Below are 230,686 nucleotides of genomic sequence, written 5' to 3'. Positions count from 1 at the left end.
AATGAAGGTGACACGTCCATAGTGATGTCTTCCGGGTCTAGTACTGAGAACCCGATTGAGAACGTAACCTTCTTCCCGTCCAGAATCGTGGTGGACGGTGCGCCTCCGACTTTCTCTCCGTCGAAGATTCGCTCAGCTTCTTCGCCGCCGCTCGCCGCAGACGCTGTGAAGAGTATCGGGTCGAAGTCCTCGCCAGTATCGTTCGTTAACGTGATATCGAATTTGAGGTGTATTCCCTCGCCTGTGATCGCGTACTCCGACGGCGTGATTTCTTCCGGCTCTCCCACTTTGACAGATATGCCGGACGGGTAAGTGTAGGTGTCACCGAAAGCCGGACGCGTTTTCTCTTGCGGCTCTGATGACCCGGACTCCACGCAACCGTTGTACTTCCACTCCCCGCCTTCCTTGACCCAAGACTGATTCTCCTGACTCAACGCGCTCACGTTCAGTGAGTAGGTTGCCGAGGCTTTGTCGCCATCGATGGCGACTGTCATGGCCTCGATTTCTGCGCCGCTTGGGTACTGAACTTTTGCCTGGTCAATCATCGACTGGAAACCGGGGAGAGGCAGTTTCGCCTTGCACTCTTCAGATAGTAGATTCCATGCGGCTTCAGCGTCGGTGAAGAACGCTGCTGTATAGTCGGTGACTGCTTGTTTCAGGGCTGCTTCTTCGGGCTCTGTTTCAACGGTCTTGGCAGGCTCAGGCTGAGCGGTTTCGGTGACTGTGGCAGTCGGCGTGGGCTGTATCAGTCCTGCGCATCCTGTCAGCGTGAGCAAAACGCTCATTGCTGCGGCTAGGGGCAGGGTTTTCTTTGGTGCCATTGTTTTCCTTGAGTAGACAGTTTCCCTGTAGATCGTCTTTGATCTGTGGTTTCTTTAGGCTATCGCACGCGTTTCCGCCGAGTCAGGCCAGTGCCTGACAAGTTTGGCAGACACTCCGAGTTCTGCCGGAGTTGATTGCCTGTGCCCCTCGTGCGAGTGTTCTGTCCGCACATATTCGGTAGGTGATATGAGTAGGCGTTGGCACGCGCTTCATCGCACAGAATGACACATGCTGGGGTGCCATCGAGAACTGCATAGCACTACTTCAAAGATGATTTATGCAAGCAAGCGGCAACCCCTGCAGCCCTCATCTAGTTCCCTAGTGCAAGTCCTGCTTGGCGCACCAGTTGAGCAATGCCGTGTTCCAGATCTGCGACGGCAGGTTTTGCGCCACGACATCGTTATTTCTTGATACCCGGTCTATATCGCTATGCGACTTAACCTTCAATGCGTTCAGCCCATCTACAGCCTCACTGGTTCGGGAGCCCCCAGTTGCACGCAGCATAATGGGAGCATGAATCGCGCGCAGAATATCCTTGAGAAGCTTACGGAGGCCGCTGAGTCAGATGGATTCGCAGCCCATGGGGTCCATGTGCGAATCGGACATGACGTGGCCGAGCACCACTGGGGCGAGGATATTCGCCGAGATATCCACTCAGTGGCGAAGGGGGTTAGCGCGCTTGCTGCCGGGATCGCCTTCGATGAGGGCCTGCTCGACATCGACGCTCCTGTAGCGACCTATCTACCAGACTTTACGCTTGGCACGGGAGTCTCAACCGTTAGCATGAGGCATTTGCTGATGATGACCAGTGGGATCGATCTGCCATGGTCACCAACCCTGATGACGGATTGGCCTGACCTTGCCAGAGAGTTCCTCAGTCGCCCCTCGCGCGGAAGGGTCTTTCAATACTCCAACGCCAGCACATATACGGCTATGCGAGTACTCGATACCGTCGTTGGTGATGTGCCAACGTGGCTCACACCACGACTTTTCGAACCGCTGGGAATCGAGGCACCGCACTGGAAACGCTGCCCTAACGGATGGATCCTTGCAGGAGAAGGCCTACAGTTACGGCTGGGAGAGCTCGCACTGCTTGGGCAACTTATCCGTGATGGCGGCATATGGCAGGGCCAACCTCTTGTTTCGCAGCAGTGGGTACAGGCGTTGCACTCAGATTGGACGGAATTGCAAGGCGCTCCCGCCTACCGTCGCTACGCGATCGCAGGCTGGGGTGGCCCCGGTTCAGCGTGGAGATTACACGGCGCATATGGACAACTACTCATTTTTCTCGGCGATGCCGTCGTGACAGTCACCGCGGATGATCATGCTGGTGCTGATCGTATGGCAGAACGCATCGTTGACATTTTGGAAGCACAGGCATGGTGATCGCGTCCCGCGGGTCTTGGGCGCGCGAACCCCACACGGTCGTGCTTGATGACGTGGATTCCCCAACAAGCGTGTCCGATCCTTTTGCAATTGTGGTGGAGAGTGCCTTTGTTTCCGTGCCACTCGAGTTCGAGCCACACGCACACCCACTGCACGAGCTCGTGTGGATGCGCGGCGGCACCATGACAGTCCGACTTGCCAATCAGATGATCACCGTTCCAGAAGGTCACGGGCTATGGCTCCCCGCCAATGTCGTGCATTCTGGACGCACGACAGCTCGGTCCTCCCTTTTCAACGCGCTGTTCGATCCTGATCGCTCCCCGGTGGCCTTCGCTGAAGTAACCCCTGTGGAGGTGACACCCGTGATTGCGGCCCTCCTCACCCACTTGGAAAACACTGATCTTTCTCAGGCGGCACGTTTGCGCGCTGAGGCAGTTGTCTTTGACGTTCTTGAGCCATCCGATCTTCAACTTGCGCTCCCTGTGCCGCACGCCGAGCGCATCGGTCCGATTGTTGACGCTCTGGTGGCGGACCCCGCGGACGATCGCACATTGAGTGTGTGGGCCGCTGAGGTTGGCAGCAGCGAACGAACGGTCACGCGATTGTTCCGTGCCCATACCGGGCTGTCCTTCCTGCAGTGGCGCCAAGCACTCCGCGTTCATCACGCACTCACACTCATTGGGGAAGGGCTTCCCGTAAAGGAGATTTCCGAACAGCTTGGATACTCGCAGGCGAGCACGTTCATCGCATCGTTCAAACGAGTGATGGGGACAACCCCAGGAACTTACGCACCCAAATGACTGAAACTCTATATTCCATGTCTTAAAGCCTTGATTGCGGACGCCCAATTACCTCGTTAGCCTTATAAGGAAAGGCAAGCCTAACCTTCATCTGAAGCGTCCATCGTGCCGTGTGCCGATACGGAGGCCCTGCCCCATGCTAGTTCTTCCATTGCAGGAGCCATCGTGACGAATACCGCACTCACCTCGGTTGAGCCTGCCCAAAACTCAGGAACGTCAACGAATCCCGACGATTCCACCGCTTCACTTCGTGGTGCCGGAGTTGTCCTCGGCTTCGGCGACCATACAGTCGTCAACGGCGTTGATATCGCACTTCGTTCAGGCCAGGTCACAGCACTCGTCGGCCCTAACGGCTCAGGGAAATCAACGCTACTGCGCGGGCTTGCCAAGTTACACCCGGCAGCGGGAACCATTGTCCTCACGCAAGCTATGGACGCAGAACCCAGGCCAATACACTCCATGCGCCCACGAGAGTTCGCACAAGAGGTGACGCTGTTCGCCCAATCGCGTATCGCACCACAGGGTTTGAGCGTCAAAGAGGTTGTTGCCTTTGGCCGATACCCGTACCGCCGCCGTTTCTCGGGACTCACTCGCGAAGATCATGCCGCCATTGAGAGCGCATTAAGGGCGACGGGTTTAAATGCCATAGCAGACCGTGCTGCAGGCACCCTCTCTGGAGGTGAACTCCAGCGGGTCTGGCTTTCTGCCTGTTTGGCGCAGCAGACCGGCGTTGTGCTGTTGGATGAACCCACCAATCACCTCGATCTGCGCTATCAGATCGAAACGCTGGATGTAATCCGAGACCTCGCCGACGACCATGGGGTCGCAGTGGGGGTCGTACTGCACGATCTTGATCACGCCGCACAGGTCGCCGACGAACTACTGCTCATGCGAGCCGGCCAGATCGTCGCCAAGGGCACTCCCGTTGACGTGCTCACGGCTGAAAACATCGCTCACGCTTACGAGATCCGCGTGGACGTGAGGCTCGACCAACACACTGGCAGACTGCGCATAGACCCGATCGGACGTCATGCGCCCCGCCCACATACTCACGCCTCATCAGATTCCTGACCATCAACCGTTCCGGAAAGGACCGTACATGAAAACCCGCAACCGCCTTGTTTCCGTTGCCTGTGTGGGCATCACAGCACTCACGCTCTCGGCATGTGGAACCACCACAGTCAACTCTGCCGAAGAAGTATCAGACAGCGCGGCCATTTCAGATAGTTGTGCACAAGACTCCACAACGACCTCCACTGATCCCGTCTCGATGACAGACAGCCACGGCAGGTTGATCGAGTTGGACAAGCCAGCCGAACGCATTGTTGTCCTGGAATGGCAGCAGACCGAGGACCTGCTCACACTGTGTGTCGCACCAGTCGGGGCAGCATCTATTGACGGTTTCGCAACCTACGTAAGCGCTGAGACATTGCCGGAGTCGGTGGTCAATGTGGGCGAACGCGGTGAGCCAGACCTCGACGCGATCTACGCGACCGACCCTGACCTCATCATCATCGAGGCAAACAGCCCCGACGACGAGCTACTTGGGAAACTCGAGAAGGGTGATGTACCGGTTCTCGCCACAATCGGCACTGACACGAGCGGACAGATCGAGAACATGAAGAAGGTCTTCTCCCTCATCGCTGAGGCAACGGGACGCAGCGAGCGTGCGGCAGAGGTGATCGAGGAATTCGACAAGCATCTCTCCGCCGCCAAGGAGAAGGTTGCCTCCGCACAACTTCCAACCAACGACTTTGTCTTCTTCGATGGCTGGATCGAGTCCGGGAACGTCGTCATCCGTCCATACGGTAAGGGCGCGTTGTTCACCGAGTTGGGAGAACAACTGGGACTCAACGGCGCCTGGACCAACGATGTCAACTCTTCCTACGGCAGTGGCGGTGTTGATCCTTCCTATGGCCTCGCCCAGACTGACATTGAGGGACTTGTCGGGGTCGGAGAGGCAAACCTCATCTTTGCGAATGATGGCACTGCCGATAGTTACGTCAACGAGTTCACCAAGAGCCCTATCTGGCTGGCGCTTCCTGCGGTGCAGGAAGACCGCGCCTTTGAATTCCCTCCTGGTATCTGGGGTGCTGGCGGTCCACGCTCCAACCAGCAGGCGATCGACGCCTTTGTCGACGTCATCACCGGGCAGTGACCAGACGAGACACGCTTCACGCCGCCGACCACTCCTCACACGAGGAGCAGGTCGGCGGCGCATCCGCCTTAAGTTCCAACGTCCTACTTGGCGGGCTCTCCCTGCTCGTAGCGCTGGTCATGGGCGTCGTAGCTGTCGGACTATGGCATCTAACGCAAGGCACCTCTGGGGTTGGAACCACCGAACTACTTCGAGCACTCTTCGGTGAAGACGTCCGGGTGGGTGGGGTTTCGGTAAACGATGTTTTCCTCGGTTCTCGCCTACCTCGGTTGTGTGCGGGCATCGCCGTTGGTTTCGCACTTGGCGTTGCCGGCGCGCTCTTGCAGTCGATCACGCGCAATGCCTTGGCCTCCCCCGACACCCTTGCCGTAACCTCGGGGGCGCACTTCTCGCTTACCGTGGTTGCGGCATTCGGCATATCAGTGCCTCTATGGGCATCGAGCAGCGTTGCATTCACCGGCGGCCTGTTGGCTGCGGCACTTGTGCTGGGACTCACAGGTCGCGCCTCGGGAACGGCAAACACTCGGCTTATTCTCGCAGGTTCTGCAATCTCCATGGCGCTTAGTTCTGGGACGGCATTATTGCTTATCCTGTTCCGAGAAAACACCACTGGGTTGTTTGCATGGGGAAGCGGGTCCCTCGCACAACTCAACATTGATGCTTCAGTTCGCACGGCGCCGCTGATCGCAGTGATTCTGTTGTTCTCCCTGCTGCTTTCTCGGCGCCTAGATGTGCTTGGTCTTGGCGACGACACCGCAGCCTCGCTTGGGGTCCCACTGCGGTCGACACGTGCCATCGCAATATTTTGCGCGGTGCTCCTGACGAGTTCCTCTGTCACACTCGCTGGGCCAATCGGGTTTGTTGGGTTGGGCGGGCCTGTGCTGGCCAGACTCATCGCAAACTACGTGCCCGCGCTGCGTCGCCACGCATTCCTTGTACCCGCATCGGGGCTGCTCGGTGCCTTGCTCATCCTCCTCGCAGACGCGATCTTACGCGCGGTTCTCAGCCCCGAAGGCGCCACCTCAATTCCCACTGGCATTCCCACCGCATTCCTTGGCGGGGTCATTATCGTTATCCTCGCGATGCGGATGCGTGACACAGGTGCCGCCCGAATGGCCGCCAGCGCGCCATCCGCGCTCCGTACCCGGCGGCGCTTCCTTGCCGTATTGATTGTCTGCGTTACGCTACTGGTTTCTTCCGTGGTTATCGGGCTGTTAGCCGGAAACCTCTGGCTACAGCTCGGGGATGTTCAGTTATGGCTACAAGCAAGCGCGCCTAATCTCATTGATCGAGCGTTGAACGAACGAGCAGCACGTGTCGCCGCAGCGGTTCTCGCGGGAGCAGCACTGGCGCTGTCAGGTACAGTCGTACAGAGCACCGTACGCAATCCCCTCGCCGAACCCAGCCTTCTCGGAATCACAGCCGGAGCCGGGGTTGGAGCTGTTTTTGTTGTCACCACAGGGTTCGGTGGCGGTGGCCGCCCCGTACTCGTCGTCATGGCGGTGATCGCCGGGCTGGTCACCTTCGCAGTCGTGGCACTGCTGGCATGGCGTGGTGGGCTTTTCCCTGATCGCTTCGTGTTGGTCGGTATCGGTTGCGGCTATGCGCTCAACGCTGTGACCACGTTCCTGCTCCTACGCTCCGATCCGTGGGAAACGCCGCGGATCCTTACGTGGTTGTCTGGAACAACCTACGGTCGGTCCTTCGCAGATGCCCTGCCGGTCGCAGCGGGACTCATCCTAGTCATCCCCGTGCTTGTCGCTCTGCACCGAGAACTCGATTTGCTCGCAGTCGACGACGATACCCCTCGTATCCTCGGGGTTCGCCTCGAACGCACCCGTCTCGGTGTGCTCACGCTCGCCGCAGCGCTTGCCGCCGTAGCAGTCATCGCAGTGGGAACAGTGGGATTCGTCGGGCTCATCGCACCGCACCTCGCGCGTGCTCTCGTCGGCGCCAGACAAGCCCGGGTCATACCGGTTGCCATGCTCCTTGGCGCACTGCTTGTGCTCGTTGCAGACACTCTTGGACGTACGCTGATCTCTCCCTCCCAGTTGCCCGCTGGGATCATGGTCACCCTCGTGGGCGCTCCGTACTTCATTTGGCTCCTGCGGCGCGCACGCGGCTGAGAATACGGGTTCTGTCTGAAGGCGAGTCCTATTCGGGAATGTGGAACGCTGTCGCATACGACTGCGCCTTGGATTCATTGCCGACGAGCCAGTTACGTTCTGATTTCTGGCTTACGCTGGGCATCGGCTCGTCTTAGGTGGTGGTGTGACTGCTGGACCTTAGCGCGGTTGTGAATGTGGGTTTTGACTTCAGTGTCAGGACTGCTAGCACTCACACTCAAGCCCCGCACTCACGGCTACACCCCTGAACCCCACCAATCAAACCGATGGGGCGAAAAACGTCCGAGTGCACACACAAAAACTATGCACCCGGACCAAAAACACCCCACCGACCCCAACACCTACCCGCCCGGCTCCGGCACCATCCATACCCTGCCTTCGGTGGTTATCGAACTCAACCATTTGTGCTCCAACTCGACCGCGCCACGGTTGAGTTGGATGAGGGGTGGTTCTTGCCGGTATCCCCAAGGGCCAGTGAGAGTTACAGGGGAACAGAGCGACGAGTCGTCTGCGCATAACAAAAACGAGGACCCCCACCATTAGGGATCCTCGTTCTTTATATAAAGTTTAAGTGCGGCCACGTTCTACTCTCCCACACCCTCCCGAGTGCAGTACCATCGACGCTGGTGAGCTTAGCTACCGGGTTCGGAATGGGACCGGGCGTTTCCTCACCGCTGTGATGGCCGCAGAATTAAGTTAACTACACTTCCACCCCGCAACGCCAATTCTGGAACCGTAACCTCCGCCACACCGCAGCATCATGCACGCCAGATGCTAGAGGTACAGGCACGCGCAACACCCACACCAGCCCCGGACCAGGCGTGAGACAGGCACATCAATGCAACCGAATCGTCGCCAATCACAAGACCAGTGTTACGGACGCGTCGACACTGTTGCCACAAACCACAGCAGCACCACCAACTAGGCCGCAACACGGAAAACACGCAGAAGCCCGGGCGCGACTGGAACGTCAGTCCATTTGTTCTTGGCGCAGGATGCGGCGCTGTGCCTCGAGTTCGAGGAGTGCCCGATAGATAGCCTCATAGCCAACAGGGTCAGTGGTGGGATCCGAGCGGCGCAGGCGGCTCTTCACATCACCGATTTGTCGGGTGATACCCATGTCTAGGAACGCGCGAGTGATTCCCTGCGCATAGGCGTCAATCGCTTCGGAACGGTCTTCTGGCAGCGGCGATACCGCTAACTCGTTGATGAGCACCTGAACGGGTTCGATCGCTTGGTCGAGTACGAGGGTGATCCAGTCGCCGACCTCCATCTGGTGTGCCTGCGCGAGTCCACCCGCGGCGCGGATGGCCTCATACACTGCACGCCAGGCGGGCACAACGAACGCCTCAGACGGTAGTGAGTCAACAACCTGCGCGAACACCGCGTGCGGAAGTTGCAGGATGACTTCAAGGGTCTGCTTTTCAAGGCGTGCAACAGGGTCGCGCAAATCGGGACGGGAAATGCCAAAACTTGACTCGGCAACGTCCTGGGTCGCAGCACCAGAAACACCAGCACCACTACCGGAAGCAGCAGGCCGCCCAGCGGAAACCCCGGACGCACCCGAACGGCCGTCTTTGACCGCATAGGCAACGGCACGGGAAACGGAGTCGGAGTCGACGCCAAGCCAGCCAGTCAGCAGCCGGGTGTATTCGGGCCGCAGGGCGTTGTCGCGGATGGAGGCAACGATAGGGGCGCACGCGCGCAGTGCCCCCACACGCCCTTCGGCGGTGTCGAGGTTGTAGTCCTTGAGCGTTGTCTTGATCACGAACTCGAACAGCGGTTGGCGGCCGTCCACGAGGGCTTGGACTGCTTGCGGTCCTTTGTTCATGCGGAGGTCGCAGGGGTCCATGCCGGAGGGTTCGACGGCCACGAAGGTTTGGGCGTAGAACTTCTGATCCTCGCCAAACGCCCGCATGGCGGCTTTCTGGCCCGCTGCATCTCCGTCGAACGTAAAGATGATTTCGCCACCTTGGGAGCCACCTCCAGCGAGCCGGACGCCTCCCCCGGTATTCATGTCCCCGAGCAGACGCCGAACGAACCGTACGTGGTCGGAACCAAACGCGGTTCCACAGGTTGCAACGGCGGTGGTGACACCGGACAGGTGCGCGGCCATGACGTCGGTGTATCCCTCGACGACGACTACGCGCTTGTTCTTGGCGATCTCTCGTTTAGCGAGGTCGATCCCGTAGAGCACATGAGACTTCTTGTACAGCGGGGTCTCGGGGGTGTTGAGGTATTTTGGCCCCTGATCGTCGTCGTAGAGGCGCCGGGCACCGAACCCGATGGTGTCACCGGTGACCTCACGAATGGGCCACACGAGCCGTCCACGGAACCGGTCGTATACGCCGCGGTTTCCCTGCGACATGAGGCCGCCGATCAAGAGTTCCTGGTCGGTGAATCCCTTTTGCCGGAGTGCCCTGTACAGGTTGTCCCACCCTTTGGGCGCGTATCCGATCCCGAAGTGCGCGGCGTCGGCTGCAGTGAACGAGCGTTCGGTCAGGAACCGTCGCGCGGTTTCGGCTTCCGGGGAGTTGAGTTGTTCCTGATAGTAGGCGGCGGCGACGCGGTGCGCTTCGAGTAGCCGTTGGCGGCGTCCGGGTGCCTCATCGGGGCGTTGGGTGCCCTCCTCGTATCGGATCTGGATTCCGACGCGTCCGGCGAGGTATTCGACGGCTTCGGTGAAGCCGAGTCCGTCCATCTTCTGCACGAACGAGATGACGTCCCCGCCCTCGTTGCAGCCGAAGCAGTGCCAGCGTCCGACCTGCGGGCGCACGTGGAACGACGGCGTCTTCTCGTCATGGAATGGGCACAGGCCCTTCATCGAGCCGACACCAGCGGTTTTGAGTGTGACCTGCTCACCCACGATGTCTTCGATACGACACTTTTCGCGTACCGCCTCGACATCTTCACGTTTGATTAGCCCTGCCACGCCTGCCATTCTATGTCCTGTTCATCCGCCGCGAGGAACTGCTGTGGGCGAACAGAGGTTGCGGGTGCGTTGCACCCTTCCGATTGCCGACGACATCACAGTTTATTTGGAACGCCCAGCCGTGCGAGTGTTGGGCTTGCGAAGAACCAACATGTGATTTTCCGGAACTACTACCTAAGAAGAAACACCCTAATCCCGGAAAATCACCATGTTGGTCGTGGGAACACCGTTGTGGGGAACACTCTTACATCCAGTCAGAGCATCCAGCACAAACCTTTTGTCCTAGAACAGTAGGTTTTCTCCGGTCTGGCAGTAGCGTTCGTGCCAACGCAGCACGCTCACGTCAGTGAGTGAAGCGACCTGGTCGATCACCACGCGCAGTCTCGCTCCTTCATCTCGGGCAACATGCCAATCGCCACGGAACGCAGGCTCAAGGGCGTCTGCGCCACGGAACTCGAGAGCGCGCACGAGGTCCTCGATGATCTTGCGCTGATCTATGTAGTTGCGCTGGTGTTCCCGTGGTTCCATCACGTAGGCGACCGCGAGTCCTTTGAGCGCGAGGATCTCGGCGTCGGTTTCCTGCGGAACGATCAGTTCCGCAGAGTATCGAGTGAGCGGGCCGTCCCCATACACCTCACGGGTGGCTTTCTCTGCGGCCTGGGCGAAGCGACCGATCAGTTGGCTCGTGGAATCCTTGAGCACCGCCAGCGAGCGGCGAGAACCGTCAAAATCTGTGGTCAGCAACTTATCCCGCGTCAGCCGTTCCAGTGCGGCACGTAGATCGTCGGCGGAATGGTTGTGCCCGTACCACTGCTGTGCAAGTTCAACGACGCGTTCGCGTTCCTCATCGGCCCGCAGTTTGGCCAGATCCAACGTGCCGCCAGCAATTGCGTCCTCAACATCGTGCACGGAATAGGAGATATCGTCCGCCAAGTCCATGACCTGGGACTCCATACATTTCTTACCCTCGGGCGCGTCTTGCCGCAGCCATTCGAACACCTCGACGTCATCAGCGTAGACACCAAACTTGCGGGTCGGTTTGCCCTCCACGTCAGGACGGTTGTCATAGCCCCACGGGTACTTCACAGACGCATCAAGGGAGGCGCGCGTCAGGTTCAATCCGGCGGGCACGCCGACGGGTGAGAACACCTTGGCCTCAAGGCGAGTCAGAATACGTAGGGTCTGGGCATTACCTTCAAACCCGCCGATGTCCTTGGCGATCTCTGCCAGAGCGCGCTCGCCGTTATGCCCAAACGGCGGGTGTCCAAGGTCGTGTGCGAGGCATGCCCCGTCAACCACGTCGGGGTCGCACCCGAGGGATTTACCGAGTTCACGCCCCACCTGAGCAACCTCTAGGGTGTGTGTGAGTCGGTTGCGAATGAAATCGTTCGAGGAGGGACCAAGCACCTGGGTTTTATCGCTCAAACGCCGCAGAGCAGAAGAGTGCACAATGCGCGCACGGTCGCGTTCAAACGACGTGCGATTCTTGTTTTTAGGTGCCTCGGCTACCCACCGTTCGCGGTCAGCGTCTGAATATCCGCCTCCGCCCCCAGTACCTGCAAGTTCTTCCACGTATTCACCCTAAACCAATGGGAGGGCAAAATACGTTATCGCAAACGCCAAATGTGGACAGAAGGGCCGGTTTTGGGTAGTTCGTACACCGAACCATCGAACCCAAGAGCGCTCGAACCGTACAGGATAACCGGTGAGTCCAGCAGCGAAGCTGCGTCCACGCCGAACTCCAGGCCGATCGAGGCTGGCAACTGAGCACCGTCGAATGCGGAACGCGACACCACAACAAGCACGGACTCATCCGCAGCGGAGCGGACATACGCGACCGTCTCGTCGGTAATCAGCACCCATCGTAAACCGCCTGTACGCAACGCCTCGGAGCCAGAGCGTGCCGAGAGCAGGCCGCGGTACGTGGCGTGAATGCCATCATGCCACCGCGAGGGGTCATTCCACGGCATGGTCTTGCGGGCATGCTCGCCGTTGATTCCTTCGAGCCCGACCTCGTCGCCGGCGAAGATGACCGGGTTTCCGAGGTAGGTGACCAGCAGGCCGAGAGCAACCTCGATCATGTCGTCGCCCACGAGCGTGCGCAGACGCGGCGTGTCGTGCGAGCCGAGCATGTTCCAGTGATCGCGGTTGACCTTGAACGGCACCACGGAATTGAACTGACGCATCACGGCGACCATATCGGTTCCACCGGTGCGGTTGATCTTGGCGGGCAGCCCAAACGCGGGCGTCTCGTTCGCGGGGTCAGCCAGCCACGACCAAATCGGGCGTGTGAACGCCGAGTAGTTCATGTTGCCGTTCCAGCCTGCACCGTCGAGGTCGTGTGATGCGTCGTGGAAGTGCTCCGCGATCAGCAAAGAGTCGGGATTGACGTCGTTGATGGTCGTGCGGATGGTACGGGCCACGTCGTGCGTCATGTCGTCGGTGCCCCACCGCCCGGTCATGTTCGCCACGTCAACGCGCCAGCCATCGAGTGAGAACGGAGGTTGCAGCCAGCGGCCGATCACCGAGTCTGGGCCGTCAATCATGCGCTCACGCAGCAGCTGCGAGTGGTAGTTGAGTTTAGGAAGCGAGGGGTGTTCGAGCCAGCAGGCGTACCCCGGTTCCTCGTCAGTCCAGTAGAAGAACGAGTGTTCGTCGCTGGTTGGGTCCGCCTGCGCGGTGCGGAACCAGTCATGGCTGACCCCTGTGTGGTTTGAGGTGATGTCGCCCATCAGGCGCATGCCGCGTTCATGCACAGCCGCCGAAAGCCGTGCATACGCGGCATCCCCACCGAGCAGCGGGTCCACCTCGTCGAATGTTGCCGCATCGTAGCGGTGGTTCGAACGCCCTGGGAACACCGGCGTCAGATACACCGTGTTCACACCCAGATCCTTGAGGTAGTCGAGCTTCTCGGCGATGCCGTCCAGGTCACCGCCAAAGAAGTGCTCAGCCACACCTGGGCCGCTTGGGATCGGGTCGCTATTCCAATCATTTTCGACGATAACCCAGTCCGGCAGGTCGGCTTGGCTTAAGTCCACCGCATTTTCGGACCGCGCAAAGCGGTCCGGGAAGATCTGATATACAACACCCTCATGAAGCCAGTGCGGCGCAGGCGCGTGCACTGTCAACCGGAAGTCACTCGCATCGGGAACGTCACGGAAGAATGTTCCCTCCCCGTTCAGCCACGCGTAATCATCCTGCCGGGCGAAGAAGAATCGGTAGTTTGTGACCGGATTGTGCACCAGCACATCGGCCTCGTACCAGCGTTCAGCCTCAGTCTCCGCCACGAGACGGGCCTGCGAGAGGCGTGGTTCCCCATCCCTGACCACACGCACATGCACGGAGGTCTCCGCGAACGACAAGGGCACCCGCACCCTCACGCTCACCGTCTCCCCCAGTTGCGGGGTGATCTGCGAAACATAGTTCTCACTACCGTCGTGATGCGGCAGGTCGGTCAGTTCAAGATCGCGGTGGCGTGATGATGCGAGTGCCATTGTGTGTTTAACCCTTCACGGAACCTGCGGTCAGGCCCGAAACGATGTACTTCTGGAGGAACATGAACAGGACGATGATCGGAATCGCAGCGAGCACAGCACCCGCGGCAAACAGACCCCACGGAGCGTTACGTTCATCGGATGCCCACTGGTACAGACCCACGGCAAGAGTCATCTTGGACTGCTGCGACAAAATCGTACGGGCAATGATGAACTCACCGTAGGTACCAACGAACGACAGCAGACCCACAACCGCAAGGATTGGTGTCACGAGCCGCAGGATGATCGTCCAGAAGATCTGGGCGTGCGAGGCACCATCGATCTTCGCGGCCTCATCGATCTCGGTTGGCACGGTGTTGAAGAACCCATACAGCAGGAAGGTGTTCACACCGAGCGCACCACCGAGATAGATGCAGATCAGACCGATCTGGTTGTTTGCTCCCAGGAACGGGAACACCTCGCGCAGCGACAGCAACAGGAGGAAGATCGCGACGACGGCGAGCATCTGCGGGAACATCTGAATGATGAGCAGTGCGGTGAGTGCCGGGCGGCGGCCTGAGAAACGGAAGCGCGAGAACGCGTAGGCCGCAGCGCCACCCATGAGCACCGTACCCACCGCTGTGGCGGTGGAGATCACCAAGGAGTTGATCGCCCAGGTACCAAAGCCAGTGTCGAACAACGCCACAAAGTTATCCGGCTTGATAACAGAGAACAGGTTGTTCGAACCGGTCAGCGTGGCATTCGGCTTCAGCGAGGTCGACAGCACGTACAGCAATGGGAACACCGCGTATGCGATACCCGCGAACCCTACGATGTGGCGCCAGCCAACCTGCTTGAACCACTGCTTACCCTTTAGGGTCTCAGTGCGGATCTCCATGTAGTCCGCATCAGGAGTGTGCGTAGCCATGTCTAGAGCTCCTCAAGGGTACGGGTACGGCGGAAGCCGAGCCAGGAAACGAAACCAACGAAGATGAAGATCAGAATCGAGACCGCAGAGGCGAGGCCATACTGCTTGACACCCGACTCGAATGCGACCGAGTAAACCATCGAGATCAGAATGTCGGTGTTACCGATCAGCAGTGGACTACCTTGGAAGTTCGGCCCACCACCGGTCAACATGTAGATCAGCGAGAAGTTATTGAAGTTGAACGCGAAGCTCGAGATCAGTAGCGGTGCGGTTGAAACCATGAGCAGCGGCAGGATGATCGAGCGCAGCACACGCCACGGAGAGGCACCATCCATACGCGCGGATTCCAGAACGTCACCCGGAATCGACTGCAAGGCACCCGTGGTGATGAGGAACATGTACGGGAATCCGAGCCACAGGTTCACCATCAGAATCGAGATCTTGGCGAGCGTCGGGTCAGTCAACCACGGAATGTTCGCACCGCCTAGGACGACCTCGTTGATATACCCGAAGCGTTCGTTGAGCATTCCGCGCCACACCAGCGCGGACAAGAATCCAGGGAATGCGTACGGCAAGATCAGGAGAGAACGATAGATCTTGCGGCCACGTACCCGAGGATCGTTGAAGACCAGTGCGAGTGCCAGGCCGAGCGCGAATGTGGTGACGACCGACAAGAAGGCGAACGCGAACGTCCACAGTGCGATCTTCACGAACGGGCCGGACAGGCGTGAGTCGGTGAACATCTTGGTGAAGTTCTCGGTTCCGACGTAGACGCGCCATCCGGGAGTCAACTCTTCGCCGTCGGCCGAGACAAAGCTTCCTCGGTCGTTCGGGGTGTATACAGTACCTGTGACCAGGTTGGTCATGGTGTCGGCAGCGTCATCGTATTCAAGAATCGACTCGTAAACGTAGGCGTTTGTCGCATCCAACGTACGCAGGGAACCGTCTTCAGCGTTCTCGGTGAGCGGCACCCGCAGCGTTGTCACTTCGGTTTGGCGGGCAGCAAGATCAGCGAACGGCAGAACCGTGTACCCATCAATTGCAGTGACGCGACCGCCATCCACGGTTGCCTCAACCGGTTCAAGGGGCTGCTCCGCGGTTCCAAGCTTGGCCACGCCATCTTCGACAATCGCAAAGCCAAGGTTTCCGTCGTCATCTGCAACGACTGCGAGCGGGTAGCCGGCAGTACCCTCGACGCGGGTCTCGTTATAGGCGAGAATCGCTGAGATCGCGTCCGACTTAGTTGAGTTGTGCCCGTCACCGTAGTTGGTGAACGCCACGTAACCCGTGTACGCCATGGTGAACAACTGGTATGTGAACAGGAACAGCAGCCCCGGGTAGAGATACTTGCCTGGAATCGCCCGGCGCGAGAAATACACCCAGTTCGCCGCGACCAAGGCGATGATCAAACCGGTGAAGATGCCCCAGGCGTCAACCGCCCACGCAGAAAGCAAACCGTATAGGCCGAATGCGTTGATAAGCGCCATAAGCACTAACTTCACAAGGAAGCCCGGCTTAACGTTACGTGCCGGTGAGTTATCCATTCGGCCCAACCCTGTAGAGGGAGTATCTGAACCCGGCGGTACGACCGACTCCTGCTGGAGTGTCATTTCTCTCCTTAAAATGACCAGAACTAAAAGTGGCGGCGAGGAGCATTGTTGCACATGCCCTCAAGGTGACTCTCTAACATTCCCATAGACACCACAACCGGGGGCCAGATATTCACTGGCCCCCGGTTGCAGTTCAAAGGATTGCGCTTCGCCCACAACTCACTGAGTGAGGGTCGAACTGTGCGATCAGGGATCAGTTACCCGCGATTGCACCTTCGATGTTTTCGTTCATCGTGTTCCAAGCTGCTGCAGCGTCAGTAGCGGAACCGTTGATGATCGATACTTCAGTCGAACCCCAGTAGTTCCAGACCGAACCCATTTCTGGAATGGATGGCATTGGCGCACCCTGGGCAGCAACCTCTGCGAAGGACTTGGTGATTGCGTTGTCGATCTTGTCCGCCGATGCGGTCAGTGCAGGGATGCGGTTACCGGATGCGTAGATCGTGTCTGCTGCTTCCTCGGTGGAGAGGTAGTTGACAACGAAGTCGTTGGCGAGCAGTGGGTTTTCCGACTTAGCGGAGATGTATGCGCCCTGGACGCCTACGAATGGCTGAGCAGGCTCGCCACCAGCGGATGGGATTTCGGTGACAGCCAGGTCGATGCCTGCTGCTTCGAAGTCTGCGATGTTCCATGGACCAGTGATGATGAATGGAGACTTGCCGTCGATGAATGCCTGCTTAGCAATCTCGCCGTCGATCGCGGAGTCGAGAACGCCGTCCTTGCCGAGCTTCTGGAGGTACTGCGCGAATGCCTCGCCAGCCTCGCCCTTCATGCCCAATTCCTTGGTGTAGGAACCGTCAGCCTCGGACTCGAACACTGGAGCACCGAACGAGGTCTGGAGTGGGTACATGTGGTAAGCGTCGCCGTCAGCGCCCTGCTGGAGCAGAACTGGGTAGTCGGCACCCGATTCCTTACCGAGTTCCACCAGTTCGTCGAACGTGGCTGGGGTCTCGGTGGCCAGAGCGTTGTTACGCACGAGTGCGATTGACTCAACCGCATATGGGACACCGTAGTTTGTGCCCTCGTAAGCGAATGCCTTCACTGCCGCATCTGCGAAGCCTGCGGCCTTGTCGCCGAGTTCAACGGTTGAGACTACACCGTTGGTGACGAACTCGCCGAGCCAGTCGTGTGCACCGATGATGACGTCTGGGCCTTCGCCAGTCGGAACCTGCTGAATGAAGTCGGTGCGGATGTCGCCAGATGCCTTCTGGACGACCTCCACGTCAACGCCGCGTTCGGTTTCGAACTTCTTGACGACTGCGTCGAAGTCGTTGATGCGGGTTTCGTCAACCCAGATGGTGATCGAACCGGAAGCGGCAGGAGCATCCGTGGTTTCAGTGGTCTCAGCCGCAGTTGGTTCGGAAGTGGTGTTCTCTGGCGTGCTGTCGCCACCGCATGCGGCGAGCACAAGGGACAGGCCGAGCGCCGCAGCTACTGCTGGGATGCTTCTTTGCATCGTCTTTTCTCCAATGGGGTAGGGAATCAATCCTCAGGCCCTCAAGCTTGTTCGGGCCCCGATGAAAAAACTGTAACGAGTTGCCTGCAAGATTTGCAAGTTGTTTCAGTAACTTTCATGTAACGATCGGGAAGCTTTGCTGGAGTTCTTGCAGAAACACCAAGATCGGCGACGAATTTCCCTTGATATCGGTGAAATCCGTACGATTTGTACGCTAGACTGCCTCAGAGAAACTTGTCTGCAAGATTTTGCAAGAATCTCTGCAAGCAATGTAGCGCAGGCCACACTAAGCACTCCTGCGCTGCAGTGACTAAACAGCGGCACACTCCGGCACCAGGCATATCGCTGGCACGACCGCACCACTGACTTAAGGGCACAAACTTTGTGACGAGGAGGTCCAAGTGTCCCCCACCATCAACAGCCAGCTCAGCAGCAAAACACGGCTGACGGACATCGCCGACCAGGCAGGCGTGTCAACCGCAACCGTGTCACGCGTGCTCAACGGCAAAGCTGGCGTTGCGTCGGACACTCGCCAAGCGGTTCTCGCTGCTCTCGATGTGCTCGGATACGAACGACCTGAAAAACTCCGTGATCGTTCTGCGGGGCTTGTCGGACTGGTCGTTCCCGAATTGACCAACCCCGTGTTCCCTGCGTTTGCACAGACAATCGAAGGGCTACTGGCACAGCGCGGTTACACCCCGCTGCTATGCACCCAGTCCCCCGGTGGCACCACCGAGGACGAATACATTGAGATGCTGCAGGAACACTCGGTCGACGGCATCATGTTCGTTGCCGGACTCCACGCTGACATGCGCGCCAGCCACGCACGTTACGAGCAGTTGCGATCCCGCGGGACCGCCATGACATGCATTAACGGCTTCTCCCCATCTTTTGAGGCGCCATTCATCTCCTGCGATGATGTCGCCGCCATGGAACTGGCGGTACGCCATCTGGTGTCCCTCGGACATGTCCGCATCGGTCTTGCCATCGGCCCGCAGCGCTTCGTCACAGCGCACCGAAAGGTCCAGGGCTTCAAGGATGCGCTGGCACGTCACCTCGGACAGAATGATGGGGATGAACACGTCGCCACTTCCCTGTTCACGGTAGAGGGCGGGCAGGCGGCCGCCAACGACCTGATTGATTCCGGCCACACTGCGATCGTCTGCGGTTCTGACATGATGGCGCTCGGCGCGGTGCGTGCCGCATACCAGAGGCAGATGTCCGTGCCAAACGACCTCTCGGTCATTGGGTATGATGATTCACCGTTGATCGGGTTTACTGACCCGCCGTTGACAACCATCCGTCAGCCTGTCTCAGCCATGTCCCAGGCTGCTGTGTCCGCGCTCATCGCAAGTATCGAGGGCGCGCCAACCCCCAAATCCGAACTGCTGTTCCACCCCGAACTTATCGTTCGGAACTCAACCGGAACATCGCCAGCCGCTCGTCTTGCCGTGTACCAGGGCATGAACGACAATCACTGACCAAACACAGCCTTTGACAGGGCCGTGAAAACCCGCAATGTAGCCCGCCTCGGTGGGAGACTGCGCAAAAATCGAATCAATTCGAATGGAGTAACTGTGTCCTTGACACTCACCACCACCTCGCCGGACGTGAACGTGTTGCATCCGGCTACTAGCGGCGCTTCCGAGTGGTGGCGCAACGCCGTTATCTATCAGATCTACCCACGCTCTTTCGCTGACGGTAACGGTGATGGTGTCGGTGACATCCGCGGAATCATCAACCGCCTGGACCACCTTGTGGATCTTGGCGTTGACGCTCTGTGGCTCTCCCCGTTCTACAAGTCCCCTCAGGCTGACGCCGGGTACGATGTCGCGGACTACCGCCAGATCGACCCACTGTTTGGTGACCTGGACGACTTCCAGGAGATGGCTGACAAGGCTCACGCACGTGGTCTCAAGGTGATCGTTGACCTCGTGCCGAACCACACCTCGGACGACCACGCCTGGTTCCAGGAGGCAATCAAGGCGGGTCCCGGTTCTGCGGCGCGTGACCGCTACATGTTCCGTGACGGTAAGGGCGAGAACGGCGAACTTCCACCAAACAACTGGCAGTCCATCTTCGGAGGCCCGGCATGGACCCGCGTGGATCAGCGCTGGAATGCGAGCGAGGACGGCGTAGACGACAAGCAGTGGTATCTGCACATGTTCGACACCCGTCAGCCAGACCTCAACTGGGACAACGACGAGGTGAAGGAAGATTTCAAGTCGATCCTGCGCTTCTGGCTTGACCGCGGTGTCGACGGTTTCCGTATCGACGTGGCACACGGCATGGTCAAGGCCGCGGGCCTCCCGGACTGGGATGGCGTCACCGGAATGGTGGACGGCACAAAGAACGAGGGCGCAAGCCAGGTTCAGACCGACGGCACTCCAGACGAGGATGGCTCGAACGGTGGCGGAAACTCCGGTCCGATGTTTGACCAGGACGGCGTGCACGACATCTATCGTTCATGGCATGAGGTTCTAGAAACCTACGAGGGCGACCGCTGCCTTGTCGCGGAAGCCTGGGTTGAGCCACTGTCCCGCCTTGCCCTGTACGTCCGCCAGGACGAGATGCAGCAGGCGTTCAACTTCTCCTACCTCACCACCAAGTGGGATGCGGCTGCGCTGCGCACGGTCATCAGCGCCTCTATCCGTGAGAACGACGTTGTTGGCGCGCCTACGACCTGGGTACTCTCCAACCACGACGTGGTTCGCCACGTGACCCGCATGGGTCTGCCTGCGGTGATCGAGGGCAAGGAGATGAACCCGAACGGTGTTCGCGCAACTGAGCCTCAGCCGGACGTTGAGCTCGGGCTCAAGCGTGGCAAGGCCGCAACCCTTCAAATGCTGGGACTGCCGGGGTCGGCCTACCTGTACAACGGTGAGGAGTTCGGTACGCCAGACCACACCGAGATGCCAGACGAGTTCCGTCAAGACCCGGCATTCGAACGCAAGGGTCGTACCGAGGCTGGCCGCGATGGCTGCCGGGTGCCTCTTGCATGGGAGGCTGACAAGCCTGCCTACGGATTCTCCGAGAGCGGCCTGACCTGGCTGCCTCAGCCTGACACCTACAAGGCCGTTGCCGCGGATGTTCAGAAGGCCACCGAGGGTTCGACCTTCAGGCTGTACCAGCAGGCTCTGCGGCTTCGTAAGGAGCACAACCTTGGTTTGGGCTCGCACGCCTGGCTTGCCGACTTCGTGGATGCCCCCGAGGTCCTTGCCTACCAGAACAACGACGTCATCGTCCTCACCAACTTCGGTGATGCACCAGTCCAGCTACCCGCTGGCTCGGACATCCTGGCTTCGAGTGTTCCTGTTGCGGGCAATGTCGTTGAGCGGGACGTGTGCGTCTGGATTCAGGCCAAGTAGTTTGTAACTCGAGTAGGTCAAAGGGGTGGTGGTCCGGTTATGAACCGGACCACCACCCCTTTGTCTACTCTCACGTCCCACTCCTGCACTCGCACTTCGTGTCTTCGTTTGAGAGTGCCCATATCCGCACTCTCACGCATTGCGGGTGCACTTTTGGTAACTCTCAACGACGCACAGCACGTGCGCTCTCGTCGCAGTCGGTCAGCGTCATGTGGCAGATTGTCGACGAGCCGGACAGCACCGCACCTTCCTACTGACCCAGCCCGGCTGGATCAGGACGCGATCAGGCGACAGCTCGAATCGTCGCCAATCTGCATGGCTGAATGGATCAGTGCTGCTGACCTACGGTCAGCGCAAGCACACCATAAGACGGAATCTCACCGCTCACGGTGCCGTCCTCGGCAACGGTGTGGGTCGGGTTCTCACAGACATCATTCCAGGCCGTTCCCGCACCACCGTCGCAGTATTCGCCGGCAGGCAGTGTGGTCTGCCAGGTGCCCGAGATAGGGTCGATGCCACGGTTCACCGCAATAAAGGACTTGCCTTCCCGCGCAAAGGCGAGTCCGTCGTTCTCGCTCCATTCCTCGACAACCGGTGCGGCGCCAGCGTAAGCCCGCCACGCAACCATGTTGCGAATGGTGGGCCAGTCCTGTTGGCAGGTGTAGTCGCCGTTCGTGTACTGCTGGTCAACGCCCGTTCGTTCAGTGCACTGGGCAGGGAAGATCGTGCCCTCAAGCGGGTCCATCACCGCGCCCGTGTCGTGGTCCGTGAAAGCGTAACCGCTGTAGAGGACCGGGGTCCCATACGGGCTGGCCAGCATTAACGCCGTGAACACCTCGTACTGTGGATCCTTGTAGGTCAGCGTGGAGTTGTTACGCTCCGTGTCATGATTCTCCACGAACGTGTAGGCGGACTCACTTGGCGCATAGGTCGAGCGGGTGCCGGCCTTGAAGAATGACTTGAAGGTCGAACCCTTTTGGAGTGTCTTCATGTCCTTGCCCCAGGAGAACTCGAACACCCCGCCATTATCAAGGTAGTCCTCCGGTTGGATAGGCTCACCCGCACCACGGATCACTTCCTGAATGATCGTCGGTTCCCCATTGAGTTTCTCGATGACAGCGGCGATGTCCTTGGCTGGCATGTGCTTGGCCGCATCGATGCGGAAGCCTGCCACGCCAAGTTCGGTGAGGTGGTTGAGGTAGTCCGCGAGCGTGTTACGCACCTTCTCAGACTCGGTCTTGAGATCTGCGAGGTTCACGAGTTCACAGTTTTGGACCTCAAACCTGTCCGTGTACACAGTGATGTCGTTGTTGAGGCTGCCGCAGTCGTGGAAGTCCTCGCGTGTGTAGATGCCCGGGTATTCGTAGTGTTCGTAGGTGCTTCCAGCGGTTCCCTCCCCCGGGGTTTCCTGCCCCGTCATGTGATTGATGACAGCGTCGGCGATGATGTCGACTCCCGCATCTTTACAGGTCTGCACCATATTTGTGAACTGCTCCTCGTTTCCAAGGCGAGACTCAACCAGATAGGACACGGGCTGATAGCTGGTCCACCACTCTTGCCCCTAGATGTGTTCCTGAGGCGGTGAGGTGAGCACCCAGCCAATGCCGGCAGGACCAAGACTATCCGTGCACGCGGTTGCGATTGAGTCCCAGTTCCATTGGAACATCTGAATTCCAACGTCAGGATCGGCCTTTTCAATCTGTGGGGTGTTGTCCGCGCAGGCGGAGAGCGCAAGCAGCATCGCGGTGACGGCTGCTATTTGTTTGGAGAAGTGCATGAAATCAACCTTGAAAATCTTGCAATGGTTTTCTGCAAGCGTAGGTCGGTTGTTTCCGCTGTTTCCATTGCAGCCGGTCACAAAACGCTAACGATTGCAACGGCCTGCAGGTTGATGGGCGCTCAGCCACCTGAAATGGAGAGTTCCGCTTCCTCAAGTTTCTTACGGAACTCGTCGCTCAACTCGCGTGAATCCAACCAACCCTCAGGAAGATGTGGACGCTTCGGCGAACCAGCCCGCCCCCTCTGGCCTTCGGCGGCTTCACCCGGATACGGCGCCTCAAGGTCGAGGCGATCAAGCTTCTCCCGCAGATCCTTGAGTGAATCCACGAGAGCCAGACCATTGCGCGCCTCGCCCCCCACCGCATAACCCTTGAGGTACCACGCCATATGCTTGCGCAGATCACGCAGACCGCGGCCCTCGTCCCCAAAGAAGTCCACCATGTACTCGCCATGCCTGTAGATGGTGTCCGCAACGTAACGCAGTCCGGGGCGCACACGCTCGGACCGGCCCGCAAACGCAGCGGTCAGGTCTGCGAACAACCACGGGCGCCCCTGGCATCCGCGGCCCACCACAACGCCGTCGCAGCCGGTTTCCTCAACCATCCGCAACGCATCCTCGGCCGACCAGATGTCGCCGTTGCCAAGTACGGGAATGGTTGTGACCGCCTGTTTCAGTTCCCGAATGGCTGCCCAGTCCGCGATCCCTGAATAGTGCTCCGCCGCAGTACGCGCATGCAAAGCCACCGCTGCAACGCCGAGCTGCTCAGCGATCTGTCCTGCTTCGAGGTAGGTGATGTGATCCGAATCGATGCCCTTGCGCATCTTGATCGTGACCGGCACATCGTACGGCGCAGCGGCAGTCACAGCAGCATCGACAATGCGTTTGAATAACTCGGTCTTCCACGGAAGCGCCGAACCGCCGCCCTTACGGGTCACCTTAGGTACGGGGCATCCAAAGTTTAGGTCAATGTGGTCGGCACGGTCCTCACCGGCGATGATCTTGACCGCCGCACCAACCGTCGCTGGGTCTACGCCATACACCTGAGCCGAACGTGGAGTCTCAAAGTCCTCAAACGAGACAATGCGCAGTGACTCCTCATTACGTTCAACCAGCGCCCGGCTCGTAACCATCTCGGCAACGAAAAGACCCTCACCCTGCTCACGGCACAGGCGACGGAACGCCGTGTTGGTCACTCCCGCCATAGGCGCGAGAACCACAGGAGTCTCCACCACGTGCTTGCCGATCACGAGCGGCGGCAGAACGGGAGTTTCAGTCGTTTCGGGTGCGATAGTCACCCGTCAATTCTCCCATTCCAGCCGATCTGCTTGGAGGCTGCGGGCCGTAAGTTTGCCCACACTGCCCAAGGGATGTCAGTTGTAGTACGCCGATGGTTGTTCCACCACAACTTCAGTGTCCGGGGCGATCAGCGTGCCGTCAGTGGGCACGATACGCTGCTTCACCACCACGTAGGACTCCTCACAAGGCCCTTGACCCCAGTCTTTGCCAATCAGTGCAATTGTATTGTGTCGCCACGGTATTCTGCACTCTCAATGACCGGTGGGCAGCCACCAGCACCGCCAGCCGTGTACACCACACCGCCGTCCTCAATGGTTACCTCGTAATACTCACCCGACGCGAAGGAAGTTTCAATGCTGCTTTCCAGGTCGGTGATGACAAAGTCTCCAGTCTCCGCTGGCAAGGAGGCATCTGCGTCCGCGTTGTCGGACTGTCCTACCGCAGTCTCGTTGAGGACAAAATCGACATCGTTCGCAATTGTTTCCCCATCGGCCCGTGCGATCTCCTGCTTGTATGGACGATAGTCCATGGTGCACGCCTGACCTGAATAGTCAGTGCGGTTCAACGTGATGACCCCATTTTCAAGGGTTGCGGAGTTCACCACAGGGGCACAAGAACCAGATCCCGCTGACTCGTAGATGACAATGCCGTCGACTACTTGGGCCGACCAGCCTTCATCGTTGAATGCCGTGTCATCGATCTGAGCGTCATCCACATTCGTGACGACCAGCTCCACTGTGCCTCCAGTTCCGGTGTCCACGGATTTCGCGCCTGGTTCTGGTGTCGAGTTTGAGCAGGCGGCAAGGGTGAGCAGCAGCAAAGTTGAGGTAACCGCGGTGATAGTACGGTGTGCCATGTTTCCTCCTGAGACGACGTGCATAGCTGATTTCCAGCTTCTCCTGTCTGTGTTCCCCATGTTCTCGAACTTACATGCGCGACGCAGATCACATTCGGTTCGGCAGGGCCCTCGTCTACCACAAATCAAGATCGCCCAGCTTCTTCCCTCTTCAGGACCGTCTCCCCTATCGACATGGTGATTCTCCGGTAACAAGACACAAGAAAAACCACCCTAATCCCGGAAAATCACCATACGAGGTGGCTCGAACTACCGGGCGGGAACAGCGAAGCGGGGTGTACCCACTAAAAAGTGGGTACACCCCGCTTGAGATTACCATGTCCCAACGCTGCTAGGGCGCTGGAATCATGCACTTAGGCGTAACTTACGCTCCGATGAGACGAGTAGCCAGGAAGGAGACGACCTGGTCAAGCGCAACGCGCTCCTGCTCCATCGAGTCGCGGTGACGGATGGTCACGGCATTGTCTTCGAGAGTGTCAAAGTCGACGGTGATGCAGAACGGCGTACCGATCTCGTCCTGACGGCGGTAACGGCGACCGATGGCACCTGCGTCGTCAAACTCAACGTTCCAGTACTTGCGCAGTTCAGCCGCAAGCGCTTTGGCCTTTGGCGACAGGTCTGCGTTACGCGACAGAGGCAGGACGGCTGCCTTGACCGGTGCGAGACGTGGGTCGAGCTTGAGTACGGTGCGCTTGTCCACGCCACCCTTGGTGTTTGGGGCCTCGTCTTCGGTGTATGCCTCAACAAGGAACGCCATGAGGGAACGGGTCAGACCAGCGGCTGGCTCGATCACGTATGGGTAGTAGCGCTCACCTTCGGCCTGGTCGAAGTACGACAGGTCCTTACCTGATACCTCGGAGTGGGTCTTGAGGTCATAGTCGGTGCGGTTGGCGATACCCTCGAGCTCGCCCCATTCGCCACCGGTGAAGCCGAAGCGGTATTCGATGTCGACGGTGCGCTTGGAGTAGTGCGAGAGCTTCTCCTGTGGGTGCTCGTACAGGCGCAGGTTCTCTGGGTCGATTCCGAGGTCAACGTACCAGTCACGGCGGGCGTCGATCCAGTTCTGGTGCCATTCCTCGTCGGTTCCCGGTTTCACGAAGAACTCGAGTTCCATCTGTTCGAACTCGCGGGTGCGGAAGATGAAGTTACCCGGGGTGATCTCGTTGCGGAACGACTTACCGATCTGTCCGATACCGAATGGCGGCTTCATGCGCGATGCGGTCTGGACGTTGGAGAAGTTCACGAAGATGCCCTGCGCGGTTTCTGGGCGCAGGTAGTGCAGGCCTTCTTCGTTGTCCACTGGGCCGAGGTAGGTTTTGAGCAGGCCGGAGAAGTTCTGAGGTTCGGTCCACTCGCCCTTCTTGCCACAGTTGGTGCAGACGATGTCGCTCATGCCCTCGGGCTTGCGACCCTTCTTGAACTCGAATTCCTCGAGGAGGGTGTCTTCACGGTAGCGCTTGTGGCAGGCGGTGCACTCAACGAGTGGGTCGGTGAACACGGCAACGTGGCCGGAGGCTTCCCAGACCTTGCGTGGCAGGATGACCGAGGAGTCGATTCCGACGACGTCCTCACGTCCGCGGACCATCGACTGCCACCACTGGCGCTTGATGTTTTCCTTGAGTTCGGCTCCGAGTGGCCCGTAGTCCCAGGCGGAACGGGAACCACCGTAGATTTCACCGGATTGGAAGACGAATCCACGACGCTTTGCAAGCGAGATGACGTTGTCGAGACGTGAAGGCGCAGCGGCCAAGATGATCACTCCATCAATTAGATACAGCCCCGCGTGGCTCGCGGTGGCGAATGAAGCGCATGGGGTGCAATGCGTTCCATGCAAGTACACAAGCCTACCGTGTTACGCCATGTAATACCTAAGGTCTTGGCTTGTGGACGGTGTCGGGCTGACGGGTGCAGGGATGAGGGTGTGACGAACGACGTTTTGACGTAGAACCCCAGAATTATTGATAATGGATCTCATGAACATCAAGAAGCGTTCCCTGCACGTCCTAGCCCTGAGCGCCGCCGCTGCGCTTGCGCTGACCGCCTGCACCACCCCATCCTCCGAAGAGAACGGACAGGATGCCAGCACGTTGAATGTGCTCGCTTCGTTCTACCCGCTGCAGTTTGTCACCGAGCAGATCGGCGGCGACCTCGTCACGGTGGAATCCCTCACCCCGAAAGGAGCTGAGCCGCACGACCTCGAACTCTCCCCAGCGCACACTCGCTCCATCTCGAGCGCTGACCTGATCGTCTACCAGGCCGGTTTCCAAAAGGCCGTCGACGAGGCGATCGAGGCACGCAACCCCGAGCACGTCTATGACGCTTCAGTTCACGCGGAAGGCCCCGCATCCGACGCCCACGATGAGGACGCCGACGATCACTCAAGCGATGATGAGCACGTAGATCATGATGCAGAGGATCACGTGGATGAGGAGCACACCGACGACGACCACGCAGATGAGGAGCACGCCGACTCGCACGACGGTCATGACCACGGCGCAACCGATCCACACTTCTGGCTCGACCCAACGCTACTCGCGGCCACTGCGCAGGACATCGCCCACGAACTGAGCGAACTCGACCCCGACAACTCCGCAACCTATGAGGCGAACGCAACCACACTCGTCGCCAATCTGACTGCGCTTGATGCGCAGTACGCAGACGAGTTGAGCACAACCTGCCAAAACCGCACGATTGTTGTCACCCACGAGGCATTCGGGTATCTCGCAGCCAAGTATGATTTCAAGCAGATCGGCATCTCGGGAATCGATCCCGAAGCCGAGCCAAGCCCAGCCAAGATCCGCGAAATCCGTGCCACCATCGCGGACACCGGCATCACGACCATCTTCTTCGAGACCCTCACCAGCCCGAAGGTCGCGCAAACCCTAGCAAGCGACCTGGGTATTGAGACAGCCGTACTCGACCCCCTCGAAGGATTGGTCGACGACACGCAAGACTACTTCTCCGTCATGCAGTCAAACCTGATTGCCCTTAAGGCAGGTATGCTCTGCGAATGAGCCGCAATATCATCATGAGGGCCACCGATCTGCACGTGCAGATCGGGGCCAGCCACATCCTACGCGGGATTGACTTTGAGGTCGGTGAGGGCGAGGTTGTGGCACTGCTCGGAGCCAATGGCTCCGGCAAGTCCACGCTTGTACGCACGCTGACGGGAATCGTTCCAGCAACAAGGGGTTCGGTCACACTTTTCGACGAGCCATTGAGCGCCTCCGTACCCTGGCAGCGTCTAGGATACGTGCCGCAGCGTGTCGCTGCAGCGACGGGCATGGGTTCGACCGCGGGAGAGATTGTGTCCTCGGGACTGCTGTATGGCGGTCGTCTGCGACTGCCGCGCGGACACAGGCAACTTGCGCGCCAAGCGCTTGGCCAGGTGGGTCTTGAACAGCGGTTTGACACCACCATGGCGCACCTTTCAGGTGGCCAGCAACAACGCGTGCTGATCGCACGCGCGCTCGTGCGCAAGCCAGACCTGCTGGTTCTCGACGAACCGGTCGCCGGGGTGGACCGCCCCAGCCAGGTCGCCTTCGCGCAGACGTTGGAGCGTCTTGTCGCCGACGGTAAAACCATTGTTGTGGTGCTGCACGAACTCGGTGAGTTCGAACCGCTCATCACCCGCACCGTCGTGCTGCGGCATGGCAAAATCGTGCACGACGGCGCGGCGTTGCGTGCTGCGGACCATCACGCGCATGATGACCACGAGCATGTCCACCCGCATGAGGGATTCACCCCCGAGGGCTCGCCGCTGATCGCCGAGACAGGATTCGAATCATGACATTCTTTTCTGAGATCGCGGCTCTGTTCACCGACCCGCTCATGCAGCGCTCGCTGATCGCTGCGTTCATCGTGGGCCTCGCCGCCCCGGTCATGGGCGTGTACCTCGTGCAACGAAAGTTGTCCCTGCTCGGTGACGGCCTCGGTCACGTGGCGCTCACCGGTGTCGCCCTCGGCTGGATCATCGGTGCGGCAATGGGACTCGTGGAGCGCGATGCCCTCGCCATTCCCGGTGCCGTGGTTGCGGCGATTATCGGTTCGGTTGCGATCGAACTCGTGCGCGAACGCGGCAAGACCTCCGGCGATGTCGCTCTGGCGATCCTGTTCTACTCGGGTATCGCAGGTGGTGTCGTGCTCATCGGCCTTGCCGGTGGAACCAACGCGAACCTCATGGCCTACCTGTTCGGTTCCATCTCAACGGTCACACAACTCGACCTCGTGCTCATCGCGGGACTTGGAGCGGTCATCATCGCTGTTGGTGTTGGCCTGCGCTCCCTGTTCTTTGCGGTGTCACACGATGAAGAGTTCGCCCGCGCATCAGGCCTTCCGGTGCGCACCGCAAACCTGGCCATCGCCGTGATCGCAGCACTGACCGTCACCGTGTCGATGCGGGTTGTCGGCCTGTTGCTTGTGTCCGCGTTGATGATCCTCCCCGTGGCTGTGGCCCAACTCATGACCGCATCATTCAAGACCACGATGCGCATCGCGATGGTGATCGGTGTTCTCGTGACGGTCGGCGGACTGTCCATCACCTATTGGGTTCCGCTCTCCCCTGGCGCTACGATCGTAGTGTTGGCTGTTATCGTGTACGTCGTGGTTGCACTCGTGCGGGCAGTCCTGACCAAGTCCCAGCACATCGGCCACGACCCACACCCTGACGTGCCAGATGATGTAGCGTTGGCGGAAGCAGGAATCAAGGAGCCAGATACGTGCAACGAATGACCAAGCAGCGTGCAGCGATCGCTGAACTGCTTGCCGCAACCCACGACTTCAAGTCCGCGCAGCAACTTCACGACCTGCTGCGCGAAAACGGTCACTCCGCAGGTCTCGCAACCGTCTATCGAACCCTGCAGAACCTCGCCGACGCCGGAGAACTCGACGTGCTACGCACCTCCGACGGCGAAATGCTGTTCCGTGAGTGCGAACGCAGCGAACACCACCACCACTTGGTGTGCCGTTCCTGCGGCAAAACCGTCGAGATCGACGGCCCCACGGTTGAGGATTGGGCACAGCGTGTCGGCGCCTCATTCGGGTTCTCCAACATCGAACACACCATCGAACTGTTTGGCACCTGCCAAGCCTGCATGGAGTGATCCACCCCGATGCCCTCAGTTGACGACACCCCGGTCATCCAGCTTTTCCTGTTCTTCTTCACCGTGGTGTTCATCCGCACCCAGGTGTTCTACTGGATCGCCCGGTATGTCAGCTACATGTCGCTCAAGCGGACAGACATCAAAAATCCCCGCATGCGCCGTATCGCAGAGTCCATCCGGCGCACCGGCGAGGGACGTGGATCTCGCACGCTCGAACGCTGGGGGCTTCCCGCGGTGTTCTTCTCGTTTTTCATGACCGGCACAAAGACGATCGTCAATGTTGCCGCTGGCCTCGCCCAGATGCGCTTCTTCGTGTGGCTCTGGCCGATGTTGCTCGGCTGCATCGCACACGCAATCATCTACGCGACAATCGGTTGGGCTGCCTGGACGGCGGCTTTGACTGCTGCAGCAGGTTCGCCTATTGGCGCTACGGCGATTCTCGTGGTTGTCGTTGGGATCGTGTTCTACGTTGTGCGTGTGCGCGGTAGGCGGCGTGTCGCTGCGGCTGAGTCGGCCCCGGTATCAACTGATGGCTCGGCACTCACCGATTCAACGGCGGCTGGAGTTACGGGTGTTCCAACGCCAGCGCCCACGTCCGCGCCCGAACGCTCACGGAACTCCCGCTGAAAGCACCGTTTTCTCCGTATCGCGTAAGTTTTTGTTGGGCGAAACAAAGGAAACCGTACTATCTCCCACGGGCTGGAGGTTATCGGGATACCGGCTTGTCCACCGCGCCACCATAGCGGCGGTCTCGCTGCGCGTAGATCTCGACGGCACGCCATAACCTGCGGCGGTCGAACTCCGGCCATGGCTCATCCATGAACACCATCTCCGCATAGGCGGACTGCCACAGCATGAAGTTGGAGATCCGCTGCTCCCCCGACGAACGTAGGAACAGGTCGACATCCGGTAGGTCTGGCTCATCAAGATATCGGCCGATGGTCTTCTCGTTGATGCGGTTGGGATTGAGCCGTCCTGCCGCCACGTCTCGCGCTATCGCGCTTACGGCATCGGCGATCTCCGCTCGGCCCCCGTAGTTCACGCACATGTTGAGCGTGCACGTGGTGTTGTGTTTGGTCATCTCCTCGGCCGTTTCGAGCTCCTTGATAACCGATCGCCACAGCTTTGGCCTGCGTCCAGACCATCGCACGCGGATGCCCCACTCGTTCATGATGTCACGGCGACGGCGCAGCACGTCCTTGTTGAAGCCCATGAGGAAGCGCACTTCCTCGGGTGACCGTGACCAGTTCTCAGTTGAGAACGCATACACCGATACATGCTGAATACCTATGTCAATGGCTCCCGCCATCACATCGAGCAGCGATGCTTCCCCAGCCCGGTGTCCCTCCGTGCGCGGCAGCCCACGCTGGTTGGCCCAGCGTCCGTTTCCATCCATCACGATAGCAACGTGCTTGGGCACGAACTCACGCGGAATGTTCGGGGCAACTTCGCCGGACGGGTGCGGTGGCGGCGCAACCGGGGTGCGTTGATTCATGAGATCTACTGTCCTACTCGATCAACCATGCGCAGTGAGCGGATGGTGCGTTCTAGGTGAAATTGGCAGAATGCGGCCACAAGGCCGCTTGCTTCACGACGAGTCCTCACGTCAGTGCGCAACGCCGCGTCCCAGTCTCCGCTCAGTAGGGCGGAGAGCAACTGGAACGTCTGCGGCGCAGGCGAGGCCGAACCTGGGGCACGGCAGTCTTGGCAGACCGCACCGCCTTGAGGCAGCGAATACGCCCGGTGCGGCCCCGGTGCACCGCAGCGCGCGCAGTCCTCAAAAGATGGTGCATACCCCGCCACCGCGAATGACCGCAGGAGGTAGGAGTCTAGGATCAGTTCCGGTGGTTTGTTTCCCTCGGCGAGAGTACGTAGCGCGCCCGCAAGTAGCCAGTACTGTTGCGTGCTTGGCTCGTGTTCTGCGACTACCAGCCTGTCCGCGGTCTCAAGGATCGCTCCGCCGACCGTGTACTTGGTGTAGTCCTCACAGATCGCCTTGGCATAGGCGCCAATCGTGTCAACCTGCGTGATCATGTCGAGGTTGCGGCCCTCATTGAGTTGCACGTCGATGTGCATGAAGGGTTCGAGCCTGGCACCAAACTTCGAGGAGGTTCGGCGTACGCCCTTGGCTACGGCACGGACCTTTCCATATTCACGCGTGAGCAGCGTGATGATGCGGTCCGCCTCCCCGAGCTTTTGGGCGCGCATCACGATGGCATCGTCACGGTACAGCGGCATGCATCTATTCTCTCACCTGAGTACCTGCTGCCCACACTCGATCCACTCAAGCCTCACAAAACCTCACCACTCGTCACCCGCCAGTCAGGCCAAACGTCCAGATACAACACGTCTGATCTCATACCCATGGTGGATGCCTTCTCGTAGTTGCTCACCATAGAGTATTCACGCCCACAAGCCTTCACTGGAAAATACTCCATATTTCAAGCCGAGGGAAAAGTCACTGCCACCCACGTGAACCAGTAGTCAGGACATATCTGGCTAGCGAGATAGTGTGCGTTTGACTCAATGTGTAGAAAATTACTTCTCTGTGAGGGGCAACTACCCTCACAGAGAAGTAATTTCTACACGTTCAGAGCAGCCAGGGCATGATGAGTGCGCTCAAAGCACGTCTGGAGGTGCGCAGCAATGGGCGGGCATATCGTCTCGCTTCCTTCGCCCGCGACCACGTCAAAAACTGTCGTGGCGAGCCATCATGCCTAACTACGACAGTTTTAGGTGGGTCGCGAAACCTGACAGATGGGCGAAGGGTACAAGGCAGGTGCATAGCAAAAAGGGGCGTGGAACCACACATGTGTGGTTCCACGCCCCTTTCTCGTTCTGGCAGGCGCCCACCAGCGCTCAAGACGGTGGACCTAGAGCTCAGACGTCAGTTCTGAACCTCTGGCTGGTGGCTACGGCCCTCACGGTTGATCGCGGACACGATCGCCTTGAGCGAGGCGGTCGTGATGGATGGGTCGATACCCACACCGTAGAGAATCTCATCTCCGACCTTGCACTCAACATAGGCCGCCGCCTGGGCATCGCCGCCCTCAGACAGTGCGTGTTCGGTGTAGTCCAAGACCTTAACGTCCACGCCATGTCCTGCAAGAACTGCAATGAAAGCGGCGATAGGACCGTTTCCAGTGCCCCGAAGGGTAAACTCCTCGCCGTTATCGGTGAGGTCCACCTCGAGCGTGTCGGACTCACCATGATGTGAGCTGACGCGGGTGCCCTGCAGCACGAACCGACCCCAGTTGCTCAGTTCCTCGCTCGCGGGATCAGCAGGCAGGTATTCATCCACGAAGATGTTCCAGATGTCGTTTCCGCTGACTTCTCGACCCTCAGTGTCTGTCACGTTCTGGACCACGCGGGAGAACTCGATCTGCAGGCGGCGTGGCAGGTCCAGGGAATGCTCAGTCTTGAGCAGGTAGGCGATGCCGCCCTTACCAGACTGGGAGTTCACGCGGATAACCGCCTCATACGAGCGGCCAACGTCCTTCGGGTCAATCGGCAGGTACGGAACCGCCCAGACAAGGTCGTCCACGGTCTTGCCCGCAGCGTCGGCCTTGGTCTGCATCGATTCAAGGCCCTTCTTGATTGCGTCCTGGTGTGATCCGGAGAATGCGGTGAACACGAGGTCCCCGGCGTATGGGTGCCGCTCGTGGACCGGGATCTGGTTGCAGTACTCGGCTGTGCGACGAATGTTGTCGATGTCAGAGAAGTCGATCTCAGGATCGATTCCCTGCGAGAACAGGTTCATTCCCAAGGTCACGAGGTCTACGTTTCCGGTGCGCTCGCCGTTCCCGAACAGGCACCCCTCGATACGGTCAGCACCGGCCTGGTAGCCGAGTTCCGCAGCCGCAACCGCAGTACCCCGGTCGTTGTGCGGGTGCAGTGAGAGCACCACGTTCTCACGGAAGGCCAGGTGACGGTTCATCCACTCAATCGAGTCGGCATACACGTTTGGCGTTGCCATCTCGACCGTTGCGGGCAGGTTGATGATGACCTTGCGGTCAGGGGTTGGCTCCAGTACCTCGAGGACGGCGTTGCAGATTTCAACCGCGAACTCGAGTTCGGTTCCCGTGTAGGACTCCGGTGAGTACTCGTAGTACACATCGGTGTCTGGGATGGTGTGCTCGAACTTGCGGCACAGTTTCGCACCTTCAAGTGCGATGTCGATGATGCCCGCCTTGTCCTTGCGGAACACCACCTCGCGCTGAACAATCGAGGTGGAGTTGTACAGGTGCACGATGGCTTGCTTGGCACCCTGGAGCGACTCGAAGGTACGGGCGATGAGGTGCTCACGCGACTGGGTCAGAACCTGGATGACAACGTCGTCTGGAATGTGCCCATCCTCGATGAGGAGACGCACAAAGTCGAAGTCGGTCTGCGAGGCGGAGGGGAATCCAACCTCGATTTCTTTGTAGCCCATCTGCACCAGCAACTTGAACATACGCAGTTTGCGCTCAGGGTCCATTGGTTCGATGAGTGCCTGGTTTCCGTCGCGCAGGTCTACTGCGCACCAGCGAGGTGCTTTGGTAATGGCCTTGTCCGGCCAGGTGCGGTCTGGCAGATCAACCTTGATCTGCTGCTGAAACGGGACGTACTTGTGTACGGGCATTCCAGATGGTTTTTGTGCGGATGTCAAAGCGTTCATTGTTCGCTTTCCTTCGTGGGTGCTCTGGGCTTGTGGAGGGGATGAAACCCCTGTTAGCCGGCACAACGACCACCGCGACGAGTGACCGGCTTACTAAGCCTCGTCGCGGCACAGAAGGAGTAGGAAAGCCCGCTTAATGCCATGCACGTCTTCTACTGTACATCTTTCGGCACGCAAACGGGCGCCCATTCCAAAGAACGGGCGCCCGTAGGTAGGTGTCGTGCTGTCAGTGGCCGCGTTGCGCGAGTGCGGCGTCCACGGCCGGATCACCGAGTTGACCGAGCCACTCAATCAACGCAGGGTAGGTGGACGGGTTCTTGGCCAACGCAGGGCGTAACTCTGGTGCGAGTTCCGCGATCTTCGCCAAGACAATTGCCGGTGTTGCCGGGTCCAGAGCCTCAGCCTCGCTATAGCCGTGGGCTGAGACGGTGGATCCAGTCGTAGCTTCCTCGAGTCCCAATACCTCGCTTCGAGAGATGGTCTCCGTCGGAGCGCTTTCCGAGTTGCGACTGTTGGCCACACGCGAAGCAGTCACCGTTGCGTCGTCGGGGACCTCTCCAATAACCTGCGTTGCCTCGCTGTGCGGGCTCGCGGACTGAACCGAATCGATATTCTCGCCGCCCATCTGGTGGATGCTCGTGCGGGTCACGCCGACCGGCGCTGGTTCTGCGGCCCCAGGTGCGACTGGCTCGGAGAGAGCAGGGGCACCGCCTGTCGTTGGAGAGAACGCGGAGTCACCGGACACAGGGGACGAAACCGAGGCCTCGCGCTGCTCCGAGGAACGCGTCGCTGGTACGTCTGGCGAAGCGCCGCTCACTGGCGCGACAGCAGCTACAGCGCCTGTGGTTCCACCAGCGGGAGCAAAGGATTCACTGCGGCGTCCAGCCGGTGCTGACGAGACCCGTGTTGGTGTTGCCGGGGAACCGTTGGCAGGAGCCGCAAGCACCTCAGCTCGGGGCACCACGCTTGCCGCCGTCCACTCGTAGGCGTCGCGTCGTGGTTCCGGGCGGGTCTTGGAGGCTTCGGCAAAGAAATCACGCGATGACTTGTTGCCGATGAGAGCGTAGGCACCGATCGCTGGGATGGCGAGGAGCAGGAGTAGTTGACCGATACCCAAGCCTGTAAACGGTGACAACGCATTCAGAACCAGTGCGAGGATGGCCGAGAGCACCAGCGCAACGGTGATGGGAGCACGTGATGTGCCAGGGTTGCGGTTGAACGAACGCAACGCGATGAGCGCGACAACCACGATGACCACACCGGTGAGCGCCGCCGCGATGTTGTCGGCAAGGAATCCGTCACCATACGCGCGTAGTTCATCACTGGGCACGAGCACTGCATAACCTGCATGCACAAGTGCGAACAGGGCGCCGAGAAGCGCCATCGTGCGTAGCACGATTGCCGCGAGGTCGAGACGCTGTTCGAGGTCGCTGCTGCGGCGTGCCACCCGTGCAAAGGCCGGTGCGGAGACCACGGCTGCAAAAGCCGGGAACAGGAAGAGCCCAAGTCCCACGGTCAGTGCCACAGGATGCGTTGCCAGCGGCCCATAGAACTGTGCGGTTTCAAACTTCGGGACAACGCTGGCCGGGTCCTTCGCGGTGAGGTAGAGGAACGCCGTGATCGCTATCGCATATCCGGTGGCAAGCGAAATCCAGGCACGCGTGTGCTTGAAGACTGCCGCGAGTGCAGGTACCGCGACAGCAGCTCCACCTGCAAGAACGAGGATGAAGGTCAAAACGAGTGCGGTCGCTTTACCGTCCGTCTGCGTTGCGATGAATATGGCGGACCCGATGTACCCAATAGCGATGAGAGCAGCAAGGATCAGCGCGAAGAAGCGTGCGGTTGAGGCTGGGCTACGGTCACGATCAATCGGGCCGAGTTCACTCGCGCGCGCCTGCGCGCTCAGCGCCACGCCGGCCCCAGCGAGAGCGAAGGACGCACCAATCCCGAGAGGGGCGTCGTCGGTGAACAGGTGTGCGCCAACCGCGTACCACAGGTAAAGCAAGACAAACGGGACAGCGAGCAGGAGTCGTATAGCTCTGGTCCGCGCGACGGTCCAGGTGGCGGGAAGCAAGCCGAATCGGGCAGCATACGGGAATACGAGTGCGATCGCGGAGATCGCGATCGCGCCGATGAACAGCGCGTCCTTTTGCGGGGCGTCGGCTGCTAGATAGCTTGTGGGGAGCACCAGTGAGGTGGCAAAGAGCAGGAGTGCGAGTACGTCGCGAACGTAGTCGCCCTCTGGTACCGAAGCGAACCGCTCCTTCAGACTCGTGCGTGGGGTGTCGATCGCGCCTGTTGGCGCTGACAGGTTGGTCATAGGGCTTTCCTCCGTTTGTGCTTTGGCTCGTGCCCCACACGCGCTTCACGCGCTTGCACGACACATGCTTTGGCAAGTGTTCCGTCCTGCCATTGCGCATGCGTGGCAGGACGGATAGCCGCAAATCCAGGCAGACTAGAATCCGAGGCGTTGCAACTGCTTCGGGTCTCGCTGCCAGTCCTTGGCGACCTTTACTCGAAGATCAAGATACACGCGAGCACCGAGTAATGCCTCGATTCCCGCACGGGCTTGACTCCCCACATGCCGTAGACGTGAGCCGCCCTTGCCGATGACGATCGCCTTCTGAGAGTCGCGTTCCACGTATAAGGACACGTGTACGTCCACCATGGGCATACCGTCTTTTTTCTTGTCGCGCTCGTTAATTTCATCCACTACGACGGCGAGTGAGTGCGGCAGTTCGTCGCGCACGCCTTCGAGTGCGGCCTCGCGGATGAGTTCAGCGATCATCACGGATTCCGGTTCATCGGTGAGTTCGCCGTCGAGATAGAATTCACCGCCCTCAGGCAGGTGCGAGACGAGGACATCGGAGAGGGTGTCAACCTGGTAGCCGTCCTGCGCTGAGACCGGCACGATGTCCGCGAAGTCTCCGAGTTGGTTCACGTCCAGCAGGTGCTCGGTCATGCGTTCGCGATCCACGAGGTCCGCTTTTGTCACAACCGCGATGATTGGTGTGCGGTGTTTCTTCTCGTTGATTTTGGCGAGTTCGCCCGCTATGTAACGGTCTCCGGGCCCGATCTTCTGGTCTGCTGGGAGGCAGAACGCGATCACATCCACCTCGGAGAGGGTCGATTTCACGAGGTCGTTGAGTCGCTCACCGAGCAGCGTGCGTGGACGGTGCAGTCCCGGTGTGTCCACGAGGATCAATTGGGCGTCGGGGCGGTGCACGATACCGCGGATGGTGTGCCGGGTGGTCTGCGGCTTGTTGGAGGTAACGGCGACCTTCTGCCCTACAAGCGCGTTGGTCAGGGTCGATTTTCCTGCGTTGGGTCTGCCCACAAAGCACGCGAACCCCGAGCGGTGTTCGACATCCAGTGGCTGGTTTTTCTGCGCCATTACGCATCCTTTTCTGCGCGGCCCGAGCCGCGCTGGTCTGACGGGTACTGCCCCGCTGGTTGGGTGACGAGTTCTCCGGACTGACCCGGCTCGTCGGAAATGTGTGTTCTTTGCTTTTCGACGAGCACCGAGATGAGTTGTTTTCGGCGGCCCGCAAACTGGTCGGCCGAGATTCGTAGGTGCTCGACCTCCGCGGACGCCCCCGCCAGCGGAACCTTGCCGAGCGCCTTCGCGAGAAGACCCGCAACCGTGTCAACGTCCGGGTCATCGAGTTCGATGTCGAAGAGCTCACCAAGGCCATCGAGTGAGAGCCGAGCAGGGACGCGGTACACGCCATCGCCCAAGTCCTCAATGCTTGGTGCCTCTGTGTCGTGCTCGTCCACCATCTCCCCCACGATCTCCTCGAGGATGTCCTCGATCGTGATCAGACCCGCAACGCCACCGTATTCGTCTACAGCCATGGCGATGTGCTGATGGGTTGCCTGCATCTCGCGTAGAAGATCATCAGCAGGCTTGGTCTCAGGGTAGAACCGGATGGGTCGCATGACATCTGCAACGGTCTTGGAGTCCGGGTCCGAGGAGTTGAGCAGAACGCGCGCCGCATCCTTGAAGAACAGCACACCCACCACCTCATCGGTAGACTCGCCCACGACCGGGACACGGGAGAAGCCAGAACGTACAAACAGGTTCTGTGCTTTGGCGAGCGGCGTCGCGGCCTCAATCGTGATCATGTCAATGCGCGGGACCATGACCTCGGAAACCCGAGTGTCGTGCAGTTCGATCACAGAGCGGAGCATGTCGCGCTCCTCCTGCTCGATGATCGATGAGTCCTCAACCCGCTCGACGAACTGCCTCAGTTGATGCTCGGTCTCCACCTCGGTTGGAATACGGGCTGCACGGGTCAGCGGACCAATCCATCTGAGCGTTCGATACACGACCAACAACAGCAAGGACAGCGCGGACAACACGCCTGCGGGATTGTGGCGGCCAAGCGTGCGCGGAGATATCCGCACCAGCAAAAGAGCCACCACCACGCTTGAGAGCACCGAGAGGAGAACCACCAGCCACCACTCGTCGAAAAACGCGGCATAGGTGACCGTGATACACGCAGTCGCGAACATCTCCGCAACCATGCGGGCAAACGAGGAAATCGCGGCAACCTGTGCCCGATTCTCCGCGAGCAGAGCCAGTCGTCTAGATCGCTCCGGTTTCTTGGCGCTGGCTTCCGCGAGCGCTGCACGCGATACCCCGACCACGGCGACCTCACCCGCAGACAGCAGCGCTGCGAGCGCGATACCGAGTATCGCGCAGACGATGAGTGCGCCGACCGGGGCATCGCTGAAGAGGTTCATGAGTGTTTCGAGGCCAAGAAGGTGAGCAGCAGGTGGCGCTGGAGTGTGAACATTTCCTTTTCCTCCTCGGGTTCCTGGTGGTCATACCCAAGTAGGTGCAGGATGCCGTGGGTCGTGAGCAGCAGCAGTTCCTCAATGGTTGAGTGGCCTGCAGCCTGAGCCTGGGTCACGGCAACCGCTGGGCACAGCAGAATGTCGCCGAGCATACCCTGTTCGGTTGGGTCCTCGGGACTGCCGGGAACCAGTTCGTCCATCGGGAACGACATGACGTCGGTTGGTCCCTCGATATCCATGAACCGCACGTGATAGTCACTCATGGTGTCGGTGTCGACCAACTTGATGGACAGTTCGCACAGGGGGTGGATGTGCATTGCCTCGAAGACGAACTTGGCGAGGTCGGCAAACTCAGCCTCATTGACCTCGTAGTCCGACTCGTTGATGACCTCAATGCTCAATTTCCTGTGCCTTTCTCCTGTGCGCCGTGACGGGCCACGCTGCGTGTACTGGTGCGAGGCTGATGTCCCGCGAGTGAGGAAACATCCCAGCGCTCGTAGGCACTGACGATGTGGGATACGAGTGAGTGTCGGACAACGTCCCCTGCACCGAGGTGGCAGAACTCGATATCCTCAACCCCGGAAAGGATGTCCTCGATGATACGTAGCCCGGATACGGTTCCACCCGGAAGGTCGATCTGAGTGATGTCACCGGTCACAACCATCTTGGAGTTGTTGCCCAGACGGGTCAGGAACATCTTCATCTGTTCCTTTGTCGTGTTCTGGGCCTCGTCGAGGATCACGAACGCGTTGTTCAGGGTGCGACCGCGCATGTACGCCAATGGGGCGACCTCGATGGTGCCCGATTCCATGAGGCGGGCGATAGCCTCGGGATCGATCATGTCCCGCAGTGCATCGTAGAGCGGGCGGAGGTATGGGTCGATCTTGTCAGTCAAGGAGCCAGGCAGGAACCCGAGCCGTTCTCCTGCCTCAACCGCTGGCCGGGTCAGCACGATGCGGTTGACCTTCTTGGTCTGGAGCGCCTGAACCGCCATGGCCATGGCAAGGTAGGTTTTACCGGTACCTGCTGGACCGATGCCAAAGGTGATCGTGTTGGTCTCGATTGCGTCGACATAACGTTTTTGACCCACGGTCTTCGGGCGGATCGAGCGTCCCTTGTTCGTGAGGATGTTGAACGACAGGATGTCTGCGGGCCGGGTCGGCACGGCATCGGTAAGCATCGCAATCGATCGAGACACCACGTCAGGGGTCAGGGGCGTACCATCCGAGACAACCTCGATCAGTTCCTCAAGGAGTTGCACGGCCAGCGTCAGGTCAACCTGCGGACCGGAAATGGTGATGGCGCTGCCCCGGACGTGGAAGTCCAAGGATGGGAAGCCCTGTTCGATTGCGCGGAGTACTGAATCCGCGGGGCCCAGGAGCAGCGAGATGGAGATGTCCTGTGGAACCACGATCCGGTGCTCGGCAGATAGTTGAGCGGAATCGTGGTGTACGTCGTGTACAGCCATATGTTTGACGGGGCTCCTAGGCGTGAGGTGTATGGCACTGGCAGTTTCAAGTTTACGTCCGTGGCCACCGCTATGCGGACTCAATTATCAGATCCGTTAGAAGCATCACCAAACTCCCTCGGCTGCTGCACCTAGGCCCACAGCACGCATACCTCACTTCATAGCCTCGATGGGGCATTTTTCGTCCGGGTGCCCTAACTTTTCATACGCACCCGGACCGAAATAGTCCCATCGGTTTTCTCCAACCGCAGCTTCTGTGCAGCACGAGTTGGATCTAGCCCACTTGCAACAAGTTGTGTGGGATACCAGAGAATACCCGCTGCAGGGAGGCGATGCGGATCAGGCGGGGTTCCAGCCAAGCTTCGTGCCGCCCAGAACGTGACCGTGCACATGGAAGACACTCTGGCCAGCGTTTGGGCCGGAGTTGAAGATGAACCGGAACTGACCATCCGCGTGCTCCGACGCAACCTCATCCGCGAGAGAAACCATCTCCGCGAGGAGTTCAGGATCCGCGCCCGCAACTTGGGCAACGTCGCCGTAGTGTCGCTTGGGCACGATGAGAGCATGCAGTGGCGCCTGCGGGTTAATGTCGCGGAATGCGATCACACGGTCAGTTTCCGCGATAGTCTGCGACGTCAACTCACCGGCGATGATCTTGCAGAAGATACAGTCTGCTGTGGGGTTGTGAGAGTTAGCCATGTGCCCACGATAGACCGTCAAACGCCCGACCCGCTCGCCGAAACACCGTACCTACTCAACACGGATCACGGTCAACAGCACCCAGCGTGGGCTACCAGCGCCCCGTCGAATGCGACAGGACCGAGAGCGCCACCGGACCGGCAGTGGATGTACGCAACACGTGTGGGCCTAGTCGTCCGAGCACGGCACCTGCCTGCGTGAACGATTCGACCTCACGCTCCGTCATGCCGCCCTCAGGACCCACGATCAACAGAACACGCACCGGAGTACCGTTCCCGGCGGGTAGTTCAACTGCTCCAATCCCCGTCGATGCTTCTTCATGGAGCACAACCGCTGCTCCGCCATCCTGAACAGTCTGCTCGATGAGTCGGGTCAATGCCCTCGAATCCACCGGCTGCTCGACAAACGGCAGTCGAGCCCTGCGCGCCTGCTTGGTTGCCGCACGGATCGTTGCACGCCAGCGGGCGTGTGACTTTGCCGCACGTGGACCACGCCACACAACAATCGAACGATCAGCCTGCCACGGTACGACACCGTCGACGCCGACCTCGGTGCTTGCCTCAATCGCGAGTTCGTCACGGTCTCCCTTGGCAAGCGCCTGCACGAGCACAAACTCATGCTCGCTGGTGGGTTCAGCGTTCACCGCGTCTACTCGAAGTTCAAGGTGCCCCTGGCTCACCAGTTCGATCGTGGTGCACAGGCGCATGCCCTTACCATCCACGATGTCGATCTGCTCGCCAACCTGACGGCGCTGCACCACTCCAGCGTGACGGCCCTCCTCACCGTCGAGGGCGAAGACCGAGCCGGGCGTGTACGCGGAGAGGTCCTCCCCCTCAGCAAGAAATACCGGTGCGCTCATTTCAGTTAGCGTCCGCTCAACTTCTCTTTAAGGCGTGAGAACACACCGTTGCTATTCGCCGCAACGCGGCCTGCGGGACGCTCCTCACCACGCAGCGAGGCGAGTCTTTGCAGCAACTCAATCTGTTCGTCGTCAAGCCCACTCGGAATGGTCACGTCAATGGTGATGTCCAACGAACCGCGGCCACTGCCATGCAGGTGACCAATGCCCAGATCGCGCAGAGTGATAATCTGACCAGGCTGCGTGCCCGGTGCAAGGTCGACCTCGCGCACGCCATCGAGAGTTTCAATCTCCAAGACCGTGCCGAGCGCAGCAGCCGTCATCGGCACCTCAACCGTGCATGCAATGTCGTCACCGTGCCGGGTGAAGATGGGGTGCTTGCGCTCCCGAATCTCAAAGTACAGGTCCCCGGCCGGGCCACCCGCCGGACCAACCTCACCCTGACCGGACATCTTGATCCGAACACCGGTTTCGACACCAGCGGGAACATCGATCTTGATGGTACGGCGTGAACGCACGCGACCCGAACCGGAGCACTCCGAGCATGGGCTCGGGATGATCGTGCCGTAGCCCTCACAGACGCCACACGGAGCGGTTGTCATCACCTGTCCGAGGAACGAGCGAGCCACGCGCTGTACTGTTCCTGAACCATGGCACGCCCCACAGGTGGCCACGTTGGTCCCAGGCGCGCAGCATGACCCCTTACAGGTGCCGCACAGGACAGCCGTGTCAACCTCGATGTCCTTTGTGACGCCGAATGCCGCCTCAGACAGATCGATGTCGATCCGCATGAGCGAATCCTGGCCACGGCGAGCACGCGGGATCGGGCCACGTTGCTGCTGACCGCCGCCAAAGAACGTCTCGAAGATGTCCTGGAAGCCAAAGCCGCCACCCATGCCGCCACCACCTGGAGCGTTCGGGTCAGCACCCATATCAAACTGTTGACGCTTGTCAGGGTTGGACAACACATCGTAGGCGCGCTGAACGTCCTTGAACTCCTCCTCGGCATCCGGCCCAGCTACGTCTGGGTGGAGTTTGCGAGCGAGTTTACGGTAGGCCTTCTTGATCTCCTCAGGAGACGCGTTACGGTCAACACCGAGGGTGGCATAGTAGTCGTTCACGAAAATCTCTCTGTGTGTTCTTTGGTGACAGGTTCTGTCACGGATCAACGTCTGGGGCGCGCGATTAGTTACTCAAAATGCGTGTGAGATAACGAGCAACCGCACGCACCGACGCGATTGTTCCTGAATAATCCATTCCCGTTGGCCCCAATGACCCAATGGCGCCAAGCGGTTGATCCCCCGAACCATAGGCCGCGCGCACGACCGAGGTTTCGTAGAGACCAGAGTTCTGGGTTTCGTGCCCGATCCGCACCGAGACGCCAGCGGAGTCATCAGCCATTTCGGACAGTAGCTTCAGCAGAATGACCTGCTCCTCAAGCGCTTCAAGCACCGGGCGCAGGTTGGACACTCCGTGGCGGGCTAGGTTGGCGGTTCCTGCAAGTACGATACGGTCATCGTTTTCCTCTGCAAGAATCGCAGCGATAGCATCAGCAATCCGACGCAGTAGCATCCGGTCCGCTTCCTGCACGGAAAAGATAAGGGTTTCAAGCTGAGCAAGGAGTTCGCTGTAGGGACGTCCCGTCACCGCCTCGTTGAGCGACAGCTTGATCCGGGACAGGGCCTCCTCGTGTTCGCGGGCAACGTGGTCCTGCGGGAGACCATCGCTCTCACTCACGCGCAGAGCGCCGGCAGCCAGCTCGCTTGGCTTGATCTCCACGTTGCGTTGCTCCACGCGCCCCGTATCGGTGATCACCACGAGCAGCAGCCGGGTCGAGTGCAGCGGAACCAGTTCCAGATGGCGCACCGTGGACTTACGCAGTGACGGATACTGCACGATCGCCACCTGTCCGGTGATCTGTGCGAGCAGGCGACCAGCTCGATGCACAACGTCGTCGAGGTCCACGGCGGAGTCGAGGAACAACTTGATTGCGTTGCGCTCAGCACCTGAGAGCGGCTTGACCTCGGAGAGTTGGTCCACGAAAGCACGGTAGCCAAGGTCAGTTGGCACGCGTCCAGCAGACGTGTGCGGCTGAGCGATCAGCCCTGCCTCCTCGAGAAGAGCCATGTCGTTACGGATGGTCGCCGAGGACACGCCAAGCCCATGACGCTGTGCAATCGCCTTCGAACCGATTGGTTCTCGGGTTTGCACGAATTCCTCGACGATTGCGCGAAGAACCTCCAGTCGGCGCTGTTCCGCTAACATGTTGTCCCTCCCGTCTGCTCTAGCACTCCATCTTAGCGAGTGCCAATTTAGGTTTACCAGTAGCCAGGCGTGATTCGCGCTACCTCTCTCGCACAGCGAACGTCTCACGTATGAGGGGCCCCGCACGCATTCCTCACGAGGTTTCACGTCGGTGGGGCGAAATTGGCCCGGATGCGTGTACTTTGCGCGTGCACACGGGCCAATTTCGCCCCACCGACGCGGAGTTCATCGCCTGAGACGTGTCACGCGCACGCTCCTGCCCTGGCACACGTTATGGTTCCTAGGTGAGTTTTGATCGCTATTCCAACGACGTTCTGGGCAACGGTTCCCCGCGCGCCCACAAGCCCAAACCAGTTAGGGAGTTCCCGGCTGATCGCGGAGTTGTGGTTGAGGAAATCACGACAGGCTGGGTTGGCGCCGTTGTGCGGGTCGAGAAGTCCGGCGGAATGCACGTTGTGGTTCTTGAGGACCGCAATAGAAGAACCCGAACCTTCCGCCTCGGCCCAGGCTTTTGGGTAGACGGCGAGCCGGTCATCCTCACTCCCCCACGCAAGGCCGCACCCACGGCATCGGGTCCATCTCGTACGGCTTCCGGTTCCGTTTCGGCAGGACCCCACAAGGCGCGTGTGGCTCGTGGTTCACGGATCTGGGTCGAGGGGAAACACGACGCCGAACTCGTGGAGAAGGTATGGGGCGATGATCTACGCTACGAGGGAGTTGTAGTCGAACTACTCGAAGGTGTGGACAATCTCGAAGAAGTGCTCGAAGAGTTTGACCCCGAACCTGGCCGCAAGGTGGGTGTGCTCGTGGACCATCTTGTATCGGGTTCCAAGGAATCACGCATCGCCCAAGCGGTGATCAGCCGATTCGGTTCCGAGAACGTCAAGATCCTTGGACATCCCTACGTTGACGTATGGGAGGCCGTGAAACCTACCCGTGTTGGACTGGATGCTTGGCCAACGATTGACCGTAGCGTCGAGTGGAAGGTCGGCGTTCTCGCTCACCTCGACTGGCCGCACAGCACCCAAGCAGATGTGGCGCAGGGATGGCAACGAATCCTCGGTACCGTCCGCTCATACACGGACCTTGAACCCGCACTGCTTGGCCGGGTCGAGGAACTCATCGACTTCGTCACCGCACCCTAGCCGCTTACCACGCAGCACCGCCCACGGGATCGCTTGGCCGGGAGCCAGGGTACCAATGCGACCATGGACAGCGCCAACGTTCCCGCACCCTATGGTCAAAGCTGCCCACGGTCACACTTATTACCGATGATTACGCATCAAAGTGTGTGGGCTGCGCGTACTTGCGCAGCCCATACGTCAATCACTCTTGCTGATCAGGATTGTTTTGTTTCCATGCCGCTCGTGGGAGCTCGAATATAAGCAAGTACCCGGTGGGGACGAACCACGACAGCACTCCCAGCATCTCGATTTCAAGTTTGAAGTGCAGACTCAGCAGGCTCACCGCCACCACCGCAACAGCGATCCGCACGAGCATCAACTTTGAAATACGTGCTCTAGAAGTCATGTGCACCAAGCTGTCCTTGTGTGTATTCCGGGGCGGCATGTTGGGACTCGCAAAGCGAACGCGGTTCTTCATTCGATCGAATCTGCCTACAACGTGCCACAGGCTTCACACCATGCCCCCTGCTCAGGTGTATTGATCGAAGTTAACGCAGATCAGACCGATTTAGCAACATCTATGGATGTAAACACAAAGTAGAGAAATTCGATTAGGTGCTTGCAGGAAGAACCGGCGTTCCCCGAGTTCTTCCATTCGAAAACATGCTTCACACATCAAGCACCGCGCTCTATTGGCAGGAATTCGATGTTGCGGCACTGTCGGCGCCGTCACGTAAAAACAGCGAAACAGTGTCGGCAGGGCCGCAACATCGTTTGGAGGGTAGTACGCCTCATCGGAAGTCAGAAGCATCCACACACTCAGGTATGCAGCAATCAGGCGTTGGCAACCTTGAGCGCTTCCACGACCACCTTGGCGTAACGTTTGGCGCCCTTTGGGCCGGGGTGAATGCCGTCGCGGGCGAGTTCCTTCTCGTGTTTCTTGATCGCTTTGCTCCAGTCGGCGACCACGACATTGTCGTGCTCCTTCGCGACCTCCTTGAGCATCTTGTTGGTGTCCTTGATCCAACTACGTTCGGCGTGGCCCGTCACGAACACGACCTTGCGCTTGCCGGCGACCTTGAGGATGGACTCGATGTCCTTCTCGCGTGCGGTCGAGTTGGTTGCCAGCGCCACCACGACGAAATCACGCAGGTCATCCTTCTTCTTAAGCTTGCGCATGATCTTCGGAGCATCGCTCAAGAACCGGGACACTTCTGCATCGACGTACGCACCCTTGAGCGATTTAAGGAGCGGATCGGCCGAGGCCAACGTCACGGAATCACCGATGACGGTCACCTGCTTTCCCTTCGGCTTCTTGCCGACGAGTCCAGCAGATTCCCTATCCTGTTCAGTTTCCTTCGGAGTGGTTTCCGTATCCGTGTCTGGGTTAGGAACACCCGTCTCCTGTGCATCAGGTTCGGTAGCAGGGTTGTCCTCGCCATCTGGCTGGGAAGAGCCTAGATCATTGTGCCCCGCAGCACCAGATCCATCATCCACGGTGTCGCCGTCCTCTTCGAGGTCGGCGAAAAGCTCCTCATCGCTCACATCATCGTCGCCAGATTCATTGACACCGCGTTCGGCTTCCTCCTGAGCCTTACGGATGAGATCGGCGCCATCATTGATGCTTGCCTCAATAGAGTTCTCGTCCGGTACTCGGGTCAGCGCGGCGGTTGAGCCTCCGACAATGGCAGCGGCAGCCACCACAACCGTCAAAACACCAGCCACGGCGCGACTACGTGTTGCGGAGAAAGCCGCCGGATCGTCGGAAATCAGTTCCCGCGGTGCGGTCACCGCGGTGACCAGCCCGCTCAACCACCCGCCCAACTGAGCGAGCGAACCGCGCACGCCGTGGCGCAGAACCGGCTGCTCGACAAAGCGGTATGACAAGGCTGCTGCAGCGACCGTTAACGCGAATGCAACTAAGAAAGTGAGCGGAGACGAATCAGCACCCGCAGCTCGCTCGGAGGTGAGGAACGCGACGATGACCAGAACCGGCCAGTGCCACAGATACAGCGCATATGAACGCCTGCCCACCCACTTGAGTGGCGTGATCTCAAGTGGGTGGGCAGCACGCTGGTTACACACGATCACCGCGATGAGCACGACCGTCGCAACGTCGACCGCAAGCAGACCGCCACGGAACGTCAACGCATCGGAGAATTCAAGGGCAACCGAGGCATAGCCGATCACACCCAACGCGGCCAGCGCAATAACGGCGTGGATGATTCGGACAATAAGTTCAGGAATCTGCTGTGTGAGCCGTGCCGCCAACGGGATACGACGCGGCCAGCCAAACTCAGGATTCGGCACCATCACGAACGCCAGGACCGCACCAAGCATCAACCCGAACAGGTGCGTGTCGGTGCCGAAATACACGCGTGACGGGTCTTGCCCAGGCGTGAACAGTAAGAACATCAGACCCGCCGAAACCACTGCAAGCAGGGAGGTCACACCGACTATCACGGCGCGTGAGCGACGTTGCGACAACCGTTTGGTCCAGACAAACCCGGCAACCACAGCGAGCGGCCACAGCACATAGAACTGCTCCTCCACCGCGAGTGACCACAGGTTGTTGAGCAGCGCTGGTGTGAGAGCCGCCTCGTAGGTTGAGCCTGTCGCGATGTATACCCAGTTGCTTGAGAAGGTGAATGCACCAAGCAGTTGGGCGTGCAAGCCAGCCAGAATATCGCCGCCGATGACACCAGCTACAGGAACGATCACCGCCAGCATCAGGAAGAGGGCCGGAAGAATACGGCGGGCGCGGCGACGCCAGAAATCCTTGAGGGATATGACGTTACGCGCCTGCCATTCCTGCACCAGCAGCGAGGTGATCAGGAAGCCAGACAGCACAAAGAAAACGTCCACACCGATGAACCCACCGGGCAGCAGCGATGGCGAGAAGTGATACACGAGAACAAGCAACACGGCGATCGCACGCAGCGAGTCTAGGCCATAGAGCCGGGGTGCGCGATGCACCGTGGTTCTCGCGGGTTTGGACAAACCGGCAACCCCGGTCTTCCCAGCGGGAACACCGGTCGCAGGAGTTAGTACAGGTGGTTCAGTAGCAGTCACAGCAGGTTACTCAGAAAGGTTCATTAATCGGTCAGGTCACGGATAACGGTGTCTGCGAGGAGACGTCCGGTGCGTGTGAGTTTGAGCGTTCCCGCAAAAGCAGGTTTCGGCTCAACGAGTCCAGAAGCGATGTGCGCGGCAACCCGTTGCCTGGCTTCTGAGGAGAGCGCGGCAATCGAAAGGCCTTCACTCAACCGTATCTGGAGCATGATGCGTTCCAGGTGAGCCTCGGCCGGTGTCAGGCGTTCTCGTCCGGCTGCCGGCGACTCGCCGGACTCAAGGAGTGCCGCATAGCGGATGGGGTGTTTGACATTCCACCAGCGCATACCGGCATCTGGCTCAGTATCCCCTGTTCCGGGTCCACCGAGATATGAGTGCGCTCCAGGGCCGATTCCCCACCAGTCGTCGCCGCGCCAATACGCAAGGTTGTGTTCACAGGCCTTGAGTCTGCCGTCCACACGTTTGGCCCAGTTCGATACCTCGTACCATTCGAAGCCAGCAGCGGTCAGCAGGTCGTCCACAAGTTCGTACTTCTCGGCCTGGTCGTCTTCGCTGGGGAGCTCAAGTTCACCGCGCCGCACCTGGGCAGCCATCTTGGTGCCCTGCTCAACGACCAGAGCGTAGGCGGAGATATGCTCGACCCCGGTTTCAAGGGCAGTCTCAACCGAGGTGCGCCAGTCCACAAGCGACTCCCCCGGAGTACCGTAGATCAGGTCAAGGGAAACATCGAGTCCGGCGTCGCGCGCCCAACTCACGACATCGGGTATCCGTGCGGCGTCATGGGTGCGTTCGAGAGTTGCAAGCACATGTGGAACCGCCGACTGCATACCGAAACTCACGCGAGTGAACCCTGCCTGCGCGAGAGTACGCAGGTATTCGGGAGTCACGGAATCGGGGTTCGCCTCAGTTGTGACCTCCGCGCCCTCGGTCAGACCCCACGCATCCTTGATACCGCCAAGGATCTTCGCCAGATGAGTGGCTGGCAGCATCGTGGGAGTTCCCCCACCAAAGAACACCGTGTTGGCGGTACGACTGGGCAACCCGGCACGGTCCATCACGTGGCGTGCAAGGTCAATTTCTTTCAGCGAGGTGTCGGCATAGTTGACTTGGCTTGCGCCGCCACCCAACTCCGTTGCGGTGTACGTGTTGAAGTCGCAGTAACCACAACGCACCGAACAGAACGGAACGTGCACATACACGCCAAAACCGCGAGAATCCGCGCCACTGGCCACCCACGAGGGGAGCGAGCCGTCCTGTGGCACGGACTCTCCGTCAGGAAGTGCTGGTGACATGTCACCTTTCCTTGTAAAGAACTGCTGGCGGGCTACTTCTTCTTGGAGTCGCCCTGCTCACTGGTAAGAGCGGAGATGAAAGCTTCCTTTGGAACCTCAACGGTTCCGATCGTCTTCATGCGCTTCTTACCTTCCTTCTGCTTCTCAAGCAGCTTGCGCTTACGGGAGATGTCACCGCCGTAGCATTTGGCCAGGACATCCTTGCGCATTGCGCGAATCGTCTCGCGGGCGATCACCCGCGAACCGATAGCCGCCTGGATCGGGACCTCAAACTGCTGGCGCGGGATGAGTTCCTTGAGCTTGGCACACATCTTGACGCCGTAACTGTAGGCGGCATCCTTGTGCACGATGGCCGAGAAAGCGTCCACCCGCTCACCCTGAAGCAGGATGTCAACCTTCACGAGCGCAGCCGATTGGGCGCCGTTCACGTCATAGTCAAGCGACGCATACCCACGGGTGCGGGATTTGAGTGCGTCAAAGAAGTCGAACACGATCTCTGCGAGTGGCAACTGGTAGCGCATCTCCACGCGATCCTCGGACAGATAGTCCATGCCCTGAAGGTCGCCGCGGCGTTCCTGGCACAACTCCATGATCGCGCCGATGTACTCAGATGGCGCCAGAATCGTTGCCTTGGCCACCGGCTCTTGAACGTCCAGGATCTTTCCGCCAGGGAACTCAGACGGGTTTGTCACCTCAACCCACGTCTTGTCCTCGAGTTGCACGTCATAGATGACGTTCGGGGCGGTCGAGATCAGGTCGAGGTTGAACTCGCGTTCGAGGCGTTCCCGCACGATCTCAAGGTGCAGCAGACCGAGGTATCCGACGCGGAAACCGAAGCCAAGTGCCACCGACGTCTCAGGCTCATACACGAGCGCGGCGTCGTTCAGTTTCAACTTGTCGAGCGCGTCACGCAAAACCGGGTAGTCCGAACCATCAATCGGGTACAGACCCGAGAACACCATCGGCTTGGGGTCAGAGTAGCCGCCAAGAGCCTCCTCGGCTGGCTTAGCGTTGTTTGTGACCGTGTCACCAACCTTGGACTGACGCACGTCCTTCACGCCGGTGATGAGGTAACCCACCTCGCCCACACCAAGGCCCTTGGTCGGAATGCCCTCCGGCGAGGAGACACCGATCTCCAGCAACTCGTGCTGTGCCTTGGTGGACATCATCTGGATACGCTCACGCGGGTTCAACTTGCCGTCAACCACACGCACGTAGGTGACCACACCACGGTAGGTGTCGTACACGGAGTCGAAGATCATCGCGCGCGCTGGCGCATCGGCTTCACCAACCGGAGCTGGAATCAACTCAACGATCCGGTCCAGTAGGGCCTCGACACCTTCCCCTGTCTTGCCCGACACCTTGAGCACATCCTCAGGGTCCACGCCGATCAGACCGGCGAGTTCCTCTGCGTACTTTTCCGGCTGCGCGGCTGGCAGGTCGATCTTGTTCAGAACGGGGATGATCTGCAGATCGTTCTCCATTGCCAGATACAGGTTAGCAAGCGTCTGAGCTTCAATACCCTGCGCTGCGTCAACGAGAAGAATCGCGCCCTCACATGCGGCGAGCGAGCGAGACACCTCGTAGGTGAAGTCAACGTGTCCGGGGGTGTCAATCATGTTCAGCGCGAATGGCTGGCCATCAACTTCCCACGGCATACGCACAGCCTGGGATTTGATGGTGATTCCACGCTCACGCTCAATATCCATGCGGTCAAGGTACTGAGCACGCATGGCACGGGCGTCGACAACGCCAGTCAACTGGAGCATACGGTCTGCAAGGGTCGACTTACCGTGGTCAATGTGCGCGATGATGCAGAAGTTGCGCAACAGATCAGGCGAAGTCGCCGCGGGCTGAATGCGGGCCAGATTGGCCGCCGATGGGATGGGAGTCACGCCGTATATTCTCCCATGTTCGCGCCCTTTTTCTTAAGCAGAAACGTATGATACCGACCACCTATCACCCCACCTGCGGGTTTTGTCTGCCCGCTCTTCCCAGTTAGGTTTGATGCGTGGCTAAGAACAAATGGACAGATCTGCTCGGCACGCTCGGGCGCATCGCCCTCGACGTCTTCGTTGACTCAAAGAAGAGCAGCACCTCGCACAAGCCGAAGGGCACCACCTCCCCGCGCGGCACAGGCTCCCCCGCGCCGAGCAAACCCAAGGCGTCCGCATCGTCGTCAAGCAAGAAAAACGACGCCAAACCGAACTCCAGCGCGAAACCAGGTCCACGCAAACGTCTGGGAAGCACCGGCGCAACTCCCCCACTCAGTGACGCCTACCCCGGCGACTTCACCGGCACAGTCACCCCCGAATACTCTCCCGCAATGGACGGAGACGCCGATCCCGGTGAAATCGTGTGGACCTGGGTGCCCTATGAGGATGACTTCAACCAGGGCAAAGACCGCCCCACACTCATAGTTGGACGCGATGGCGACTGGCTACTTGGCCTCATGCTGACCTCGAAGGACAAGAGCAGAGCCCGGTATGGCGACTGGCTCGATATTGGCTCTGGTCCGTGGGATAGCCAGGGGCGAGATTCGGAGATTCGACTCGATCGCGTTATCCGCGTCCATCCGGACCACATGCGCCGCGAGGGTGCGGTCATGGATCGCGTCACCTTCACAGGCGTTGTGAAGGCCATGGCTGCAGTTCGCCGCTAGTTGTTCAGATAGGGCCTTCCCGCACTGCTTGACGACGATCTAGGCGGTTGGCACCGTAACATCACCTTGAGTTGGAAGTCGGTGGGCTGTTTTTGGTCCGGTGTCCCAGAGATTTTCTGGGACACCGGACCAAAAACAGCCCTTTGATGGTTGGGGGATGTGGGCGAGGCTGGCGAACCTGAGGTGATCGGCGCAGCGCGAGCTGGAATGTCGGCGAAATCACGGCACCGCGCGGTTTGCGCTCTTTCATCGCGCCTGGTGGGTTGGTAAGATTTTCCCTGTGTGTCCGTCAAGGTCGGCGGGCACCGTTCCAGAGCCTCACCACGGGTTCCCCACCCCAGTCCCGGCGCTGGAATCGCCTTCTACGACCTATCCGCTCGCCGAATGGCGAACAAAAAGAAAGTCCTAAAGTGGCAAACATCAAGTCCCAGATCAAGCGCATCCGCACCAACGAGATCGCACGTCAGCGTAACAACGCTTACAAGTCCGAACTCAAGACTCTCGTCCGCAAGGTACGCGAGGCTGTGGCGGCAGGCGACAAGGAAGCAGCTTCTGCTGCACTCGTTGTTGCCTCACGCAAGCTTGACAAGGCAGTGTCCAAGGGCGTCATCCACCGCAACCAGGCAGCGAACCGCAAGTCCGCTCTGGCAAAGGCAGTTGCCGCTCTGTGAGTTTCAATCGCTGACGCACGTTAGCGATTAGGCTTTGGGCCGAAGGCGCCCACAACAAAGGTGTCATCCCAGTGTCTCGGGATGGCACCTTTGTTCTGTCCAAAAACAAGGTCACTACCCGCCGGAGAAGCGTGATGGCGGGGCTGGGCTGGAAGGTAACCTGCTCGTCGGCAATGAGTATGTTGCCGCCACTAGGCAGCAAAGGTCTGGTGCGGATATCCGCACCAGACCTTCACCCCTCTGCTTCACGACGACCCTTGCCTCCCAGCGCGCAATCGCCTGGCAGTGACATGGCTCTGGCTAGCGAACCGAGGCGGAGCGCAGTCCAAGATACTGCCCGACAGCCGCAGCCACACCTATCGCCAGGAAGCCAGCCCCTACGCGGACAAACGTGAGCGACCTGAAGATCGCCCCAAGTTGTGGAGCAAGAATCACCAGCAAGACAGCCACCGCGAGAATGAGGGCAATCGCGAGGATCATCGGGCCTTTCGTTCCCGCCTTCACGAACAGGGCACCGAATACGCCACCGATGCTCAGCGAGAAGAATGCAACCGTGAATATCATCCATAGCAGGATCGGCACGTTACCCGACCCGAGCATGTTCACGTTGAAGACGTATGCGCTCACGAACCAGCCATCCGTAAGGCGCTCAAGGGCGAAGAGCACAAGCCCAAGCGCCGCGATGTAGGCAGCCTGCAACAGGAAAAACAGTGCTGTTCCGGCGGCATAGGCTTTTCTTGTAGTACCCAAAGCCATACCGAACGGGAATGTGGAGGCGATTGCCTGGACTCCCAGATACACAAAGAAACCAGGGAAACTCCAGAACGCACCCCCGTTGTTCTGGAAGCCCTCTTTCCACTCAGTTGAATCGGGATTCAATCCGACCCGCTGCATAACCAGCGCGACCAGGATCGAGACGATCACCACAAGTGCCATGATGATGATCGGGACCACGAAGGAAATCTCGCGCTTAATGTAATGGAGTCTTGTCACCTTCAGTGCGTCATTCATCATGCTTCCTCTTCCGGTGCGTAGACGTTGCCGATAGCGGCAACGAGGTCATGGATTGGTGCTGGACTCAGCGTGACACCGAGCGCTGTCGCACGGTCGCGCAGTTCAGGGGTCAACCGATCAAGCACGACAGTGCTTGCAAGGCTGCCAACGGTGCGGGTGCTCAGCGTGTTCAACCCCTCGCTGAGTTCCAGGACCGCCGCTGTGTGTCCGGAGAACTCGAACGCCTTGGCAGACAGGTCATCGGGGCTCGCGTCAAGGACGATCCTGCCCTTGTGGAGGACCACGACCTGATCAAACATCGCTTCCATCTCCTCAACCAGGTGGGTCGAGATGATGATGGTCCGCGGATGGGCGCTGTAGTCCTCAAGCAGGATCTCGTAGAACCGACGCCGTGCGGAGATGTCGAGACCGAGATAGGGCTCGTCAAAGATCGTGATCGGCGCCCTGGATGCCAAACCGATGATGATCGCGATGGCTGAGAGCTGTCCTCGGGAGAATTTCTTCACAGGGGTTTTGAGCGGCAGGTCAAACTGCTTGATCAGTCGTTCCTCTAGGTCGCTGCTCCAGTTGGGGTGGAAGATCCGCGCCGTGCCGATGGCGTGTTTGAGGACGTAGTCATCTGGGTAGCGCTGATTATCACGCACAAACGAGGTGTTGTTCGCGACCACGGCGGATTCAAAGGGGTGTTCGCCCTGAACCGTGATGGAGCCGGCAGATGGACGATCATGTCCCGCGATCAGCGACATCAGGGTGGTTTTACCGGCCCCATTTGATCCCAGCAAACCACAGATGGTGTTCTGCCCGATGGTCAGATTGACGCCGTCCAGTGCGCGAACCCGCCCGTAGGTTCGGGTCACGTTCTGCACTGCGATCGCCGTGGAGTCGCGGCTGGCACTAGCGCGTAGGTCAGTCATTGTTGTATTCCTTTGCGATCAGTGTGGTCACGGTGTCGAGCGAGAGTCCAAGGCTCTTGGCATGAATCACAAACGCTTTGAGTTGGTCCTGTGTGAAAGCCATCTCGCGGTCTTTGCGCACGATCTCATGCGCTCTAGGTGCAACGAACATTCCGATGCCTCGTTTCTTGTACAGAATTCCCCGGTCCACGAGCAGGTTGATTCCCTTTCCTGCGGTCGCAGGATTGATCCGCAGGAAGAGCGCGAGTTCGTTGGTGGAGGCAACCTGCGATTCCTCCGGTGAGGCGCCGCTGAGGATGTCATCGCAGATCTGATCGGCAACCTGTTGGAAGATCGGTTTCGATTCATCTAGCACGCGAACCTCCTTGGTTCATTACTCATGTAACCAACCTACGAACCTCAAGGGATCTTGTCAACCTATACCCCATCTCGATGGGCTGTTTTTGGCCCGGGTGCATATAAAAATTCAGTGCATCTGGAACATTTTCAGCCCACCGGGTAACCGGCGCCCCACACTTTGGCGAGCAGACCCACACCCTGCTCAATCGCATTCCCCAAAACACGACCCCATACGGGCATGACAAAGGCTGGACGGAATCGCATCAATTCCGCCCAGCCTTGTCATACCCAGCGCGCGTTAAGTACCGGTCTACTTAAGGGGTAGGGGTCACCTCATATGAGTCAAGCGCGCTTACGAGCCACTAGGAGCGCTCCGCCGCCCACCATGAGTAGCAACACTGCCGCCAACACCAGACCCGTAACTTCAGCTCCCGTGTCCGAGAGACGTCCACCCGAAGAACCGTTGGAGTTGCTCGTGGAGTCGGAGCCACCAGCCGATCCTGATGAGTTAGAACCGGAGTTCGTGTTGTTACCGGAAGTGCTGTCAGCGCCGCTGTCGGTGCACTTTTTGATGGTGAAGGTCCATTCGGCACGAGCACCGTCCTCAAAGACGTAGCCGTCCTCAGGCGTCGCAGTCACGATGATCTTGTCACCGCTACGCTCCTTGGTGTACTGCACGCCTTCAGTCTTTGGCAGAGTGGCATCGTACTCCGAGCCACATCGGTCATTGGCGACAGGCTTGACCAACTTAACAACCTTTTCTCCAACGTTGTCTGGGTTGTTGGGGTCAGGATTATTTGGGTTGCCTGAATCGTCACAGTCTTTGACGGTGAATTCCCACGAGGATGTCACACCAGCCGGGAACCTGTAACCCGACGCAGGGGTGGCGGTTACAGTGATCTTGTTGCCGCTACGGGATTTGCTGTACACAACGCCCGTGGTGGTTGGAAGGATTACATCAAAACTACTGCCACAACCGGTGGTCACGGTTGGTGCGACAGGGGTTACAGCAGGCAATACTGGTGGTTGAGTTGGGTTCCCGTCATCTTGGCACGAGAATGGGAGATACCCTTGGAACGGATAATTATGCAATTCCCGACCACTGCCAAGCATTGAAAGGTTGCCGTTGACATACACGCGCCCGTTAATGCTCTCGTTGGTTTCCACGTTCGAACCTGCAACCGGTGCAAATACTGTTCCAAGGAACTGGCCATCGTATCCACCCGACTCGCCGATGGTGATATCGGTCGCCTCAGTGAAGTGCCACAGGGTATGAGCAGCGAACGATCCAGATGCGGCAGTGTTCCACGGGACATCAACGCCGTTGAGCTCATAGGTGAGGGAATGATGAATAGTCACGGGAGCAGCACCTGCGACTCGGAATACAACCGAAGCACCCGCTGGGATATTGTCCAGGGATACTTGAACGTTAGAGGCTCCAAGAGAAGCGCCCGGAACATCGAACACCTGAAGCAGGCTTAGTCCGTCGCCTGAGAACTCAAGGACAGAACCGTTTTGAGTGAAAGATCCCGTGGTGGCAGCAGCCTTGAATGTTGCATCCGCCGCAGCCACCGTTGCATCAAAGTTTTCCGCGTACGTGCCTGTCACATCATAGGGAACCGAGGTACCGACATCGAACTTGCCGGGGTCGCTGATCGCGCCACCGACCATATACTGCCCGACTCGATCTGGAGATTTACCCACCTGCACAGCGGTCGTATTCGCTGAGCTCAGGTCTAGATCTCCGCCAACGATGAGCATCGGTTCATTGTCATTCGGCAAAATCTGGCTGCCAACGCCCACCCAACCAACGTTATAGAGTCCTCCGGGACTACGATCGATGGTCAGGTCTTTTTCAACAACCATAAGGCCTTCCACCTCGGCGTTGTTCAGAAGAACATCTCCAGCCGCCCACAACGTCACATTGTTGTCGGCAAACAATGGCACGTTGCCCATATTTGGCCAAGAACCAACTGGGCATTGATCTGCTGAGGGAGCCGCGGATGCCGGAGTAGCCACTACGACAGTTGTAGCGACAACCGAGGTTGCGACGACCGCGAGCGTGCTGAGCGCTGCCGCGAGTTTTCTTCCAAGGCGCTGACCAAGCGCCTTCTTCGGTGATGGTTTCAAGTCCATCGTCCTTTCGAGGAGTTGAGCCGGGATCGGACCAGGAGTTGCACCTGAACTTGCAACGCCCGACCTTCGCCAGACCTGATGGGGATTGGCGGATTACGCCTTCGCTATAGATAGAGTGCGGGCGCGCGAGAACTTTACGCAATAAGACATTCACGCAGCCTCAAGCGGTCTCACCACCGGAAATCTACGTACGTAGATCCAACTAGGCAGATCGATGAAGTGCACAAATGGGCAACAGTGCCCATCCTCAATCACTTCAGTTAGTTAGTAAGCATTACAAATTTTCACCCGAAGGAGTCCGCATAGTGGGACTCCTGAGAAACGCCCTACGTTTATCTGCCGTATGACTGGCAAATCACCAGAACCGCACGCTCGACGGCAAACACGGGGTCCCGCCCCTGGCCCTTGACCTCTGCATCGGCTTGAGCAACGGCTTGAATGGCTCTGGCGATCCCATCCGGAGTCCAGTTCGCCAGTTCCTTGCGGGCACGGTCCGCTTGCCACGGAGCCATACCCAGATCGGCAGCCGTACGGCCCGAACGCAACGCACCAGCCTTAGCGAGCGTCCGCACTTTCAAAGCAAGTGCCGCAACGATGGGCACCGGGTCAGCGCCTGTCGCCAGTGCGTGACGAAGCAGTGAGATCGCGTGGGCTGTCTGACCGGCAATCGCGGCATCTGCTACCTTGAAACCGGTGGCTTCCACCCGGCCACCATAATATTTCTCCACCATCGACTCGTCGATGGTCCCAGAAACATCGCCGATCAGTTGTTGGCAGGCAGAGGCCAGTTCGCGCACATCCGAGCCGAGTGCCTCAACGAGTGCGCGCACCGCTCCTGCAGTTGCGCGCCGCCCAGCGCGTTTGAATTCTTGAGCGGCGAACGAAACCTTGTCGCCATCCTTTTTTAGAGCTTCACAAGCAACGACCGGCGCACCAGATGCCTTGATCGCATCGAGCATTTTCTTGCCACGCACTCCCCCGCGGTGTGCGATCACAAGCCACACGTCGGGTGCGGGCGGATGCCCGACATAGGACACAACGTCGGTGATGAGAGCATCCGTTGCTGCCTCCGCATTGTCAATGACGATGAGTCGGGCCTCGCCGAAAAGGGAGGGGCTGGTATGCAGTAGGAGCGTTCCATTTTGATAACCGGCTCCGGCCAACACGGTTCGCTCAACCTGCGGGTCCGCTTCACGCGCCCCAGCTGTCACAACCTCAATCGCACGGTCGACAAGCAACCCTTCGGGTCCTTGAATCAGCACCACGGGCGCCAGCGGAGCCTGTTCCCACGTCACTGAGCGCGCAGCGGAGGAACGTGAACCTGATGAACGCGAAGCAGTTGCCATGCACTTAGGTTTTCATAGGCAGCCGCCAACAACAAACCACCGCTCCGCTTGGCTGTACACCCCAAACGTTCCACATTCAGCGGTGGTCAAAATATGGCTCCCAACCCGCGTATACAGGTCAGTTGCCGCACGGGCTGGATGCCCGTACGAGTTGTCCTCTCCCACGCCAACGATCGTCACCTTGGGGGCGAGTACGCGCGCCAAGGTATCCGACTGGGATGCGGAACCGTGATGAGCCATTTTCACGATGTCATAGCCCTGATTGGCGACGATTCCCTCCTGCCCCTTTTCCTCACCTTCGTGCGTGGGCGCGTTAGATTGCGCAACCTGTCGGTCGCGCTGGGCGCTGTCGGCTGATGTGTCCAGGGTAAGTTCACCGAGATGATGTGCGAACCGTTCTTGGCCCGGTTCCTCAAGATCGCCTAGGAACACCGCTCGCCCACCGTCCTGAAGATCAACTTCCACGACCAGGCTGGCATCATTCATGACATTGACTCCTGTACTCGCCAGCCGTTCGAGTAGAGCCACCTCCGCAGGTGTAGGCCACATGATCCGCCAGCTCTGACTACCCTCCGCACTTTCCATGATTGATCGCTCGGGCATAGCAGCGATAGGCACATCATGGCGTTGCGCAATATCGAAGACATACGCCACGCCTGCCGATTCAGCCACAACGGGGCCGGTGATAATCTGCCCAACCTCCGTCTCGTCGAGAAGCGTTCCGAGTGAGCCATAGTGGTCGGCGTGAAAGTGACTGATGAATACGACGTCTATGCGCGTGATCGCAAGATCACGCAGGCAAGCCCGCAGTAGACGGTCCTGTTCACCAACATCGAACATGTAGGTGCTGCCGTCCGCACCACGGGCGAGAAAGGCGTCACCCTGCCCAACATCGCATCCAGCAACCTGCCACTGACCCAGACCACCAGGGTTTAAAACATTGATAAGCCAATACGGACGCAACACGAAGAGCGTTGCCACCATGACCAATGCGACGTACACGACGCCAACTCGGGTAAGCCATCCGCGCTGATGGGCGATAGCACCGCCTACGCGGGGATGGTGCAGTCGGAGACTCAACGGAGTGCGCCATCCACGGGAAAGATCCTGCCGCATGGTATTGCGCGATTCTGCGCGCTCTGCGTGACGTTGGGCTCGACTCAATCGTCCAGTGTTGAATGCCCACATCCACCACACGAGTCCTGCGCTCAGCGCGGTCAACAACACCGCGCCAGTCGCGCCCTCGGGCCACGACAGTGCCGCACCCGGCAGCCCTGCAAAGAACGTAGCGCATGCAGCGATCCACCAGGTCGCACCGCTCGCAATGTGCGCACATACGAGCGCCGCCGTGGGTGCAAACGGTGCGAGAAAAGTTGCGGACAGTCCGAAGATGGTCGCCGGAGCAAGCGCTGGAGCCGCAGCCACGTTCGCCGGAACCGAATACAACGACACGTACGGCTGCAAGAACAACAAGATCGGGCCAACAGCAAGTTGCGCGGCAATCGGAACGGCGAGTGCGTGAGCAATCGGTCTTGGCACAAGCGGATCGATGCCGCGTGGTCGATGTAGGAAACGAGCAAGCGGTGAACTACCCAGAATCAGCCCTGCGGTCGCGGTGACAGAGAGCAGAAACCCATAGTCGCTCGCGTTATACGGGTCATAGAGAAGCAGGGCGAGAGCACCAAACGCCAATGCGGCAATGCCCTGCGAACGTCTCTTGAGCGCGAGTCCTGTCACCGCGACAAGTCCCATGGTCAGTGCGCGCAACACGGCACCGCTCGGATGGACAAGCGCAACAAACCCGAGGCAAACCATCGCGATGATTGCGACCCGTGCTACCCGTGGGAGAGATGATGCAGCCGCCTTTATGAGCAGAAAGATAACTGCGAAGTGCGATCCCGATACCGCCGTGATGTGTGTCAGGCCTGAGACCTTCATGGCCTGGTCAAGGCCATCCTCCATCTCCCGGGTATCCCCTATCGCAGCGCCAGGGACAAGCGCTCTCGCCTGTGGTGACAAGGGTTCAACAAGGCTGTTCAGGCTGGAACGTAGCTGATTCGTGGCTGCCGCCAGACCACTTGGCGCATGAAGTTCTCGTGCGGGTTCATTGACGCGGAGCAACGCTTGCGTACGTTCTCCCGGATTGGTGGCACTGAGTTTCCCGCTGAGTTCCACGATGCTCGCATACGTTGGCCCCTCCTTGGCCGAATGGCTCGCGAGCACTCGGATCTGTCCTGGGGTCTTCACCTCCGCACCGTTGGCGGTGAGCAGATAAACCTCGAGCGTATACGTCGATGATTCCTGCGTGAACCGTGCCGTAGAGCGTTTGGGATCAGAGGTCACCCTGCCCACGACTGTTGCGTGGAGTTCCGCGTCCATGGCTTGCCGAAGCTGACTGGTTTGGACCACATATGCTTCGTACCCCACACGTGCTGACACAAGGGCCGCTGCGAAAAAGAACAATACGGCAGTCAGATAGGCCGGATTCAGAGCACTAGGTCCAGTCGGCGAGCGTCGGTGTGCTGGCTGCGGTTCCTCACCGGGTTGACTGTCGCGCTGGCCACGCCATCCGACAATCCACATGACCCCTGACAACACACCCGCAGAGGCCGCGGCCAGGACAAGCACCGTCCATGGCAGACGCAATCCAACAAAAGCCACCAACCATGAGAACAATGCAATCGGAACCAGGCGAAAGTCACGTGACACGGCTACGGCCCATCAACAGTCACGAGGTCCTGAAGTTTACGCATCATCGCAGGTCCGATTCCGGACACTGACCGCAAGTCAGTAACCGTGGTAAAGCCGCCGTGCGTTTCCCTGAACTCAATGATTCGCTGGGCAATTGCGGGTCCCACCCCTGGAAGGGTATCGAGTTGCTCCGCAGTCGCGGTATTGATGTTGACCCTGCCTCCACCCGAAGCGGCTCCAGTACCAGTTGGGTTAACGGAGGTTGCGGTGCTGTCCTGTGAAAGCTGCCCATCGAGCGCTTGGCCGTTCGCAGTATCCATTGGCGGAGGCAGTTCACCAGGTTTCGGAACAAATAGTTGCTGCCCATCGATGAGTGGGCTCGCCAGATTGATCGCGTCCGTGTCCGCTGAGTCGGTGGGTCCACCAGCCGCTTCAATCGCGTCATATACCCGAGCATCCACAGGAAGCTCATACAGCCCAGGGCTGACTACCTGCCCTGCAACGTGAACAAACACGGTAAGTGCTGACGGTTCTCCAGCGTCCGCAGGTGTTGGGTCCTCCTCAACTTCGTTGCGGCCTCCTTCACCCGAATCCGCTTCGATGTGAAAGCCCTCCACCTCCGCAGCCACATTCTCACCGTGCGACCCGTCCGTCGCTGCCACTTCTCGCTGATCTTGCCCAAGTTCTCGGGAAACCTCAGCCCTGTTCCATGACTCGAGGCTGAGCACTATCGCCACCATGACGGTGATCAGCAGGATGAGCGATACCCCAGACCTGAGCGAGAGCTTCCAGCGTGACCTGCGCTGCGCCGCTGCCGTGCGGCCATCATGCTCAAGCGGATGCCCGTGCAACCCCGTATAGGCTTCCACGACGCGTCGCTGGACCGCTGTAGTCACGGGAACTTGTCCTGGTTCCGCGTCTGGCACCTGCCATGTCAGAGATTCCAATCCCTCACCCACAGGCCGATCATCACCGATGGCAGATCTGGGGGAACGAGGGAGGGTATCGTCGGCAATCGAACTCGCGGGAACACCGAGACCCGACAACTCACCTGAGGCGAGACTCGTTCTTGGATCTGCGGGAACCGGGGCGGTAAGGCGTTCAAGCCGGGTTTCGATGCTTTCGGACACACGGCAACACTGTCATGTGCTCCACCCCATCGGCTCCATCGCGGTGTCAAACAGTGGATAACGAGTCTGTCTAGCACGTCCCGACAGTTTGTGAAAACAGATCAAGCGTAGGTGACGGCGAGCATCCCTGGACCGACGTGAACGCCAAGAACCGCGGAGGCAGGGCTTACATATATGCGGGCGGACGTCTCCTGCCTGAGTTTCTCCGCGAGCTTATGGGCTCGGTTCGGATCGCCGAAGTAATGAACGCCCAGCTCTATGGCACCAGATTCCGTTGCCTCGACAGCTTTAGCGTGCAAGAACCTGATCGCATGAGAACGGCTACGTTCCTTAGACACAACCTCAATATGCCCATCCTTGCTCATTGCAAGAACCGGTTTGAGGCCAAGCACCGTGCCCACGGCAGCGGCAGTCGCGCCCAGCCTACCGCCACGTCGCAAATGATCGAGCGAGTCAACCATGAAGTAGGCTCCCGAACCTTGCGTAGCATCTTTGAGCAGGGAAACAATCTCGCGAGCAAGCATCCCCTCACGTGCAGCACGTGCACCTTGGAGAACGGTTAACCCCAACGCCATCCCCGTAGTTCGTGAACTAACGATATGGACCTTGCCCGGCCATTGAGTTGCCACTGTTCGCGCTGTGTCCTCGGTGCCAGAAAGAACCTGAGGGATGAACATACCAACGACATGGGCGTAGCCTTCGGCAAAAGCCCTGGAAAACACCTCTTCGAAAGCGGAGCGTGGCGGCTGCGACGTTGACAGTTCAACATGACGTTCCACAAGTTCGGCGCAGTGTTCCGGGAGTAGTTCCGCGTTCTCCTCAAAACTCTCACCGCCATGGATAACGTGGAGATTCACGATCTCTAGGTGCGGGGTGGACCACAGTTCCTGCGGAATAGAAGCGGTTGAGTCCGTAACAATCAACGTTCTCTGCTTGCCAAGGTGAACGCTTTCCCCCACTACCCCTCCATCATTCTGAGCCTTGACCACTTCCGGCTGTTTCTCCGCCAGCTAAGTCGCCGATAACCGCACGCAGCGCCTCACGTGCATCATCCAACGGTATGCGTTCCTGCTCGATTCGGCGATAGGGAGCAGGATTTGGCCCTGTCACGACATCGAAGGCTCTCTTCTCATTCGCCTCAAGGCTGAGATGCCCAGTTATCTTTCCACATAGAACAAGACAACTGACTGCTTTAATGTTCTGGCTGTCTCGACGAGGTACGTATGCTTACTCCTGTACACCCGCCGAAGCAGGTTCCCGTTCGGGGCTTGTACCAGTGTCACTCGCGCCCGTGTCGGAGTTGAAATGTACCGCAGAGTCAGCGGCGATCGCTCCCCGCAGGTGTGTGTGCCCCTCGGAGTTCTTCACGGTCTGAATCAACAGGGCCATGTGCGGTTCAAGTGCCGACACCTTATCAAGCGGCGCACCAACGATGAGTTGGAACCCAAGTCCCTGCCATGCGGTGACAGCACGTCCGGCAAACCGCGAGTCCGCCTTAATGAAGGCCTCGTCAAGGAACACTGGTGCATAGCGTGGCCGCTCCGCATCCGAGTCACCAAGTTGGTAGCGCAGCGCCGAACCCACGATGAAGGCGACAAGTTCTTGGCTTTCACCACCGGATTTACCGGCGATGTGGTCAAACACGGACACCTCGTTACCCTGCAGGTCAACCTTTAGCGCTTCAATCCGCACGTGCTCACGCACGTCAATGAGTCGACGACGTTCGGCAGATTCGGGGCGGATACGCGCCAGCAGATCGGCGATCTTGCGATACCGTGCTTCACGCTGCTTAAGGGTCTGTTCACCCTCAACATCGCTCGCGAGTTCACGCAGTTGCTTACGGAACGATTTGATATCCAACGAGTCAGTGGACTTCGCGGAGATTCGTAGACGATGCTGATCGTCTTGGAACGGAAGTTCCCACAGGATCTCGTTGACCGGTGCCATACGCACCCGAATCTGGTCGATTGCTTGGGTCATCTGTCCATTGAGGCGAGTGAACTCCTGACCAGACAAACGGGTAACGTTGCGGTTCCACTTTTCCTTGATTGCATAGAGTTTCTGGTGCTCCAGTTCCTCAAGGATACGGGCGTAGTCGTCAAAACTCTTGTCTGGGTCACCACCGAGATTCGGGTTAGGCCACGTTTCACGGAACCGATCAAAGATACGGACGAGTTCGTTCCCAGCGGTTGCCGCCGTACCGTCAGCGGTGCTCTGATCGTGCTTAATATCGATCAGTACGAGATCAATGGCCCGTTCAAAGTCCTTGAGCGTGCTCTGCCAGTTACCGTCCGACACCCGGTTGATGTGATCCAGTAGGTAGGTCTCTTGAGCCGCAGACACTTCGAAACCTGCTTCTTCAGCGGCTTCAATGGCGTCTTTTGCCGCATCTTCCATATCCACGAGATGCTCGTATTCAGCTTCGAGCGCTTCCATGCTGGCCTCGGCGCGGGCAAAGACCTTACGCTGGCGCTCAAGTTCGGCAAGGAGTTCTTTCTCTTCCTTTTTCAAGGCGGCCAACACATCGTTACCGTCAATCAGCGCTGACAGTTGCTTGTGTTTCGCTTCAACTGTGGATTGTGCGCCAGCAACGTCAATGCTTGGCCACGAGAAATCGACCAGTCGCCGGAATGCCTCGACCCGAGCCTGCTGAGCGTCGGAGGCAGAGGTAACCGACTCAACCATTGCCCGCGCATCAACGATCTTGCTGTCCAGTTCCTCCAACCGTGCGGCGAGTTCCTTGATCCGACCCTCGTTGGAGAAACCGATCACGGAACGTTGACCCTGACCGCCGTGTGCTCCGCGCGCACCCTGCGAAATCTGGCCGCTCTGAGTCAGTGCCTTCTTATGCGCGCCCAACTCGGATGCATCAGTAACGCACACAAACCCGAACTGCTGATCTAGGCGTTCAATGAGCCACCCGGTGAATCCTGTGTGCTTGTACTCCAAACGCCCCGGAAGCACATACCTGTCAGTGGGTTCGTCAATGCGAAGCCCTACTTCCACACCCTCGAACGAAACTCGACGCTGTGTGCGGATCGAGTTGATCGCGATCCGGAAGTCGGACAGCCGATCTTGGTCCACCAGGATCGTGGTGGCGAAACCACCAAGCGCCAAACCGATAGCATCGCGCCAGCCCTCATATTCTGGACGCAAGTCGATCAGTTCGCCAACGAATGGGAGTTCTTCGGGTGACACTCCCATTGCATCTGCAAAGAGTCCGCGAGCCTCCTGCAACTCAAACGGAATGTTTCCCTTGACCGTGCGCAGCAACCCGATCTCGTGCTTGGCCTGTTCCCGCTCTTGTTCAAGAGATTTCAGCACGTGCATCGCATCGTACTCAGCCGCACGGCGACGCTGTGCTGCGCCCTCGGCCTCATCGATCTCTTGACCGGCCATACGCATCATCGAATCGAACTCGGACTTCTTCGTGATATCGAGTCCAGTCACGGCAAGGTGTTTATCAAACTTCGCACGCTCCGACTGCGCGGAACTCAGAGCGTTCTCCGCCGTCGTGACCTCACGGTTCAGAGCCTCGATCTGGTCGCCACCGCTCTTACGCTGGTTATCGCGCACGATCTCTAGTTGCGCGTCATGCGAGGAAATAGCAGCACCGGCAGATACCTTCGCTGCTTTGGCTTCGGCGTAGGATGTGCGATTGTCGTTCTCTTCAACCGTGATCAGGTCGAGGGAATTTCGGTCCCGCCACAGACTAAAGGCCGATACTGCACCGTCACTGGTCGTCCCGCTGCCCTGCAATGCACCCAAATCATTGATAAGTGCAGCTTTTTCCAGCGCGGCTTGACGTTTCTCGCGCAGTTCGAGGATTGGGCGCAGCATCGTGACCTGCTCTTCGGCGCGAATCATCTCGGAACGCACCGCGGTCAGCTCGTCAAAGTGTGCAATCGCATCATCAGCGATGCGGAACGTCTCTGGTTCCTCAAGAACCATCTGCTTGTATAGGGCATCGACGGTTGAAATCTGTTGACCGGCCTGAATACGCGCAAGAAGTTGTAGAGCTTTATCGCCGTCACCGTGTGCACCAATACCGAGCACAGACTGGAGTTTCGCAATAAAAGCGGAGTCGGTGTCGAGTACCTGCATGCCCAGCGTGCCAGACAAGATACCGGGCGCAAACTTCCCTACCGCATACTGCTCGAGAACCCGCAGGTCGATGGAGCCGTTAATGACTGCGCGGCGGAATGTGCAGTCCTCGTTCTTGGTCGCACCCTTGGGCACATAGAAGATACGGACCGCAGTGAACAGTTGTTTCGACTGGTCCCGCCAGGTCATGGCGATCGCGGACCACGTGTCGCTCTTGTCGCCACGCAAAACGGTGTCTCGCAGCGTATCGGTGTCGAGATCGCGCTGGTCATCCACCTTTCCACGAACGTAGGACAGGATGTTGCGCTGGTCCTTGGATCGTGCGCGACCAGTCGTTGCCCCGTTTGATGCGCCATTGAACGGCGTGGTGTGCGGCATCATCAGCGCAATGTATGCGTCGAGCAGCGTGGACTTACCGGTACCGGAGCCACCGGAGATGAGCGTTCCGTCTGGGTGAAATGGGACCTGATGGTATCCGTGGTACCCACCCCAGTTCACCATCTGCATCGACAGCGCAACCCACTGTTGCCCGGTGGAGGCCTGCGGAATGAGCCCAAAGAGAGTGTTGTCAAAGGTCATTGGTTTCAGTCCCCTACTTCCTGCAGGTCTACGGCATCGGACGTGTCAACACCACTCAGCCCATCAAGCACGCTTGGCTCTTCATCAGCGTTGGGCACATCACCGGCAGCGTGCTTTCCGCCAGCACCTACAGTTTCGTTATCACCAGCAAGTTCAACCAATGGCTCATGCACGCCGGCCTCCTCAAGATCAAACCCGACCTCTTCAACCACGACTGAGTCCACCAAGTCGTTCTCAAGGTCATCGTCTTCGCTGTCGTCAGCCACGGACGTTACACCCGCCGCTAAACGCTGCTCGATCCACGCAGTCAACTCTTGAATCCGGTCGAGTGGCATGAGCACCTCGATGATCGGTGAGATCCGGTAGCGTTCCTGCGATGCTTCTTTCAGGATTCCTTCACGAGCCAACTGGTCAATTCCTGCACCTACCTCACGCTGGCGTGCCGCTAGGTTGGTTTCGTCTGAGGCGAAGAAACTCATCGCGTGGTTAACCAAGTCATCGCGGTCAACGAACGCTGCTCCCTCACCCATTCCAACCTGCTGCCGGAACGTGGAGCGCAGGTAGATCAGGATGACGGTCTCGGCCCGCTTGTAGGAGTCGTCACGCAAAAGAATCGGGATGTTTAACTCTTCTTGTCGTATCTGGGTCTTGTACGCGACCCCGTACTCCCGGTCCACCACGAGTCCGAGGAACATGTCATGGAACCGCGACTCAAGCAGGTTCTGATGCCTGAGGATGGTGTCCCACGCCCATTTATCTTCGGCTGCCTCGATGAATCGGCGTTGCAGCAGCAGCGCAAACACTCGCCGCGCGTCGTATTCGAGTTGCCCCTTGTCGCCAGGAAATAGGAACGACTGGTCTTCTTCGAGTGCCGGAGTCTCATTGAACGCGCCGAGAGATTCCCCGTCCGCACCCCGCACAGTCTCCGCTACCTGAGCAGCAGCCGCATTCTGCTCAGCGTCAGTCTGCTGCACCGCATCCACGGATTCCTCTGCGTCCGAGGAGCCCGTGCCACCATCCATATTCGCCCCGGTGTCTGTGAACTGCTCAGTCATTGGTGACCTCTATCGGTAGGGAGTCAGCCTGCACATCGTGCGCTGGAACGCGTGCGGGGTGGTGAATGGTTTGGCGTGGAACGATGAACTCGCGGGTCGTTCCGTCTGCTCTGATCGCGATGACTCGTTCGAGTGGCGCAGGCTGCTCTTCGACGCCGCCGGACTCGAGCCTGCCAAGTTCAAGGTCTGGCTCGCCACTCGTTTCACCGGATGCAGCAATTTCTTGGTACCCGAGAATCTCGACGGGTCGTTTCAGGTTGTCGGATCCCTGGGTAAACGCCTGCGCCACGGTCAGTTCACGGTCTGCCTCATCAAGCAGCGCACTCACATGTTCGAGCAGTTCCCGATGCCGCGGTCCACCCATCGCAATGATTTCTTCGAGTTCCAGCCCGGAGATTTCCACGTCCGAGTTCTGCGCAATCGCCTCTGGTGGAGCATCGTCGTGGAGGTCGTGCAGCCCGGTGCGCAACCGCCCAAAGTTGGCACGCTCAAACCGGGTCAGAGCCTCAACAGGTTCGCCTCGTCCGGTCCCTGGGAACCACTCGGTCAACGCCAGGACCGCTGATCGGAGGGCATCGTCCAGTTCGCGGTCTCGCAGCGGATTGTGGTTCCTGATCTGGGCGGTCAACGTGCGCGAAGCACGCTGTTGTTCAGCGAGTACAACGCCGAGTGCCTCAAGAACTGTGGACTTGATGGCTCGGAATGACTCGCGCTCACGCGAACTCAGTTCCCGGGCAAACGGGTGCGACAAGATCGCCTCAATCGACGCGTCCAACTGTCCCAAGAGCTCATCGCTTTTCAAGAGCTCCAGCGCACCCGTGAACGCCTTGCCCTCGTTGGTTTGCTCCAGCAGGTTTTCGGAGGCAGCCAAGTATTCAGCCAAAACCTCACCCGTGGGCCGCTCGTCCTGACGTAGTTGCGCCAGAATCGTACGCTGCAGATCCTTGATTGACTCGGCCACGCGAGTGAAGTCCGCAGGCAACTCACGGACCAGGTACTTCACGTTGTCGAACTGCTCCTCCATGCGTTCCGCCGAGGTCGGTTCGATCTCGCCGCCCGCTTCAAGGCGCTTCTTCTCCGCCGTGAGAGTCCTGATCTGCATGTTTAACGCCCGGATACGTTTTTGCCGGTCAGGTTGCGCATCAAGAGCAAAACGTTCGACGGTATCAAGCAGCGTACGGATCCGGGACTCGGACACGTAGGAACGCTCCCCCGCGGACCGCGACACGAAATCCAATGCTTCCTGAGCGTTCGACGTCAGCGCATACTGCTCCTGCCCGCTGTCATTCACGGACCGAACCAGCCACCTGTCGCGAACCCAGTTCGATGCCAACTTGCGCGCCGACATCTCAGGGAGGGAATCGTCGTCAAGCAGGCGCAGTTCATCTAAGTGATCCGACACTTCAATATGGAACTGATCAGCGGGAACACTCTTGCGGTTGGGGCCAAAAATAGCCGCAAACAACGCTATGACAACCGGTGCGTAGGTTTTATTGAGGAGCGCGAGCGTGGGCCGCGCGAAGGCGCGCCGCGCAACTGCGATCTCAGAACTTACAACACCCATAAGAGACCTCTCGGAGAAGTAAATCAGGCCGTGTCCGACTCTACCCGGACCCGCTGACAATGCACACGCCCGCTTTCACGCGAGACGCTCCGGGTGCAGAATCGCGATTCTGCACCCGGAGCGCGGTTGCTAAAAGATTTTCTTTAACGCACCCATTGCCGACGACACTCACTTCACGGTGCAGCCGCCAGTCCCAGCGTGTGGGTTATGCCAGCAAACCCTATTACTCGGGAACGATGTTCACGAGCTTTGGAGCACGCACGATGACCTTGCGGATACCCGCACCGGCGAGGGTGCGCTGCACTCCAATATCGGCCAATGCGAGGGCTTCCAGTTCGGCGTCGGTTGCGGATGGTGACACTTCGGCCTTACCGCGAACCTTGCCCTTGACCTGGAAGATGCAGGTGACGGTGTCCTCCACCAGATACTCGTCGATGGCGGTCGGGAACGGCTGGTATACAACCGAATCGGAGTGTCCGAGCTTGGCCCACAGTTCCTCAGCAATGTGTGGCGCGACGGGCGCAACCATGATCACGATACCCTCCGCAGCTTCACGCGGTACGACATCCAACCCGGTCAGATAGTTGTTGAGTTCGATGAGCTTGGCAATTGCAGTGTTGACGCGCATGCCCTCCATCTCCTCGGCAACATCCTTGAAGGCGCGGTGCAACTTGCGCTTGGTCTCAAGGTCGGCTTCATCCTCGGTGATGGCGAGTTCACCGGTCTCCTCGTTCAACACGTTGCGCCACAGACGCTGCAGGAAGCGCTGCGCGCCAACCACCGCACGGGTCTCCCACGGACGGGACAGGTCCAGTGGACCCATCGACATCTCGTACACGCGGAAGGTGTCGGCGCCGTATGCCTCGTACATGTCGTCTGGGGTGACGATGTTCTTCAGCGACTTGCCCATCTTGCCGTACTCGCGGTTGACGGGTTCGCCGTTCCAGGTGAAACCGGACTGCTCATCACCCTCCACCTCGGCTGCTGGTACATACTGCCCGCGCGCGTCGGTGTATGCGAATGCCTGAATGTATCCCTGGTTGAACAGTTTGTGGAACGGCTCAACTGAGGAAACGTGTCCAAGGTCGAACAGCACCTTGTGCCAGAACCGTGCATACAGCAGGTGCAGCACAGCGTGCTCAACACCGCCAACGTACAGGTCGACACCACCGGCTGCGCCAGCGGACTCGTTGTGGTCTGGGCCAAGCCAGTACCGGTCGAGGTCTGCTGCCACGGGCAGGGTTGCGTCCGCACCATTGTTTGTAGGGTCGAGGTAACGCAGGTAGTACCAGCATGAACCGGCCCAGTTGGGCATGGTACTGGTTTCGCGGCGGTACTTCTTTGGGCCATCGCCCAGGTCGAGTTCCACGTACACCCAGTCGTCGTTGCGTCCGAGTGGTGGCTCTGGCGAGGAGTCCGCGTCTTCTGGGTCGAAGGTGCGCGGCTGGAAGTCCGGGGTGTCCGGCAGTGCAACTGGCAGCGCGGAGTCTGGCAGCGCGATGGGCTGGTCGTTTTCGTCGAACACGATGGGGAACGGTTCGCCCCAGTAACGCTGGCGGCTGAACAGCCAGTCACGCAGGCGGTACGTTGTAGTGCCGGTTCCGAATCCCTTGGCTTCGAGCCATGCGATCATCTCGGACTTGGCAGCGTCAACGTTCTTGCCGTTCAAGTCCAACTCGTCGTTGGACGAGTTGATGACAGCGCCGTCTCCGGTCCAGGCCTCATCACCGGAGAAGCCCTCTGGTGGTTGCACGGTGTAGATCACGTCTAGGTCGAAGGCCTGCGCGAACGCGAAGTCACGCTCGTCTCCACCGGGAACAGCCATGATCGCGCCGGTTCCGTATCCCATGAGGACGTAGTCGGCGGTGAACACTGGCACCTGCGCACCGTTGACCGGGTTGGTGGCGAAGATTCCGGTGAATACACCGGTCTTGTCCTTGGCACCGGCTTGGCGCTCCACAGCGGTTTTGGCCGCAGCGGCCGCCTGATATGCGGATACTGCCTCGGCTGGCGTAGCGTACCCACCGGTCCATGCATCCCGCGTACCTTCGGGCCAAGCATCTGGAATGTGCTCGTCCAAGATTGCGTGCTCGGGTGCAACCACCATGAAGGTGGCCCCGAACAGAGTGTCTGGACGGGTCGTGAACACGGTCAAATCCTCGCCAGCGGCGGTGAACGTGACGTGCGCGCCCTCGGAGCGGCCAACCCAGTTGCGCTGCATCGACTTCACCTTGTCCGGCCAGTCGATGTGCTCCAGATCATCGGTCAACCGGTCAGCGTATGCTGTGATGCGCATGTTCCACTGGTTCATGGCGCGCTGGAAGACCGGGAAGTTACCGCGCTCGGAACGTCCCTCAGCGGTCACTTCCTCGTTAGCCAAAACGGTTCCAAGTCCCGGGCACCAGTTCACTGGCGACTGCGAAACGTAGGCGAGGCGGTATTCGTTCAACACCGCGCGCTTCTGGGCAACGCTCAACTCGGACCAGTCAGCGCCCTCGGTAACGTCCGCAACCTCAGGAACCGCACGGGCTCCAGCAGCGAACTCTGCTTCAAGTTCCGCAATGGGGCGGGCCTTGCCCTTGGTGCCAAACGGGTTGATTGCTTCGGCGTCATACCAGGAGTTGAAGATCTGCAGGAAGATCCACTGCGTCCAGCGCACATAGTCAATATCAGTCGTGGCAAACGAACGACGCGGATCGTGCGCCAATCCCATGCGGCGCAACTGGCGCTTCATGTTGGCGATGTTGTTCTCCGTTGCCACGCGTGGGTGCTGTCCGGTTGCAATAGCGAACTGCTCGGTTGGCAACCCGAACGCGTCAAAGCCCATCGCGTGCAGCACGTTGTCTCCACGCATGCGGCGGAAACGACCCACAACGTCGGTCGCGATATAGCCGAGTGGGTGTCCCACGTGCAGACCAGCACCGGATGGGAACGGGAACATGTCCATGACAAAGAACGACGGGCTCTTCGGGTCCGCGTGCTCGCCCTGACCGTTGGCTAGACCACCGGCAGGGTCAGCGGCGAAGTAGGTGCCGCGCTCGTCCCATAGGTCCTGCCACCGCAACTCGATCTCGGACGCGAGTTGAGCGTTGTAACGGAATGCAGGTTCACCATTGCTTGGCGCGCCGGAGGCGCCCGTCAAAGTCTGGTCTGGAGTATTCACGCGTTCCAGTTTACAGTCGCCAACACCTGCTCCGGGCCCATTTTCCGCGTGATGAAACGCATGTGTGAGCCGGGCCAGCGGTCAAACGTCTGTTTGTTACGAACTGCATTCGTTTCCTTGCGGTAGGGGTCTGCTCCGCGACACCCCTACCCTCCGCTTCACTACTTTGTCTGTAACAGTCGTGTGATTGATTTCGGTACCGAGTCAGAAAGTGTCGTAACTATGCATCCATGATGGCTAGTTACGACACTTTCTGACTCGGTAGCGTTCCGGGCTCTGAGCTACGCCCCGCCTAGTTCTCGTTTACGCCAAACGCCGTAAAAAACACATCGTCCGCCGACACTTCGGCGAATCCGATAACAAAGTCATCGGTAATGTCCACGCTCTTTTCCCACGCTCCAAACTCATCGGCGTCCGCGGTGAACTGGGTGACCGGCTCATCTTCCTGCGAGATGGTGACCTCGATGCCAGTTCTCGGGCTCACATCCTCGTAGGTAGTGCGACCCGTCAGCGAGTTGTGACTTCCAAAATCCCCGCATCCATCGAAATAGTTCTTTCCCTGGATCACGATCTGATCGCCCAAAGCGACGTGGCCCACAGAAGTATTGATCTGAGGGGCCGCACACGATCCCGCGCTCGATGCCCCACCGCACGCAGACACGGCTGCGATCAGGCAAAGCGTCGCGAGCGCAAGAAGTTTCCTCATGGGTTCATACTACGCGCCAGATCCGCACAAACCTAGGGTGTGACCTGCATAAATTATCGCTCAAGAGCCGCGTTGTATCAGTTGGGCGTTCAGTGCCCGTAAACCGATCGACGCTGAGAGGTGGGTGGCGCTGGTAAGCACCGTATCGTCGGCAATCTGTGTCCTTGTGAACGATCCCGCCCAGCCCGTGGGCTTAAAGCCCACGGGCAAGGCAACTCATTGCCGACGAGCCCTTAGATTTCTGCATTCCGCTTACGTACTGCGAAACGTGGTTCGAGGCAAACACACAACCGTCAGGAGTTGATGTACTCGAGGATCACGCCACCCATACCGAGCGCAATCCACACAAGCACCAGCACATAGAACACGGGAAGGATCAGGTGCTTGTCACGCATCAGACGCGTACGCAGGCCATCTGACACCTTGAGGTGACGTTCCTGAACTGCCCGAACGATCTGGTACCAGAACAGTGGGATCATCGCGGCCCACACAACCATGCAGTAGGGGCACAGGCGCTGCAGCGTGTGGATGGAGGTGAACATGAGGAACACGATCATCGCCATGCCAAGAGCAGTTCCGGTCAGCAGCGAGAGCCAATACCAACGAGGCAATCGGGCTCCGGCCACCAGAACGACACCGGAGGTAATCACCACGGTGAAGGCGAAGACACCGATGAGCGGGTTGGGGAAACCGAAGATCGCCCCTTGAGCCGAACCCATCGCATCGGCGCAGTCAAGGAACAGGTTGAACGTGCAACTGGCCTCATGGTCAGGGTTGGCCAGTTTGAGGTACTTCTCAATCGACAGCGCCATCGAGGCGGCAAACGCGATGCCACCCAAGACGATGAGCAGCCACCCGAAGGTCCGATCGCTGATACTCCTAGATGCCTCAAGTTCCTCAGAAAAATCGAATTCCTCATCAAGATCGTGCTGGCTCGCCTCTGACACGGCTTTCTCCTCAGTGATTCGCGGGATGCACAGATGTTTCTGCGGTGCTCTACGCTGTCGGTGCAAACCCCTCCGCCCCGCTGCTGAACACGCGCCACAACTCACAGTAGAGGCTATTTCTGGAAATCGCCTGATGGCAAGGCCTGCACTCCCCTAACTGGCGACGGGTCGGATGGAAGGTGTCACTCAGACTCGGCGAGCAACGCGTCCAAGTCGCGTGGTTTCTTTCTGGGCAGGAACAGGGCAACGAGTGCGAAACCGATGACAGTCAACCCAAGTCCGAGCCAAGCGAGTGAGGTGTAGCCAAGACCCCAGGTAATGAACAGACCGCCGAGGAAGGCACCGTTCGCATTCGCGGTGTTGAGTGCGGAGTGGCACAGCGCCGCGCCGAGCGATGGGGCTTTGGGGCTCAGATCCATGAGGAGACCCTGCAGTGGCAGTGCGAGCAACTGCGACGTGAATCCTACCGCGAAGAGTGCAATCAGCACGAGCACCACGTGTTCCTCCACGAAGCCGAGGAAGATCAGGGATGCCGACGTTGTGATGAACCCAGCCTGGACCGTGCGCACCACGTTGATGTCCATGAGCCGTCCGGCGAAGAACGTTCCAAACGTCATGCCCAGACCAAACAGCGCGAGAACGAACGGTACGTGTTCTTCAGCCATTCCGGCCTCGTACATCACGAGCGGTTTGACGTAGGAGTATACGGTGAACATGCCGCCAAAACCGATCGCCGCAGCCACGAACATGGCCCAGAGGCGCCCGTTCTTAAGCGCCTTGAGTTCAGAGGCTGGGTTCGCCCCTGGCGCTGGTGGCACCTTGGGCAGCAGCATGACCAGTGACACGACCGTGATGAAGCCAAGCACACCCACGATGACGAATGCCGCCTGCCAGCCGAGGTTCTGGCCAACCCACGAAGACAGCGGCACACCGATAACATTCGCGATGGTCAAGCCACCGAGCATCATCGACATCGCATGGCCGCGACGGGCCTGTCCGACCACAGCCGTGCCGACAACTGCTCCAACGCCGAAGAACACGCCGTGCGGTAAACCTGCGATGAAGCGCCCAAGGATGAGCAGACCCATGCTTGGGGCAAGAGCGGAGAGGATATTCGCAACCGCATAGGCTCCCATGAGCCATGCCACTAACGTCGAGCGGGACATCCGGGCGGACATGACCGCTATGACCGGTGCCCCGATGACCACGCCGAGCGCGTACGCGGTGATTGCGTGGCCAGCAGTCGGAATCGACACCTCAAGGCCGTCCGCGATGTTGGTGAGAATACCCATGGTTGCGAACTCGGTTGTCCCGATGGTGAAACCACCGAGCGCGAGTGCGAGGAGGGCGAGTTTTTGCTGCGTTGGGGTGCTCTGGGTTGAACCCGAGCCATGTTGCTGAGTCACTGGGGTGTTACTTCAATCCAGACGGCGTGCGCCGCCAAAAGTCCGAGGGTGAGTGGTTGAGGATCGCTGTCTGAGTGCTGACGCCATTCAATGTTCATGACACCGACGGCGTCGTTTCGCTGCGTGATCGTGACGATCGTGTCGAGTCCAAACCCGAGTTCGGCGAAGTAGCGCAAAACCTGAGGGTCTTCGTCGGAGATTCTGCTGACCGTGCCTGTCTGCCCCTGTTCGAGGTTGGCGAGGGGTAGCGCATTGGGACGGTCGTGAACGAGGTCCTTACTGGGGATCGGGTCTCCGTGCGGGTCCCGCGTGGGGTACCCAAGCCGGGCATCGATGCGGTCAATCATGAGATCCGACACCGCATGTTCGAGGACTTCCGCCTCGTCGTGGACTTCGTCCCACGTGTATCCGAGTTCGGAGACAAGGAAGGTCTCGATGAGTCGGTGCCGCCGGACCATGTCGAGCGCATGTTGGCGCCCAAGTTCAGTGAGTGAGATTGCACCGTACCGTTCATGGTCGAGCAATCCCTGAGTCCCGAGACGGCGCACGGTCTCAGACACGGTCGAGGCACCGACTCCCAGGCGTTCCGCCAGGTCCTTGGTGGTGACCGGCTGATCTGACCATTCTTGGAGGCTCCACACCACTTTGATGTAGTCCTGACCTACAGAGGTCAACTCTGTCTTGGACACGTGTCTCCTCAGTGTTCGGGCCCGGTGGGTGCACGGTTGTCGTTGGATAATTTTTGCCCATAGTGCCGGAGATATCCGGGCACTCGGACGAAAAACCATCCATCGAGCAAGCGCGTGCTACGTTCAGATTAACCGCCTGACGTTTCATTCCGGGTGTTTAACCGTCAGTTGGACTGGACTGTGAATCCGTTTCAGGTTGTTCCGCATCAGTGTCTTCGACGCCGGAGCTGTCCCCATCCTCCAAGTCTTCCGGATTGGCCTCCTCACCTGATTCCCCGCCAAGGTGCATGCCCTCGAGGTCATCCGGATTGATGGGTAACTCCGGGTAGCGCAGACGTGGCCCAGCGTTCGCGGAGCCATTCGTGTCCACGGTGATGACCTGGTAGTCCACGATCGTTCGGCTGTCCCGGTCGAACCGCAGCACGGTCATCTCGGCGACACCGTTGAGCGGCCCAATAGTCGCTTTACCCTCCACAGCGCCAGCGGTCGAGGCACTGACGTATTGGATTCCGTTACCCACCTGAGCCGGGCCAATCTGGCGGTGCATGTGTCCCGACAACTGGTAGGGAACGCATCCGTTCTCAAGGGTCACTGCGCCCACTGCTGGGGTGTGGATGAGTAGAATATCTGCGCCGTCATCCGACTCGCACGAGGTTTCAGCAAGCCGCGTCCCTGCATCATGGTAGGTTTCCTCGCCCACCAGTACTGAGCCCTGCCCGATTCGGGTCGCACGAGGGTCGGAGTCTCCAAGGAAGCGTATCCCGTCGACCTCGACGATAGACCCGTCCAGCACGATTACGCCTGCCGCGCGAGCCTGCGCTCCCGTGATCTCTGAGTCGTGGTTTCCGTCAGACTGAACCATGACGGCGCCCTGCGGTACGGCGCTGGCGAAGGTTTGCATGCAGAACCGTTCGACATCGGTTCCGTTCATTGTGGTGTCTCCACCGTTGAGGATGATCTGCGCACCCGATTTCTCTGCAACGGTGCGGATGAGCGGTGCCATTCCGACGTTGCAGTGCAGGTCCGAGATGAGCAGCATCGTGACGAGGTCTTCAGGAGCGTCTTCGCCGTATCGGCCAAGGCCGCGGTCGGTGGCATCCTCGATTGCGGCGCGCCGGTCGTAGGCGGAGGCGAGTTGGACATTGGCTTGGGCGTAGAACTCCTGATTGTCGTTGTATACGTCAAGGAGTTGCCCACCGTATTCATCGATGACGCCCGAGAGCCGTCCGGTGATTCGGGTGCCCTCAAGTCCGGTTCCCGCCAGTACGGCTGTCTCACGTCCGCCGATCGCCTGTGCCTCACGCTGGGCGGCTTGGGTGAACACGGCCGCACCCACCAGGCTCAGAACCACAAACCCCACGGTCAGACCCCAGGTTGCGCGCGCTGCACGGTAGGCGAGTTCACGACGGCGCGAGAACCCCGCGACGTATGCCATGACGGCAAGAGCCACACCAATCCCGACTGCGAGCGCGAATGCCCGTTTCACCGCGTTCTCCACGAGTAGCCCTGTGACGACCTCGATCGTCTCCTGCGGTGCTGCGAAGAACTGCAGGTAACTGTCGAGGTCTTGGTTGAGTGCCTGGAGCGTGCTGCCACCCTCGACGGTGGTGAGTGAATCGGGGATCTCTCCGATCCGCACGTGAACGCCCAGCGATAGTGGCAGTGGCGAGTCCAGCACGACTGAGCCGAGTGGTCCAGCATCGGCTGTGATGGCCGAGTCGATTGTGACCTCATAGGTCGCATCGTGCGGCCCGAAGTTAGCCGACGCACGCGCTGTGATGACACCGAATACGATCGACACGAGGAGGACGGCCGCCACGGCGAGCGCATACCGCAGGGCACGTGGTGGAGCGGTTCCGTCATGGTTGAACCGCGCCCAGTCGCGTAGTCCTCGCCAGGTACTGTTCAGGGCAGGCGCAAGGGCGGTGCGTAGCCAGTTGGTTATGGGGTCGGTGATGCCGTGCTCGTGGTCAGCCATACGGGTGACGGGATCCTTCGCGAAAGCGGGGTAAGTTGTCCAGTCACCTATTGTCGCAAATTACGCTGCCGTGTGCGTGACTGAATGAGTGAGAGGTGGGGCGCCCAGCACGCGGTGCCATTTGTTGGCGGGTAGGTGTGGTTCGAGCTCGGCGAGTCCTGCCGCGTACTTTGAGATGGACACGGGCCTGATTCCTGCACGCCACAACGCCTTGTCCGTGTTGGTTGCGTGCCCTTCTGACTTGGTTTCAATGAGTACCAGCCGCGGATGGGAGCTCGTGCGCTCGCCGCGCACGCAGGCCAGGTCAGTATCGATTGTGATCCGGGAGAAGTCTGGTCCGAGCAGGGTGGAGCGCCGGTAGCGGGTGGTCAGTGACGGGATGAGATTGGCGACGAGTTGGTCTGGCTCCTGCACTCCGCTGCGCTCCAGCGTGGTGGCGACGAAGCGACGTTCCTCTTGTTTGAGGTGGTTGCGTGCATGGTCTTGGACCGCGATTCGCTCCTTGATGGTGTGTCCGCGTCCACCCTTGGTCTTCACCTCCAGCAGTGTCGTACCGGAGTCGAGGTAGGTTCGGGTACGTACCTTGAACCTGTGCCTGCGCGAGTGTGCTGCATCGTGATAGGTACGCAGGTCCGGGGTGTCGAAGTAGACGGATTCGTAGGCGCTTGAGGTGCGCTCCTCGACCGTCACGCAGACGAGTTCCGGTTGACTGCCCAACGCCTTGGCGGCACTCAGCGGGTCGAGAACGTACTTGCGGTCGGTGCGGGTCATAAGGGCCGAGTCCTGAGGTAGATCGTCTAAATCGATGTAGGCTCGGTCAGCCAAGATGTGGTCAAGAGCTGTACGCACTTCCGGGGCGTGTAGGGCAAACATCAGAATGCACCTTCCAGCGTGTGGTTCGACTGAGCGGGGCGCACAGCATTGGACGAAGAGGAACGGGGGGGAACCGAGTACCGGACGTCCACCACCATCATGTCACGCACCAGATCGGTCGAGCGCACGGTGAGTTGCCGAACCCGGCCACCCAGCAAACCCTCGATGTGGGCTTGAAGCGCCGACTCGTCGAAAATCACGCGATCTACCGTGAGTACCTGCTGACGCAGGTTCCGCGTCGAGATGGCCGTGTCCGCGATCCACATGACCGCAACCACTGCAGCGGCGACAGTCGGGGCGAGCCATACCGGGTCTGGCTGCAATCCGCACACGAGACCAATCACGAGCGCCGCGAAGTAGTACGACACCTCGGACTGCGACAGTTCATTCGAGCGCAGCCGGATGATCGAGAGCACACCGAACAGCCCAAGCCCCAGGCCGGCTGCCATGGTGGAGTGAGTCATCACAACGGTCGTGCCGAACACGCCGATGTTCAAACCGATGTACGCGAGCACGAGATCTGCGCGTCCATGGTGGCGGAAGTACACGGCGAGCGAGAGAACGAGAATCGCCACAAGGTCTGCAGCGAGGATGATCGGGTTCATGGGAAGCCTCCTGGGTAGGGCCGGGATCTGAAGTGCTTCCAGCATGGGGAGGAAATCTATGAGGAACCTATGAGGAACCATAGCGAAGCATAGGAACAGCACTTACACAGCCCATACATAGGACCGTCCTACAACGAGCCCAGATACCACCTGTTGAGTTACTTCAAGCGACAAACCTAACTACACCCGACATTTAACCCGAAGGTGCAAGAGGCGCGCTCACGTCCCGTATCCGTCAGAAAGGCACAACAAAATGCCTAATCATTTGCCACGACTCAGCGAATCCTCAAAACACGTGCAAAAAGCTTCCGCTCTGATTATCTCCGTTTCGCTCCTCCTGGGCATGAGTGCTTGCACAGAAAGTAGTAGCGGAGCAACCAGCACCTCCTCGAGCAGTTCCTCCTCAAGCAGCGCTTGGAGCGACTCCTCCGTGCGAGACGACTCATCCCTCGACAACACCGTGTTCGATGCGTCTGAGATCCACACCTTCTCAATCACGTACGACGAGGCCGAGTACGCGGCGATGATCGAGACCTACTCCAATAACGCGGACAAAAAGTGGATAAGCGCCACAGCTGTCATCGATGGCACCACGTTCGAAAACGTGGGACTGCGACTCAAGGGAAACTCATCGCTGCGAGGCGTCTCAGCAGAAACCTCCGGTGAGGATATACCGTGGCTGATCCGACTCGACAAGTACGTTGACGGGCAAAACCTCGACGGATACACCGATTTCGTCGTTCGATCCAACTCATCAGAGACCTCACTCAACGAGGCGATCTCACAAACTCTCTTCGCTGAGGCAGGTCTAGCGTCCCAGGCTGCGATCGCTGTCCGATTCTCTGCGAACGGCTCCGCCGAAGTACTGCGCTTGGTCGTTGAAAACCCCAACGATGAGTGGGATGAATCCCAGTTCGATTCACCCGGCATCTTGTACAAAGCAGAAGCCGATGGCGACTACTCCTACCGTGGGGATGACCCAGCCTCGTACGAAGACGTATTCGACCAAGAGAGCGACAAAGACAACGAAAACTACACTCCCCTGATCGAGTTCTTACAGTTCATCAACGAATCAGAGGATGAAACGTTCGCGGCCGAACTTCCCGAGCATCTCGATGTCACGGCGTTTGCCTCCTACCTAGCAATGCAGGACTTGGTGGACAACTTCGATGACATCTCTGGCCCCGGCAACAACTCATACCTGCGTTGGAATTCAGAAACCGGCGTGTTCACCGTAGTGAACTGGGATCTCAACCTGGCTTTCGGCGCCAATGCAGTGCCTGGCGCTACAGAACAGGGTGATCGAGATGGCGAGATCCCCGGCAGTGAAGTTTCTGGCCCCGGCAACCCACCCGAAGGATTCGAGCCAGGGGACACACCTGACAGATCCGGCGGCGGCAACCCACCCGAAGGATTCGAGCCAGGGGACACACCTGACAGATCCGGCGGCGGCAAAAACATAGGCCTAGGAAACATTCTCAAAGAACGTTTCCTAGAGGTCGCTGAGTTCAACGAGCTATACCAGCAAGCCGCTGCAGACCTACGAGCCGAGCTTTACGATTCTGGACGCGCGCAAGAAGTCCTTGATCAGTGGACTGCTCTGCTTAGCGACCATGCGGCAGATCTCGTTGATGCCGATACGCTAGCCCAAGAAAGCCAAAGCATCGCGGCCTACTTCACTGCGACAAATACAACCGAACCGTCCGGTGGCGAATCTGATCAGTGAAGTCCTCGTACTGGGTGCCCTCACGATAACTCGTGAGGGCACCCCTAGCGTCCGTCCAAAAGGTGACTGAAACGGAGGCTATACACAGCCGTGAGCGCAAGCGTGGCCGTTTTCACATCGTGAGAACCCGGCTGCCTTTTACAGTGTTCGACGCGGAGCAGTCAGCCTTGTCACCACCACAACCGCAAGTTATCCCATCATTTGGGACGCGAAATAAGGTCATGCGCCAGCAGAAACACCCAAACAGTGGTTTGTGAGAAATACCACTCACCGCACGTCGTGGAAGTGACAGTCATAAAATCTTAAGCGTGGCAAAACGAAATTCTTCCCCAGATTCCACTTACGACGTCGTTCTGATCGGTGGCGGCATCATGAGCGTGACGCTCGGTGCGCTCATCCGCAAACTACAGCCGTCGTGGAAGATTCGCCTCTACGAAGGCCTCAGTGACGTGGCGCTCGAGAGTTCGAACCCCTGGAACAACGCCGGTACCGGACACGCAGCACTCTGCGAGTTGAACTACACGCCGGAAATGCCCAACGGCACCATCAACGTGGCCAAGGCAATCAACATCAATGAGCAGTTCCAACTCTCCCGTGAGCTCTGGGATCACCTCATCTCTGCGGGCGATATGCCGCAGGAAGGTGCGTTCCTCTCCCCCACTCCGCACATGACGTTTGTCTGGGGTGCGGACAACGTTGACTACCTCCGCCGCCGCTACGAGGCGTTGTCCGTGCACCCACACTTTGAAGGGCTCGAATTCAGCGAGGACCCCGAGCAGATCGCGCAGTGGGCACCGCTGCTCACGCTCGAACGCTACGGGGACCAACCACTCGCCGCAACACGGACCACTGCGGGAACCGACATCAACTTCGGCCGTTTGACCAGTAACCTCGCGGACTACCTGCGCGAGTCCGGCGTAGACATCAAACTCCAGCACCGGGTTACCAACCTCAAGCAGCAGCACGACGGTTCGTGGAAGGTATCCGTCCGCAACAACGAGTGGAACGCCGTCGAGCGCCGCCACACCGTTAACGCCCGCTTCGTATTCGTTGGCGCCGGTGGAGGGGCACTTCCGCTCCTCCAGAAGTCCGGGATCCCTGAGATCAAGGGCTACGGCGGTTTCCCGATCTCCGGCCTCTTCCTTCGGACCACCAACCCAGAGATCGTGGCTCAGCACAATGCAAAGGTCTACGGCAAGGCCTCGGTTGGTTCCCCGCCCATGTCGGTGCCGCACCTCGACACCCGCGTTGTTGACGGCGAGGCGTCGCTGCTGTTTGGCCCGTATGCAGGATTCTCCACCAAGTTCCTCAAGTCGGGTTCACTACTCGATCTGTTTACCTCGATCCGCCCAGGCAACATCCTCACGATGCTCTCCGTGGCGAAGGACAACTGGGATCTGACCGCCTACCTCATCAGGGAGGTCACAACCTCCAAGGAAGGCAAGTTCCGCTCACTACGTGAATTCATGCCCACCGCCAACCCGAAGGACTGGGAGTTCATCACCGCTGGGCAGCGCGTCCAAGTAATGAAGACCAAGCCTGGTGCCCGTGGCGGCGTCCTCGAGTTCGGAACCGAGCTCGTGTCATCCGCTGATGGGACGATTGCCGGTCTACTCGGTGCTTCCCCTGGCGCATCGACCGCCGTTGCGGCAATGGTGAAGTTGCTGGAGAAGTGCTTCCCAGAGCAGTACGAGCAGTGGGAGCCGCAGCTCGTTGACATGATGCCAAGCCTCCGCGGAGCCTACAGCCCGCCACAGCGCGAAGAGGACGACGACCTGCCGAAGGTCCTCGTGGAGTTCTAGTTCTTGCGCCTTGATGCCCCTGACACGCCTCAGGGGCATCTTGTGTATCAACTGGCTTTACCGGCATAGACTTCACTGTATGGAAACACGTACTACTTCACGTCTCCCATTCGATCTGTCAGTGGTTGGGCAGGGATGCTGGCAACTAGGCGCAGACTGGGGCAACGTCAGCGAAGACGCCGCACTTGAGGTCCTTGAAGCCGCATACGACGCAGGTGTCCGGTTCCTCGACACTGCTGACGTCTACGGAGATGGCCGTTCCGAACGTGTCATCGGCCAGTTCCTTGCCCAGAGGAATGATCCTGACGTCACAGTCTTCACCAAGATGGGACGCCGCGCACAGCCCTTCGACGCAGCACAGTTCACGCTCGACAACTTCCGTGCCTGGAGCGACCGTTCCCGTGAAAACCTCGGGGTGGACACACTCGATCTCGTGCAACTGCACTGCCCGCCCTCCGCCGTCTACTTTGATGGCTCAACCTACGATGCGCTCGACATCCTCGTGGACGAAAAACGGATCACCGCCTACGGAGTCTCCGTAGAAACCGTTGCCGAGGGACTCGAGGCAATCAAGCACCCCGGGGTCGCGTCCGTGCAAATCATCCTCAACGCATTCCGCCGCAAACCACTCGAAGAGTTCCTACCCGCTGCCGCCCAAGCGGGCGTTGCTGTGATTGCACGCGTTCCACTCGCCTCCGGGCTCCTGTCGGGCCGGTACACCACCGACACCGTGTTCGCTGCCGATGACCACCGCAACTACAACCGCAACGGCGATGCCTTCGACGTGGGTGAGACGTTCTCCGGCGTCCCCTACCAGGTCGGAGTCGAAACCGCGGCCAAGTTCGTTGACGTGGTGAAGATGCAGGGCATTGACGCCACCCCAGCGCAGAGAGCACTCCGCTGGATCATTGACCAACCAGGTGTCACCACCGTCATCCCCGGGGCACGTAATCAGGAGCAGGCCAGAGCGAACGCCGCCGCAGGTTCCCAACCGCCGCTCGATGAGGAAACCCTTGCCAGCGTCAAGGCGCTCTACGAGAACTACATTCGGGAGCACGTGCACACTCGTTGGTGAAACCACTTTCCTCAGCCGTATGCGAACCCACACGGTTACGGACAAAGTAGTGCAGCGGAGGGTAGGGGCTTCGCGGAGCAAGCCCCTACCTGAGTGCAACGGATGAGAGTTCGTCACTAAACAAGCCATTATGATCAAGTTATGACCGAGTCATCCAGTGCGGGTTCGCCCCATGAGACCTCTGAGCCGCGTTACGGCAAACGGCTTGATCCTCAGGGCACCAAAACGTCACCGAACACGGAGCGGCCAGACCTGAGCGACTTTCAACCACTGTCCTTTGAAGAGGTTGAACTACCACCTCCACTGTCTGAGCCAGCGGTCACCGAGAAACGCAAATGGGCTAAGATCGGCATCATCGCAACCGCCATCTATGCGGTGTACGGTCTCATCCTCATGCTCCTCATCGAGCCACTGAGTGCCTCTCCTGTCGGGCTCCGTGAAACCTACGCGCGCGCCAACGCAACAGAGCACAGCATCGGTGTCTTTGAAGCCATCATGTTTGCAATCGTGGGTGTGGCGCTCGCCGTCGGTATCCGCCAACTCGTTGTGGACCGCGACAAGATTCTTCCCCGGCACGTCCAGATGATCTACCTATCAGTGCTCGCGCTCGGAGCGCCCGCGCTCTTCATCTCCTCGCTCGGCACGACAATGGCACTCTCGGCAGCCTTCGGAACGTTCGGGGTTGCCTCGGGCCTCTGGTATGTCCTGCCATACGCGATCAGTGTCATTGCTGGCATTGCTGCGCTCGGGGTATTCATTGCGGCGCAGGCCCGCCAGGACGACGAAGACTAGGCTCTCAAAACCGCCCGCCTAAGTGAACGTGCAGCACATTACTTCACTGTGCAGGTCCACGGCCTTCACACTGAAGTAATCTCCCCACACGTTCAAAGTGCTCAGGTCGTCGGATAGACCCTTCATACTCCAGTAGGACGACGATCAGGGCATATGCACATAGGATCGACCCATGAGCCGCGCTGTCGTATCCCTCACCGTTGCCGTTTCCGCAGTCATTACGGGGTGTTCCTCCGTATCAGCAGGATGTGGCGCTGGAACGGAATCGCCTGAGGCTGGTTTCAGTGCTTTCCTGAGCGCAGTCGTGGAAGAGGACGTAGACCTCGCGTGCACCGTGCTTCCGTCGGGGACCACTCCCGAACAGGCCCAGCAAGAGATTGATCATTACCGATCCCTCGGGATCACCTCTGAAGATATCAACACCTTTACTGGTGAACAGATGGGGTCGGGTTACGCTGCCGCTCTCAAACTGCCAGACGTTGCTGAACCAGCGCCGATACAACTACTGTCAGAAACTCGGGGACGCTGGATCTGGGCCAAGGGACACTGGACCATCACCCCGGTCACCTACAGTATTCCCGACGACACCCCTCCGGACAGCACACCATCCCAAGAGTCTACGGTACCCAGTTCTTAATTCCTCAGGTGCACTCTCGTTCAGTGGGTCTTGTATGCCAGATTGGCGACGAGTTGGCTAGGGAAAATTCACACGTGCGCGCTCGCAACAGCCAGTTGTGTTTGAGAGTGCACTTTTGGTAACTCTCAAAGGAAGGTTCTCACTGCAAGTGTGCTGGATGGTCCGGTGTGCTGGAAGGTGACAGATCGTCGGAAGGTAAGCGCAACTCAGGCGAGATGGGGCTGGGAATTACCGGATCGTCGGCAATGAGACTAGCGGTTCAACCGCCCACCAGACATACGCAGATAGCACTTCGCGCACATCGACTCATACGTGACCTCGACGCCGTCAATCGCGACCTGCTCGCCGTCGAACACAAACTCGCCACCCACAAGGCGGCCATTGAACACGGCCTTACGCCCGCACCGGCAGATCGTTTTGAGTTCCTCAAGCGAATGCGCGATCTCAAGCAGACGGCGCGAACCGGGGAACGCGGCAGTCTGGAAGTCTGTGCGAATCCCGTAGCAGATCACCGGGATGTCATCGAGCACCGCAATCCGCAGCAGATCATTGACCTGCGATTCAGACAGAAATTGAGACTCATCGAGCAGGAGGCACGAGATATCACGCCCGGTGTGCTGCTGCACCTCGCTGCGGTGCGTTTGGAACACGTCGTATGCGCTCTCGCTGGGTCCGATCAGATAGTCCACGTCACGCGCCGAACCGATGCGGGACAAGATCGCACGGCCAGCCTTCGAGTCAATCGCAGGCTTTGCCAGAAGCACATAGTGACCGCGCTCCTCGTAGTTGTATGCGGCTTGTAGCAGCGACGTACTCTTACCACTGTTCATCGCGCCGTAGCGGAAGTACAACTTAGCCATGAGGTGTCTTGGCCCCTATTCAACGTGCTTGGGTTTGGGGGCGTGCAGGTCAAACTGGATACCCACCATGCGGATGACAAAGCAGATGAGCGCAGCAATCACAACCCACGGAATCTCGGGGAGGCCGCCACGCACAATCGCGACTGTCAGGATACCCGCTAGAGCCGCCGGAATCGCGTACAACTCGGTGTGCAACACGGCTGGGATACGTTGGATCAGAACGTCTCGAATCGTTCCGCCACCGGCTGCGGTGATGACGCCGAGGATGACGGCTTGCACAGGCCCCACGCCGAACGCGAGACCTTTGAGTGTGCCCGTCACAGCGAACAGGGACAAACCCACCGCATCGAGGGCGTTGATGCTCTTCGAGAGTTTCTCCAGACGCGAACCCACAAAGAACGCAATCAGCGAGCCCACGGCCGCAGTCAGCAGGTAACGCCAGTCCTGGAACGTCGTTGGCGGCAGATCGTCGATCAGGATGTCGCGAATGAACCCGCCACCGAGAGCGGTGATCATACCGAGCGACAGCACACCCACGATGTCCACCCGGGCGTACTTGATGGCGGTCATCGCGCCGTTGATAGCAAAAGCGAAAGTCCCCACAAGGTCGAGAGCCAACAACGCGATTTCGCCTGAGTTCATGCCCCTATATCTACCGGAATCCGCCCACGTAAAGCAAAGCGTTCCACGGAAACGGGTGGTAGTCACACGGTGCGCTGGCGAGAACAGGCAGCAGCAAGTAGCCACGTCCAGCCGATAGAGTTAAACCCATGACGCTCATCATCAACGATTCTGCAACCGTCTGGTCTCGCACTCCCGTCGGAGACAAACCTCTTGTACTCCTGCTTCACGGCATGGGCTCCCACGAAAACGACCTTGCAGGACTGGCTCAGTATCTCCCCGCCGAGTATGCAACCGCGTCACTGCGCGCGCCGCTCAGCATGATGGGTGGCTTCGCCTGGTTCACGCCAACCGCGACCCCTGCCAGCCCTGAACCGGAGGAGGTCGCTGCAGCAGCCACGGCAACATTGGAGTGGATCGACGCCCACGTCGCGCCGACCACACCCATTGTGCCGATGGGGTTCTCCCAGGGCGCGGCCCTCGTGTCACAGTTGCTCCGCACCCGACCTGAACGGTTCATTGGCGGGGTCATGATGTCCGGGTTCATCAGTGAGGTCTCGCTACCAAGCGATGCAGAGTTCGCGGCAGCAGAACTTCCCATTTTCATCGGACGGGGAGACGCCGACCCCATTGTGCCACTCGCCCGGTTCGAGTATGCCTCCAACTGGTTGCACGAGCGTTCGCTGCTCACCGAGGTCGTGTACAACGGCATGGCGCACAGTGTGTGCGAACCCGAGTTGGTCAACATCGTTCATTTCCTCGAATACGCGATCGGTGAGGAGAACGACGCTTACGCCGCATTCAATCGGCGGCACCAGCCCTAATCCTCGGAATACACGACTTCCCCTGTCTGCAGATACATCGTGAGCAACTCGGTATGCGGCATAACGTTGATCCCGTTGTCTATAGAGTCCAGACGGTAACACAACAAGTATCCTTCTTCGACCGAATCGTCATGCATGAAGCAGTTCCAGTCTTTTCCATCGGGTGCGGTAGCGATTCCTCGCGCAGATACACGGAAGTCAGTAACCTCGGAGTAAGCCTCCGCGATATCGGTTGCGACACGGTAGTCCCTCACTGCGTAAGCCGGCCAGAACAACAACGCCATCAAGAACGCTGCGGACGCAATCTTCGCGAAAAGCCGTACAGTCCCGGCATGGTTCGGGTGGTTGCTCTGGTCTGTCAGGCTGAGCGCTTGGCGTCTGAGGTGACGAGAATCGAGGTTGTTGGCCACAATGAAAAGCACCGGCACCAAAACACCGAAGATCACCGTAACTGCGACCATTAAATGAATCAATAAGTCATTGTCGCGGTACACCCAAAAGATCAAGTCAGTCACTGGTCCCAGCCTTCGCTACATAACAGTATTTACGAAGGTCAGACTACCATTTTGAGCCGATTTTCCTTCAGTCGTGGAAAACGTTCGTTCCGAGGGAGTCGAGGAAGACTGGCCCTACGCCACCTAGTTCAACGCCGTACTGGTCTGCCCAGCGTGCGAACGGGGCATGGGACAGGGACTCGTTTGAGAACCGCTTGTCTTCGGTGACCTCGGAGACGCAGAAGCTAGGGATCTCAAGATCGGTGACCGGTCCGCCACGTTCGACCTCTGCGACGAGAAGTGGGAAGTTCGAGCCGCCGAACACATCGATAACCCAACCATCACTGCCAAGCCACACGGAATAGCGGTTTTTGATGACGCGGTTTGTGCCGCGCTGGAGCATGTTCAATCCCTGAGTGATGTCGAGTTCGCGTTCCGCCTCGTATCGCGTGCCACCATTCATTGGGCCCTTGACCGTGATGGCACAGAAGTCGAAGGTTCCGGCGTGTTCCTCAAGGAGAGCATCGATATCTTCCGCCCCAGTCATGTGTAGGCGGACGCCCGGTGCTTGAAGGCGTACTCGGATGGCATAGCCGTCCTGTGCCAGGAAATAGTTCTGCACGATGAGCGTGGGGGTTGGGTCGTCCATGACCACCTCGGGCAGTTCCTCAACGTAGAACCGCCGCTCGAACTCGAAGTCTCCGTAGCCGGTCTCGCTCATTTCGGTCGCCGCCTTCCTCGAACTAGCCTCGTTAACGTCCAGTTTAGCCGTGCTCCCGGTAACTGTGCTCCTGGCACCGTCGCCAAGGGTTCACCCGCATGCATGCTCGATGTTGCGGTGCTGCCGACAATGTGACGGTTATTTTGGGTTACATCGCCGACGGAAGCGCAACATCGAGAAGGCCGCCGCTCGACAGGACCGCACCATCGGGCTGCGGTGCAATGCCGTAATGCAAAAACGGGGCGCGGTATCTTTCTCGGCTCGCTCATTACCGAGAAAGACACCGCGCCCCGAAACCTGAGGAACTGGCTGGTACCCGGTCCCCCACGCCCCTGTCAGCTAATCACCTAGACTGGATCCGGTTCTCAGGCACCATGGTTTGCGACATACTCATCAACGAGTGCCACGTACTGCGCCTTCTCTTCATCAGATATCCAGCAGACCTCGAACGAGTTCTTGGCTATCTGGACCATCTCTTCAAGTGAGACACCGGACTTGGCGTGGTAGTCGATGTAGTTGCGTCCGATGTATCCGCCGAAGTAGGCGGGATCGTCAGAGTTCAAAGTGACTTTAACACCTTCACGCAAAAGTTGTGTGATTTCGGTCGCTTTCATGTCTTCTGTGACGAATGAATTCGAGACCGGGCAACAGGTCAACCCGAGCTCTTTCTCCTTGACGACTGCAACGAGTTCAGGATTTTCAACGATGTTGGTTCCATGGTCGATGCGGTCCACTTGGATATCCTCGATGACCTGGCGGATGTGCTCGATCGAACCGACCTGGTCGATGTCGCAGTGCATGGTGAGTTTGAAGCCGAGTTCGCGCCCACGGGCGAATACGTCCGCAAACTTGGCGGGTGGGTTGTTCCGCTCGTCGGAATCGAGGCCCAGTCCGAGTATCTTGCCTTTGAACGGGATGGCGAGTTCAAGGTGTTCGGCTGCGGATTCGGCGGAGAAATCCCGCAGGAAACACATGATGAGTTCGCTTGCGATACCGAGCGAGGCCGCGTCCTGGGTGGCGCGGTGGTAGCCGTTGACCACGTCGGCGAAAGGTACTCCTCGGGAGGTGTGCGCCTGCGGGTCGAAGAACATCTCGGTGCGTTTCACGCCGTTTTGTGCCGCACGTCGGAAGTAGGCCATAGCGAGGTCGTAGAAGTCCTCTTCCTTTTGGAGCACGTTCATTGCCGGGTAGTACACGGCGAGGAAGGACGCGAGGTCGTTGAACTGGTAGCTGGCCTGGACTTCCTCGATGGTCTTCTGATCGAGTTCGATGTTGTTGCGCGCAGCGAGTTCGAGTTTGAGGTCCGGTTCGAGGGTGCCCTCGACGTGGAGGTGAAGTTCTGCTTTGGGGAGGTTGAGTAGAAACTCAGCTGCGTTTTCAACGGTTTCCAATGACACGGGTGGATCCAATCGCTTAGGTTCTTGCCGCACGGTGATGCGTGTTTCCTCCACGATATCCACCGGATTCCGTGGCGTGCGCCCCACAGCAGAAAGTTAATGCAGGTTAAACGCGTGATGTGGTGCATATCGCCCTGGTATACCGAGATTGACCTTTGGCTTGGCTCGCACCTAGAGAATCTCACCGTCCACGTACACCCACCGCCCTGACTCTCGCCGGAAGGTGGACCGTTCCTCAAGGAAGTCACGCTCTTCGCCATAGCGGTAGTGGGCCCGAAAATGAACCACACCCCGCTCCCCTTCCAGCGCAGGAGCGTCGAGGATCCGCAACCGCGTCCACCGCTGCGCGGGGTCAAGTTCCAGGTCCACAGGGCACGTCTCAGGCGCCCACGAATGCCTCAGATAGTCAATTAATCCGAGCGCGAAGGCACTGTATCGCGAGCGCATCAGCGCTTCGGGCGTGGCCGCCTCCAACTCGCCCCGATGAATGGGCTGGCAGCAGTGCGCATACTCACGTGCGGGGTCACACGGGCAGGTCAGATCAGGCATCTTAGGTGCATCTCCTCCCAGCGTGGGTTGCGCTGGTAGTTGGGGACTCGTCGGCAATGAGCGGGCGTGTGCCCGCCCTTGTTCATTTGCGACGAAGTGGCAGCCAGTCCAGCACCCTGCGGATTTCATCATCCCAGAACTGCCAGTCGTGGTCGCCATCGAGATCGAGGTGAGACACGAGGTCAATGCCCAGTTCCCGGGCGGTCTGCGCAAACGCGATGTTGTCGCCGTACAGGAAGTCCTGGCGCCCGCACACCTGATAGAGGGGTGGCAGCACGGAGCGGTCGCGGGTGCGCAGAAGATGAATAAGGTCGTCATCGGTGCCGGTTGGTCCTTTCTCGGACCAGACCTGCGGCAGTTCGTCGTTACTGCGAAGCCACTCAATCGATTCCGATTCAGCGATCTTGAGAGCGCCGGACAGCGACGCAGCCGCTGCGAAGCGATCAGGGTGGTTGAGGGCGAGCTTGAATGCTCCGTACCCGCCCATCGAGAGGCCCGCGACAAAGGTGTCCTCGCGTTTGCCAGATACGTTGAAGAGCTTGTTTACGGTGGCGGGCAGTTCCTCGGAGATGAAGGTCCAGTACCGCTGCCCCACGTGCTCGTCCGCGTAGAAGGACCGGCCCGCTTTGGGCATGATCACTGCGAGGCCAAGCGGTGCCACATATCGCTCGATTGAGGTACGCCGCAGCCAGATGGAGTCATCATCGCTCAGTCCATGCAGAAGGTAGAGGACCTGTGGTTTCCCATCCGATTCCACGGTCTCCATTCCAATCTGTCCCTGCGCGCTCTCTGGCAGGATGACGGTCATGGTGGTGGATTCGCGAAGCGCCTCGGAATAAAACCGAACGTCGAGCAGAGCCATGAATTCTCCTGATGTTGGAACGGTGCTGCGTCAATCCTAACTGCGTGCTGGACGGGAGTCAGGACCACAACACGACAGGTTTGTTTTTCGAAAAAACATTTCATCCCATCTTTTTTTACGTGTAAACCGCAGAATTTCACCGCTCATGCATTGGAACTGCAAACGCCTAGGATTTTTGCCCCAGACAAATCTGAACCGCAGGCATAGATTGGTAGGTGACCCGCATCACCGAACTTGAGAAGGGTGCCACTGTGGCAGTCGTCGACAAAACACTCAACACCATTGACCGCTGGTGGAGGACCGCTAACTATCTGTCGGTCGGACAGATCTACCTGCTGAACAATCCACTGCTGCGTGAGCAGCTCACGCGCGATCACGTGAAGCCTCGCCTGCTGGGACACTGGGGTACCACCCCGGGTTTGACGTTCCTGTACGCTCACCTGAACCGTGCAATCGCGGAGCGCAACCAGTCCACAATCTATCTGACGGGACCCGGCCACGGCGGCCCCGGACTCGTTGCGGCTTCCTACCTGGACGGCACCTACAGCGAGACGTACTCGGACATCACCGAGGATGAGCAGGGCATCCAGAAACTGTTCAAACAGTTCTCCTTCCCGGGTGGTATCCCCTCTCACGTGGCACCGGAGACGCCGGGATCGATCCACGAGGGCGGTGAACTCGGCTATGCCCTGTCGCACGCGTACGGTGCGGCATTCGACAACCCTGACCTTCTTGTTGCAGCAGTGGTCGGTGACGGCGAGGCGGAAACCGGCCCACTGGCAACATCGTGGCACTCCAACAAGTTTGTGAACCCCACCCAAGACGGAACCGTGCTGCCGATCTTGCACCTCAACGGCTACAAGATCGCCAACCCGACGGTTTTGGATCGCATCAGCCATGAGGAACTCGAAGCCCTCATGATCGGGTACGGACACAAGCCGTACTTCTTCGAGGGCGGCTACGACGAGTCCGAAGACATACTGTCCGTACACCGCAGGTTCGCCGAGCTATTGGACGAGGTGCTCGATGAGATCGATGCGATCAAGAAGCGCGCGGCGGAGGGCGACACGGACCGCCCGATGTGGCCCATGATCGTGTTCCGCACGCCCAAGGGTTGGACCGGTCCAGCAGAGATTGATGGCAAGAAAACCACCGGTTCCTGGCGGGCACACCAGGTCCCCCTGGCGAACGCCCGCGACACCGAGGAACACCTGAACGACCTGCGCGCATGGCTTGAGTCCTACAAGCCAGAGGAGCTTTTCGACGAGTCGGGCAGGATCGCCGAGGACATCCGTTCGCTGACCCCACCTCAGGATTTGCGTATGAGCGCAAACCCGCACGCAAACGGCGGTCTACTCCTCAAGGAATTGCGATTGCCTGCGATTGAGGACTTTGCGATTGATGTTCCGGTGCCTGCCTCGGGCATGACGGAGGCTCCGCGAGTACTCGGACAGTATCTGACCGAGGTCATTCGCCGTAACCCCGACAATTTCCGCATTTTCGGTCCGGATGAGACGGCATCGAACCGGCTCCAAGCGGTGTTCGATATAACCGACAAGCAGTGGAACGCCGAGTTCTTAGGTCCTGAGGTTGATGAGCACATGGCCCGCGCAGGCCGAGTCATGGAGATGCTGTCGGAGCACCAGTGCCAGGGCTGGCTCGAAGGCTACCTGTTGACCGGTCGGCACGGGTTGATGTCCTCGTACGAAGCATTCATCCACATCGTTGACTCGATGTTCAACCAACACGCCAAGTGGCTCAAGGTCACCAACCACATCCCATGGCGCAGGCCCATCGCATCGCTCAACTATCTGCTGTCCTCACACGTGTGGCGCCAGGACCACAACGGCTTCTCCCACCAGGATCCCGGATTCATCGACCACGTGGTCAACAAGAAGGCTGAGGTTGTCCGCGTCTACCTGCCGGCGGATGCCAACACCCTGCTGAGCACGTATGAGCACTGCCTCAAGTCCAAGCAGTACGTCAACGTGGTGGTCGCCGGTAAACAGCCTGCGCCCAACTTCCTGACCATGGACCAGGCCAAGGCCCACTGCGAGCGCGGCTTGGGCATTTGGGAATGGGCTGGCACCGAGGTTGCCGGCGAGGAGCCGGATGTCGTCTTGGCGGCAGCCGGTGACGTGCCCACCTTGGAGGTCTTGGCGGCGGCGGACATCTTGCGCCGCGAGTTGCCCGATCTGAAGGTCCGCGTGGTCAACGTGGTTGACCTGATGCGCCTGCAGGATGAGAAGGAGCACCCGCACGGGCTGCCGGATCGTGACTTCGACACGATCTTCACGCAGAACCGTCCGGTCATCTTCGCCTACCACGGCTACCCCTGGCTCATTCACCGGCTCACCTACCGTCGCAATGGTCACGACAACATTCACGTGCGCGGTTACAAGGAGGAGGGCACCACGACCACGCCGTTCGACATGGTCATGCTGAACGACCTGGACCGGTTCCACCTGGTGATCGACGTGATCGATCAGGTTCCGTCCCTTGGCGCAAAGTATGCCGGGCTGCGTCAGAAGATGCAGGATGCCAGGATTCGCGCCCGCGAGTACACCCGCATCAACGGCGAGGACATTCCGGAGGTTCGGGATTGGGTCTGGCCTGATGCGGCAAACCAGGCTGACAGCGGTTCGGTGGACGCGACCCTGTCCACGGGTGGCGACAACGAATAGGTTCCAGTTGATTACTGGGTGTGAGCATCGGTGATGCTCACACCCAGTAATCGATGGGCTGAAATTGGTCCGGTGGCGTGTATTTTATGTACGTCACCGGACCAATTTCAGCCCATCGGTTTTGGGAACTTTCCGTGAGTGGGATTTAGCCCCTCGCGTTGGGCTGGTTTTTGCTTGGCGACGAGTCGGTTATGTTCCGCTGCGATGTCCGGTTCGCGCGGAGTTGGGTCAGCAGGTGCTCGTGCAGTCTGGAGCGAAGAAACATCCTGCGCATGCGATGGGACGTGTCTCGCGCACTCTGTCCGTCTGGTGTGCTCCGGCTGTCTTACACGCGCTGACTGTCCCAAGCGCACCGCTGGCCATCTCGTACGATCCGCCCGCCTGACCCGTATCCCCTGGTGGGCACGAATCTGGCGATGCGGTGCTTGAGGCCGAACGTTGCCTCAGTCCGTGGAGTTCCCGGTGCATTAGCTCGATCAGGTCATTCGGGGTGCGGCTACCCGCTCGAGTGATAATCATGTCAGCAATGCTCCGACCTGGAAGATCACGACCGCTAGGACCCAGGCGAGCAGAATCGAACCGACCACCGACGCGGCGGTAACCTTGCCTCCGAACAGTCTGCGCTGTTCACCAACCGTGACCAGGCATGGGGTGTACACGAGGCAGAACACCATGAATCCAATTGCTGCCGCGGCGCCGTGTCCGCCCGAAGTCTCGTTGAAGGTGTCGCGCAACCGGGAGGTCAGGTCACTGGGCTGGGAGGGATCTTCGGGTTCATCGAGGCCGTAGGTTGTTGCGAGCGTACCCACCACGGATTCCTTGGCGACAAAGCCGGTGATGAGCGCGGCTCCGATATGCCAGTCATCGAAACCTGCGTGCGCAAACACCGGAGCAATCGCCGACGACGCGGAACCGAACAGCGTGGACTGAACGGGCATGTCTGGGTCTCCGAGCGAATACTGCGGGTTCACGGGAACCGCCATGAGTACCCAGACAGCAACGGATAGCCCAAGGATCACGACTCCCGCACGTTTCACAAAACCCGAGCAGCGCAATGCAACATCGCGTAGCAACGCGCCGAACCGTGGGAACTGATAGCCGGGCAGAACGATCAGGAGCGGTTCGCGCGTGGCACGACGAAACACCGTGCGCCGCAGCAGGAATGCAACGCCTAGGATGACGAGCACCGAGAACAGGTACATGCCAAACACGACCGTGCCCGCATGGTCGGGGAAGAACACCGTGGCCAGCAGCAGGTAGATCACGAGCCGCGCCGTGCACGATGAGTATGGAACGAGCAACCCGGTAAGCAAGCGTTGACGAGAATCGGGGATCGTCTTGGTGGCGCTCAGTGCCGGGATGTTGCAGCCAAACCCGATGACCAGCGGCAGGATCGCCCTGCCATCGAGTCCGACAGCCTGCATGGCTCGGTCCGCCATGACCGCGACTCTCGCCAGGTATCCAGAATCTTCAAGCACAAAGATCATGGTGAAGATGATGATCATCAGCGGCAGGAAACTTAGGACCGTGCCCACACCCGCATACAGCCCGTCAATGATGAGCGATTCAACCCACCCGGGCGCGCTCACCGCAGCCAAACCGGTCTGAGTCCAGTCGCTGAGGAGCCCTGAGATTAACCAGTCGAACCAGTCTTGGATAGGCCCAGCTACGGTAGTGGTGAGTTGGAAGGTCGCCCACAGCACTGCGAGGAACACCGGGATGCCCACGAATGGTTTAAGCAGGACCGTGTCGATCCGATCCGATACCGTCGGTTTCTGTTCGCTCTCATCCTGAACTTGAGCGAGTACCTGCTGAACCCATTCGAACAGTTCCTCCGCTCGCTGCAGGTCCTCGTCGGGTGTCGCAGCCAGACCTCGGTGATGGATGGACAAGGCGGGAAGCTCAATCACCTCGAACGATCGTTCGTGGGTGCCGCTCAAACTCGCCGTGACAGCCTCCGTCAGCTGTGTGGCTCCGTGACCGTTCCGGGGATTCACCTCGACTACCGGCACTCCAATCGCCCACGACAACTGTTCCGGGTCCACGCGCTGGTCCCCTGCACGGTCGTTCATGGTGAGCGCTGCGACAACCGGAACCGATGTTTGCAGCACTTGAGCGCATAGATACAGCGATGATGCGAGTGCGGTCGCATCAAGCACAACGATGACCCGGTCGTATTGACCCGCGCTCACGGCAAGATCACCCACCGCACGCGCGGTGACCTCCTCGTCAGGAGACTGTGGAATCAGTGAGTAGGTACCCGGTAGGTCCGTGACCCGAGCGCGAACAGTGGGCGTCAGCCGCCACGACCCCACCTCCACACTGACTGTTGTCCGCGGAACGTTCATGGTCTTCTGCCGCGCACCCGAGAGCAGGTTGAACAGGGTCGACTTACCTACGTTGGGCCTACCAACAAGCAGGATCTTCGGCTCGGTCTCATCAGGGATCGCGCTCAACGGTTCCGGTGCGACATCGTGACAGCTCATTCTGTTCCCTGCCCTTCGACGACGGCCTCAACGGTGACCATGCCCGCTATCTCCGGGGCCAGCGCGATACGTTGGCTACCGAATATGACAAGGCGGCGGCGACCGAACCCGCTGAGCAACACCTGGGCGTGATCGCCCGGTCTGATGCCCAGTTCCGTGAGCCGCAATCGTTGCGCAGCACCACCGCTCATACCCGTCACAACAACACGTGCCCCGATTGGGCAGTCAACTAGATTCACTCTTTCAACTTAGGTTCGTCATACCTTATTCAACGAGGGTTGAAGGTCCCATCTTTTTCGGACAAAACGTCACCTAATCAGCAAAGACGTTTAGCCCATACATCGCCGTGACCGCGCAAGGACATGCGGAAGGCGCGAGACCAACGCAACCGAGTCGTCGTCAATCAGAGGGAAACCCGCGCACAGCCAAAACCTATTCGCTACGACCCCACCGGCCATCCGGCCCCACTCCGCGCGCCCGCTCCCAGATGGGTCCAGGCGAGTTGTCGTCAAGCTGCCATACCTGACGAGACTCGACGTCCACCCGGATCTGCGTGAAGTGAAAGGTCCAGTCAGGGGTCCACCCGGTAATCGAACTCGCCCATTCTCCCTCTGCGCCGAGTCCGCGCACCGGGATCGCGGTTCCGGCCAGCGAAATGTAGGCGGCAGCGCTCAGATGTACACCGTCGAAGTCGCTGGCCATCTTGAGCCAGTCAGGCACGACCCACCTCCCCCGGCGTCGGGTGTTCTTCTCCCACATGTCGAGTTTGGTTGCGGTGACCTCCTGTGGATACCAAGCACAGAGCCGCACCCAATCCTCCGCGTCGGCAACCTCGAATATCCTCTGCCCCGCAGAAGAGACCTTCCACGCGACCTTCGTGTCTTCTCCATGGCTGTCCTCACAGCAATACAGGTCCACGGGACCAATGCCAGGAATCAGGCTCGTGGTCTTCTCCAGCAAGAACGCCGGAAAGGACCACCACACATCACCAAGGGGTTCCTGTGGCCCCAGTTGCCGGTGCTTGCGGGCCGAGGCCTCACGCTCGGCCTGGTCGAACGCATCCTCAATGAGCACGGTGATACTCTCGTGCTCGCGGAGGGTTTTGGGTTCCAGTTCGAATGGTTCTTCCCCGTTCATGGCGTTGACGGGGCGCACCAGCCATTGTTCACACGGTGCCCACGGCTCATACCACCACGAACTCGCTGCGGACTCGATGATGTGGTGCGCTACCCGCAGCATGGCGCTCGTCGGCTCGGGACCATTCATGAGGATCTCTTCGCCGGTTGGGCTCTGCCCCCAAAAGTGCACGGCGTTCGTGGCTTTCGACAGCGCCTGCATGAGTTGCAGATCACCGATCTCAGTCAACTCAATGCGCGCGATCTGCCGTGCCAAATTGGGCCCTGCGGCGGGACCGACAAGCCCTTTGCTCTTGGCTTCCTCCGTGAGGTGTTGTAGGAATGCCTCTTGATCGAGCAGCCGACCATATGGATCCCACCCAAACACGGTGGATGACCCCTGTGAGAGATCTATGACCATGGAGGCCGTGCGTAGGGAACGCTGAAACTCTCCGGCCGCAGAGGTGTCTTCCTCGATATCCTCGACGCACGCGAGTGACTCCAGGTAGGCGAGGCACAGGTGCCGCCCTACCGCGGAGTTCAGGAGATCTCGCGCATCGAGTGTCATGTTCTGACGCTAGGCACCACTCCCCAGCCACGCCACCTGAAACGACCTATTCGGTTCGAGTTTCAGGCAAAATCACCCACGCTCTCGATCCTCTTTCGATGCCTCTGGCGTCATGCATGCAGGGCATCGGCCAGAACCTGCAGCCCACGTTCGAGTTCTTCAAGCGGCACGTCACCGTATCCCAGCACAATTCCGTGGACGGGGGTTCGCCAGTATTCGGCGAGATCACCAACCTCCACGCCGTGGGCAAGGCATCGTTCCAGCACCCTCCGGGCTGCCACCTCCGAGTCAAGTTCAACGAGTGCCGTGGCACCCGCATACATCTGCGCGCCGTATGGTTCGAGTGCGCGTGCTGCGAGATTGCGCCGTCGCACGAGGTCGCGGCGGCGTTTGGTGATCTGTCGTCGTAGGCCACCCGATTCGAGATAGGCGGCAACCGCACGCTGCGCAATCGGCGAGGGGCTGATGCCCAGTTCGGAGCGCATTTGACGTAAAGGTTCATGCAGCGCACTGGGCACGATCAGGTAGCCGATACGCGCATCGGGCGTGAGTACCTGGCTGAACGTTCCGAGGTGAGCAACCGTATCCGGGGCCAGTTCCCACAGACTCGGCAGAACTGGGCCGATATGCCGGTATTCGGAGTCAAGGTCGTCCTCGATCACGATGGCCCCGCGCGCGGCGGCACGCGTCAGCAGTTCGAGTCGCCGGGGCGCCGGCATGGCTCCGCCACTCGGATACAGGTGGTTGGGCGTCACGAGCACGGCGTCGAGGTCGGGTAGGTTCTGGGCGAGGATTCCGTGTCGGTCCACGGACACCTGAACGGCGTGGGCGGGAGCGTATTCGATGACTTTCCGCAGGCCGGGATAGCCGGGGTGTTCAACTCCCACGCGTACGCTGTGCCCTGCGTCGAGCGAGTTGAGCAGTTGGAACAGGCCGTCGCGGGCCCCCGAGGTGATGAAGATGTCGTCTGGATCAACGAGCATGGATCGCATGAGTCGCAGGTGTTCGGCGATTGCTCGCCGCAGGCTCACGAGTCCCTGCACGGTGTCGGCGGGCGCGATTGGCTGGTTTTCGGCGGCGCTGCGCCAGGCTTCGCGCCAGGCGGAGTCGTTGACTCCTCTGTTTCTCCGAGTGGTTGGCCGCGGGTCGATGCTGGCTGTCTCTGATTGCCGACGATGTGGACGCGTTCTATTTTCTCCCCCACCCCTCGTGGTTGGCTGGGTTGAGTGGGGGATCTTTTCACTGGCCAGATCAGCGCGCACTGTCAGGTTCCGGGGTGTGGCCGCAACTGCATCGGCGTGAACGGTGGTTTTTCCGCCGGGCTTTGACACCAGGTAGCTTTCCGCAATGAGTTGATCGTAGGCGGCAACGACGGTTCCGCGGGCGATGCCGAGCCCTGCCGCGAGCGCCCTGGATGAGGGAACCGGTTCCCCCGCCTGGAGTGAGCCGTTCGCGATGAGCTCTCTGATGGCCGCAGCGATTTGAGCGGACACCGATGTTGGGGCGGTTCGGTCGAGCACGATGGGAAGCACCTGCTCATACTAACCAACTGGTCCAGTCAAAGTCGATCAAACCGGACCTTTTCATGGTCCAGTTTGATGGAGCATCCTTGAGACTGGTGTGCGCACCATCCGACCACCGGTCGGATGGTATCCACACTGCAAACAGATTATTCGTCATACCAGCGCCCGGAGCCCCAAAATGACTTCCACCCAAACCGAAGCAGCCAACACGAGCGACCAGATCGTCGCCAATCAGGACATCGTTCCAGCCAACCGCCTCAACACCGGGCTTGCGCGCATGCTCAAGGGCGGCGTCATCATGGATGTGGTCAACGCTGAACAGGCCAAGATCGCTGAGGACGCGGGAGCCGTTGCGGTCATGGCGCTTGAGCGCGTGCCCGCCGACATCCGCGCGCAGGGCGGCGTCGCGCGCATGAGCGACCCAGACCTAATCGACGGCATCATCGAGGCTGTCTCCATCCCAGTCATGGCGAAGGCTCGCATCGGGCACTTCGTGGAGGCTCAGGTGCTTGAGGCGCTCGGTGTCGACTACATCGACGAATCCGAAGTGCTCTCCCCCGCCGACTACATCCACCACATCAACAAGCGCGACTTCAACGTGCCATTCGTGTGTGGTGCCACCAACCTCGGTGAGGCCCTGCGCCGCATCACCGAGGGCGCCGCGATGATCCGCTCCAAGGGCGAGGCCGGAACCGGTGACGTCTCCGAGGCGATGAAGCACATCCGCACCATCACCGCAGAAATCGCACGCCTCACCTCCCTCGACGAAAACGAACTATTCGTTGCCGCCAAGGAACTCCAGGCACCATACGAGCTCGTGAAGAAGGTAGCCGCCGACGGCAAACTACCCGTCGTCCTGTTCGTTGCCGGTGGTGTGGCAACCCCCGCCGACGCCGCCATGATGATGCAGATGGGCGCCGACGGCGTGTTCGTCGGCTCCGGAATCTTCAAGTCCGGCAACCCGGAAGAGCGCGCCCGCGCAATCGTGCATGCAACCACCCACTTCAACGACCCAGCGGAGATCGCCAAGGTCTCCCGCGGCCTCGGCGAAGCGATGGTCGGCATCAACGTCGCCGACCTTCCAGCCCCACACCGTCTCGCTGAGCGCGGCTGGTGAGCATTGCGCCACAGGTTGGCGTGCTCGCACTGCAGGGCGCAGTGTCCGAGCACGCCGACCTCCTCACAACGCTCGGCGCATCGGTTGTCCCGGTGCGCCGCCCGTCTGATCTCTCCGGGCTATCGGGGCTGGTAATACCTGGTGGCGAGTCCACCGCCATCGCCCGGCTGGCCGCGCCCATGGGTTTGCTGCCGCTTGTGCGCGAGCGCATTGACGCCGGTTCGTTGGCGGTGCTTGGCACGTGCGCGGGTTTGATTCTGCTTGCCGACGAGGTGGTAGCACCCGGCCCGCTCTCCGGCTTTGACCGGGTGGGCGGGTTGGATGTGGTTGTCGCCCGCAATGCCTACGGCAACCAACTCGATTCCTTTGAGGCTTCGGTGCGGGTGTCGCTCTCCGATGCTTCTTCTGGAGTTCGGGATTCGGGCGTTAGTGCTTCGAGGACTGGTGATGCCGTGGGTACCGCTGACGCCTCCGGGCTTGATGGTAGTACTACCCGAACTGGCGAATCTACCGGTGACCAGAACGCGCACGTCGCATTCATTCGTGCACCACGCATCGAACAGGTCGGGCCACGCGCTCAGGCCATAGCCTGGCACGGTGACGAGGTTGTGGCGGTTGCCCAAGATCGCCTGATCGGAGCGACCTTCCATCCCGAGATCACGGGTGACCTCACCCTACACCGGGCCTTCCTGAAACTCGCCTCCCGCTGAGGTGACTGGCCCCTCACTGACCAGTCGATGGGTCGAAACTGGTCCGGGTGCACTTACTTTTTCAGTGCATGCGGACTAATTTCGGCCCATCGAGTTTAGGGGGATACGGAAAAGTGGGGACAGTCGCCCACCGTTAGTTGCGGATGCGGTGCAGCAGCGCGTCACGAACGAACACCGCGCCCGCTTCGCCGCCGTAGTTTGCCGCAAACCGAGGGTCAGCCGGATACATGTTCGCTAGCCCTTCAACATACTGGGCTACCTGCTCGGTGAACTCGCCACGCACAGCCGAAGCGCTGTAGGCCGGGGTTCCGGGGATACCGCAGAGCCATTCGATGTGGCGCTGCGCCAGTGCCTGCGCATTGCCCGATTCCGGTGATACGCCAGCCTCCCATGCCGCGATCCAGTCGCTGTTCAGCGATCGAACCTGGTTGTGGAATTCTTGCCGTTCACCTTCACTCAGTGATTTCCACCAGTTGTCGCCCTGCTTGTATGCATCGGCGCCCCAGCGGTCGGTGACCTCTTCCTTGTATTGCTCGTTGATGTTTTCGAGCGCTTCGTGAGCGTTCATTTTTGTTCCATTCTCTAGTGCCGTGATCGTCTGGTCGATTGTGACCAGCCGACGATCAAGCGCGTCGCGTTCTTTGCGCAGCGCAGCCGCGAGTGTCCGCAACGCTTGACCGTGTTCTTCTCCGTTTGTAAGCGCATGCTTGATGTCCTCAAGTGGCATCCCAAGCCGCCGCATCAGCAAGATGCGTTGCAGGACCAAAACCGACTGATCGTCGTAAAACCTGTAGCCATTCGCGCCAATGCGCGAGGGCTGCAGTAGCCCGCACTCGCCGTAATGCCGAAGCGTACGAGAGGTCGTGCCCGCGATCTGCGCGAGCTGTTTGATTGAGTACTCCATGCGTTTTCCCCTGTGGTGGGAACGAGCCCAGCCGATTGTTCCCACTCGCGAGAACAATCGGCCGGTCGAACAAAACGACTCTATAAGTTGACGTTACGTCAAGGTCAACTGTTTATGGAAACTATCTGGCGAGCAGTATGTCAACGGTTTGCGTGCCCCAAAAACCAGTCTGGGCTTGCAGGAGGTTGTCCTTGGCCTTCGCAACCTTCTCGGGAACATCGAACACAACGACGCCCTTCATGGTCAGGTCTGGGTTGAGATCTTCGCCAAGGAAGGAGTCATTGCCATCGGCGCTGTTCGCTACGAGGGATGCCACGGAGTCAGCTTCATACACCTTCTCGCCCTGCTTGAGTTTGAAGAAACTGCTGGTCACGAGCGACGAATCGTTGGAGTTGTTGGTGACTTCCAGTTCCACAACCAGGTAGGTCCCCTTGGCTTTTTCTGCCAAGAAACTTTCTCCCACGCTCTGCGCGGTCTTAGCGGAGAGAACCTTGTACGTCATGTCACCGGCCTCGGCGACGTCACCGATTTTGAAACCGGTTGGTTCCGGCTCTGGTTCGGGTTCAGGTTCCTGCGTTGCTGGCTCTTCGTCGGGGGTTTCTGTCTCGGTGGGCTCTTCCTGCGGTTCTTTGTTGTCGGCTTGCGTCTCGTTGTCTGTTGGGGACGGGCTTTGCGACGAGTTGGGTGCGGTTGGTGTGTTACCTTCACCCTCGCCGCCGCTCAGGTTAGCGATGACCACTATCGCAATCAGAGCGAAGATGACGGTGAGGATCTTGTGGCGGGCGAACCAGTTCTTCTCTTTTTGCGGTGGAACCGGTGATTGCTGAAACTGCTGTGGCGGATAGCCCACTGGCGGCTGCTGCGGGTAACCGGACGGTTGCTGGCCAGGTTGAGGACCTTGAGGGGAGTTGTTGGGGCTGTTGAAATTCTGTGGTGGGTCGAATGGATTGTTTCCCATGATCTGCCTTTGCTAGGTCGAAACTGTTGACGTTTCAATCCTGCGCTGACCGGCCTAGCGGTTTCTTCCTCCGTTCGGTCACACATGTTGCCTGATCGGTCAGTCTTTTACGACTAGGCGGAGGGTTTAGGAATGTCAGTGCCTAGCGGTATGGTCAGTGCATGTCCCAGTTTTACCCGCCCCCATCGTCGGACCCACACCCGATACCTCCGCTAGGTATGTCGCGCGGCTCGTATTCTGATGTGTTCCGGTCACCAATGCTTCCACCGCGTGAGGAGACTCTGTTTTCACGATGGACACCGGATTATCGCGTTGGGGTTTTTAACCTCCCCGTTGTTCGAGAGGAACTTAAACACGGGTTCACCTACGTACTGATCATCGCTGTCGGGTTCTGGGATTTGGGCCACGCTGCATTAGGGATCAGTTCAGATAATGTGCTGCTGATCTTGGTTGCGCTGACCGCTATACCTTTGGCCAGCTACATGCTGATTCTTCGGCGTAGTTTTCCCGTGTACGTGTTCACCATTGTCACCGCACTCGGACTGATCGCTTCGCTATCACCTCTAGCCTCACTAGTTGCGGCTACATGGGTGATCGCAAAAGGAACTTACCGCGAGGTCATCTATGCCATGTTCTTCTCGGCTGTTGCTGTAGCGGTCACAACGCTGTGGGATGCTTCTCGCCCACCCGGTGAGGCGATCTTTGATACGCGAAACTCTGAGACTGGCGAACTGACCGAAGCAACAGTGAGCTTCTACCTTGTTATTGCGATCCTGGGCTTAGCAATCACGTGGATTGTCGGGTTTGTGCGGCGTTCACAACAGCCCGCGCCCATTCCTGCGGAGCATGTCCGACAAGTCACCGAGCTTCAAGAGGATCTGAGCAGGCGTGACGAGCGGGAGGTTATTGCCCGGGAAATTCATGACACGGTCGCCCATCAGCTTTCCCATCTGTCATTGCAAACCGGAATGCTTGAGACCACAACGGAAGATCCAGAAGTGAGTGCAGCCGCGCAGGAGATGCGGCGCACGGTCCAAAGAACGCTCAACGAGATGCGCGGGCTAGTCGCATCGCTGCGTGATTCGTCCAGCGAAGGCTATACAGGTGTGCGCGAACGAAACCTCGGTGCCCTACACCAACTTATTGAACACGCCCGCGAATCTGGCGCGCTAATCAGCGCAAACATTGAGGTTGATATGGAATCGATGCCACCCGAAGTGGTCTCCCGTGCTGCCTTTCGCGTGACGCAGGAGTCCATCTCCAATGCGATGAAGTACTCGAACGGCACTCCGATTTTCGTCCGGGTATTCGCTGAACGCGGGAGCGGCATCTTCATTGAGGTCATCAATCAGGAAAGCCCTGACCGCGATGAGCGTGCCGCCATGTTGGGAACCGGGGCAGGGTTAGCCGGGATGAAGGAACGCGCAGAGAGCCTCGGGGGTAAGTTCAGTTACGGCTCCCTAGATGGTTTCTGGCGCACGACAACCCGACTTCCTTGGTCTCTCGACGAACCTGGAGTAACCCCGTGAATCACGAACCAGCCACGACACCACCTGCGCAGCCAGCCAACCTATTCGGCTCCGCCTCCAGCCAGTCCACGGAGTTTTCCGATACTTCATCCGCTTTAACCCGTACGATCCGCGTAGCCATCATCGATGACGATGATTTCGTGCGCAATGTGTTGTCCTCGTTCATCACGAAGGGCGGATGCGAGGTTGTTGGACAGGCTAAAGACGGCGATCAGGCGGTGGATTTGGTTCGCAGCACAGCGCCAGATGTTGTCATCATGGACGTTCGCATGGAGCGAATGGACGGCATCACTGCAACAGCATTCGTCAAGGAACTGCCTAATCCTCCGGGTGTTATCGCGCTGACGAGTTTCGACTCCGAGGCAACTATTTTGGATGCTGTCTCCGTTGGCGTTGATGGCTTCTTGGCCAAGGACTCAGACCCTGGGGAGTTTGTACGCGCTGTGCGCCGCGTAGCCGCTGGGGAAGGTTGGCTTTCACCGCGTGCTACCCGAGTGGTCATGGAATCCACTCGCCGTGGTGGTCGGGCAAACTCTGCAGCCGTTCAATCGAGAGTGAGTCTCTTGACCTCACGAGAGTTGGAAGCTGTCCGGTGGCTGGTCACTGAAGGTTGTTCGAATGCTGACATTGCCGCCAGTATGTTCATCTCTGAAACGTCAGTCAAAACCCATCTGGGTAACGCTGCCACAAAACTTGGAGCCAAGAATCGCACTCACCTCGCGGCGCTCGCCGTCCAAGCTGGACTAGCCAACTAACCTGTTGGGAAGAGGGCTTTCCTCTACGAAAGGATAGGCATGAAGAGGCTGAAGATTAGGGAGTCCCAAGGGATCGAAACCGTCGAGACTCTGGGAGCCGGTTGTCCATTTTTTGTCGTCGACAACTACTTCGCCTACTACGACCCACATCGTCAGGCACTGGTCAAACTAGCCCCAAAATCAGATCCGTCCATTGGCAACTGGCCACACTCACTCCTCGGTGAAGGAAAATACATACTCATCACCCGCTATCTACCCGGTGGGAAACCGAAGTATCTCGACCCTCCTGAAAACTTCCGGCTAGCCTTGAGAAACCTCCTCACCGGTGAAGTCACGGACTTACCCAAAACATTGCCTTACAACCCTCAATACAGGTACGCATTCACCACCGATATGCGGTACTGCTTCTACCGTAAAATCTGGGCCGACGACCCCAACCATCCGATCTTCAACCCACCAAGTGCGCTCGGCCACAACTTCGGCGAAATATATCGTAGCCTGCGCAATAACACCGATGTACACACTGGGTTATATCGCTGTGACCTCGCGACCGGAGAAACCGAAGAACTCTTCAAAGTTGATGGCACCGATATCGCCCACACACCAGCTCTCTCGATCAATCCACAAGGCACAACCGCGATAGTAAAAATACCCATCATCAAGCACGACCCTCCTACTGTCGCACACATCCAATATGACGTAACAAACCGCAAGATAGTACGAGTCCTCGATGACTACTACCTCAAAACTTCCACCGGATGGAACGCAGAGGGAACCAAATGCACCTTCGAAGAAACCAGACGATGGACAATGCGTATCCTTGATTTCGCTGAAAATATAGTCGAAGGTCGCGATCTCAACAAGGGTTTACACGAGCCTGGATCGGGTGCACAAGACGGAGCGATGTTCGTCCACGGGATCGCCAACGATGGGCGTGTCTACGCGAGCGGAGAAAAGGGAAAGACCCTCATCATCCAACTCATCGACATCAAAACAGGGGAACGCGAAGAACTCTTTCGCATCACCAGCGAAGAAATCAAATACGCCACGTTCGCGCAAAACACCAAGGACTTCTACCTCAAACCCGCCGACTAACGCCGGGACGAGTCCCCTTGCATCAACGCGAACGTAACCTCACCACGAACCAGGCCAGTCAGAGTTTCAGCAGCAACGCGTTGGCGGTGAGTCCGGCAGCGGTACCGCAAAGCATCACGGTTGAGCCGGGTCCAACCTTTCCGGCTTCGAGTGATTTGGCTAGCGCAAACGGGACTGAGCTCGACACCATGTTGCCGTAATCGTTCACGTAGTCTGCGTACTTGCCCTTCTCGATGCCAAGCTTCTGCATAATCAGTTCGAGCGCCCGGGATGCCTGATGCGGGATGACGTAGTCAATCTCCTCAAGGGTCACACCTGCCTTGGCGTAAAACCGGTCAAAGAACTTCGGCAAAATGCGGGCCATGCTCATTAAAGCTGCGCGGCCGTTCATGTCGAACAGATAGTCTGCGGCGTTCTCGTCGGAGAAATCGCGTCCCGGCAGCCCGGTACCACCACCGCGAATCTCAGTGTCGTGTGCGTGCTGAGGCCAGGTCTGTTGCAGTGAGGCGAGGATCCCCCTACCAGACTCTGCGGGAACAGGGCCAACCACAAACGCGACGGTCGCATCGGAGAACAACTCAAAGCTCTCACGCTGCTCGGAGTTGAGGAACTGACTTCCCACGTCACCCGCCACGATGAGAACGCGCGAGTACTCGCCATCTGCGATATATCGCGACGCAACATCGAGCGCGGTAATGAACGAGGTGCACGTTGAGTTCACGTCGAGCGCAGCAGCAGCCGCATGTGGCGCCAGTTTCTCCATGACCAGCGCGGCAGTGCACGGAATCGGTTGAATGTCCGCGGCAACCGCCCCGATTATGCAGTCGAGGTCTTCGGGTAGCAAACCTGCGTGAGCAAGGGCTTTCTCCCCTGCCGCCACGAGCATGTCACGGTGGACGTAGGTTGAGTCAAACCTGTATCTCGTTGCACCGTCAAACGTAACTGTCGTGCTCGGGAGCACGTATCCGTACCCAAGGATTTCGATGCTACGGGCAATTTTCATGATAAAAATGCCCTTTCTACGCGGCGCATTTTTGCGCTGGTATCGCGCGTGTAGGTGTGGTAGTTGATAGTGAGTTGTCCGAGGTTGAATCGGTTAAGTAGTACTGTGAGTTCAGTGTGGACGGAGTCTTCACACACTAACCGCGCAACACCAGATTGGGGCCTAAGGTAGACGTCAATCGCACCGGGTTCTCGCTGCACGATCCGATATTCCTCAACACCATCGGCATACAGCATGGCCCGCGAAACCATGTCCGCGTAGATGGTTGCGCTGTAATCGTCAGCATCGGTGAGTTCGAGGGTGTCCCCCGAGCGCCCTTCAATCCGATCAATAGCTGTGGCAGGGTTTCCACACAGGCATTTTCCTTGCTTTTCGACGAGTATGTCACCGAGTCTGTATCGCACGATGGGTTGGGTGGTGCGTCGGTAGTCGGTGACGATGGGGATAAACCGGTGAGAATCGACGTACTGTTTTTCAAAGATCGCGGCGTCTTCGTTGAGGTGCATCGTTCCGTACTGGCAGGTAACCCCAAGGAGTCCTTCGGTGCACTGGTAGATCTGGTGGATGATGTCGTGCTTGAACACCCGTTTGAAGTAGCGTTCGTCAATGGGTTCGAGGACTTCGGCTGCCGTGAAGATTTTTTGTGGCGCTACTGAGATGGTTCCCGCTTCTTGGGCTGCGGCAATGTCCCTGAGCACAGAGGGTGGTGCAACCAGAATCGTGGGTTGCAGGGCGTTCAGTGCCGCTAGGTTTTCGGTGAGTGGCTTATATATGTCGAAGTATTCGAAGTGCACTGCCCGCGAACCAATGGAGTCATACAGTTGGTTTCCCGCACGCAGGAACAGGGCGATCTTGTGTCCTAGGATTTTCCCTTTGGGCAGCGCGAGCGCGAGAATCGTTCCGGCCCATTCAGCGCGTTCAGCCTTACTGACCACAAACAGTCCGCGATGCCCTGACGTGCCGGAAGACAGCCCCACTGAGATTCCATCCATGTCGGCGGAGAAGTCTCGATCTTTCTCGCTGCGTATGGCGACCTCAAGTGCGGTATCTCGATCGAGTCCAGCGGTGTTGAGCTCGTTGAAGTGGTCCATCATCGTGGGCTTGTCCATGACCGGCAACGTTTCAACCAGTTCCCGCAGGGCAGCATCCTGTGCACTGTTCTCCACGATGAACGCCGGTACCGCGCTGCCTCTGGACCCAAGCTTAGCCCCAGACCCAGCCAGGGATTCGATATCTGATGCAGCCCCACAGCCAGACTGAGTCACGCGCAAGTGTTCAGCAATGTAAGGCGAGTTCTCCTCCCAGAACCGAACCTGCCTCCTTAACCCCGCGAGTTGGGCCTTCCTCAGCGCCGCAACGTCCCGGTATCTAGCTCCCCATCGAACCCGCGCAAAGTGCCGCACCACACCGAGTTTGAAGGCCAACTGCTCCGTAAACCCACTCATAGCCACCCCACGCTGCCGCCCGATGCGCTGCCGCCCGATGCACTGCCGTCAGACTGAGGCAGATATGAGTCGTGGCTATACAGAACAGTGATGTCACCTGAGCGTGAGAGCTCATCGAGTTCCTGGGCCGTGCGAATGTACGTCTTCGCATCATCCTGAATGAACTTAGGCACGGGCTTCATATCGGCGCATCGCCCCGCCAGATCAGCACCCCAAGCGGCGTCACCTGCAAGCAGTATCTTCCCCTCCACGAATCCGCCAACATGCCCCAGCGCGTGGCCGGGAAGTGGCGTGATCAGGTATGTTCCGTCCCCGAACAGATCGTAACCGCGCAGAGGGCCGACCGTGGTGGATGAAAGAGCCGTATCGTCGACAATCTGGAGCCGCGACTCGAACCAATCGGGCAGCAACTCACTAAATACGCCGTCCTTGACGCGTGAGGCGCGCACCTTGCGCGCGAGCCCGGCCGAGACAACGAACGTGGCGTGTGGGAAGAATTGGACACCGCCGATGTGGTCGGGGTGCCCGTGGGAGAGGACGACGTGGCTGATCGATTCGGGAGCGATTCCAGCGGCGCGTAACTGCTGGTCGATCACCTGTTCGCGGGCGACTACGGGCGGCAGGAGTTTCCCGTACGCCCACCCTTTGAAACCCGCCAAACTCAGCGTGTGCTCCCCACGAGCGCCACCGCTGCCAACAGCACGGGCACCGCGGCCCGGGTGTGGGGCGTATCCGGTGTCGAAGAGGACTCGATGCCCGCCCGGGTGTTCGTACAGGAATACCCCTGATGGGAAGGTGCGGCGTTCTTTTGCCCCGCCAGAGAACATCTGGGAGGGTGTGTGGTGGGTATGCCCGCAGGCGAAGTATTTGAGTCGGTGGTCATTGGGGATAGGCCCGCTCTGGGGAGCATCCACCGACTCCGGTTTCCGCAGCAGATCCTGAGCGAACGCCGCGATAGATTCCTCGATACTCACGCGGGGCTCATAACTCAGGTCGGCCCGAGCAGCGGAAATGTCTAGGGTTTGCGAATGGGCGATCGTGGACACCGTGTAGACGGTCACGGGCGGCTCGGGGTTGCCGGGAAGCCGAGAGAACACCGATTCCACTGCTCCGGCCACCGCATACAGCGCCTTGGCGTTGGCGTTCCAGTACCGCCCAGTTTTACCCAACTGGTCCATGAGGAGGTCGAGGAGTTCCTTGAGCGGACGCGGGTCACCATTGGTGATGTTGAAGACCCGGCCGTTGCTGTGCGGGGTCGACACCGCGAGCCGCAGTGCCAGTGCCACGTTCTCTACCGAGGTCAGGTCAACCACGTTTGAGCCGCCACGGAACAGTGGGATGCCGAGCCGGTCGTTGACGCGCAGCAGGCGCGGGATAACGCTGGTGTCCCCAACACCGATCAACCCACGCGGCCGGATGATCACGAGTTCGGGCAGATCTCCTTGTGCGTGCGCTTGTTGGAGCAGTTCTTCGGCGCGGATTTTGGAGGCAATGTAGTGGTTGAGGTGGTTGTTCGGGTCAAACTCGGATTCGCGGATGTTCAGCCGGTCGCGCCGTGCACTGTAAACGCTGGGCGAGGACACGAAAACGATCCGGGAGATGTTGTTGCGTTGCGCGAACTTGAGGACGTTGCGGGTTCCTGCGACGTTGGCTTCCTCGAACTCGGCCTCGTGGCCCCACGGCGAGGACAGTCCGGCGCAGTGGATGATCGCGTCCACCTTGGGGAGGCCAGCCCGCGGGGTGTCACCCCGCAAGGAGCCAGACCGCGCGTGGTCCCCGTCAAAGGGGCCGTTGTTTAGGACCGCATCGTGCGGAAGGCCACCGTGTGGGAGGTCAGCCGAACCCAGGTCAGCGAGCGTGGTGATGAGCGGCTCGACCTCGGGCGGGTTGGTTTCGCGCAACGCCGCAGCGCTTCGGGCCATAGCAATCACGTGATAGCCGTACGCCAACAGCTCACGGGTCACATGCCTGCCCAAAAATCCGTTCGCGCCAGTGACGACCACCTGAGGCCGGACGGATGTTTCGGATTCGCTTCCTACCATGAGCGCAATCATACGCACGCGCGCTCTCCTGCGGATGCGAGCCACAAAACTGTGGACAACCCCTTGCACCGGTTCCGCTGGCCACGCCCATCACATGCGCTGAGGGACGCTAACCCCATACCGCGCACGAATAGCAAACCGTATACTTGCCCCGTGCATATCGCTATGGTCACTGACTACTACCTGCCGTCGCTTGGCGGGGTCCAAACCGCCGTCAAGGCCGCGAAGGAATCGCTGGAATCCCTCGGGCACGAGGTGACAATATTTTGTCCCCGGTTTGAGCCCTCAACCGATGATTCGGTGGTGGCGCTCCCGGCCTCCCCTATTTTCAAGCCGGATGGGTACCCGTTTACATGGCCGTATGCGCACACGTACGAGCTGATGAAGGCTGAGTTTATGCGCCGTCAGATCGATGTGGTTCACGTTCATTCGGAGATGTTCGCGGCTTTGGCGGGTCTGCAGGCGGCGCGCGATCTGTCGATCCCGTCCGTCCAGACCATGCATGGCCGCGTTGACGTGTATTCGGCGTCGGTTCTGCCTCTCCCGTCTGTTTCCACAGCTCTGCTGGCGCGTATGCACGGCGCCCGCATCCCCCACACGCTCGCGCCGTCCACCGACACCCGCTACAACCGGGGTCGAGTGGCTCGCCGCATGTGGCGGCTCATGATCAACCAGGCAAACTTTGCCGATCACGTCGTTGTTCCGTCTGCGCATTTCGCGCAGAAACTGGTTGATCAGGGCGTTTCTCGCCCTGTGTCGATCATTTCGAATGGGTTGGAGGATTCTGCTTTACGACGAGTCGGCAATTCCCAGCCTCGTGTCCTGTCCCCGGATGAGCCGCTGCGCATTATGTGGTGCGGACGGGTGTCCCCAGAAAAGCGACCCGACATCTTCCTGACTGCACTTTCGCAGATGACGAGCAATTTCGTCGCCAATCTGTATGGCGAAGGCGTCGCCTTTGCCCCAACAAAACGACTCGTCCACAGGCTTGGGTTGGATGATCGAGTCACCATGCACGGCCCCGTGCCGCAGGAAGATGTGCTGGCAGCGATGCAAACTCACCACGTGTTCGTGTCCTCTTCGTACGACTTTGACAACCAGCCGATGGTATTGCTTGAGGCGATGGCGTCCCTCCTGCCCGCGGTGGTGAGCGATCCTGACTTGTTGGAGATGTTCCCCGACGGCACCGCGACCGCAGCTTTCGGACCCGATGCTGCGGGTCTGGCTGCTGCGCTCGACAGCCTGTGCGCGGACCCCATTCAAGTCGAACAGATGAGCAAAGCACTACTGAACGCGTCCGAGGCCGTCTCGCAAAACACCCACGTCCGCGCACTGCTCGATGTTTACGAGGGACTGCTTTAGCCTCGCCGCTTCGGACCCGGTTATAGGTTGTACCAGATCCAAAACACCCCGATCTCTAGCAACCACAGAGGAACACCCCAGCGATAGACATAGAACGAAAACCCCCGGTGAACGCTCTCTACCTCCACAACGGACCATGTTCTCGCCGGTTCAGCGAACCACGCATCAGGGTTAGCCAAGATCAACCAGAACACCGAGAATCCAACGGCCAGTATCGCGGGCGTGATACCTGGTACGTGATCAGGCGCGTCTACAAAAGCGAAGCAGAATAAAGTCCCAGTCCCGAGAACAAAACCCACAGCATCGACCGGCAGCTTGAGTTTCCTAATCGCGCCACGAGCAGATAAGACCGTGGGCATCAGAATCACAAGGCTGAGCAGGATACCGCTCAACAGATGAGAATCAACCGGGGACACTAGATTCCTCCTCGTATCAATCCGACGTTGGTGCAGGTTGTCGTGCCGTCCTCGTAAGCGCCAGAGCAAGGACGACCTGCACAGCAACGATTGCAAAGGTAAACACCGTTTCAGGCAGGGCAATCGACAGCACAAACGATGCTAGTCCCAGCATCAATCCGACAAAGACCAAACCCGTCCGCCGATATCCGCGGCATCGGGCGGCAGCAGCAAGTGAAACCACGAGGACAACGTTCAGGGCAGCCGTCAGTCAACTCCCAGAACCAATGTTGATGAAGAGGCACTCGAGAACAGACAAACGCCAGACGAGAAACACACCAAAGACCCAGGCAATGAAATCCGTCAGGCGGCCCACCAGAAAATCGGTCATTAACGACCTTCCTGTCTCGGCAACTTAAGAACTCGTTCGCGCAGTACCCGTACTCTACCGAGGACATGCCTGATCAGGACACTTAATTTCTAGGTACGCAACTAGAAGTTCTCGACGGTATTCGTCCCTACACGTTTGAAGTTCCGCATCGCTCGCTGAGGTCAATGCAAAGCGCCACAAACACAGCTCCCGTGGCGGCAGATGGCGGTGCTGCTGAGAGTCGGGGACTCGTCGGAAATCCAATGTTGCGGTGCTGTCGGCGATGTTACGCAAGAAAACCGAGACAGCGGCAACAGCGGCTCTATGCGCAATGTGTGCCACAGCGCTAGTTGCCGGTCGCGATATCCCAGATCAACCGTACAATCAACACGCTCACCACGCACAGGAAAGCGATGCGCACAAAGCGCGAGCCACGGGCGACCGCCATGCGGGCGCCAACGTACGCACCAAAGATATTCGTGATGCCGATGAGCAGCCCGACGCCCCACACCACGGCACCGGTGGGAACAAAAAGTATGAGTGCGCCAAGATTCGTTGCCAGGTTCACGACCTTCGCAATCGCCGTTGCAGGCAAGAATGCGTAGCCGAGTCCACCGACCAGCGCGATCACGAGAAAACTACCGGTGCCAGGACCGAGAATCCCGTCATAGAAACCAATGATCGTGCCCCATAGCAGAGCGATGCCAACATGCTTGCGTCCCTCCCAGCGTAGGGCGGACTGCTCCCCTAGTTTCGGGCGAACAGCCGTGTAGATACCCACGCCGATCAGCACGACCACCACGATGGGTTTCAGCGCCTCGGCAGGAAGCAGAATCGCGGCACGTGCCCCACCGATCGCGGCAAGAAGGGCCGCCAGTGCCATTGGCAGGGCTGTACGCATATCCGGGTGCACACGGCGGTAGTAGGTGAATGCAGACACCGAGGTACCCATGATCGAGCCAACCTTATTGGTGGCCAGTGCTTGAACCGGCGAGATACCGGGAATCAACAGCAGCGCGGGAAGTTGAATGAGCCCACCGCCTCCGACAACCGCATCAACCCATCCGGCAGCAAACCCAGCAAACGCCAATAGCACGATGACTTGAACACTCAAATCCAAGCCGGCAGAACCGCCAAGAAAATCAAGCATCGTCATGTTCCTTTCAGGCTGATCTACACACTGTTCATCGGCACCGACTCCCGGCTCAGAAGTCAGACCCGCACCGGACGCCACTCACAGCAAACCCCACGAGCCAAGCAAGCCCGTGGGGTTTACGGTGATACATCCGATCCTAGTTGGGATTGAGTGGATTCTGCCGCGGACGATTCGGTATGTCCTCCGGGGGGTCAACCTTCACGTGTGCTGCGGCAACCTCGACCTGCATGTCAGGTGCCGCAGGTAGGCGAGTCTTGGCGGTGGTGCGTGCCGAGACTCGACGGGCCGCGATCTCAGCGAACTTGGTCAACAGATAGTTGATCAGGATAAAGATGACCGCCGCCACGAGAAGCGCTTGCAGTACCGGCATCGGTGAACGCGAACCAAGGAGACGCGCCTGACGCAGCAGTTCCTGGTAGGTGATGATCTGTCCAAGCGCCGAGTCCTTCAAAACGACCACAAACTGGCTCACCAGGGAAGGGAGCATCGCCAGAAGAGCTTGAGGAAGTTCAATGTTGCGTAGGCTCTGACTGCGGGTCATGCCAATCGCAAGGCCGGCCTCCCGTTGCCCCTTGGGCAGGCCATGCACACCAGAACGCACGAGTTCAGCGATCACTGCGCCGTTATAGAGAGTCAGCGCGACAACCACCGCGATCAAAGGTGCATGCTCGCGGGGAATGAAGGCCATACGAGAGAAGAGGACCCAACCTGCAACCATCATGATCAGGACCGGGACCGCGCGGAAAAACTCAACGATCACACCACACACCCAACGCACGGGCGCATGTGAAGACAAACGCCCCACACCAAAGAGTGTGCCGATAGTGGTTGCAAGCACGATGGAGAGTGCCGCGGCAATCAAGGTGTTACGCAGACCGGGGAGCAGGAAGTTGACCCAGGCTGACTGCTCGATCAGAGGCTTCCACAGACGTGCTTCGAACTGTCCGGCATCGTTCAGTCTGCTGACAATCCAAGCGATACCGCCAACGATGAGCAACGTGCCCAAGATGTTTGCGATCAGGATATTGCGACGGGCCTTCGGGCCTGGAGCATCAAAGAGAACGGATTGACTACTCATCGGGACACCGCCAGTTTCTGCGACGCGATCGTGGTGAGCATGCCCACCGGAATCACAATGATCACAAAGCCGAGCGCGATGGTGAGGAAGATTGGCATGACGTAGTTACCGTTGTTTTCGATCATCTCGCGCATGAGGACCGAAACCTCAGGGACCGAGGCGGCTGCGGCGACGGTCGTGTTCTTGATCAACGCGATGAGGGTGTTACCGATAGGCGCGATTGCGCCTCTGAAAGCCTGGGGCATAATGACGTGCCATGCTGCGGGAAAGAAACTCAAGCCGATGGCACGCGCTGCCTCTGCTTGGCCCGCCGGAACGGTATTGACCCCTGAGCGAATCGCCTCGCAGAAGAACGATGCATGATAGACGGATAGCGACAAGACCGCGAGCCAGAAGAAATTTGCTTGGAAGTCTCGACTGAACGTCACGCCAAGGACCGGCCACAGCACGAGGATCGCAAAGACTGCGATCACGGTGAGCGGGGTATTGCGCATCAGGGTGACATAGGTGCTGCCAATCGACTGCAGGGAGCGCACTGGCGAAATACGCATGAGCGCCAGAATCAGGCCAAGCGTGAATGCGAAGACTCCGCTGAAGAACGCGAGTCGAATGTTGACCCAGTACGCTCCAGCGATGTTGTACTCCGACAGCACGCTAAGAAAATCAGACATGTGCGATGAGTTCCTTCCCTATGGGAATTCACGTTGTGGGTGTGGGCGGCACAGGTTGGCCGCCCACACCCTTGACGGTGCTATCGGGTTACTTGCACTCCACCAGGGTTGGTGGGTTCAGGCTTGCATTTGGCGTGTACCCGGTGCCGTCGGTAGCCTCGGCGATTGCCGTCTCCCAGGATCCGTCATCGATCATTGCCTGGACGGCTTCGTTGATCGCGTTGCACTGATCCGAACCTTCTGGGATACCGATTCCGTAACGTTCCTCGGAGAATGGGTTTCCAACCACCCTGAACGCACCTGATCCTTCTTCAGCTGCGAGTCCTGCAAGGATGATGTCATCGGTGGTGGCTGCGTCGACCTGGCCACCTTGGAGAAGTGAGAGGCACTCGGAGTAGCCTGGCTGCTCAACCAGGTTGATGCCATCTCCTGAGTCGAAGTCGTCCTTGACTCGCTGTGCGGAGGTCGAACCGGATACGGAGCAGAGGTTCTTCCCTGCCAGGCTCTCTGGACCTGTGATGGAGGTGTCGTCGGTACGGACGAGGAGGTCCTGTCCAGCCACGAAGTATGGGCCTGCGAAGTCCACAACCTCGTCACGGGATTCGGTGATTGAATAGGTCGCGAAGATCATGTCGACCTGACCGTTCTTGAGCATTTCCTCGCGGTTCGCCGAGATAGCTTCGACCCACTCAATCTGGTCCTCGGCGTAGCCGAGTTTGTCGGCGACATACCTGGCCACCTCAACGTCAAAGCCGGTGTAGCTGTCGCCTTCTTTGAATCCGAGTCCTGGCTGGTCGAACTTGATGCCAATGGTGATCTTGTCACCGTCACCGCTCGGATTTTCGGACCCTCCCCCACAGCTGGCGAGAAGCATGGTTGCGGCTGCGGCAGCCGCAATTGCCTTGTAGGTTGTGCGCATTGTGCTCTCCTTTTTCGAAATGGATAGTCGGTGAGAACTATTGGGTACGCCGGATGAACGGCCTTGGTGGGCTGGGTTCGCTACCCCCTGCTAGCGAACGTGTGGTCATCGCGTGGGGTGTACGCCTCCCAGTCTCCGATGACGTGGAAGGTGAAAGGGTTGTCTGCGTGAACTGCTCAGACGCGCCAGAAATCAGTAGGTCAGTCGATTAGTGGGACAGGATCTTCCCGAGGAAGTCCTTGGCTCGATCACTTTGCGGGTTGTCGAAGAATTCTTCTGGGCTGGCCTGCTCGACGATTTGACCATCCGCCATGAACACGACCCGGTCGGCTGCCTTGCGTGCGAACCCCATTTCGTGGGTGACAACGACCATGGTCATTCCCTCCTTTGCGAGCGAGACCATGACATCAAGCACTTCGTTGACCATTTCTGGGTCGAGTGCGGACGTTGGCTCATCGAAGAGGATGACCTTGGGTTGCATGGCCAGAGCGCGGGCGATTGCGACACGCTGTTGTTGTCCACCCGATAGTTGTGCGGGGATCTTTTCGGCTTGGTTTGCCACACCGACACGTTCAAGGAGCTCCATTGCTCGCTTACGCGCATCTGCCGATTTCATCTTGCGGACTTTGATGGGGCCGAGGGTCACATTGTCCAAGATGGTCTTGTGGGCGAAGAGGTTGAACGATTGAAAGACCATCCCCACGTCTGCGCGCAACCGCGCCAGTGGTCGTCCTTCTTCTGGGAGCGGCTGGGAGTCGAGCGTGATCGTGCCCGTGTCGATGGGTTCGAGACGGTTGATGGTTCGGCACAACGTGGATTTTCCCGATCCTGATGGACCGATGACCACAAGCACCTCTCCTTTGTGTACATCAAGGTTGATGTCTTTTAGGACGTGCAGGTCTCCAAAGTGTTTGTTCACATCTTTCAGTTGAACCAATACGTCGGTCCCACTGGCTCCCTGCGATGTGTTCGTTGACCCCTGCGCTGCATGCTGCGGTGTACTGCCCTCATGCGGAGTACTCATGTTGCTCCTCAGTCTGGTTGAGGCCGCGGTTCTTAGTGAGCCGAGGCCTCAATTTTCTTCCAAGCCATGTCCTGGGCACGGTGACCCAGCAAGCGGATTTGTGTGCTGTGACACACGTTTGGCCTGTGACCATCCTGTGGCATTTCGTGAGGTGCTGCCACCTTTGACAGCACTTGATACCGCATTGTGACCTTTTAGTTACTAACGCTTTACGTTGACTCACTCGGGTAACTCTGGGTTAAGTATTGTCGTTTTCCCCGAGTTTAAGCGCTTTAGGTGACATGCAAATGCGGGATTCCACCAAAAAATGTCGAAACCCTAGTGGGTTGAGGTACCCGTCCGAATCTTGGACACTACGGCGATAATTCCGACGATGGCAATACCCCATACACATCCGACAACTGCCGAGTAAAGGGTCGCAGCAAGCCATTGCACGACCCCTCCCGCTGCCTCAACGGCGTGAGTGATCGTGTGCTCGACATCGTAGAGCGCAGTCACAAGACCAATATCGTAGAGCGACTTCACCACAATGTGTCCGCCAACCCACAGCATCGCAATCGTTCCCACGACTGACAGCACAGTAAAGACGTGCGGCATTCCCTTGACCAAGCCTCGCCCAAGCGCTGGCAAGCTCTTACCGGGCCACTGCGCCAAGCGCACCCCCACATCATCCATCTTGACGAGCACCGCCACGACTCCGTACACGCCAATAGTCATGACAAACGCGATGATCACCAGGATGCCCAACCGCTCCCAGAAGTTAGACGACTCAACGTTCGCGAGTGAGATCAGCATGATCTCCGTGGACAGGATCAGATCGGTTCGCACCGCCCCGCCCACGAGTTTGTCCTCGAACTCCTTCTCGGAGCGAACCTTCTCGGTCTCGGCTTTCTTGTCATGCCCATGCAGGTGAACACCGAACCAGCCGAGGACCTTCTCGGCGCCCTCATAGGCCAGATACGATCCACCGATCAACAACAGCCACGGCAGCGTGGCGGGAGCCCACGTGGACAGGATCAACGCCAGCGGCAGGATGATCAGGAACTTGTTGCGCAGGCTGCCCAGCGTGATCCGCTTGATAACGGGAAGTTCTCGCTTCGGCGCGATACCTCGCACATACTGCGGTGTAACCGCCGCATCGTCGATCACGACACCCATCGATTTCGCCGATGCTTTGAGGGCGACGGTCGCGAGATCGTCTACGCTTGCAGCCGCTGCCTTGGCAAGCACTGCGATGTCATCGAGCAGGGCGAAGAGACCAGATGCCATGGTGAACCTTTCAAGGTGATCCCGCACGGATGGGATCGTCCGCACGCCGGTAAAGTTAGGCGTTCACACTAACTATAGGTGTCTGTGCGAGCCATTTTGACGCACGTCTCCACCACCGCACGCCCTGTATGTGATTGGCGACGAGCCCTCACCTTCCTGCACCTTCTCCACTTCCGCTCCCCTCAGGGCCATCCCTGTGCCCGACTCCTCCCTCAGCACCCCTAACACCGGTGGGGCTTTTCTGGTCCGGGTGCACAGCCTTTTGCTGTGCGCCCGGACCAGAAAAGCCCCACCGAGTTTGACTGAGTAACTGTGGTCAGGTCGCCGAGGCGGTGCTCGTCTCGGTTCCATTGACTCTCACCGTATAGGTTTGGCCACTTCTCAACGTGGCCGTGGAGAGGAATATCCGTTGCCCCGCCAAGCTGGCGGTGGCGGTGTAGACAGAGGTGCCGGACTCGTCGGAAATCTCAATGCTGTCCCCCGCGGAGATTCCAACGGAATCAACGGCTATCCAGGCCTGCGATCCCTCAGCAGGGTTGACGGGCATGTCCGATGTGCCAACGGTCAGCACCTCGCCACCAGTGATCGTGTAGGTGCCATCCACGTCAATAGATCCATTGCCGCCACCGGATGGGCCGTTGACCGTAACCGTGCCGCCCTCGATTGTGAGCGAACCGTTGGAGTCGATGCCGTCACCCTCAGCCGTGATCGTGATATCGCCTGCGGAAATGGTGATGCTGTAATCACCGGCCTGTCCCATACCGCCGCCACCTCCGCCAGGACCGCCCTGACCACGCTGCCCTTCTTCCGGACGGGTGCCCTGTTCTCCCTGCTCGTCAGAACCGGGACCACCGTTTGGCTGTTCGCTGGCATCTGGCGGTTCCGGCATCTCCACGCCTTCTGGAAGTTCGCCAAGATCAGGAACATTTGCAGGGTCGAAACTCTCTGGTGCTTCCGCGCCCTCTGGCAACTCCATACCCTCCGGCGGTTCCATGCCTTCAGGTAGTTCCCCGGAGAAGTCGCCTCCGCCGAATCCTGCGTTTTCGCTGTTGTCGCCACCTGCCGCGTTTAGTCCGTCATCGGAAGCAGTGACATCGATAGATGCTCCTGCCAACTCGATATGGTAAGCCTCTATCCCCTCGTATGAGGTGGTCACAGTGAGAGCGCCGGACGCTGCGAGGAATCGTCCGTCCGCATGAACGCCGTCATCTCCACTCGCCACCGTCGTGGTTGCACCGGCGAGCCTGATAGCGCCATCCGAGTGCAGGCCGTCGTCTTGGGCATCAACCGTGATGTCTCCACCCTCAAGTACCAAGATCACGCCAGACTTAATGCCCTTGGTTGAGGTTTCATCATCGGGCGCGCTGCCTGCTCCGGTGCCCGCCGTGATGTCCAGCGTCCCACCTGTCACCACCACGTCAGTCTCCGCGGCAATGCCATCGCCCTGCGCCGCAATGGTGAGGGCCCCACCGGAGATAGCGATATAACCGCGATCAGCCTCAGAATCATTATCCGAGGTCAAGCCGTCGCCACCCGCTGTCAGGTCAAAGGAGCCTCCAGTGACAACGATGTAGTCCTTACCGCGAATCGCGTCATCGACTGCCGTCACAGTGATGTTTCCGGATTCGATGAGCAGCCCATCCTTGGATGTGATGCCGTCGTTGTAGTTACCCACAACCGTTAGGGCACCGGTTCCCTGGATTGTGGTGTCACCGGCACTGTAAAGAGCCGCATTTGGGTCCGCGTCCTCGTCATAGGTGGCGGAGTCAGTGAGGGTATTCACCGTGCCATCAGCCAAAACAATCGTGAGTTCGTCAACGTCCACTGCAGAGACTGCAGGACCTTCCGGCGACGTAATCTCCACGCCATCCAAGATGAGTGCGACCTTACCGTCAGGCACGTTGATAACGACTTGGCCTTCAAGCTCTCCCGTCAACGAGTACGTGCCCGCCGCTGAAATCGTGACGGTCGTCCCGTCCACGCTCACGCCCTCCGGAACATCGCTGGAGCCAAGCACGACCTGGATAGTTCCCGATTCGTCAACGATCTCTGCCGAGTGAACCTCCTCGTTTGCTGCGAGCACTGCCTCTGCGCTCTGCGTTGCGTCCACTGCAAGCGCCGTTTGCGTCGCCTCGTCGGTGTCGGAGCTGCCTGAGTCCGATTCGGCTGCCACGGACGAAGCCTCATTGTCTGCCTCTGAACTGGTTGAGCACGCGGTCACGGTTACCGCGAGCGTTCCCGCGATGATTGCCGCTGCAAGTTTGCGCGAACTGTTTGTTCGTACTGGTTTCATGTCTAACTCATCTCGATTGTCTGAGCGGATCGCGTTCCGCCAAGTACTTCCACAATCAAGTAGGCCAGCATCGGATTTTTTTAGGCTTTGATGTCGCTGTGCATTGGCTTTGAACAGGCGAACTCTGAACAGGTGGCGCGTCGGCCCTACCTCTTCCTAGCACCGGTGGGCTGTTTTTGTCCCGGGCGTACAACAAAAAGTTGTGCACCCGGACCAAAAAACAGCCCACCGAGTGTGAGTACCTAGACCAGTTGCATCGTGGTCAGGCAGGTAGCATCCTCGTCGCCCTTGGTGGATACGTCAGCGCTGGCCGAGCGGTCACCTGCGCTCAACTCAACCGTGGCGTCGATTCCTTGTGGCAACCAGAAGCCAAAGAATCCGTTGTCCTCGGTTGTCCGTGTCTCGTCAACCAGCACCTCACCTGTTTCCTTGTTGGTGATCTTGACCTGGATGTCCGCGCTTGCAAGTTCGCCACGGCAGGTGGTCAGTGAGTGGAAATGGCATGGGTGCGTCTCATCGAAGTAGGGGGCGACAGACAGATAGAACTCATCCTGTGGCATGGGCAGTACCGCTTCAGTGGACTCGTCGCTCACCACGAGTCCGGTTGGGCGGATCGAGGCGATCAGGTCCGTTGGCCGCTGCGCTACAGGTAGTTGTTCAAGCGCGCTGATGACCGCTTTGGTGTCGAGTCCATCGAGGTTGTGCTTGGCAAGGAGAGTTTGTGCGTCATCCTGCGGCGTCTCGTCTGTGGCCGTACTGTCTTGCGTTGTCGAGGTCGAGGTTGTTGGCCTGGAGGTGGAGCATCCTGCGAGGATCAGGGCACCCGCGAGCGCCAGTCCTACAGTCCGGAGGGTTACGCGGGAATTGGAGCGGCGGCGTGGCGCGGCAATAGAGGTGAACATACTTCAGGTTTCTTTCCGTGAGAATCGTTGTGATGGCCGTCTGGTGCCCACGCATTGATGCGGCGATGCCGCCTTCTGTGGGCAGATCGGTGATTCTCAGGTTCGGCTGATGCCTAGCGCTATCAGGTCCACGGTGCGGTGGTGTGCGTATGCTCCGTGAGGCATGAGCACTGGTCTGCTGCATGGCGCGTTCGTCAGGAGGCGGAAGAAACGTGGTCCGGCAAACGCGGACATCACCAGGAGCAGCGCTATCACGCACGCCATGATGCTTGTCACGAGTTCGTTTGCGCAGGTGGCGCAGTCATCTGAGAGCAGAAATGCGAGATGTTGCGTTGGCGTGTGGTGCACTGCTGCGCTGGGCTTTGATTCAGTGCTGCGCTCTATTGGCGACGATCCCTCGTCCGCCCAGGCCACGTGCGTTGCATTCTTGGTTGCGTTGGATAGCTGAGCGCTCCCGCCATGAGTATCAGCGGAGGTGGTTGCGGAGGCCTGGAGGCTGGTGTTCGCGAAAGGGCCATGGTGCACGGGTTGACCGATAGTGAGCGCAATCAGCGCTGTGAGTGCAAGGATCGCGGAGAGCACGAGCTTGGCGCCCGCCGTGGTCCGTGAGTGCTTGCACTGATTCATACCACTAGGTTAGGACACCTCGCTGAGCGTTTCCCGTGCCCAAGGTCCCACGGCCACCCCTCCTTGAGCTTCTCCATCCAGTGGCCTTTCAGCAAGGCCGAGCGCTCCTGACCGTGCCTTCTTCACCTCCGCTCGCTCCTGATAATTACTCATGCTTGGATGCTCTTGCCCTTCGTCTCCCCTCTGCCTTACGCCACACCCTCCATCACCAGTTTCTTTCACCTCTGCCCCAATAGTTCTTCCACCCTGCCTTGAAGCCACGCCCAACTTTTCCGCGCTCAAGTCGATGGGGCCTTTTCGTTCCGCATGCACACACTTTTCCTACGCACTTGGACTAAAAAGACCCCATCGAGTTAAACCGGAAGGTAGGGAACCAGGAACTCATAACTTAAGGCCCGTGAGTTCTAGAGGGTTGCGACGGCCTCGCCGAGGTCCGGCCACCGGAACTCAAAACCTGATGCTTCGAGTGCCTCGGGCAGAACCCACCGTGATTTCAGGAGCATCTCCGGTTCCTGTCGGGCAAGGAACATCGCCGGTTCGAGCATCCACCGGTAAGAGGGGAGACCAAATGGGGCACCCACATGCTTACGCAGGATGGACATGAGTTCTCGGTTCGTCACCGGCCCTGGTGCTGCAAGGTTGACTGGACCGGTCAGTTCCTCGCGTTCAACGATGTGGTCGACCGCCCGCACCACATCGTCGATGTGAATCCACGAGAACCGCTGATTCCCCTTGGTCGGGTAGTGCGGGGCGTTGCCGTCTCCGCTCGGGTCCGGGCCGATGCCACGGTAGCGTTTATGGTTCAGCGACCAGCCATCAATCTGTGGGCCACCCAAACCAAACCGAGCCAACATCAGGAGTTTGTTGGCCGCTGGACCGTCACCCAAGACGATGGCCATCCGCAACGCCACGCGGCGGGTACCTGGTAGTTCACCGGTGAAGAATTCGCGCTCCCAGTTGCGGGCCACGTCAACGGAGAATCCCTGACCGAGTTCACCGGCTGACTCGGTTTGAGGTCCATCGGTGGCATGCCTATAGATCGTTGCGGTTGACGAGTTGAGCCAGAGCGCCGGCGGGTGTTCCGCCTGGGCTACGGCGGCGTGCAACGCCCGGGTGGTACGCAGCCGGGACGACAGGATCTCGTTGCGGGCCGCATCGTTGTAACGGCAGCCAACGTTCTTACCGGCCATGTTGATCAGTAGTTCCGCGCCGTCAACCGCCGCATTCACACTCGACTGATTGTCCCAAGTAGTGTTCCCGCTCCGGCCGATCGTGACTACGGTGTGTCCACGTTCCTCATACTCGCGTTGCAGCCGCTTACCAATGAATCCCGAAGCTCCTGCGATCACAATCTTGGACATGCACTCCCCTATATGAACCGTTCCATGCGATCCACTCTGTTTCGTTTGACCCTATCCCACTCTCAACCCGCGCACCTTCTGCTCGGTGGGGCTTTTTTGGTCCGGGTGCATGGCAAAAGGCTGTGCACCCGGACCAAAAAAGCCCCCTCGGCGCAGAGAAGACGTGAGATGAGGCTGGAAGACGAGAGATCGTCGCCAATAAGAAGGCTTATACCGCAAGGCACGCACCACAGAAGATAGACCGCGAAGCAGGCGCAGCGAGCACAGATCACACCCCTAAGCCCTTAAAACCGGCCAAAACTCCCCATAGACTGGTGTTCATGCGCTTTTTGAACGGTCATGAGACCAACCAAGACCTGACCTACGGCGATGTCTTCCTGACACCGTCGCGTTCCGACGTAGCCTCGCGATTCGACGTGGACCTGTCCTCCGTGGACGGAACCGGCACCACCGTGCCACTCGTTGTTGCGAACATGACCGCAGTGTCGGGACGCCGCATGTCCGAGACCGTCGCTCGTCGCGGCGCGATGGCCGTCATCCCACAGGACATCCCCGTCAGCGTGGTGCAGGACGTCATTGCCAGTGTGAAGAGCGCGCACCCAGTCATCGAGACCGCAATCGTACTATCCCCGGAAGACCCGGTGGACACTGCGTTGTCGCTGATCGGAAAGCGTGCACACGGCGCTGCACTCGTTGTTGAGGACGGCAAGCTCGTGGGCGTGCTGACCGCAGCCGACTGCCAGGGCATCGACCGCTACTCGCAGGTTCACACCGTCATGTCCACGAACCCACTCACCTTGAACGCGGCTGACTTCGCTGGCGCTCAGGGCGGAGTCAACGGTGCGGAACTGCGCGCCGCGTTCAACACCCTCAACGACGCTCGCCTGCGTTTTGCACCTGTGGTTGACGAGCAGGGCAACGCGATCGGTGTTGTCTCGCGCAAGGGTCTGGTCCGCTCTTCCATCTACACCCCAGCGCTCGACGCTCAGGGTCGCCTCCGCATTGCCGCCGCCGTAGGTATTAACGGTGACGTTGCAGGTAAGACAGCCGCACTGCTCGAAGCTGGCGTGGACACCCTCGTGGTTGACACCGCGCACGGCCACCAGCAGAAGATGATCGACGCTTTGCGCGCCGTTCGTTCCGTCTCCCCAACCGTTCCGGTTGTTGCCGGAAACGTTGTGACCGCTTCCGCAGTGGCTGACCTCGTTGAGGCTGGCGCTGACATCCTCAAGGTTGGTGTTGGTCCAGGTGCCATGTGCACGACCCGCATGCAGACCGGTGTTGGCCGCCCGCAGTTCTCCGCTGTGCTCGAGACCGCAACCGAGGCTCGTCGTCTCGGCAAGCACGTGTGGGCTGACGGCGGTGTCCGCCACCCACGCGATGTCGCCCTCGCAATCGCGGCCGGCGCTTCCCAGGTCATGATCGGTTCCTGGTTCGCTGGCACGCACGAATCGCCTGGTGACCTACACGATGACGGCAACGGCCGCCTCTACAAGGAATCCTTTGGCATGGCGTCCGCTCGCGCTGTCGCCGCACGTACCGCGCAGTCCGAGGCGTTCGACCGCGCCCGCAAGGGTCTGTACGAGGAGGGCATCTCGTCCTCGAAGATGTACCTCGACCCGAAGCGTCCGGGCGTGGAAGACCTGATTGACGACATCACCTCCGGTGTCCGCTCGTCCTGCACCTATGCTGGCGCTCGCTCTCTCGAGGAGTTCCACGAGCGTGCGGTTGTCGGCGTGCAGTCTGCGGCCGGTTACGCCGAGGGCCGCCCGCTGGCCACCAGTTGGTGACTGTTTGATCTGACTGGGTGCTGCTCGCTTTGGGTGGTTCCGGGTTGGGTCGCGATGGGCTGTGTAGCCCACTGTTTTGATACTGCTTTTCGACGAGTCGGCATCTTGAGTGATCCACTCGCCTTGGGAGGGCCATTCCGTTTGGACGGGATGGCCCTCTCGCGTTGCGTGGACTCGTTGGTGACAAAGTAACGCAGCAGAAGGTACCGCCGCGGACAAAGTAGCGCAGCGGAGTGTAGGGATCTCGCGCAGCAGGCACCTGCCGGAGCGAAGTGGATACAGTTCCCGACCATTGGGCGCTGTTGGCCGAAAAGTCCCGTATGGTGGTTTTCCGTAATTGGGGTGGTTTTTCTTGGGTGGTGTCAACGGAGAACCACCATGTCAGTTCATTCCTACCGACGGGTTAGATTAGATGGCATGGACGAGAGTAAAGCCCAAGAACTGATCAAGAGGATCGCACGCTCAGTGAGGCGCAGCGATGAAGAGCCCAATCCCCTGTGGGTCAAGATCCTGTTCTTTGTGATCGCCGCACTCGCCACCTATTCAGCGTTTACCGAAGCAATCCTGCCTCTAGTGCAGGCGGGAGGCGTGAACTTCTTCCTGTGCATGCTAGCGGTTGTATTCCTAGCCTTGGCCCTGGTCATCGTGGTTCAGGCACTGCCGCATGGCGACTTTTTCAAGGTGCTGTTCATCTTGGCGGTAGGGTTTTCCCTTATCAGCCTGACATATTTGATCGCGCCCGCATCGAATCCAACTGGGCCCGAATACGTCTTGGCGTTCGTGTACCCGGCAATCATTGGCGGCGTCGCGTTTGGACTTGCGGATCGTTCCGGTCCCAGGAAATAACTCAGGTTCTCTTTACGCTGCCCCTTCTTTACCCCCTATCCCCAGCCGGGAGGATGCCACGGGTGAGGTGCCGGCGATCTGTGGGAATCGTCGCCAACCAAAATCGGTGGGCCAAAATTGGTCCGCAGACGCCTATAAAAACCACGCACCCGGAACAAAAACGGCCCTTCGGCATTCTGATTCTGGCACACCCGACCCGTACATCAAGCCCGTATCAGGGGTACATTGGACGTATGGCCAACACAACCGAGTGGACTGATCCCCGCGAGGTGATCATGGTTGGCGTCCTCATGACCAACGGACGTCTTGCTCCGCGCAACTTCACTGACCGCGCGGAGGCGAAGGCGTGGGCTCAGGAGGGCGAGGAAGTCGTGGAGTGGAATCTCGTGTGTGAGTGTGATCGCTAAACCCTTCTACCTGAGTTGCCGCGAATAGAGGCCGTACCCACCTCGAATGATTGGCTGAACAGACATGACCGAGACCGTTCCCGCCCTGCTTGATGAACTCGCTGGGCTCGGAGACCCAAAGATGCTTGCGGTCAACCAGAGGCACGGCGACGATCACTCGGTAAACCTCACCAAGCTTCGCGCGGTCGCAAAGCGTGTGAAGACCAATCAGCCACTCGCACTCGAACTCTGGGAGACCGAGAACACGAACGCACGTCTGCTTGCCCTGCTGGTCTGCAAGCCCAAGGAGTTCACGCAGGAGCAACTAGACACCATGCTCCGCTATGCGCGGACACCGAAGGTTCAGGACTGGCTTGTGAATTACGTGGTGAAGAAGTCGAACCACAAGGAGAACCTGAGGGAGGTCTGGTTCGCCGATGCAGATCCCGTTGTGGCCAGCGCTGGATGGGCGCTCACAACGGAACGCGTGATTAAATCCCCTGATGGGATAGAACTTGTTGGGTTGCTGGACTTGATTGAGTCTGACATGAAGGATGCCCAGAGCAGGTTGCAGTGGGCGATGAACGAAACGCTTGCGAACATCGGCATCTATCACGAAGATCTCCGCGCCCGAGCCCTCGACATCGGCGAACGTCTCGAAGTTTTGAAGGATTACCCGACTCCCCCAAACTGCACCTCACCGTTCGCTCCGATCTGGATCAACGAGATGGTGCGTCGGTTGGGGACAAAGTAGCGTAGCGGAGAGTAGCGGTCTCGCGGAGCAGGCTGCCACCGGAGCGCAGCGAATGCAGTTCCCAACCAGTGAGTGCTACTGGGGCAATAGCCCGTATGGTGATTTTCAGGGATCAGGGTGGTTTTTCTTGGCTGGTGTCAACGGAAAATCACCATGTCGGTCCAAGGTTGGGACAGCCCAGGGGCGCTCTCTTCGATGAGGGTCGGTGCAGTAAGAGTCGGGCAGGCAAAACAGGAAAAAGGGAAGTTGAGACGCTTGGTTCCACACCTCCCATTCGGATAGTAAGGTTAGGCTTAGTTAACTTGAAGGCGCGTGCTGTCCGCGAGCGCCCAGGTCTCCGAAAGAGGTTCACCCCGCATGGCCCGCAGAGGATTCCAAGGAGCGGTGTTGCGCTCGCTTGGCGCGCAGGACCACGAACTCACGGTTGTGCGTAAGCAACATTTGGCACCGCACTTCGTGCAGATCTGGTTTACCTCCCCCACGCTGTTCAATGAGCTCGACATGAGCCCGACCGCGTGGATTCGCTTCTGGTTCCCCGACCCTGCGGGCTCCGAGACGCAGTTCCAGCGGGGATACACGATCGCTCATCATGACGAGATAACGGGCGAGTTTGCGGTCAACTTCGTGCTCCACGAGCCTGCCGGGCCAGCTTCAACATGGGCCAAGAGCGCGCAGCCCGGCGACGCGGTTGCGGCAGTCGTGCTGGGCACGCACGGCTTCGAGATTCCTGAGAATCCGCCCGCTGGCTACCTGTTGATCGGTGACTCGGCGTCGCTTCCGGCGATCAACTCGATTATCGAGGTGGTACCACCTGAGATCCCGATTGAGTTGTATCTGGAAAAGCATTCGATTGACGACGAGTCCCTCCCTCTTGTGGATCACCCCCGGCTGGTCACGCGCTGGGTTGAGCGCCAAGGCGCAGATTCGCTCGCCGACGCGATCGAATTGCGGGACTGGTCGAACTGGTTTGCGTGGGTGACACCGGAGTCGGCCTCGCTGAAGCGCTTGCGCAGCAAGCTTCGCGACGAATGCGGCTTTCCCAAAGCAGAGATGCACCCGCAGGCCTATTGGGTCGAGGGCAAGGCGATGGGTAAGAGCCGTGCGGCAGACACCCCTGAGAACGCTCAGGAGAACGTGGCGTTGGCGGACGTGCGGCCCACAGAGCAGGCCACGGATATGGTCGCGTCGGGAGCGGGTGCCACCGTTCCCGACGCGACCACTCACTCGAGTGCGGGAGAGGAAGATGGCGGCAGGGCCGTCGGCACGGAAGAAAACCCTGCCGCGAGCCCACCCAAAGGTGCGTGGCAGGCCGATGCGCAGGCACGTCTACTCGCGCCGATGAAGCGGGTGTTCTGGACCGCGGGTGTGCTGCAGGGGCTGGTCACGATCCTGCAACTCGTACCGTACGTGCTGCTGGTGGAGCTTGCCAGACGACTGCTCGCTGGCGCTCCAAGCGGTCAACTGGCCTCGGTGGGAATTCTTGCGGCGATTCTGCTCGGCGTAAGCGTGCTGCTCGAGTCAGCGCTGTTGCTGTGGCTCCACACGGTGGACGCTCGCTTCGAAAGCGACCTGCGAGCGCAACTGCTCAGGAAGCTCGCTCGGGTTCCGCTCGGCTGGTTCACCGCGCGCAGTTCAGGGCGGGTCAAGAAGCTCGTACAGGACGATCCATTGTCGCTGCACTATCTCCTCACGCACGCTGTCCCCGATGCGGTGGCAGCCGTGGTCGCGCCACTGGCGGTGCTGGCCTACCTGTTCGCCGTGGACTGGCGTCTCGCGCTCATCATGTTCGTGCCGGTGCTGGTCTACATCGTGTCGATGTACGCGATGATGGTCGCCTCCGGCGCCAAGATGAAGCAGGCTCAGCACTGGGCACAGAGGATGAACTCAGAGGCAGCGTCCTACCTTGACGCACAGCCCGTTGTGCGTGTGTTCGGCGGTGCTGCGGCCTCGACCTTCCAGCAGAGTCTCGCCCGGTACGTCCAGTTCCTCAACGACTGGCAGCGTCCGTTTACGCGCAAGAAAACGATCATGGACCTCGCCACGCGTCCAGCCACGTTCCTATGGCTACTGGCCCTGTTTGGCACGCTGTTCATTGTGCGCGACACGCTCGATCCAGTAAATCTCCTACCCTTCCTGCTGCTTGGAACCACCTTCGGTACACGGCTACTCGGAATCGGATACGGGCTATCCGGTATCCGCGACGGCATGAACGCTGCACGCGATCTGCAGACCACCCTTGAGGAAAAGGAACTTACGGTGGTGCCACCGAGTGCGGACGCTGCGCCAGGGGTGGGGAAAAATCCACCCGTGGAAGCACAGAACAGTGGGACGGTGGAGTTTGACCGGGTCACATTCTCCTACCGACACGGCGTGCCCGTCCTCGAAGACGTGACACTGACGTTGATGCCGGGCACGATGACCGCGCTTGTGGGCCCCTCCGGGTCGGGTAAGTCAACACTCGCAGGGCTCCTCGCTCGATTCCACGACATCGACTCCGGCACCATCACAATCTCTGGGCGCGACATTCGCACCCTGAGCGCCGATGAACTCTACGCCCAGGTTGGCTTCGTCTTCCAAGACAGCCAAATCGTACACGGCACAGTCGCTGAGAACATCGCATTGGCCCGCCCAGATGCGACACCCGAACAGATCGTTGCAGCAGCACGCCAAGCACAGATCCACGAGCGCATCACCAAACTCCCAGACGGCTACGACACCGTGCTGTCCGGCTCCTCGGGACTCGGAGATGGCGTTTCCCTGTCCGGCGGCGAACAACAGCGCCTCACAATCGCCCGCGCAATCCTCGCAGACACCCCCATCCTCATCCTCGACGAGGCCACAGCCTTCGCCGACCCCGAATCTGAAAGCCTCGTGCAACAGGCGCTGAGTTCCCTCACAGCGGACCGCACGGTTCTTGTCATCGCGCACCGCCTACGCACGATCACCCACGCAGACCAGATCGTGGTGCTGGAAGGCGGCAGAATCGTCGAAAAGGGAACGCACAACGCACTGCTCGAACAGGGCGGACGATACGGCGAGCTGTGGCAGGCAGGCACCTCACAGTCAGAGGGAGCACACAACCCGACACTCACCACAACGGGTCTCGAAGGAGCAACCAAGTGATCACCACGATTCTGCGTCTCCTGTCCAGTGACTCCCGCAGCCACGTGCGTGGATACGCCGCGCTCATGGTTCTGTCCGTCCTACTGCGCGCGGCCGGAACGGTCCTGCTCATACCGCTCGTCACCGCGCTCTTCAGCGACACCCCAAGCGATGCGTGGACCTGGGTCGCAGCGCTCACCGCCGCAACGCTCGCCGGCTGGTTCACCGACTGGCACGCAAGCCGCCTCGGGCAGGAACTCGGGTTCGGACTGCTCGACTCCGCCCAGCACCACGTCGCCGACCGGCTCACAGGCGTACCGCTCTCCTGGTTCACAAGCGAGAACACCTCGGCCGCACGCCAAGCGATTGCCGCAACCGGCCCCGAACTCGTCGGAATCTTCGCCTACCTCATCACCCCGCTCCTCCAGGCACTCGTACTCCCCATCGCAATCGGGCTCGCACTGCTCCCCGTATCCGTCCCACTCGGACTCGTGGCGCTCGCGGGCACTCCCCTGCTACTGGGCGCAATGTGGGGCACCATGCGCATCTCCCGAGAAGCCGACCACGTGGCCGAGCAGAGTAACGCTTCCCTGTCCGAACGCCTTCTCGAGTTCGCCCGCACGCAGCAGGCACTTCGCGCCGCCCGACGCGTTGAACCGGCAGCGAGCCACGCGGGCAAGGCACTCGCGGCACAACACGGCGCGAACATGCGCCTACTGCTCCTGCAGATTCCGGGTCAAGTACTGTTCAGTCTCGCCACCCAGATTGCACTCATCGCGCTCGCAGCCACCGCGATCATCCTGAACGCACGCGGCGAGTTGAGCATTCCGCAGACCGTTGCACTCATCGCTGTGGTGGCCCGCTACATCGAACCATTCGCGGCGCTCGGCGATCTCACCCCAGCACTTGAAAGCGCCAAGACCACCGTTGACCGTATCTCTCAGGTGCTCAACGCACCTCAGGCAGAAGGATCTGGCCGCGAACGTTCCACGGAGTCACAAGGTGTCGTCTTTGAGGACGTCACGTTCGGCTATGAATCCAACGAGCCGGTGCTCTCTGGCTTCAGTGTAACGTTTGAAGCCGGGACGACCACGACGATCGTTGGTCCCTCAGGGTCGGGCAAGAGCACGGTTTTGGGACTCGCGGCGGGACTCAACCAACCAGCGACTGGTCGGATACTCGTGGACGGTCACGACCTGTGGTCTTGTGATGCTGCGACTCGACGTGAACTCGTGTCCGTGGTGTTCCAGAACCCATACCTGTTCGAAGGAACGATTGAGCAGAACGTGCGGGTTGGACACCCCGAGGCAGACGATGCCACCGTGCAGCATGCTGTCGAGATCGCTCGCGTTCACGACATCGCGGCTCAGTGGGACACCGGTCTGAACACCCAGGTCGGCGAAGGCGGGCGTGCCCTCTCCGGTGGTGAACGCCAGCGCGTCTCCATCGCCCGAGCGCTGCTCAAGCCCTCCCAGGTGCTACTCATCGATGAGGCCACCAGTTCCCTCGACACCGAGAACGAAGCGGCCATCGTTGCAGCACTCCACGATGATTCGACGAGCGACCTTCAGGACACGCACGGCGAGGCCATACAGGGCAGCTCAGCACAGACCAAGATCGTTGTCACACACCGGCTCTCCACCATCGCCGGAGCCGACCGGGTCCTCTTCCTCGCGGACGGATGCATCGTTGAGGATGGAACCGTTGTAGAGCTCCTCGACCATGGCGGGCTGTTCGCTCAGTTCTGGCAGCAGCAAAACGAGGCGGCACACTGGCAACTGACCCGAACCCACGGGTGAGGGACCTGCGCGACGGGCCAGATCGTCGCCAATCAGCGCTCTCTGGTTCTTGGACCCATAACCCTCGTTGGGGAGTCCAGACAATAAAGCGGGCCGGTTCCGTAGGAGGTAACAGAACCGACCCGCTTGGGGGAGCCTAGGAAAACGCTCAGAACCTGAATACTTGGACACGAGCGCTCAAATCCTTAGCAGCACTCGACACCTTGGTAATCGCCTCGTCAAGGCTGTCAAAGGCAGGACCAGACTGGTTGACGTTTGCGGCCACTTCGTTGATGTTCCCCGCGATCTCAGTGGAACCAGTCGCGGCTTCAGCGACCGAACGGCTCATCTCATTCGTGGTCGCTGTCTGCTCCTCAACCGCAGACGCAATGGTCATCTGGTAGTTGTTGATCGACTCGACGATCTCCGCGATCTGAGCGATAGCCGAAACGGCACTGTTCGTGTCGTTCTGGATTGCCTCAACCCGACGAGCCACGTCCTCTGCGGCGCGGGCTGATTCGGCGGCCAGTTCCTTGACCTCACCGGCCACGACAGCGAAGCCCTTACCGGCCTCGCCAGCACGCGCAGCCTCAATGGTTGCATTGAGTGCAAGGAGGTTCGTCTGCTCGGCAATCGAGGTGATTGACTTGATGACATCGCCGATCTCACGCGAGGACTCACCGAGTCGAGACACCGTCACGTTTGTGGCTTCCGCAGTGCTTGCAGCGGTTCGAGCCACTGCGGTCGCTTCCTGAGCATTCTGCGCGATCTCACGAATCGACGCACTCATCTGCTCCGAACCCGATGCCGCGTTCTGGACATTTGTGGAAATCTGCTCCGCAGCAGAGGCAACTATCGCAGCCTGCTTCGAGGTCTGCTCAATTGTCATAGCCAACTGTTGAGATATGGCAGAAAGAACAATATTCTCGCTGACGGCTTGCTCGGAAGTCTCGACGACGCTTGAGAGGATCTCACGCAGATTTTCTTGAACTTCCTCCAGAGCCTGGGCCATCTCGCCAATCTCATCGCGTGATGCCACCTCGGTTTGACTCGTGAAGTCACCGCTTGAAAGCGCACGGAGGGCATCTCGGACTGATTGGATGTCACGGACCATGTGGTTGGCGATCATGAGTCCGAGCCCAAGTGCCAGCAACGAGCCAAGCACTGCAACCGCAATCACAACCATGTTCTGGAGTCGGGCAGACTGTGCTGCTTGTGCGGTGCTATCGACCCCAAACTGTTCAATCTCCTGATTGATCTTGTCAAACAACTCAAGCAAACCCTCACCCGCTGGATTGAGTTCATTGATCCGAATGCGCTCTGCGTTTGCAGAGGCCATACGTAATGTTTGGTCCTTGAAGTCACCGAGCACAAGCGTGCGATAACTCTCAAGACTCGTCATCACCTCGTCTTTGTACTGTGAGTCGAAGTGGCTCCAGAGCAACTCCGCCTGTGCGACGGCATCGGAGTAGTTCTGCTCAAACTCCGCAAACAACTCTTCGTTAATCGACGCGGACACTGTGGCCCGCGTGGAGTTCACCTGCAAACGCGAGTTCCAGATGTAACGTTCCATCGCTTGGGACTCTTGATTGGCTGTGCTGATTTCCTGTTCACTACGCTTGACAGCATCCTGCTGCGCAGACAGCGACACCAGCGCAACCACAGTGATAAGCACCGCTGTAACGGCTCCAATGACAGCGATCGCAAGAACTTTCGCGCGCACGGGTAGTCCGCCGAACCAGCCTGCGGGTGTTTTCGCGGCAGGGATGCTGCTTGAGTTGTCATCCATGACTGTCCTCGTCCTTCGCTGAAGCGATTGTGCAACACAAACCGTTTGACGTGTTGCAAACGCTGTATCGGCACACCGAGAAACAAATGAAGAAAATCACCCATTTTTCTTCAAAACTGGGCAGGGAATCTCCATGGAACAGGAAGAATTAAACTCAACGTCATGAGCGGTTTACTAGTTGTTCACGCAAGCGCAGGGTATTGCGAACTTGGCGGCGGTCTTCACCTGCACCCCTAGCGCTAGGGTGCAGGCCCATTTTCCTTGGCGACCGCAACAACGCGCGCGACTGCGCGGTGTCTAAAACCTGAACACGTTCACTGAGTCGTTCAGTTCGTTCGCGGACCCGTTAACGCGGACGATTATCTGTTCCATCGAACCGATGGCAGCAGTCGATTCCTGAACAACAGTCGCAACGGCTAGTCTTCTCGATCCCACCAGGCCAACACCCTCGTTCCGATCAAGGTAAGCCATTTGGACGGCTCGCCCTCGGGCACATCCAGGTCGAACCAGGTACGTCCTGGAAGCCTGAATTCCTGCAACCACGTCCCATCAACCTGCCGTTTATCCCGCACCAACTCAACCGCCTCGGACATCCTCTCGTCCCGCCCGAAACCCTCAGCACCATCGACTTGATCTGCCTCACGGAAGTAATCCAATGCTGCAAGCGCACTGTAGACGTGCCGGTTCGGGTAGGCAAAGTGCGTGACGAAATCCCCTACCAGCACCTTCTGACTGGGAACCGCGTCCAGTTCGCCCATCTCGTCCCCAACCGTTCCACCGGCTGTCAGCCGATACATCAGTTTCCGTTTCAGCAGATACTCTCCTGCGAGTCGCCGCGCGGATCGTAACGCTGGCACCGCAGCCTGTCTCTGAGACGTAGCGGACTCGTCGACGATCACGCCACGGTCAACGCTCCCGCACACAATCTGCTCGTACGCAAGCATCCCGCGCAGCGCATTGAGGGTCGAATGGAACGAGGAGCGAACAGAGTTTCCCTCCTCGGCCTCGCAGTTCCAGCCGCCGTCTGCGAGTTGGTGCGCAGGAAACCATGCCGCAAGCTGGGAGACGTCCGCACCAAGCCATGCACCCGTTGCGAGGGTGAACGAGTTGATACACACGTCCACCTCCCCACCCCAATAGGGAAGGTTGTCGTATTCCCAGCGGCTGTTCTGGTCAAGGCGCTGGGCGGTATTCGTAAGCACTGCGGCATCGAGCCCGAACTCACGCAGGTCTTTCAGCGACCAGGTCGTTGCATTCCACGGTTGACCCGGTTCGTTGGCCTCAGGGCTGCCAAAGAAGTTCTTGGGGAAGTATGCGCCACCCGCCCACTGACCGTCCAAGTCCTGGTGAGAAAGGAGTTGCGCTCCAAATCCCTCATGGGCGACGCGAGCCCGGGTTGCCTGCCACGTGGTCTCTGGCGCGTTCAACAGGTCGCGTTCGACCTGCCAGCGCAGGGCCGGGTCGGAGTCCAGCAGCCAATCGCGAAGTTCAGGTTTCATGCGTTAACAGTACGTCGTGCAGGGTCCAGTTGCGCGCGCAGCCAGACTCGCTTTCTACTTGCCGACGGGCCGGTTGCGTTTTCGCTCCAACGCACGTCGAGTAGGCTCCGTAGCATCGTGGTGGCGTTGCAACCCAACTGTCATCCATCGCTCATGGCACGCCGTATAGCGTGGAACGCTTCGGATCGATACCCCTGTGTATGATTCCGAGGCGTTCCACGCATCATGCCTTGCGCTAGACGCTACGCACGAGAAGCCGCTGGCGACCTATAGACGATGAGCGAGTTGGCCTCGTATTCGGAATGCCCCTACTCCCGCCACCAAGAGGATCACTGATGCAGCCAACGCCGTCATGAGCGATGTTCCCACACCGGTGTCGGAAAGTTCGTCATCGTCTTCTACGGTTTCCCGGTCCGTGCTCTCGTTGTCGGTGTCATCCAAACCGTCGGTGCCATCTGGGTCCCCGGTCTCGTCTGGTTTTGGCTCACCACTTGAGTCGGGATCAGGATCAGCAGTGTTATCTGGTGTCGGGTTGGTAGTGGAGTCCGGGTCAGGATCGTTCGTATTGTCGGGATCGGGATTATTGGTGTTGTCTGGGTCAGGTTGAGGTGCTGTGGCCGTGAACGTGACGCTCGTTTGCACCGTAAGGGAGGTGCCCAAAACCCCGAAAGTCAGAGTCGCCGTACCCGGAGCCGAGGAGGTAACCGTGACTGTGTAGGTTCCATCTCCATTGTCGGTTACTGGTCCTACCGTTCCCACCCCACTGAGGGTGACGCGGACGTCCGCCCCTACGAGCGGGAACCCTGCATCGTCCACGATACTCACCGTGACTTTGGATCCGACGGAGTCACCTACTGGAACTGTTTGGGAGGAAACCGTCACCGTCGCTTCGAGCGGATCAACGGGGCCAGACTCATATGTGTAGGTGCCGAAAGCACTGGTGAGTGCCGCGTCTGCCGGTACAAGATAGACATCGACGGTGCCTGGTGCGTGCTTCGGGGCCGTTGTGGTAACGGTTCCCGCGCCTACATCGGCAACGGTGTCTGTTCCCTCAGCGTCAAGGGCTCCGAAGTACACGGTTAGGTCTTCAACATCGATAACGGTCTGCGCCGAGATCGGGACGGCAGAACTCGAAGTAGCTCCGGCACCGAGTCGTCCGTCACTACCAAGTCCCCACGCAAGAATCTTGCCCTCATCGGTGAGCGCAAGCGAATGGTAGCCGCCTGCCGATACTTCAGTGATTATGGTTCCCGTTGGGAGAGAGACGGGCACAGGAACTTGAGAGTCAAGGAGGGAGTTTCGTCCGAGTTGGCCGAAATCGCCCTGTCCCCAGGCTTCAACGCCACCCGCGTTGGTGAGTGCGAGGGTGTGCTGGTCCCCTGCCGACATCGCCTCGATGTTGTAGTCAGTCGTCCACACTTCATCTGGGGTGTAGTCAGGCATGCCGTAAAAAGGGTTACCTAACTGCCCGTAGGTGTTGTCTCCCCAACTGTAGGCCGTGCCATCAGTAGAAACAGCGAAGGATGAATCCTGGCTGGCAGAGATACCGACTGCTTGTCTTCCGCTAGGCAACGATACCTCAACCGGTACTGGAGTCATCGGGAGGATACTTGGGTCTTGACCCAACTGACCGACGTGGTTGAAACTCCACGCGAACACGGCTCCAGTGGCAGAACGTGCAAGCGAATGTGTATGACCCGCACTTACCTCGACGATCTCAGGACTTCCCGGGATGGCAACGGGCACAGGCGAGTATTTCTCTACCGGAGTCGCGTCCCAGTTCCCCACCTGTCCGAAATCATCGGCTCCCCAGCCATACACATCGCCTGCAATTGTCACAGCGAGTGTGTGGTACGACCCAGCAGACACAGACTCAAACTGCACACCTGTTGGTGCATCGACCTGGAGTGGCACAAGGCTATCGGTGGTACTGCCAACACCGAGTTGGCCAGCATTGTTCTTTCCCCACGCGTATGCGGTTCCGTCCTCAAGGACCACGACGGAGTGGGATTCGCCCGCAGAGATGGATTTCGCGGGTGACGTGGATGGAAGCGAGATCTTTACCGGGACGAGAGAATCGGTCGTGTCGCCGGTTCCCAATTGCCCCTGAGAGTTATCTCCCCATGCGTAAACACTTCCATCTGTCGAAATAGCAAGAGAGTGATCAAATCCGGCATCAATTGCCTGGAATTCAACCTCGAACTGCGAGAAATCGACTCCCGAGAGCGTCACGGTGTTTCCACCTGCGGTTGGGCCTGACACAGGACTGATTTCGGGCGGCGGCGCCGAATGTGCGGCAGTTGTTGGACCAAGGGCAAGTAATGCAGCGCATGCGACTGCTGCAGCGCGCTTCAAAGGGGCGAAAGGCTTCAAGTGGGTACCTAATCGGTAACATCGCAGACTTGCGATAGGCGGGGCGGGGGATGTCAGACTCGTACACGCGGGCTGAGACGAGTAATGGCAGTCAACGGTGTTGCGGCACTGCAAGAAACGCTCGACTGCATGCGTTTGCTGGTCAAACAGTACAGACCCCAGAAGTCCTAGAGCAACAAAACATCCGGTATATGGACTGGCTGGTTGGCTGTCGGCCAGACATTCAGGAATGACGTCGGCTCCGGCACACCAGGTCTTCAGGAACCAGCGTCTATGACGCAGAACCTATTGCCCTCTGGGTCTTCCATGATGATGTAGTCCGCGTCTGCGGGCCTACCGTTCCAGTGGACTTCGCGGGCGCCAAGCCCTTTGAGCCGTTCGACCTCGGCAGCTTGACCATCGGCATAGAGATCAAGATGGATGCGCGGAGGAAGCATCCGCGGCGAGGGAACTTTATCGAGCGAAACGTTGGGGCCAACCCCATCCTTGGGTTTGAGCAGAACGAAATCGTCTGCGCTGGGTTCGCGTATCTCGTAGTTGAGTGCCTCAGCCCAAAAACCGGTCTGGGCTTCTAGATCGGTGACCCGAATGACGATTGATCCGACTGTCAACATGCGGCCAGTCTAGGCCCTGATCCTTCGGGCCTCTCGGGGGATTCACATGAACGGATTTGGCGCAGGCTTGTTGATGTTCTCGGAAACGTATTTGATCCGCGCATCGTTATATACGAGAGCAGCGCCGATGAGTGCGAGAGTCATCGCGAAGACCCAGAGGAAACCAATAGGAGCGAGTCCTTGCAAAAGCAGCCCCAAGCCAGTGCGCCTCTGCTGTGACGTGCTGGCGCCCCAGAACGCCACCGCGGCTCCCGCCGCAGCAAGAAACGCAAACGGAGCCATCCCCCAGGACACGCCGTTATAGATGAAGGCGACGTATATGCCATACCCCGAGGTAAGCACCGCAAGGCTCGCAAGAATGTATTGCGTGCGCTGCCGCGTAGGTAATACGACCGGAGGCTTGATCTCTTCATCGCCGTGGCCCTGGTATTCGCTCATCTGCGCAACTCCTCCTCCGCGCCCCGTGGCGCGGCCTACTCGCGCCCCGCACAACTCTACCCGCTCACGGACCTCGCCCATATCGTCGGCAATCTGGCGTACTCACTGCTCGCGACCGCGATCCGGGCGCACAAAAAATACGGTGACAGTAAGGGATAGGATCGTAACAACCAGGCTAAACCGTCCCACCCCAGACACCTCCGCACACGCGGGACTCACCGAGCTGTGTCACACGACCGCGACACGCAAAAAGGAGAATGATGGCTAGATTGCGTCACACGTTAGGTATGGTCGCCACCGTGGCGATTTCGAGCCTCCTTCTGGCAAGTTGCGCAGGACTGGAGGTGAACATCCCCGGTACAGACGACACGACAAACGCACCTGCTGCCGGCCCGAGCGACGACGACTGCACGCCACTCATCGTTGCCACCTCATCCGAGAAGGTCAACCTCATGGAGGAACTCGGAACGGCATTCAAGGAATCACCGGAAGCGGAAGCACTCGGAACCTGCGCCTCGGTATTCCCCATCAATATCTCCTCCGGTAATGGCGCCAAGGTACTCATCACCAACCCCTCGACGTGGCCCGAACTCGACCCAGAATGGTACCCAACCATCTGGTCGCCCGCTTCGAGCGTGTGGGTCGACCGTGTGGCTGCCGCAGGAAACAGCAACCTCGTTGCAGACCCCACCTACTTCACCCACACGCCAATCGTCTTCGGCATCCCCGAGTCCATGGCCCGCGCTCTGGACTACCCCTCCAAGGACATCTCCTATGCGGACCTCGAAAGCTACATCGCAGACGAGAAAGGCTGGGCAGCGCTCGGCAAGCCACTGTGGGGTTCCTTCAAGATCGCCAAAACCAACCCGAACACATCCACCACCGGCTTGTCCGTGATCCTCACGCAGGCATACAGTGCCAGCAAGAAGGACAAAGACCTCACGGTTGAGGATGTCAAGGCAGCGGAAGACTTCTCCCGCACATTTGAGTCTGGCGCGATCCACTACGGTGACACCACTGGTAACGTCCTCACCACGCTCTACAACGCAACCCAGGGTGGAACGGAAGGCTCCTCCTACGTGTCAGCGGTAGCGCTCGAGGAGACCTCGCTCTTCTGGTACAACAAAGGCAACCCCGACAGTCACACGGTCCAGCCCGGCGAACAGCTCACGCCGCCAAAGGAAAAGCTCGTGGCCGTCTACCCCACCGAGGGATCAATGTGGAGTGACAACCCAGCGGTCGTGCTGAACTCGCCGTGGGTAACCGCCGAGCAAAAGACCGCTGGTGCCGCCTTCATGCAGTTCCTGGGCACGAAGGCCGCTCAAGAGATCCTTCCCAACTACGGGTTCCGTCCCCTCGATGAAACCGTTGACGTGTCTGGTTCCCTCAACGCAAGTGTCGGCATCGACCCCGCGAAGCCAACCGTCACGCTACCCAAGCCTGAGGCCGACGTCGTATCAGCAGCGCTCGACCAGTGGACCCAGATCCGCAAGCCCTCCGCAGTGCTCGAAGTCATCGACATCTCCGGCTCAATGGACGACCCCATCGGCGATGGACGCACCAAACTTGAGGGAGCCATCGACGGCGCCGTCTCCACCCTGAACAACTTCCGTTCCACCGACCACATCGGTGTGTGGGCGTTTACAACGCGCATCGAATCGGAGGAACTCGGTGAAAACCTCGTACCGATCTACGACTTCGGTCCACTCAAAGGAAACAAGGAAGCCATCGGTTCCGCCATCAAGGACCTGATCTACAGCAACCGCAGAGGGACCCCGCTATATGACGCGGTGTCAGTCGCCTACGACTACATGTTGGAAGAAGCCGAAGAGGGACGAATCAACGCAATTGTGCTGCTCTCCGATGGAAGCGACACAGACAGTTCCATCTCGCTCGATTCACTTCTGGTGAAACTCAACCAGAAGACCGAAGGTTCCAACAGCAGTCCTGTTCGCATCTTCACCATCGCTTACGGCGACGGCGCTGACCGGGACGTGCTGAACAGGATCTCGCAATCAACCGGTGGCCAGATGTTTGACGCCTCGGACCCCAAGAGAATCCAAGATGTCATCCAGTCCGTGATGAACAACTTCTAGACGGAGTCGGTGAGTGGCCCAGCCATTGTGAAGCTGGGCCACTCACTTCCCACCAAGGGCCGGTTCGGGGCCGTGAAAAGGGCCTTTGACTACCGGCAAACTGCTAGAATTTCCTCAATCGCTGAGGGTGATTGACCTATTCGAAGGCATACTGTGAAGACAACAAGGATCCGCTCAGGACTCATCGCCGTATTGGCTACGTTATTGGCATTCGGCGTGCCGGGTACTGCACTGGCCAGCAGCGGCTCGCTCGTTGAAGTGGCGGTTGAGTCGCTCCAAGGCGGGTCCAGCTACGTCGATCCCCACGCGGGCACCACGCAACTCGACAGCAGTTTTGATGGTTCCAATGTCGGTGTCGTTGTAGCGGCGTTCGAGAGTTCGGGTGGAAACGCTGGCGGACTGAACGCAGCCCAAACTGCGGATAGCATCTACAGGCAGGTGTCAGGGCAATACGACGCCGTAATCGTCGTCAATAGTTCGCAGGGCACAACCCAGCCATACACAGTGAGGCCCGTCGCTGCATCCGAGGCCATTCTTCCGATACTCTCGGGCGGCACGGGCGTTGCGAACCTCAACGACTTCAAAGCCGAGGTGCTTGAGGCTGCAGCCTCTCTCACAACCACCTCGACCGGAACCGCACCGTCCCCACCGCCGTCCAACGATTTCCCCCTCGCACCGCTGGCAATCGGCGGTGCATTCCTCGGCGTCGCGCTCGTCGCCACGATCCTGTTCACCGTGTTCCGCGCATCGCGCCGTGGCTCCAAGAAGTACAAGACCATCCCGAATCACGTGATCAAGAACGACTCGATGAAGGATGAGATGGAAAAATTCGCCAAGCTCACACGGCGGCATATGGAGTCGCGGTACCCAACGGCGCGCCCGATGAACAGCATCCTGCTGCACCTCAACGAACTGTTCGCTCGGCTCGAACGCAAGGGTGTGGAGAATCAGAAGAGTCTCGCAGAACTCGAATACTCCAACACCCTCAAGCAGCTCAACAATGCGCTAGGCAGCGACTACTACCTCGACATCGCCCAGAACAGCAGGCTATGGGACCGCAGTGGCGAGCGCCTTGCCGAGGTTGAGGCCGCAGCCAAGGCCGTTGACAACCAACTCCTGTTGAACATTCGACAGGTCAATTCCTCCAAGGATCTAGACTTCCGCGTGGCACTTGAGGGAATGCTTCGTTCCGTGGACGCTCCCAGCGCCCAAGACATGGTGAACCCTCGCATCGAACACGATTCCTAACCCCGCACCACACCCGTAATGTTGGCAACCTCAGGGGAATGAACGTTCCCGCAGAAGGGTCAGAAAATGACAGAATCAGCAATTCCAGGTATCAACATGGCAGCGCTTCTAGCTGACCCTGAAATCCAGAACCAGGCGCCCCAGTCTCCACTCGAAGCGGGTCTCGCAGTTGTAACGCCCGAGGATGCTGCCGCGGCGTCTCCTGCCGAAGCGAAGTTTGAGTTCCGCTCCCTACTCAGCCAAGAGCAGCGCGATGCCCTCACTGCTTCCGCGCCCGCTGTCGCTGAACGGATGGTCAAGGACTATAACCAGATCCTCAATTTCGGCGCACCGACGCTGGAGAAGATGAACCAGGCCTCGATCGCACTGCTCAACGAGCAGAAAGACATTCAACTTCCTGAGGCCGACCAGATCGTCAACAATCTGCTGCGTGAGATGGACGGCTACAACGCGAAGTATCGCAACCTCAAGATGGAAGACTTCGTGGGCAAGGTCCGTAAGTTCTTCGGCGGCGCTGGCTACACGCTCAAGACCATGATCCGCGATGCAAAGCCCATCTCAGACCGGTTGAACGAGGCCGAAATCAAGGTCCGCGAGATGGAACTTGCCCTCGGAACGAACTCAGATCGCGCCCGGAAGCTCCACGAGCAGACTCTGGAAACCATGACCGACGTTGTCGCTGTCTTGGCTGCGCTTGAAGAGATCTCGCAGTACCTCCACGGAAAGTTTGACCGCGCTGACGCGCTGCTCAAGCAGGCCGGCGAGACCGAACAGGCTATCGAGTTCGACGGTCAGAAATACTCCCTCAGCGAGTTCAAGGAGTATCACGCTGACCTCGCTCAGGGTATCTCCGAGATTGAGAAGACCTGGTACGACTGGCGCCAACAGTTCTTCCTCGGGTTCGCCTCCGCCCCAACTCTGCGCAACCTGATCCTCGTCAGCGCGTCCATGCAACGCCGTCTCCTCGTGTTCCGCACGCAAGGTATCCCTTCCGCCCGCCGCGGGCTAGCCATGTGGCAGCAGGCTGCACTAGCGAAGCAGGGCTCCGACATGGGCGAATCACTCCAGAAGGGCACGAACGCCCTCATTCAAGGTTCGTTCGAGGCATCCGCCGATGCTGTACGGGAAGTTTCCAAGGCCGCTCAGGCTCCCGTCATCACCGAGGAGACCGTGTTCGCCGTCATCGACTCCGTCAAACAGCAGGCACAGTCCCTCATCGATGCCGACAAGTGGGGCCGCGACCTACGCCAACGCAACCTTGCCGCACTCGAACGCGGTGAGAAGGAGATCGCCACGGTCGACGCCGAGGGACGCCGCCAGCTCGTTGCCAATGCCGTTGCAGCCGCCTCACCCAAGCAGTTGGAGAGCGCACCCGATGTCCCAGCAGGAGACATCTTGGCTCAGTTGGGCGTGCAAAGCTAACTCGCGTTTGGTTTGGCTCGTCTAGTTGCGGGCCGCTTCAGGCCATTGACACAGGTTGAGGGCCGCGCATCCGAGCGGATGCGCGGCCCTTCGCTGTTTTGTCTGGTTGTGAGTGTTGGTTTCAAATTGCCGACGAGCCGGTTGCGTTCGCACCCCGTCTCGCATTGGGTGCACGCAAGCAAGTACACCCAACCTTCTGCTGCGCCTCGTCCAGACCCAAGAATCCGTTGCCCTCTTAGTGACGTATGAGCAAGGCTTGCTACATGGAATCACTCCGATGGAACCTCCACGATAACGCGACTCAACTCATTGCGGTTGTGGTAAGTGCCCCTGAGAACCTAGCTGAGCAGATCATTGAGGCTCTTCCCTGGATATCCGTGTTGTCGGATCGAGATCAGCGTCAATGTGTCAACGACTTGGTTGAGGCTGCCGAGGAAGCTCTTATCATCGGCCAGCCAGACCTTCTGACATGCGAGTTGAGATCATGGTGCGGGACGGCCGAGGCGCTGACCTTGGGGTTACAGAACGCCACAGTTGACTGGCTTGACCCCAGCACTGTCGTGGTTAACCCGCTCTAGGTATCCCGTCCAGCCCTACGCTAAGCAACGACTTGGTAGCACCTCAGACGCTGAATCAGATATCACAGCCCTCAACAGACGCGGGTATTCAGACTGACCGAGAACTCCTCATTCTGAATTGCTCTCCATCGTCTTCAAACTCGTACTCATGAACATTCACTATCTGACGATCCCTGTGGGTATCTGTCGTCTCGGATTCTGAAGAAGTTTCTAGTGGCTCAGCAAGTAAATCCTCAACGGATTTCACGAGTTCGTCCTGCACTGCAAAATCCGCAAAGTCTGGATTCTCAAGTTCAGGCTGTTGTGCTGAGTCCTGAGTGTCAACGTCAGCGGCCTTCTGCGCCTCAGCCCGCTCTAGTGCGTCGGCTTCCTCTTTAGCCTGCCGCTTTTCTAGCCTCGAAGATCGAACCTTGTTGATCAGGTATTGGGTGCCCAACGCGGCTGCGACTCCAACCCCCACAAGCGCGGTCCCAACCGCTACGAGAGCGACTACGCCTGCAGCGTTGGATTCATCCGCATCTCCTTCGGCATCATCGTCTTCAGATTCATAGTCAACCCATCGAAAGGCAGCTGTTCCACCAGTATTTCCATCTTCGTCAAACATGTTGCCCGAGAAATCACCTGGACTCACTCGGGAGTCGCCAAGTTTGAATCCTTCAGGAAGGATCGGTTCATACGGCATTGGTGGAGCTCTCTGTTAGGTGGAAGACGGTTGGTTGCACTCAGAACTACTACGCCCATCCACACGCGAAGTAGTCATACCCATCACCAGATTAGGTGGTGGCCTGCGCATTTAGTAAGGATGAATCTGCTCTGCTCCCCTAGTGGTTTTCGAAGCCGGAGGATGGGTCGAACTTCAGGTTGGCCGCGTTCTCGGTAACTACGCGGATATCGTGTTCGTCGAAGCCTGCTGGTTTGCTTGCCTGGATGTCGAGGGTAATTTCAAGGTCCACACCTGATGCGGCTAGTCGGTCCACGACTTCGCGGGCGACCATGCCGATGTCGCGGGCGTACCTTTGGGGGTCGATCTTTACGGTTCCGAAGTACCGCGTAGGCTTCGCGGGCTCGGGTGGGGTGCCCTGTCCACCACCTGTGGCACCAGTCCTGGCACCTTGCCCGATCGAGCCGCCGCACGTGGTACCAACGTCCGTCCCCGTCGGGGCTTCGTCTCCAGTGCCACCATCATCATCTTCCGTACCGAATCCCGCGCCTTCGCCCGGTTTCTCCTCCACTACCCGCTGTTCCAGCGCATGCTCGTGTTCCACGAGCAGTGTCGAGTTAGTGATCTGGAAGGTTGCGCCACTGTTTGTGGGTGGGATGGTGAGGTCGAGGTACGTGCCGTCGTCGGTTTTTCCGGCGGCGATTGCGAACCGCTCGTTCCCGATGAGCACCGATTCGAAGGCGTGTTCTACAGCGTTTTCTAGGACTTCACGTCGAGTGAGCCGTGGCATGTAGTTGTACCGTGTGAAGTATCCCCACAGTTCCCCAACGGTGATTTCGCGGTCTTGCTCCCACTTGCTCGCGAGTTGATCGGTGAGTGTCATTCCGAGCATAGATGGGCCGAGCCGTTTAACGAGTTGGTCTTCGTTTTCGAGCTTTTGGCTGACGCGTTCGGCGAGTGTCTTTACACCTGATGACGCTACTTTCACTGATGTGAGCGTGAATGGCTTGGTGGGGTCAGTTTGTTCTGGGTAGAGCACCCATGCGTAGGTGTCCTGGATGCGTGTGTCTACGGTCTGATTGAACTTTCCTACTTGGTTGTCTGTTTGGTTTCGTTGCTGAGTCGAGAGGTTGAGACTGTCGCTTGTGTCTTGTACCCGTTTCCAGCCGAGGTAGTTTCGGGTGGCGTCTTCGAGGCGTTCGAGTTCGGAGCGGTCTGCAACGAGGAACACCAGTGAGTTTCGGTGGGTTCGCTGGCTTGCACCCTTGGTTTCGACCACCTTGCGCGCCCAGTCGAATGCTGCTGCGTCAGGGCCGTCTTGTTTGCGGTAGTTGGTACGTGGGTGGGCGATAACGAGTCTGGTTTCTTCGAGGTCAGGCACGTCTGCGCTAGTTTCGGCGGCGATGTGTACGCGGTCGAAGGTTCCTCGTTTACGTTCTTCTGCCGCAAGCCTTCGGGTGATCTCGTTCCATACCTGGTCCATGTCCTCGCGGAGTTGCGCGGCATAGTCGCTGGCTGCTTTCGCCACGGAGGGTTGGGTATCGAACCAGTAGTGGCTCTGTTCCTCGTAGAAGTAGGTTGAACGTTCTGCGAGGAGTTCAACGGCTTGGCCGAAGTTACCGAGCGCGTCGCCAGGAATAGCCGTTCCAAGCCACAGGTACTGCTTGTCGAGGCCCTTTCGGGTGCTCTTGTTACGCGGTGCTGCTCCAATAAAGATTGTGCGAGCAATACGCTGCGTTACAAAACGCTGCCCGAGCGATGATCGGGCAAGGTCAATCTGATGTGCTGTGGAACCTGAACCGTCTATATCGGAGTCGATGATTGGTTTCCACTGATCTTCTAGGTACTGCGTAAGGTCTGTGTTCACCGTTGTCGCGTCAAGTGGGACGTTGCCGGGAAGGATCAGCGGTGAGGAGTCGTTGGATGCCCACAGTTCATGCACAATCGAGGACACGAGTTTGAGGACACCACGGGTTCGTTGGAATCGTTCGAGGGTGGACCAGTCCTCGTACAACCGGTCTAGGAGTTCTGGGTGCAGTGGGTAGGAACTGCGGATACGCATTTCGTACGTGTTGGTTCCGTCTGAGGCATCGCTCGGAAAGGATTTGGCATCCCCGCGGTACATCATGACGAAGGCTCGTGCGGTTGCTGAGATCGCGGTGAGTCCGTTGGCGTCGGGGGTTTGGAACAGCCTGCGTCGTACGATTTCGAAGGATTCGTCTTTGCTGGATGGCCGCCATTGGTCGGCGACTCTGCGCACTACGTTTTGGAGGCGTTCGAGTGCGGCTTGGCCGTTTGCGCCACCGATTTCGATGTCGTTTCCCGCGCCCTGTTCCCCTGTGTCGGATGCGGGGATCGACACGACAAGCATGGTTCCGGGTATGGAACGCACAATTTCGGTGAGCGATTGCGCGAAGGTGAACTGGGTTTCGAATGATCCCGCTGGGAGTTCTTTGTCGGTCACGAGTTGGCGCGCGTAGGCGACCCACTCGTCGATGAGAATTAGCGCTGGCGAGTGTTGGTGCAGGAGTTCGCGGAGCGCTTCACCCGGGTTGGTTCCGGCTTTGTCATCCTTTTCGACGAGCCGGTAGGCTTCCAGCCCACCTAACTGCCAGGCAAGCTCACCCCAGATGGTGTTGACTTCGGTTCCGTCGTCCTTGATAAGCGGTGAACCTGGTTTGAGATAGGTGCCAACGAGCGCGACACGTTTCACGTGCCGCGTGTCCAGTTCTGTGTGCCCTGTTTCGGCGATGAGTTCCTGTAGTTCTTGTGGGAAGTGCTGCGTTGGTGTACCGCTGAACAGGTGGTAGAGCGCAAGCATGGAGTGGGTTTTTCCACCGCCAAAGTTGGTTTGGAGGTTCACTACCGGGCTGGCTCCACCGTCTCCGCTGACACGGCGTAGCGCTCGGGAGAGTAGGTCACGCAGGCCGTCGGTGAGGTAGGTCCGGGAGAAAAACTCGACAGGGTCTCCGTACTCAGGGCTCGTGGCTTGTCCTGTATGAACGAGATGGAGGTCCGCCGCAAACTCTGAGGCAGTAAACTCGCCTCGTGCAACGTCATCGTGGGGCCGGATCACTTCACGCCACGGGCGCAGTCCGGCAGCTTGGTCAATAGAGACGTGGCTTCGTTTTACCTTCTGGCGCGTTTGGTCTTCAAAGACTGTGCGCTGGAGGTCGATGCGAAGTTTGCGTGCATCTTGCGCAGAGTCGGTGGAGCCAACTGCTTCGAGGAGGCGTTCGATCGTGTCGATTGCACGCACTGCGTCATCGGAACTGAATGGTTCGCTGTGCGCCCACCGGTTGCGGCTTTCACGCAGTTCGGAGGCGAAACTTTGTTGAGCACGCGAGAGCTGGTCGTTGAAGAGTTTTCCTTGCTCTGTAAGCGCCCGCAATTGGACCTGCACGTCGTGCTTGGTCATCGGGCGTGGTGCTCGTCCGTGCTTCTGAGCTTCTTCTACCGCCCACGCCTCGTTCCATTCAGTGGTTCCATAAGCGTTGGACATCACCTCATCGACTATGTCGTTCAGCCCTTCGGAGAGCAGATCGAAAGCCTTGCCGACCCTGTCACGGTTGTTCATTGCCATCGTCTAGTCCTCTTCACCATCGAAGTCGAAAGTTGGTTGTGATGATCGCGGAGTGCCCGCGAACTTACGTGCTTGTACGGTCATGTCACCCCACGCGGTGACAAGACCGTTGAACAGGATTGCGTCCTGCGTTGCCTTCTTCTTTTCTGCTTCGTGGAAGAGTAAAAAGCCGAGTTCCTTAATGGCGTCGAGGCTTACGCGGCTTTCGATGTCCGGCAAGATACTCGCCACACGTTCAAGGCCGTCTTTAGCCATAATGGCCGCAACCCGGACAGTTGCTTCCCAAACACTCACGTGTTTGTCTGCGGCAACATCCCAGGTGCCGTCGAGCTGTTCGGGACCGAGGAGCCGGGCTTTTCCGCCCTTGGCTTCGAAGATTCCGCCACGTTCCAGCGCGGAAATTGAGGTGTCCGACGACCTAGCGAGTTGGTCTGCAATCCCCGAGTTTTCCTGTTCCCAGCCGTATTGGCGGTACCACTTCACCGCGAAACGAGTTTCGGCGTCGAAGTCTGATTCTTGCTCGCCAATGACTTCATCGAGCGTTGCGTTGATGAGCAGGAGCGCGTCCTTGACCGTCATATCCGAGCCGTCTGCTTCGCGGACCCGCACATAACGGGAGAACACCGAGATACCCGGTCCGATGGCTGCCTGAGCCAGGTCTACCGGAGCAATCGAACTCTGGATCAGGGTTCGCAGAGCTTCGGGAAGCTCGCTGCGAAGAGTTGAGACAAACGTACGTCGAGTAGTGGTGGGAGCTTCTTCTGGCCGGGGTCTGCACGCAAGCACAATCGACGAGGCGAGTGCGTTTGTGCCTTTCGCAAGCAATCGGCCGCTGCCCTCCGTTCTCATCGGCCAAGTGGCTGTAATTTCCCAACCGGCTTCGATGAGGCCATTGAGCAGGGTATGCCATCCCGTAGAACTTGTTCCATCCACGCCAGAGTCCTGCTGTTTATACGCGTAATAGACGGTCAACGGGACCTCAATATTCGCGCCCTGTCTAATTCGCGCAAACACGGAGTTGAACCCCTCAACGAAGAACCTCTCGGCACCTGCTTTGCCGCCGTGTCGGTACGGGTTTGCTACGAGTTCCTCGGCTTTTGGTGTCAGCATTGTGCCAAACGCTCTTGACTGTACTTTGTCTAGAGAACGCCTCAACCAAACGTAGAAAAAATCTGAAAGGTCCGAGTACCCAATGTTGTCGTAGTAAGGAGGGTCAGTTGAGACCACTAAACCGGTGTATTCCCTATTCGCTGCATCCGCAGCGATAACGGTTCCCGAACCACTTGGTAGGTGCTGAAGAGCCAGAACCAGTTTTTCCAAGGAGGACGTTAGGGTTCCTCCGAAATCCCCCAAAGGATTCACCTCAGCAAAATCCCAAACCATTGGTATCGCTTGCCGTGCGAAAGTCTCCCTAATGGCTCCACGGTCATTCATCCAACTGGTAAGTGACGACCCTGTGTTAGTAGATTTACTGACCGCGAGAGCTAGGTAGGTGGCCACTGCATCCGCATAGGCCTTGGCACCAGAACCACCATTTTCGAGTCGATCGCCAGACTTTAGGCCTGCCACTCGAGCATCCGCGAGCACCTGTTCCCGAGCCTCAGCAACCAGATCGCTCAGTGTTGTCAACGCAACCAACTGGCGGTTCGTGAACAGGTCCGAGAATCTTGTTAGCCCATAGGCCGGGGTCCAAATGTTTCGTGGATCGTAAGGCAGTTCTTCTTCAGGCACCTCGATGGGTTTCATCACCTGCGCTGCTTGGATGTGAGCTTGGGTTGGAGAGAAATAAAGCCGACCTCTGTCTCCCTCAGCAACTACAGCCATTAGGTGTGCCCCAAAGCGCCCAGCGCTTCCCTCCGATTTCAGATAATCACTCGAGATTGGGGTTCCATCAGCCAGCGATACCGCACCTCGACCAACTCTGGTCCCATCGCCGTCGCCCTTTGGCCCATCCGCGTCGTGGCGGACCTCGTACCGCACCTGACCATCAACCACTGTGGCTTCAATCCAAGCTTCCTTGCCCTTCTTTTTGCTGAGCCACCACGAACGCACCAGCGGCACCTCAATAGGGTTTGCCGGGTTTGGGCTCGCAACCGTCCGCGCCCAGATCCACGCGATGACCGTGCGTTCCACGCCGTGCTCATCCGTCACCGTGGGATAGAGGTTACCGATCTGCTCCTCGGCTTTGTCCCGCATCCATCCCCCGTATGCGCGAACGTCTTCCGCGAGACCTTCGGCGCGGTCCCAGCCCTGCCTCGTCCCAGCACTACCGGGGAACACAGGAGATTTGCCAGTAAAACACGGTGGGATCTCGATGAGCGCCTTATTGATGAGCACCGCGAGTGGGTTCAGGTCGCTTGCATGCGCTTCAAGCCCAAGGCGTTGCGCTTCGAGTGGAATCGCACCACCCCCGGCAAAGGGGTCAAGGACAGCAGGTAGCTCTCCGCCGTTGCTCTTACGAATCTCATCACGTGCCTGACGTAGCAGGGACTCGTCATTACTGTTCTCCCACACCACCAACTGCTCGAGAAGCTGGTGCAACCGGGTACGCTCACGGTCCTGCTCAGCAACAGTTGGGAACTCCTCTGGGCGTGAAGCCGGATCATCCACAAGCTGGGCAAAGAGAACCGCGCGAGCAGCAGCTAGCGGACGGCGCGCCCAGTACAGGTGCAGCGTAGATGGGTGCCCATGCCGAATCGACTTCTCGCGCGAGGCCGCAGCGTTGATCGCTTCGAGTGGGAGGGAGGTTTCAATAAGTTTCTTTTTGGGTGTGACAGTCACGGTGATTCCTCAGAGGTAAGCAGACGAAATGGCGGAGCTGGTGGTTACCTCATGTTGGTGGGCCTCCCCGTGACCAGTAGTCCTCCCACACCTCGTTGAGCGACCTCGTGCTGGTGGATGGCTCGATATGGGCGAATGCATCGCTCACATAGCGCAACTCATCGCGCTCGGGACCAGCACTCGACACCTTCACCAGCGCTAACCTATGACGTGCGCCTTGAGTCTGCGCAAACGACACCTCATTGGTCGTGATCGTGAAAATATCTGCACCTTCGATCCGTCCTTTAACCTCGATAAAGAACGCCTCACCGTCGATGCTGGTGGATCGAATATCAAAGCCCGGATTGTTGCGGACCTGCTCCACGGGAGTCCGCCCAAGAGCCCGCTCCGCAGCAAGAACAGCATCGACTGCCCTACGCTCTACGAGTTCTCGGGCCTCTGCGGACGAGTTGCGCTGCTCCCCTGTGCCCGAATCCAGTAGGTCGCGCGGAACAACGAGCGCGAGCCCGCGAACCACAGGCGAATCCGCAACCAAGTTAGACAGCGCATCCAGCTCCGCGAGACGTCCCTCAAGGCGCGAGTCCAACGCGCGGGCACGCGCGTACGCGCTCTCGGCACGAATCCGACCGACCGTTCCCGCACGCTCAAGATCAGCAAGACGATTATGTTCGCTATCCCAATGATTAATTTCAGCGAGTAAACGCTCCATAACCTGCGAGCGCACACGCGCCGACTCGTCGCCAATCCGAGTTCTTACCTCAGCCAGACGCGGCAGCGCGCCGTTCCTATAGACCGTGCCGCGGACTGCGCTCTCGTGGTCTTGCCTCACCCACTCAGATTTAAGGACCTCGTCGATTGCGTCGAGTTCATCGGGTTTCGGTGGATCAAAGTCCAAATATGGAGGTGCTGAGACAACATCAGTGTGTCCATCGCGGCGCAAAAGTGCGTAGTCGAAATGATGAGAAACTGCCCGGTCCGGCTCAGAATACTGTCGAATTCGCTGCTCAACCGTGTACAGAAGCATGAGTTCACGGTCCTGTTCGGCTCTACGGTCGACAAGGACCGTTCCCTGAGCGAGCGCGGTGCCCATGTCACTGATAATCAACTCGATGACGGCTTGTAGGAGCGGATGCCCCGGCGCGATCAACGCCGCAGGACTCGACCCTGAAAGGCGAACCAGCTCCAACTCAAAGGTGACCCGCTCATACTGCTGCGCAACAGGTGCCCACCTGTTCAGCCGCCGCGCCGTCTCAACGATCCGGGCAGGAACCTGGACAATCTCGTATCGGCCCTTCTCACGTTTGCGAATCTGACCGCCCAAACGCATAAACGCGGGGATGAAGAAGGCCGCAATATAGCCAGGCTGCAATCTCCGGGCACGGGACTCCTCCATGCGTTCCTTGATCTCGTCAAGGCTCAACGCGCTGAACATTTCGGGGTGCAAAGTACGCTCCGCGACCAGTTCATTCAACCCATCGGAAACGCTGGAATCTATGATCCGGTCAAGTTTTTGCTTAACCTCCGGCTGGTCACCGTAACGGATAGCCTCAATGAGAAGATCACGCAGGGACCGTTCCTGGAATGCGCCGGACTCGCCAAGTACGTTGAACAAATTGCCGTTGTACGCCTGCTCCATCTGGTCAATCTTGGAGAGTAGCTTGGCAAATACATCGCCCTCACGGGTGTCGCGAGCAACCATGTTCCACAGGTGGCACACCTCGCGCTGCCCGATTCGGTGGATTCGTCCGAATCGCTGTTCCAGGCGGTTCGGGTTCCACGGAAGGTCGTAGTTCACCATCAGGTGCGCCCGCTGAAGGTTTAACCCCTCACCTGCCGCATCCGTTGCAAGAAGAACCGCCGTTTCCGGATCATGCGTGAACTGTTCACGGGCACGCTTACGGTCCTCTCGGCTCGTGCCACCATGAATCGTGATAACAGAATCAGCACGGCCAAACTGAGCTGTGATCCGCCGTTGAAGGTAATCCAGCGTGTCCCTGTGTTCGGTAAAAACAATAATCTTGCGGGCTTGGCCCGAATCACTGTTTTCCAACAGTTGCTGGTCAAGGATGGCGCGTAACTGCACCCACTTCTTGTCCTCGCCCTGATGGCGAACCGCCCGTGCAGTACGAATCAGATCCTCGAGGATCGCGATTTCCACTTTAAGTTCAGGGATCGTCTGCGCAGCTGTCGCTAGATCAACAACCGCGTCAACCTGCTCCTCAAAACGTTGCCGTTCAAGGTCGCTTAATTCTTCGTCGAGGTCAGCTAACTCTTCAAACGACAGGTTCGGGAAGGCATCAAATCCCGAGTCACCACGTCCTGTGGATGACTCAGCAAATGAGCCCCCCCCCCGCTAGATTTGGGGTGCTTTGCGTAATGTGGGCACGCTGCATTTCACGCAACCGACCATCAAGGCGCTGCTGGCGGCGCTCAAGCGAACGCAAGATCGCTTCCGGGCTGGATGCCAAGCGGCGTTGAAGAACCGTCAACGCGAACCCGACGTTATTGCCACGTTTCTTATCGCCGTCCTGAGCAATACGCTCTGCACGACCCATTTCCGTGCGCACATAATCCGTGACCTGGTCATACAAATCGCGTTCAGCGGGGCTCAAGTCGTACTCAACCGTGTATGCGTGGCGCTCCGGGAACAGTGGCTTACCCTCAAAGGTCAGCAAATCTTCCTTCACCATACGGCGCATCAGGCCACTGGTATCCGTACGGTGCACACCATGCCGGTACTTGCCCTCAAACCTATCCGGGTCAAGCAGCGACATAAACAGTTGGAAGTCCTCTTCCTTACCTGCATGCGGAGTAGCCGTCATCAGCAAAAAGTTATGAGCAGTCCGTGAAAGCAAGCGGCCCAATTTGAAACGCTTAGTCTCCGTGACCTCGCCCGCCCAATTCGAATAGTGCGCCGACATCCTGTGAGCCTCATCGACGATTGCGACGTCCCACGAAACATCTTCAAGTTGTTCGAGCAGATCCTCACTCCGGGAAACCTGATCCATACGAACAATCAGATACGGGTGCTCCGCGAAGACATTACGTCCCTGAGCTTCATCCACCATCTCGCGGCCGAACAGTTCAAACTTGAGATCAAACTTCTGCGACAGTTCCTCACGCCACTGCTCAACGAGGCCGCCAGGCGCCACAATGATCGCGCGCTCACAGTCAGACCGCAGCATCAGTTCTTTCAGATACAGACCCGCCATAATCGTCTTACCGGCACCCGGATCATCCGCTAACAGGAACCGTAACGGGATTCGAGGAAGCAACTCCTCATACACCGCGCGAATTTGGTGCGGAAGCGGATCAACATCAGAACTGTTGATCGCCGCCATCGGGTCATACAGCGCCGCATACTTGATACGCAGCGCTTCGGAAGCCAAACGAAACTCATCAGCATCCGCTGTAAACGCCGGAGCCACGTCGGCCTCCGACAGAACCTCGAACGCCTCCCACTCTCCGCGCGTAACCATCCGAGAACCACTCGCACCCGTTTCATCGGAATAGAAGACATCGAGCAAATCGGTATCAACAACGTCAATCGCCTTAATCGTGGCGATTCTCTGCGGCACCAAACCACGGATACGCTGACCAATCTGGATCTCCACAGGACTGGTCGACGGTGTGCTCGGCACGATTCAGCCCTCCGGTTTCAGTTGATCCACGTCAGCAGCACAAAACTATAGGCTGCTGCATCAATCAACAGGATACTAGTCCCCTCCGACAAACCACGAAGCCCACGCGGCTTTTCCACAAGTTGCTATCAAGACAGCAACTCTCGATACCCGACCTCCCATCCGATCCCAAGATCATCGACTCATCTATGCTACTGAGATTCTTTTTATCCACCATAGTTGGTGAGCATTACAGTACAAGAACGAAGGTTCACCTATTCGTAACTACCCAATTAACACTCAGCCACTCATATTCTCTTAAAGGATTTGGACAAAAAATTTTAAATCAGTTCACTATCAAAGATGCCGATTGACGTCCAGAACGTGAACACCAAAACCATCTGCACATAGATGCCCGTACAATCCGTGAGGGGTCCTTTCGATTACTCACAAATCTGACACAAAGAAAGAATGAGACGATACATGAACACACCCGGCACTGCACTAGTTGGATACGCGATTCTACGCGCAAATTACAACGCTCAAGCCCCCAATTACCTGGATAACTTTGTTCCGTTCGTTTTGTCAGCGATTGCGCACTCAAACTCTCAGAGTGTCGAACGAAACGCAGTTTCAGAACTGATCCGCGAGATGTTTGGGCTAAGCATCCCTACACTCGTCCTCCCACGATTATTGAGAAGAACAAATAAGCAGGGATTAACTGCACCCGTAGGTAATAGTGCAATCCGCCTAACCGCTCGCGCAATAAGTGAACTCCCTGATCTAAATGCAGAAGTTACGCAGTATAGAAGCCGCCAGACCGAATTAGTTACCCAGTTAGCCGCATTCATCGAGAGCCATTTTCCAGAGCATCTTGAACTCACGACACGAGACCTGAGCGCTCATTTGGCGGAGTTCTTCGATAAGAATGCGGTACCCCTGCTCGGCGCCAGCCTTACATCTAGTCAGCCTGTGCGCGCAGAAAGCACTGGACTCGACTATGTCGTCTCTGTGTTCGTTGACAACTTATACAAAACAGACCAAGTACGTTTCGGGTACGTAGTTGAGGCTGCAAAAGGCGCGATGTTGGCTTCAGTCCTTGAACTGGATATGTCTAATATGAGTGATTCCCTTGCCCAACTTATATTCGTTCTCGACTCGCCCGTGGTAATGGATTTGCTTGGATACCACGGCCCTGTTCCTGAAACTGCTATGAAGCATGTCCTTGCTCTGGCAACGAAGCAAGGTGCGACTCTGGCCATGTTCCGACACTCGCTTTCTGAACTTGACGGCATTCTAGAGGCGATCGAGAGTTCCCTACGTCGAGGTAGCCTGTCGCGTTCAACGAGTACCGGCTATCTGCATTTTACTGACATCGGAGCAGAACCTGCTGACATCGCAGAACTCCGAGGGCGCCTTGAGAAGGAAGTAACTGAACTAGGCATCAGTGTGATTGATCTGCCAGGTGGATACTACGAGTACGGCCTTGATGAGAACAAACTTGAGAACATTATTCAGAGACGTGTGCACTATCTTCAGGATGCCGCACGGGTCAACGATGTCCACTCGATCTCGGCTATCCATAGGCTGAGGGAAGGCAACCAGTCAAGCACTATTGAGCGTTGCAAAGCTGTCTTCATCTCATCAAATTCAAACCTCGTACGCGGCGCACGCGAATTCAACCATGGTCCAGCTTTTCCATTAGCAGTCACAGCTGAAGCCATTGCCAGCATCCTGTGGTTACGAAGTTCCGCTCTTGCCGATGAAGTGCCCCGAGAGATCGTTCTGGCTAGTGCTTACGCAGGCATGCAGCCATCACCGATTCTGTGGAAGAAATACGTTGATGAGATCGAGAAACTTGAGCAGGCGGGTTCCGTTTCTCAGGACGGTGCGATGATCCTCCGCGCGACCAGCATCGGCCGAGACGCCTTTATGTACGAAACACTGGGAGACGAGGAAGCGGTAAGCAATGACCTGCCCTTCTCAGTTCTAGAGCGCGTACAAAACTCAATTGCCGAGCCGCTCCAACGCGAAGTAGTGAGCCTAGAGTCTCAGCTCACGAATGCAGAGGTGCAAGCACGTCAGACGCTTGTAGAGAAGACGCGCGAAGTGAGCGCACGGCAAGCAGCCGAAGCCGAGGCGGAGGCACACCGCGTAACGATACATCAGATGGCGAGCACGATTGATCAGAGCCAGAAAGCCGATCAAGAGAGGATCAGACGTATCCGGGAGCGCACAGCGGCAACTGTCCACCGACAGTTTCGCTTCGCCATCTGGGCTGTTCGCTTCGCAGTATTGCTCTTATTTAGTTGGCTCCTATGGTGGATTTCTATGAGTAGCGAGCATCCTTTTGGCTCGCTTTCTTGGGTTCTCACGGTTCTTGGTGTTCTCGGTTTCATTGTGCCATTCATGCCGCACGTGACGTCGTTCTTTTCCAAAGCGGAACTGAATTGGGCTGAGCGTAGATCAGTTTCAAAGCTCTTGAATGCAGGGTTCTCACAAGATCAAATCGAAGGCGCCGACCATCGTATGGTGGCAGGTATTAAAGACCGTGTCGGGAGCTCTTCGTCTACCGCACCGTGACTGAGGAACTTAGCAAAGACTGCGATTTGTTGGTTCCGTGAAAACTTTGACAGCAAATTCCCTCACGCGAATTTCTGCAGCTTTAGGCATGGACCCCAGTGAACTCGTCGAAATACTCACCACTGATCTCTTCGAAGGCACCGCAGCCACACGACGAAGAACTCACACGGCCCCACTGTAGAAACACAAAGGCCCACACATGAGTGTGGGCCTTGTGATTTGACGCTCGAAGCATCCGAAAGTTCGATGCAACGCTACCATCAACTATGCTCCACCTACACAGAACTTACGCGCAAGCGATTCTGGAGCAGCTCTGCTTTCAACGGTGAGACGGACCAAAGGTGGGCCGAAGGCCTGGATACCCGACTCGTCGGGAAGTGGGAAGTAAACAGCACGTACAACGAAACCCGCTAGGGTTGAGGGATGCCGGGATTTCATCATGTTGAGTTGTGGGTAGCCGACTTGAAGTCGGTGCACACCGAGTGGGCGTGGCTCCTCGAACAGTTAGGATTCACTCACGAGGCCGCATGGAGCGAAGGCGTGACGTGGAATGCGGACGGATCGTATCTGACGATCACCACCTCGCCAAACCTTTCAGGCACCGAACATAATCGCAGGCGCCCAGGCCTCAACCACCTGGCGTTCAAAGGTGGGGATCGTACCCATGTTGACGCGATTATGGCATTGGCTCCCGCACACGGATGGAGGCCGCTGTATCACGAGCGCTACCCTCACGCTGGAGGAAGCGAACATTACGCGGGCTGGCTTGAGAATACTGCGGGCTTCAAGGTCGAGGTCGTTGCAGAGGAACCATAGGTCCGCTGCCCAACCCATCGAACCCATCAAGTCTCACCTGCGAGCCGTGCGGTCCGTCGATAGGATGAGGTCATGACGTCTAACCCAACAGTGCTTATCATCGCGGCTGGTGTTGCTGCGGTCGTACTCGTCCTGATCGTCGTATTGCTGAAGCCTCGCCGGTACGACCAGATTGGCGCGAACCCCTACACCGGAGCCAAAGCCGCGCCAGTAAAAACTACGCTCGATAACCTGCCGGCCCATGTCACTGACCAGATCACGCGCCTTATTCAAGACGGCCGGAAGATTGAGGCCATCAAGGTACTGCGGGACCACACCAGCCTTGGCCTCAAGGAAGCGAAAGACATAGTGGAACGCTGGGACATGAGTGCGGCAACGCCACCATCGCGTTCACTGAGTCTCGAAGATCCCATCGCAGAGTTGCCTGCCCATATCCGCGCCGAGATTGACTCTCTGGTTACTGAGGGCAAACTCATCAACGCGATCAAGGCCTTGCGTGAGCACACTGGACTCGGCCTCAAGGAAGCCAAGAGCGTTATCGACAACTGGCCACGCTAGACACCGTCGCCTATAGGCAGCATCTCAAACGCTAGTTTGACGTGGATCACATCAAGTCGATTGGCGTTGGCCCTAAGCAATCCACTAGTATCAGTAGTGCTTCCTTCACAGAAGTGCACGGGGCTATGGCGCAGCTGGTAGCGCACCTGCATGGCATGCAGGGGGTCAGGGGTTCGAGTCCCCTTAGCTCCACTCGAGAAATTGAGACAGCTCGTACCGTGAAAACCCGCTCGGCTTAGCCGAGCGGGTTTTCCATTTCCTGAATGCGGGCCATAAACTATGCGGTTTGACCCTCGTGCTTCCCCTCACCGATTTCTTCAATCAGTTTGGCGTTGAACGCTGGAAGATCGTCAGGAGTGCGGCTCGTTACGAGGCCTTGGTCCACGACCACTTCTTCGTCCACCCACGTGGCACCCGCGTTCTGGAGGTCTGTCTTGAGGCTCTTGAACGAGGTGACGGTGCGTCCTTTCAGCACAGCCGCATCGGCCAAGATCCACGGAGCATGGCAGATAGCGCCAACCGGTTTGTGTTGTTCAAAGAAGTCGCGGGTAAGTTCAACCGCGAATGAGTCGAGTCGGATGTTGTCGCTGTTGACCACTCCACCGGGAAGAACCAACGCGTCATACTTTGCTGCGTCCGCTGCGGCAGTTGTCACAGTGACGGGTTCTTCGTGCCCGTTCTTTCCCCGAATCGAGCCTGCCTCGGGTGCAATGATGTCCACGATGGCGTTGTGCTCTCGCAGAGCCTTCAATGGCTCAATGAGTTCGGAGTCTTCGTATCCGTCAGTCGCCAGAATCGCGACCTGTTTGCCTGTCAGATGAGACATGGTGTGCTCCTTCGTGATTGCTTCTGATTTACTGCGCCCTTGTGGGGGCATTGGTCAGGCCGAATCACCAACCTGTAGGCCCGAACTTTCCACCGCTGACGATCACACCAGAACGCGGGTACTCGTTTCAACCGGGCCTTTATTCATCGTAGTAATGATCCGGTTGATCGGCATCTCGAACAGCGTCTCTGCAGGTAAGATGCTCTGCCTCGCATCGCGGAGCGAGTCTTTTGATTTCCTTGAGTAGGTCCCTCAGCACGAGTCGTTCACGAAGGGATTCCAGCACATGAGTCGCGAGTTAGGCAGGTTCTCCCGGTACAAAGTGAACCGCTGGAACGCAGGCAAACTGGCCGAGTTTCCGGCTCGTCGCCAAGAGAACAGCCAACGGAACACATGAAACGAATGGAACAGATAAGGCCAGCGGAACTGACAGTTCTTCGAGAACCACGGTTCCGCTGGCCGCAATAAAACGAGCCCAACGGCAACGCCACCTTAAGGGATCGTGTAACCACCCGCGCGTAGCAGTTCATACCATTCGGCACGCGTGAGCGCGATGTCCGAGCCAAGAGCTGCCGCAGCAACCCGTTGCGGAGTGGTCGTGCCGAGCACAACCTGCATCTGCGCTGGGTGACGGGTAATCCAGGCAACCGCGATGGCCTCAGCCGGAACGCCGTACTTCTCCGCGAGACGGTCCACCACGGCATTCAACTCCGGGTAGCGGTCCGAGCCGAGGAACGGCCCGTCGAAGAACCCAGCCTGGAACGGAGACCACGCCTGAACGGTGATGTCGTTGAGTCGACAGTAGTCGAGCACGCCGCCGTCGCGAACGACTGACTGGTCCAAGCCCTGCATATTCATCGCGAGCCCTTGGGCAACCATCGGCGAATGCGTGATGGACAACTGCAACTGGTTCGCCACAATCGGCTGTTTCACCTGCTTGCGCAGCAACTCGATCTGGTTCGGCGTCTGGTTTGACACACCAAACGCCCGCACCTTACCGGAGGCGGACAACTCGTCGAATGCCCGAGCCACCTCTTCGGGCTCCACCAGTGCATCGGGGCGGTGCAGGAGCAGGATGTCGATGTAGTCGGTGCCCAGCGCCTTGAGCGACCCGTCGACGGAACGGATCAGTTCCTCGTAGGAGAAATCAAAGTAGGGGCCATCCTTGATGATGCCCGCCTTGGTTTGGATGGTGAACTGTTCGCGTTCCGAACTCGACAGCCGCATGGCCTCGGCGAAACGCCGTTCACAGCCGTGCTTCTCGTTTCCGTAGACTGCCGCGTGGTCGAGGAACGTGACACCTGAATCGCGTGCCGTGCTGATGAGGGTGCGCACCTCATCATCGCTCTTGTCCTGGATGCGCATCAGGCCGAGGATGACGTTTGGCACCACCATGTCGGTGCCGGGCAAAGTGAAGGTCTTCATGTGGTCTCTCTTCGGGTTGATGAGTTTTTGTGGGTTGTGCACTGTGGGGCTGGATCAGGCGGATAGCCGAGCGATCTGTTCGCTCGTGAGGGTGAGTTCCGTCGCGCGGGCTGAGTCTTGGATGCTCGTAGGACGCGAGGCGCCGGGGATCGGAATCACGACCGGGGCAAGGGCCAACTCCCACGCGAGGGTGACCTGATACACGCTCACTCCAACCTCTTCTGCCACGTCTTGGAACGCGCTGTGCCTTCCTGCCAGGTCCTTGGCGTTCTTGATCCCGCCGAGTGGGCTCCACGGCAGGAACGCGATACCCAGACTTGCGCAATGCTCCAGTTCATCTTGGCTGGATCGGAAGGCGGGTGAGAACTGGTTCTGGACGGAGACAAGCCTGCCGTCGAGTACACGTTGGGCTTCGTCAATCTGAGCGATGTCGGCGTTGGATATACCTGCCATGCGGATGACACCTTCATCGAGGAGTTCGCGAAGCGCTCCAACTGATTCGGCGTAGGGAACATCTGGGTCGGGGCGGTGGAACTGATACAGGCCGATTGCCTCGACCCCGAGTCGCTGGGCTGACTCTTTTGCTGCGCGCTTGAGGTATTCGGGATCACCGTTGCGGGTCCAGGTACCGTCGCCGGGTCGCAGGTGTCCGCCTTTGGTTGCCACGAGGATCTCGTCGTCTGCACCGTATTCACGCAGTGCTCGGGCAATGAGTTCTTCGTTGTGGCCGACCTCGTGGGCATCGCGGTGGTAGGCATCGGCGGTGTCGATCAGTGTCACGCCCGCATCGAGTGCAGCGTGAATCGTCTGGATTGATTGCCGTTCGTCTGGGCGCCCCTCGATAGACATCGGCATTCCGCCGAGGCCAACCGCAGATACCTTCCGCTCCCCGATCATGCGCTGTTGCATGTGCTTCTCCTTTGATGCTCATCGAGACTTTCTCGGTGTTGGTTTCACTTTACGAAGCGCTACTCTTAGAAGTCCAACAGTTATAATTACTCACATTGAGAAGAAGGAGTTCTGAATGGACTTACGTCAGATGGAATACCTGCTCGCAGTGGCCGAAGAACGGAACTTCACGCGCGCTGCAGACCTGGCAGGCATCTCCCAATCAGGACTTTCATCCGCTATTCGCGGCCTCGAAGACGAACTGGGAACTCCCCTGTTCGACCGGACAACCCGTCGGGTCGAACTCACTGAGGCAGGTTCGGCTCTACTGCCCTACGCCCGTGACATGCTCTCCCACGCGGCGAGTGCGCGCGACGCGGTTGTACGAGCAAGCCGAGAAGTCACCGGATCGCTCCGAGTCGGCGCAGAGCAGTGCCTCGGCATCATCGAGGTTGTCACGCTGCTTGAGCGTTTCCATCACCGCCATCCCCGAGTGGAGACCCAGTTCGTGCAGACGGGTTCTCACGACCTTGTCGCCATGTCCAGAGCCGGCGACCTGGACGTGGCGTTCATTGCCGGTTCCCATCATCTTGGCTCGCTGCCGCACCGCGATCTCGGGCAGGAGTCACTTGTGTTGCTGGTCCCGGAACGCCACTCTGCCCTCACGAGTCTGGCCAGCAATTCCCGTGTCAGTTGGAGTGAACTCGACGGGCAAGACTTCATCGACTTTGCCCCGAACTGGAGTATTCGCACACTCAACGACTCCATGCTCGCCTCCCAGAGCGTATCGCGCCGCGTGCGGTGCACGGTCAACGACGTGCACACTCTGCTCGACCTAGTCACGAGAGGTCTGGGAATTGCGATTGTGCCACGTCATATAGCGGCAAAACCTCAGGCCGCCCAGCTTCGGGTGCTCTCGCTTCCCACTGACTCCGCGGTATGGAAAGTTTCGGTCATCTCACCGTCCTGGGACCGCGGAGGAACCCCATCGGCTCATCTGCTCGACCTGGTATCCGACTCGTGCCCTCAACCGGTGTGCTGAACTCGCGCCCCATATGTGCGACCCTGGATAGGCACGCCACACACCAAAAGGAACTCATGCGTCTCATCCCACACGCCTGCCCGCACCCGCCCAACAAGATTGCGGCGACCTTCTGGCTGCTCATACTCGCCCTCGTTGGCGCGTGGCTTATTACTCGCGACTCGCAGGCTTTCGTGGTTGCCGGAATCGCCGTCGTGCCGCTGATCGCTCTGCAAGCAGTTGAGAACTATTCCTCCCGAGTCATCATGACCAACACGGAGGCAGGCAACATCAAGCGGTGGAGCGACGAGGAAATCCGTCACGTGTATAGCCACCTGTGTTCGGGCCGTAACCAGACGGTAGTTTTTGCCGGGTTTTTGTGGGCTGTGGTCGGCGGGTGGCTGGTTCATGTGATCCGAGATGGCGAGGTCCAACTCGGCCAGGCGCTGGCGCTTGGCGGGTCGGTGATTGCCGTGTGGGGCGCAATGTACACATGGTCCGCGAGTCGTTTGCGCACGTTCGAGGAGAACCCTCGCGTTTTGTAGTGCCGCTGCTTTCCTGCTTGCCGACGATCAGTCCAGTTGATCGTTCCCCTCACGTTCCCGCGCGGCCAGGTCTCCCATTGCCGACGAGCCCTCGCGGCAGTCCAGGCCGTTCCCCTCCCAACGCGGTTGCGAGCCTTTCTGCTAACTCATGCGGAGAGCGATGGGAGGGTACCGTTACAACCACGCAGATGTAACGGTACCCTCCCATCTTGGAGCAATTTCTGAGCAGCCTCGCCCTTGCGAGTCCGCCCTCCGCCCAGGGATTCAGCGCAACCTATCGCTTCAGCTTCGGCAGAACCTCACGTCCGAAGACCTCGATCCATTCCTTCTGATTACGGCCCACGTTGTGCAGGTAGATTCGGTCGAATCCGAGGTCCACGAACTTTTGGATGTGTGCCCGGTGCTCGTCTGGATCGGAGGAGATCACCATCCGCCCCTCGAAGTCCTCTGGGCGTACAAGCTTTGCGATCTGCTCGAACTCGAACGGCGAGCGGATGTCCGCTTTGGGGAATTTCATGCCGCCGTTCGGCCACTGATCCATCGCGTTCGCCAGGGCTTCCTCATCGGTCGGCGCCCAGGACATGTGGATCTGCAATACCTTTGGCATGGTCTCTGGATCGCGACCCACCTCGCGTGCTCCAGCGGCAAACCTGCCGAACAACATCTCGATCTTCTCCAGGGGAGCACCCACCGTGATCAGGCCGTCCGCATGCTTACCGGCTCGCTTTGCGGTGACCGGTCCAGCAGTTGCCACCAATATCTCCGGCGGAACCTCAGGCATAGTCCACAGTCGAGTCGATTCCATCTTGTAGAACTGGCCCTGATGCTTGACGTCCTTACCTGCGAGCGAGGCGTTGAACAGTTTCTTGATGATATCGATCGCCTCGAACATGCGGTTGATCCGCTCAGGGGCCTCGGGCCAGTACTGGCCGGTGATGTGCTCATTGAGTGCTTCGCCGGAACCGAGTCCGAGCCAGTGGCGTCCAGGGTACATCGCGGCGAGGGTTGCGGAGGCCTGGGCGACCATCGCCGGGTGCCAGCGGAACGTTGGTGCGGTCACGCCTGGACCGATGTCCCCCACGGTACGCTCGCCCAGTGCGGACAGAACGTTCCACACGAACGCCGACTGTCCCTGTGCGGGAACCCATGGCTGGAAGTGGTCGGCCGCCATGACGCCACTGAACCCGTGCTGTTCTGCGAGAACCGAGTAGTCCACGATGTCGGTCGGGTGGAACTGCTCCAGCATGGCCGCATAACCGATAGTTAGGTCAGACATTAACTCTCTCTTTCACTATTACCCGTACGTTTCTAGGTACGTTCCCTACTGCGAACCTCGACGTGTGGGTTTCTTCGACGATGGGTGGGTCTATAACCCACACCTCCGCGAGTTTCCCCACACATTGAACGCTGAACAGCGAGCTATAAGTCCGTCAGGAGGTCACACGGTGGGTCTTGGTGTACGCAGCTTGGGCAACGGGACGCACAACTAGTGAGTCTACGTTGACATGCGCTGGCATGCTCAGGCTCCACCGAATCGCCTCGGCGATGTCCTCGGCCTGCAAGGGGTTGGGCACTCCGTCGTACACGGCGTCCGCTTTGCCCTGGTCGCCTGCGAAACGCACGAGCGAGAACTCCTCGGTGTGCACCATTCCCGGCGCGATCTCGATCACGCGCAGTGGCTCGCCCACGAGTTCGAGGCGCAGTGTACGGGCAGCGACGCGCTCGGCGAACTTCGCTGCAACGTATCCCCCTCCTCCCTCATAGGGTTCGTGCGCGGCAGTCGAGGTGACGACCACGATGGACCCCGCCGTCTCGCGTAGCGCCGGTAGCAGGGCGTTCGTCATCCGGAACGTTCCCAGAACGTTGAGTTCATACATGCGCGACCACTGTTCGAGGTCAGCATTGTCCACGCGGTCCGCGCCAAGCGCTCCACCGGCGTTGTTCACCAACGCATCAACCCGGCCACCAGCAGTGATGGCCTCGACCGCTTGGGCAACCGACTCGTCGGCAGTGATATCGGCGACCACGTACGTGCAGCCGGTCTCCTGAGCGAGCGCACGTAGGCGCGCCTCGCGCCGTGCGAGGGCGACCACATCCCAGCCGCTGGCTACCAGGAGTCGCACGGTGGCAGCTCCGATTCCCGACGATGCCCCGGTCACGACCGCCCGCTTGCGCTGGGTTTCGGGCTGGTGTGAAGTTACGGTCATGATGCCTCCAGAACGTCGAGCGCAGCCCCAAGTATTGCGAGGGCCTCCTCGACTTCGTCGCGGGTGACCACGCATGGTGGGACCAGGTGGATTCGGTTTTCTGCCGCGAACACGATGAGTCCGTGGTCTTGGCAATAGTTTTTCACGGCCGCCAGTTGCGTCGGCGCAAGCGGGACGGTTGTGTCGGGCTCCGTGAGTTCCACGGCCCAGAATACTCCCACTCCGCGGACCTCCGCGATTGTGGGGTGCGCGTCTTTGAGCGCACCCAACCCGGGCCCAAGTGCCGTCTTGCCGATCTCACGGGCGTTGTCGACGATACCCTCCTGATCCATGGCGGTGAGGGTTCCCACGATCGCGGCCATCGCGAGCGGGTGCCCGGAGTAGGTGAGGCCACCGGGGAATATGCGGTCGTTGAAGTATTCGGCGATGGGATCGCTGATGATGACTCCCCCGGCTGGAACGTAGCCGGAGTTGACGCCCTTGGCGAAGGTGATGAGGTCTGGCACCACGTTGTAGTGCTCGAAGGCGAACCAGGTGCCGCAGCGCCCGAATCCGGCCATCACCTCGTCGAGAATCAGCAGGATTCCGTACTTGTCAGCCAGTTTGCGGACCCCCGGCAGGTATCCGGGTGGTGGTGTGAGTATGCCCGCCGTGCCCGGGATGGTTTCGAGCAGGATCGCCGCAATACTCTGTGGGCCCTCGCTGAGGATGACCCGTTCGAGGTGGTGTAGTGCGCGTTCGCATTCCTGTTCCTGCGACTGCGCCCAGAACTCCGAGCGCAGCAGGTACGGGGTGAAGAAGTGGACATGGCCGGTGGCGAACTCATTCGGAATGCGGCGCCAATCTCCGGTCGCATTGACCGCCGCGCCCGTGTTGCCGTGATATGAGCGGTATGCGGACAGAATCTTTGGTCGTCCCGTGTACTGGCGGGCCATGCGGATGGCGTTCTCGTTCGCGTCCGCCCCTCCGTTGGTGAAGAACACCCTGTTGAATCCATCCGGTGCACGGTCTGTGATGAGCCTAGCCGCAGTACTGCGGGCGGCGTTGGCGTGGCTTGGTGCGATTGTGGTCAGGATGTCGGTCTGCTCGTGAATTGCGGCCAGCACAGCAGGGTGCTGGTGTCCGATGTTGACATTGACGAGTTGCGACGAGAAGTCCAGATAGGCGCGCCCCTCACCATCGCGGATGGTTACGCCGCGCGCGGCAACAATATCGATCGGAGCCAATGTGCCCTGCGCGGACCACGAATGGAACACGTGGGCTCGGTCGAGCGCGATTGTCTCCTTGCTACGTTCTACCGCAGTGCTCTGCTCAACGCTGATTATTGCCATGAGTCTTCTCCATAAACCGTGAGCAGCCTGAAAAGGTTGCCCGTGTGTAAGAACTATGTGGGCTGAGGTGCGTGCTGAACTCCATGTTCAGCACGCACCAGCCGTGCGGTTGTGCTGGCGGGCACCGCTATCTCATGCCCAACTAGCGTTTTCTGGTTGGGAACTACATTCGCTTATGCTCCGGTAACAGCCTGCTCCGCGAGACTAGTGCTCGACAGCCGCGAACTGTATCCGCTTCGCTCCGGTAGGGATCTGCTCCGCGAGATCCCTACCCTCCGCTGCGCTACTGTGTCCACGGTGGTACCCTCCGCACCGCTGCTTTGTCCCCAACTGGAGCTAGTTGCCGCCCTCGTTGAGCGTGACGGTCAGCGGGCTGAAGCCCTCTCCAACCACGTCCACGCCTTCCTCAGTGAGTTCGGCAAGCGCCTTGGTCACGTATTCGTTCGAATAGGCGGTGCTTGGTGGTTCCGAGGTGATGATGGTTGCACCGGTCTCGTTTGAGGTTCCGAGCGCCATCTCGACGGTCGCGGCCCACGCCGATTCATCGACCAGCCCCAGACCACCGGTGGTGTTTGGCCAGAGTAGCTTGTTGACCTCGTTGACCATCCACAGTTGGTGGCTCGCGCCAAGCGTGGATCCCGCCTCGGTCACGATGGTTGCGGAGTCCTCCGCGTTGTCACGTGCGAACGCCCAGCCCTTGATCGAGGCCTTGATGAACTTCACGGTCGTCTCCGCATAGGCTTCATCTGAGGCGAGACGGTCAGCGTCAGCCCAGATTGCGTCCTGGAGCATTGCCGTACCCTCGTCGTTCCAATCGATGACGTTGAAGTCATCCGGGGTGTAGAGCTCGCCGGTGTCGGGGTTTACGGTCTCAAGCAGTTGCGCGTACTCGTTGTACGTCATCGCCTGGGCGGCATCGATGTCACCGTTGAGCAGCCCGAGCATATCGAACGCCTGGGTCACGAGTTCAAAGTCGGTGACATCGGCCTTGTTGAGGCCCGCGAACAGCTCCCACTCGTTGCCGTAGCCCCACGAGCCCACCTTCTTGCCGGCGAGATCTGCGGGCGAGGTGATGCCCGCATCCTTGAAGGAGACCTGCAGGGTTGCCGAGCGTTCAAAGATCTGGGCCACGTTGGTGATGTTCGCACCCTGTTCGATCGAGCCGAGTACCTTGGGCACCCACGCAATCGCGTAGTCGACCTCGCCCTGGGCGAGTGCGTCCTGTGGCACGATGTCGCCACCGGAGGGAATGATTTCGACGTCAAGGCCTTCTTCCTCATAGAAGCCCTCGCTCAGTGCGGCGTAGTAGCCCGCGAACTGTCCCTGGGTGAGCCATTGCAACTGCAGTTTGACCTTGGTGAGTTCTCCCGATGTCTCGGTCGAATCCGTTGCGTCTGGGGTCGGTGTCGGGGTTTCGGTGTCGCCCACGGTGCAGGCGGTCAGGGTCAGGCCGAGCGTGAGTGCTGCCGCTAGTGGCGCGACGAGTGTCTTACGAGTTTTCATGTCTTCTCACTTCCGAAGGATCTTGGGCGGTGACCGCAGTGCGGTCTGAAATCAACGGCGTCCTGCCTTTCTCAGGGCGTAGGTTTCCAGTGCCAGAGTGGTGGTGTAAAAGATCAGGCCCACCACGATCCCGCCGAATACGTAGGCCCATGCTTGGGCGTAGTTCGATCCGGCAGCAGCGGTTGTAATGAACGAGCCCACCCCTGAACGCGGTCCGCCGAAGTACTCGGCCACGATTGCGGAGATCACCGCGAGCGCCGAGGCCATGCGCAGACCTGTGAACACGTAGGGGGTGGCGGTAGGGATCGTGACGAACCGGATGATGTCACGAGATGGTGCGGCAAGGGCTCGCATGAGGTCCTTGTGCACAGGCAGCACCTGACGCAGTCCGGTCAGGGTGTTGAGGTAGACCGGCACGTACACGGCAAGTCCGGCCACGATGATTCGGGCCTGTTCGCTTCCTGCGCCGAACATCGAGTACAGCACGGGTGCGAGGGCCACGATGGGTACGACGGCGAGTGCGCTGATGATTGGTTCGCTGATCTTGTCCACGACCCAACTCGTGACCGAGATAATCGCGGTGATGATGCCGAGCAGTGCCCCCACGATCAATCCCACGAGCGCGTTACGCCCGGTCACGAGGGCTGCCCCAGTGATCGGTTCGCGGAACTGCGAGAACTGGTCCGCGATTGCAGCAGGTCCGGGCAGGATGAAGGGTGGGATGTTCCCCACGCTCACGAGGGCTTGCCAGGCACCGATGAGTGCGATGAGGAGCAGGGTCGGCGGCAGTGTGGTTGCGACAGCGTTTCGCACGGTCATCGCAGATCCACTCCCGCCCCGGTCGGGACACCGTCGTGGAGGGCGTCTCGTACCTGGGCGACGGCCTCGAAGAAGCGGGCGTCCGTCCGTAGGTCTACGGTGTCGTGCTCTGGTTCGGCGTTCTTGGAACGCTCCGACAGTGGCGATGCACTCTGCGGAGTGACCGCGCTGCGGTCCAGGTCGATGTCCACGATGCGGCGGATCTCGCCTGGACGCGGCGACATGACAACCACCCGGTTGGACAGGAACACGGCTTCCGGTATGGAGTGGGTGACGAACACGACCGCTGCCCGAGATTCCGCGCTGATGCGCAGGAGTTGGGTTTGCAGGTGTTCCCTGGTCATCTCGTCGAGTGCACCGAAGGGTTCATCCATGAGGAGCAGAGACGGTTCCTCCGCGAGCGCTCGGGCGATGGCCACTCGCTGTTGCATGCCGCCCGAGAGTTGGTCGGGATAGTGATCGGCGAAGCTCGTCAAACCGACCATGTCGAGCAGGTGATCGATGCGTTCACGTCGTGCATGCTTTCCCCGACCCGCCAACCGCAGAGGCAGGTCGACGTTCTCGCGTACGGAACGCCACGGCAACAGGCCTGCCTGCTGGAAGGCAATGCCGTATTCGCGGGCTCGGCGCGCCTCACTCGGGGAATGCCCGAACACCGTGATCTCGCCGTCGGTGGGTTGGTCGAGATCGGCGATCAGCCGCAGCAGTGTCGATTTGCCGCAACCCGATGGGCCGATCAACGAGACGAACTCACCCGCGGCTATCTTCAGGTTGATGTCGTGCAACGCTGTGACCTGTTTGGCCCCCGAGCCAAATACGCGGTGTACGCCGCAGATGTCGATTGCCGTTGCTGTCGTGTTTGTCATCGTGCCTCCACACGTCGATACTTCTTGAGCGATGCGCCGAGTAGGCCAATCGCTCCCGCTGCGAGTAGACCCAAGATCACTGAGCCGAAGATCGGTGCCCAGGGCTTTGCGGGATCGGATGCCGCGAAGTTCGCGTACTCGAGGATCATGCGGCCGATTCCACCCGGTAGCCCCGTGGCGACCTCGGCGACGACCGTGCCGACAACCGCGTTCGCGGCGGCCAGGCGCAGGGCTGGAAGGATCTGAGGGATTGCGGCCGGTACCCGCAACCGCACCAGTGTGGTCCACCAGCCAGCGCCGTAGGCGTGCAGAAGTTCCACCTGTATCTGGCTGGGAGATTGCAGGCCACGCAATGTTCCGACCGCGACGGGGAAGAATGCCAGGTAGGAGGCGATCACCGCGACGGACATCCACGGCGCCCAGGTGATCGAGCCGATGGAAATCTGCGAGCCCCACGATCGGACAAGCGGCGCCAATGCGATCAGAGGCACCGTCTGTGACACGATCACGAGTGGGAGTACCGCCCGCTCCACGATCTTCAGGCGCTGCATGGCCACGGCCAGGATCACGCCCACGAGCACGCCAATCAGCCACCCGGCGATGGCTATCGATAGGGTGAAGATCGCAGCCACCACGACCGCCCACCACAGGCTTGCGGCACCCGAAGCACCAGACACCGGATCGAACAGCCGTCCCACCATGCTCCACGTATGAGGCATCACGATGTCGGTTGTACGGGGCAGGATTCGCGTCTCACCGAGCGACCAGCCCTGATCGGGGCCAAGCGCCTTATACAGTTCCCATACGCTGCCCACTGCGAGAATCGCCAGAACCGCTGCCACAATCCGGTTCGACAGTGCTGCTCGCGCGAAGCGAGCAGCACCGGCTTGGCCCCGCTGGGAGGTGCGGGACGGTATCCGCGATGGGCTCGTCGGCAATGAACCAGATGATCCCACGTCAGTGCGCTCCTCTGTCTCTAAGACGTGCGTGTCCTGCGCAGCGCTCATGATCGTGCCAAAACCACGTCACGAACGGCGGGAATGATCTCATTTCCATATGCCGCCAAGGTGGCGTCCTTGTTGTCATGTTGTAGGTACCCGGCGAACTGGTGCACACCCAGATCCTTGAGCGCATTGAGCTTCGCAATGTGTTCTTTGGGAGAGCCGATGATGCAGAAGCGCTCCACGATCTCGTCGGGGACGAAGTCGGTGTGCGTGTTCGTCGCGCGGCCATGCGAGTTGTAGTCGTAGCTCTCGCGACCCGCAATGTAGTCAGTGAGCGCCGCAGGCACATCCGAACCGCCACCATATTTGGACACGATGTCCGCAACGTGGTTACCCACCATGCCGCCGAACCAGCGGCACTGATTGATCATGTGCTCGCGGGCAATCGGATCATCCCCGTCACCCACATACATGGGTGCGCCAATGCAGAACTTGATCGCATCCGGGTCACGGCCAGCGGCCTCGGCTGCGCCGCGCACCGTCTTGATCATCCACTCCGCGATGTCCAAGTCAGCTAACTGAAGGATGAAGCCATCGCCCACCTCACCTGTCAGCTTCAGTGCGAGTGGCCCGTATGCAGCCACCCACATCTCCAACTCAGAGCTCTGCGCCCAGGGAAACCGCAGCGTTGCTCCCTCGTGCTCAACCGCACGGGAACTTGCGAGTTCCCGGATCACGTGGATGGCCTGCCGTAACTCCGAGAGCTTCGCTGGCTTGCGCCCAAGCGCACGCAACGCCGAGTCACCGCGACCAATGCCGCAGACCGTACGGTTGCCGTACATCTCGTTCAAGGTCGCAAACGCCGAGGCCAACACCGTCCAGTCGCGAGTCGCGGGGTTGGTCACGTACGTGCCGACCTTGATGCGGTGTGTTTCGTTGAGAATCCTCGAGAAGATCGGGAACGGTTCCTGCCACAAAAGGTGCGAGTCGAACAGCCAGGCATGACTGAACCCGTACGTTTCCGCCCGCTTGGCCAACTCCACTGTGCGGGCGGTTGGCGGATCAGGCTGAAGAACGACACCAAATTCCATGTCCCTCCCCTTTCACATCGGTTACGGTGTTCCGTGCTTCCTGTACGTTCCAGGTGCCGGAACCTTTATGTCTGCTGCTAGATCAGGTACTGCGACAATCCACGCTTGATGTATTGGCCGTGACCTGCATGGCCGAAGTACTCACCGTCGTCCACCACCACCAGGCCGCGAGATACAACGGTGTCCACATGCCCATCGATCTCCCAGCCCTCCCAGGCCGAGTAGTCCAGATTCATGTGGTGGGTCTGGGCCGAGATGTTCGTCTTGCCCTGCGGGTCGTACACCACGACATCCGCGTCCGCACCGGGTTGGAGCACGCCCTTCTTGCCGTACATACCGAACATGCGGGCTGGGGTGGTGCAGCAGATCTCAACCCAGCGTTCGAGCGAGATCTTTCCGGTGACCACGCCCTGATAGATCAAATCGAGGCGGTGTTCGACCGAGCCGATGCCGTTCGGGATCTTCGTGAAATCGCCCAGTCCCAATTCCTTCTGACCCTTCATGCAGAACGGGCAGTGATCCGTCGAGACAAGTTGAAGATCGTTCGTGCGCAGGGAAGTCCACATGTGGTCCTGGTGGCCGTGTGCCTTGGGGCGCAGCGGTGTCGAGCACACCCACTTGGACCCTTCGAATCCCGGTGCACCGAGCTGATCCTCAAGTGACAGCCACAGGTACTGCGGGCAGGTCTCGCCGAACACGTTCTGGCCGGTGTCACGAGCCTCGGCGATCCGCATCGCAGCCTGCTTCGCGGACACGTGGACCACGTACAGCGGGGCGCCGGTCAACTCCGCGAGTCGGATCGCGCGATAGGTTGCCTCCTCCTCGGTCTGCCAGGGACGAGTCAACCCGTGATAGACCGGATCCGTCTCGCCCCGCTCAAGCGCCTGCTTCTGCAACAGGTCGATGACGCTGCCGTTCTCTGCGTGCATCATCAGTAGCCCACCGTTGTGGGATGCCGTCTGCATCGCCTGGACGATCTGGCCGTCGTCGGAGAGGAACACGTCCTTGTAGGCCATGAAGAGTTTGAAGCTCGACACGCCCTCATCTATCAGGGTGTCCATCGCCGCCAGCGACACATCGTTGACCCCACCGATGATCTGGTGGAATGCATAGTCGATCGCGCATTTTCCGGCGGCCTTCTCGTGCCAACGGGCGAACTGCGTGAGTACGTCCTCGCCCGCATACTGCACCGCGAAGTCGATGATCGTGGTGGTGCCACCCCATGCTGCGGCACGCGTTCCGGTCTCAAACGTGTCTGAGGCAAACGTGCCACCAAACGGCATCTCCATGTGAGTGTGGGCATCGATGCCACCGGGAATCACGTACTTCCCGGTTGCGTCGATGACCCGGTCGATCCCCGCAAGGAACGCCGTGCCCAAGATGTTCGAGCCAGGTTCGAGGACCGCGGCGATCTTCTCATCCTCGATGAGCACGTCGGCGCGGCTTGACCCCGTCGCGTTCACCACGGTTCCACCTGTGATCAGCGTGTACATGCGTTACCTCCCACTTCGACTAAGAAACTGAACTCAAGGTGCCACGATGGCGCCGTAGGCGTCCGGGCGGCGGTCGCGGAAGAACTGCCAGCGTTCCCGGACCTCGCGCACCTGGTCCAGATCAATCTCGCGGAGCAGCAGTTGCGGCTCTGAGTTCGAACCGACCTCGCCGACATAGTTGCCGTCTGGGCCCACCACGTAGGACGATCCGTAGAAGTTGACAGCCTCATCGCCGTACTCGTTGTCCTCAAGGCCCACGCGGTTGGTTGCGACGACGAAGTAGCCGTTCGCGACCGCTGCCGCTGGCTGTTCGATCTCCCACAGCTTGTTCGAGATACCCGGCGCCGTGGCGTTGGGGTTGAACACGATCTCGGCTCCACCCAGGGCAAGGGCGCGCCAACCCTCTGGGAAGTGTCGGTCGTAGCAGATATTGACGCCGATCTTGCCGACTGCCGTGTCGAACACCGGGTAGCCCATGTTGCCTGGGCGGAAGTAGAACTTCTCCCAGAACTTGGGCAGGTGCGGGATGTGGTGCTTGCGATACTGTCCGAGGACGCTTCCGTCCGCGTCTATGACGACTGCCGTGTTGTACAGGACGCCCGGCTGGTCTTCCTCATAGATGGGAAGCACGATGACGATTCCCAGTTCCCTTGCGAGTTCGCTGAACCGGCTCGTGGTTGGCCCTGGAATGGTTTCGGCGTACTTGTAGTACTCGGTGTCCTGCGTGATACCGAAGTAGGGGCCGTAGAAGAGTTCCTGATAGCAGATCACCTGAGCACCCTCCGCGGCGGCCTGCCGCGTGTAGTCCTCGTGCAGTTGGAGCATGGACTCCTTGTCTCCGGTCCAGGTGCACTGGGTCAGAGCAATCTTGACTTTGTTCATGTTGATCGCGTTCTCCTTGGGGTTAGGCGCTTACCGGATGATGTGTGACTCTGCTCCTTGAACATTTCAGTGACGTTGCGCCGCGTAACGTTTACAAGAACGCTCATGACCGATCTGTTAAATGTCGTCGAATCCGTCATCCGAGGGTTCTCAGTGCGCACATCCTTAGATATGGACTTTTTGAGCGAGTTGACGGACGTGTCTCCAACCTCCATTGCCGCTGCCGTGGGCAGTCGCATCCGTAGCGGTGACCTGCCCTCCGGCACCAGGTTGCCCACCGTACGGGAGATCGCGGCCATCCTGCGGGTGTCGCCTGGCACGGTGGCTGGGGCCTGGCATGCTCTCGCCGAATCGGGACTGATCGCGTCGCGCGGACGAAAAGGAACTTTCGTTCTTGAACAAAACACGCCGTGGCTGCCACCGCGCTACGGCGGTCTAGCCCACTCGACGCCGGTGCCGTATCGACTGGACCTGTCATCGGGTACTCCCGATCCCCAGTTACTCCCAACTGTGGGTCCCGCGTTTTCACGGCTTGGCCGTCGCACGACCGGTGCGGTGACGTCCAGTTACCTGGGGCAGCCGATACTTCCCCTTCTTGAGAAGCGCCTGCGCGCTGCCTGGTCCTACCCGCCCGAGGAGGTCACGGTGGTGGACGGTGCTCTCGACGGTTTGACGCGGGTGTTGGAGACCCTCATCGGAGTCGGCTCGCGGGTAGGGGTGGAGGCCCCCAGTTTTCCCCCGTTCCTCGACCTCATAGACGTGCTTGGGGCCCAGGCGGTACCGATGGCGATAGACGCCCACGGTGTCACACCGCAGGGAGTGGAGGATGCGTTGAATGCCGGTTGCACGGTGCTTGTCATTCAGCCTCGTGCCCAGAACCCAACCGGGGCGACCATGACCCCGGAACGCACCGCTGACCTTGCCGCCGTCGTTCGGGAGCATCCCCGTGGCAGTTCGCTCCACATCATCGAGGACGACCACTGCGGCGCTATCTGTCCCACCGCCGACCTCAGCCTGGGCACGCACCTTCCCGATCAGGTCGTGCACATCCACAGTTATTCAAAATCGCATGGACCCGACCTGCGGATCGCAGCGTTGGGCGGGCCACGCCCGATAGTCCAGCAGATCGTCGCGCGCCGAATGCTCGGCCCCGGATGGACGAGCCGCATCCTCCAAACAGTCCTGTTGGAACTGCTCAATGATCGACTCACCCAAGATCACATTGCGTCCGCGCGCGCCAAGTATGCGAGTCGCCGCAAGCAGATCATCAAGGGCATTGAGTCTCAAGGCATCCCAGTTCTTCATGGCGAGGGCCTCAACATCTGGGTTCCAGTCATCAACGAGCAGGCGACAGTCGTCTACCTCGCTGCCCAGGGAATTCGGGTGGCCCCCGGTGGCCCGTTCACGCACATCGGCTCGGCCCGAGGGCGGAACGGTGCGCAGGCTACAGCCCCCTCTGCGCGAACCGCTCTCGACACGGGTCCACACGTGCGGGTGAGCACGGGGAACGTCCGGGAGAACTACGACGAGTTGGGCGCACTGATCGGCCGCGCAGCCCAGATGGGCTGATCCAGCTCCGTATTCGAAGTCGAACTCAGCCATTTACCCACAAACTCAGCTCGCACAAAGCTGAGTTCGTGGGTAAATGGCTGAGTTCGCGGGCTTGCGAGCGCCCACCGCAAACATCTGCTTGACGACGAACCTGCCGCCTCCCAGTCCAGCCCACCTCCCAGCGGATGGACTCCCACGGGTCGCGCCGAATCGTCGCCAAGCAATACACATGCGTTGGCGAGTGGCCCGATGTTGCGGTGTTGTCGGCGGTGTTCCGGTTTTATGTGGCAACAGTGCCGACAGAACCGAAACACCGGTTTCAGGTGCGCCACGAGTGGGATTTTCCCACTCGCGCGCAGCGGCGACCACACACTCTGCGCCGCGCCATACCCGCCTCCGAAGCAGTGAGAGAATGTAAAACATGGATACGACCGAATACATGACCGGCTTCGCCGAGTTCATCCAAGCAAGCCCATCGTCATATCACGCGGCCCACGAGGTCGCCCGCCAACTCACCAGCGCCGGATTCTCGGAACTCAAGGAAGAAGACCCGTGGATCGCCCCGAAGAAGACATTCGTGATCCGCGACGGTGCGATCATCGCGTGGATCACCCCGGACAACGCGCCGACCACCGCACCGGTTCGTATCCTCGGCGCACACACGGACTCCCCCGGCTTCAAACTCAAGCCCCAGTCCACGATCGGTTCGCACGGCTGGCTCCAGGTCGGGGTCGAGGTGTACGGCGGTCCTTTGCTGAACTCGTGGCTTGACCGGGAACTCGAACTCTCGGGGCGTCTCGTGCTCAAGGACGGGTCGCAACACCTCGTGCGCACCGGTCCATTCATGCGTATCCCGCAGTTGGCCATCCACTTGGACCGTGAAGCCAACAACGGCCTGAAACTCGACAAGCAGCGCAACACCGCGCCCGTGTATGGGGTGGGTGATCCACGTGCGGCGGACGTGTTGGGACACCTCGCGCAACTTGCCGACATCCCCTCGCAGGACGTGGCCGGCTACGACATCATCTCGACCGACACCCAGCCGCCCGCTCGCTTCGGACTCGACGACACCCTGTTCGCCGCACCGCGCATGGACAACCTGTCCTCGACCTACGCCGGGCTCGTTGCGCTGCTGAACGCGCCAGAGGATGGCGGCCACATCTCGATGCTCGCGGCATTCGACCACGAGGAGATCGGCTCCGAAACCCGTTCCGGTGCGTGCGGACCATTCCTTGAGGATGTGCTGACCCGAATCTACGATGGCCTTGGCGCAACGCTCGAAGAGTCCGCGCGCGCAATGGCTCAATCCTGGTGCATCTCCTCGGACGCCGGACACTCCATCCACCCGAACTACGGCGAACGCCACGACCCAAACGTCCAGCCACTCGCCGGAAACGGCCCGCTGCTCAAGATCAACGCCAACCAGAGGTACGCAACCGATGGCGTTGGCGCGGCCCTGTGGGTTCGCTCCTGTGAAGCGGCTGGCGTGCCGTATCAGGATTTCGTGTCGAACAACAACAGCCCGTGTGGCTCCACAATCGGTCCGCTCACCGCGACCCGCATCGGCATCCGCACCGTTGACGTGGGTATCCCCCTGATCTCGATGCACTCCGCCCGCGAGATGTGCCACGTCAACGACGTTGTCTACCTGTCGCGAGCAATCGGAGCGTTCTTCGCGGGCGCTTGATCTGCCGCAGACCGGTCAGTCGTCCGGCCTACGGTCTGCACACACCCAAAATGCGACGAGACCACCCACAAAAAGTGGGTGGTCTCGTCGCATTTTGGGTGTGTAGCACTCTGTCATCGACACACAACGCAGATTGACGACGAGGCCCTTCTGCCAGCGCACACTGCGCTGGCAGAAGGGCCTCGTCGGGTAAGGCTAAGAACCTACCGCTTGATCGTGACGGTCTTCTTAGACGTTTTCACAACGGTCTTGTATCCAGCCTTCTTACCGGTGACCTTCACAGTGATGCGCTTACCCGCGTGGGCTTTGGTCAGTTTGAGCGACGACTTCGTTGCCCCCTTGATCTTCTTACCGTTCGCATACCACTGGTACGACTTCTTGGTGTTCTTGGTCCAGCCACTCGTTGTAGCCTTCAAGGTCTTGCCAACCTTGGTCGTACCGGTCACCCGTGGTGTAGGAGCTTTAAGAGTAAGCGCTGCGATCTTCTTTGCCACATTGGCTTCGAAGACCGCCCAACCGTTGAAGCCAGCGCGGTCTTCCCCTGCGATCAGTACTGAGATCTTCTTACCGGCATCAGCAGCCTTCAACTTATACGTTGACTTCGTGGCACCCTTGATCGCCTTTCCGTTCCGCAACCACTGGTACTCGTAATTGTGGTTCCACACACCGGTGTAGCCCGGTGCTACAGTCAACAGCTTGCCAACCTTTGACGTTCCACGAACAGTTGGATCGCTCTTCCCACTTGCGGGAACTGTCGCGAACACGAACGATAGATCCTCGTAGCTCGTCGTGTCGTTGACGTAGCTGAGTGTCGCGAATACCCCACCATTCGCAACATCCTGCGCAACAGCTTTGTAGGTGATTGTCGTTGAGAAAGACTCACCGGCCTTGACCCTTCCAGGTAATGCCTTGTAGTAATCCCAGTAGGCGTAGGTGTCGTCTTCCCCGAAACCATCCAGCACGAATCCACCGGTCAGCGTCTCCTGTTCGCCAAGATACTGTCTTGCGAATGAGACAAGAAGCCCTGACTGGGCAGGCATTTCAATGGTCTTCTTCGAGGTGTTCTTCGCCGTCAATCTGATTTTGACAGTGTCACCTGCCTTGAACTTCTGACCAGAGACAACCTTCGTTGTCAACGCCAAAGGCGACTCGTCTCCTGCAGACGCCTGCGCCGGAGCCGCGCTGAACATGAATGCCAATGCAGCAACCACTGCTAGGGCAATCACCCTTGCACGTTGTGTATATCGCGCTCCATATGATCCTTGAATCATCCCTCTACCTCACACTTGATGTTCGATAATCTACCTGCTCACAGTATCGGCACGGATCAACGCCGACAAGAGCCCTCTGACCAGATGAGATCGCAGCAGCGGTTTCGGTGCGAGAGCGCCAAATGAACGACGAGGCCCTTCTGCCAGCGCAGTGTGCGCTGGCAGAAGGGCCTCGTCGTCAATAAAACCAGTGGAGTTTGATCAAAGCGCCACAAACACGTCGGCGGGACCGTTCTCCCAGGCCTTCTTGCCGTACACGACGGATGGACCAACATTGTGCTGTTCAAGACGCCACGCGGGTTCCGCACCAGGTGAGGTGTTGCGGGCCAGACGCGACCAGTGCACGTTGCTCATACCCGCAACGCCGCGCCAACTCGTGGCATCCTGCCCGAGCAGACCGGCGATGGCACACGAGATCGCGGCACCGTGCGAGACAACCATGAGAGTCTCGGAATCAGCCATCTGGGCAGCATTCTCAAGAATAACCGCGCACATACGCTCGGCCACGTCGCGCTTGAGCTCGATACCGACGGTGGTTGGTTCAGAACCGCCACGCCACGCAGCAAACTCCTCGGGCCACCGGGCGGAGATCTCCTCGCCGGTCATGCCTTCCCAAGGACCGAATGAACGTTCGCGGACTCGCTTGTCAATGATCGGTTCAACGCCGTAGCAAGCCCCGATCGTACGCGCCGTGGCAATTGCGCGGTTCAAGTCAGAGGTGAGGATGCGCGTTGGAGCGATGATCTCCGTCAATACCTTGGCTGAGGTTTCGGCCTGCCACTGACCAACCTCATCAAGGTCAATATCGACCTGGCCTTGTAAACGCATCGCCGCGTTATAGGCGGTCCGCCCGTGGCGCACCAAGACAATAGAACCGGCAGTCAAATCTCAGTCCTCAGTGTCCTCAACGAGTGGAAAGCCAAACTCATCCAACTCGTATTCTGGGGCTGAGCCGTCACCGCCGCGAGCGTCCTCCGGAAGTTCGATGGCAGGGCAGTCGGCCCACAGTTTCTCGAGCGCATAGAAAGCACGGTCTTCTTGGTGCTGGACGTGAACGACCACGTCACCGAAGTCAATGAGAACCCAGCGGCCGCCCTCCTTACCCTCACGGCGCAGGCGCTTAGCGCCAGCCTTGTGTAAAGCTTCCTCAACTGCATCGACGATCGCGCCAACCTGGCGTTCGTTGTTGCCCGACGCGATCACGAAGGCATCAGTAAGGACCAGGTTCTCGCTCACATCGAGTGCAATGATCTCTGCTGCCTTACGGTCCGATGCCGCGCGGGCTGCGATGATTGCAAGTTCAATTGCGCGCTCAGTGGCTGCCACGGTTCTCCTTTTGTTCGGCTCTCGCCGATGTGTTGCTTGACTGTCTATCAATTATGACGAATTTTGGGCCATTCAGACCGCTCAAGCACTGTGACCTTGCTTCCTACGCTCTGATTGCAAGAGGGTCCACATTCACCGAAACGGAGGCTGCCTCGGTCTCTGCGCCGCGGTCTGCTGGTTCGGAGTCCAGCGCGACTTTCCAGATCACCATGCCCAGAACGAATGCGACGGCCACAAGAATCATGTAGTGCAGCCACGTGTAGGAGTGGTCGAGTTCGGCGTCTTCCTCGTCCAGGTCTTCGGCTTCAGCGGTCTCATCCACCTGTAGTCCAGCAAAATCTCCGAAACCTGAGGGCTGCTGATCAGGCTGCTCACCGAAAGGTGCCGCCCCAAATGGGTTCTGTTGGCCTTGTGCACCAGTTCCTCCTGATCCTGGGGCAAATGACAGAGGTAACTCTTGTGAGACCGCCGCCATCGCAGCAGTTGGCTCATCTACAATCGGGCCGCGTGAACCTGGAGGCGTACTCAAACCGCCTCCCAGTGGAGTCGGCCCAGTAGCGCCCACGCCCGGTCCTGGCTGGTTTGTGGCCGACTGAGTCTGTGCGAGGAGGCTGCTGACCGCAACGCCACCGACTGTTGGATCAACCGGCAGGGTCGAATCGACGCTCGTGATCGCTTCCCACGCGGGAGGAGCGGTCGCTGCCGTGAATCCGCCTGTCACGCCCGTTTCTCGGGCCTGCTCACCCTCGATTGAGCCAGCGGCGCCCTCCGCCCTCTGCCCCTGTGCCTGAAAAGCTGAGGAGCGAGCAGGCAGACCAGAACCGCCGACCTGCTGTTGAGGCGTGAATGAATTTCCGTCCTGAGTCTGTCCAACCCTGCTGCTGAACTCGGCAAAGGGGGACGATCCTGCATTCCACTGAGGAAGCACGGCACCGGTCTGTGCAACACGGTCTTGAACCTCGGCACCGGAACTCGCCCGCCAGTTACCGTGTTCGTCCTGCTCAACACGTGGGATCTGGCTACTTGGGGGTGCCTGCCGCATAAAACCCGCGAGGTTGCTGCGCGGCACGGCCGGGGCCGTCGCGGTATTTGCCTCTAACATCCGTGCACGATCTTCGGAGGGCCCTTGTCGCGGTGGAGCCACGGGCTGACGCGAAGGTTCAAACTCACGGGGATCGACAAGCCGAGATAGGGTTCCCGTTTCCTCAAGCATACGCACGGCACCAGCCTGAGCAGGTGGAGTCACCTGTGGTACGCCAGCAGCAGGAGCCTGGGTGTACATCGAACGACGAGTCACCTGGACTGGCTGCTCCGTTGGAGTAACCACCGGACGCGATCGAAGCCCACCCTGCTCTGATGCAGGAGCACTGGCTTGTGGTGAGACTGGTTGCGCCTGTGCGCGCGACCTGTGAGACGTTCCCTCGGGACTGCGCCCTGCAGGTGACTGTTGCGGCACGCCTGACTGCACACCCGACGGACGGTTGTCCGTACCTGGACGCTGCGAGCGACCGATGGCCTCATGAGGAATCGGTGTATTCGCACCTGGAACCGACCGTGTGGGAGCAGGGCGCGCCGTCGTCCTTCGGACCGGTGGTGCGGACTGGTGTGTGGGCGCGGGCGTTGAAACGGCCTGTGCGGTTGGCGGAAAAGCAGGTTGCGGCGCTGCATTGACCTGTGGATTCGGCGTGGCGAGCATAGCCTGTTTCTCCGCCAACTCACGTAGTTCACGTCGAGTCAGAGGACGGCCTTGCTCGTCGTGGGGGTTCGGGCTGCTCATTGAGATACCTCAGTACCTTCTTGCTGGTACAGACCGTGCTTCGCAATGTATTGAACCACCCCATCTGGCACGAGATACCAGACAGGTTGGCCATTGCGGGCGCGGTCACGGCAGTTGGTTGAGGAGATCGCCATTGCTGGGACTTCGAGAATCTTCACGCTGTCCTGGGGAAGACCTGAAAGATCAATGTCGTGTCCTGGGCGCGTCACACCGACAAACTGGGCCATATTCCACAACATGTCGGCATCCTTCCACTGTGCCATCTGCGTGACCGCATCGGCACCCGTGATGAAGAACAGTTCATCGTCAGGGCGGTCCTGCTTGAGGTCGCGCAGTGTGTCCACTGTATAGGTCAGGCCTTCGCGTTCAATATCGACCCTGCTCACGGTGAAGCGTGGGTTTGATGCGGTCGCGATGACCGTCATCAGGTAACGGTGTTCCGCCTCCGTCACCTGCTGATTCTGCTTGAACGAAGGCTGCCCGGTGGGGACGAAGATAACCTCATCCAAGTCATATTGTGCGGCTACCTCGCTCGCGGCAACCAGGTGTCCGTGGTGGATTGGATCGAAGGTTCCACCCATCACACCGACCCGCGCGTGTTCCCTAGCCTTAGGAATGTTCAACGCCCAGGTGCTTCACTCAGTGGCGGGTACCGACGCTGCGGAAGGCGTACGTCACGATCAGCGATGCAATGAGCACAGTGAAAGCAATGATTCCGTAGCCGGATGGGGCAATGGGAAGTTCGTTGACAACCTCAGCGTTCGCTGCTGCTAGAACAAGTGCAGACACTTGGGTCCTCCAGTGGTTCAATTCGGTGCGTGCGGATGACACGCATTTTCACCCGAAGTTCAAGTGTCTCATGTCCAGCGCGCTTGAATAAAGCACGCCAGACGTGACGTTCCTTCGGTTTCTTTGGTCAGGCCACGCCGTTCGAATCATTCTCAGCGGCTTGGTTCCACTGACGCACAGCCTAGTTTAAGGGGCTCCCCTGTGAAAATCCCTAACCTCGGATCTGACCCTCACCACGTACAATCCACTTGGTGGTGGTGAGCTCAGGAAGCCCCATTGGGCCACGAGCATGCAACTTCTGGGTGGATATCCCGATTTCGGCCCCGAGACCGAACTGTCCGCCATCAGTGAACCGAGTTGAGGCATTCACCATGATCGCCGCGGAGTCGAGTTCCGCGATGAATCGTTCTGATGCCTCATACGAAGCCGTCACGATTGCCTCGGTATGCCCAGAGGTCCATGTGCGGATGTGGTCGATCGCTTGATCGAGCGAGTCCACCACGCGGACAGCCAGGTCGTACGAGCCATATTCGGTTGCCCAGTCATGGTCTGTGGCTTCGACAAATACCGGGCCATCCGCACCAAACGTGGCAGCCTCTGGATCAACGTGGAATGTCACGTTCTCTGCTGCCAGGGCAGCGTATACGGCAGGAAGAATCCGTTCTGCGGCGTCCTTGTGGACCAACAACGTCTCTGCGGCATTGCATACGCCAACACGCTGAGTCTTGGAGTTCACGATGATGTTGACTGCCATCTCCACGTCGGCGTCCTCGTGCACGTAAATGTGGCAGTTTCCGACACCGGTCTCGATGACCGGCACAGTCGATTCACGGACCACGGTCTGGATCAGATCTGCTCCTCCACGTGGTACCAGAACATCCACAAGGCCACGGGCATGCATGAGCGCAACGCCCCCTGGACGCCCGAACGGATCGACGGTCTGGACCAGATCGGCTGGCAGTCCTTGAGTCTCAAGCGTTTCCCGGAGGATCTCAACGATCACGGCGTTTGAGGATGCGGCGGCTGAACCGCCACGTAGGATCACGGCGTTTCCGCTTTTGAGGCTCAGTGCGGCAGCATCAACCGTGACATTCGGGCGAGCCTCGTAGATCATGCCCACGACTCCCATGGGCACGCGCACCTGGGTCAGCCGCAATCCATTTGGCAGACGCGAACCACGCACGACCTCGCCCACAGGGTCCTGCAGCGAAGCAACCTCACGCAGTGCATCCGCAATCGCGATGATGCGTTCCTCGTTCAGGGCAAGTCTGTCCAGCAACCCCGTCTTCATGTTGGTCGCGCGCCCTCGCTCAAGGTCGAGTGCGTTTGCCTCAATGAGGCGGACGCTGTTCTCCACGAGAGCCTGGGCAATGGCCTCGAGTACCGCATCTTTTGTCCCGCGGGTTGCAGTTGCAAGCGCCCGTGAGGCGATCTTTGCACGGCGAGCAATCGCGAGTACCTGCTCCGTTACATCGTCGCGTGATTGCTGATTGGTTGCGTCCACAAGTTCTGTCATGTCTTCAAGGCTAGAACAGATCCAACGTGTTGGGGAACAGCATTTCGAGGACTGGTCGCGGCCAGACCTAGAACGGGTCCGCTGCCGGTTGCACCACGAGCGCGAGAACCTCTGTGAGTAACCGCTGTGCGATGGGGGAAGGGATACGTTGAGCCGTGGCGAGTAGAGAGGACATGTCTGTTGGCAGATCACCCACTCCAGGATCAAATCCCAGGACGGCAAGAAGTTGGTGGATCACCTGGCTCGGTACGTCGTCGACGCCACTGCCGTCTGCGCCAACACCATGCTGTGCCAGCACTCCCATAACCGCGGCAGCGGCCTTGTGCACGAGTTCGCTCTGTCCGGCAGAGGACCGCCCTCGAACGATGTTCGCGGACTGCCGTACGGCGTCCAAGAGGTCTTCCGTCTGATCAGCGATAACCGGCGTGATGGTGAGGTGAGCCGAGTGTGGCAGCGACGATCCGTCTGCTTGGAAGCAACCGGGCTGGGACTGAAAGAACCAGCCGCGGGTGCGCAGTTCGTCGACAAGGAGGTGCGGATCGACCCGTTCGCTCGGGCGCACTGCCTCATCGCACACGATCGCGAACAACGGCCCTGTGGGATCACCTTGAACCCGCAGTCCCACCACCTGGGACATTCCGTCTATCAGTTCTTGAGTGGCCCGTTGTGTCCGGGCAACCAGTTCGGCGAACCCCTCCTTCCCCAGATACGAGGTGATGGCCCACGCGGAAGCGATTGGTCCGGCTGATTTGGAGCCAAGCAGGGTTGGGTTGACCACTGGATAACCAGGCCAGCCAACGATTGAGAAGTACTGCGCGCGGTGCCGCTGCACACCGCGCTGCAACAGAATCGATATGCCTTTCGGTGCATACCCGTACTTGTGGAGATCTGCCGAGATTGAGGTGACGCCAGGGACCGAGAAATCCCAGGGTTGCGCGACTCCTTGCCACCATGGCAGTGCGAATCCCCCGATACACGCGTCAACGTGCAAAGCGATATCGCGCTCGAGGGTTACCCGAGCGACCTTCTCGATGGGGTCCAATTGGGCGTAGGGATAGTTCGGTGCTGACAGGACGACCACCGCAACATCGGAGTCCAAACGGTTGATGACCGCTTCCGCGCTCACCGCACCGGTCGTCGGATCCACGGGAACGAGATCGAGCGTGAGGTCGAAGTAGGCCGCAGCCTTGTGGATTGCCGCGTGCACGGTTGACGGCGCGACTATTCGACCTACGGCATGCCTCCCGAACTGTTTATTCTTGGCACGCCACACATCTCGCGCGGTCTTGATCGCGAGCAGACACGACTCGGTGCCGCCGGTCGTCACGTTGCCGAAGACGTCGTCTCCTCCGTTGAGTGCTGCCCGGGTGAATCCAAGCAGGTCTCGTTCCATCACCGCGATTGATGGGAACGTAGTGGGGTCAAGGCCGTTGACGGCTTGAACCTCGCGGGCGGCGGCTGCTGCTAGTTCGTCGAGTTCTGCAATGCCTGAGTCATACACATAGCTGAGCACTCGCCCGCCATGGGTTGGGGCATCGTTGACGCGAATCTTCTGGATATCTTCGATGATGCGTTGGGCACGCGGCGATAGTTCGTTCACGAGGCGACTCCGATTCGCGAGGTGGGTGGGTGTAGGCGTGCCGTTCTCATCCGTGTATGGACTGTGAGGACGTTTCAGGCGTATGGGGACCACTGATGTCGTGACGACGCAGAGGGTAGCGCAGTAGCGGAACAAGACTCAACGCGACGCACACTGCGGGGGCGATCGAGAAGGCGACGACAATGGCGGTCACGGCACTGTCAGGTTGGGTTACGGTCTGCCCCGCAGTTGACTCGATATAGCCGCTCACAGCAAGCAGGACCGTCATCAGCGTGGTTCCGAGTGCCATTCCCGTGGTCTCCCCTGCGGTCCAGGTACCGCCAAAGGTACCGGCTCCGGTTTCGCTGTTCTTCGGACCCTGCGACGATTCGGATTCTTTCCGTTCCTGACGTGCGTTATCGAGCGAATACGAGATGACATCGGGCAGCATCGCCATTGGTAGACTCTGCATTCCGGCATACGCCCCGCCGCAGACCGCGACCGCGATGTAGACCCATATTCCCGGTTCCCACCAGAGGAGACCGCCCAGGGCAAGTGCTCCGGCAAGAAACACGAGGGAAGCATAGACAAAGGCCTTCTCCTTACCGACTCGCAGCGCCAGACGGCCCCAAACCGGTGCCATGAAGAGCGCGGGCCCGATGAGAGCCACAAACAGGTAGGTCACAGCGGCTTGGGAGTCCATCACCCAGGTGGCCACGTACTGAGCTGACGCGAGCATGAGCCCAGTGGCGAGTGCTTGAGCGAAGAAGGCACCGAGTAAAGCCCGAAATGCGACGTTGGCACGAAGCAGGCCAAGCGCCTCTTGGTAGGAGTTTCCGAGGATCGCGGGCCATTGCGAGACCGGGATACGCACCCGCTCTGATTCGGGTGCAGGTGCGGAAACCGGTGCGACCCTGGAGGATAACCAGAATGCCCAACCAAAAGCGAATGCCGCGACAAGAGCCATGATGATGTAGCCAAGCCGCACATTGTCACCGGCAAGTTCACGAAGCGCCGGGCCTCCACCACCGAAGGCGAGGATCCCGATAGTCAGCACGACCACCCGCCACGTCAAAATGCGGGTGCGGTCATCGTAGTCATCGCTGAGTTCCGCAGGAAGCGCGATGTAGGGCACTTGGAACAGTGAGAAGGCCGTGGCGCACGCCGTGAAGAACACGAGAACCCATGCTGCCGCTCCCCATCCGGTCAACCCTGGTGGAACGGCAAACATGAGCACAAAGGACACGGGCAGTAGGAGCGCGCCGAGAAGCATGAACCGCCTGCGTGAACCCGTGCGTTTCAGGCTTGCATCTGACAGCGATCCAAGCAGTGGGTCGATCACGACATCCCAGAGCTTGGCCACCGTCATGATGACACCTGCCGCGAGCGCCGTCACGCCCAGGGAATCGGTCAGGAAGTACACCAGTACGAGTCCGGGAAGAGTGCCAAATCCGCCGGTGCCTATTGATCCGATTGCATATCGGCGAACGGCCTGTCTGGGAAGTGTTGGCGTCTGTGTCTGGTTGTGCCCCATGTCCGCCAGCATAATCGCTGCCACTGACAAACGAAGCCAAGACTCGGCGCTATACCTACAACGAACTCAGCCTTTCGCCCACGAGATCAGCCCGGAGTTGGCTGAGTTCGTAGGTTTTTGGCTGAGTTCGACTACGAGCAAGTCGGGCCCACTATCCTGCACCCACACATTCGTTTCCCATCGCACAACAGAAAGACGACTCGCATTTCACGAGCCGCCTTTATGCACAGCGTTATGGGCTATTTGGTTTTCCTAGGACGCCGCGAGACCACCAGGTCATCGCGGTGGATGATCGCCCGATCGTATCCATCGCCGTGTCGTTCCTTAAGGGCACTCGTGTTGTGCCCCAGCAGTGCCGGAATCTCATCCGATCCATACGCCACGAGCCCTCGTGCGATGACATTTCCAGCAAGATCGACGACCTCAACGGGGTCGTTCGCCTCAAACTCACCGTCCACGGAGGTCACTCCCGCAGGCAGCAACGAGGCCAACCCGCCCTGAACCGCTCGCGCAGCCCCATCGTCGACAATCAGCCGACCGCGTGTCTTCGCGGCAAAGGCGAGCCACAAGCGGCGGCGGGTCATCCGCTTTCCCGACACCGAGAACCAGGTGCCGACATCCTCTCCGCGCAGCGCGGCGGATACGTTGGATGCGAGCGTCAACACGACAGGAATGCCCGTGGATGTTGCGATGCGTACCGATTCGAGTTTCGACACCATGCCGCCCGTGCCCACGGAAGAGCCCTTTGTGGTCACCTCGACATCGCTGATCTCTGCAAAGGAGTTCACAACCGGAATCCGTTTGGCACCTGGACGCCTGGGCGGACCGTCATACAGTCCATCGACGTCGGTCAGCAGCACCATCGCATCGGCACGGACAATGTGGGACACGAGCGCGGCGAGCCGGTCGTTGTCGCCGAATCGGATCTCTTCGGTTGCCACCGCGTCGTTCTCGTTGATGATCGGCACGATGCCGAGCGCTAACAATCGTTCGATCGCGCGCTGTGCATTGCGGTAGTGGTGTCGACGCACGGTGTCCTCGGCGGTCAGCAGCACCTGCCCCACACGAATCCCATGCCATGCGAATTCCTCCGCGTACCGGGCCACAAGCAGCCCTTGCCCCACGCTCGCCGCCGCCTGGGCGGTTGCAAGGTCCTTGGGCCGTGCGGTCAGACCGAGTGGAACCATACCCGCTGCAATCGCACCGGACGACACCAGAACGACCTCGCTGCCCTGCTTCTTCCGTTCCGCGATCACATTCACGAGCGCGCTGAGATGACCGATGGACAACCGTCCATCGGGCCCTGTCAGCGAAGACGAACCGATTTTGACGACCACGCGGTGGGCACGCGCGATTGCCGCACGCGGGTTGGTTTCCCGCGCATCCATGTCAAGGTTCTTGCTTGGCGACGAGTCGGTTGCGTTTGCTTGTGAGGTCACCCGACCATTGTCTCCCTATTCGTCCTCGGCGCCCGGATCGATCCAGTGTCCGGACTGTCGTTCGGTCCACAGTTCCTCACGCGCGGCGGTCTTGGCGTCCATGCGCTCGTTGTATTCACGGCGCTTGTCTGCACGGGTTGGGCGGGCGTGCTCTTCGAGACGCATGTCGGTTCCACGGGGTCCAGCCAAAAGTTCCGCACCTGTGGACATGGTCGGTTCCCAGTCGAACACGACCTGGTTCTCCTCTGGTCCGATACGTACCTCGTCACCGGCTACTGCTCCGGCCTTAAACAGGCCGTCCTCAACACCGAGTGTCGCAAGACGATCTGCGAGGTAGCCTACTGCCTCATCGTTGTTGAAGTCGGTCTGGCGTACCCAACGCTCGGGTTTGGTTCCACGCACCGAGAAGTACACGTCGCCGGTGTGGTCAACCCTGCGCACAACGGTGAATGGCACGTCCTGGGGAGTCTGCTCCACGAGGGTCACCACTTGGCGTGCGGCCTCTGGCTGCTGCTTGCGTACGTGCTCGACATACTTAGCAAGCGCGAAGCTCAGATCCTTGAGACCCTGATGCGAGACCGCTGAGACCTCGAACACGCGCAGACCGCGCTCCTGGATAGCAGGCTTCACAAACTCAGCGAGCTCTTGGCCGTCCGGCACGTCGATCTTGTTCAACACCACAAGTTGTGGGCGCTCGTGCAGCGGGATGCGCGAACCCTCGAGTTCAAGTTCATCGGAGTAGGCACGCAGTTCCTGTTCGATGGTCTCGAGGTCGGTGAGTGGGTCGCGACCCGGTTCGAGGGTTGCGGTGTCGAGCACGTGCACGATCACGGCGCAGCGTTCGATGTGGCGCAGGAAGTCTAGGCCGAGTCCCTTGCCCTCAGACGCGCCAGGGATGAGACCCGGTACGTCCGCGATCGTGTAGCGAGACTCCCCCGCCTGAACGACACCAAGGTTTGGCACGAGCGTGGTGAACGGGTAGTCCGCGATCTTTGGGCGGGCCGCAGACATCGCGGCGATCAGCGAGGACTTTCCCGCGCTCGGGTAACCCACAAGTGCAACATCCGCGATCGACTTCAGCTCGAGGACAACAGAGTTCTCGTAGCCCTCTTCACCGAGCAGCGCGAAACCTGGCGCCTTACGACGCTTGGAGGCCAGCGAGTTGTTACCGAGTCCGCCAACACCGCCATACGCGATCACGTACTCGACGCCCTCACCCATAAGGTCCGCAAGCACGTTGCCCTTCTTATCCTTGACAACTGTTCCGTCTGGAACAGGCAGGATCAGGTCTTCGCCGTTGAACCCGTGGCGGTAGTCGCCCATTCCTGGGCCGCCGTTCTGGGCAGAGCGAAATGGCGTGTGGTGGTATTCGAGCAGTGTGGTCACCTGAGTGTCCACCCGCAGGATCACGTTTCCGCCACGGCCACCGTTACCGCCGTCAGGTCCAGCAAGCGGTTTGAACTTCTCGCGGCGAATAGAGGCACAACCATGTCCTCCATTGCCGCCTCGGGCAAGGATAGTCACGCGGTCAACAAAAGCGGCCATGATGTACCAATCATTAAGGGGTCAAAGTAAAGCAAAATGTGTCTCTAGCCTTCCACAGCGCAGATGCCATGGCTCAAGCTAGGACATAAACACGCAGGGACGCACCATTGGTGCGTCCCTGCAGCGTTGAACCAGTGTGCCTAGATCAGGCAGAGGCCTCGACGATGTCGATGACCTTGCGTCCGCGGCGGGTGCCGAACTGGACTGCACCTGCGGTCAGAGCGAAGAGGGTGTCGTCGCCACCGCGTCCTACGTTCTCACCTGGGTGGAAGTGGGTTCCACGCTGACGAACGATGATCTCGCCGGCCTTGACAACCTGACCACCGAAGCGCTTTACACCAAGACGCTGTGCGTTCGAGTCGCGACCGTTCTTGGACGAGCTTGCACCTTTTTTGTGTGCCATGACAGTACCTGTCTTTCCTAAGTATGTGTTGTCCTACGTGCCTTTTCAGGAACGTGGGAAAGTCACTTGATGCCGGTGATGGTAATGCGGGTCAGCTTCTGACGGTGACCCTGGCGCTTACGGTAACCGGTCTTGTTCTTGTACTTGAGGATGCTGATCTTTGGACCCTTCTCGTCACGGAGGATCTCAGCGGTAACCTTCACCTGTGCAAGCTTTGCTGCATCGGTGGTTACCTTGTCACCATCTACGAGGAGGATTGCAGGAAGCTCAACGGTGGAGCCTGCTTCGGCCGAAATACGGTCGACTACGACAACGTCGCCAACGGCAACCTTTTCCTGGCGTCCGCCAGCCTTAACGATCGCGTAAACCACGAATGTTCTCTCTTTCGAAAGTGTGGACGTGTTCTTGTCAGAGCGTTGAGCTCTTTCTCGGGCGGCACCACGTCCATCGGTTCATGCCACTCAAGCGGTTGAGTCACGTGGCCAGTGGCCACCTCAGCCAAACTACAAACAACGTCGGTTTACTCGTCCGTTCCGTCGTCAGCAGTTATTCCACACTTACGAGGAGGCGAGCGAACTCGTCTCTCTTGAAGTCGCAGTTGGAACTAATGCCATACGGCTTCCAATCTTTGCGCGAGCAAAGATCAGGTATGCAGGATCGGTTCTCACCAGTACTTTCGCACCGGCAGCTTCCGTGACCTGCCTTCCTAGCCACAAGATGCACCAATGGTCATCATGCACACCGGAAAGGTTTTTGTAAGTATCACGAAGACACTCACGGTCATCAATTGTACTAGTTTTCGGCGGTTACGTGGGACACAATTGGACCTCAATTAACGTGATTCCGCTTACCTGCGCTGCGAGACACCGCGATCCACTCTGCCACGCACGCCGCAGTACAGATTTTCTCTGTTCCGCCTAGGTCTTTACCAGGCCACGCAGAGAAACCCGTACCCTATGCCCCACGCTCTTCCCATTCCTCGCGCAGTACCCCATACACGACCGAGTCGAAGTATTCACCCCGCACGATGCGCGCCTTTCGGAATCGCCCCTCCTGCGTGAACCCGAGTTTACGTCCCACCTGCATCATGCCTAGGTTTCCAGACCACGTTGCGAAGTCGAGCCGCGCCCAGTCGGTGCACGCAAACAGGTACCCGGTCCACAACTCGAGAGCCTGCGTCCCGATCCCCTGTCCGCGGACGGCTGGATCGAACAGCGAAATCCCCATGCGCGCCCAGTTGGTTTCCTGGGATTCCCAATACCAGTTGACCGTTCCTATGAGTTGATCATCGCTGGTTCGCGCCACGACCAGTCGAGTGGGCGGCAGTTCGGCGCATGGATCAAAACCTCGGCTGATCCGCTCGGAGAGCATGCGAACGGTTTCGTCTGATTCCGCTGCGGTGGGCAACGGATAGTACGGCCCATCCCACTGGTGCCACTCGTGGTGCGGTTCGAGCCAGTGCCGGTACGTGGGAAGATCCAGCAGTTCGAAAGGACGTAGGCGAATGGCCGCCCCTTCGAGAGGAAGGGGCGGCCATCGCCGCGTATGACTAGGCACGCATGCCTAGTTTCCGTCTGCTGGCTTGAGACCGAATTCCGCAAGGACATCGATCAGAGGCGCGGCCTTCTCTTCGCCCTTGCTTGCCGACGAGTCCTCGGTGTGAGCCGCTACCTCACCGTGAGCCTGCGGCAAGGTCGCGTCGGATGCCGCGTTTTCCTGCGTGCTTCCCACCGAATCCGGAGCGGACTTGGGCTTCGACCTCTTCTTGGCCTTGCCGTTGCCCTTCTTACCGGAGCTCTTCGACTTTTCCTTGGCCTCACCCTGCGCTTCCTTAGATGCCGCTGCATCTTCAACCGCTGCCGGGCTAGACTCTTCAGGCCTACCTGAGTCGGTGCTGGCCACGCTGCTCTCAACTTCGTGAGCGTGTGCCGCGGCCGCGGCAATCGTTGCGAGCTTGACCTTCACTGCATCGCGGTCCTCGTGCTCACCGTCAATGTTCGAGGCGGTCTCAGCGCTGGGCGATTCGGTGTCCTTGCCTACGTTCCGCTTGCGCCGTGAGCGCTTGGATGAACCTGAGCCGCTGTCCTCGCCGCTAATGGCTGGCGAGTTGTTGTGGGCGTGCTGTCCCTGCTTCTCGTTCGGTTCCTCGTGGACGATGAATCCGCGGCCGTTGCAGTGTTCACAGTTCGTGGAGAACGCCTCAACGAGCCCCTGACCCACACGCTTGCGGGTCATCTGTACGAGGCCGAGCGAGGTCACCTCAGCGACCTGGTGCTTGGTTCGATCGCGCCCGAGGCACTCAACCAGACGGCGCAGCACGAGATCACGGTTGGATTCGAGCACCATGTCGATGAAGTCGATCACGATGATTCCACCGATGTCGCGCAGGCGCAGTTGGCGCACGATTTCCTCGGCTGCTTCGAGGTTGTTACGGGTCACGGTCTCTTCGAGCGTGCCACCAGCACCGGTGAACTTACCGGTGTTGACATCAACCACGGTCATTGCCTCGGTACGGTCGATCACGAGTGAACCACCGGACGGCAACCACACCTTGCGGTCCATGCCCTTGGCAAGCTGCTCATCGATGCGCGCGGAGGAGAAGATGTCCTTCGGCCCGACCCACTTGCTCACGCGTTCGGCGAGGTCTGGCGCGAGTTCGTTGACGTACTCCGATATCTCGTTCCACACGCTGTCGCCCTGCACCTTGAGCGAGGTGAAGTCGTCGTTGAAGATGTCACGCACCACGCGGATCGCGAGGTCAGGCTCGCCCTGAAGCAGAGCTGGGGCGTTCGCGCTCTTCGCCTTCTTCTGGATCGAGTCCCACTGATTGCGCAGGCGTGCGATGTCGGCGGTCAACTCCTCCTCAGAAGCGCCTTCCGCGGCGGTGCGCACGATGACGCCCGACCCCTCAGGCAGCACTTCGCGCAGGATGCGCTTGAGGCGTGTGCGTTCGACCTCGGGGAGCTTCCGGGAGATGCCGGTCATTCCTCCGCCGGGCACATACACGAGGTAGCGTCCAGCGAGCGTGACCTGCGAGGTCAGGCGCGCGCCCTTGTGACCGATTGGGTCCTTGGTGACCTGCACGAGAACCGAGTCACCCGACTTGAGTGCATCCTCGATGCGGCGTGGCTGACCGTCGAGGCCGTGCACGTCCCAGTTCACCTCACCGGCGTACAGGACGGCATTGCGGCCCTTACCGATGTCGATGAAGGCGGCCTCCATGGAAGGCAGCACGTTCTGGACCCGGCCCAGGTACACGTTTCCAGCCATGGACGCTTGGCTCTGCTGGGACACGTAGTGCTCAACGAGTACGCCGTCTTCGAGGACTGCAATCTGGGTGCGACCGTTGCGCTCGCGCACGACCATCGAGCGTTCGACGGATTCGCGGCGTGCCAAGAACTCGGCTTCAGTGATGATGGTGCGGCGGCGTCCCGCGTCACGTCCTTCGCGACGACGCTGACGCTTGGCCTCTAGTCGGGTTGATCCCTTAAGGGCGGTGACCTCATCGGAGGGGTTGCGCGTCCCGGAGTCTGAGTCGGATGAACGGCGACGGCGACGGCGACGGCGACGCGAGGACGAGTATTCGTCGTCGTCGCCATCGTTGTCGTTTGAGGCCTCAGCCGAGGTGTCGGCATCAGCCGAATCCTCGGAGTCGGTGGCGTCGTCCTGCTCGTCGTTCGAGTCGCTACCGGATGAACGGTTGCGGCGGCCACGACCGCCACGACGGCGGCGACGGCGCGGCGAAGATGAGTCTTCCTCGTCGCCGCTCGCATCGTCATCAGCGGTCTCTTCGCCAGAGTCTTCCGGCGTATCCTGAGAGTCGCTTTCCGTTGCGTCCTCGCTTCGGTTGCGGTTCCGGTTACGCTCGCGCTTAGTCCGCGCAGGCTTCGAGGCGGTCTCCTCGGCGACAGCCTCTTCCTCAACGATCTCCTCGTCTTCCTCGACCTCGTCTACCGGATCGATCTGAGCGCCAACGCTACGGGCTGGAACAGAGGAAAGGTCGGGTGCCTGGAAGAGTAATGCGGTTGCGGCAAGACGTGGGCGTTGCGGGATTTCAGCCACTGGCTCAGTCTTGATCGGCTGCTCCGTGCGCACATCGGAGAACACGTCTGATGCCTTGTTCCGCGTGCGGGTACGCCTTCCACCCTGAGTTTTCCTGCCTTGCGCAGGTTCCGTTGGAGCCTGTTCGTCGGGGCTTTCCGACGAGTCCACTCCAGTGTCGTCTCCCTTGGATTTCTCAACGTTGCGGGTTGAGCGTGAGCGACCGCGGGCACGGTTGTCACGCTCGTCAGCCTTGGCGTCGGGTTGCACAGCCGCGTTCTCGCTGTCATCACCAGTCGCAGTCTCAGTTGCTTCTTCCTCAACCGTTGCCACGGCGGCTTTCCTGGTGGCACGCTTGCGAGTGTTGCTCGCCACGGAAGCCGAGGGCTCCTCTTGGGCGACAGATTCGCTCGACGTCTGCTCATTGGCTGCGGGCGCCTTGGCGCTCTCGGTCTTCGCACGGCCACCTGACTTTGAGGTGCCACGCCTGCGAGCACCCTTCGGCTGTTCGACCGCCGCATTTTCCCCAGTCGATGCCGCAGGGGTTTCAGCGACGCGCTCATTCGCGGCAGATGCCTGCTCAGCGATCTGCGAGGCGGTGCCGGACACGGCAACCGCCGCTGTGGTCGCCTTGCCGGACGAGGTAACGCGGCGCGAACGGCGAGGTGCGGACGTGTCCGCCGACTCGTCGGAAATCTTAGTGGTTTCGGAGGTCACCACGGTGGCCTTGCCAGCCGTGGTCTTCGGTGCGGACGTAGCCGGTGTATCGGCGGTCAAAAACTGGACCGGGGCGATAACGGGTGCTGAGGTCGCACGGGTTACCCGGCGACGTGCTGGCTTCTTTGGCTCCTGCGCCGAGTTGGTTGGTTCATCATTGAGCGTCACGCTGTGTGCTCCATCTTGCTGTGGATAGACCAGTGCCACACCCACTGAGCTATACAGCCGGTAGTCGTCCCTACGAAGTTGTGCTTCGCGGACGGAAGTCCTTGAGTCCCGGTCCGCAAGGGCGAGCGATCGTGGTCGCGATATCTCGACTGAGCAGCAGTTGCGCGCGGCCTGCGTGTGTTTCACGCGCCTGCGCTGCGAGGTTTCTTCGCTGTGCAGTCATCGCCGATATCTTTGACCAGATCCGCGTTCGCGGTTGCGTCGAGCGATGTGTGGCCAATGGGGGTGTGGTTCCCCGAGCCTTTTCAAGTATCGCACAGCGCCACCTCGAAGCCGCGAGAAGAGACGTACACCGCATTGGCCATTTCATGGGCCCTACGGACTTCGTTCCCTGGACTGCACCCGCGCCATAGGGCGTGCACTCGGGCGTGTCGCACGCAACATCGCGCCCGCCCCCTGGGGAACAAAGTAGCAGTGCGGGGTGTAGCGGTCTCGCGAGGCAGAGCCCTACCAGAGCATAAGCGGATGCAGTTCCCCAGAATCAGCCCTGGGGCAAAGGTCCCACATAGTGACAGATCATGACCAAGTGTCAGTTACTGTTCAAAGCGGGCGGAGACGCACCCAAACGAGGACAAGAAAAACGAAACTCCACCCTCACATCACAGCGATTGCGGGACCAATGTCCCAAGAAAATCTCGGAACAAAGAATACGGTCGATTCGTATAGTTTTCGCATATCCCCCAGCCCGTACGGAGAACCATGGAAGCCCTTGACATTGCACGGTGGCAATTCGCCATCACAACCGTGTACCACTTCTTCTACGTTCCGCTCACGATCGGCCTATCCGCCCTCGTCGCGATCATGCAGACGATGTGGGTGACGAAGAAGGACGAACGCTGGCTCAAACTCACCAAGTTCTTCGGGAAACTCCTGCTGATCAACTTCGCGATCGGTGTTGCCACCGGTATCGTCCAGGAGTTCCAGTTCGGTATGAACTGGTCCGAATACTCGCGTTTCGTTGGTGACGTCTTCGGAGCACCGCTCGCAATGGAGGCGCTCGCCGCGTTCTTCGTCGAGTCGACCTTCCTTGGGCTGTGGATCTTCGGTTGGGATCGCCTGAACAAGAAAGTGCACCTGGCATGCATCTGGCTGGTGGCGATCTCCACGACCCTGTCCGCCTACTTCATCCTGGCAGCCAACTCGTGGATGCAGCACCCGGTTGGTGCGATCTATAACCCTGAGACTGGCCGCGCGGAAATGACCGACATAGTTGCGGTCCTGACCAACTCAACCGTGCTCGCCGCATTCCCGCACACGATCACCGCAGCGTGGCTGACAGCGGGCACCTTCGTGGCAGGTATCGCCGCCTGGTGGATGGTGCGCGAGAACAAGCGTGGGCGCAAGGAGCACGCGGACATGTACCGCTCCGCATTCCGCCTTGGTCTGATCACGATGATCATCGCCGGCATCGGACTCGCAGTCTCCGGTGACTTCCAGGCAAAGCTCATGTTCCAACAGCAGCCCATGAAAATGGCCGCAGCCGAAGCGATGTGCGAAAGCCACCCCGAAGGCGGAACCCCATTCTCGATCTTCTCAGTCGGCGACTTCACAAACGACTGTGAGAACGTGAAACACCTCATCGAGATTCCCGGCCTGACCTCATATCTCGCCAAAGGCGACTTCAACGCCCCACTCAAGGGAATCAACGAACTGCAGGAGGAATACGCTGCCAAGTACGGCGAGTTCGACGCCAACGGCAACAAGATCGACTACTCACCGAACCTGACGGTTACCTACTGGTCCTTCCGCCTCATGATCGGTTGGGCAGCAGGCTCCGCAGCCCTCGCATTGGCTGGCCTGTGGCTCACCCGCAAAAAGCAGTCCGCGAGCGCCAAGTGGTTCGCAACTCTCGGACTCGTTGCCATCCCCATGCCGTTCCTCGCCTCGGCGTTCGGTTGGATCTTCACCGAGATGGGACGCCAGCCGTGGATCGTTGCTCCGAACCCGAACGGTCTGCCGGATATCCGCATGCTCACCGCAGACGGTGTGACCACGGCCCAGGGGGCAGGCGTCGTTGCCGGCTCGCTCATCATCTTCACCATCATCTACACCGTGCTGACGACCGTGTGGGTTCGCCTGATCTGGCGCTACATGGCACACGGTGCACCGGAGACGGTGACCGACGAATCGCCAGAAGCCAACCCAGACCGTGAAAAAGACGCGGATGCCCCGCTCTCGTTCGCGTACTGAGTGACCGGACAAAGGATTAAGGAAAAGAACACATGACTCTCGAAATTCTTTGGTTCATCCTCATCGCCATCCTGTGGGCCGGATACCTCGTGCTCGAAGGATTCGACTTCGGTGTCGGAATGCTCCTCGGCATCCTTGGCAAGAAAGAAAAGGACCGTCGACTCCTGATCAACACGATCGGCCCTGTCTGGGACGGTAACGAGGTGTGGCTACTGACCGCCGGTGGTGCAACCTTCGCGGCGTTCCCCGAATGGTACGCAACGATGTTCTCCGGGTTCTACATTCCGCTGTTCATCATCCTGATCGCTCTGATCGTGCGTGTCATGGGCTTCGAATGGCGGTCAAAGATTGAAAAGGAATCATGGAAGCGCAAGTGGGACATGTGCCTCATCTTCGGTGCGTGGGCTCCGTCCATCCTGTGGGGTGTAGCTTTCGCTAACCTCGTGCGCGGTGTGCATCTCGATGAGAACCACCAGTACGTTGGCGGATTCTTTGCGCTACTCTCGCCGTTCGCGCTGCTCGGCGGTGTAGTGACCACCCTGCTGTTCCTCCAACACGGAGCGATCTTCATTTCCTTGAAGACGGGCGGCGAGATGCGCGTTAAGGCTCGTGCGCTGGCCGGTAAGTTCTCGCTCGCCTCCATCGTGGCCGCGGGAACCTGGGCGGTATGGGCGCAGGTTGCCTACTCCTCGGCCGCATGGACGTGGGCCGCGGTTGTTGTCGCAGCAGTCGGTCTCATCGCGACGTTCCTCGCGAACGCAAAGGGCCGCGAAGGTTGGGCGTTCATCTGGTCTGCCGTGGCCATCGTTGCAGCGGTCGTACTGATCTTCGGTTCGATGTTCCCCAACGTCATGCCAGACATCAACGGCCTGTATTCACTGACCGTAGAGAATGCTTCCTCGACCAAGTACACGCTGACCATCATGACCTGGGTGGCTGTGGCTCTCGTACCGGTTGTCCTGCTCTACCAGAGTTGGACATTCTGGGTGTTCCGCAAGCGCCTCACAGTGGACCACATCCCAGACGCGATCGGTCTACCGTCGCTTTCGGTGCCAAAGGCAGAGCTTCAGGACTGATTCTTGAAGCCTCTTGACCCAAAGCTCCTCAAGTTAGCGGCTCCGGCACGCTGGTACGTCATCCTGACGGCAGCGTTCGGGGCCGCTTCCGCGGCTCTTGTCATCGCGCAAGCGCTGCTGATTGCCGCTGCCATCGCTCCCGTGATTTCGCAGGGCAGGTCTCTCTCGGATGTGGCGACGCCGCTCTACCTGCTTGCGGGTGTTGTTGTGGCCCGCGCGCTCGTGACCGGGTTGTCGGAGCGATATGCACACAGAGCATCTATCGCAGTCATCATCGATCTGCGCCGCCAGGTACTCTCCCGGGCAATCGCGCTTGGCCCACGCTGGCTGTCGCTCCCGACACCGTCTGGCTCGAACGGCCTCGACGTGGTCAACCTCGCAACCCGTGGCCTGGACGATCTACGTCCCTACTTTGTGCGCTACCTCCCCCAACTTCTGTTGAGCGCAACCGTCACGCCAGCGGCAATTGCCGTGGTGTTCGGGATCGACTGGATCTCAGGCCTCATCATTGTGGGCACGATCCCGCTGATCCCCATCTTCATGATTCTGGTGGGCTACCTGACCCAGAAGACCTCCGAGAAGCGCCTCGCCACAATGTCGCGGCTTGGCTCCCAGGTGCTCGACCTCATTGCCGGACTACCGACCCTGCGCGCGTTTGGCCGCGAGATTGGCCCCATCAAGCGGGTCAAGCAACTCGGTGAAGCCTACGCCCGCTCCACCATGCGCACTCTCCAAGTCGCGTTCCTCTCAGGCATGGTGCTCGAACTTCTCACCACACTCTCCGTGGCACTGGTTGCCGTAAGCGTGGGCCTGCGGCTCGTCTACGGATACATCGGCCTTGAAATGGCCCTAGTCATCATCATGCTCGCCCCCGAGGTCTACCTCCCGCTGCGCAACGTCGGCACCCAATTCCACGCGAGCACCAACGGAATCGCCGCCTTCAATGCAGCGGTCGAAGTTCTTGAACAGACTCCCCGTCCAATCGGAACCCGACGCTGTCCCGCTCTCGACAACGCCTCATTCACGTTCAGGGATGCGAGCGTTGCCGCTCCGGGCCGCGAACTGCTCGCTCCAGCCGGATTGAACGCCCGCATAGAACCTCACCACATCACGGCAATCACCGGAGCATCTGGCGCGGGCAAGACCACCTCGGTGCTTGCCCTGCTCGGCTTGGTTGCGCTCGATGGTGGTTCGATCACGGTCGAAAGCGCTGATGAGTCGGTACCCGTGGATCAGATCGAACCACAATCACTGTGGTCGCAGGTCACCTGGCTGACGCAGCGCGCTCCCCTGCCTCCGGGACCCCTGCACGCTGCACTCCTGGCAGATGCACAGCCAGGTCACGCCACCACCACCGCGCACGTCGAGTCCACTACGTCCGCCCTACATCGCGCACTGGAGATGTCTGGGTTCGATGAGGTCGTGGCAGAACTGCCCGAAGGCCTCGACACCGTCATCGGTTCAGGTGGACTCGGACTGTCGGTGGGCCAGCGCCAACGTCTCGTCCTTGCTAAGGCTCTGCTCAGCAGTGCGCCGGTCCTCATCCTCGACGAACCGACCGCGCATCTTGACGCAGCCACACAAGACCGTGTTCTCACCGCACTCGATTCACTACGCGCCCAGGGCCGCACGATCATCGTGATTGCACACCGCGAAGCCCTCATCGCCCGCGCCGACCACGTGATCGAAGTGTCGGCGCAACACATTGTCTCCGCTGACGTGCCCAAGGCAACGCCCAGCGAGTCCACCGCGGGGCGAAAGGAGGGCTCTCATGTCGACTCCTGATCAGACCTCACCGTCTCGCAACTCGCTTCGTGAGAGTTACGCTTCCGTCCACGACGACGCACTACCCCCAGCACCCCTGCGCCGGGCCATTGCACTACTCGACATCTCTCGCTCAGAGGTTGCCCGTGCGGTACTCATGGGTGTCATCTCACTTGGCTCATCGATCGCCCTTGCAGCGATCTCCGCATGGTTGATAGCTCGTGCATCCCAGATGCCACCGGTCATGCAACTGACCGTCGCGACCGTTGGCGTGCGCATGTTCGGCATCACGCGCGGCCTGTTCCGGTATCTTGAACGGCTGGCCACGCACTCGGTTGCGCTCAAGGGCATGGCTTCGCTGCGCACGCACATCTATGCGCGGCTGGCCACCGGAAACGCCCAGACCGCCGCAACGCTACGCCGCGGTGACCTGCTCGCTCGCGTCTCCGCGGACGTGGACGCGGTGGGCGATGTGGTGGTGCGCGGTATCATTCCCGCGCTCGTAGCAGCCGTTCTGTCGATGGGCTCGGTCGTGTTTGTCGGCTTATTCCACATCCCCGCGGCACTCGCTCTCGCCGTATGCCTGCTGCTCGCCGGCGTGGTTGCGCCGTGGCTCGCACAGAAGGCAGCCCGTGCAACGGAACTGCAGTCCTCGCAGGCTCGCACAGACATGTCGGTGCTCTCGCACGAACTCGTGTCGAACAGCGCCGAGTTGGCCGTCGCTGGTTCGCTGAATACGTCGTTCGAGGCCCTTGCCGGCATCGAGCAGCGCATCTACCGGGCAACGGACCGTGCCGCCCGCTACGACGGTCTAGCCCAGGGCATCTTCACGTTCGCGCTGGTCGCCTCCGCATTGTCAGCAGCCATTCTGGGCATCCCGAGCGTCGTGTCCGGCGCACTCGCTCCGGTTGAGCTCGCGGTCATCGTGCTCACCCCACTCGCGATCTTCGAGGTGCTGCAAGGCCTTCCAGCGGCGGCAGTTCAGGTGCACACCTCACGTACCGCTGCGTCCCGGATTATGCGGCTTCTCGACGAGTCAGGCGGCCACTCCGAGCACGTAACCGGTGAGTTTGCGGTCGAGTTGGAGGACGGGCTTGCGCCCGTCACCAACCTGTTGCGCCCAGACTCCGGCCAGCCCTCCCACGGCGAACACAGCGCGGACCGTGAGGTGGGGCTGGAAGATGAGGACTCGTCGAAAAGCAAACGAACCGAAGTGCACCTGCGGGCCGAAGCGCTCACCACCGGCTGGCCCGGAACGACGGTGCTGAGCGGTCTGGAACTCGACCTTGCGCCGGGAACGACCGTCGCCCTCGTGGGACCGTCCGGAACTGGCAAGACAACCACCCTCATGACGCTTGCCGGGTTACTCGACCCACGTGCCGGTCAGGTCACACTGAACGGCACGCCGCTGGGCGACCTGGACCTCCACGAGGTTGCGCGAGATGTCGTGTTCCTCGCCGAGGATGCGCACATCTTCGAGACCACTGTGCTCGAAAACCTCCGGGTAGCCCGAGGAACCACGACCGAGACAGAGGCCGAGGAGGCGCTGACCGCAGCGGGACTCGGCTCCTGGCTGGCAGCCCTGCCAAACGGAGTCAACACGATGCTTGGCGCAGGCGCAACCACCATCTCCGGCGGCGAACGGCGCAGGCTTCTCCTTGCGCGCGCGTTCTGCTCCACCGCCCGGGTACTACTCGTGGACGAACCAGCCGAACACCTCGATCCCGCCACTGCGGACACGCTCATCGTGGAGATGATCGCCTCAAACCGCAGCGGAACGAGCGGACGTACGATGGTGATCGCAACACACCGGCTCTCTCCCATGGCTCACGCAGATGAGGTACTCATCCTCGAACACGGAGTTGTGCGAGACCGCGGCACCCACCACGAACTCATCGAACGCGACGAAACCTACCGCACCGCACTTGCGGCTGAGGCCCAAGAACCCCAAGGAGCTACCTCGTGAACCCTTCAGAAGCCGACGCAATCGAACGCGAAAAATGGTTGAGCGCCGGAGCAGAAATCACCACGATGCTGCTCCAAGGGCTCCCCGAGGAAGACGTTCTCGAACACATCGTCACGCTCGCCCGCGACATCGCTGATGCTGACGCGGCCGCACTCGTGCTCCCCGGGCTCAAAGGGGAACTCGTCGTGGAGATCGTCAAGGGATGGGGTGCTGAGGAAGTACTCGGCATAACCATGCCTCGCGATGGACTGTCCTGGACCGCTCTCAAGAGCGGCAAAGCCCGGATCGTGCCGTCCCTCGCACAGGAGCGCAACATCATCACGCCGCAACTGCGGAAGTACGGTCCCGCGCTTTATGCCCCCATGGGTACGCAGGAGAAACCCGTTGGCGTCCTGGTGTTGCTGCGCCGCGAAAGCCAGGAGTCGTTCATCTCGAAGGACCTCGAACGGGCCACGACCTTCGCTGACCAGGCTGCCCTCGCGCTCGTCGTCTCCGAGGCCCGCCAAGCGCAGGACATGGGCAAGCTCGTGGAGGAACGCGAACGCATCGCCCGCGACCTACACGACCTTGCCATTCAACAGTTGTTTGCCACCGGTATGCAGCTTGAGGTCGTCCGCCGCCGCGCCGCCCGTGGACTCGATAAGGCCGGACTTATCGCGATTCTCGACGAAGCCCTCGACAACATCGACAACTCCGTACGCGAGATCCGTTCCATCGTCCACTCCCTACGCGACCCCGACGCAGCGACAGGACTCGTGGAACGGCTCCGCCGCGAAGCCGCCCTAGCCCGTACCGGCTTGGGATTCGCTCCGTCACTCGTGATCTCACTCGATGGCAACGACCTCGGCGCATTGGACGCCGAGGAACAGACCATCGACGAACTCGTGTCCAAACACCTGACCGATGACACGCTCGCAGTGTGCCGCGAGGGACTCGCCAACGCCGCGCGTCACGCCCAAGCCCAGTCAGTGCAGATTCGCGTGGCCGTGACCTCACCGCAGGCCGCTTCCGACGGAGTTGGCTGCATCGATATCCAGGTCGAGGACGACGGGATCGGCCTCAAGTTCGTGTCTGGCCGCAAGTCAGGCACCTGGAACATCTCCGCACGAGCGCGGCAATACGGCGGCACCTACTCGCTGGAGAACTCACCATCCGGGCGCGGCGCGCTACTGCAGTGGACCGCGCCGCTCAAACCGCAACGCATCGAGGAAGCACCGCAGGTCATCACGTCAACCACGGAGTGGACGGTCCCCTCGGACTCGTAACTCGGTCATGTACCTCCCCTTGCTGATCTCCCTATTGCTGAGAGTTACCAAAAGCGCACTCACACTACGTGAGAGTACGGATTAGGTCACTCTCAAACGCACACGCACACTGCGAGTGCACAATCGGGACACACCGCGAGGGACGAAACTCGGATGATGCATCCGAGAACCAACACCGAAGGGGTGGCACTGGCTTCACGGCTGGTGTCGCCCCTTCGGCTTTCCGCATCGCCGGTCTCTCCCCTCTCGGCGAACCAGTGCAGGATTGGAAGAAGTGACGTGCACGCATCAGCACTGATTGAAACGTTTAAGGTTGCCGCAGAGATATGTCCGGTTGGCTGAAGCAGCCCCGACAGATTCCTCGGAACCCTGACACCTCCGCCTAACGACGACGAGCCGGCAGGTGAGTTTTTGGCTCACCTGCCGGCTCGTCGGCAATATAGAGAGTGCATGCTCTTCATGCACGCAAAATGGAACTAGATGGTGCCCGGCTCACTCGACCACGCGTGGTTCTTGCGAGCCGCAACCCACGCGGCGACCTGGGTGCGACGCTGCAGGCCCATCTTCGCGAGCAGCGAAGTGATGTGGTTCTTCACCGTCTTCTCCGCGATCGACAAACGCTCCGCGATCTCGCGGTTGGACAGGCCCTCGCCGATCAACTCAACCACACGCAACTCGCTGGGAGTGAGGTCCTCGGTTGGGTCGTCGTTCTCCTTACGGCGACGAGTCACGGTCCGCTCATCAAGCAAAACACGACCCGCGGCAACCGCGCGAACCACCTCTGCGATCTCGGCCCCACGCACAGACTTCAACACATATGCTGCAGCGCCAACCTCAAGGGCAGCCGCGAGCGCGGTGTCATCATCGAAGGAAGTCAGCACGATCGCGCGAATCTCGGGGCTCTTAGCGCGCACCGCACGCATCAGATCAATCCCCGTTCCATCAGGAAGCTGCAGGTCAACGAGCATGACTTGTGGACTCACAAGTTCAGCACGACGCACACCCTCAGCAACACTGCCGGCCTCAGCGACAATACCCATTCCCTCGGAACGGTCAATTACCTCAGCGATACCGCGACGGACGACCTCGTGGTCGTCAACAATCATCACGCGGATGTCACCGATGCTTACGTTGTTATTGTTCTCCACCCCTTGATTCTATTGGATAACCGGGTATTTCGGGGGCAGCAACTGCCGGTTGGGCGGACAAATAGTGGCTGATATGGAAAGGTTGATCAGGTGAAAGTACTACTACCTACATCGATCCCTTTGTCCCTGCCCACTTTTCCTGGTGTCTCGGTGTTTACCTACGCTCCCACCGAACCGGTTCCCACTGAACATGAGGATGCCGATGCGCTTGTGGTCTGGGGAAACACCCGCAAACAACTTTCCGATAGCGCTGCTCGACTCCACAACTTGCGATGGGTCGCGGCGCTGAGCGCTGGCGTGGACGTGATTGAGGCGGCAGGATTCGCGCCAGAGGTCGTCATCACAAACGGTTCCGGGCTGCACGATGGTCCCGTGGCCGAACACACGCTCATGCTCTCGCTGGCCGCGGCTCGCCGGTTTGATCTTGCGTATGGCGCCCAACTCGAAGGACGCTGGGCCAAGGAACTCTGCTGGGCGCAGCCTGTCGGTGTTCAGCGCGATGGTTCAACGTTTCCCGGATTGGGCACGCTGGCTGATGCTCGGATCACAATCTGGGGTTTCGGTTCCATCGCGGCGTCCTTGGCTCCTCTTTATAGGGCACTCGGCGGCCACGTCACCGGGATCGCTAACTCGTCTGGTGAACGCCACGGGTTCCCCGTTGTGAGTGGAGCTGAAATCCTTGAGGTGCTGGCTGAGACGGATCTGCTCGTGAACATCTTGCCGTCACTGCCCAGCACGGAAAAGATCATCTCGACTTCGGTATTTGAAACCCTGCCAAATCATGCATGGCTCGTGAACGTTGGCCGTGGTGCAACCGTCGACGAGGATGCTCTGGACCAGGCGTTGCGTAGCGGTCAGATCGGTGGTGCGGCGCTGGATGTTTTCGCGCGCGAGCCACTACCCACTGAATCCCCACTGTGGACTGCACCCAACGTGCTCATCACCCCGCACGCTGCTGGCGGACGGCCCGTGGGAGCATCAGAGTTCGTGGCCAAGAACGTTCAGCGTTTCCTTGCAGGAGAGCCACTTATCAACACGATTGAACGGTAGAACTCAACGCCAGATCAGTCGAAGGCATCAAACATTCAACTGATGTCCCAGTTCACGCCGACATGCAGTAAACATATGGACACCCTCGCATTTCGCTCGAATACGAGGGTGGTTGTGTGCGGTATCGACTAGGTGCGTTCGCGTTTCAGGTTCTTGAATCCTTGCCAGATTATGCCTGCGCCCATCAGAGCGACGATGCTGATCAAAGCAGTTGAGACTACGTGTGTTTCGGCGAACACGAGCGTGAGGATCGCAGCGACCAGGATGATGCTTCCAAGAGGCAACAACACCTTCGCGGGCGGAGTCTGAGGTTCTTCTTGTGGTTGGCTCATACAGGTGATCATAGCGGTCCATCTCCCGAGAGTAGGCTCTCTGGGCAATTCTCACCACTACGCCGATGAGCGGCCACAAGCATTAGGTAGACGAGCGAAGCGCTTTGATGTGTACACGTATCTTCTTCGTGGCCCATTCATAGTGACTGGACGTCGCAGACACGCAGTACGAGCCGAGACTGGTCGTGCCGGTCCATGGAAAGTACTGCTTCTCGAACAACTCCTGGTCGGTGAAGCTGTCGATCATATTCATCAGTCGCCTATGACTGCGCTCAAGCATGTTCAAAGCGTCTTCAAGGGAAGTCCCCTGATGTCTTCGCAGGAAGTCCTGATTCATTGCACCATACGTTCGCCAGTTATATGGCGCTGGAAGAAATGGTTGCTGTTTGCCGTCTTGGTGTGCAACAACCCACGTAAGCAGAAGTTGATGCCACTCATGTAGGTGGATGAGCACGTCACGCAGGTTTTGATCACGAGTCCAATGCGCTTCCCTACCCGCGAGATCAGGTCCGAAATCAAATTCGACAGAACGCTCTTCCAAGCTCATCGAGTCGATCAAATCCTGGAGCGTCCTGTACCTAGTGTCTGAGACCTCAAGAAGTTCTGCTTTGGTTGTCGGCCTGCCCATGCAAGCATTCTCACACGTCAAAACCTTGCTTTGAGAGGGCCAACGGCCCACCCTCGAAGAGCCATCGAGGCTTATGCGTACTCAACCGGCTGGCGGAGGATCGTACGCAATTTCTCGGGTGCACTCTTGCGCGGATCGCTGAGGTAAATCTCGTGGTGCTTCTTCGTGAGCTGCAGTCCGTGTCCAGGAATGTACTCGGTGTGTATCCGTTCGAGAACGGGGCCTTCGTCCTCGAATGATCCAATGTGCAGTGTCTGCACGCATAGGTCTTCTGTGTACTCCTCAAAACGGATGTCGTGTAGGCGAACTGGCATTTGCTTTTTGGCCCCGACAGCGCTGACCGCTGACTCGACATGTGCGGTGGTCAACCATTGCGGAACCATCAACATCATGGTCCAGTCCCATTGGGTCTTGTCACGGGACTCGGTGAACGCAGACATGTCGTCCGCCCACCACAGCCCTTCGAGTGGTGGGACCACGTAGTCACGCTCGAGTTCGCGTTTACTCACGAACTTCAGGGTGTAAGCAACCGGATACAGTGCCTCAAGCGCCTGCGCATATGAGGTGGAGGTGTTGGGGTCACCATGCCCATCAATCATCAGATACGATATGGGCGGTACTTCGACGAGACGAAGCTCTCCATGCCGCGCATGGTACGCATCGAGCGTTTTCTTGAAGTCAATCTTCTCCGCCATGCCTTCTCTTCCTAGCTGCCCAGTGGGGTTCGAGAGTGCTAGTTCCAGCACCTACAGATGAACAGGTAGCCTAACCAATTCCAGAGACCACGTCACGGTGCACACCCACGCAGATCGGGAGCGTTGGAACGCACGATTCACTGCGTTGAAGTCTGCCTAGCTCTCCAAGGTCAACCCGTAGTAGACACTATGCGGGTCTTCTTTATAGTCTGCGAAAGGCTCACGGATCACAAAACCATGCCGCTCGTAGAGCCTCCGCGCCGCCGCGAAGTAGGTTTCGGTTCCAGTCTCGAGATTCACCTCTGCAATGCCTCGAGCTTTCGCTACCTCAAGTATGTGGCTGAGGATCGTTGCTGCGACTCCTTGTCCGCGTGCGCGCGATGCCGTTCGCATTGATTTCAGTTCGGCTGTACCGTTCTCATATTGCTTCAGCGCGCCAACCCCGAGCAGTTCTCCGCGTTCCGATTCTCGTGCACTCCAGAACGTGATTGTGGGATGTAGCAACGCGGATATGTCCAGAGCGTGCACGCTCTCTGCCGGAGAGGTCGCGTACATCTCTTGGAGGTGTTCGTTAAGCAGTCTCGTAATGTCGGGGGTACTTGGGTTTTCTATTGCGATGAGCATTCCGAGATAGTACATGCACCCCAGCTTCACGTTTTCTTGCCGTCCATGACGGCTCTCATAGAGAGGCCCCGGGACTTCGTATGTAGCCTCTCGGTTACGCTCTATTGTTCAGTGAATTTGACGCTCAGAGTTCACGTCAGCCAAGAGTCTCGCTGCTAGATCAGGTCTCGCTCGTTCTATGTTGGACATGACGCGAGTGAAACGATCTTCTGGCAGCGCTGCCAGAGCGCGGATAAATGCTGGCAGTTCATTGCGCCGCCGGATCATTAGGGGGTTCAGGAGGTCCGGTATATCCCTCCACCGAGCACCGTGATCCAGTTCCATGATCGAGACTACGTTGCTCAGTCGTCCATTCCCTTCCCTCTTCGATGAGGATATCCAGGGCCTCGTCGTCCCAGGCGATCGTTGTCAGGGCAGCCTGGATACTGGTGTGGTCCCCAAACCTAGCGAGCCATTCAGGTAGTACATCGGCAGCCGCTTGAGCGAGAGCCTGCGGCGTAAAGTTACGCAGCGCGCCATAAGCCGCTTCATAAATGCCATAATCATCGAGCGGTTGCAGCGACCATAGAATTGCTCGCGCGACAGTGTCATTCGATAGCGCCTTGGCATTGTCTTCTAGCGAATCAAGCATCTCGTAGTACCGGGCGATCTCAGCTTGATGCTCTGCTTCTTCGGCTGGGGTGAGTGGTGGAGCGTCATCCTGATGGATGCTCCCACCGATTCGTTGCAGTTCCACAGCCCAATGTTTGTCCAGCAGATCCACTGTGATACTCCCCTGTCGTTCCCTATGGCTCTTAACATTAGTCGACCTTGTTGTGGCCCAAACTCATATTGAGACACTTATAAACCCGCACAGTACAGTGGGTTCATGGATTCCCCGAACAACCAGATTGTGCTGACTGGCCGGCTCATTTGCTCAGACACACAGGAGGCCGATATCGTCCGAGAACACCTCGAACAGCACATCCAACTCACTCGCGCCGAGCCAGGGTGTGTACTCTTCTCAGTTGAGCAGTCAGATAATCCGCTTATCTGGACCGTCCACGAGATCTTCACTGATCACGACGCATTCGAGACTCACCAAGCCCGAGTTCGCGCCAGTGCGTGGGGTAAAGCAACCTCGTCCATCGCACGCGACTACTCGATCACATAGCATTTTGAGCTTCCTACTGCCTCAAATCATGCAGTAGCGCCTGAGCTTTCACCGCATCTCGCTCCTTGGTGATTCCCGCGGCGATAGAACCTGCAAAACCTCAATCAACAGCAATTGGGGTGCAACGATCTGCCATTCAGCTTCCTCAAGGCGCTCTTGGACTTGCATTGCCCTCGGAAGAGCAAGCAGTAGTTCGAGAGCAGCGGAAGTGTCGAGAACGATCACCACGATTCCCGCTCAGCACGCACCGATTCTGCCGCTGTCTCACCGTTGTAATCATGTATCTGACGCGCCGAGAGTCGCGTCAGAAGTTCATTGACACTTGGACGTTCAACTGCGCGACGCAATTCATTCAGTGCAAGTTCCGAGAGAGCAATACCCTCAGCAGCAGCGAATCTTCAGTGCGCGATCAATTGAGCCCGCCTTGAATAAGTATCTCGTCAGCGGGTAGAGCGTGGTTTCGGCTGGCATTTCGGGCACCAGAACGATGACCGGTTCATGAAACTTGAACGGCGCATCGGAGTTCCACACCGCAGGCACGGCTCGTTCTCACGTCCATACGCGTTGAGGGACCGAGAGAAATACCCTGATTCCCCGTTGACGTTCACGTACAGAGCGTCGAATGAGGTGCCACCCTGTCGCAGCGATTCAGTCATCACATCGTGAGCATGATTCAACAGCGCAGCGACTTGGCTGCGGCTGAGCCGTGCGGCTGGGCGCTCACCATGAATACCGGCTCGCCACAGAGCCTCGTCAGCGTAGATGTTGCCAACACCGGACACCACGGCTTGGTCGAGCAGCACCTTTTTGATGGCGGAGGACTTGGCGCGAATCCGCTGGTTCAACTCAGCACGCTGCGCGGTACCGTCGGCCAGATAGGGGTCAAGGAGGTCACGGGCAATGTGTTCCACAATCCGAGGGACACCGGCGACCGTGGTGCCCAAGCCACCGGGAAGCCCGTCAACGGTTTCAAGGACATCGCTCACGGCCAGATAGCCGAACGTACGCTGGTCCACGAAATCCAGGACCAACGGCTCCTCACCCGATAGCCATATGCGGACTCGGCCGTGGCGGGGTAAATCCGGCTCCTCGGCATCGCGGGATTTCAGTAACAACTGCCCGCTCATGCCCAGGTGCCCAACCAATGCGGCACCTGTATCCACCAACCCGAGCCATAGGAACTTTCCACGTCGAGCCACGTACTCGATCTGTTGCCCGGCAAGTTGCGCTTCAAAGTCGGCTGGCCCACCAGCGTGCCTGCGCACGGAATAGTCCCGGTACACCTTAGCTGCGGTTATGTGCTTTCCGACGATATGGCGTTCGAGTCCGTCGCGTACGGTTTCGACCTCAGGTAGTTCAGGCATTTTTCTTGAGCTTGGCGTCCTCTAACGCTTTGAGAGTGCGGTAGGCATTCTCCGCGGCTTCCTGTTCGGCGTGCTTTTTAGCGCTGCCGGTTCCGGTTCCGTATGCTTTACCGTCCACAATGACGGTTGAAGTGAACGTGCGTGCATGATCGGGTCCGTCACCGGCATTCTCATAAACCGGTGCTTCGAATCCGAGCCGTGCGCATATCTCTTGGAGCGAGGTCTTCCAGTCCAAGCCCGCACCAAGGTCAGCGGCTTCGTGGAGGATGTCGTCGATGAGCGAGTGCACGAATTTCTGTGCGACCTCAAGCCCATGAGTCAGGTAGACGGCACCAATGAGCGCTTCAACGGTGTCCGACAGGATCGAGTCCTTATCACGTCCACCGGTTCGAGTCTCACCCTTGCCCAGCAGGATGTACTGTCCGAGTTCAAGTCGGCGAGCGATCTTTGCAAGCGGGCGCTGTGAAACTGTTGCAGCACGCATCTTCGCCAGATCGCCCTCTGGACGTTCTGGATACTCAAGATACAACGCCTCAGCGGCAACGAGCCCAAGAACAGAGTCGCCGAGGAACTCAAGGCGCTCGTTTGTGGGAATGCCGCCTGCCTCATGTGCGAACGACCTGTGCGTCAGCGCTAGAACAAGAAGCTCGGGGTCCAAATGGACCCCGAGCTTCTTGAGAAGTTCTGACGCCGGCGTAACTTGTCGAATTTTCTTCGAAGCCACCGGAGTTTCCTTCCAACTGTGTCGGTATTAGACCCGAATCAGTTTGCGTGCTCGGTGCGCAGCGCCTCGGCGTACTGACGGCCCTTGTAGGTACCGCAAGTTGGGCACGCAGTGTGCGACAACTTGTCGCCCTTGCACTGCGGGCACGTGGTGAGGTTCGCTGCGGTCGTCTTCCACTGCGAACGACGCGCACGGGTGTTGCTGCGCGACATCTTGCGCTTTGGAACAGCCACGGCTAGCTCTCTTTCGTCTCGTTGAACAGGCTCTGTAGCGACGACCACATTGGGCCGCGCGCCTCGTGTGCGTGTCCTTCCTCATCTGCCAGTCGCACCCCACACTCAGAGCACAATCCCGGGCAGTCCGGTGAACACAACGGTTGAAATGGTAGCGCGAAAACCACAGAATCGCGAAGCAGAGGCTCCAAGTCGATCTGATCGTCTTCCAGAACTACGATCTCAGCGTCCTCTTCAGCCTCTTCCTGAGCAACTTTAGCGCGTTCGGGGTAGAAGAACAGTTCCGAGAACGAGGCGTCAATATCGTAGACGACCTCATCAAGGCACCGTGCACACTCCCCGACTGCTTCACCTGCAATGGTTCCGCTGACGAGAACACCCTCAACAACCGACTCCAGTCGAGCATCGACCTCGATCGGACTGTCTTGGGGAATTCCAATGACTACCGTTCCAAAACCATCGCTGGCCTGGAGATCCAAGGAAACTTCTCGCATAGATCCCGGGCGACGGCTGAGCTCCAAAACATCGAGCACAAACGGCGAACGTGGATTGTTTGCGATGATGAACTCCCTTATTACTCTCACGTAGCTAATCTCCCGGCTCGCCTTTTACGGCATGCCATTCGACCAGACAATCGTGAACGGTCAAAACATTGGCCCCACACTTGGCGGGACCAACAGTTAAGTCTACGTTACGGCGTGAGTCTTCCCCAAGCCTTGCGCCAGAAAACCGTGGTGACAACCAACACACGCATGCTGCGCTCTCAGGCCACCAACTCGTCGGCAATCAGCAACAGCCACACCACAACCGCCACCAGGCGGCTACGACCAGACCGCAACCAGCCCAGTAAAACTACTCACCCGCCTCATCCAGGCGCTGTGCCAACTTGGTGCGACCAGCCTGAACCTGAGCAAGCAACTTACCCAGATCAATCTCGAAGTCAGCCAGGCGGCGATCGCAGTAGTCATCCGCGTCTACCATCAGCCTGTGCGCAACACCCTGCGCCTCAGACACGATCCGCTGCGCCTCGGCCTCCGCCTGCAACACAATCTGCTGCTGGCTGACCAACTGCGCCGCACGTTCCCGTGCCGAACCGATGATCTCCTCAGCCTGAGCCTGCGCGTCCTCGAACACCAGCGACGCATCCGAGAGCACCTCGTCGGCGCGTGTGATCTGCGTGGGCAACGCCTCGCGCAGTTCATCAAGCAGGTCCAGCGTCTCGTTCCGGTTCACCAAGACCGAGGAGGACATCGGCATGGAACGGGCCCGCTCAATCACATCGGTCAGCGCATCGATCAGTGCGGGCACGCCAAGTTGCTCGCCCTCAACAAAAGTTTCGCGGGAATCGTTCATTGCTCATCCTTACGTGACGTGTCACGGATATACAGGTTCTTCTCGGCCATTGCCTGCTGCATGGCCGCATAGACGGGTTCAGTGACCATATCGGCAACTTCACCCCCGAATCGCATGACATCCTTCACAAGTGATGATGCGATGTGCGCCACCTCCGGTCGCGCATGCAGGAAGATGGTTTCCACACCCGTCAGATGATGGTTCATGAGCGCCATGGGGGTTTCGGCATCAAAATCACTGGCTCCCCGGATGCCTTTCACAATCGCGCTCGCCCCAACAGATGTGCAAAAGTCCACAAGAAGACCGGGGACCTCTACCACTTCAACGTTGGGGAGATGCGCTACCGCATCCGTTGCAAGCGCCACGCGCTGCGGCAAATCGAACAGCGGTGTTTTCGACGAATTGCGCGCAATTCCAACGAAAACACGGTCAAAAAGCGCGGCGGCTCGCTCGATCACGTCGAGATGTCCGAGCGTAATCGGGTCGAATGAACCGGGGCATACAGCAATACTCACGTAACTCACGGTAGTACACCTTGGTGGGCCGGGCGTGATTTTCCGGCGCAAACACGTCATGATGGACGCATGGGTTTTTCGCTTCAAGTACTTGAATCGCCAGAACAACTCACGGAGTTCTACAACTCCGTGCTTGCGCCGTCCTTCCCGCCCACGGAGCTTGTTGATCTTGAGGAGTTCGTCGAGTCCTGCAACAACGATTACCTGCACGTAATCGGGGCCGTAAAAGACGACGAGATCATCGCTGGCGCAGTTGGCACCACCCCAACCCAAGAGGGCGTCATGCTCCTGCTGTACCTCGCGCTTCAGCCCGGCCTGCGCGGCAGCGGGGTTGGTGGTGCTCTGCTGGATTATTCGATCAAGGCGTGGCGCGAGTTGTTCAACCCGACCATCGTCATGGCCGAGGTCGAGCACCCCACCTATCACGCTCCATCCGAGGAGCACGGCGATCCAGCCAAGCGCCTGCGTTTTTATGCGCGGCATGGCGGCAAGATTTTGGATATCCCATACTTTCAACCATCCATCCGCGAGGGCGAGCCTCCCGTTCCAGCGCTCATGCTTGTGACCCTGTGGGTTGCTCCTGAAACCTATGTGGGTGAAAACCTGATCGCTGCGTGGCCGTTGCGCGCCGCTTTGCGCCGCGAACTCGTGGAGGCGTGCGACCCCGAGTTCGCACCGTCGCTGCGGGTTGAGGAGTCAGTTGCCGGGGATTCGGTGCGGCTGTTTGAGCCTGATGAGTTGGATCAGGTTCCGGTTGGGTTCATCGACTGATTTTCTGATTGCCGACGATACGGCTGGGATCGCAGGTTCGCCTGCGGTTCCAGCCGTTTGTGTTTGTGCGGCGGGATGCCTGAGTAGAAGGTGTTCCGGTCTTGCGTTACTCAGGGTTCAGTCTCGAACCACCCGGGCGATGCGTTCGCGGTCAACGGGCAGCCGGAAACAGTATTCGAGTGCCGCGGTGAGCGTCCGTTCGGGGTTCTTTAGGTAGGCCCGGTATCCGCGCGCCCAGAAGTCTCCCTCAAGGTTGTCGTAGAACGTGGGATCGACGTAGGCAAGTTCTCTTAAACGCACGGGGTCGATCTCGTATAGCGCGCGTGTCAAGCGTTGCCTTAACTCGTCCGGGAATCTTCTGCGACGCAGCCGCGGAACAACTCCTTGGCCGAAGAGCCCGTTGCGTGCTGCCCGTCGAGCAGCCTCAGCATCCCAGAGCTCCGGCGTGGGCTGGTTGAGCCAGTGCTGGAGTGTCTGGTGGTACTGGCTTTGATCGAACCGAAGAAGGTCCGTGTCATGTAGCGGAGAGAACGCCCAGCCGATGGTTTCATCTTCAGTTTCATAATCAGGCCCCACCCAACCGAAGCCGCTCCAGGTCACATAATCGGCCTCAAAGGTAACGGTGCACGCCACATAGCTGCACAGTTCATCGCCGCAAAAACACGTCAGCAGGGGGATCTTGTCATAGGGGAAATACCCAGGACTGGCACCATAGGCTAGCGACATTCCCCCGAGCCCCAGGGAAAACTCCCCTTGGGAGTTCTCCTGCGCTACTACCAACTCCTCAGGGGTTTGGATATTGGTATATTGTCCGAGCCACGAGGCGATTAACCACTGACCCCAAGTTTCCTTGGCGACCCGAGTCCAGAGGGGTTCGCCATCAACCAACAAAGCCTTGAGCAGGCCGATTGAAGCCATGCGCCGGTGCGTGTTGGGCCAGTACTGGGCTTCAAGACGGGCGTCGAGTTTGTTGATCGTCACACGTTCATTATCGCTCGGCCAAGTAACGGTAGGGGTCTACGCGAAGGGGCGTCTGAGCGGAAGGGCTCCCGGGCGGATAGGCTGCGTCAGCCGTGGGGTGCCCGAGCGGAAAGGGAACGTAGCCGCTCTGTGGATCTTGCCATCTCATAATCGTTGGGGCATTTTTCGTCCACCTGCCTCCTAAAAACATACGTACCCGGGAGAATTTGGCCCCAGCGAGTATGAAGCATGGTGGAAGAGACAGTTTGAGGTATGTTCAGTCGATGACCGGTTGGGAGCCCGTGTGTGGGTCTGGCAGGTCCGGTTCGTAGTAGAACACGGTGGTTTCGCCGTAGTTCTTCTCCGTGATAAGCCGCCACGAGGCCGGATAGGTTGGTTTAGGGCTACGACTTGAACGCTCAACCACGACCACCCCCGACTCATGCATGGTGGCTTCGAGGTTCGCGAGGATCGCGGTAAGGGATTCGTCCGAGAAATCGTACGGAGGGTCTAGGAACACGACATCCCACGGGCGCGGTTGAGCCCGTGTCACATAGTTCTCGGCCTTTTCCTGCACGACTGCTACATTCTCGAAGCCAAGGATCGTCACGTTGCTCTGGCAGATCTGTGCTGCGGCCCGGTGTGCCTCAACGAGCACAGCACCGCGGGCTCCCCTGCTTACTGCCTCAAGCCCTAGCGCCCCGCTACCTGCGAAAAGGTCGAGCACCTGTGCATCTTCGAGCACGTCATAGTGGTCGAGCCGGGAGAAGATCGCCTCGCGCACGCGTTCGCTTGTTGGGCGGGTTCCCTTCGGTGGGACTTTGAGGGCTCTTCCGCCAGCGGTGCCGGCAACGATTCTTGTCACCAAAAGAGTCTAAACGCTTTACGAACGATCCAAGAATTTCTGGGTGTCTTGGTCGAGATATTCGTCGATGGTGACACGTAAGGTTGCATGTTCTCGTAGTTCGGGATCCTCTGCGATGATCTGTTCGGCGTCCGAGCGTGCCATTGCGATCAGATCGGCGTCGCGCATGACGCGTAGGAGTCGCAGGGTTGAGCCGCGTCCAGACTGGGCGGCTCCTAGAACGTCGCCTTCGTGCCGCAGTTCAAGGTCGGTGGCGGCAAGTTCGAATCCGTCGGTTGTGCTGGCCAACGCTGTGAGTCGGACGACGGCGTCGGATTCTTCCTTGATGGGAGCGACAAGCAGGCAGACTCCGGGCAATGAACCACGTCCGATACGTCCACGAAGCTGGTGCAGCTGTGAGATGCCGAACCGGTCGGCGTCCATAATGATCATGGCGCTCGCTTGCGGCACGTCCACACCCACCTCGATCACGGTGGTCGAGATGAGCAGTTGGATCTCACCGGACGCGAACTGAGCCATCGCGGCTTCCTTCTCAACGGAGCTCATCTTTCCGTGCAGCATCCCGATGCTGATTCCTGAAAAGACTGGCATGGCCCCCAACTGTCCATAGAGTTCGGTCACGGAGACGAGGTCCCGTTCACCGTCGCTCTGGCCTTCGGGCATGGCGAAGAGGCCGTCGCTGTCCGCGAAGAATCCAGAGTCAGTGGTGGGTTCGCTATCGCCCGAATCATCGTCGGCGAAGATCCGTGAGCACACAACGTAGGCTCTGCGCCCCTGATCGATCTCTTCGCGTGCCCGAGCCCACGTCCGTTGCATCCACGCGGCATTGTCTGCCGGGACGATGTGGGTCTGTACGGGTGCGCGCCCTGCGGGCAGGCCCTTGAGCACGGAAACTTCCAGGTCCCCAAACACGGTCATGGCGACTGTGCGTGGGATGGGGGTCGCGGTCATGACGAGTAGGTGCGGTGAGTTGTTCCCTTTTGCTCGCAGTGCGTCACGCTGTTCCACCCCAAACCGGTGCTGTTCGTCTACGACAACCAGGCCGAGGTCCGCGAACTGTACATTGTCGCTCAGCAGCGCGTGGGTTCCAATCACAATACCCGCCTGCCCTGAGGCTGCCTCAAGCAGGGCTTTTTTCTTCTCGGCAGTCGGCATGGACCCGGTCAGAAGAGTTACCCGGGTAGCGTTGTCCGCTCCACCGAGCATCCCGCCAAACGCGAGGTCACCGAGCATGCCCTCGATACTGCGCGCATGCTGAGCGGCCAGAACCTCAGTTGGCGCGAGGAGTGCTGCCTGCCCTCCGGCATCGACGACTTGGAGCATCGCACGTAGTGCGACAACGGTTTTTCCCGAACCTACGTCACCTTGCAGCAGTCGCTGCATGGGGTGGGTTTCGGAGATATCCGCCGCGATCTCCTCCCCGACCTGCAACTGCCCCTGCGTCAACTCAAACGGTAAGCGCTGTTCGAAAGCAGCAAGAATTGAGTTCCCATCCGTGCGTACAGGCCGCGCAACGGCAACCAGATCCTTCAGTTCCTGCTTGCGACGGACCAAGGCAGACTGCACCACGAACGCTTCCTCGTATCGAAAACGCCTGCGCGCACGGTGCCAATCAGTGTCATTCTCGGGCTGGTGGATCCTCTTATACGCGTCAAACAGGGTGTCGAGTCTACGTGCTGCGCGCACAGAGGCCGGCAGCGGATCATCCAGATCAGTAGGTCGCATCTGGCCGAGCACCGTGGCGACGCACCGTTCAATCCGCCACGTCGGAACGGCAGCGGTTGCGGGGTACATAGGGATCGGGCGGCTTGCAGCGGCGACCGCTTCGTCCTCGTCGCCGGCGTCCACCCCAACGATCAGGTAGTCGGGGTGCGCAAGCTGTATCTCTCCTCGGTAATTGGACACGGTTCCGGTGAACAAGCCCGTACGCCCCGGTTTGAGTTTGTCCTCGTGCATGCGCAGCACACCCGACCGCTTGGCGAAGAACGTCAAGGAGAGCATCTGTTGCCCATCGGTCACCTTGGCCTGCAGCATTGCCCCGGACCGCGAGCGCATATGGCGTACTGTGGCGCTCACAATCTCCGCGACAACCGTGACGTGCTCTCCTTCCTGCAGTTGGGAAAGGGGCGTCAGCGTTCCCGGTTCGGCATAGCGGCGCGGATAGTGCCGTAACAGGTCACCGGCAGTTTCGAGCCCCATCTTGGCAAGCGGTGCTGCGGTGCGGGTGCCCAACAACCTGGCCAGCGAACGGTGCATGAACGGAACAGACTCGGATTCGCTGTCGGTCCACGGGGCGACCCGCTGCTCCTCCGCAATGTGCTTCGCTTCAGTCATCGATCCACTCCACGCTTGCCGTCAGTCCGTTCCCCAGTGTTCCGGAACCCAGAACGATTACCTCCGCATCTGCATGGGCTCGTTCAAGCCCGTCGGTGAGATCAGCGATAACGGATGGTGGACAGTCACGATCAGTCAGCAGGGTCACCACGGGAACGCCACGTTCGTGTACGGCTATCTCGTTGACGAGCGGTGCGAGACGCGGTCTGTCCAGTACCTCCACCCGCATCGTCACGAGCGAGTCAACGCAATCTTGGCCTATCTCAGTCAAGCGTTGCGCGGCCAACTCCGGTTCATGCTCCCACGCCGTCAACACGGCGCTTGTGGCCGCGACAACCTGTGCATCGTCTATTGCGACAACAGTCCCAACAACCCTGCTCATATTCTCAAGTTCCCGGCTCAGCCGACTCGAGTTCACAATCACGACCGCGTCAAGAGCAGTCTCATGATCACCGCCGTGTTCCTCGGATGCTCCGTGCACCTCAGTCAATGCTCGTTCAACATCTGCGACGCCGAGTTCCTGCGCCCGCTCGACACACACCACGGCACCAGCCCTTGCAAGATCGAGCGCAAGCAACGGGCCCGACGCACACACCACAAGACGAACCGCTGCACCAAAGCCATCAGAAACGGCCACCTGTCGCTCAAGATTTCGCACGACAACCTGTGACAGCACCACACCGGGCAATTCCGACTCCAACGCGGTGATGGCCTGATCTGGCATATTGGTGTGCACGTGGGCGCTCCAGACCGTCACGCCAGAATCTGGCACCCCGCCAATCACGACAACGGATTCGCCCAACTGCGAAAGCACCCTGCGGAACGCGGCGGTGTGAGCCACCGTATCGTCGAAAATCAGCGCTTCATCTGGGACTCGAATCAAGCACATGACCTCGAATTCGCCGTCTGCATGAACCGAACCGTCAGATTCGGAGACAACCGCCGATCCCAATTCGCGCCGTACGATCGGCGCGCCCGACAGCACCTGCTGGAGCGCGGACAACAACACGATCAGACCGTAGGCACCAGCGTCGAGCACACCTGCACGGGCAAGTACCTCAAGTTCCAGGTGGCTGCGGTCCAGCGCTTCGGTCGCTCCCGTGATTGCGGCCGCGATCACCTCGCTTGGCGACGAGTCGGCCACACCCAGCGCCCCATTCGCCCCAGCGCGCGCCGCACTGAGAATCGTGCCTTCAACCGGTTGGGCAACGGCTCCGTAGGCGCTGCTCGACGCCGCACCGAGGGCTTGAGCGAGTTGCGTTCCCGCCTCCGCGAAGGCTGTGGCTTGCACACTGCGGGCCAAACCACCCAAGTATTCGGCGAGGATGATGCCCGAGTTGCCGCGCGCGTGCGTAAGCGCACCGTACGCCGCACGAGCGAGCAGGAGTGCGGGTTGCCGTGGATCAGCCTCCCGCGCACCGTGTACGGCGCCACGCACTGTGAGCAACATGTTTGTCCCGGTATCCGCATCGGGAACGGGGAACACGTTCGCCCGATTCAAGGTGTCATGGCACTCCTCGAACGCTTGCACAGCGGTGTCGAACCACCCAAGTAGTTCGCTACCCGTCAAGCCAAAGACAAGCTGACTGCTGTCCTGCATATCGAAAGGATTCCTCCGCACACGTGCCAAGCTTTGCGGCAATGCGGGTCTGCGCTCGCACAGGACATGCACCTGCAACAGCTCGGCCAACATAACCGGTTGTGTCCTCGCAGGCTCGTCACCCACGCATACCCAACTAAGTTACCGCCTCCCCCTGACATTTATTGGCACATAGACAGTGCTCCGCCGTCCTGTCGAGCGACGTAACGTGCTGAACGTGGCTCATTTCACGACTGTTTTTGCCGTTTATCGGTCCAGAGCGGCATATTCGCTCGCTAATATGGTGACTGCTGCACAGGGCTGCGCGGAAAGAACCCGCATGGAACAAGAGCAGTGTCCTCGGTCAGGTTTTCATGATCGCGGAATCCCGTGATGTTAGGCACTCAATTTGGGTAAGTGGGTCAATATCCGCTAATCTAGTGAGGTTGCCCGGTTCGGGTATGTGCGAAGCAGTCGCGACGTTTTCGAACAGTTCGTTCAAGTGTCCATGCTGCTTCGTGTGAACAGTATTGAAATTGACTTCGCCGCACCTCGCGGCGTGCACGACGATCAGGAGAGACCGTGGCTGCTAACTGCGACGTCTGCGCAAAGGCCCCAAGCTTCGGGCACAGCATCTCGCACTCGCACGTGCGCACGAAGCGCCGTTGGAACCCAAACATCCAGCGCGTTCGCGCAATCGTCAACGGTGCGCCAAAGCGCCTTAACGTTTGCACCTCCTGCCTCAAGGCTGGCAAGGTGACTCGCAACATCTGATGTTGAGGAGCGGCTAGATACCGCACCACTTCATCTTCAAGAAGACCCTCGGCAGTGCCGGGGGTCTTTTTGTGTGTCCAGTGAAGCAATCGCGCTCACCCACCTCCCCGGTCAGCCGCGCTACCCACCCACTGCCATGTCCGCCTTCGGGGGCGATAGGTCAATGTTACGGTCCTGTCGTCGGTGTCCCCATCTTTTCTGGTAACACTGCCGACAGAACCGCAACACCGAAACGAGTGTGAAGGCCCGTATCGGGGACACACAAGGCCAAGCCCTACCCATACTCCGACAAGAAATGGAATCTTCCTCATGTCTACCCGTTGTAACGATGCAGTGAAGATGTCCCCACCCAGACGCGTTCTCTTCACACACGTGCGCAAACGTGGCAGTCTGTAGGGATGGTAGAAGAACTTGAAAGCGTTGTTGTCAGAGATGCTGAGCTCATCGATGTCTTGACCATCTCGCGTATCCACACACTGTCGTGGCAACAGGCATACGCAGGCTACGTCCCCGCCGACTACCTCAACAGCCTCGACCCTCAGGACAAGGTACCTGTATGGCAGACCGTGCTGTCCCGGGATGACACCCAGGTGTTTATCGCTGAATCGGCTGGCCGCGCTCTTGGCTTCGCATCAGTTGGCCCATCGCCCGACGAGGATGCGGAACCCGGGGACCGCACCCTCTACACGATGTACCTCGACCCTGAGGCCTGGGGCCTTGGCGTGGCGAAACTGCTCATGCAGGCCGTCGACGAAACCGTCCCAGAGGGCGTATCACTGACCCTGTGGGTATTCGAGAAGAATCTCCGTGCTCGCAAATTCTACGAGCGGCACAACTTCAAGTACGACAACGTTGAGAAACTGGAAGAGTTCGGTGGCGAACACCTGCTAGAGGTCCGTTACCGAAAGTGATCCCAACCAACGCCATCGGCGTCCAACTCGATTCCCTCGACCCGCACCGCGCCCCAGCGCGTTGCGGGTCGTCGTGTTTCCGTGGGAGTGCTGGGAGGCACGGATGACGCTGTGACCCGCCCGATCGTCGCAAATCCTGCGGGCACACCCGTCTCGCTCGGGAAGGTGGCGAGAAGTGCATGGTCCTCTCCCCCAGTCAGCATCCACTTGGCGACGAGCAGGTCAACTTCATCCGCATTCGCGGCTCCCAGCAGGCGGGCAAGTTTCGGGAGTGCGCCGCGAGTCGATACTTCCTGGGTGGGTGGCCCCGTGAAGGTGAGGTTGGGGTTGTGGACGGGTGCCTGCACGGCGTTGAGTAGGGCGTCGTAGTCGAATACGATCTCGACTCCCGATGCGGCGCAGATACGCTGTGCATCGCGTATGAGGCCATCGGAGACATCCATGAGTGCTGTTGCCCCTGCCTTGCCCGCAACTGATCCCAGTTCAATCGGCGAGGTTGGGGTGAGGAACGACTGAAGGGCGAGAGCCACCATCTGTGCGGAGGCGGTAGACAGAGAACCATCGAGGCCATCTTCGGGCAACCCGCCACGTAAGAGCACGTCGAGACCAGCCGCTGACCAACCCGTACAGCCAGCCAGCGCAACAACATCACCGACCCGCGCGCCTGAGCGCAGCACCGGAGCGCGCCCCTCCAGGTCCCCGTGCACGGTCACCGACACAAAGATCTGTTCAGCACCCGACAGATCCCCACCAACAACCGCTGCACCAACCTGGCGTGCAGCATCACCCAAACCCCGTGCGAACTCAGTTACCCAGTTCACCTGCAACTGTTTTGGAATTGCCAACCCAACCACAAGCGACGTTGGACGCGCACCCATCGCCGCGATATCCGCGAGATTCTGCATCGCAGCCCGCCAACCCACCTGATATCCGGTTGACCACTCTTGGCGAAAATGAACGTTCTCAATGAGAATATCGGTGGACACGACAAAGCGTGTATCCGGCGCAGAGACAACCGCGCAATCATCTCCAGGACCAAGTAGCACACCGGAGTTTGTGGGGAGCAGCGGGAAGATCCGGGCAAGGAGTTGTGATTCATCAAGGTCGCCTACAAGCAGGTCAGCGTCGTGGTTTGGTGGGTTCACGTGTCTCACGTTACCGTGTTTGCGCGGCCTGCCCCACTCCCGTGCCTGACCGCGCCGATGTTTCAGTCTTGACCGCGCGGCAGGGACCTACCGTAAAAGAGTCCGGTAACGACACCGAGAACCACTCCGACCCCCATAGGAATTGCATGATTCCAGGTTGGAACACCATTAAGTATCGATACCGGAATAGTCATGAAAATAACCAAGTACACAAGCCAAGCTACCAACGACTGATTGAGCGCTGATTCACGCGCTCCGGTAAGCATAAGGCCGACTGCAAAAGCACTACACGCTGCAAAAATCAATCCAACGGCATAGATTGACCACAGCAAAAAAGCAAAGATAGCAATCAATGGATCCCCTTAGCATCCCTCAGCATCTTAGCGACCCAAGTTAGGACACGCCTGGAACGTTAGCGCAGGTAAGAGCCGTGAGGCAAGGTTTTCTGGGGCGCCAGGATCAGTGCGCATGCGTGTTAAGCACTTAGCTCCGAAAAAAGCTCTCTGGCTGTGGCTCGGGATTCTTGCGGGCGATGTAACGGCCGTGTAGGACGCCTGCGCTGACACCGATTATGACGGCACTCAGCAGCGGAGCAATTCGCTCGAATTTCCCGAATCCGTCAACAATCAGGAGTGCAGCAATCACATGAGACAGGATAAGCGCTGCCCAGAACACTACGGGCTTGTTAAACAACCTACGTGAACATCCGCTCCACGCAATTCCTAATCCATAGGAACCAAGCGCCGTGGAAATGACGCCCCACCCGTAAAGCACAAACATCACGAACAGCACTACGTATCCCACAGCGTTCACTCCTTTACTTGCAAACGTTCTCTGATCCGATCACCAAGAAGAGCCGCTTTAGTTTGCCACTACGCCTTTAGACTGGTTACTTCCCAACGCTCACGGAGCATAGCAACGATAACCTTGCAGCAATTAGTGTGCCACTACGCAAACCCACATATCGAGAGAGAACCGAGCAATCCTAGAATCGTACGTCCTCGACCCTGATGGTCACACTAGTTTTCTCTGGATCCGCTTGCCTACGGGTCTACCACCGAAGGCAAGCGGATCAGCATACCGACACCACAGCCGCATACGTCAGATGATGTTTTTTCCGTACACTGGCGGCTTCTTGAAGAAGAACTGAACTAAGATCTTCTCGTCTCGGTTCAACAGACTGCGAGCTTTCCTCCACGCAAGACCAAGTACCAGCAGCGCGGCTATCGGAGAGTAGAGGCCGGCCAGCCATCCCAACTCCAACATTGGGCGAGCACCCGCACCGATAGCAGCGACCAGGAACAACAACGCTAACCAGTAGTTTGACGTCTCATACCTTCTCAGCAGCGTCGGCAACGAAAGATACAAGAAGAAGCCAGCCAACAACGGATCAGTTGCCAACGAAAGGAACCTTAAGATTTCCACCCTGTCACCATCACTTTGCAATCAGTGAACCCAAGGACATCCGCCGCGACGTCGATCAGCCCTTTCGCTGCCAGACCTGCGATCACCATTTTGTTAGTCGAGTAGGACTGGATTTTCTTGATTGCTGCATTTTTTGCTGCCGTGACACCCTTGCCGATGTTCTTCGCGTAAGCAACAAAGTAATCCTTCACTGCCGTGAATACCAGTTTCATCGCGTTTTTATCGAGTTTCTCGAGCTTCTTAAACTGTTGATACGCATTGTAAAGGCTTGTTCCTGGTTTTGCGGCCTTGAATAGTTTGAGTAACTTGGCTGAAGCTTTCACGACTGCAACACCCCCAAGCGCTAAGCCCAGGACCGACGACAAACAACCCACTCCAGCCCAGATGCGGTCTGCCAGTGAAGCCTTCGGATCCACAACTACTGGGAATACAGTGTTCTCGTCTGTGACCACGTTTTGGATGAGCATTCCGTTGACAAAATCGTATGAGGTTTCCAGCGCCTTGCCCTCAGCATCCACAGCCCAGGGAGCGTGGATTAGACCGACCTGTTGATTCACCACAACAGTCTTGGTTTCCTCATCAGGGATCTGCATAAGCAACTCAAACTGCTCATCAGTGATCGCATCCAACACATCAAGATCATCGGATAAGAAGATGTCTTCACCCAGAATCTCCAGGACCGCCGCGTCAAAACGCTCCTCTTCGCCGGGCAACGGAACCTCGGTCTCGACCGGTGCGAACACAGCAATCGAACCATCCACAAGCTGTTCAAGCGTTGCACCCTCAGGCAAGTCCAGATCAAACGCAAGTTCAGTTGGCGCATTCTCATCAGCCAACACAGCCAACACCTGCGCACCACCATCAGTAGCACGCGCAACAATATCTAGCCCAGCCTCTACCTGAGTAGAAACAGCAACCCCATCAACAATCTCAGCGGCCTGGCTTGCACCGGCGTAACTGATGCCGATTTCTAGGCCATCCCCACCATCACCGATTACCTCGTCAGACGCCAGGACCAGTTCACCGTCCACCAGCGAAACATGTGATGCCGCTTCAACATCAACGCCCCGCTCCGGAGCAACCACTGCTGCAAGTTCTGCGACAGACGCTTCATCGCCCGCAGTAAACCCTTCCACTGCTTGCTCAAGCGCAACCTCATCAACAAGCGACGCTACGATACTTGACGCATCGGTAGGCTCAACTTCTTGTGCGGCGGCTGGACCCACCACACCAAAGGACGCCACAAGGGCTCCAATGACACTGACCCCAATGAGTCGGTGTGTTTTTCGTGTCTCGAACACGATTCCCCTATTCGATTGATACTCCCCTGCAAACGCGCATTGCAGCCTGCACCACGCGCCAGCTCCTATGACGCGAGCGATCTGACGTTAGCGCAGGTCAGCACTCGAACACAATCGCGTTATATGGCCCAGAAATAGGGGAATTTAGTTAAACACCTTGCACAGAACATCAGAATCTCCCGCATCAACACAAAGGAAATGACACTTGAAACATAAAACACAGCATCCAACCAGCAGTTATGCGCATCAGTGCTGGTCAACAAGTTTTTCAACGAATGGAAAACCTTCCACACGGAAACCATTCCTGACCAGCGAAAACTTCCACATGGATACCATCCACCTGGTGAGATACAGATGCCTTGCGAAGCCCCACAGATCCGATGTTGCGGCTGCGTCGGCACTGTTTCGCTATTTTTGCGTAACAGCGCCGACAGAACCGAAACATCGTGTGGAGGTTCAATCCCCAGCCCAGCCACACCACAGTGAGGTGACGCTGGAACAAACCGACTCGTCGCAAATCAAAACCACCAGCGCACAAATCACTCCCAGCCCGCCACTAATGCCGGCGCGCCCATGATGTCGAGGGCTCAGCGGCTAAGGTGGGAGACGTGCGTATTTCTTGTTCTTCTGCTGTGACCGCTACAGCATGTGTCCTCATGTTTGGGCTAACCGCCTGCACGCCCGTCATCTCTGTTCCGGCCGGCACCTATGCAACTGAGCCGATCTGCGCCGAAGTGGTGTTGTCGTTGCCGGATCAGGTGCTGGAGCAAGATCGGGCGAAGACGACCAGCCAGGCCACTGCGGCGTGGGGTGAGGGCGGCGCCGCCATAACGTTTACGTGCGGTGTGGAGGAACCTGAGACCGCTTCAGAGGACTGCCAATCCATCACTCTGGACATGTTTGGGGAGCCGGAAACGTTCGACTGGATTGCATACCCCAGCGACACGAGTTTCACCTTTGTCACATATGGGCGCGAACCCGCGATGATGGTTCAGGTGCCAGCCTCGTTGAACGCCAGCCAGCCGACCGCTGCGCTACTGGATGTGGCGAATGGCGTGTCGAAGATTCCGGCCACCAAGGCGTGTGAATAGCTTCGCGGAGATCGGTCCACTTCATTACTGAGACAAAAACGGTTGTAACTATGCGCTACTCACGCATAGTTACAACCGTTTTTGTCTCAGTAACGCCAAACGCCGCGGCAATAGCCTTAACGCAGGCCAACCGGGCGTTCGAGTGCGAGTTCGATGAGTTCGGTCACCAGATCCTTGTACAGGATGCCGGTGCGCTCCCACATACGTGGGTACATCGAGATGGGCGTGAAGCCGGGCATCGTGTTGATCTCGTTCACGATGACGGTGCC

The 230,686-nt window shown here is 59.1% G+C and carries 194 protein-coding genes, 1 tRNA gene and 1 rRNA gene (2 of these 196 only partly in view); 57 read left to right on the top strand and 139 right to left on the bottom strand.

Translation table 11 applies throughout. The features are described 5' to 3' along the window. Positions 1–821, bottom strand: partial view of a hypothetical protein gene (locus tag ACFSYH_RS01240; RefSeq protein ID WP_377464631.1) — the 5' portion only. Its footprint begins 37 nt before the window's first position; the window shows 821 of its 858 coding nt (coding positions 1–821); it begins with the start codon at positions 819–821; its stop codon lies beyond the left edge, outside the window. 514 nt (positions 822–1,335) lie between these two features. On the opposite strand from ACFSYH_RS01240, the gene ACFSYH_RS01235 reads away from it, so the two are divergent. From ACFSYH_RS01235 to ACFSYH_RS01215, 5 genes are all read left to right on the top strand, one after another. Then, the gene (locus ACFSYH_RS01235) at positions 1,336–2,208 is read left to right on the top strand and encodes a serine hydrolase domain-containing protein (RefSeq protein WP_377464630.1); all 873 of its coding nucleotides are present in this window, start codon (positions 1,336–1,338) and stop codon (positions 2,206–2,208) included. Continuing rightward, on the top strand, positions 2,202–3,008 hold the full coding sequence (locus ACFSYH_RS01230; protein ID WP_377464629.1) for an AraC family transcriptional regulator: 807 nt from the start codon (positions 2,202–2,204) through the stop codon (positions 3,006–3,008). The genes ACFSYH_RS01235 and ACFSYH_RS01230 overlap by 7 nt, the downstream gene beginning before the upstream one ends. A gap of 165 nt (positions 3,009–3,173) precedes the next feature. Then, positions 3,174–4,079, top strand: a complete 906-nt coding sequence (locus tag ACFSYH_RS01225; protein WP_377464628.1) for an ABC transporter ATP-binding protein — start codon at positions 3,174–3,176, stop codon at positions 4,077–4,079. 28 nt (positions 4,080–4,107) lie between these two features. After that, the gene (locus ACFSYH_RS01220) at positions 4,108–5,166 is read left to right on the top strand and encodes an iron-siderophore ABC transporter substrate-binding protein (protein WP_377464626.1); all 1,059 of its coding nucleotides are present in this window, start codon (positions 4,108–4,110) and stop codon (positions 5,164–5,166) included. After that, positions 5,163–7,292 (top strand): iron ABC transporter permease, encoded by a 2,130-nt coding sequence (locus tag ACFSYH_RS01215; RefSeq protein WP_377464625.1) that lies wholly within the window; start codon positions 5,163–5,165, stop codon positions 7,290–7,292. The genes ACFSYH_RS01220 and ACFSYH_RS01215 overlap by 4 nt, the downstream gene beginning before the upstream one ends. 571 nt (positions 7,293–7,863) lie before the next feature. Here ACFSYH_RS01215 and rrf read toward each other — a convergent pair. The 7 genes from rrf to ACFSYH_RS01180 all read right to left on the bottom strand — a co-directional run bounded on the left by rrf (position 7,864) and on the right by ACFSYH_RS01180 (position 17,691). Continuing rightward, positions 7,864–7,980, bottom strand: a 5S ribosomal RNA gene (rrf, locus tag ACFSYH_RS01210). 282 nt (positions 7,981–8,262) lie between these two features. Next, the gene (dnaG, locus tag ACFSYH_RS01205) at positions 8,263–10,224 is read right to left on the bottom strand and encodes a DNA primase (protein ID WP_377464624.1); all 1,962 of its coding nucleotides are present in this window, start codon (positions 10,222–10,224) and stop codon (positions 8,263–8,265) included. 282 nt (positions 10,225–10,506) lie between these two features. Then, complete coding sequence (locus tag ACFSYH_RS01200) at positions 10,507–11,796, bottom strand: deoxyguanosinetriphosphate triphosphohydrolase (RefSeq protein WP_377464623.1); 1,290 nt, start codon at positions 11,794–11,796, stop codon at positions 10,507–10,509. 35 nt (positions 11,797–11,831) lie between these two features. Further along, on the bottom strand, positions 11,832–13,718 hold the full coding sequence (locus ACFSYH_RS01195; RefSeq protein ID WP_377464622.1) for a glycoside hydrolase family 13 protein: 1,887 nt from the start codon (positions 13,716–13,718) through the stop codon (positions 11,832–11,834). A gap of 7 nt (positions 13,719–13,725) precedes the next feature. Next, on the bottom strand, positions 13,726–14,625 hold the full coding sequence (locus tag ACFSYH_RS01190) for a sugar ABC transporter permease (protein WP_377464621.1): 900 nt from the start codon (positions 14,623–14,625) through the stop codon (positions 13,726–13,728). Positions 14,626–14,627: 2 nt separating this feature from the next. After that, the gene (locus ACFSYH_RS01185) at positions 14,628–16,235 is read right to left on the bottom strand and encodes an ABC transporter permease subunit (protein ID WP_377464620.1); all 1,608 of its coding nucleotides are present in this window, start codon (positions 16,233–16,235) and stop codon (positions 14,628–14,630) included. 193 nt (positions 16,236–16,428) lie between these two features. Next, positions 16,429–17,691 (bottom strand): sugar ABC transporter substrate-binding protein, encoded by a 1,263-nt coding sequence (locus ACFSYH_RS01180; RefSeq protein WP_377464619.1) that lies wholly within the window; start codon positions 17,689–17,691, stop codon positions 16,429–16,431. Positions 17,692–18,092: 401 nt separating this feature from the next. On the opposite strand from ACFSYH_RS01180, the gene ACFSYH_RS01175 reads away from it, so the two are divergent. Together ACFSYH_RS01175 and ACFSYH_RS01170 are read left to right on the top strand one after the other, a co-directional pair. After that, complete coding sequence (locus ACFSYH_RS01175; RefSeq protein WP_377464618.1) at positions 18,093–19,172, top strand: LacI family DNA-binding transcriptional regulator; 1,080 nt, start codon at positions 18,093–18,095, stop codon at positions 19,170–19,172. Between the two features lie 96 nt (positions 19,173–19,268). After that, the gene (locus tag ACFSYH_RS01170) at positions 19,269–21,059 is read left to right on the top strand and encodes a glycoside hydrolase family 13 protein (RefSeq protein ID WP_377464617.1); all 1,791 of its coding nucleotides are present in this window, start codon (positions 19,269–19,271) and stop codon (positions 21,057–21,059) included. A 328-nt stretch (positions 21,060–21,387) separates the two neighbouring features. Here ACFSYH_RS01170 and ACFSYH_RS01165 read toward each other — a convergent pair whose 3' ends face one another. From ACFSYH_RS01165 to ACFSYH_RS01145, 5 genes are all read right to left on the bottom strand, one after another. After that, a complete protein-coding gene (locus ACFSYH_RS01165) occupies positions 21,388–22,590 on the bottom strand; it encodes an alpha-amylase family glycosyl hydrolase (RefSeq protein ID WP_377464616.1) in 1,203 nt (400 codons plus the stop codon). Positions 22,591–22,620: 30 nt separating this feature from the next. Further along, positions 22,621–22,836, bottom strand: a complete 216-nt coding sequence (locus ACFSYH_RS01160) for a hypothetical protein (protein WP_377464615.1) — start codon at positions 22,834–22,836, stop codon at positions 22,621–22,623. Positions 22,837–22,958: 122 nt separating this feature from the next. Beyond that, positions 22,959–24,134, bottom strand: a complete 1,176-nt coding sequence (gene dusB, locus ACFSYH_RS01155; RefSeq protein ID WP_377464613.1) for a tRNA dihydrouridine synthase DusB — start codon at positions 24,132–24,134, stop codon at positions 22,959–22,961. Positions 24,135–24,346: 212 nt separating this feature from the next. Then, positions 24,347–24,991, bottom strand: coding sequence for a hypothetical protein (locus tag ACFSYH_RS01150; RefSeq protein ID WP_377464612.1), 645 nt, complete (start codon positions 24,989–24,991; stop codon positions 24,347–24,349). A 364-nt stretch (positions 24,992–25,355) separates the two neighbouring features. After that, positions 25,356–26,741: a glycine--tRNA ligase gene (locus ACFSYH_RS01145; protein WP_377464611.1), complete on the bottom strand. Its 1,386-nt coding sequence runs from the start codon at positions 26,739–26,741 to the stop codon at positions 25,356–25,358. Between the two features lie 223 nt (positions 26,742–26,964). On the opposite strand from ACFSYH_RS01145, the gene ACFSYH_RS01140 reads away from it, so the two are divergent. Genes ACFSYH_RS01140 through ACFSYH_RS01120 form a run of 5 tightly spaced genes read left to right on the top strand, consistent with a single transcriptional unit; the run spans position 26,965 to position 30,720 of the window. Next, complete coding sequence (locus ACFSYH_RS01140; RefSeq protein ID WP_377464610.1) at positions 26,965–28,005, top strand: metal ABC transporter substrate-binding protein; 1,041 nt, start codon at positions 26,965–26,967, stop codon at positions 28,003–28,005. Continuing rightward, positions 28,002–28,781, top strand: a complete 780-nt coding sequence (locus tag ACFSYH_RS01135; RefSeq protein WP_377464609.1) for a metal ABC transporter ATP-binding protein — start codon at positions 28,002–28,004, stop codon at positions 28,779–28,781. The genes ACFSYH_RS01140 and ACFSYH_RS01135 overlap by 4 nt, the downstream gene beginning before the upstream one ends. Beyond that, positions 28,778–29,722 (top strand): metal ABC transporter permease, encoded by a 945-nt coding sequence (locus ACFSYH_RS01130; RefSeq protein ID WP_377464608.1) that lies wholly within the window; start codon positions 28,778–28,780, stop codon positions 29,720–29,722. Before ACFSYH_RS01135 ends, ACFSYH_RS01130 begins: the two co-directional genes overlap by 4 nt. Next, positions 29,710–30,093 (top strand): Fur family transcriptional regulator, encoded by a 384-nt coding sequence (locus tag ACFSYH_RS01125; RefSeq protein ID WP_377464607.1) that lies wholly within the window; start codon positions 29,710–29,712, stop codon positions 30,091–30,093. Before ACFSYH_RS01130 ends, ACFSYH_RS01125 begins: the two co-directional genes overlap by 13 nt. Positions 30,094–30,102: 9 nt before the next feature. After that, on the top strand, positions 30,103–30,720 hold the full coding sequence (locus ACFSYH_RS01120) for a DedA family protein (RefSeq protein WP_377464606.1): 618 nt from the start codon (positions 30,103–30,105) through the stop codon (positions 30,718–30,720). Positions 30,721–30,799: 79 nt separating this feature from the next. Here ACFSYH_RS01120 and ACFSYH_RS01115 read toward each other — a convergent pair whose 3' ends face one another. The 12 genes from ACFSYH_RS01115 to ACFSYH_RS01060 form a co-directional block, all read right to left on the bottom strand. Next, positions 30,800–31,588 carry an isoprenyl transferase gene (locus ACFSYH_RS01115; RefSeq protein WP_377464605.1) on the bottom strand — a complete coding sequence of 263 codons (789 nt, stop codon included), beginning with the start codon at positions 31,586–31,588 and terminating at the stop codon, positions 30,800–30,802. 5 nt (positions 31,589–31,593) lie between these two features. Continuing rightward, the gene (recO, locus tag ACFSYH_RS01110; protein WP_377464604.1) at positions 31,594–32,331 is read right to left on the bottom strand and encodes a DNA repair protein RecO; all 738 of its coding nucleotides are present in this window, start codon (positions 32,329–32,331) and stop codon (positions 31,594–31,596) included. A gap of 649 nt (positions 32,332–32,980) precedes the next feature. Further along, positions 32,981–34,750, bottom strand: a complete 1,770-nt coding sequence (gene leuA / locus ACFSYH_RS01105; protein ID WP_377464603.1) for a 2-isopropylmalate synthase — start codon at positions 34,748–34,750, stop codon at positions 32,981–32,983. A gap of 226 nt (positions 34,751–34,976) precedes the next feature. After that, positions 34,977–37,070, bottom strand: coding sequence for a DUF7937 domain-containing protein (locus ACFSYH_RS01100; protein ID WP_377464602.1), 2,094 nt, complete (start codon positions 37,068–37,070; stop codon positions 34,977–34,979). 135 nt (positions 37,071–37,205) lie between these two features. Beyond that, entirely contained in the window at positions 37,206–38,144 is a 939-nt protein-coding gene (gene era, locus ACFSYH_RS01095; protein ID WP_377464601.1) for a GTPase Era, read from the bottom strand. Beyond that, complete coding sequence (locus ACFSYH_RS01090) at positions 38,144–39,496, bottom strand: hemolysin family protein (RefSeq protein WP_377464600.1); 1,353 nt, start codon at positions 39,494–39,496, stop codon at positions 38,144–38,146. Before ACFSYH_RS01090 ends, era begins: the two co-directional genes overlap by 1 nt. Beyond that, positions 39,493–39,951, bottom strand: coding sequence for an rRNA maturation RNase YbeY (gene ybeY, locus ACFSYH_RS01085; RefSeq protein ID WP_377464599.1), 459 nt, complete (start codon positions 39,949–39,951; stop codon positions 39,493–39,495). The genes ACFSYH_RS01090 and ybeY overlap by 4 nt, the downstream gene beginning before the upstream one ends. Next, positions 39,948–41,018, bottom strand: a complete 1,071-nt coding sequence (locus tag ACFSYH_RS01080) for a PhoH family protein (protein WP_377464597.1) — start codon at positions 41,016–41,018, stop codon at positions 39,948–39,950. Before ACFSYH_RS01080 ends, ybeY begins: the two co-directional genes overlap by 4 nt. Before the next feature lie 339 nt (positions 41,019–41,357). Further along, positions 41,358–41,717, bottom strand: a complete 360-nt coding sequence (locus ACFSYH_RS01075) for a histidine triad nucleotide-binding protein (RefSeq protein ID WP_377464596.1) — start codon at positions 41,715–41,717, stop codon at positions 41,358–41,360. A gap of 91 nt (positions 41,718–41,808) precedes the next feature. Beyond that, complete coding sequence (locus tag ACFSYH_RS01070; RefSeq protein WP_377464595.1) at positions 41,809–42,576, bottom strand: 16S rRNA (uracil(1498)-N(3))-methyltransferase; 768 nt, start codon at positions 42,574–42,576, stop codon at positions 41,809–41,811. Between the two features lie 5 nt (positions 42,577–42,581). After that, positions 42,582–43,697 (bottom strand): molecular chaperone DnaJ, encoded by a 1,116-nt coding sequence (dnaJ, locus tag ACFSYH_RS01065; protein ID WP_377464594.1) that lies wholly within the window; start codon positions 43,695–43,697, stop codon positions 42,582–42,584. A 64-nt stretch (positions 43,698–43,761) separates the two neighbouring features. Further along, positions 43,762–44,841 carry an HrcA family transcriptional regulator gene (locus ACFSYH_RS01060; RefSeq protein ID WP_377464593.1) on the bottom strand — a complete coding sequence of 360 codons (1,080 nt, stop codon included), beginning with the start codon at positions 44,839–44,841 and terminating at the stop codon, positions 43,762–43,764. Between the two features lie 284 nt (positions 44,842–45,125). Here ACFSYH_RS01060 and ACFSYH_RS01055 point away from each other — a divergent pair, with 284 nt between their 5' ends. Then, positions 45,126–45,986: a DUF3097 domain-containing protein gene (locus ACFSYH_RS01055; protein ID WP_377464592.1), complete on the top strand. Its 861-nt coding sequence runs from the start codon at positions 45,126–45,128 to the stop codon at positions 45,984–45,986. A gap of 181 nt (positions 45,987–46,167) precedes the next feature. Here the strand turns inward: ACFSYH_RS01055 and ACFSYH_RS01050 are convergent, their stop codons facing one another. The 4 genes from ACFSYH_RS01050 to lepA all read right to left on the bottom strand — a co-directional run bounded on the left by ACFSYH_RS01050 (position 46,168) and on the right by lepA (position 52,224). Next, on the bottom strand, positions 46,168–46,443 hold the full coding sequence (locus ACFSYH_RS01050) for a hypothetical protein (protein ID WP_377464591.1): 276 nt from the start codon (positions 46,441–46,443) through the stop codon (positions 46,168–46,170). Positions 46,444–46,799: 356 nt separating this feature from the next. Then, positions 46,800–49,037 carry an acyltransferase family protein gene (locus ACFSYH_RS01045; RefSeq protein ID WP_377464590.1) on the bottom strand — a complete coding sequence of 746 codons (2,238 nt, stop codon included), beginning with the start codon at positions 49,035–49,037 and terminating at the stop codon, positions 46,800–46,802. A 23-nt stretch (positions 49,038–49,060) separates the two neighbouring features. After that, positions 49,061–50,329 carry a radical SAM family heme chaperone HemW gene (gene hemW / locus ACFSYH_RS01040; RefSeq protein WP_377464589.1) on the bottom strand — a complete coding sequence of 423 codons (1,269 nt, stop codon included), beginning with the start codon at positions 50,327–50,329 and terminating at the stop codon, positions 49,061–49,063. 32 nt (positions 50,330–50,361) lie between these two features. Continuing rightward, complete coding sequence (lepA, locus tag ACFSYH_RS01035; protein ID WP_377464588.1) at positions 50,362–52,224, bottom strand: translation elongation factor 4; 1,863 nt, start codon at positions 52,222–52,224, stop codon at positions 50,362–50,364. A 116-nt stretch (positions 52,225–52,340) separates the two neighbouring features. Between lepA and ACFSYH_RS01030 the strand changes: the two genes are divergently transcribed. Beyond that, a complete protein-coding gene (locus ACFSYH_RS01030) occupies positions 52,341–52,991 on the top strand; it encodes a type II toxin-antitoxin system PemK/MazF family toxin (protein ID WP_377464586.1) in 651 nt (216 codons plus the stop codon). A gap of 410 nt (positions 52,992–53,401) precedes the next feature. Continuing rightward, on the top strand, positions 53,402–53,662 hold the full coding sequence (rpsT, locus tag ACFSYH_RS01025; protein ID WP_377464585.1) for a 30S ribosomal protein S20: 261 nt from the start codon (positions 53,402–53,404) through the stop codon (positions 53,660–53,662). 300 nt (positions 53,663–53,962) lie between these two features. Here rpsT and ACFSYH_RS01020 read toward each other — a convergent pair whose 3' ends face one another. The 20 genes from ACFSYH_RS01020 to ACFSYH_RS00925 form a co-directional block, all read right to left on the bottom strand. After that, positions 53,963–54,673, bottom strand: a complete 711-nt coding sequence (locus tag ACFSYH_RS01020; protein ID WP_377464584.1) for a hypothetical protein — start codon at positions 54,671–54,673, stop codon at positions 53,963–53,965. After that, positions 54,673–55,590: an ABC transporter ATP-binding protein gene (locus ACFSYH_RS01015; RefSeq protein ID WP_377464583.1), complete on the bottom strand. Its 918-nt coding sequence runs from the start codon at positions 55,588–55,590 to the stop codon at positions 54,673–54,675. Before ACFSYH_RS01015 ends, ACFSYH_RS01020 begins: the two co-directional genes overlap by 1 nt. Next, complete coding sequence (locus ACFSYH_RS01010; RefSeq protein ID WP_377464582.1) at positions 55,583–55,945, bottom strand: GntR family transcriptional regulator; 363 nt, start codon at positions 55,943–55,945, stop codon at positions 55,583–55,585. Before ACFSYH_RS01010 ends, ACFSYH_RS01015 begins: the two co-directional genes overlap by 8 nt. Positions 55,946–56,271: 326 nt before the next feature. Further along, entirely contained in the window at positions 56,272–58,059 is a 1,788-nt protein-coding gene (locus ACFSYH_RS01005) for a collagen-binding domain-containing protein (RefSeq protein WP_377464581.1), read from the bottom strand. Between the two features lie 338 nt (positions 58,060–58,397). Continuing rightward, positions 58,398–59,411 (bottom strand): DNA polymerase III subunit delta, encoded by a 1,014-nt coding sequence (holA, locus tag ACFSYH_RS01000; RefSeq protein ID WP_377464579.1) that lies wholly within the window; start codon positions 59,409–59,411, stop codon positions 58,398–58,400. 12 nt (positions 59,412–59,423) lie between these two features. Continuing rightward, the gene (locus ACFSYH_RS00995) at positions 59,424–62,072 is read right to left on the bottom strand and encodes a ComEC/Rec2 family competence protein (protein ID WP_377464578.1); all 2,649 of its coding nucleotides are present in this window, start codon (positions 62,070–62,072) and stop codon (positions 59,424–59,426) included. Positions 62,073–62,122: 50 nt separating this feature from the next. After that, entirely contained in the window at positions 62,123–63,232 is a 1,110-nt protein-coding gene (locus ACFSYH_RS00990) for a helix-hairpin-helix domain-containing protein (protein WP_377464577.1), read from the bottom strand. Positions 63,233–63,333: 101 nt separating this feature from the next. Beyond that, positions 63,334–64,191 (bottom strand): DegV family protein, encoded by an 858-nt coding sequence (locus ACFSYH_RS00985; protein ID WP_377464576.1) that lies wholly within the window; start codon positions 64,189–64,191, stop codon positions 63,334–63,336. A 10-nt stretch (positions 64,192–64,201) separates the two neighbouring features. Beyond that, on the bottom strand, positions 64,202–64,342 hold the full coding sequence (locus tag ACFSYH_RS00980; RefSeq protein ID WP_377464574.1) for a hypothetical protein: 141 nt from the start codon (positions 64,340–64,342) through the stop codon (positions 64,202–64,204). Positions 64,343–64,459: 117 nt separating this feature from the next. Then, a complete protein-coding gene (locus ACFSYH_RS00975; protein ID WP_377464573.1) occupies positions 64,460–67,915 on the bottom strand; it encodes an ATP-binding protein in 3,456 nt (1,151 codons plus the stop codon). 5 nt (positions 67,916–67,920) lie between these two features. After that, positions 67,921–68,970 (bottom strand): DUF4194 domain-containing protein, encoded by a 1,050-nt coding sequence (locus tag ACFSYH_RS00970; protein WP_377464571.1) that lies wholly within the window; start codon positions 68,968–68,970, stop codon positions 67,921–67,923. Beyond that, positions 68,963–70,534, bottom strand: a complete 1,572-nt coding sequence (locus ACFSYH_RS00965; RefSeq protein ID WP_377464570.1) for a DUF3375 domain-containing protein — start codon at positions 70,532–70,534, stop codon at positions 68,963–68,965. Before ACFSYH_RS00965 ends, ACFSYH_RS00970 begins: the two co-directional genes overlap by 8 nt. 223 nt (positions 70,535–70,757) lie before the next feature. Beyond that, on the bottom strand, positions 70,758–73,697 hold the full coding sequence (gene leuS, locus ACFSYH_RS00960; RefSeq protein ID WP_377464569.1) for a leucine--tRNA ligase: 2,940 nt from the start codon (positions 73,695–73,697) through the stop codon (positions 70,758–70,760). Between the two features lie 292 nt (positions 73,698–73,989). Further along, a complete protein-coding gene (locus tag ACFSYH_RS00955) occupies positions 73,990–74,403 on the bottom strand; it encodes a hypothetical protein (protein ID WP_377464568.1) in 414 nt (137 codons plus the stop codon). Between the two features lie 293 nt (positions 74,404–74,696). After that, the gene (locus ACFSYH_RS00950) at positions 74,697–75,350 is read right to left on the bottom strand and encodes a vitamin K epoxide reductase family protein (RefSeq protein ID WP_377464567.1); all 654 of its coding nucleotides are present in this window, start codon (positions 75,348–75,350) and stop codon (positions 74,697–74,699) included. A gap of 182 nt (positions 75,351–75,532) precedes the next feature. After that, complete coding sequence (locus ACFSYH_RS00945; RefSeq protein WP_377464566.1) at positions 75,533–76,756, bottom strand: MFS transporter; 1,224 nt, start codon at positions 76,754–76,756, stop codon at positions 75,533–75,535. Next, positions 76,753–77,445, bottom strand: a complete 693-nt coding sequence (locus tag ACFSYH_RS00940; protein WP_377464565.1) for a metal-dependent transcriptional regulator — start codon at positions 77,443–77,445, stop codon at positions 76,753–76,755. Before ACFSYH_RS00940 ends, ACFSYH_RS00945 begins: the two co-directional genes overlap by 4 nt. A gap of 157 nt (positions 77,446–77,602) precedes the next feature. After that, positions 77,603–79,423 carry a metallophosphoesterase family protein gene (locus tag ACFSYH_RS00935; RefSeq protein ID WP_377464564.1) on the bottom strand — a complete coding sequence of 607 codons (1,821 nt, stop codon included), beginning with the start codon at positions 79,421–79,423 and terminating at the stop codon, positions 77,603–77,605. A 60-nt stretch (positions 79,424–79,483) separates the two neighbouring features. Next, the gene (locus tag ACFSYH_RS00930) at positions 79,484–80,296 is read right to left on the bottom strand and encodes a polyphosphate polymerase domain-containing protein (protein WP_377464562.1); all 813 of its coding nucleotides are present in this window, start codon (positions 80,294–80,296) and stop codon (positions 79,484–79,486) included. Further along, positions 80,296–80,901, bottom strand: a complete 606-nt coding sequence (locus ACFSYH_RS00925; protein WP_377464561.1) for a DUF4956 domain-containing protein — start codon at positions 80,899–80,901, stop codon at positions 80,296–80,298. Before ACFSYH_RS00925 ends, ACFSYH_RS00930 begins: the two co-directional genes overlap by 1 nt. Before the next feature lie 430 nt (positions 80,902–81,331). Between ACFSYH_RS00925 and ACFSYH_RS00920 the strand changes: the two genes are divergently transcribed. The 5 genes from ACFSYH_RS00920 (at position 81,332) to ACFSYH_RS00900 (ending at position 86,933) form a co-directional block, all read left to right on the top strand. After that, positions 81,332–82,627 carry a CotH kinase family protein gene (locus tag ACFSYH_RS00920; RefSeq protein ID WP_377464560.1) on the top strand — a complete coding sequence of 432 codons (1,296 nt, stop codon included), beginning with the start codon at positions 81,332–81,334 and terminating at the stop codon, positions 82,625–82,627. A 308-nt stretch (positions 82,628–82,935) separates the two neighbouring features. Continuing rightward, on the top strand, positions 82,936–84,429 hold the full coding sequence (gene mqo, locus ACFSYH_RS00915) for a malate dehydrogenase (quinone) (protein WP_377464559.1): 1,494 nt from the start codon (positions 82,936–82,938) through the stop codon (positions 84,427–84,429). A gap of 79 nt (positions 84,430–84,508) precedes the next feature. Continuing rightward, positions 84,509–85,504, top strand: a complete 996-nt coding sequence (locus ACFSYH_RS00910) for an aldo/keto reductase (protein ID WP_377464558.1) — start codon at positions 84,509–84,511, stop codon at positions 85,502–85,504. Between the two features lie 141 nt (positions 85,505–85,645). After that, positions 85,646–86,296 carry a hypothetical protein gene (locus ACFSYH_RS00905; RefSeq protein ID WP_377464556.1) on the top strand — a complete coding sequence of 217 codons (651 nt, stop codon included), beginning with the start codon at positions 85,646–85,648 and terminating at the stop codon, positions 86,294–86,296. Positions 86,297–86,468: 172 nt separating this feature from the next. After that, the gene (locus ACFSYH_RS00900; RefSeq protein ID WP_377464555.1) at positions 86,469–86,933 is read left to right on the top strand and encodes a hypothetical protein; all 465 of its coding nucleotides are present in this window, start codon (positions 86,469–86,471) and stop codon (positions 86,931–86,933) included. A gap of 251 nt (positions 86,934–87,184) precedes the next feature. On the opposite strand, the gene ACFSYH_RS00895 is transcribed toward ACFSYH_RS00900, so the two are convergent. Together ACFSYH_RS00895 and ACFSYH_RS00890 are read right to left on the bottom strand one after the other, a co-directional pair. Then, positions 87,185–87,793 carry a thymidine kinase gene (locus tag ACFSYH_RS00895; protein ID WP_377464553.1) on the bottom strand — a complete coding sequence of 203 codons (609 nt, stop codon included), beginning with the start codon at positions 87,791–87,793 and terminating at the stop codon, positions 87,185–87,187. A 15-nt stretch (positions 87,794–87,808) separates the two neighbouring features. Further along, a complete protein-coding gene (locus ACFSYH_RS00890; RefSeq protein ID WP_377464551.1) occupies positions 87,809–88,435 on the bottom strand; it encodes a trimeric intracellular cation channel family protein in 627 nt (208 codons plus the stop codon). Between the two features lie 128 nt (positions 88,436–88,563). On the opposite strand from ACFSYH_RS00890, the gene ACFSYH_RS00885 reads away from it, so the two are divergent. Then, positions 88,564–89,238, top strand: a complete 675-nt coding sequence (locus ACFSYH_RS00885) for an alpha/beta hydrolase (RefSeq protein WP_377464550.1) — start codon at positions 88,564–88,566, stop codon at positions 89,236–89,238. Here the strand turns inward: ACFSYH_RS00885 and ACFSYH_RS00880 are convergent. The 5 genes from ACFSYH_RS00880 to ACFSYH_RS00860 form a co-directional block, all read right to left on the bottom strand. Next, positions 89,235–89,753, bottom strand: a complete 519-nt coding sequence (locus ACFSYH_RS00880) for a hypothetical protein (RefSeq protein ID WP_377464549.1) — start codon at positions 89,751–89,753, stop codon at positions 89,235–89,237. The genes ACFSYH_RS00885 and ACFSYH_RS00880 overlap by 4 nt on opposite strands. A 67-nt stretch (positions 89,754–89,820) precedes the next feature. Next, positions 89,821–90,453, bottom strand: a complete 633-nt coding sequence (locus ACFSYH_RS00875; protein ID WP_377464548.1) for a CYTH domain-containing protein — start codon at positions 90,451–90,453, stop codon at positions 89,821–89,823. Positions 90,454–90,818: 365 nt separating this feature from the next. Beyond that, positions 90,819–91,850 (bottom strand): adenosine deaminase, encoded by a 1,032-nt coding sequence (add, locus tag ACFSYH_RS00870; RefSeq protein ID WP_377464547.1) that lies wholly within the window; start codon positions 91,848–91,850, stop codon positions 90,819–90,821. A gap of 171 nt (positions 91,851–92,021) precedes the next feature. Continuing rightward, complete coding sequence (locus tag ACFSYH_RS00865; protein ID WP_377464546.1) at positions 92,022–92,399, bottom strand: YchJ family protein; 378 nt, start codon at positions 92,397–92,399, stop codon at positions 92,022–92,024. A gap of 82 nt (positions 92,400–92,481) precedes the next feature. Next, positions 92,482–93,261 (bottom strand): alpha/beta hydrolase, encoded by a 780-nt coding sequence (locus ACFSYH_RS00860; protein WP_377464545.1) that lies wholly within the window; start codon positions 93,259–93,261, stop codon positions 92,482–92,484. A gap of 224 nt (positions 93,262–93,485) precedes the next feature. Between ACFSYH_RS00860 and ACFSYH_RS00855 the strand changes: the two genes are divergently transcribed. Next, positions 93,486–95,945, top strand: a complete 2,460-nt coding sequence (locus ACFSYH_RS00855; RefSeq protein WP_377465224.1) for a phosphoketolase family protein — start codon at positions 93,486–93,488, stop codon at positions 95,943–95,945. A gap of 515 nt (positions 95,946–96,460) precedes the next feature. Here the strand turns inward: ACFSYH_RS00855 and feoB are convergent. The 4 genes from feoB to pdxR form a co-directional block, all read right to left on the bottom strand. Beyond that, positions 96,461–98,431, bottom strand: coding sequence for a ferrous iron transporter B (gene feoB, locus ACFSYH_RS00850; protein ID WP_377464543.1), 1,971 nt, complete (start codon positions 98,429–98,431; stop codon positions 96,461–96,463). Then, positions 98,428–98,670, bottom strand: coding sequence for a FeoA family protein (locus tag ACFSYH_RS00845; RefSeq protein ID WP_377464542.1), 243 nt, complete (start codon positions 98,668–98,670; stop codon positions 98,428–98,430). The genes feoB and ACFSYH_RS00845 overlap by 4 nt, the downstream gene beginning before the upstream one ends. A 193-nt stretch (positions 98,671–98,863) precedes the next feature. After that, complete coding sequence (locus ACFSYH_RS00840) at positions 98,864–100,114, bottom strand: hypothetical protein (RefSeq protein WP_377464541.1); 1,251 nt, start codon at positions 100,112–100,114, stop codon at positions 98,864–98,866. A gap of 110 nt (positions 100,115–100,224) precedes the next feature. Beyond that, a complete protein-coding gene (gene pdxR / locus ACFSYH_RS00835; RefSeq protein ID WP_377464540.1) occupies positions 100,225–101,646 on the bottom strand; it encodes a MocR-like pyridoxine biosynthesis transcription factor PdxR in 1,422 nt (473 codons plus the stop codon). Between the two features lie 169 nt (positions 101,647–101,815). Between pdxR and pdxS the strand changes: the two genes are divergently transcribed. Together pdxS and pdxT are read left to right on the top strand one after the other, a co-directional pair. Further along, on the top strand, positions 101,816–102,754 hold the full coding sequence (gene pdxS, locus ACFSYH_RS00830) for a pyridoxal 5'-phosphate synthase lyase subunit PdxS (RefSeq protein WP_377464539.1): 939 nt from the start codon (positions 101,816–101,818) through the stop codon (positions 102,752–102,754). Next, positions 102,751–103,464 carry a pyridoxal 5'-phosphate synthase glutaminase subunit PdxT gene (pdxT, locus tag ACFSYH_RS00825; RefSeq protein ID WP_377464538.1) on the top strand — a complete coding sequence of 238 codons (714 nt, stop codon included), beginning with the start codon at positions 102,751–102,753 and terminating at the stop codon, positions 103,462–103,464. The genes pdxS and pdxT overlap by 4 nt, the downstream gene beginning before the upstream one ends. Positions 103,465–103,597: 133 nt before the next feature. Here the strand turns inward: pdxT and ACFSYH_RS00820 are convergent, their stop codons facing one another. Both ACFSYH_RS00820 and ACFSYH_RS00815 read right to left on the bottom strand, forming a co-directional pair. Next, the gene (locus tag ACFSYH_RS00820) at positions 103,598–104,368 is read right to left on the bottom strand and encodes a MerR family transcriptional regulator (RefSeq protein ID WP_377464537.1); all 771 of its coding nucleotides are present in this window, start codon (positions 104,366–104,368) and stop codon (positions 103,598–103,600) included. A gap of 121 nt (positions 104,369–104,489) precedes the next feature. Continuing rightward, entirely contained in the window at positions 104,490–105,326 is an 837-nt protein-coding gene (locus tag ACFSYH_RS00815) for a DUF4352 domain-containing protein (protein WP_377464536.1), read from the bottom strand. Between the two features lie 161 nt (positions 105,327–105,487). Between ACFSYH_RS00815 and ACFSYH_RS00810 the strand changes: the two genes are divergently transcribed. The 3 genes from ACFSYH_RS00810 to ACFSYH_RS00800 are packed head-to-tail and all read left to right on the top strand — an operon-like array spanning position 105,488 to position 108,705. Next, positions 105,488–106,855 carry a sensor histidine kinase gene (locus tag ACFSYH_RS00810; protein WP_377464535.1) on the top strand — a complete coding sequence of 456 codons (1,368 nt, stop codon included), beginning with the start codon at positions 105,488–105,490 and terminating at the stop codon, positions 106,853–106,855. Further along, positions 106,852–107,610: a response regulator transcription factor gene (locus tag ACFSYH_RS00805; protein WP_377464533.1), complete on the top strand. Its 759-nt coding sequence runs from the start codon at positions 106,852–106,854 to the stop codon at positions 107,608–107,610. The genes ACFSYH_RS00810 and ACFSYH_RS00805 overlap by 4 nt, the downstream gene beginning before the upstream one ends. Before the next feature lie 39 nt (positions 107,611–107,649). Next, a complete protein-coding gene (locus ACFSYH_RS00800) occupies positions 107,650–108,705 on the top strand; it encodes a hypothetical protein (protein WP_377464531.1) in 1,056 nt (351 codons plus the stop codon). Positions 108,706–108,763: 58 nt separating this feature from the next. On the opposite strand, the gene ACFSYH_RS00795 is transcribed toward ACFSYH_RS00800, so the two are convergent. From ACFSYH_RS00795 to ACFSYH_RS00785, 3 genes are read right to left on the bottom strand one after another with little or no spacing between them, the layout of a single operon-like run. Then, the gene (locus ACFSYH_RS00795) at positions 108,764–109,708 is read right to left on the bottom strand and encodes a 3-oxoacyl-[acyl-carrier-protein] synthase III C-terminal domain-containing protein (RefSeq protein ID WP_377464530.1); all 945 of its coding nucleotides are present in this window, start codon (positions 109,706–109,708) and stop codon (positions 108,764–108,766) included. Next, the gene (locus ACFSYH_RS00790) at positions 109,705–111,153 is read right to left on the bottom strand and encodes a F390 synthetase-related protein (protein WP_377464528.1); all 1,449 of its coding nucleotides are present in this window, start codon (positions 111,151–111,153) and stop codon (positions 109,705–109,707) included. The genes ACFSYH_RS00795 and ACFSYH_RS00790 overlap by 4 nt, the downstream gene beginning before the upstream one ends. After that, positions 111,150–113,195, bottom strand: a complete 2,046-nt coding sequence (locus tag ACFSYH_RS00785) for an NAD-dependent epimerase/dehydratase family protein (protein WP_377464526.1) — start codon at positions 113,193–113,195, stop codon at positions 111,150–111,152. The genes ACFSYH_RS00790 and ACFSYH_RS00785 overlap by 4 nt, the downstream gene beginning before the upstream one ends. Positions 113,196–113,348: 153 nt before the next feature. Here ACFSYH_RS00785 and ACFSYH_RS00780 point away from each other — a divergent pair, with 153 nt between their 5' ends. Next, entirely contained in the window at positions 113,349–114,557 is a 1,209-nt protein-coding gene (locus ACFSYH_RS00780) for a glycosyltransferase (protein ID WP_377464525.1), read from the top strand. Positions 114,558–114,577: 20 nt separating this feature from the next. On the opposite strand, the gene ACFSYH_RS00775 is transcribed toward ACFSYH_RS00780, so the two are convergent. From ACFSYH_RS00775 to ACFSYH_RS00715, 13 genes are all read right to left on the bottom strand, one after another. Beyond that, positions 114,578–114,949 (bottom strand): hypothetical protein, encoded by a 372-nt coding sequence (locus ACFSYH_RS00775; protein WP_377464524.1) that lies wholly within the window; start codon positions 114,947–114,949, stop codon positions 114,578–114,580. A gap of 40 nt (positions 114,950–114,989) precedes the next feature. After that, the gene (locus ACFSYH_RS00770) at positions 114,990–115,196 is read right to left on the bottom strand and encodes a hypothetical protein (RefSeq protein ID WP_377464523.1); all 207 of its coding nucleotides are present in this window, start codon (positions 115,194–115,196) and stop codon (positions 114,990–114,992) included. Positions 115,197–115,668: 472 nt separating this feature from the next. Further along, entirely contained in the window at positions 115,669–116,472 is an 804-nt protein-coding gene (locus ACFSYH_RS00765) for a TSUP family transporter (RefSeq protein ID WP_377464522.1), read from the bottom strand. A 142-nt stretch (positions 116,473–116,614) separates the two neighbouring features. Beyond that, positions 116,615–117,556: an amino acid ABC transporter permease gene (locus tag ACFSYH_RS00760; protein ID WP_377464520.1), complete on the bottom strand. Its 942-nt coding sequence runs from the start codon at positions 117,554–117,556 to the stop codon at positions 116,615–116,617. After that, complete coding sequence (locus ACFSYH_RS00755; RefSeq protein WP_377464518.1) at positions 117,553–118,227, bottom strand: amino acid ABC transporter permease; 675 nt, start codon at positions 118,225–118,227, stop codon at positions 117,553–117,555. The genes ACFSYH_RS00760 and ACFSYH_RS00755 overlap by 4 nt, the downstream gene beginning before the upstream one ends. 88 nt (positions 118,228–118,315) lie before the next feature. Further along, a complete protein-coding gene (locus ACFSYH_RS00750) occupies positions 118,316–119,146 on the bottom strand; it encodes a glutamate ABC transporter substrate-binding protein (RefSeq protein WP_377464517.1) in 831 nt (276 codons plus the stop codon). 208 nt (positions 119,147–119,354) lie between these two features. Beyond that, a complete protein-coding gene (locus tag ACFSYH_RS00745) occupies positions 119,355–120,170 on the bottom strand; it encodes an amino acid ABC transporter ATP-binding protein (protein ID WP_377464516.1) in 816 nt (271 codons plus the stop codon). Positions 120,171–120,488: 318 nt separating this feature from the next. Then, entirely contained in the window at positions 120,489–121,439 is a 951-nt protein-coding gene (locus ACFSYH_RS00740; RefSeq protein WP_377464515.1) for a DUF808 domain-containing protein, read from the bottom strand. A 316-nt stretch (positions 121,440–121,755) separates the two neighbouring features. Continuing rightward, positions 121,756–123,732 (bottom strand): carbohydrate-binding domain-containing protein, encoded by a 1,977-nt coding sequence (locus ACFSYH_RS00735; protein WP_377464513.1) that lies wholly within the window; start codon positions 123,730–123,732, stop codon positions 121,756–121,758. A gap of 242 nt (positions 123,733–123,974) precedes the next feature. Next, positions 123,975–124,634 (bottom strand): CueP family metal-binding protein, encoded by a 660-nt coding sequence (locus ACFSYH_RS00730; RefSeq protein WP_377464511.1) that lies wholly within the window; start codon positions 124,632–124,634, stop codon positions 123,975–123,977. Between the two features lie 96 nt (positions 124,635–124,730). After that, the gene (locus ACFSYH_RS00725) at positions 124,731–125,261 is read right to left on the bottom strand and encodes a hypothetical protein (protein ID WP_377464510.1); all 531 of its coding nucleotides are present in this window, start codon (positions 125,259–125,261) and stop codon (positions 124,731–124,733) included. 9 nt (positions 125,262–125,270) lie between these two features. Continuing rightward, positions 125,271–125,414 carry a hypothetical protein gene (locus tag ACFSYH_RS00720; RefSeq protein WP_377464509.1) on the bottom strand — a complete coding sequence of 48 codons (144 nt, stop codon included), beginning with the start codon at positions 125,412–125,414 and terminating at the stop codon, positions 125,271–125,273. A 251-nt stretch (positions 125,415–125,665) separates the two neighbouring features. Continuing rightward, a complete protein-coding gene (locus tag ACFSYH_RS00715; protein WP_377464508.1) occupies positions 125,666–126,622 on the bottom strand; it encodes an epimerase in 957 nt (318 codons plus the stop codon). A 320-nt stretch (positions 126,623–126,942) separates the two neighbouring features. Here ACFSYH_RS00715 and ACFSYH_RS00710 point away from each other — a divergent pair, with 320 nt between their 5' ends. From ACFSYH_RS00710 to ACFSYH_RS00685, 6 genes are all read left to right on the top strand, one after another. Further along, complete coding sequence (locus ACFSYH_RS00710) at positions 126,943–128,412, top strand: GuaB1 family IMP dehydrogenase-related protein (RefSeq protein WP_377464507.1); 1,470 nt, start codon at positions 126,943–126,945, stop codon at positions 128,410–128,412. Positions 128,413–128,829: 417 nt separating this feature from the next. Further along, entirely contained in the window at positions 128,830–129,258 is a 429-nt protein-coding gene (locus ACFSYH_RS00705) for a hypothetical protein (protein WP_377464506.1), read from the top strand. A gap of 233 nt (positions 129,259–129,491) precedes the next feature. Then, positions 129,492–129,665: a hypothetical protein gene (locus ACFSYH_RS00700; protein ID WP_377464504.1), complete on the top strand. Its 174-nt coding sequence runs from the start codon at positions 129,492–129,494 to the stop codon at positions 129,663–129,665. Positions 129,666–129,729: 64 nt separating this feature from the next. Further along, the gene (locus ACFSYH_RS00695; protein WP_377464502.1) at positions 129,730–130,398 is read left to right on the top strand and encodes a DNA alkylation repair protein; all 669 of its coding nucleotides are present in this window, start codon (positions 129,730–129,732) and stop codon (positions 130,396–130,398) included. Positions 130,399–130,755: 357 nt separating this feature from the next. Then, a complete protein-coding gene (locus ACFSYH_RS00690) occupies positions 130,756–133,521 on the top strand; it encodes an ABC transporter ATP-binding protein/permease (protein WP_377464500.1) in 2,766 nt (921 codons plus the stop codon). Then, positions 133,518–135,299, top strand: a complete 1,782-nt coding sequence (locus ACFSYH_RS00685) for an ABC transporter ATP-binding protein (RefSeq protein ID WP_377464499.1) — start codon at positions 133,518–133,520, stop codon at positions 135,297–135,299. Before ACFSYH_RS00690 ends, ACFSYH_RS00685 begins: the two co-directional genes overlap by 4 nt. Before the next feature lie 148 nt (positions 135,300–135,447). Here the strand turns inward: ACFSYH_RS00685 and ACFSYH_RS00680 are convergent, their stop codons facing one another. The 5 genes from ACFSYH_RS00680 to ACFSYH_RS00660 form a co-directional block, all read right to left on the bottom strand. Continuing rightward, complete coding sequence (locus ACFSYH_RS00680) at positions 135,448–137,067, bottom strand: methyl-accepting chemotaxis protein (protein ID WP_377464497.1); 1,620 nt, start codon at positions 137,065–137,067, stop codon at positions 135,448–135,450. A 416-nt stretch (positions 137,068–137,483) separates the two neighbouring features. Further along, positions 137,484–138,566: a squalene cyclase gene (locus tag ACFSYH_RS00675; protein WP_377464496.1), complete on the bottom strand. Its 1,083-nt coding sequence runs from the start codon at positions 138,564–138,566 to the stop codon at positions 137,484–137,486. Between the two features lie 267 nt (positions 138,567–138,833). Beyond that, positions 138,834–140,828 carry an RCC1 domain-containing protein gene (locus ACFSYH_RS00670; protein WP_377464495.1) on the bottom strand — a complete coding sequence of 665 codons (1,995 nt, stop codon included), beginning with the start codon at positions 140,826–140,828 and terminating at the stop codon, positions 138,834–138,836. Positions 140,829–141,196: 368 nt separating this feature from the next. After that, positions 141,197–141,553, bottom strand: coding sequence for a VOC family protein (locus tag ACFSYH_RS00665; RefSeq protein ID WP_377464494.1), 357 nt, complete (start codon positions 141,551–141,553; stop codon positions 141,197–141,199). A gap of 42 nt (positions 141,554–141,595) precedes the next feature. Then, the gene (locus tag ACFSYH_RS00660) at positions 141,596–141,991 is read right to left on the bottom strand and encodes a hypothetical protein (RefSeq protein ID WP_377464493.1); all 396 of its coding nucleotides are present in this window, start codon (positions 141,989–141,991) and stop codon (positions 141,596–141,598) included. 260 nt (positions 141,992–142,251) lie between these two features. Here ACFSYH_RS00660 and ACFSYH_RS00655 point away from each other — a divergent pair, with 260 nt between their 5' ends. The 4 genes from ACFSYH_RS00655 to ACFSYH_RS00640 all read left to right on the top strand — a co-directional run bounded on the left by ACFSYH_RS00655 (position 142,252) and on the right by ACFSYH_RS00640 (position 147,335). Further along, entirely contained in the window at positions 142,252–144,087 is a 1,836-nt protein-coding gene (locus ACFSYH_RS00655; RefSeq protein WP_377464492.1) for a substrate-binding and vWA domain-containing protein, read from the top strand. 153 nt (positions 144,088–144,240) lie between these two features. Continuing rightward, a complete protein-coding gene (locus tag ACFSYH_RS00650) occupies positions 144,241–145,335 on the top strand; it encodes a hypothetical protein (RefSeq protein WP_377464491.1) in 1,095 nt (364 codons plus the stop codon). A 66-nt stretch (positions 145,336–145,401) separates the two neighbouring features. Continuing rightward, positions 145,402–146,757, top strand: a complete 1,356-nt coding sequence (locus ACFSYH_RS00645; protein WP_377464490.1) for a toxic anion resistance protein — start codon at positions 145,402–145,404, stop codon at positions 146,755–146,757. Positions 146,758–147,020: 263 nt separating this feature from the next. Next, positions 147,021–147,335 carry a hypothetical protein gene (locus ACFSYH_RS00640; protein ID WP_377464489.1) on the top strand — a complete coding sequence of 105 codons (315 nt, stop codon included), beginning with the start codon at positions 147,021–147,023 and terminating at the stop codon, positions 147,333–147,335. Between the two features lie 88 nt (positions 147,336–147,423). Here ACFSYH_RS00640 and ACFSYH_RS00635 read toward each other — a convergent pair whose 3' ends face one another. The 5 genes from ACFSYH_RS00635 to ACFSYH_RS00615 all read right to left on the bottom strand — a co-directional run bounded on the left by ACFSYH_RS00635 (position 147,424) and on the right by ACFSYH_RS00615 (position 158,001). After that, the gene (locus ACFSYH_RS00635) at positions 147,424–147,939 is read right to left on the bottom strand and encodes a hypothetical protein (protein ID WP_377464488.1); all 516 of its coding nucleotides are present in this window, start codon (positions 147,937–147,939) and stop codon (positions 147,424–147,426) included. A gap of 217 nt (positions 147,940–148,156) precedes the next feature. Then, a complete protein-coding gene (locus ACFSYH_RS00630; protein WP_377464487.1) occupies positions 148,157–151,579 on the bottom strand; it encodes a DUF499 domain-containing protein in 3,423 nt (1,140 codons plus the stop codon). Positions 151,580–151,582: 3 nt separating this feature from the next. Beyond that, positions 151,583–154,360, bottom strand: coding sequence for a DUF1156 domain-containing protein (locus tag ACFSYH_RS00625; protein ID WP_377464486.1), 2,778 nt, complete (start codon positions 154,358–154,360; stop codon positions 151,583–151,585). A 49-nt stretch (positions 154,361–154,409) separates the two neighbouring features. Continuing rightward, the gene (locus tag ACFSYH_RS00620; RefSeq protein WP_377464485.1) at positions 154,410–156,518 is read right to left on the bottom strand and encodes a helicase-related protein; all 2,109 of its coding nucleotides are present in this window, start codon (positions 156,516–156,518) and stop codon (positions 154,410–154,412) included. Between the two features lie 172 nt (positions 156,519–156,690). Next, positions 156,691–158,001 (bottom strand): DEAD/DEAH box helicase, encoded by a 1,311-nt coding sequence (locus ACFSYH_RS00615; protein WP_377464484.1) that lies wholly within the window; start codon positions 157,999–158,001, stop codon positions 156,691–156,693. Positions 158,002–158,463: 462 nt separating this feature from the next. On the opposite strand from ACFSYH_RS00615, the gene ACFSYH_RS00610 reads away from it, so the two are divergent. The 4 genes from ACFSYH_RS00610 to ACFSYH_RS00595 all read left to right on the top strand — a co-directional run bounded on the left by ACFSYH_RS00610 (position 158,464) and on the right by ACFSYH_RS00595 (position 162,129). Next, a complete protein-coding gene (locus ACFSYH_RS00610) occupies positions 158,464–160,563 on the top strand; it encodes a hypothetical protein (protein ID WP_377464483.1) in 2,100 nt (699 codons plus the stop codon). A gap of 423 nt (positions 160,564–160,986) precedes the next feature. Next, entirely contained in the window at positions 160,987–161,379 is a 393-nt protein-coding gene (locus tag ACFSYH_RS00605; protein ID WP_377464482.1) for a VOC family protein, read from the top strand. A gap of 72 nt (positions 161,380–161,451) precedes the next feature. Next, positions 161,452–161,937: a ribosomal protein L7/L12 gene (locus ACFSYH_RS00600; RefSeq protein ID WP_377464481.1), complete on the top strand. Its 486-nt coding sequence runs from the start codon at positions 161,452–161,454 to the stop codon at positions 161,935–161,937. A 119-nt stretch (positions 161,938–162,056) separates the two neighbouring features. Continuing rightward, positions 162,057–162,129: transfer RNA gene (locus ACFSYH_RS00595), tRNA-Ala, on the top strand. 85 nt (positions 162,130–162,214) lie between these two features. On the opposite strand, the gene ACFSYH_RS00590 is transcribed toward ACFSYH_RS00595, so the two are convergent. The 3 genes from ACFSYH_RS00590 to ACFSYH_RS00580 all read right to left on the bottom strand — a co-directional run bounded on the left by ACFSYH_RS00590 (position 162,215) and on the right by ACFSYH_RS00580 (position 165,097). After that, positions 162,215–162,763, bottom strand: coding sequence for a type 1 glutamine amidotransferase domain-containing protein (locus ACFSYH_RS00590; protein WP_377464479.1), 549 nt, complete (start codon positions 162,761–162,763; stop codon positions 162,215–162,217). A gap of 492 nt (positions 162,764–163,255) precedes the next feature. Further along, positions 163,256–164,188, bottom strand: coding sequence for an aldo/keto reductase (locus ACFSYH_RS00585; RefSeq protein ID WP_377464478.1), 933 nt, complete (start codon positions 164,186–164,188; stop codon positions 163,256–163,258). Between the two features lie 54 nt (positions 164,189–164,242). Further along, a complete protein-coding gene (locus ACFSYH_RS00580) occupies positions 164,243–165,097 on the bottom strand; it encodes an aldo/keto reductase (RefSeq protein WP_377464477.1) in 855 nt (284 codons plus the stop codon). Between the two features lie 115 nt (positions 165,098–165,212). Between ACFSYH_RS00580 and ACFSYH_RS00575 the strand changes: the two genes are divergently transcribed. Both ACFSYH_RS00575 and ACFSYH_RS00570 read left to right on the top strand, forming a co-directional pair. Further along, positions 165,213–166,118 carry a LysR family transcriptional regulator gene (locus ACFSYH_RS00575; protein WP_377464476.1) on the top strand — a complete coding sequence of 302 codons (906 nt, stop codon included), beginning with the start codon at positions 165,213–165,215 and terminating at the stop codon, positions 166,116–166,118. 56 nt (positions 166,119–166,174) lie between these two features. Further along, positions 166,175–166,642 (top strand): hypothetical protein, encoded by a 468-nt coding sequence (locus ACFSYH_RS00570; RefSeq protein ID WP_377464474.1) that lies wholly within the window; start codon positions 166,175–166,177, stop codon positions 166,640–166,642. Positions 166,643–166,916: 274 nt separating this feature from the next. On the opposite strand, the gene ACFSYH_RS00565 is transcribed toward ACFSYH_RS00570, so the two are convergent. The 10 genes from ACFSYH_RS00565 to ACFSYH_RS00520 all read right to left on the bottom strand — a co-directional run bounded on the left by ACFSYH_RS00565 (position 166,917) and on the right by ACFSYH_RS00520 (position 177,778). Then, positions 166,917–167,918: a TIGR03557 family F420-dependent LLM class oxidoreductase gene (locus ACFSYH_RS00565; RefSeq protein WP_377464473.1), complete on the bottom strand. Its 1,002-nt coding sequence runs from the start codon at positions 167,916–167,918 to the stop codon at positions 166,917–166,919. 154 nt (positions 167,919–168,072) lie between these two features. After that, positions 168,073–168,849: an SDR family NAD(P)-dependent oxidoreductase gene (locus ACFSYH_RS00560; protein ID WP_377464472.1), complete on the bottom strand. Its 777-nt coding sequence runs from the start codon at positions 168,847–168,849 to the stop codon at positions 168,073–168,075. Beyond that, on the bottom strand, positions 168,846–170,180 hold the full coding sequence (locus tag ACFSYH_RS00555) for an aspartate aminotransferase family protein (protein WP_377464471.1): 1,335 nt from the start codon (positions 170,178–170,180) through the stop codon (positions 168,846–168,848). Before ACFSYH_RS00555 ends, ACFSYH_RS00560 begins: the two co-directional genes overlap by 4 nt. 336 nt (positions 170,181–170,516) lie before the next feature. Further along, positions 170,517–171,683, bottom strand: a complete 1,167-nt coding sequence (locus tag ACFSYH_RS00550) for an ABC transporter substrate-binding protein (RefSeq protein WP_377464470.1) — start codon at positions 171,681–171,683, stop codon at positions 170,517–170,519. Between the two features lie 51 nt (positions 171,684–171,734). Then, positions 171,735–172,502: an ABC transporter permease gene (locus ACFSYH_RS00545; RefSeq protein ID WP_377464468.1), complete on the bottom strand. Its 768-nt coding sequence runs from the start codon at positions 172,500–172,502 to the stop codon at positions 171,735–171,737. Further along, the gene (locus ACFSYH_RS00540; RefSeq protein WP_377464466.1) at positions 172,499–173,368 is read right to left on the bottom strand and encodes an ABC transporter ATP-binding protein; all 870 of its coding nucleotides are present in this window, start codon (positions 173,366–173,368) and stop codon (positions 172,499–172,501) included. Before ACFSYH_RS00540 ends, ACFSYH_RS00545 begins: the two co-directional genes overlap by 4 nt. After that, the gene (locus tag ACFSYH_RS00535) at positions 173,365–174,375 is read right to left on the bottom strand and encodes an ABC transporter permease (protein WP_377464464.1); all 1,011 of its coding nucleotides are present in this window, start codon (positions 174,373–174,375) and stop codon (positions 173,365–173,367) included. The genes ACFSYH_RS00540 and ACFSYH_RS00535 overlap by 4 nt, the downstream gene beginning before the upstream one ends. Beyond that, positions 174,372–175,403, bottom strand: coding sequence for a TIGR03842 family LLM class F420-dependent oxidoreductase (locus ACFSYH_RS00530; RefSeq protein WP_377464462.1), 1,032 nt, complete (start codon positions 175,401–175,403; stop codon positions 174,372–174,374). The genes ACFSYH_RS00535 and ACFSYH_RS00530 overlap by 4 nt, the downstream gene beginning before the upstream one ends. A 77-nt stretch (positions 175,404–175,480) precedes the next feature. After that, positions 175,481–176,896 (bottom strand): dihydropyrimidinase, encoded by a 1,416-nt coding sequence (gene hydA, locus ACFSYH_RS00525; protein WP_377464460.1) that lies wholly within the window; start codon positions 176,894–176,896, stop codon positions 175,481–175,483. A 33-nt stretch (positions 176,897–176,929) separates the two neighbouring features. Next, the gene (locus ACFSYH_RS00520) at positions 176,930–177,778 is read right to left on the bottom strand and encodes a nitrilase-related carbon-nitrogen hydrolase (RefSeq protein WP_377464459.1); all 849 of its coding nucleotides are present in this window, start codon (positions 177,776–177,778) and stop codon (positions 176,930–176,932) included. A gap of 105 nt (positions 177,779–177,883) precedes the next feature. Here ACFSYH_RS00520 and ACFSYH_RS00515 point away from each other — a divergent pair, with 105 nt between their 5' ends. Further along, positions 177,884–179,347 carry an aminotransferase-like domain-containing protein gene (locus ACFSYH_RS00515; protein WP_377464458.1) on the top strand — a complete coding sequence of 488 codons (1,464 nt, stop codon included), beginning with the start codon at positions 177,884–177,886 and terminating at the stop codon, positions 179,345–179,347. 403 nt (positions 179,348–179,750) lie between these two features. After that, positions 179,751–181,016: a M18 family aminopeptidase gene (locus ACFSYH_RS00510; RefSeq protein WP_377464457.1), complete on the top strand. Its 1,266-nt coding sequence runs from the start codon at positions 179,751–179,753 to the stop codon at positions 181,014–181,016. 203 nt (positions 181,017–181,219) lie between these two features. Here the strand turns inward: ACFSYH_RS00510 and ACFSYH_RS00505 are convergent, their stop codons facing one another. From ACFSYH_RS00505 to ACFSYH_RS00435, 15 genes are all read right to left on the bottom strand, one after another. Beyond that, on the bottom strand, positions 181,220–182,242 hold the full coding sequence (locus ACFSYH_RS00505; protein WP_377464456.1) for a hypothetical protein: 1,023 nt from the start codon (positions 182,240–182,242) through the stop codon (positions 181,220–181,222). A 246-nt stretch (positions 182,243–182,488) separates the two neighbouring features. After that, entirely contained in the window at positions 182,489–183,148 is a 660-nt protein-coding gene (locus ACFSYH_RS00500; protein WP_377465223.1) for a histidine phosphatase family protein, read from the bottom strand. Positions 183,149–183,175: 27 nt separating this feature from the next. After that, positions 183,176–183,613 (bottom strand): ribosome silencing factor, encoded by a 438-nt coding sequence (gene rsfS / locus ACFSYH_RS00495; RefSeq protein ID WP_377464455.1) that lies wholly within the window; start codon positions 183,611–183,613, stop codon positions 183,176–183,178. Between the two features lie 103 nt (positions 183,614–183,716). Next, a complete protein-coding gene (locus tag ACFSYH_RS00490) occupies positions 183,717–185,390 on the bottom strand; it encodes a hypothetical protein (protein WP_377464454.1) in 1,674 nt (557 codons plus the stop codon). Then, positions 185,387–186,007, bottom strand: coding sequence for a nicotinate-nucleotide adenylyltransferase (gene nadD, locus ACFSYH_RS00485; protein ID WP_377465221.1), 621 nt, complete (start codon positions 186,005–186,007; stop codon positions 185,387–185,389). Before nadD ends, ACFSYH_RS00490 begins: the two co-directional genes overlap by 4 nt. 22 nt (positions 186,008–186,029) lie before the next feature. Next, positions 186,030–186,179 (bottom strand): hypothetical protein, encoded by a 150-nt coding sequence (locus ACFSYH_RS00480; protein WP_377464452.1) that lies wholly within the window; start codon positions 186,177–186,179, stop codon positions 186,030–186,032. Positions 186,180–186,390: 211 nt separating this feature from the next. Further along, positions 186,391–187,695 carry a glutamate-5-semialdehyde dehydrogenase gene (locus ACFSYH_RS00475; protein ID WP_377464450.1) on the bottom strand — a complete coding sequence of 435 codons (1,305 nt, stop codon included), beginning with the start codon at positions 187,693–187,695 and terminating at the stop codon, positions 186,391–186,393. 67 nt (positions 187,696–187,762) lie between these two features. Then, positions 187,763–189,295: a pyridoxal phosphate-dependent decarboxylase family protein gene (locus ACFSYH_RS00470; RefSeq protein WP_377464449.1), complete on the bottom strand. Its 1,533-nt coding sequence runs from the start codon at positions 189,293–189,295 to the stop codon at positions 187,763–187,765. Positions 189,296–189,341: 46 nt separating this feature from the next. Then, the gene (locus ACFSYH_RS00465; RefSeq protein ID WP_377464448.1) at positions 189,342–190,808 is read right to left on the bottom strand and encodes an MFS transporter; all 1,467 of its coding nucleotides are present in this window, start codon (positions 190,806–190,808) and stop codon (positions 189,342–189,344) included. Between the two features lie 239 nt (positions 190,809–191,047). After that, positions 191,048–192,196, bottom strand: a complete 1,149-nt coding sequence (gene proB / locus ACFSYH_RS00460) for a glutamate 5-kinase (RefSeq protein WP_377465219.1) — start codon at positions 192,194–192,196, stop codon at positions 191,048–191,050. 66 nt (positions 192,197–192,262) lie between these two features. Continuing rightward, positions 192,263–193,792 carry a GTPase ObgE gene (gene obgE / locus ACFSYH_RS00455; protein WP_377464447.1) on the bottom strand — a complete coding sequence of 510 codons (1,530 nt, stop codon included), beginning with the start codon at positions 193,790–193,792 and terminating at the stop codon, positions 192,263–192,265. A gap of 145 nt (positions 193,793–193,937) precedes the next feature. Continuing rightward, entirely contained in the window at positions 193,938–194,195 is a 258-nt protein-coding gene (gene rpmA, locus ACFSYH_RS00450) for a 50S ribosomal protein L27 (RefSeq protein WP_377464446.1), read from the bottom strand. Positions 194,196–194,257: 62 nt separating this feature from the next. Continuing rightward, positions 194,258–194,566 (bottom strand): 50S ribosomal protein L21, encoded by a 309-nt coding sequence (gene rplU, locus ACFSYH_RS00445; protein ID WP_377464444.1) that lies wholly within the window; start codon positions 194,564–194,566, stop codon positions 194,258–194,260. 583 nt (positions 194,567–195,149) lie between these two features. Further along, entirely contained in the window at positions 195,150–195,752 is a 603-nt protein-coding gene (locus ACFSYH_RS00440) for a GNAT family N-acetyltransferase (protein ID WP_377464443.1), read from the bottom strand. 6 nt (positions 195,753–195,758) lie between these two features. Continuing rightward, positions 195,759–199,121, bottom strand: a complete 3,363-nt coding sequence (locus tag ACFSYH_RS00435) for an Rne/Rng family ribonuclease (protein ID WP_377464442.1) — start codon at positions 199,119–199,121, stop codon at positions 195,759–195,761. A 759-nt stretch (positions 199,122–199,880) separates the two neighbouring features. Between ACFSYH_RS00435 and ACFSYH_RS00430 the strand changes: the two genes are divergently transcribed. Genes ACFSYH_RS00430 through ACFSYH_RS00410 form a run of 5 tightly spaced genes read left to right on the top strand, consistent with a single transcriptional unit; the run spans position 199,881 to position 207,442 of the window. Next, positions 199,881–201,371 (top strand): cytochrome ubiquinol oxidase subunit I, encoded by a 1,491-nt coding sequence (locus ACFSYH_RS00430; protein WP_377464441.1) that lies wholly within the window; start codon positions 199,881–199,883, stop codon positions 201,369–201,371. A 32-nt stretch (positions 201,372–201,403) separates the two neighbouring features. Beyond that, positions 201,404–202,447: a cytochrome d ubiquinol oxidase subunit II gene (cydB, locus tag ACFSYH_RS00425; RefSeq protein WP_377464440.1), complete on the top strand. Its 1,044-nt coding sequence runs from the start codon at positions 201,404–201,406 to the stop codon at positions 202,445–202,447. Between the two features lie 3 nt (positions 202,448–202,450). Next, the gene (gene cydD, locus ACFSYH_RS00420) at positions 202,451–204,232 is read left to right on the top strand and encodes a thiol reductant ABC exporter subunit CydD (RefSeq protein WP_377464439.1); all 1,782 of its coding nucleotides are present in this window, start codon (positions 202,451–202,453) and stop codon (positions 204,230–204,232) included. Continuing rightward, positions 204,219–206,177, top strand: coding sequence for a thiol reductant ABC exporter subunit CydC (gene cydC / locus ACFSYH_RS00415; protein ID WP_377464438.1), 1,959 nt, complete (start codon positions 204,219–204,221; stop codon positions 206,175–206,177). Before cydD ends, cydC begins: the two co-directional genes overlap by 14 nt. Continuing rightward, positions 206,174–207,442 (top strand): sensor histidine kinase, encoded by a 1,269-nt coding sequence (locus ACFSYH_RS00410; protein WP_377464437.1) that lies wholly within the window; start codon positions 206,174–206,176, stop codon positions 207,440–207,442. Before cydC ends, ACFSYH_RS00410 begins: the two co-directional genes overlap by 4 nt. A gap of 476 nt (positions 207,443–207,918) precedes the next feature. On the opposite strand, the gene ACFSYH_RS00405 is transcribed toward ACFSYH_RS00410, so the two are convergent. Then, positions 207,919–208,548 (bottom strand): response regulator, encoded by a 630-nt coding sequence (locus tag ACFSYH_RS00405; protein WP_377465217.1) that lies wholly within the window; start codon positions 208,546–208,548, stop codon positions 207,919–207,921. A gap of 192 nt (positions 208,549–208,740) precedes the next feature. Here ACFSYH_RS00405 and ACFSYH_RS00400 point away from each other — a divergent pair, with 192 nt between their 5' ends. Then, positions 208,741–209,640: an NAD(P)-dependent oxidoreductase gene (locus ACFSYH_RS00400; RefSeq protein WP_377464436.1), complete on the top strand. Its 900-nt coding sequence runs from the start codon at positions 208,741–208,743 to the stop codon at positions 209,638–209,640. A gap of 128 nt (positions 209,641–209,768) precedes the next feature. Here the strand turns inward: ACFSYH_RS00400 and ACFSYH_RS00395 are convergent, their stop codons facing one another. The 5 genes from ACFSYH_RS00395 to ACFSYH_RS00375 form a co-directional block, all read right to left on the bottom strand. Then, on the bottom strand, positions 209,769–209,972 hold the full coding sequence (locus ACFSYH_RS00395) for a hypothetical protein (RefSeq protein WP_377464435.1): 204 nt from the start codon (positions 209,970–209,972) through the stop codon (positions 209,769–209,771). Positions 209,973–210,054: 82 nt separating this feature from the next. Beyond that, positions 210,055–210,600 carry a ClbS/DfsB family four-helix bundle protein gene (locus ACFSYH_RS00390; protein ID WP_377464433.1) on the bottom strand — a complete coding sequence of 182 codons (546 nt, stop codon included), beginning with the start codon at positions 210,598–210,600 and terminating at the stop codon, positions 210,055–210,057. Positions 210,601–210,671: 71 nt separating this feature from the next. Next, complete coding sequence (locus ACFSYH_RS00385) at positions 210,672–211,295, bottom strand: GyrI-like domain-containing protein (protein ID WP_377464432.1); 624 nt, start codon at positions 211,293–211,295, stop codon at positions 210,672–210,674. 156 nt (positions 211,296–211,451) lie between these two features. After that, positions 211,452–211,934, bottom strand: coding sequence for a GNAT family N-acetyltransferase (locus ACFSYH_RS00380; protein ID WP_377464431.1), 483 nt, complete (start codon positions 211,932–211,934; stop codon positions 211,452–211,454). Between the two features lie 232 nt (positions 211,935–212,166). Then, positions 212,167–212,655: a hypothetical protein gene (locus tag ACFSYH_RS00375; RefSeq protein ID WP_377464430.1), complete on the bottom strand. Its 489-nt coding sequence runs from the start codon at positions 212,653–212,655 to the stop codon at positions 212,167–212,169. A 132-nt stretch (positions 212,656–212,787) separates the two neighbouring features. On the opposite strand from ACFSYH_RS00375, the gene ACFSYH_RS00370 reads away from it, so the two are divergent. Beyond that, positions 212,788–213,072 carry a putative quinol monooxygenase gene (locus ACFSYH_RS00370; RefSeq protein WP_377464429.1) on the top strand — a complete coding sequence of 95 codons (285 nt, stop codon included), beginning with the start codon at positions 212,788–212,790 and terminating at the stop codon, positions 213,070–213,072. 48 nt (positions 213,073–213,120) lie between these two features. Here the strand turns inward: ACFSYH_RS00370 and ACFSYH_RS00365 are convergent, their stop codons facing one another. From ACFSYH_RS00365 to coaD, 7 genes are all read right to left on the bottom strand, one after another. Further along, positions 213,121–213,297 carry a hypothetical protein gene (locus tag ACFSYH_RS00365; protein ID WP_377464428.1) on the bottom strand — a complete coding sequence of 59 codons (177 nt, stop codon included), beginning with the start codon at positions 213,295–213,297 and terminating at the stop codon, positions 213,121–213,123. A 215-nt stretch (positions 213,298–213,512) separates the two neighbouring features. Further along, positions 213,513–214,436, bottom strand: a complete 924-nt coding sequence (gene mutM, locus ACFSYH_RS00360; RefSeq protein WP_377464427.1) for a bifunctional DNA-formamidopyrimidine glycosylase/DNA-(apurinic or apyrimidinic site) lyase — start codon at positions 214,434–214,436, stop codon at positions 213,513–213,515. Further along, the gene (rnc, locus tag ACFSYH_RS00355; protein ID WP_377464426.1) at positions 214,429–215,160 is read right to left on the bottom strand and encodes a ribonuclease III; all 732 of its coding nucleotides are present in this window, start codon (positions 215,158–215,160) and stop codon (positions 214,429–214,431) included. Before rnc ends, mutM begins: the two co-directional genes overlap by 8 nt. Before the next feature lie 38 nt (positions 215,161–215,198). Continuing rightward, positions 215,199–215,393 carry a 50S ribosomal protein L32 gene (gene rpmF, locus ACFSYH_RS00350; RefSeq protein WP_019147623.1) on the bottom strand — a complete coding sequence of 65 codons (195 nt, stop codon included), beginning with the start codon at positions 215,391–215,393 and terminating at the stop codon, positions 215,199–215,201. Positions 215,394–215,395: 2 nt separating this feature from the next. Next, positions 215,396–215,887, bottom strand: a complete 492-nt coding sequence (locus ACFSYH_RS00345; RefSeq protein WP_377464424.1) for a YceD family protein — start codon at positions 215,885–215,887, stop codon at positions 215,396–215,398. Positions 215,888–216,245: 358 nt separating this feature from the next. Then, a complete protein-coding gene (locus tag ACFSYH_RS00340; protein WP_377464423.1) occupies positions 216,246–216,746 on the bottom strand; it encodes a hypothetical protein in 501 nt (166 codons plus the stop codon). Then, complete coding sequence (coaD, locus tag ACFSYH_RS00335) at positions 216,743–217,321, bottom strand: pantetheine-phosphate adenylyltransferase (RefSeq protein WP_377465216.1); 579 nt, start codon at positions 217,319–217,321, stop codon at positions 216,743–216,745. Before coaD ends, ACFSYH_RS00340 begins: the two co-directional genes overlap by 4 nt. Positions 217,322–217,330: 9 nt before the next feature. Here coaD and ACFSYH_RS00330 point away from each other — a divergent pair, with 9 nt between their 5' ends. Next, positions 217,331–218,032, top strand: a complete 702-nt coding sequence (locus tag ACFSYH_RS00330) for a GNAT family N-acetyltransferase (protein WP_377464422.1) — start codon at positions 217,331–217,333, stop codon at positions 218,030–218,032. A 117-nt stretch (positions 218,033–218,149) separates the two neighbouring features. On the opposite strand, the gene ACFSYH_RS00325 is transcribed toward ACFSYH_RS00330, so the two are convergent. The 4 genes from ACFSYH_RS00325 to ACFSYH_RS00310 all read right to left on the bottom strand — a co-directional run bounded on the left by ACFSYH_RS00325 (position 218,150) and on the right by ACFSYH_RS00310 (position 223,791). Next, positions 218,150–219,013, bottom strand: a complete 864-nt coding sequence (locus ACFSYH_RS00325; RefSeq protein ID WP_377464420.1) for a hypothetical protein — start codon at positions 219,011–219,013, stop codon at positions 218,150–218,152. Between the two features lie 256 nt (positions 219,014–219,269). Continuing rightward, positions 219,270–219,857, bottom strand: coding sequence for a 16S rRNA (guanine(966)-N(2))-methyltransferase RsmD (rsmD, locus tag ACFSYH_RS00320; RefSeq protein ID WP_377464419.1), 588 nt, complete (start codon positions 219,855–219,857; stop codon positions 219,270–219,272). An 18-nt stretch (positions 219,858–219,875) separates the two neighbouring features. Beyond that, positions 219,876–222,191 carry an ATP-dependent DNA helicase RecG gene (locus tag ACFSYH_RS00315; protein ID WP_377464418.1) on the bottom strand — a complete coding sequence of 772 codons (2,316 nt, stop codon included), beginning with the start codon at positions 222,189–222,191 and terminating at the stop codon, positions 219,876–219,878. Next, positions 222,184–223,791 (bottom strand): DAK2 domain-containing protein, encoded by a 1,608-nt coding sequence (locus ACFSYH_RS00310; RefSeq protein ID WP_377464417.1) that lies wholly within the window; start codon positions 223,789–223,791, stop codon positions 222,184–222,186. The genes ACFSYH_RS00315 and ACFSYH_RS00310 overlap by 8 nt, the downstream gene beginning before the upstream one ends. A gap of 561 nt (positions 223,792–224,352) precedes the next feature. On the opposite strand from ACFSYH_RS00310, the gene rpmB reads away from it, so the two are divergent. Then, positions 224,353–224,544, top strand: a complete 192-nt coding sequence (rpmB, locus tag ACFSYH_RS00305) for a 50S ribosomal protein L28 (protein WP_019147615.1) — start codon at positions 224,353–224,355, stop codon at positions 224,542–224,544. A gap of 398 nt (positions 224,545–224,942) precedes the next feature. Next, positions 224,943–225,455 (top strand): GNAT family N-acetyltransferase, encoded by a 513-nt coding sequence (locus tag ACFSYH_RS00300; RefSeq protein ID WP_377464415.1) that lies wholly within the window; start codon positions 224,943–224,945, stop codon positions 225,453–225,455. Here ACFSYH_RS00300 and thiL read toward each other — a convergent pair. The 5 genes from thiL to ACFSYH_RS00275 all read right to left on the bottom strand — a co-directional run bounded on the left by thiL (position 225,443) and on the right by ACFSYH_RS00275 (position 229,269). Continuing rightward, a complete protein-coding gene (thiL, locus tag ACFSYH_RS00295; protein ID WP_377464413.1) occupies positions 225,443–226,600 on the bottom strand; it encodes a thiamine-phosphate kinase in 1,158 nt (385 codons plus the stop codon). The two genes, ACFSYH_RS00300 and thiL, sit on opposite strands and share 13 nt — an antisense overlap. A gap of 62 nt (positions 226,601–226,662) precedes the next feature. Further along, complete coding sequence (locus tag ACFSYH_RS00290) at positions 226,663–226,953, bottom strand: hypothetical protein (protein WP_377464411.1); 291 nt, start codon at positions 226,951–226,953, stop codon at positions 226,663–226,665. Positions 226,954–227,083: 130 nt separating this feature from the next. After that, positions 227,084–227,404, bottom strand: a complete 321-nt coding sequence (locus tag ACFSYH_RS00285; RefSeq protein WP_377464410.1) for a hypothetical protein — start codon at positions 227,402–227,404, stop codon at positions 227,084–227,086. 297 nt (positions 227,405–227,701) lie between these two features. Next, positions 227,702–228,001, bottom strand: coding sequence for a hypothetical protein (locus ACFSYH_RS00280; protein WP_377464409.1), 300 nt, complete (start codon positions 227,999–228,001; stop codon positions 227,702–227,704). 11 nt (positions 228,002–228,012) lie between these two features. Then, positions 228,013–229,269, bottom strand: coding sequence for a hypothetical protein (locus ACFSYH_RS00275; RefSeq protein WP_377464408.1), 1,257 nt, complete (start codon positions 229,267–229,269; stop codon positions 228,013–228,015). A gap of 713 nt (positions 229,270–229,982) precedes the next feature. On the opposite strand from ACFSYH_RS00275, the gene ACFSYH_RS00270 reads away from it, so the two are divergent. Next, positions 229,983–230,417 (top strand): DUF3515 family protein, encoded by a 435-nt coding sequence (locus ACFSYH_RS00270; protein ID WP_377464407.1) that lies wholly within the window; start codon positions 229,983–229,985, stop codon positions 230,415–230,417. Positions 230,418–230,533: 116 nt separating this feature from the next. Here the strand turns inward: ACFSYH_RS00270 and ACFSYH_RS00265 are convergent, their stop codons facing one another. Further along, positions 230,534–230,686: the final stretch of a D-alanine--D-alanine ligase family protein gene (locus ACFSYH_RS00265; protein WP_377464406.1), read on the bottom strand. The gene runs 960 nt beyond the window's last position; 153 of the gene's 1,113 nt are visible here — the last part of the coding sequence; its start codon lies off the right edge, out of view; its stop codon occupies positions 230,534–230,536.

Source organism: Populibacterium corticicola, from assembly GCF_042683685.1.
In the GTDB taxonomy this organism is placed as follows: domain Bacteria; phylum Actinomycetota; class Actinomycetes; order Actinomycetales; family Cellulomonadaceae; genus Timonella; species Timonella corticicola.
Note: the sequence above shows the minus strand (reverse complement) of the source record. Positions and strands in the feature narration are given on the sequence as shown.

What these genes read in the sequence shown, in the direction of transcription:
- ACFSYH_RS01235 (WP_377464630.1), top strand. Translation starts at nt 1,336, where the DNA reads ATGAATCGCGCGCAGAATATCCTTGAGAAGCTTACGGAGGCCGCTGAG.
- ACFSYH_RS01230 (WP_377464629.1), top strand. Translation starts at nt 2,202, where the DNA reads ATGGTGATCGCGTCCCGCGGGTCTTGGGCGCGCGAACCCCACACGGTC.
- ACFSYH_RS01220 (WP_377464626.1), top strand. Translation starts at nt 4,108, where the DNA reads ATGAAAACCCGCAACCGCCTTGTTTCCGTTGCCTGTGTGGGCATCACA.
- ACFSYH_RS01195 (WP_377464622.1), bottom strand. Translation starts at nt 13,718, where the DNA reads ATGGCACTCGCATCATCACGCCACCGCGATCTTGAACTGACCGACCTG.
- ACFSYH_RS01190 (WP_377464621.1), bottom strand. Translation starts at nt 14,625, where the DNA reads ATGGCTACGCACACTCCTGATGCGGACTACATGGAGATCCGCACTGAG.
- ACFSYH_RS01185 (WP_377464620.1), bottom strand. Translation starts at nt 16,235, where the DNA reads ATGACACTCCAGCAGGAGTCGGTCGTACCGCCGGGTTCAGATACTCCC.
- ACFSYH_RS01180 (WP_377464619.1), bottom strand. Translation starts at nt 17,691, where the DNA reads ATGCAAAGAAGCATCCCAGCAGTAGCTGCGGCGCTCGGCCTGTCCCTT.
- ACFSYH_RS01160 (WP_377464615.1), bottom strand. Translation starts at nt 22,836, where the DNA reads ATGCACTTCTCCAAACAAATAGCAGCCGTCACCGCGATGCTGCTTGCG.
- ACFSYH_RS01150 (WP_377464612.1), bottom strand. Translation starts at nt 24,991, where the DNA reads ATGGCACACCGTACTATCACCGCGGTTACCTCAACTTTGCTGCTGCTC.
- ACFSYH_RS01140 (WP_377464610.1), top strand. Translation starts at nt 26,965, where the DNA reads ATGAACATCAAGAAGCGTTCCCTGCACGTCCTAGCCCTGAGCGCCGCC.
- ACFSYH_RS01135 (WP_377464609.1), top strand. Translation starts at nt 28,002, where the DNA reads ATGAGCCGCAATATCATCATGAGGGCCACCGATCTGCACGTGCAGATC.
- ACFSYH_RS01130 (WP_377464608.1), top strand. Translation starts at nt 28,778, where the DNA reads ATGACATTCTTTTCTGAGATCGCGGCTCTGTTCACCGACCCGCTCATG.
- ACFSYH_RS01120 (WP_377464606.1), top strand. Translation starts at nt 30,103, where the DNA reads ATGCCCTCAGTTGACGACACCCCGGTCATCCAGCTTTTCCTGTTCTTC.
- ACFSYH_RS01115 (WP_377464605.1), bottom strand. Translation starts at nt 31,588, where the DNA reads ATGAATCAACGCACCCCGGTTGCGCCGCCACCGCACCCGTCCGGCGAA.
- recO (WP_377464604.1), bottom strand. Translation starts at nt 32,331, where the DNA reads ATGCCGCTGTACCGTGACGATGCCATCGTGATGCGCGCCCAAAAGCTC.
- leuA (WP_377464603.1), bottom strand. Translation starts at nt 34,750, where the DNA reads ATGAACGCTTTGACATCCGCACAAAAACCATCTGGAATGCCCGTACAC.
- ACFSYH_RS01100 (WP_377464602.1), bottom strand. Translation starts at nt 37,070, where the DNA reads ATGACCAACCTGTCAGCGCCAACAGGCGCGATCGACACCCCACGCACG.
- era (WP_377464601.1), bottom strand. Translation starts at nt 38,144, where the DNA reads ATGGCGCAGAAAAACCAGCCACTGGATGTCGAACACCGCTCGGGGTTC.
- ACFSYH_RS01090 (WP_377464600.1), bottom strand. Translation starts at nt 39,496, where the DNA reads ATGAACCTCTTCAGCGATGCCCCGGTCGGCGCACTCATCGTCTGCGCG.
- ACFSYH_RS01080 (WP_377464597.1), bottom strand. Translation starts at nt 41,018, where the DNA reads ATGGCTGTACACGACGTACACCACGATTCCGCTCAACTATCTGCCGAG.
- ACFSYH_RS01075 (WP_377464596.1), bottom strand. Translation starts at nt 41,717, where the DNA reads ATGGCTAACTCTCACAACCCCACAGCAGACTGTATCTTCTGCAAGATC.
- ACFSYH_RS01070 (WP_377464595.1), bottom strand. Translation starts at nt 42,576, where the DNA reads ATGAGCGCACCGGTATTTCTTGCTGAGGGGGAGGACCTCTCCGCGTAC.
- ACFSYH_RS01060 (WP_377464593.1), bottom strand. Translation starts at nt 44,841, where the DNA reads ATGTTAGCGGAACAGCGCCGACTGGAGGTTCTTCGCGCAATCGTCGAG.
- ACFSYH_RS01050 (WP_377464591.1), bottom strand. Translation starts at nt 46,443, where the DNA reads ATGAAGAACCGCGTTCGCTTTGCGAGTCCCAACATGCCGCCCCGGAAT.
- hemW (WP_377464589.1), bottom strand. Translation starts at nt 50,329, where the DNA reads ATGTCACCAGCACTTCCTGACGGAGAGTCCGTGCCACAGGACGGCTCG.
- ACFSYH_RS01020 (WP_377464584.1), bottom strand. Translation starts at nt 54,673, where the DNA reads ATGAATGACGCACTGAAGGTGACAAGACTCCATTACATTAAGCGCGAG.
- ACFSYH_RS01015 (WP_377464583.1), bottom strand. Translation starts at nt 55,590, where the DNA reads ATGACTGACCTACGCGCTAGTGCCAGCCGCGACTCCACGGCGATCGCA.
- holA (WP_377464579.1), bottom strand. Translation starts at nt 59,411, where the DNA reads ATGGCAACTGCTTCGCGTTCATCAGGTTCACGTTCCTCCGCTGCGCGC.
- ACFSYH_RS00975 (WP_377464573.1), bottom strand. Translation starts at nt 67,915, where the DNA reads ATGACCTTTGACAACACTCTCTTTGGGCTCATTCCGCAGGCCTCCACC.
- ACFSYH_RS00970 (WP_377464571.1), bottom strand. Translation starts at nt 68,970, where the DNA reads ATGACTGAGCAGTTCACAGACACCGGGGCGAATATGGATGGTGGCACG.
- ACFSYH_RS00965 (WP_377464570.1), bottom strand. Translation starts at nt 70,534, where the DNA reads ATGGGTGTTGTAAGTTCTGAGATCGCAGTTGCGCGGCGCGCCTTCGCG.
- ACFSYH_RS00955 (WP_377464568.1), bottom strand. Translation starts at nt 74,403, where the DNA reads ATGAGGAAACTTCTTGCGCTCGCGACGCTTTGCCTGATCGCAGCCGTG.
- ACFSYH_RS00935 (WP_377464564.1), bottom strand. Translation starts at nt 79,423, where the DNA reads ATGGCTGACCACGAGCACGGCATCACCGACCCCATAACCAACTGGCTA.
- ACFSYH_RS00930 (WP_377464562.1), bottom strand. Translation starts at nt 80,296, where the DNA reads ATGTTTGCCCTACACGCCCCGGAAGTGCGTACAGCTCTTGACCACATC.
- ACFSYH_RS00925 (WP_377464561.1), bottom strand. Translation starts at nt 80,901, where the DNA reads ATGAACCCGATCATCCTCGCTGCAGACCTTGTGGCGATTCTCGTTCTC.
- ACFSYH_RS00910 (WP_377464558.1), top strand. Translation starts at nt 84,509, where the DNA reads ATGGAAACACGTACTACTTCACGTCTCCCATTCGATCTGTCAGTGGTT.
- ACFSYH_RS00905 (WP_377464556.1), top strand. Translation starts at nt 85,646, where the DNA reads ATGACCGAGTCATCCAGTGCGGGTTCGCCCCATGAGACCTCTGAGCCG.
- ACFSYH_RS00900 (WP_377464555.1), top strand. Translation starts at nt 86,469, where the DNA reads ATGAGCCGCGCTGTCGTATCCCTCACCGTTGCCGTTTCCGCAGTCATT.
- ACFSYH_RS00895 (WP_377464553.1), bottom strand. Translation starts at nt 87,793, where the DNA reads ATGGCTAAGTTGTACTTCCGCTACGGCGCGATGAACAGTGGTAAGAGT.
- ACFSYH_RS00890 (WP_377464551.1), bottom strand. Translation starts at nt 88,435, where the DNA reads ATGAACTCAGGCGAAATCGCGTTGTTGGCTCTCGACCTTGTGGGGACT.
- ACFSYH_RS00885 (WP_377464550.1), top strand. Translation starts at nt 88,564, where the DNA reads ATGACGCTCATCATCAACGATTCTGCAACCGTCTGGTCTCGCACTCCC.
- ACFSYH_RS00875 (WP_377464548.1), bottom strand. Translation starts at nt 90,453, where the DNA reads ATGAGCGAGACCGGCTACGGAGACTTCGAGTTCGAGCGGCGGTTCTAC.
- ACFSYH_RS00865 (WP_377464546.1), bottom strand. Translation starts at nt 92,399, where the DNA reads ATGCCTGATCTGACCTGCCCGTGTGACCCCGCACGTGAGTATGCGCAC.
- ACFSYH_RS00860 (WP_377464545.1), bottom strand. Translation starts at nt 93,261, where the DNA reads ATGGCTCTGCTCGACGTTCGGTTTTATTCCGAGGCGCTTCGCGAATCC.
- feoB (WP_377464543.1), bottom strand. Translation starts at nt 98,431, where the DNA reads ATGAGCTGTCACGATGTCGCACCGGAACCGTTGAGCGCGATCCCTGAT.
- ACFSYH_RS00840 (WP_377464541.1), bottom strand. Translation starts at nt 100,114, where the DNA reads ATGACACTCGATGCGCGAGATCTCCTGAACTCCGCGGTAGGGCGGCAC.
- pdxS (WP_377464539.1), top strand. Translation starts at nt 101,816, where the DNA reads ATGACTTCCACCCAAACCGAAGCAGCCAACACGAGCGACCAGATCGTC.
- ACFSYH_RS00820 (WP_377464537.1), bottom strand. Translation starts at nt 104,368, where the DNA reads ATGGAGTACTCAATCAAACAGCTCGCGCAGATCGCGGGCACGACCTCT.
- ACFSYH_RS00815 (WP_377464536.1), bottom strand. Translation starts at nt 105,326, where the DNA reads ATGGGAAACAATCCATTCGACCCACCACAGAATTTCAACAGCCCCAAC.
- ACFSYH_RS00810 (WP_377464535.1), top strand. Translation starts at nt 105,488, where the DNA reads ATGTCCCAGTTTTACCCGCCCCCATCGTCGGACCCACACCCGATACCT.
- ACFSYH_RS00800 (WP_377464531.1), top strand. Translation starts at nt 107,650, where the DNA reads ATGAAGAGGCTGAAGATTAGGGAGTCCCAAGGGATCGAAACCGTCGAG.
- ACFSYH_RS00795 (WP_377464530.1), bottom strand. Translation starts at nt 109,708, where the DNA reads ATGAAAATTGCCCGTAGCATCGAAATCCTTGGGTACGGATACGTGCTC.
- ACFSYH_RS00790 (WP_377464528.1), bottom strand. Translation starts at nt 111,153, where the DNA reads ATGAGTGGGTTTACGGAGCAGTTGGCCTTCAAACTCGGTGTGGTGCGG.
- ACFSYH_RS00785 (WP_377464526.1), bottom strand. Translation starts at nt 113,195, where the DNA reads ATGGTAGGAAGCGAATCCGAAACATCCGTCCGGCCTCAGGTGGTCGTC.
- ACFSYH_RS00765 (WP_377464522.1), bottom strand. Translation starts at nt 116,472, where the DNA reads ATGCTTGATTTTCTTGGCGGTTCTGCCGGCTTGGATTTGAGTGTTCAA.
- ACFSYH_RS00760 (WP_377464520.1), bottom strand. Translation starts at nt 117,556, where the DNA reads ATGAGTAGTCAATCCGTTCTCTTTGATGCTCCAGGCCCGAAGGCCCGT.
- ACFSYH_RS00755 (WP_377464518.1), bottom strand. Translation starts at nt 118,227, where the DNA reads ATGTCTGATTTTCTTAGCGTGCTGTCGGAGTACAACATCGCTGGAGCG.
- ACFSYH_RS00750 (WP_377464517.1), bottom strand. Translation starts at nt 119,146, where the DNA reads ATGCGCACAACCTACAAGGCAATTGCGGCTGCCGCAGCCGCAACCATG.
- ACFSYH_RS00745 (WP_377464516.1), bottom strand. Translation starts at nt 120,170, where the DNA reads ATGAGTACTCCGCATGAGGGCAGTACACCGCAGCATGCAGCGCAGGGG.
- ACFSYH_RS00740 (WP_377464515.1), bottom strand. Translation starts at nt 121,439, where the DNA reads ATGGCATCTGGTCTCTTCGCCCTGCTCGATGACATCGCAGTGCTTGCC.
- ACFSYH_RS00735 (WP_377464513.1), bottom strand. Translation starts at nt 123,732, where the DNA reads ATGAAACCAGTACGAACAAACAGTTCGCGCAAACTTGCAGCGGCAATC.
- ACFSYH_RS00730 (WP_377464511.1), bottom strand. Translation starts at nt 124,634, where the DNA reads ATGTTCACCTCTATTGCCGCGCCACGCCGCCGCTCCAATTCCCGCGTA.
- ACFSYH_RS00725 (WP_377464510.1), bottom strand. Translation starts at nt 125,261, where the DNA reads ATGAATCAGTGCAAGCACTCACGGACCACGGCGGGCGCCAAGCTCGTG.
- ACFSYH_RS00720 (WP_377464509.1), bottom strand. Translation starts at nt 125,414, where the DNA reads ATGAGTAATTATCAGGAGCGAGCGGAGGTGAAGAAGGCACGGTCAGGA.
- ACFSYH_RS00715 (WP_377464508.1), bottom strand. Translation starts at nt 126,622, where the DNA reads ATGTCCAAGATTGTGATCGCAGGAGCTTCGGGATTCATTGGTAAGCGG.
- ACFSYH_RS00710 (WP_377464507.1), top strand. Translation starts at nt 126,943, where the DNA reads ATGCGCTTTTTGAACGGTCATGAGACCAACCAAGACCTGACCTACGGC.
- ACFSYH_RS00705 (WP_377464506.1), top strand. Translation starts at nt 128,830, where the DNA reads ATGGACGAGAGTAAAGCCCAAGAACTGATCAAGAGGATCGCACGCTCA.
- ACFSYH_RS00700 (WP_377464504.1), top strand. Translation starts at nt 129,492, where the DNA reads ATGGCCAACACAACCGAGTGGACTGATCCCCGCGAGGTGATCATGGTT.
- ACFSYH_RS00695 (WP_377464502.1), top strand. Translation starts at nt 129,730, where the DNA reads ATGACCGAGACCGTTCCCGCCCTGCTTGATGAACTCGCTGGGCTCGGA.
- ACFSYH_RS00690 (WP_377464500.1), top strand. Translation starts at nt 130,756, where the DNA reads ATGGCCCGCAGAGGATTCCAAGGAGCGGTGTTGCGCTCGCTTGGCGCG.
- ACFSYH_RS00680 (WP_377464497.1), bottom strand. Translation starts at nt 137,067, where the DNA reads ATGGATGACAACTCAAGCAGCATCCCTGCCGCGAAAACACCCGCAGGC.
- ACFSYH_RS00675 (WP_377464496.1), bottom strand. Translation starts at nt 138,566, where the DNA reads ATGAAACCTGAACTTCGCGATTGGCTGCTGGACTCCGACCCGGCCCTG.
- ACFSYH_RS00665 (WP_377464494.1), bottom strand. Translation starts at nt 141,553, where the DNA reads ATGTTGACAGTCGGATCAATCGTCATTCGGGTCACCGATCTAGAAGCC.
- ACFSYH_RS00660 (WP_377464493.1), bottom strand. Translation starts at nt 141,991, where the DNA reads ATGAGCGAATACCAGGGCCACGGCGATGAAGAGATCAAGCCTCCGGTC.
- ACFSYH_RS00655 (WP_377464492.1), top strand. Translation starts at nt 142,252, where the DNA reads ATGGCTAGATTGCGTCACACGTTAGGTATGGTCGCCACCGTGGCGATT.
- ACFSYH_RS00645 (WP_377464490.1), top strand. Translation starts at nt 145,402, where the DNA reads ATGACAGAATCAGCAATTCCAGGTATCAACATGGCAGCGCTTCTAGCT.
- ACFSYH_RS00640 (WP_377464489.1), top strand. Translation starts at nt 147,021, where the DNA reads ATGGAATCACTCCGATGGAACCTCCACGATAACGCGACTCAACTCATT.
- ACFSYH_RS00635 (WP_377464488.1), bottom strand. Translation starts at nt 147,939, where the DNA reads ATGTTTGACGAAGATGGAAATACTGGTGGAACAGCTGCCTTTCGATGG.
- ACFSYH_RS00630 (WP_377464487.1), bottom strand. Translation starts at nt 151,579, where the DNA reads ATGGCAATGAACAACCGTGACAGGGTCGGCAAGGCTTTCGATCTGCTC.
- ACFSYH_RS00610 (WP_377464483.1), top strand. Translation starts at nt 158,464, where the DNA reads ATGAACACACCCGGCACTGCACTAGTTGGATACGCGATTCTACGCGCA.
- ACFSYH_RS00605 (WP_377464482.1), top strand. Translation starts at nt 160,987, where the DNA reads ATGCCGGGATTTCATCATGTTGAGTTGTGGGTAGCCGACTTGAAGTCG.
- ACFSYH_RS00600 (WP_377464481.1), top strand. Translation starts at nt 161,452, where the DNA reads ATGACGTCTAACCCAACAGTGCTTATCATCGCGGCTGGTGTTGCTGCG.
- ACFSYH_RS00590 (WP_377464479.1), bottom strand. Translation starts at nt 162,763, where the DNA reads ATGTCTCATCTGACAGGCAAACAGGTCGCGATTCTGGCGACTGACGGA.
- ACFSYH_RS00585 (WP_377464478.1), bottom strand. Translation starts at nt 164,188, where the DNA reads ATGAAGACCTTCACTTTGCCCGGCACCGACATGGTGGTGCCAAACGTC.
- ACFSYH_RS00580 (WP_377464477.1), bottom strand. Translation starts at nt 165,097, where the DNA reads ATGCAACAGCGCATGATCGGGGAGCGGAAGGTATCTGCGGTTGGCCTC.
- ACFSYH_RS00575 (WP_377464476.1), top strand. Translation starts at nt 165,213, where the DNA reads ATGGACTTACGTCAGATGGAATACCTGCTCGCAGTGGCCGAAGAACGG.
- ACFSYH_RS00570 (WP_377464474.1), top strand. Translation starts at nt 166,175, where the DNA reads ATGCGTCTCATCCCACACGCCTGCCCGCACCCGCCCAACAAGATTGCG.
- ACFSYH_RS00565 (WP_377464473.1), bottom strand. Translation starts at nt 167,918, where the DNA reads ATGTCTGACCTAACTATCGGTTATGCGGCCATGCTGGAGCAGTTCCAC.
- ACFSYH_RS00560 (WP_377464472.1), bottom strand. Translation starts at nt 168,849, where the DNA reads ATGACCGTAACTTCACACCAGCCCGAAACCCAGCGCAAGCGGGCGGTC.
- ACFSYH_RS00555 (WP_377464471.1), bottom strand. Translation starts at nt 170,180, where the DNA reads ATGGCAATAATCAGCGTTGAGCAGAGCACTGCGGTAGAACGTAGCAAG.
- ACFSYH_RS00550 (WP_377464470.1), bottom strand. Translation starts at nt 171,683, where the DNA reads ATGAAAACTCGTAAGACACTCGTCGCGCCACTAGCGGCAGCACTCACG.
- ACFSYH_RS00545 (WP_377464468.1), bottom strand. Translation starts at nt 172,502, where the DNA reads ATGACCGTGCGAAACGCTGTCGCAACCACACTGCCGCCGACCCTGCTC.
- ACFSYH_RS00540 (WP_377464466.1), bottom strand. Translation starts at nt 173,368, where the DNA reads ATGACAAACACGACAGCAACGGCAATCGACATCTGCGGCGTACACCGC.
- ACFSYH_RS00535 (WP_377464464.1), bottom strand. Translation starts at nt 174,375, where the DNA reads ATGAGCGCTGCGCAGGACACGCACGTCTTAGAGACAGAGGAGCGCACT.
- ACFSYH_RS00530 (WP_377464462.1), bottom strand. Translation starts at nt 175,403, where the DNA reads ATGGAATTTGGTGTCGTTCTTCAGCCTGATCCGCCAACCGCCCGCACA.
- hydA (WP_377464460.1), bottom strand. Translation starts at nt 176,896, where the DNA reads ATGTACACGCTGATCACAGGTGGAACCGTGGTGAACGCGACGGGGTCA.
- ACFSYH_RS00520 (WP_377464459.1), bottom strand. Translation starts at nt 177,778, where the DNA reads ATGAACAAAGTCAAGATTGCTCTGACCCAGTGCACCTGGACCGGAGAC.
- ACFSYH_RS00515 (WP_377464458.1), top strand. Translation starts at nt 177,884, where the DNA reads ATGACCGATCTGTTAAATGTCGTCGAATCCGTCATCCGAGGGTTCTCA.
- ACFSYH_RS00510 (WP_377464457.1), top strand. Translation starts at nt 179,751, where the DNA reads ATGGATACGACCGAATACATGACCGGCTTCGCCGAGTTCATCCAAGCA.
- ACFSYH_RS00490 (WP_377464454.1), bottom strand. Translation starts at nt 185,390, where the DNA reads ATGAGCAGCCCGAACCCCCACGACGAGCAAGGCCGTCCTCTGACTCGA.
- ACFSYH_RS00475 (WP_377464450.1), bottom strand. Translation starts at nt 187,695, where the DNA reads ATGACAGAACTTGTGGACGCAACCAATCAGCAATCACGCGACGATGTA.
- ACFSYH_RS00465 (WP_377464448.1), bottom strand. Translation starts at nt 190,808, where the DNA reads ATGGGGCACAACCAGACACAGACGCCAACACTTCCCAGACAGGCCGTT.
- proB (WP_377465219.1), bottom strand. Translation starts at nt 192,196, where the DNA reads ATGGATGCGCGGGAAACCAACCCGCGTGCGGCAATCGCGCGTGCCCAC.
- obgE (WP_377464447.1), bottom strand. Translation starts at nt 193,792, where the DNA reads ATGGCCGCTTTTGTTGACCGCGTGACTATCCTTGCCCGAGGCGGCAAT.
- rpmA (WP_377464446.1), bottom strand. Translation starts at nt 194,195, where the DNA reads ATGGCACACAAAAAAGGTGCAAGCTCGTCCAAGAACGGTCGCGACTCG.
- ACFSYH_RS00430 (WP_377464441.1), top strand. Translation starts at nt 199,881, where the DNA reads ATGGAAGCCCTTGACATTGCACGGTGGCAATTCGCCATCACAACCGTG.
- cydB (WP_377464440.1), top strand. Translation starts at nt 201,404, where the DNA reads ATGACTCTCGAAATTCTTTGGTTCATCCTCATCGCCATCCTGTGGGCC.
- cydC (WP_377464438.1), top strand. Translation starts at nt 204,219, where the DNA reads ATGTCGACTCCTGATCAGACCTCACCGTCTCGCAACTCGCTTCGTGAG.
- ACFSYH_RS00405 (WP_377465217.1), bottom strand. Translation starts at nt 208,548, where the DNA reads ATGATTGTTGACGACCACGAGGTCGTCCGTCGCGGTATCGCTGAGGTA.
- ACFSYH_RS00395 (WP_377464435.1), bottom strand. Translation starts at nt 209,972, where the DNA reads ATGAGCCAACCACAAGAAGAACCTCAGACTCCGCCCGCGAAGGTGTTG.
- ACFSYH_RS00390 (WP_377464433.1), bottom strand. Translation starts at nt 210,600, where the DNA reads ATGGGCAGGCCGACAACCAAAGCAGAACTTCTTGAGGTCTCAGACACT.
- ACFSYH_RS00385 (WP_377464432.1), bottom strand. Translation starts at nt 211,295, where the DNA reads ATGGCGGAGAAGATTGACTTCAAGAAAACGCTCGATGCGTACCATGCG.
- ACFSYH_RS00380 (WP_377464431.1), bottom strand. Translation starts at nt 211,934, where the DNA reads ATGTACTATCTCGGAATGCTCATCGCAATAGAAAACCCAAGTACCCCC.
- ACFSYH_RS00370 (WP_377464429.1), top strand. Translation starts at nt 212,788, where the DNA reads ATGGATTCCCCGAACAACCAGATTGTGCTGACTGGCCGGCTCATTTGC.
- mutM (WP_377464427.1), bottom strand. Translation starts at nt 214,436, where the DNA reads ATGCCTGAACTACCTGAGGTCGAAACCGTACGCGACGGACTCGAACGC.
- ACFSYH_RS00345 (WP_377464424.1), bottom strand. Translation starts at nt 215,887, where the DNA reads ATGCGAGAAGTTTCCTTGGATCTCCAGGCCAGCGATGGTTTTGGAACG.
- ACFSYH_RS00340 (WP_377464423.1), bottom strand. Translation starts at nt 216,746, where the DNA reads ATGAACGATTCCCGCGAAACTTTTGTTGAGGGCGAGCAACTTGGCGTG.
- coaD (WP_377465216.1), bottom strand. Translation starts at nt 217,321, where the DNA reads ATGACGTGTTTGCGCCGGAAAATCACGCCCGGCCCACCAAGGTGTACT.
- ACFSYH_RS00330 (WP_377464422.1), top strand. Translation starts at nt 217,331, where the DNA reads ATGGGTTTTTCGCTTCAAGTACTTGAATCGCCAGAACAACTCACGGAG.
- ACFSYH_RS00315 (WP_377464418.1), bottom strand. Translation starts at nt 222,191, where the DNA reads ATGACTGAAGCGAAGCACATTGCGGAGGAGCAGCGGGTCGCCCCGTGG.
- ACFSYH_RS00310 (WP_377464417.1), bottom strand. Translation starts at nt 223,791, where the DNA reads ATGCAGGACAGCAGTCAGCTTGTCTTTGGCTTGACGGGTAGCGAACTA.
- ACFSYH_RS00300 (WP_377464415.1), top strand. Translation starts at nt 224,943, where the DNA reads ATGGTAGAAGAACTTGAAAGCGTTGTTGTCAGAGATGCTGAGCTCATC.
- ACFSYH_RS00270 (WP_377464407.1), top strand. Translation starts at nt 229,983, where the DNA reads ATGTTTGGGCTAACCGCCTGCACGCCCGTCATCTCTGTTCCGGCCGGC.